This window comes from Paenibacillus sp. FSL R5-0378 (genome assembly GCF_038009285.1).
Taxonomy (GTDB): domain Bacteria; phylum Bacillota; class Bacilli; order Paenibacillales; family Paenibacillaceae; genus Paenibacillus_AQ; species Paenibacillus_AQ favisporus.
Genome location: NZ_JBBPAY010000001.1, coordinates 2,955,785 through 3,186,470, shown reverse-complemented (window position 1 = coordinate 3,186,470; position 230,686 = coordinate 2,955,785). Strand labels below are relative to the sequence as shown.

The window sequence follows — 230,686 nt, the reverse complement described above, 5'->3', positions numbered from 1 at the left end:
AGCTCAGAAATCGATTAAAGTCAGCACGCTGACAAAGAAAACCCAGCTGGTGGAGATGAAAGTGACGGTCACGGAGAACCGGGGCCGATATTCGGGAAACCAGGCCGTATGGAAATTCACCTTTCAACTCTCGAAAAAATAAAAAGGTTAGCAATCTTTCGGAGTCCTTGAATTCGCGCGAAAAGGGCTGCTTGATCGTTCCCCCATGCTATAATAGAGTCACTATAATCCGAAGCATACGGGGTGGCATCAGCGCTATGACGACCAAAGAAACGAGAAACATCGGCATTTTTGCCCATATCGACGCAGGTAAAACGACCACGACCGAGCATATGCTCTTTGAGAGCGGCACGATCCGCACATTGGGAAGCGTGGATCAAGGAACGGCGCTGACCGATTCGCTCGAAGTCGAGCGGGAGCGGGGCATCTCCGTCCGTGCCGCCGCGACCACGCTCCATTGGAAAGGCATACATATCAACGTCATCGACACGCCGGGCCACGTCGATTTTCTATCCGAGGTGGAGCGGTCGATGCGCGTCATGGATGGGGCCATCCTCATCGTATCCGCGGCCGAGGGCGTTCAATCCCAGACGGAAACGGTGTGGCATGCGCTCCGATCCTTAAACATCCCGACGTTAATTTACGTGAACAAAATGGACCGGACCGGCGTGTCCGCCGCTTCCGTCCTGGATGAAATCAAACGGCTCCTCTCTCCTCACGCCGTCCCGCTTCAAATTTCGGTAGGTGAAGCAGAGAACTTTGCCGGCATGCATTCCATTCTGGACCCCGTCAAGGATGGGGAGCTTGAACGTCCGGAGTACGTACAGTTGGTGGAGGCCTGTGCAGATGTGGATGAAGAGCTGCTTTTTCGGGTTATCGAAGGGGAGCCGATTGCACCGGAAGAGCTGCGGAGCATGCTCGCCCGGCTGACCCGTCAGGGCCGGTTATTCCCCGTCCTCTTCGGCTCATCACAGAGGGGCATCGGCATCCGGGAGCTGCTTGATCATGCCGCAGCATATTTGCCCGGGCCAACCGGCGATAATGAAGGCGAGCTGTCGGGCGTCGTGTTCAAAATCGAACGGGACAAAACGATGGGACGCGCCGCCTACGTCCGGCTCTATAATGGCACTCTGAGAAACAGAGACGCCGTCCGTAATTTGACGCAGGACGTTCAGGAAAAGGTAACCCAAATCCGGAAAATGGACGGGCGCAAATTCGCAGATTTGGGAGAGCTTCATGCCGGAGATATCGCCGCGGTATACGGCCTGTCCCAATCCAAGATCGGCGATATACTGGGCAGCAGCGAGCTCATCCCCCCTTCCCCTTCCATCGCCGTACCGCTGCTAACCGTTCAGGTGCAGCCCGAGGAAGAAGCGCGCTATCAGGACTTGGTAGAGGCGCTACAGGAGCTCACCGACGAGGATCCGCTGCTTGATCTGCAGTGGCTTCCGAGCGAGCGGGAGCTCCATCTTAAAGTGATGGGCTCCATCCAGCTCGAAATTTTGTCCAGCCAGCTGGAGAGCCGTTTCGGCCTGAAGGTCCGGTTCGGCCAGCCTTCCGTAATTTATAAGGAAACTCCGAGCCAATCCGGTGAAGGCTTTATCGCCTATACGATGCCCAAGCCGTGCTGGGCCGTGCTCCGGTTCACGATCGAACCGCTCCCCCGCGGGAGCGGCCTCGTATACAGCGCCCAGGTACGGAGCGAAGATCTGCTGACGAGTTACCAGAACGAGGTGGAACGGCGCGTGCCGGAGGCCCTGCAGCAGGGGCTGCTGGGTTGGGAGGTCACCGACCTCAGGGTAACCCTCGTTGAAGGAGAGCATCATGTATGGCATACGCACCCGCTCGATTTTGTCGTCGCCACGCCGATGGGCATCATGAACGGCTTGGCCGCGACGGGCACGACCCTGCTGGAGCCGATGCTTCGGTTCCGCATCACCACCCCCGAGGAATACGGGGGCAAAATTCTCAGCGACCTGGTGCAGATGCGCGCGGAATTTGAGCCGCCATCCATCCTGCACGGACGCTTTATGGTCGAAGGCATCATTCCGGCGGCGACTTCGCTCGAATTTCCGGTGAAGCTGCGGTCTATGACCGGCGGCCGCGGCGTGATGGCATCCTCTTTTGCCGGATATCAGGAAGCCCCGCCGGAAACCAATGCCGCCCGCCAGAGACGGGGCGTCAATCCGCTGGATCAATCGAAATACATTTTAAGCGTACGAAGCGCACTGTCGAGCCAATAGGCTGCTCGCTGCAGCCTGGCCCGGCGTTTTTCATAAGGAGGATTTATGTTTATTAAAATCGCCCTGTTTTTCATACTGGCCCGGCTGCTCGGAAACCCCTTCCTGGCCATCCTTGTCCTGCTGATCATCGTCTACTTGCTGGACAGAAAATTTGTGGGCATTTTTCCGAGCGTGACCAAGCCCTTTAAACGGATGAACCGGATATCCAAGCTGAGAGCCCACGTGACGATGAGCCCCAGCGATGTCTCCTCCAAGCACGAGCTCGCCCGCCTGCTGATCGAACGGAAAAAGTATCCTGAGGCGCTACGCCTGCTGGAATCCATCGAAACCCAGTCCGAGGATTCCGCCGAATATTGGGATGACATCGGTACCGTCAAGCTCAAGCTTGGGCGCATCCAGGAGGGTGAGCAGCACATCTTGCGCGCGCTTGAGCTGAACCCCCGCGTCAAATACGGCCGCCCTTATCTGAGGCTGGCGGATATTTATAAGAGCACCGACCAGGCCAAGGCCGTGAGCTACGTGCAGGAATTCCAGCAGATCCAGTCCTCCTCCTGTGAAGGCTACTACCTGCTCGGGATGATGTACAAATCCCTTGGCCGGACCCAGGAAGCCAAAGCGGCGTTCCAGGAATCGATCGATCTGTACCGGGCGCTGCCCAAGTACAAAAAGCGCCAGGAACGAAAGTGGGCCGTCCTCAGCATGCTTCGCAAGTGAGTGCGGGGCCGGAGCAGCAAAAAAACAGACCCGATTGCCGGGTCTGTTTTTTGGTGCCGGGCTGCTTTAGGCCAAAGGCCGGTACCCCAACCCGTTAAGCTGTTCCGCAATCACCCGGTAACCCCTGCCGTTGGGATGCAGATGGTCAAGCGACAGCAGTTCCCTTTCCCTTCCCTGAAAGGAACCGTAAATGTTGGCCACCCCCAGGTTTCCGCCGGCGTATCCGTTTAAAAAACGGTTATACTGCTGTACCCAGTAACCCGCCTCTTCAACCTGCGGGTACGGGTTGTACAAGCCTACGGCGCGAATAATGTAAGGGCCCTGGCCCCCGCCTTTTAATTGGTTGATCGTGCGAAGAATTCCCGACACATTCGTTTTGCACTGGCTCAGCGCTTGGTTGAAATGCTGGGAAGCCTTCGAGCCGAACGGTGCGCTTTTGGCCGCCCGGATCAGATCGTTGCCGCCAATTGAAATCGTAATGATCTCCGCCTGCTTGATCGCCTGCCGCATCGCCCCATTTCTGGAGATGTGCTCATACAAGCCTGACGTCGTCAACCCGTTTACACCAAAATTTTCATAAGCTACAAAAGCTCTTACATGCTGCTCCGCCATCCCCCGATACACTGGAACAAAACCGTTTCCCGGCAAGGCTCCAAAACCGACGGTCAATGAATCCCCTATCGCAGTGTATGAATACACCAAAGCCTTCGCCCCCCTTCTGACTCATAAGCTGCTTACTGCAGTATATGTATCCGGGCCTGGGAGCGAAACGGGACCATGCGCGGGATTTTTGATTTTCAGGGAGAAGGGACCCCGAATATTTCACTCGCTGTTCTGAAGGGCTTGAATAAATGCCCTCAAAGCCAGGTACGATGGATCCCTTTTTCGCAGCCATGCGTCCAACAGTTCCTGCTGATCCTGAAGGTACCATCCAAGATACTTGTGTATAGCTTTGTCATAATCAGCATTGGAAGCTGCCTCTTCTTCCATACTTTCCACCATGCGCTCCCAATCGTTTGACTCGTTTGAAGCTAGGTTAGGGTACGAACCGGCTAGCTGCTTAGCCGTTTTAAAGGAACATTCCCGGTACAGAACCAGGGAAAGGTACTGTCCGACCCTTCGATGCGAGGGATCATCCTCCATCGATTGAATCAATAATGCCTCCGCTTCCTTCAGCTTCCCCTGTCTCATCATGGCCATCGCATGGGTCGACAGATCAACATCCCATGAGTCTCCCGCTGCCACTTTTTCATAAAGTTTGAAATAGGCATTGTAGGCCTGCCAATCCTTTTTCTTATAGTAATAGTCTGTCAGTCTCGACAAATATCCGGAGGTCGGATGAAGCAGAACCATTTCCTTCAAATAAGTCTCTTGCTGTTTTTCGGCGTTTTCTCGGTTGAAGGAATCCGATCCGTTGGATCGGTGTTCGGATATTTGTGCATCAATCATCACGATCAGCATATGAAGGCTGTGCGTATCGGCCGGATCGTCCTTGTATGCCTGCTCATATTGTTTCATGGCCTGATCCAGATTCCCTGCCAGGAGCGTGCGGTCCGCCTGTGTCAATTCTCTCTCCTTCAGATAAAAGAATGGCAGGTTTCCGATTTTGTCGTTTCCGACGCGATACCCGTCACTTCGGGTGAGCAGATGGCCACCTTTGTCATACGCATTCACGGTCCAGAAGAAGCGGTTTTCCGGATTGGAGAACCCGAGCAGGGACAGCGGATCCGTGACCATCTTCCCGTCCTGATCTGAATAGGATGAAATACCGCTTAGCAGATGATAGAGTTCCTCGGTCTTTATCGTTGTTCGGGTTGTGTCAACCTTCGTTTTCACCGGCTGGCTGAACGAACCTGAATGAATCTGCACTCCGAGGTATATATCGTAATAAGCGGCCCTCGGTACAGGCTCCCATGCAAAGGTGATCCGATCTTCGCGGACCGTCGTCTGGTTAACAGGAAAATCCAATTCCAGCAGCGGCTGTAAAACGGCATCCCGGGTTACATCCTGAAGTCCAACACGAATCCATTCATTGGATTCCGCAGGCCAAGTCCACCCGCTGATCTGGTCCAATTCAAGCCCCAAATACAGCTGGTAGCTTCCTGGAAGCACCCCTTTGATCGTATATTCCCCCTTCCCGTTGGTCATCGTTTGGTAAGGTTCATCCGACTGGAGGCTTCCTTGTACACTGTCCTTCGTCCGCAAATAAACGCCAGCATAGGCGACCGGTGAACCGTCGCTTCTCTTCAGCGTACCGGACACTTCAGGCAGCCGGTCCGCTCTTGAGTCAGCAAGCTTTTGCAATCCCTGTTTCAGCAGAGGGGGCTGCTCCAAGATCACCGTTGGTTGTTTCCCGCTTCCATCGACCGGGGATCCTTCCCATTTTTTTAGTGCTTTCAAATATTGCTGAATATTTTCGTTTCCGCCCAGATATCTGGTCTGAAGCCAGCTGAACTTCTCCACGATGCGAGTGTCTGGATTTTGTTTAAGCTCGCGGGATAAATCGGCGCTGATCTGCCGAAAAATATCCATGTCTCCATGGTTTCCCGCGACCTCGGCCATTCTTATTTTCACCTTCTGAGCGGCATACAACTGTGAAGCAGGCAGCCGTTCTTCGGTACGTTCCAGCAGCTCGATCGTTTTTTTCCATTGCCCCGCTCCTTCGTAATAGTACGATAGAAGCAACGCCGCTCCGGCCAAATGAAAATCTGCGGGCCCCGATTCTACATAAGCCTCCAAATAGGGGAATTTTTCCTTCAACGTGATGGGGGGCAGCTGCCCCTGTCCCTCATCCGTTACCGAGCTCCATTCCGAAGTTCCCGGCCCGACATATATGTCGTAGCTGTTTGTCAGCTCGGCTCCCTCCCTGCCGATCAGGTAATTGCGAATATATGTCCACTTCTGTTCATCCTCCGATTCCCGAATCCGCTTGAAAACCTCCTGCTTGCTCAAGCTGCTCCCCACCGCCTGATCAGTGTTTTGAGACGGGAGGCTTTGACGGGAAAGGGCGACCAGAGATCCAGATACGAGCAGGAGAAAGACAGCAGCGGACAAAATCAAATGCTTAACTTTGATGGTCACCTTCAAGCCTATTCACCTTCCGCTCATATTCGTCTTTCCAATAATAGCTTCCGCCTTCTTCAATCAATTCACGAAGATGCTGCTGTGGCCCGCCAGGATGAGTTTTCGGCTGCTCGGCCAAATGGTATACGAACAACGCAGCCAGAAGGAACAATGGGGCTGTCCCCAGCGGCACAAGCGGCAGTTGCAGTTCTTTGTTCAAAAAAGCCCGCACCCGGTCTCTCCAGCTCCGTGGATGGGTTGCTCTCAGTACTTCCGCAGCTTGGGTAAACCGAATTTCGGATAGCTCCTGCTCCAAAGTCCGTTTAATCAAAAGCTGTTCTGTTTTTCGCATCAAGCTCCTCCTGTTCCAGCATCTGCTGCAATTGTTGGCGTCCGCGGGCCAATCGAGCCTTGACGGTGTTCTCGCTAAGCTGTAGGTAACCGGCAATGTCGGACACGCTCATCTCATTAAAATAGTAAAGCGTAATGCTTTCGCGGTAGATGTATTTCAGCCTATGAATGGCTTGGCTCAGACCTTCGTTCCTCCACTTCGTCAGGAGCTTCTCTTCCGGGCCGGGGGTAGGAAATCCTCCCATCATTTCCTCCATCCGCGGCGAGGGCAAGAACCGTCTCCACGACCAGGCACGCTGCTTCATTCTGCATCTGTTCACGACAATGCGGATCAGCCAGTTCCTAAGCTTGCTCTCATCCTGAAGTTGTTCGATATGCCGAAAGGCTTGAATAAAACTGTCCTGGACCGCTTCCTCGGCATCATACCTGTCACGGAGCAGAAGAAACGCCGTTCGCAACAGCTCGTCACCGAATTGACGCATAATCCATTGAAGTGCCGCCTCATCTTTTTGCTTCAGTCTCCCGATTACGTCCAGTACGGCTACCTCCCCTCTACTATAAAGATGCACCCAAACCCGTTCAGGTTGCAAAAAAAGGAAAAACGCCAAAAAACCGGTCCCTTTCCGGAACCGGCTCTCGTTATTTTCATCCGATATGCCGTTTTATTCCTCATCCTCTTCGGCTTCGTATACGCAGCGGAAACGCTCCACTCCCGGGAACAGTTCGCCCAGGCTGTGCACCTCAAATCCGATGCTGCGGTAAAAGTCGACCGCCTCCTCATCCGTCTCCGCTACGACCCTGACGGGCTTTTCCTGCGTCAGCACTTCCAGGATCATGCCCCTTCCGTATCCGAGCCCGCGGTTTTCCGGAATGACCGAAATATGGCGGATCAGCAAGGTATCATCCATCTTTTCAAAACCGATCAACCCGACTAGAAGTTCCCCGTCTTCAAAACCGTACAGCTGCCAGGCGTCGTTGGCCTCGTACTGCTGGATCGCCTGCTCAATCGACCGGTCATCGGGAAAAACCGCATAGGAGATGAGCTCCATCGTCTCCGGCTTGCGTATGTAATTTTTGATATTTAACAGCATAGGTTCTGCCTCCTGTAAATTCACATTCACTGCTCTGCCCTATCATGGCAAAAAGAATTCTGTTTCGTTACTGTACCTTGTCTGCGCGTAAATTTCAACCGGACCGAATCTGCAGGGTGGCCCTGGAGCAAGCAGAACTCCTCCTGACGTCTCCATGACATCGGATTTCCAACCCTAGCGTATTTGAGCGAAAAAAAGCCCCGTCAGCCGCTGGCTGTCATGGGGCAAAGGTTGGATAGATCTCATATCTTGATCAAACAGTTAAGCGGCGTAGGAGGGCTGCAGCCGCACGCACATCGGTTTTATCGGATCTTCTGTGCGGCAAATGTGATCAGGGAACAGCGAAAGTCGATGCTGCGCCCATCCTTCACTTCCTCGATGCTCTGCGGTACCACCCGTTCGATCAGGATGTTCCAATCCCGGTAATGCTGCTGAAGCAAAGCCATAGCGTCCTGCTGCGCCAAATTGGTCTCGATTAATCCCTTCCGAACTTCTCCGGTTACCCGGTCGACTTCCTCTACGTCCGTGCTCATGGTGATACAGTGGATTCCGCCGGTCCGCGTCCCGCGCTTCATCCGGTCCAGCACCCGTTCCAGGGCGTCACGCGATGACGTATGCTCCAGTGCCGAGCACGCAATGATGTAATCGTAGGCATTCGCCTCGATCGCGTAATGCTCCACATCGGCGGCCACAGATTCAACCAGCTGCTGTACACCGAATTCCACTGCGTTTTCCTTAAGCTTGGCAGCGGCATCCTCCAATAGATCCACCCCGACCACCCGGCTCCGGGTTCCGCACAACCGCTCGGCGACCGGAATCGTGTTGCGGCCGACGCCGCAGCCGAGATCCAGCACCTGCGCATCCTCGCGATGCTGGAGCAGCCGCTCCAGCATTTCCATGACGACCGCTCCCGGCTGAGCCATCCAGGTACCCTGTTCAAACAGATCGTTATCTTCGTAAAAGCGCTGATGGTACTCCGCTTCCGAAGCCCTTGCTGCTTCAAAATGTTCTTTGTTCATCGGCCAGCCTCCTAAGTTAACAAGCTTCTACTTAAGATATACCCAAGGCAGGAGACCCCGACCAGGCTGGCAGCCGAATTTCTTCTAGAAAATGATGGCGACTCATTAAAAAAAGTACTTCACCGCAATCACAATCAGCCCGAGAACCATCAACAGCTGCCCGGCGATCCGTTTATCCGGATCGCCGAGAACGACGGCCACCCCGCCTATGATGAGACCGGCCGGAGGAAACACCACCGTCGCCAGAATCAGCAAAATGATCGACACCGCGCTTGGTCTAAACGGATCTTCATCCGGTTCATCATAAATCGGTGCAGCGGGCTTCTTATAGATCGTCGTCCCGCAAAACTTGCACTTTCTCGCGCCCGGCTCGAGCTGTTCACCGCATGCAGGGCAGATGCTCTCATCGCGTCCGAGCGATATGCCCGCCCTTTTGTCGGCATCCGGAGTTCCGGCCACTTCGGCATTCTGCAGGGAACTGCCGCAGCGTACGCAGGTCCACGCCTGCTCCGGATTGGATTCCCCGCACTTCGGACAAATTTTGACGGCCAATTCTCATCCCCTCCAGTTATGGGTTTCTGACTTATGGATAGATATCCCCATCATACCATATCGGTCCAGAGGACTGGGGCTCGAGGCATTGGCCGCCAAAGAGAAGCCCGGGGGAAGGGATCCACCCTTCGTTACGCTTCGAATCGCTTCAAAACGATGACGGCGTTATGACCGCCAAAACCGAAGGAATTGGACATGCCGATTTTGACTTCAGCGGTGCGCGCGGTATTCGGAACATAATCCAGGTCGCAATCCGGGTCCGCTTCCCGGAGATTGATCGTCGGTGGTATCACGCCTTCCAGCAGCATCTGTACCAAAGCGATGGCCTGAGCGCCGCCGGAAGCTCCAAACATATGTCCCAGCATCGATTTGTTCGCCGTCACCGGCACACGGTAAGCCGCCTCGCCGAACAAGCGCTTGATGGCCTGCGTCTCGGACTTGTCACCGACTTCCGTACTCGTAGCATGAGCGCTGACCACATCGATGTCCTCTGGACGGACGGCGGCTTCCTGAAGGGCAAGCCTCATCGCGTTGTAGGCTCCGATGCCTTCCGGATGGGAAGCGACAATATGATAGGCATCCGAAGTCGCCCCATATCCGGCTACCTCCGCATATATGTGGGCGTTCCGGCTGCGGGCGTGGGATAGCGACTCCAGCACCAGGATGCCCGCGCCTTCGCCCATGACGAACCCGTCGCGGCCAGCATCGAACGGGCGGCTTGCCAGCTTCGGATCCCCGTCCCATGCCGACAGGGCCGTAGCATTGCCGAAGCTCGCCATCGAAATTTCGGAAATGGCCGCTTCCGCGCCGCCGGCAATCATGACGTCCGCACCGCCCGAGCGGATCAGCCGGAACGCCTCTCCGATGCTTGTATTCCCGATCGAGCATGCCGTAACCGGCGACATCGTAGGTCCGGTGAAGCCGAACCGGATGCTGATCGTCGCCGCGGCCATATTCGAGATGATCATCGGGACGAGCAGCGGGCTGACCCGTTCCGGTCCCCGGGAACGAAGAACGTCCCCCTGCTCCATCAATGTCCCGATGCCTCCGATACCGGAGCCGACGTACACACCCGTCCGCTCCTTATCCAGGCGGTCCATGTCCAGTTCCGCATCCTTGAGCGCGTCCTCGGCCGCCGCCAGCGCAAACTGGCAGAAACGGTCCATCCGCCGGGCTTCCTTGCGGCCGAACCTCGCCTCCGCATCAAAGTCCCGCACGATGCCGGCGACGGAAGCCTTCATGTGCGACGTATCAAACGCATCGATCCGGGATATTCCCGACTCGCCTCGGATCATGGCATTCCAAAAGCCGGGCACCGTGCTGCCCAACGGTGAAACAAGCCCCATTCCTGTAACGACAACCTTCTCCATCTGGTATTCCTCCCAAACTCAAATTATGATATCATTTTTCCATAGCATTTATCCTATTACAAGTTATAGTTTATCCTAGTATAAGCAACACCATCATAATGAACACCATCATAAGAAACACCCGGATGGCAGCGGAACCTACGATGGAACTTATCATTGGATGTGCAAACAGATCTGCAAATAGAACTCAATCTAGACCTGCAAATGGGTCTTAACTTTGAAAGAGGTGCAAGAACAGATGAACCAGCAGGCACGGCTTAATGCGCTTTCCGCTTTTCTGAAAAACCAGCGGGCCAAGCTGCAGCCGGAAACGGTCGGACTTCCGCAGGGCACCCGCCGGCGGACGCCCGGACTCCGGCGGGAAGAAGTGGCACAGCTCGCCGGGGTCAGCAGCACCTGGTATACTTGGCTTGAACAGGGACGGGACATCAAAGTGTCCGCCTCAGTGCTTGACTGCGTCGCGTCCGCGCTCCGGTTGACAGCGGACGAGCGGAAATATTTGTTTTCGCTCGCCCTGGAGAGCGGCTCCGCTGCCGCCCCGATTCAGCAGGAGCACCCGCAGATCAGTCCGGCGCTTCAAAAAATCGTGGACGAGCTCCACTACTGTCCAACCATCATCTCCGACCGGCGTTTCCAGATTGTCGGCTGGAATGAAGCGGCCGCCCACGTGTTTCTCGACTTTACCCAGATTCCGCCCGAGGAGCGGAACCTGATCCGCCTTCTGTTTACCCGCAAGGAGATGCGGAGGCTGGCGGTTAACTGGGAGCATTTTATTATGGGGTTTTTGTCGATTTTTCGCGCGTATTACGGGCAGTACGTCGATGACGAATGGTATGAGCAGTTTCTGCGGGAAATGGAGAATACCGATCCCGAATTCCTGACGCTGTGGAAACAGAGCCAGGTCAGCTCGGCGCCGGAGGTACTGATTGAGTTCAGGCATGCCAAAGCCGGAAAGATGCTGTTCGATTTAACGTCGCTGCAGGTACAGGGCGGAAGCGATTTGCGCTGCAGCATCTATACGCCATGCGCCGGATCTCCGACCGAAACCAAGCTGAAGCGTCTGATGCAGCGTACGGCAGACGCTTAATCGGCATGCAGGAATTTGCCAGGCGGAATAACTGGAAATGTGCGAAGACGTACGAATCATATCTGAAGACGAATGACGAAATAGATGGGGATGAATACAGGATGGCTTTTGGAATTAACCGCATTGAACTGAACCGGTGGAAGGAGGCGGTCAGCCGGGGAGAAATCGCGTATTTGACGCACTACTGGCTGGACCCGCGTTTTCCCGGGATGACGACGGTGACCAAGGTCGGCTGCTCGGATTTGGACCAGCTCGCCGGCTGGTGCGTCAGCCACGGACTTTCACCGAAATATATACACAACCGCTCTCCTTTTCCCCATTTTGACCTGATCGGGCCAAAACAGCGCGAAATTTTGCGCAAAGAAAAGCAGTGGGATCAGGTTGAACGGTTTCATCTGTGACCGCCCGAGGAATAACGGTCACCAATACAAAAAGAAAAACAGCCGCTCCCGCCCTTCCGGCGGGCAGCGGCTGTTTTTCATGCTTCAGCACGACTGCCAAGATGGTTCCGTTCCTAACACTTTATGGCGTGATGATTTCCTGCACCCGGCCGACCTGCCCGTCCGTCAGCCTGACCTTAATGCCGTGCGGATGCTGGGCGGAATTGGTCAGGATATCCTTCACGATGCCGCGTGTTCTTTTGCCTGTACGCTGGTCCTGCTTCAGTACGATATCGACCTCGAGTCCGGGCCTGATGTTTGCGCGAAGCTGTCCGTTCATATAGCCCCACTCTCCTTGAATTTCCGCTCTGCCGACAATCCGAGCTTGCGCAGAAGCTGAATCGCCTGCATCTTCTCTTCGCTGTCCAGATCTTCCACCGCGCGGACCAGAACCTGCTGATGCTGAGGAAAAATACTCTGAAAGAATGCTCTCCCCTCATCCGTCAGATCTGCAAATATGACCCGTCGGTCGTCCGGCGACGCCTTGCGGACAAGCAGATTCTTTTTCTGCAGCTTATCCGCCACGTACGTAATGTTCCCGCTGGATATCAATACCTTCTCCCCGATTTTTTGCAGTGGTTGGGGCCCTTTGTGATACAGCAGATCCAGGACTCCAAATTCCGTTGAATTCAAACCGTGGCTTTGAATATCACGAATGGAGTGGGCAACTACTGAATTATAGGCGCGGGCAAGGACAATAAATAAATCCAGGGACAATTCATCGTTGCTAGTTTTACCAGCCATGTAAAAACCTCCAAACGCGCTATCTTAATGCTAAGATAATCGAAAGACGCGATGATGTCAAACCTTTGTTCCTCTTTTTATGCCGATCCGTTCCCGCCAAATGCTGGAGATCATCCATCCGATCCACACGCCCGCCGTATTCAGGATCACGTCATCCACGTCAAAGCTGCCGACCCGCAGCAGCATCTGCGCCCATTCCACGACCAGGATGGACGGAACGAAGACGGCCGTAAGCACAAGCCACGACTGCAGCTTCCGGATCAGCTGCGGCAGCAGGAGGCCGAAAGGGACGAACACCGCCATATTGCCGAACAAATTGATGATCCATATTTTCGGGGACATGGTCCAGCCATACTGAATGTACAGCCGGATCGTCCGCAAAGGAATCACATTATAATGAAAGGATGAACCCGGGCTCCGTCCGAACCCCAGGAATAGAGGAGAAGAAGCGTATAAACGACGATCAACACGGTCAGCAGATTTCGCCATGCAGCGGACAATACCGGTTGTTTCATGAAATGCGCCGGACCTACCGGTTTAACGGACGCTCCATGATTTTCACCGTTCCGTCGCTGTCGGCGATGACCGCCCGGTCCGCCATTCCAATGAACAACCCGTTGTCCACCACGCCCGGAATGTATAACAGCTGCTGATGCAGCTTCGCAGGATCGGCAATCTCCCCGAAGCGGCAATCGGCGATATAGTTCCCGTTGTCGGTGACGTACAGCTGGTCGTTATCGGTGCGCAGCTGCGGGCTGCATCCGAGCTTCTCCAGCGATCCCAGCGTCCATTCATGCGCAAACGGGATGATCTCCACCGGGAGGGGAAATGCGCCCAGCGTATTCACTACTTTGTGCTCATCGGCAATAATGATCAGCTGCTTGCTGTGGTAGGCAACGATTTTTTCCCGCAGCAGCGCTCCGCCCCCGCCTTTAATCAGGCTCAGTTCCGGATTGACTTCGTCTGCACCGTCAATAGTCAGGTCCAGCCCGTCCAATTGGTGAAAAGGCACCAGCGGAATCCCTTCCTCGGCCGCCAGCTTCTCCGAAGCCTTGGAGGTCGCCACGGCCTGTATCGTCATCCCTTCCCTGACGCGTTCACCGATTCTCTTGATCGCCCAGTAAGCGGTGGAGCCTGTCCCCAGACCGACACGCATGCCGTCCTCAACGTATTCAACCGCTTTTTCCGCAGCCATTTTCTTCAGATTCATCTTCCTCATCATCTCCTTGGTATAGTGGACGGGCCGATTCGGTTATGGACCTGCCCTTCAAGACTGGTATAATCATCATGGTACCGCAACAACTGCACATGGAGGTATAACAATGAGAACCGAAAACCAGGTTAAATCCAAAATGAACGAACTGCTGATGCAAAAAAAGTCGCTGCTCTCCCGCATCGAATCGGCTGAACCGGACACGCCGGTCCACGCTTCGCTGTCTGCCCAGCTGCTCCGCATCGAAGACATGCTGACCATGCTGGAATGGGTCTTAAACGAACCCACAGGCAGCTATCATATGTAACTATTCGCCCGTCCGGTCGAATACATACACGATGGAATCCGCCGCCGGCTCGTAGCCGATATTCATGTAAATATGGTTGGACACCGGATTGCTGAGATCCGTGTACAGGCAGGTGAACTCGTAATCACTGCTTAGGAGCCGCCGGGTCAGTTCGGCTACGGATGAGCTTGCATAACCCCTGCCGCGCAGCTCAGGAGGCGTGTAAACCAGCGTGACCACGATACCGCGTTGGGTCGGGCGCGATTTTTGGACCATGGAGACCGGTCCCCCATCATCCCAAATATAGAGGGAAGACAAGCTGACTCCCCTTCTGGCAATCCGCTCGGCGTCCTCCTGCGGGATCGGCTCCAGCGCTTCGCGGCTGAAGTCCAGCACCCATTTCGTGATGAGCGGTATATCGTCAGGTCCGGCTTCCCTCAAATGTCCTCCGCTTTCAGAAATAGGGTTAACATTCGTACAGCGGTATATCCGCTGATTCATTCCGACATGGTAGGAAATGCCGGTCTTGTCGCGCCACACCTCCGCAAACATTTGAGAGGTTGACGTTAACCCGATAATGCTGGGGATCTGGGATACCTCTCCCTGACGGATGATATAGTCCACCGCCTCGCAGCAGCAAGCCCGAAGCTGTTCCGGGCCGCCGACTTCATCGCTTGCGTACAGAATCAGATGCGACTGCGTCTGGATGAGTATGAGCAGGGGCTGCTCTCCGCTTTGAACCGTCGCCAGAAACAGCCGGCTGCTTCCCTCCCCATGCCGCGGAATGCCGCCTTCTTCTTTCATCGTGCTTACCAACCGGTACAGAATGCCAAGCGGAAGATTGTTCAGCAGTTCATTCTCAAGCAGCACCGGCTCCGTATGCTCCAAAAATGCTTCCGGATCCTGAAATTGAACGACGTGCATTCGCCTTCCCTCCTTCGCCACTTGATTTTATCCTTTGCCCTGATTTAATCTGCCGATCAGCTCCGCCACTTGAAGCGGTGAGGTGAACCGATAATCGGGAGCCGGAAGAAGATTGCTGCTCTGAATCGTTTCAAACCACATTGCACCGCCGATCCGGGTGCCTGCCGCCCGCCCGGCTGCCATATCGGCGTTGCTGTCCCCGATAAACAGCGTATCTTCCGGCATTACGCCGAGCACGGTCAACGCCCGGTCGATGCCTTCCCGATCCGGCTTGGGACGGGTAAGCTCATCCCCGGCAAAGCCTACGGTGAAATAAGACCCCATAGCGAGCTTTGCCGAAGAAATGTCGAGCGATCTGCGGCTTTTGCCTGTGATGATGCCCATCGGAATGGACATGTCCTGCAGCCGGTTCAGCATGCCGCGGATTTCTTCCGAAAGCGAGAGCATCCGGTCGTGATATGCGTCGTAGATCCGATAGTAGTCGTCAATAGCTTCCGGCAGTGACTCGTGAGATTTCAAAACCTGGCTGATAATGCCTTCCTCTGTCGGTCCAAACCAGGCCATGATCTCTTCGTTGCTGTACTCCTGCGCGGTATACTTGCGGAATACTTCCTGAAACGCGTAAAAAGACAAGGGCAGCGTATCCGCCAGCGTGCCGTCGAAATCAAACAACACCGCCCGAATCGGCCGCTTTGTCAAGTCATCCACTGATCAGCCCCCCTGACGCGTTTAACTTGTGGTCCAAACGGGCGACAGCCTCCTTCTCCTCTTCGCCGATGACCGCTTCCATGACAGGAGACGCCGCCTTGAGTCGGCCCTTCGTGAGCACGTCCGCCAGCTTAGTCTCCATGATGCCGGTTGCTTCGGACAGCTTCAGCTCCCTTTCCCCGGTTACCCTGCTTAAGTACGCATACATCGTTCCTTGAGGATCCTCATACGAAATTCGATAGATCGGGGTGAAGCGGCTGTTCTCCTCTTCATCTAAGCGGCTTGTCACCTGCACCGTATAGGTGTAGTGAATCGGTCTGGGGCCAGGCTGCTTCTTCTGTTCCGCGATGATTTTGGAATTTTTCCAAGCGAGCACGCCCGCCCCGATCATGATGAGAATACCTATTCCGAATGCAAAATACACGAACACAGCCCGTTCACCTCTATTTCCTCTGTCTTACAGCTTCTTGAGCATATGAATGTCTTCCGGCTCCTGCTGATACAGCTCCTCATCCACTTCCTCGGTGAGATTTCCGCCGTTGGCACGGTAGAAGCCGACCGCCGATTCCGTTTCCGTCGAGGATATGTATAAATAGCTCGCTCCGCGCTCCTTGGCCACGCGGCTCAGCTCGTTCATGATCCGGGTAGCCAGCCCTTGTCTCCGGTATGGCCGGCTGACATACATCAGATCCACCTGCAGCTGGTCTTGGTTGCGGCCTCTAAACCGGTGTCCGAGCACGCCAAAGCCCGCGAGCACTTCGCCGTCGAACGCCCCGTATGCCGTGCCTCCCTGTTCCAGCTCACGCCGGAATCGGTTGACCATTTCATCTGTGTGTTCCTCATCCCAGGTCGGACATTCATGTCCCATCGGAACGGTTTCAAGCTGCCCGCCGTTCATTTTGTAAATCCGGTCAATCTGTTCGGACCGGTCGATTTGGCGGATCTTGTCCGCCTCGTTCACATGCATTTGTCTGATAATCATAAGAAATGACCTCCATATTTTTAATGAAATCGAAGCTCTCTTTGATTACCCTAAACAGAAAATGCAGTCATTGCATGAATAATTGCAAATCAACCCCCTTCTTACTGATTCCATTATACAAAAAAAACAGCCTGCGGCTACGCGCCGAGGCTAAAATAAGAAGAGATGTCTACATGTTTACATTACCCTGTACCGTAATGCTTAATCTCGCGGCTCGTCAAAAAGCTAAAGATGTGCGGCGCTTTCCGGTCGTTCATACATCGGCGGGCTTTGCTTCCTTGAAAAGCGGATTTGCGGGATGGCGATGCCGATGAAAATAAGCACGATCCCGAGCCACTGCAGACTGCTCACATGCTCGTGAACCAGCAGGACGGAAGCGACGACCGCCGCAGGCAATTCGGCAGCTCCCAGGATCGCCCCCGTGCCGGAGCCCACCTTCGGCATACCGATCGCGAAAAAGAGCACCGGGATCAAGATGCCTAGAATGCCAAGAATCAGACCGTATTTCCATAATCCGGCGACTAAAGCCCCATCCCACAAAAAGGCGGGAGAAAAGACGGACAATACGATGACGCCCGAGCCCGTGGTCATGAAGAAGCTTTTATTAAAGGCAGGAACCGTCGTTCCGACGCGTCCGCTGACAAACATATATAGCGCAAACGTAAAAGCGGACAGCAGACCGTATATGACGCCTCTAGTGTCCAGCGGTCCGGTACTTTCGCCGATGACGCCTCCAGCGAGCAGGGTCCCCAGGATCAAAATCACGATCGAAATGATCTTGCTGCGGCTTGGAATGCGACGATCCGCGGCAGCTTCCATTAATACGCCGATCCATGTGAACTGGAACAGCAGCACAACGGCAATCGATGCGGGCAGCCGCTCAACGGCCTTGCCGTAAAAGACCGACGTGCCGCTCATGGTAATTCCGACCGCCAGCAATGCAAGCCACTGCTTCGGCGCAATCTTTTTCCGGGAAAAAATAAGCATCAGCACCAGCAGCAATGACCAACCGAAAATATATTGGCCGCCAAGCATTTGGCTGACTGTAAAACCTTCCTTCATGCCGACCTTCATAATGGAGGAAAGCACGCCGTAGCTGCATGCACCGATCAGTATGAGTAGCGAGTATTTGAGCTTGTTCAAATGGATAACCTCCTGATGCCAGTACCCGCGCAACAACCAAAAGCCCCCTGTCGGTTAGGACAGGGGGCGAACGAAACCGATGACACTACGAAGTCTTCGTTAAAATTTCGCCACTCGCGAACGAATCGGAGTTTAAAAGCGGATGCTGCACGAACTTGATGTAGAAATGTTGAACTGAACCTTTCGAAAAGAAATTCTAAATCATTATGCTGTGAGCGTCAATGAGTTACGGTAGCAGGATAAAGCAGATGGCCCGATCAAGTTATGGAAAATATGCCGGACGCTCCTTCCCAGTTCCCCATGCTTTGCTTCCAGATGCGCTGGTTGCGGCTTCTCAACCATACATGGTCATGGTCGAAATAAACAGAGGACCAGGCATAAATCCAAGTTGAAAGCACAAGGACTCATGGGGGTGTCCATGCATGGCACGAATCCGCAGCAGCGGCAGCCCCTGTTTTTTTAACATCGTCAGCGCTTTTTGCACCATCTGGGTCGCCAGCCCACGGCCTCTGTAAGCCTTCATGACGGTGAGCTCCTGAATCGTGGGACAGCCCGCCAGCATCCCAATGATACAGACCCCGATCAATGCGCGGGTCGACGTATCGTACAACAGGCTTGAAGCCGTTGTTGTTTCCTCTGTCATATGCGCAGCATCGAGCCTGAGCTTGGACAGCACGTCAGCAAAAGAAGCTTCCTCCAGCTTACTGCCCTCTTCATGCCATGCATGCTTGAACAAAAACAATCCGATCTCCCGTTCAAGCACGAGCCTGCGTTCTCCGCCCTCATGTTGGATTTCTACGGATTGAAAAGCTGATCCGCCGTTTCCGTGGGAATCATATTCGGCCGTTGGCCGCTGCATCCAGCGATGCCTATGGGGTGCCGGGAAAAAGCCTGCCCGCATATAGGCATCTTCCTGATCCGCAAAGACTTCATAGGCGCGGATCGTACGCGTTCCCCCTCCTGCTTCCGTCTCCCGGATCGCCTCGACGACAGCAAGGATGAATCGGTGATCCACCTGATGGGGAGGAATCGTGAACAAATCCCGGATCGCACTGCCCGAAAGAGCAGCACCGCCGATCACCTTTCCGTTTTTTTTCAGCCAATAAGGCATGAAGCCCGCAGGCAGAAGTGAATCGGTATGAAGCGGCAGCTTGATCCCTGCAGCCATCTGTTTATCATATATGCGCAGGTACCACTCCCATTCTGCCGGCTCGGCTTCGCGAATACTTACGGATTCAGGCGTTCCCCCATGTGGGCTTGCTTCCAGCCGGTCCTCTCTGTTCATGCCAGACCTCCTTGGGCTCAGACAGATAGATTTTCTATTAGTCTACGGTCCGGTCATCCGATTTCATGCCAGATCAGCCCGGAGAAATTCCCCGGAGCTTAAACGTTACCCCATGCTGTATTTTTAGACCTTCTCATTCATGATGCTGCTCATCACGTTTCTCCTTCCTACCCAATATAGGTTGATTAAAAAAAGACCGCCCGAAGTAATTTTTACCTCGTTACGGTCCTCTTGTTAGGAGAGCTGTTCTATTTGTGTCCGTTTGCTATGTAATGGTGGATCTGATTCATATGATGGCGGTCATGCCAGTAAAAATCGGCAAGATACTCGTCTACGGACAGCTTGCCGCTTCCGGTACTGTATTCGGTGGCATACTCTTCTTCAGGTATCCGCTTCAGCTCTCCGATGATCTGCTCCCGCCAGTGCACCGTCTGATCGATCAGCTCCTGGCGCCCTTGGCTGCGCGCATACGCGGCCGCTTTCCGGTTGAATTCGTCAAGCTCCACCTTTGGCATATCCATCGGTTCTTTGGCCGCCATCGGCCGGATCGCGTGCTCCAGGAAATGCTTGTCCCACAGCATCATGTGCCCGATGATTTCCTGCGGCGACCACTTGCCTTCGGCAATCGCTCCCGTCCACTGATCTTCCGGAATATCCGCCAGTGCCTTCACCTCATCGATCAGTTCGCACATCGGCGCAAGTTTCTCCGGCATGTCGTTCATCCTCATCTCTCCCAATCCAAGTCAATCTGTCATGGCGCTGGCCATGCCACTCTATGATACCCGGGAATGGCATTTGAAACAAGAACGAACATTCGCCTAATTCCATTATTTAAGCACTCTGTACCAATAGGAATAAACATGGCGATAACCAAGCTTGTCGTATAACCGGCATGCCGCCTCATTGGCCTGAACGACCTGAAGAAACGACGAATGCGCGCCCTGCTCCCGGCCCCATGCCAGCATGCGCTGGATCAGCTGGAATCCAAACCCCCGCTCCCGGAAATCAGGATGTGTCACGATATCGTACAGGCCCAGCCATCCCTCTTGAATGACGCCGAGTCCGGCGGCTACCGTCTCACTCCCTTGCTGTAACAGGAAAAATCCCTGCTTGAGCGGAGTGGAGGCCAGCGTGTGCGCCAGGACCGATTGTCCGTTGCCCGGTATTCCGTTCATGAGGGACATTTGCTCGAGCCAGCCGGTATCCAGCCGGTCCCGGAACACGACATGAAGCCCGGGGTCAGCCGCCGGTGCCGTTTCTCGCTGAAGATCCAGAATCCGCACGCTGGATAGGTCCACCTGAACATATCCCCGCCCGGCGAGACGTTCATCCAGATCGGACGGCATAACATAAGGAGTCATCTTGAAAATGACCGGCTGACCGGCATCCCTGTAAAACCGTTCGGCGGCGGCGATGCTGCCTTCCACATCGCAGCCCGGGTTCAGGTAAATCGGACTGACCGAATTCGCCCGCTTCGTGTATCCGTCTGCATAGCGGACCAGCCAACCGTTCATCTGAGCGGAATACTTGGCCGGCCACGTGTTGATCGTGATTTCCTCCAAAAATTTATACATGTATATCGCTCCTTCAGCATCATTGGAATAAATATACATGTATACTCATAAATATTCAATTCCCAAACAGAGTTGTATAGTTCTCCGTCACCTTTCGGTAAGCCTCCGGCGTCCCGATGTCATAACTCGTTCCCCGTGCCCGGTATGCGGCCATCTCCTTGCGCTGGCACAGCCACTCAGGGAAATATCCCGGGGCATCCGGCTGATTCCCTTCATTCAGATATTCGTCAATGAGAGGAAGCGTGTCTTTGCGGTAAATGTACACGGCGAGCACGCCGAGATTCGTCCGGGGATGCACCGGCTTTTCCTCGAAAGACAGGACGGTGTCCCCCTCATCAAGCTGGACGACGCCGACCCGCTGCAAGTCCTCCTTGTGCTCCATCCGCTGAACGAGGATGCAGTCGCGCCGCCGTTTGTAATAAAAGTCAACATACTCCTGCAGATCGAACGTAAACACGTTGTCCCCGGCCATAACCAGAAGGTCTTCTTCCATTCCCATTTCCTTTACGGCAAACGCCATGTCGCCGACCGCTCCGAGCCGGTTCCCTTCATGTGTGGAACCATCGTCGAGCACGCGCACCGGTACGCTACATTCGCGCGACTCAGCCCATCCCCGAAACGCGGAGGCAAACCTGTGGTTGCTGACCAGTACGATTTCCGAAATGCCGCTGACCCGCTCCACTTTGCGGACGATATGATCGAGAATGGTGCCGGGCCCGAGGGGGAGCAGGGCTTTGGGCACATCCCGCGTCAGCGGGTACAGCCTCGTGGCGTAGCCAGCCGCCAATATGAGTGCTTTCATCGTGACCTCCTTGATCGGTCTCTTGATCGGTATACCTGCTCCCCCTAGTATAGCTTGATTTACAGCGGCAGGCTTCTTTTCCGGAAAATAATCATGCCGGCGGCGAAGGCTACCGCGCCCAGGCCGGCCAGAACCGCGATAGACACCGGCCAATCCGCCGTTTTGCCGACGATCTCGCCGGGATCAAATAAGGAAAAGACCGAAATATGCCGCATCCAGCTGAGCTGCCCGCTGATTTTGCCGATCAGGTTCAGGCTGAAAAATCCGATGATGATCACGCCCGAGAGCGTCAGCGCCCGCTTCTCGTCATTGCAGCAGGCGGAAATCAAGTAAGAAATGCCTCCGATGCAGAAGAACAGCAGCAGGGCGCCTGCATTCAGCAGCACAAAGCCGGTGCCGTCGAAATCCCCCAGATCCCCGATAAACCAGGCGTACCCGGCAAACCCAGCCAGTGTCGTGACCGCGCAAATCAGCACCAGCCCGGAGAGCAGCACGGCCGCCTGGGTTAGGGCTACCTTCGTGCGGGTGGTGGGCGCCGACAACAGGTACGCCATCGAGCCCTGGTCGACAAGCTTGGCGATCAGCTGCGTGGATACGAGAATGCAGAAGATGGACAGAATCAGCAGATACAACAGGCCGTAATACTCACCGGATATAAACGCGCCGATGCTGCTGAAGCCGTTTTCCAGGCCGAACGCCTTGCCCAAGCCCTCCGGCATCCCATCGATCAGCGAATTCAAGCTGCTGCTGTTTTTGGCGATTCCCGGATAAATCCAAAACATCAACAATATATAAAAGGCCGATCCGACGGCATAATTCATGAACATTTTGAGGTTAATCGCAAGCATTTGTCTGTACAGCGGCATATTCATGGCGTTTGACCCTCCCGATCGTAATAATCCATAAAAATGTCCTCCAGGTTCTGCGTGAACACATCGATATTGCGGACGTGAAAGCGGGCGGTTTCGCGGATAAACCGGTCCACGTCGCCCTGAACGGCCACCCGCACGCGGTTTCCTTCCCGGGAATCGATCATCAGGCCGCATTTCATGAAATCGTCCAGCTCCTGCTCCGTCTCAAACGTCACTTCGAACAGCTTGCGCTGCATCGACTGCAGCTCATGGATATCCTTGACCGCAATAATCACGCCGTCCTTGATGATCGCTGCCCTATCGCAGGTCCGTTCGATTTCCGGAAAATTATGCGAGGACATCAGGAAGGTCGTCCCCCTTGCCTTCTCCTCCAGCACGAGCTCGATGAACACTTTTTGCATGAGCGGATCCAGCCCTGACGTCGGCTCATCCAGGATAATGACCTCCGGCCGGTGCATGAAGGCGGCAACGATCCCGACCTTCTGCTTCATTCCCTTGGACATTTTCCGGATCGGCGTCCGGACGTCAAACTGCAGCCGGCGGATGAGCTCGTCGCGCCAAACCGGATCGACGCCGCCCTGCATGCCTGCCATAAAATCCAGAAACGCTTTGCCGGTCATCCCCTCGATAAACGCGATTTCGCCGGGAAGGTAGCCGATATATTTTTGAAACCGTCCCTGTTCCTTCCACGTGTCGCAGCCGCATACCTTTACGGAGCCTTGATCCGGCTTCAAAAAGCCCATGATATGCCGGATCGTCGTCGATTTGCCGGCTCCATTCGGTCCCAGAAAACCGAACACCTCGCCGCGGCGGACCGAAAAGGTCACGTCCCGGATGCCTCTCCCGTTCGGAAAAATTTTAGTTACATGTTCAACGCTCAGCATGCCAGCGCCTCCAATGCATATTTAAATTTATGAAATATTCTTGTTCCGATATTTCATAATCGGATCATACGCCTGCCGCTTTCCATCGTCAATACATTTTATGAAATATTTTTGTGGTATAATTTCATTAATTGGATCGAACCGGCGAGAACCGATATTCTTCGTTCATTCGATCAAGCCGATGACCTATTTTAAAATAGTTAGGATGGTTCGAAAGAAATGAATGGATTTGAGAAGCGGGCAGTGCAGATTAAACAAAAGATCAAACAAACGGTATTGGAAATGCTGGGCGAATGGGAACCCCGGCAAATCCGCATTAAGGATATCGCAGCCAAGGCGGAAGTGTCGCAGGTCACCATTTACAACTATTTTGGCAGCAAAGAAGCGCTGCTCCGCGAAGTGTTTAAGGAATTTGTCGCCATGCTGATGGAGGAGTATGAGCGCGTGCTGACGGGCGATGCGCCGCTGAAGGAAAAAATCGAATACATTATTTTTCAAAAAAGCCGGTTAAAACTGCCCTTCACCCCATCCGCACTCAAGCAGCTGATCGAAGCCGACCCGGAAATCAACCGGTTTATCCAGCAGCAGTATGAGGAACGTGCCATTCCCTTGATCACCAATTTTGTGCAGAAGGGCAAGCAGCGCGGAGAAATTTCAGAAAAAGTGTCCGTCCAAATGGTGCTTCTTTATGTAGGCATGATGACGGAGCAGTACGAAAAAATGCTGGATCTGGTCAATCAGAGTGAGGATCCCGAGGCGTTTACAGAGGATATGATTCATGTGTTCTTTTATGGTATTTGTGGTCCGCAATACCAAAAATGATTAACAGCGCGCCCTTTTTGTGTTAATTTAGTGTTCGCGGTATGTAAAATCGGGTTTAACATGACTATACTTGTAAATACCAACGAACACTGTAATGAAACAGAAAGGAGCAGGTATGATCGACTTCCGTTCCACTTATTCCAGACCGAAGACGCCCTTTATCGCCGTTTTCGTCGTCCTGCTGCTCAAGCTGCTGCTCCTCCGGTACTTTTTCTTCCATGATATTCTGTGGAGCCGGATCACCGCTGACGCCGCTGCGCTGCTGGTGCTGCTGTGCATCATTGAGCTGATTACCCCCGCGAAAGCGAAGGGATGGGTCTATTGGATTTTTAACGCCATTTTCTCGATTCTCATGTTTGCCTCGGCGCTGTATTTTCAGCATTTCAATTCGGTGCCGACCTATACGGCGCTGTCCGAGCTGAAGCAGGTGCTGCAGATCAAGGAAAGCGTTCAGTCAACGATCGAAACGGAGAACTATTTATTTTTTGCCGACGTCGTGATCGTCGCGCTCTTCTGGCTGATCGGCCGCTGGTTACCGCTCCGGTTTTCGCTGCGCACGCGGCTTCGTAAAATTTGGCCGGCAGCCCTCGGCGTCATCGGCCTGATCGTCTCGGCGCTGTACATTCATGCGGACCGCTCCATCACCAATGAGCTGATGCAGGCAGAGCATCTCGGCTTCCTGGATTACCAGGTCGCTGCCGGGATCCGCGCCAGCGAGGAGAACAGCATGATCGCCTCCGGCAATCTGGACGAGACCGTGCAAAAGGTCAGCCAGGCCGAGCAGTCATACCCGTACGCAAGTGGGACTGCACAAGACAAACCGGCGATGTTTGGAGCTGCCAAAGGCAAAAACGTCATCGTCATTCAAATGGAGGCGTTCCAGAACTTCCCGATCCATTTGTCGACGGGCGGCCAGGAACTGACCCCCGTGCTGAACCAACTGGCTGACGGCGGCCTGTACTTTCCGCATGTCTTCCAGCAGATCGGGCAAGGCAATACGTCAGACGCCGAATTTATGAGCAATACGTCGATCTACCCGACCGGCACCGTTGCGATGTCGAGCGGCTTCGGCGACCGGGAGCTCCCGAGCATGCCACGTCTGCTCGGGCAGCTCGGTTACACGGCCGATACGTTTCACGTTAACGACGTGAAATTCTGGGACCGAGACCAGCTTTACCCGGCGCTGAACTTTACGAATTATTACGACAAAAAGTCGTACAAAAACGATCACTTCAACGATTTTGGCGCTTCGGACGAGGAGCTGTACCGGGTCGGTCTGGACAAGCTGTCCGAGCTGCATGAGCAGGGTAAGCCGTTTTACGCCCAGTTCGTCACGGCTTCCAGCCATTTTCCGTTCAAGGTGCCGGAGGACCGCAAAAAAATCAAGGTCCCCGATTCCATCCAGGGAACCCAGTTGGGGGACTACCTGACGGCTGTGAATTACACGGACTATGCAATCGGTACCCTGATCGACGGTCTGAAAGCAAAAGGCATGTGGGACGATACCGTGCTTGTCATTTACGGCGACCATTTCGGGCTTCAGCCGCAGGACAACGATCCGGAGGTCATCAAGCAGGCGCTCGGCATCACCTATGACCAGCGGATTACCCGCTTCAACATCCCGCTGATCATGCATATTCCTGGAAAACAGGGCAAGGTCGTCGACCAGGTCGGCGGTCAGCTCGACATCATGCCGACGCTGGCGAACCTGCTGGGCATTTCGCTCAAGGACAAGCATTTTACCACATTTGGCCACGACTTGCTCAACATCGACAAGAACGTCGTCGGTATGCGGTATTATTTGCCGACAGGCTCCTTCTTCAACAATGACATTTTGTTTGTGCCGGGCAAAAGCTTTGAGGATGGCACCGCCATCTCCCTGAAAACGATGCAGCCTGTCGCCGACTTCTCGAAATACCGGAAGGATTACGACTATATTTTGAACCTGATGAAGCTGTCGGACGAATACGTAAGGCTGCTTCCAAGACGGTAACGGCCCATGGCAAAAGCCGGCTGCTTCCATTCCATACGGGATGGGAGCAGCCGGCTTTTTTAGTTGTTGTGTCTTGTAGTTATGTGTTCAAGAGACCCGTTAATTCGGGGCGGGCGAACCGCCTTTACCCGCGAGATCGATCAATACGCGCAAAATATCCGTTTTGGTGACCCGGCCGACCATCATGCTGTCTCCCTCGCCGGAAACGACGGGCAGGCAGTTCACCTGATGCTTCACCAGCTTGTCGGCCGCATCCAGCACGGTCTCCTCAGGCGTCAGGGCCGCCATGTGCGCCCGGCGGGTCATCGCCAGACCGACGGGAATCGTACTCAAATCCGCATGCCCCATCGTCAGCTTCAGCACGTCCTTGCGGGAGACGACCCCTTTCAGCTCACCGGACTCTCCGGTCACCATCAGCGTGCCCGTATTCTCACACAGCAGCTGCACTACGGCATCATAGGCCGTCGCATGCTCGGAGATGGTCACGGGAGTGCTGTATATATCCTTCACGTATATTTGCTGCAATCTTTGTTCAAACTCACCTTGGGAGCTTGGCGTTTCGGCGGGAAAATACCCCACCTTCGGCTTGGCGCTGATCAAGCCCAGCATCGTGAGCAGGGACAGGTCCGCGCGCAGGGTCGGGCGGCTGAGGCCGATCATCTCAGCGATCTGATCGCCTGTAACGGGCGCATGCTCCCGCACAAGTTCCACGATATCCAGCTGTCTCGGAGTTAGTTGAATGGGAATCCTCTCCTTTGAGAAAAATCACCTGAAGCTGCAATTTCATTGTTATATCACGGGCAGCATGGTTTAAATAATTATTGTGTCATAAATCAGTTATGATACACACTATTATAAATTTTATTTTAACCGATAGCCATATCTTTTCATAACCGAAGGAGGAATCAGTGATATGAAGTTTTTCCTGGATACGGGCAACATCGACGAAATCAAACGGATCTCCCGCCTGGGACTGGTGGACGGGGTAACGACCAACCCTTCCCTGATCGCCAAAGAAGGCCGGGACTTCAAAGAGGTCATTCAGGAGATTTGCAGCATCGTCTCCGGCCCGGTCAGCGCCGAAGTCATCGGCACCAAAGCCGAGGACATGCTGAAGGAAGCGTACGAGATTGCTGAATGGGCGCCAAACGTCGTCATCAAGGTGCCGATGACCGAAGACGGCTTGTATGCATGTCATGAGCTGACCAAAAAGGGCATTAAAACGAATGTGACGCTGATCTTTTCCGCCGCACAGGGCCTGATGGCCGCCAAGGCCGGGGCTACGTACGTCAGCCCGTTCGTCGGACGCCTGGACGATATCGGGGTCGAGGGCATGAAGCTGATTCGCGAGCTGAAGCAAATCCTCGAAAACTACGGCATGACGTCCGAAATCATCGCGGCCAGCATCCGCAACATCAAGCATGTGGAGGACGCGGCCATCGCCGGCGCCCACATCGCGACCATTCCGGGCTCGCTGCTGCCGTCTCTGTGGAAGCATCCGCTGACCGACAGCGGGATCGAGCGTTTCCTGGCCGACTGGGAGAAAGTGCCGCAAGCGGCCAAAAGCCAGGCGAAGGCCGGCGAGTAACGTTCGAACAGCACACTTATAAAAGCAGCCCGGCTGGGAGTTTCCCGGCAGGGCTGCTTTTAACGTAGGAGTCTTGTGAAATTTTCGCCGCCATTATCTCAGCTGCTTCTTTTTTCTTTATCAAAATCAAACCCTCCCACAATCGCTGGAAGCCAGCACTGCGGGAGGGTTCTTACTGCTCCTATTGGTGATCGGGCGGTGGTACGGACTATCCTGAAGCGCTATCTGTCTGCCCCGCAATAATCAGCTCGATCGATTTCTCCCGGAGCAGCGATGCGTCCTTCCCGTCAACATGGCCGTCGGTGATCAGCACGTCCACCTCGGCCCAATCGGCCAGATGGGTGAAAGCCTGCACGCCGATTTTGCTCGCGTCGGCCAGGATGTACACCGTCTTCGCCTGCCGGATCATCCGGTGCTTGACCATCGCCTGCAGCTCGTTGGATTCGCTGATTCCGCGGTCCAAGTGCACGCCTTTACAGGAAATAAACGCCTTATCCACATAATAGGATTCCAGGCCGCGTTCGGCGAGCGGGCCGACGTAAGACAAGGAATGGGCTGCCAGCATGCCGCCCGTCGATATGACCTCGATCTTCTCCTTGGAGGACAGCTCCAGGGCAACCTTGATGGAATTGGTAACTACGGTCAAAGGAATGTCCGGCAGGATCGAAGCCATATACCACGCTGTCGAGCTGGCATCCAGGGCGATGCGGTCCCGCGGCTCGATCCGCCGCACCGCCTCTTCGGCAATTCGCCTCTTCTCGTCCTGATGGATGACCTCCCGCTCGAAATACGGGGTCTCCGCCTGGGTCTCCTTGACGCTGACGGCGCCGCCGTGGCTCCGCCGCAGCTTGCCCTGCTGCTCCAGCCGGTCCAGATCGCGGCGGATCGTCTCTTCGGTCACGCCGCACAACTCGCTCAACTCCGACACCCGGATGCTGCCGCGCTCATTAACCAGCCGCACGATGGTATCATAACGTTCCGCAACTAACATAGCTTCCCTCTTTCGTTCTATCGTACACCCATTATATAGATTTGCCCGTTCCCGGACAACGTGTCATCCCCATGCCCTTATGAGCGGGGACATTCCCGAATCGGATTATCCGACAATCAAAGCGTAAGCGATCCCCGGCCCGTGAACGCCGATGGTCAGGTCGTTCTCGATGTCCGAGGAGCGGCTCGGCCCCGAGATAAAGTGCACCCCAGCCGGCAGCCCCTCCCCGGCGCTGCGGGACAGGCGGCCCATAACCTCGCCGAGCCGCGTCTTCATGCGCTCCGCCGGGACGATGGCGATCAGCAGATTAGGCAGGAGGGACACCGACCGTCCCTTCTCCGCCGATGATGTGACCACGAGTGAGCCGGTATACGCCACGGCGTCATCAACAAGCGCGATCCCGGCATCCGTATAGGCCGCGGCGGCCAGGGAGGCGTCCGGATCCTGCCCGTTCCACACCCGGTGTGCAAGCTCCGGTAAATGCTGTTCCAGCCGGAGCCCGGCCAGCTCCGGAAGGTCCTGGCGAATCGTTGACTGTGCCCCGTGCTCCTGCAGGATGCGGGTCACGACGCCGGACAGCTCCTCCCAGCCGGCCACCCGCTCGGTATGGCCACCGGCGGCACGCCAGTTCCCCATAAAGCGCTCGATCCGCTCTTCATGCGTCAGCTCGTAGCGGTTCCAAAAATCCGGTGCGCCCCGATACGGATGCTCCGGCTTGCGGGATTCAGAATCGCCCCCTCGACCGAGACGGCTGGCGATATGGCCGATGAACCGCTTCTGCTGCTCCCGGGATTGCTGCTCCATTTTCTCCAAAAATGCCGGATCGGGTGTGCTCATCGTTTCATCCCCCTTTCCTTCCGGCCGGCGACGATGCTCTCCATGCGGGACTTCATCGCTTCCGGCATCGGCGGGAGGCTGGCCCCGACCTCGGCGTCCAGCTGCGGCCAGCGTTCCCGGAACGATCTGCTAGGCAGCGCCGGAATGTGCCGGTACGCCGTCCAGCCCTTGAGCGGGCCGAATTGAGAACGGATATATCCGTCCCGGACCAGCAGCTTTTGGCCCGTCTGCCCGAGCTTCACCGCCTGCTTAAAGCGGCCCGAGCTTTTCATCAGCATCTTGAAGCCTTTCATCGCCAGCTTTTCGCCGGCTGCGGTATAACCCCTCTCGACCTTCCGGTTGCGCAAATAGACAAGCATGTCGTGCAGCGGAATTTTGACCGGACAGGCTTCATAGCAGGCGCCGCATAGACTGGAGGCGTTAGCGATGTCCTGCCACTCCTCGGTATTCTTGTTCAGCGCCGGCGTAAGTACCGCACCGATCGGCCCGCTGTACGTTCCGGGGTACGAATGCCCCCCGATATGGCGGTACACCGGGCAGGCGTTCAGGCATGCTCCGCACCGGATGCAGTTCAAGAGCTCCTGGAAATCCGGATCCCCAAGCTGCAGCGAGCGGCCGTTGTCGACGATGATGATATGCATCTCCTCCGGGCCGTCTCCATCCGCCGTCCGGCGCGGCCCCGTGATGCCCGACATGTACACGGTCAGCTTCTGTCCGGTCGCCGAGCGCGGCAGGAGCGTCGCCATCACTTCGAGGTCATCCCAGGTCGGAATAAGCCGCTCCATCCCCATCAGCGTAATTTGCGTTTTCGGCACCGTGCTCACCATGCGGGCGTTGCCCTCGTTTTCAAAAATGACGATCGATCCGCTTTCGGCAATGCCGAAGTTGGCCCCGGTTAGCCCGATATCGGCTTCCAGAAACTTGTCGCGGAGCTTCCGCCGCGCAAATCCCGCCAAAATTTTCGTGTCCGGTGCCAGCGTCTCTCCCGCTTCCTTCGACAGCAGCTCGGCGATTTGATACCGGTTTTTGTGTATGGCCGGGATAATGATATGGGATGGCGGTTCATTCGCCAGCTGGATGATGTACTCGCCCAGGTCGCTTTCAATCGATTCGATGCCGATGCCCTCAAACGCTTCGTTGATGTGCACTTCCTCGGACACCATCGATTTGGACTTGACGACCGACTTGGCCTGCTTGTGCTTGGCAATTTCCACCGCGATTCGGGCGGCGTCCTTCGCCTCGGGAGCAAAATGCACATGTACTCCCTGCGCCCGGGCATTATCCACAAACTCGTTCAAATAGTAGTCGAGGTGGGCGATCGTATGGGCCCGGATCTGCCTTCCCCTCTCCCTCCATTCCTCCCAGTTGCCGTGTTCCGCCGTCGCTACCTTCTTGCCGTTTTTCAGCTTTTCGGTCGTAAACTTGACGGCGTTAACGAGAAATTCGTCCTTCAGTGCGGTCTCCGCCCGCTCCTTTACGCTAGACCCCTGCGGTTTGCTCACGGTGCTTCACTCCCTCATACAGCAGTTCCGCCAGATGCATGACCCGGACCGGCTTGCCCTGATAATGCAGATTGCCGCCGATGTTCAGCAGGCAGCCCATGTCCAGCCCGACCAGCACCTCGGCCTCCGTCTCCAGCACGTGCTGGGTTTTCTCTTCGACCATCGCGCCCGAGATGTCGCTCATCTTGATGGCGAACGTTCCGCCGAAGCCGCAGCAGTCTTCCGCATAAGGGAGCGGAATCAGCTCCATGCCTTGGACGCTGGCCATCAGTTGCATCGGTTCGTCTTTGATGCCGAGCAGCCGGGAGCCGTGGCAGGATGGATGATAAGTAACTCTATGGGGAAAAACGGCCCCCACATCCGTCACGCCCAGCACCTGAACGAGAAATTGGGTGAACTCGTACGTCTTCTCCTTCAGCGCCAGCGCTTTTTCCTGAAGCTGAGGCTCATGTTCAAACAGCTTGGGGTAATAATGATGGATCATACCGGTGCAGGAGCCCGAAGGGGCGATCACAAAATCGCTGTCGTCAAACGCTTCCAAAATCGTCCGCGCCGAGGCTCTGGCTTCATCCCAATAGCCGCTGTTAAAGGCCGGCTGGCCGCAGCAGGTCTGCACCTGCGGAAAATCGAGCCGGACGCCGTACCGCGCCAGCAGGCGGGCCATCGCTTCGCCGATGGGCGGAAACAGCGCGTCGCTGATGCAGGTAATGAATAGCGAAACCTTCACGGTGTAATACCTCCTTTGCGGTTAACCTTCAAAGTCTGGCAGAGCGCCGGCAGCGAGCCGGTGTCTGCCGTGTGTTATGGCAAGAGAGGGAGCGGCTCCCGCCAAACATGCCTGTTCAGCTGGTACCTGCTCCCTTCTATCAGACGTGCAATCTCCGCCAGATTCCCCTGTAAGACCGACTGCCTACCGGGTAAATGCCGCCGGTACGCCGCCGTCGATCGTCAGCATGCAGCCGGTCGTCTTCTCCGACTTGGAGGAAGCGAAGTAGGCAATCCCTTCGGCCACGTCCTTCGGATAAATGTTGACCAGCAGCGTCGTTCTCTTGCGGTAATGCTCTTCCAGCTGATCCGGTTCGATGCCGTAGGCCGCAGCCCGCTCGTTCCGCCAGTTGGAGTTCCAGATGGCCGATCCCTGCAGGATCGCATCCGGTAAAATCGTGTTGACACGGATGCCGTATTCTCCACCCTCAGCCGCGATGCAGCGGGCCAGGTGGGCTTCCAGCGCCTTGACGGAGCTGTAGGCCGTCACATTCTTGCCGGCATACACCGAATTTTTCGAGCCGACAAACACCATGCTGCCGCCGATCCCCTGCTCCTTCATCTGCTTGAACGCTTCTCTGGCTACCAGGAAGTAGCCCGTGCCGAGGACGTTCATGTTCAGATTCCATTCCTTCAGGGAAGTTTCGTCAAACGGACTCGAAGTGGCAAGCCCGGCATTGTTGACGATGATGTCCACGCCGCCGTAGGTCAAAGCCGTTTCGGCCAATGCGTCCCTGACCATGTCCTCCTGGGTTACGTCCATCTTGACTGCCTTGGCCCGGCCTTCGCCGTATTTGGCATTGATCTCGGTGGCCACCTTCTCCGCGCCTTCCAGGTTCAGGTCGGCCAGGACGACGTGAGCTCCTTCCGACACGAAGCGGCGCGCCGTTTCGCTGCCGATGCCGCCTGCGCCGCCGGTAATAAAGGCGACCTTCCGGGAGAATTCCGCTTCCGCCGGAGCCAGGGACAGCTTGTAAAGCTCAAGCGGCCAATATTCCACGTTGTAGGATTCGTTCTCGCTTAAGGATACGAATTGTCCCAAGGCCGTAGAACCTTTCATGACCGCGATCGCCCGGTGGTACAGAGCGCCGCTGACCCCCGCCATATCCAGGCTCTTCCCGGTGTTGACCATGCCGATCCCCGGAATGAGGATGACGCGCGGAGCCGCCTCGGACATAACATCGCCCTCATTTTTGTTCCGTTCAAAATAGGCCTTGTACTCTTCCTTATAGGCTTCGACGCCTTGACGCACAGCCGCTTTGAGGGAATCGGCATCGCCGTTAGCCGGATCCCAGTCGATATACAGCGGAACCCGCTTCGTGTGAACCAGGTGATCCGGGCAGGCCGCTCCCACCTGGGAGAGCTCCTTCGCATCACGGCTGTTGACGAACTGCAGCACGTCTTCGGCATCGTCGTAGGTGACGATCATTTTTTTGCTGTCGCTGACCGCGCCGCGGATCACAGGCAGCACTTCGGCCAGAAGGGCTTTGCGCTTCTCAGGCGCCAGCGCCGCCGTCTTTTGCCCGCCAAACACCTTCTCTTCCTGTACTTTTGCGGCAATATACGCTTCCGCTTTTTGGATCATGGCGATCGTCTGGTTGTAGGATTCCTCGGACGTCTGGCCCCATGTCACCAGACCGTGCTTCTCCATCAGCACCAGCTGGGCATTCGGATTGTTCCGGACGCCTTCGGCGATCATTTTGGACAGCGTAAACCCGGGACGGATATACGGTACCCATACGAACGTATCCCCGTAGATTTCTTGGGCGATTTCTTTGCCGTTATCCGCGCAGCACAAGCTGATAATCGCATCCGGGTGGGTATGGTCGACGTGCGGATACGGAAGGAAGGCATGCAGCAGCGTCTCGATCGACGCTCTCGGATGCTTGCTGTCGATCATGCAGTGGGACAGGTAAGCCACCATCTCCTCATCCGACATTTCATCACGCTCCATCAGCGGACGAATATCCTCAAGCCGCAGGCCGGTAAAATGCTGCGCTTTCATCGTCGCCAGGTCCGAACCGCTCCCTTTTACCCACATGACCTCTACATCACGGCCGCGAAAGTCCTGCTCCACCGTCTTTAGCGACGTGTTGCCACCGCCCCAGTTGCAGACACTGCGGTCGCTGCCGATCAGGTTGGACCGGTACACCAGCTGGTCGACGCCGGCTTTCTGCCGGGAAGCTTCATCGGAATTCCATCGATTTTGTACCATGATAAGGATAACCTCCAATAAGTTCTTTTGTTTTTGTTTGTTTGTATTTGTATTGGTTTGATTATAGCAGACCTTGTTTTGTTTTTATACCCCTTTTTCATCAAAAAACAAATAAAAACGCAGCAGATCCGAAAAATGCAAACATTTTCCGAACCTGCCGCGTTCATTGGGCCAGGCATCATCCATATTCATTTGTTATTCCAAGATCTCCCTCAGCGGGCACCAACCCGTCTGCTCAACCCGATTCCGCGCCGCCCCTTGCTTCGGGAGCTGCGGCCCGAATCCTCCGGCTTGCTGCTGTTTTCCTTCGGCTTCACGGCCAGCAGGGTCAGCAGAACGCCAATCGCCGCTACGACAGCCATCGTACCAAACAGGATCCAGTGGGTGCTCTTCATGAGCAGGGATACTACCGGAGGGCCGAGAGATACCCCGATATACCTCATACTGCTGTATAGAGAAGTGATCGTTCCGCGCTGCTTTTCCTCAATCCCTTCGGTGATCAGTGCGTCCATGCAGGGAAGGGTGGTGCCGATGCCCGCTCCACAGACCGAGAAAAAGATCAGGAGAAACGTAATCTGGCTGCTGAATCCGGCAATAACGAGTCCGGCCGTCAGCAGCGCCATGCCTGCAAAACCGGTCCATTTCATACGCTTTTTGTTTTTGCCGATGACCTTACCGGCGATAAACGAGCACAGACACAACACTGCGAGCGGAATCGCCAGCACGAGGCCTTTAACGATTCCGTGCATGCCGTATTTGGTTTCCAGCGTCTCCGATAAAAAAAACAGCACGCCGAACGTAATAAACATACTGATCCCGCCAATCGCGAAAATGGCATACAGCCAGCGTCCTTTTTCACGCAAAATATCCTTCGTGTCAGACAGAAATTCCTTGATTGACGTTTTGTTTTCGTTTTTCTTCTTAGGCGTTTTCACTAAAAAAGCGACCATGATCAATGAAATGATGCAGAGAACAGGGATCGCGAGAAAAGGTAAAAACCAAACCATCAGAGCCAGTGCGGATCCAAGGATCGGACTGACCACTTTGCCGAACGTATTCGAAGTTTCGATGATCCCCAAGCTTTTGCTGACATCGTCTTCATCATCAAACATATCGCCTACAAGCGGAAGCACGATCGGGAAAGCACCCGCTGCACCGATACCCTGCAGGAATCTGCCACCAAGAATGATCCAGTAAGCGGTGGCTCCGTCCGTCCACCAGGCGGCCGCCCCCGATATCGCTCCTCCCGCCGCGGCAATCATCAAGCTGGGGATAATGACGGTTTTGCGTCCGAACCGGTCTGATAAATAACCCGCAATCGGAATCAGCACGATCGCCACAACGCCAAACACTGTGATCAGCATGCTGACCTGAAAGGCGCTGACGTGCAGCTTTTGCGATATCTCGGGCAAAATGGGAATTAACATGGAGTTGCCAAGCGTCATAATGAGCGGTATCGAGGCAAGTGCCACCAGATCCCATTTTTTGTCTTCCATGACAAAACCACCTTTACGTTCGATGATAAATCATGTTTTATTGTGGTTCTTTTCAGTCACGGATATGCATGCGCTCCCAGTTCAGGCTTGGTAATTACATCTCCTCGATTCGGCTTAAAACACGGCTATTGCTCTGATCTCTAAAAAACCGGACCGCAGCCATCTGCGGTCCGGTTCTATTCCTAATCTGCCTCAGCAGCCCGTTACTTTAATGTGATTGTGACGGAAGAAGCGCCGGCCGCAGGTGTAATGACTGCACCGTGTTCGCCGCTTGCCGCCATGCCCTGATCTACGGACGCCACTTCGCCGATACCGCGGAGCACGAGCGTCCAAGGCTTGCCGGCCCCGGTGGCCTTCACTTCGATGACATTGCCGCTGCGGGATGCGGTTACGCTGAGCTCTTGTTCGGCCAGCGTATTCACGATGTCGGCCTGCGCCGAAGCGCCGTCGCCGAGCTCGAACAGATGCAGCGAGACGCCGTCGGCATAGTCGTAGTCCGGTCTGCTGTCTTCTTTACCCACCGCAAGGAGGGTGTTCGGCTTAATCATCATCGGCAGGGTCATGTATCCGTGATTCTCGCTGTACCACCGGTTACCTTCCAGCACCTCGCCTGTCAGGTAGTTCGTCCACTTGCCTTCCGGCAGGTAGTATTGAACGTCGCCTTCTTTATTGAAGATCGGCGCCACCAGAATCGAATCGCCCAGCATGTACTGCGTATCCAGCGTGAAGCAGGTCGGATCCTGCGGATACTCCAGCACCATGGCTCTCATCATCGGCAGGCCGCGTTCCGTGGATTCCACCGCCGAGTTGTAGAGGTAAGGCATGATGCTGCATTTCAGCTTTGTGAACTTGCGCACCACGTCGACCGCCTCTTCGTCAAACAGCCAAGGCACCCGGTACGATGTGCTGCCGTGCAGGCGGCTGTGGGACGAGAGCAGGCCGAACTGCACCCAGCGCTTGTAAATATCCGGCGGAGCCGTATTTTCGAAGCCGCTGATGTCATGGCTCCAGAAGCCGAAGCCGGACAGGCCGAGCGACAGGCCGCCGCGGACCGTCTCCGCCATCGATTCGTACGTCGCGGAGCAGTCGCCGCCCCAGTGAACCGGGAACTGCTGGCCGCCGACCGTGGCCGAACGGGCGAACAAAGCGGCTTCCCCTTTACCCAGCTTGTCCTCCAGCACTTCAAATACCGCCTTGTTGTACAGGAAGGTATAGTAGTTGTGCATTTTCACCGGATCGGATCCGTCGAAATAAACGACATTGGTCGGAATTCTTTCGCCGAAGTCGGTTTTGAAGCAGTCGACGCCCTGGTCGATCAGCACTTCGAGCTTGCTCTTGTACCATTTCACCGCATCGGGATTCGTGAAGTCCACCAGGCCCATGCCGGCCTGCCACAAATCCCACTGCCATACGGAACCGTCCGGCGTTTTCACCAGGTAACCGTTCTCCATGCCTTCATCGAACAGGTACGATTTTTCCGCGATATATGGATTGATCCATGCGCAGATTTTGAGCCCCTTGTCTTTCAGCCGTCTCAGCATGCCTTCCGGATCCGGGAACATATCCTTGTCCCACTCAAAGTCGCACCACTGGTACTCCTTCATCCAGAAGCAGTCGAAGTGGAAGACGGAGAGCGGCAGATCGCGTTCGGCCATGCCGTCCACGAAATGGTTGACGGTCGCTTCATCGTAATCCGTCGTAAAGGATGTCGTCAGCCATAATCCGAACGTCCAGGCCGGCGGAAGCGCAGGCTTGCCCGTCAGCTTCGTGTAGTTGTCCAGCACGTCCTTCGGCGTGGCGCCGCCGATGATGAAGTACTCCAGATATTCGCCTTCGACGCTGAACTGCACTCTGGATACGTTTTCAGAAGCGATCTCGTAGGATACCTTCTCCGGATGGTTGACGAACACGCCGTAGCCTTTGCTCGACAGGTAAAAAGGAATGTTCTTGTACGACTGCTCGCTGCTCGTGCCGCCGTCCTCGTTCCAGATTTCCACCACTTGGCCGTTCTTTACAAACGGGGTGAAGCGTTCGCCAAGGCCGTATATGTACTCACCGACGCCCAGGTCAAGCTGCTCGCGGTAGTACGCTTTTTTATCCGGATCCTGGATATACGCAGGCGCTCTCCAGCCGCTGCCGGTAATCCGCTTGCCGGCATAGTTGAAATCGATGTTCCAGCCCTGCTTGCGGTTGACCTGCACGGTCAGCTGGCCGCTGGTCAGCACCGCGGTCTCTTCATCCACCGAAATTTGCACATCGGTATCGCTTGGGAACAATTCGAACGCAGGACCTTTGTTTACTTTTCCTTTATGATGAAACAGCTTAACGCGGATCACATCCGGCATCGGGGAGCTGAAGTCGGCCTTGAGCAGCGTACCGTTCAGCGTGTCGCCCTTGGTCGCAATGATTTTCGTCGCCGCGAAAACCGTCATGGAGTCGCTTGTATGGGTAATATCGCGGATATCCGCAGGGTTTTGTACGTTATAGCCTTCCCGGATCAACCAGTAACCGTCCGTGAATTTCATGGTTTCGTCCCTCCTAGAGTTTATACTATAATAATATTGATCTAATGAAGAGATTTCTTACGCTATTTTGACCAAATATATTAATATATTGATATTTGCTAGGAATGGAAGTGACATCATATGAATCGAGAAACGCTCAGGGAGAACCGCGTGCACGGACACCCTTTGTATCCCGTCAGCATCTACCCCAGAGTCGAGCAGCTCAACGGGCAGAGCATTCTGGACTGCCATTGGCATGACGAAATGGAATTTATCGTGCTGCATCAAGGCAGCGCCGTCTTTCAGCTCGATATGACGTATGTGGAGGTCCGCGCAGGCGAAGCCTTATTCGTCAACAGCGGGGAAATTCACTCCGGGATGCTGGCCTCGCAAGAACCGTGCATCTTTTCAGCGGTCGTGTTCAGCGCCGATCTGCTCAGCAGCCCGGACTTTGACATCATTCAGGAGAAATATATCGACCCCTTGTTAAAAAAAAGCTTTATGCCGCGCCAGCACATCACCGGAAACTCGGAATGGGAAAAGGATATTTTGGACTCGCTGCATCGGATTATCTGCGAAAACGAAGCCAAAGTGCCGGCTTACGAGCTGTCGACGAAAGCGCACCTGCTCCGGATCTTCGCCCTGCTGTCGGCCCAGGCGCCGCTGGGCGAAAACAGCAAAAGCCGCCCCACCGGAAGCCATGACAAGGTGGAGCGGCTGAAGACCGCGCTTCATTATATACATGATCATTACGCCGAGCCGCTTAAGCTCAAAGAGCTGGCGGGACAGATCAACATGAGCGAAGGGCATTTCTGCCGCTTTTTCAAACAGATGACCCAGAAGAGCCCGGTGGAATACGTCAACCATTACCGGGTGCTCAAGGCATGTAAGCTGCTGGAGAACACCGACAAAAAAATCGTCGAGGTCGCCATGGATGTCGGCTTTGACAACCTCAGCTACTTCATTACCGTCTTCAAGCATCATAAAGGCTGTACCCCGTCCAAATACCGCAAGCCGTTCGAGGAACAGGCTTACGTGCTGACGGAACCCGTGTGAACCCGCCGGATTTGCCGGGACTACCGGTCCACGCCTGACTCTAGGCCAAAACGTATTTATCTTCCGCCACATCCGTGATGAAGCGGCTGGGCTCGCCCAGGCTGTATACATGGAGCTGGTGCATCGCCCGGGTACAGGCCGTATAGAACAGCTTCCGTTCGGACTCCCGGCTGTATTCGCCTTCCGACGCGTCATAGATGATGACCGCATCAAACTCGACCCCTTTTGCCAAGTAGGATGGAATGACCAGCGTCCCGTTCGCGAAGGAAGGGGTCGTTTTCGTGATCTTTTTCAGCGGCAGGCGGTTCTTCAGCGCTTCGTAGACCGACTCGGACTCCTCCGCCGTTTTGCAGATGATGGCCGTGTGCTCATAGCCTTTGGCGTTCAGCTCCATAATGTCCGTGACGATCCGGTCATGAAGCTCTTCCCGGTCCTGCTGAATCCGTACGAGTGGCTTCTCCCCGTTCCGGTTAAACGGCACGATCGCTTCCCCGCCCGGCATCATGCTCCGGGTAAAATCCACGATCTCATACGTCGAACGGTAGCTGCGGGTCAGCGAAATGACCTCCGTCTCTTCCGGGCCGTACAGCTCCTGCAGAGAGGCTAGACTGCCGCCGAGAACCCCGGTGTGCGGGTAGATTCCCTGGTTCAGGTCGCCCAGCGCCGTCATGCGCGCCCGCGGGAACAGCCGCTTGAGGTATTCCAGCTGGAACGGTGAATAATCCTGAACTTCGTCGATGAACACGTGCCGGATCATGCTGTTAACCTGAAAGCCTTTCATCAGCTCCTGCATGTACAGATATGGCGTCGCATCCTCGTAGGACAGCCTTCCCTCCATGAGATCCTGAACCGTCTGGGCGCCGATCTCATGATACCGCTCCGGCAAATCGCCTGTACCGCTGACCCGGGCAAACAGCTCCTCATTGACGAACAGCTCTCGGTACAGCGCCTTGACGTCGACGAACCGCTTGCGCTTGATCCATTTGCGGACCGGCTTCAGCCACTCGTTGACGATCATTTTGGCCAGCAAATTCCGTTCGCGCTCGTGATCGTCGAAGGTGTCTTTCTTGGACGCAAGCTTTCTGCGGACATGGGTGTACGCCTTTTGGTATTCCTCCGCGCTGAGCAGCTCAATCTGGTCATCGACCCAAGCCGCCTTCCGCTCCTGCTTTGCAAAAGCGGCAAGCTCCTTCTGCAGCCACTCCCGCATCAGCTCGATCCGGTTGGCCAGGCGGACCGCAGGGTCATAGCTGTAAAATTTCTCTTTCATCGCTTCAGCCGAAACGATAAGATGCCCCTTGAAGCGGATCGGCTTAAAGATCATGCCGTCATGCTCCAGATAATCCTTGTAGCTGCGGATGATATTCAGGAACGCCGGCGAGGCCTTGAAGGCGATCGACGCCTTTTTATTCTCCAGCCACTCCCCTTCCTCCGCATTCAGAATCGACTCCATTTGCGAAAACACGTCTTCCAGGTCGAATTCCTTGCTGAGCCGGTGTTCCAGGTACGCCTGGAACGTCGTCTGCATCATGTTCTCCTCGCCCAGCTCCGGCAGGACGGTGGAGACATAGCTGTTAAATAGCGGATTGGGGGAGAACAGGAGCACCTGGTCGGCCTTCAGAATTTCCCTGTATTTATAGAGCAGATAGGCGACGCGCTGCAGGGCCGCAGACGTCTTGCCGCTCCCGGCCGCCCCCTGCACGACCAGCATCCGGCTCTTGTCGTTGCGGATCACGGCGTTCTGCTCCTTCTGAATCGTCGCCACGATGCTTTTCATCTGGCTGTCGGAGCTGTGGCTGAGCACCTGCTGCAGCAGCTCGTCGCCGATTGTGACGCCGGTGTCGAACATGACGTCGATCCTGCCGTCCTTAATGACGAACTGACGCTTCAGCTCCATCGTCCCTTCAATTTCGCCGCCAGGTGTCAGGTAGGAAGCCGGCCCGGGCGCACCGTCGTAATACAGGCTGGAGACGGGAGCCCGCCAGTCGTACACGAGGAAGGTCTCCTGGTCATCATCCAGGAACGAGGCGATGCCAAGGTAAATCTGTTCCGTCTGCTTCTGTCCCTTTTCCGTAAAATCGATCCGGCCGAAATACGGCGATTTCTCCAGCAGCCGCAGCTTCTTCAAGGATTCAAAAGCCTGCAGATGGCTGCGCTCGCGCTCCGACAGCACCTGGGACTGCTGTCGCAAGCTGGTCGAGGTCTCCCCGAGGTCGTCGGCGCTGCTGAAGTTGACGCGGACCTCATCCCAGAAATCCTTTCTCAGCTCCACTACATCTTCCCGGACCGTTCCGACCTCCGCTTCAAGCGCTTTTTTGCGGCGGGCGATTTTGCCGGTGACCTGAGTAACCCGCTCCTGCTCCTGCTGCCAGTCCTGATCGTTTAAATCCATGCCGATATCCATCCCCTTTTTAATGTTTGACAAACCCATCCCAATGTGATAAAATCCGTATAGGATTATTATTTTTATTTGTTTCGTTTTAGAGTCACAAGTTCTATATTACCAACTTTTAAATTGTAAATCAATGCAGGATAAGGGGAGCCTCCGGCTCCCCTTTTTGGCGTACCTCGTCCTTCCAGGAGGGCTGTGGCATCGCCCCGATTTTCTTCGTGACTCAACCTGTATCTTATTATAATTCGCGGACGGCCCGTCCGTTTCCTTTTACTTCACCCAATCTTTGCCTCACCAAAAAAGACCGGCGGGGCATATATGGCGCCCGCCGGTTCGGATGTTGTCCGCCCTTTTCAAATTCCTTGTTCAGCTCCGGAACAGCGGCACGATCTCAATGCCATCCGCCGAAATTCGGACCAGCCCTTTATCCGACAGCCGCAGCTCCGGAATGACGACCAGTGCCAGAAGCGACAGCGTCATGAACGCGTTGTTCAGCAGGCAGCCGGACTGAATCAGCGCCTGGCTGACCGCTTCGGACTGGCTCGCGACCGTTTCAAACGGCTGATCGGACATCAGGCCGCCGACCGGCAGCGGAAACTCCGTCCGGCCCGTGCGCGTGAGCATCACGACGCCGCCCTGCATCTCGGCCACGCGGTTTCCCGCCTGCGCCATCAGCCGGTCATCATTGCCGATGACCGTTACGTTATGGCTGTCATGGGCCACGGTCATTGCGATAGCTGCCGGTTCTTCAAAGCCGATCCCCGCCACGATGCCGAGCGCATGGCCTCCGCCTTGACCGTGGCGTTCAAATACCGCCATTTTGCAGAGGCCGCTCTCCGGCGTAACGCGAAGAGCCGAATCTTCCACCGGCACGTTCACCCACATTTCCTTCGTCTCCACATGATTCTCCACGACCCCAATCGCCCGGACCTCAACCGTTCCGTCCGTCTGCGGCGCGGCGATGACCAAATCCCGTTCTTCAATCGGACGCCCCAATTTGACGGTGCCGTACGCCTCTGGCGGTATGGCATATGGCTCCCACTCGGCGGTCATCCGGCCTTCCTCCGCCACAACCTGTCCGGCCGCGATCGTCATCGTGACGTTCACGTCGGCCAAATTCCCGTCCAGCAAAATGATATCCGCGCAGAGCCCGGGAGCGATCGCTCCGATGTCCCTGGCCACCCCGAACCGTTCTGCCGTATTGATCGTGGCCATCTGGAAGGCCGTTACCGGCTTGACGCCCTGCGCAATGGCGTGGCGGACGACAAAATTCATATGCCCTTCGTTCATCAGCGACTCGGAGCTACGGTCGTCCGTGACCAGAATCATGCGCCGGGTATCCAGGCCGCCTTCGGTATGCGCCTTGATGGTGGCCGCAACGTCATGCCAGGCCGAGCCCTGCCGCATCTTGGCGTACATGCCGAGCCGGACGCGCTCGATGACATCCTCCGCGCTCACGCATTCATGGTCTCCATCAATGCCGCTTGCTGCATACACCGGAAGCCTCCAATCCCCGGAACTCCATGTAAAATGGCCGTCCGCGTATTTCCCGGCCCGCAGCGTCGCCTCGATCTCCCCGATCATTTTGTCGTCGCCGTATACGACGCCGGGAAAGTTCATCACTTCGCCCAATCCGATCATATCCGGCCCCCAGCTGAGCGCTTCCGCCACTTCTTCAGGACCGATGTAAGCCCCGGTGGTTTCCAGCCCGGGGTGGGTCGACGGCACGCAGGATGCGACCTGCATATAGGCGGCCAGAGGTGTCGTTCTGGCTTCCTCCAGCATGAAGCGAAGGCCCGGCAGTCCGAGGACGTTCGAAATTTCATGCGCATCGAAAAACCCGCCGGTCGTGCCCAGCGGAAGCACCGCTCTGGCGAATTCGGTTGCCGTAAGCTGCGTGCTCTCAATATGACAATGTCCGTCCAGCAGTCCGGGCGCTGCATATTTGCCTCCGGCATCAATGACAACGGTCCCTTCGCCGATGGTATGGCTCACGTCCTTGCCGACATATGCGATCCGAGGCCCCTGTACCGCAATGGACATCTCCGGCACGATTTCGCCTGACAAGACGTTGACCAGTCTCACGTTCAGGATGACGAGGCTTGCTTTGCGGTCCCCGCGGGCGGTGGCGACCAAATCCCGGACACAGTCGGCCATCGGGAGTCTTTTCCAAGTGTTGTTGTGCATTGTAAACCCTCCAGTCTCTCTATCTCTCGATTGATGTCTGTAACTTTATCCATGCTGCCGGACGGCATTAGGTTAGTCATATTATATATCCGAACAGGGACGAAAACTTTACATTTCTTAAGATTTTCTTGTAGGGCAATTAAAGTTTGATGGTTAGACTGGTAAAAGAATGAAAGGTATTCAAAACGGATAAACGAGGTATGGTGCCATGAAATCAAAGCAAAAGCAAAAAAGAAAACTGATTGCGCTGGCGCTGCTGTCGAGCTTGACGGTGGCCGCGGCCGTCAGCCTGATCCGGTTTCCTATGATTACGATCAAGGCGCAGGCAGCCGTTCTTATGGATGCGGAGAGCGGAAAGGTATATTATGAGCATAACGGGTCTCAATCACTCCCCCCGGCCAGCATGTCCAAAATGATGACGGAGCTGCTCGTGCTGGACAGCATCCATCAGGGGCGAAGCTCCTGGGATGAGCCTGTCACCGCCAGTCGGTATGCCGCGAACGTGACGGGTTCCGAGATCGGACTCCGCGAAGGCGAGACGCTGACGCTGCGCCAGCTGTTTGAAGCGATGGTCGTGCACTCCGCCAACGATGCGGCGGTGGCCATTTCCGAACATATCGGCGGCAGCGAGAAAGAATTCGTCAAACGGATGAACGCCAGGGCCAAGGACATCGGCCTGTCCCCCCAAGCCGTTTTCGCCAATGCGACTGGACTGACCTCAAGCGATCTGCGGCAGTTCAAGTCGGCGTCTTCGCGGGGAGAGACGATGCTGAGCGCGCAGGATGTGGCCAAACTGGCAAAGTGCCTCATTGATTCCTACCCCGAAATTTTAAATATTACGCAGAAGGCCGATGTCAGCATCCCCGAGAAGCGAATTACGCTGCATACGACCAACGCGATGCTCCCCGGCGAGCCTTACGCCTATCCGGGCAACGACGGCTTCAAAACCGGGTATACGGAGCGGGCCGGGTACTGCTTTACCGGAACGACCGAAAAGGACGGCAAGCGGGTCATTGCCGTTGTTATGGGAGCGCCCGACACCGAGACCCGGTTCCAGGACGCCGCGGCCATGTTCGATTACGCCTTTGAGCATGCGGACAATCCTGCCCGCAGCTGGCTGACCCGAACGGTCCGCTCCGTCTCGAACTTATAGACAAGCACTGATGGAGGTTTATGCATGCGCAACATTATGGTCGTCGACGACGACAAGGAAATCGCCAATCTGATTTCGATTTATTTGCAAAATGAAGGTTTTCACGTCATCTGCGCCTATCATGGCGAGGAGGCGCTCCAGCTGCTGAACGAGCATCCGGTCGACCTCATCGTGCTGGACGTGATGATGCCCAAACTGAACGGCCTTGAGGTGTGCCGCCAGGTTCGGGAGAACGAGTCGACCATTCCGATTCTGATGCTCAGCGCCAAGACCGAGGATATGGACAAAATTCTCGGTCTGATGACGGGTGCCGACGATTACATGATCAAGCCGTTTAATCCGCTGGAACTGACCGTGAGGGTCAAAACGCTCCTCCGGCGTTCTTTTCAATATAATGAACCGAAAGAACAGACGGATTCCACCCTTCGGATTCACGATGTGGAGATCAACCGGACTTCCCATAAGGTGACCGCCCGCGGGACCGACGTACAGCTCACCGGCCGTGAATTCGATATTCTCCACCTGCTCGCCTCCCATCCGGGAAGAGTGTTCAGCGCCGAGGAAATTTTCCAGCGGGTCTGGAAGGAAAAGTATTACGTCTCCAACAATACGGTCATGGTTCACATCAGCAACCTCCGGGACAAGCTGGAGAAAGAACTGGGCTACAAGCTGATCCAAACCATGTGGGGAGTTGGTTATAAAATCGATGCGTAGCATATTTAACAAGCTGCAGTGGAAAATCGTCACGTTATTTTTCCTCAGCGTCGCCCTGACGTTCGCTACGCTGGTGATCGTCAAGCCGATTCTGCAGGCGGTGTACGACAATCATTTCAAAGCGCTGTACCCATTTGTGGAAGCGATCATCCGGGTCAACCGGATTTTTGGGTTTTCCGTGTGGCAGGCCGTCGTCGTCATTATGCTGTTCATTTTTTACTGCATGATTCTAAGCTGGGGCACGACCCGGAATTTGACCAATATCATCCGCGGAGTTCAGCGCATGTCTTCCGGCAATACGGATGTCCAGATTCCGGTTCGCTCCAAGGATGAGCTCGGGCTGCTCGCCGGGCAGATCAACGCGCTGGTCTCCCAGCTGGAAGCCTCCAGGGAGGAGGAGCGTCTGGCGACCCAGGCCAAAAACGATCTGATCACCAACGTTTCCCACGATCTCCGCACGCCCCTGACGTCGATCATCGGCTATCTCCGGCTGATTGAGGAAGACAAATACAAGGACGAGGTGGAGCTGCGGTACTATGTCAATATCGCCTATGAAAAATCCAAACGGATGAATCGGCTCGTGAACGATCTGTTTGACTATACCCGGATGGGCTTCGGCCAAATTCCGCTGCACCGCACCCCTATCGATCTCGTGCAGCTGATCGGTCAGCTGACCGCGGAATTTTCGCTCCAGCTGCGCAACCAGGACATGGAGATCGTCTTCTCGCCGCCGCAGGAGAAGCTGATGATCCAGGCCGATGGCGACAAGATCATGCAGGCGTTTGAGAACCTCATTACCAATGCGATGCGCTATGGTAATGACGGGAAGCAGATCCGCCTCGAGGCCAAGAAGTCGGAGCAGGAGGCCGAGGTCCGGGTCATCAACTACGGACCGCCGATCCCGCCGATGGACCTCCCTTATATTTTCGAACGCTTCTACCGCGTCGAGAAATCGCGTTCCCTGGACACCGGCGGCGCCGGTTTGGGGCTGGCCATCGTCAAGAGCATCATCGAGCTTCATGACGGACAGATTTATGCTTCGAGCAACACGGCGGAAACGGCGTTTATCGTGAAGCTGCCGCTGATCGATCTGAAGGCTTAGCAACTGAAAACCCCGGTCAACTGCTTCTCTGCCGCAGATGACCGGGGTTTATGCATTCCTTTATTTTTTAATCCACGATGCCCAAAATCCGGATTCATCGTCATCGGTTTTGTGATAATGCTCGACCAATCGGTTAAGCCGCTCCAGCTGATACCCGTAATCGTACATCGTGGCCCCCACGATGGATAAGCGCAGCCTGCCTTCGGGCTCCTCGATAGCCAGGCTCAGCACGCCCTGGATAAACGCGGTGTTTTCCTGGTCCAGCTGTGAAGCCTCCAGGCAGTTCGGCTTGAGCTTCTCCTCGAATTTGAGCAAGATGTGCTCGTGAAACTTGATCAGCCGCTCCAGCTGTTCGTCAAAGATCCGGTCGGTGCCGGCTTCCCGGTCCGACTGGAAATAATGCTCCTCCACCGCGTCCAGCACTTCGCGCCCTTTCCGCAGAGCATTCAGCATCTGCTTATAGACGACCAGCAGCCGGGTCTGGCTGAAGGAGGCCCGCTTCATCTTCTTCTGCTCCTCTTCAAACAGCTGATATTTGCTCGACAGCGATTTGATGGCATCCTCCAGCTCGCGCTTTTTGTCACGGAACACATTTTCCTTGATTTCGTCCGAAATGGCCGTCCGCATAAGCAGCGACATCCGGTCGAACGTATTTTGGATCTGCCCGATAAACTGCTGCTTGGGCTTCGGCGGAAACAGTAAAATATTAATCAAAAAGGCCGAAACGATGCCGATCAAGCTGAGTGAAAACCGGGTCAGCGCAAACTGCCATTGCCCGGAGGCCTCCATCACGGCAATGACCGTAACCAGCGTCAGGCCGATCGTATCGCCCATCTTCAGCTTAAGGCATATCATGATGACCAGGATGCACACCAGGCCGACCGCAATCGGCTCGTTCGAGAACACCTGGCCTGCCAGCAGTGCCAGTACGGCTCCCAGTGTATTGGTCTGGAGCTGGTCCAGAAAGTACCGCCATGAGCGGTAAATCGACGGCTGCATGGCAAAGATGGCCGCCACAGCCGCCATCACCGGCGAAGACAAGTTAAGCCAGATGCTGATATATAAAGCGAGGGTAACCGCGATTCCCGTCTTTAACATCCTCGCGCCAAAAGTCACGCTCACCCCTCCTAATTCCATCGTTGTATAGATTGAACTAACGTTTTCTTTTTTCTATATAGTACATATTGTATCGTCTTCCCGAATTAATTACCCGGTGAAGCCCTTTGTGATACCAAACCAAATATTACAGCCAGGGCCGAGGGCCTGCATCTTTGAATATACATGTATGTTTTTCCAAATCAGGCGCATAATAGGACAGAAAAAATAAGCATGACCCAATTCAACCAAGAGGTGAACTGACATGAATCCAATCAAAAATGCGCTGCTGGCCGGTACGCTGGCCTGCATCGTGTTCGCCGGATCCCACGGCATCGCTTTCGCCGACCCGGCGCCGGTTACTCCCCAAACGGACGACTCCCCATCTGCCCATATAGCTACGCCGGATCAGGACCGGAAGGAGAACGGCCATCACATCCGCCATGGACATCACGGCCGCAAGTACATTCTGCTTAAAGACGCTGCGGATCTGCTCGGCATGAGCGTCCAGGATCTCAGCAAGGAATGGAAGCAGGGCAAAACGCTGCAGCAGATCGCCAAGGAGAAAAAAGGCTGGAGCGGCGACGAGCTCGTCAAGAGGATGACAGCCGTCCAAAGCTCCAAAATCGATGCCGCCGTCAAAGCCGGCAAAATGACCCAAGAGCGTGCCGATCAGCTCAAGCAGAAGCTGCCCGCTTCCTTGAAGCGGTTTACCGAACGGACGTACCGCCCGCACTCGGACCGCACTCAGCCGGGTTCCTATTCGCACATCTAACGCAAGGATATCCGCACAATAAAATCCTAACATCAACCGTTAGGATTTTTTGTGCGGTATTTTTTTGTTCTTCTTGGCGGCTCCAGCGGGTTCATCTTTCGGCCCGTTGACCGGCACCTCGAGCAGATCCAGCAGGAACATGAACACCGGCACGCCGAGAATAAGCCCCCACACCCCGAAGAAGTGCTCGGAGATGATCAATACAGCAAACGTATAAAATATCGGCAGATGCGTTTTATCCGACATAAACTTCGGATTCATGACGTACGCCTCGAACGCGTGCAGGACGGCCACCATGATCAGGACGTAAACGACCTTCATCACTCCGCCGATGCTGAACGCGATGGCACACAGCGGCACCAGTGAAACGATCACCCCCATGACCGGCACGAGGCCGAGCAGGAAGATCATCAGACCGAGGGCGAACAGGTTGGGAAATCCGAGGATCCACAGAAACAGCGTGGAAGCCGCTGCGTTAATAATGGAAATCAAAAACTGGACCTCGATCACTTTTCCGAAAGAAAACGTAAATTTTTTCCCGAAGTAAGCTAATTCATCATAAAAGTAGGCGAATTTGCTGCTTCTGAACTTATCCGTGAAATGGGTCACTTTCTCTTTCTCCAGCATAAAGAACAAGCTCATGATGATCGCGATGGCAAAATTGATGCCGAACTTGCCGATGTTGGAGATCGTTCCGGTCAGCAGGTTGTAGCCCTGCTTGACGTACTGCGAAATATCAATCTTATGGATGTATTCCAGCACGTAGTCCATGACTTTATTGTCGGTAAGCTCCAGCGGCTTGCTGTAAAACGAAATAACCTGGTTGATCAGCACGTTCAGTTCACCCAGCAGCTTCGGAGCATATTGATAGGTTCCGATCGACAGGGCTCCAAGAAAGACGGCATAAATGATTAGTACGGCGATCTTCTTGCTGATTCCCATTCGGTTCGTAAACCGCCGGGTGAGCGACGAATGAATCCGGTTCACCAGGTACGTAATGATGAAGGTAATCAGAATGAGGTTCATCATGCTCCGGAAGACATACAAAAACAGCACGAGCAAAATGAGGACCATCACTTTTTTAACGGCAGGCAGTTGAATAAAATCTCTTAGCGACGTCATCGGACCGAAGCCATACACCCTTTCCTTTAAAAGATCTTTATGCAATCATATTACGCGAGCGAGGCGTTTTCATGCAAGTTTCTGCCGCCTGATGTACGGTTTTCATTTCCTGGCCCCTATGGCCTCGGCTTCCAGTACTTTTCAAAGATATAAATGGACAGCATCAGCCACGTTGCGCTCGCCAAATACCCGCCGAAGACGTCGCTCGGATAATGCACCCCGAGATAGATCCGGCTGATCCCGATCAGCAGCGTCAGGGCCACCCCGATAACGATCATCGCAATTCTTCCTGCCAGCGCGGGAATATGCCTCCACAGCAAGTAGGTCAGCGTCCCGTACAGGGCGAACGCAGCCATCGAGTGCCCGCTCGGAAAGCTGAATCCGCTGATTTCGATCAGTCGGTGCGTGGTGGGGCGCTGCCGCTGCATCCAATTTTTGATGATGATATTCCAAATTTCCGATCCCCCCACGGACAAGAGAAACATCAGCAGCTCCTTGCGGTGCCGCAAAACCAGCCACAGAAACAGGAACGCGATCACGCTCAGCAGCGTCGCTACAAGCGATGACCCAAGAAAGGTGAAGCCCTTCATGATCCGGGTCAACCCCTCATTCTCCATCCCCTGAACTGCATCGATGATCGATTGGTCAAACCAGGCGATCCGGTCCGCTCCGACCAGGACCATCATGATCACGAACAGCACGCCCAGCACCAGGCTCATAACTAACAGCTTATTCAGCCGTCCTTGATTTGCTCTCATATCTATATGTACTCCTCTCTCTACAAACCCCCGCTTCTGCCATGCGGTATGACTTTAATATTATCCATGAAGACCCGGCCTTTGTCACGCTTATCCGGAAGCAGAATTTGCCAGCTGCAGCATAAGCAAAAAGCACCGGCAAAGCCGGTGCTTAAGGCAAAACGTTATTGGACTGGAGCGGTATGGCCTGATGTGGGGAATCAATTAAAGAATTAGAATCCTTTATATTGAGGCTCCTCGTTTTCAAGCTGTTGTACCCGGCTTTCCACCTGCTGCACGATTTGCTGGGTTTGCTGGGCAGCTTGAGAGAACAGGTTTTTAGCTTCCTGGTTTTGCGTGCTGAGAGCAAACGTCTCCAAGCTGGCTTGGGCGCTTTTCAGGGATGCAAGTGTCGTTTTGACTTGAGATGCAACGGTCATTGTTACTTTCACCTCCTTTACAGGATAAGTACGAAACATAATCTAACCTGCCTGAAATCAAAAAATTCATAAAACGAGAAGATGCTGCAAATAATTTTGTTATCCGCGTTTAAAGCAAAGATCTGGAATGGAGGAATTTATAGATATGCCGGATTGGATAGAGGTTATCGTTCGGACTTTGGCTTCTGTGGTCTTTCTGTTTGCCTTGACCCGTCTCTTGGGCAAAAGACAAATCTCCCAGCTGTCCTTCTTCGAGTACATTACGGGGATCACGATCGGTGACCTGGCGGCCTCCATCTCGCTTGATTTGAAAGCCACCTGGTACCTTGGCGTCATTTCCCTCGCCGTGTGGGTAGCCGTTTCGCTCATGATTGAATTTTTGCAGTTAAAGAGCAAGAAAGCACGGGATTTCATTGACAGCACCAGTACCGTGCTGATCAAGGACGGCAAGATCATGGAGGACAATCTGAAGAAGGAGCGGCTGACGAACGAAGAGCTTATGGAGCAGCTCCGCGGGAAAAACGCCTTTAAAACGGCGGAGGTCGAGTTTGCGATCATGGAGCCGAACGGACAGATCAACGTGCTGATGAAAAAAGAAAATCAACCGCTGACCCCCACCCATCTCGGCATCAAGGTCGGGCCGGAGAGCGAGCCGCAGACGGTCATTCTGGACGGCAAAATCATGGACGAGCCGCTGGCTACAAGGGGCCTGAACCGGCGCTGGATCCATACCGAGCTCGAAAAGCTGGGCGTATCGCTGGACAACGTCTTTATCGGGCAGGTGGATGCGTACGGACAGCTGTACGTCGACCTCTTCGACGATCAGATCAAGGTTCCCGAGCCGCAGCAGAAAGCGATGCTGTATGCAGATCTCAAAAAATGCCAGGCGGACCTGGAGATGTACGGACTTTCGACCAAAAACGAGCAGAACAAGGCGATGTACGAGCAGGTGTCGGCCCAGCTGGAGCAGGTTATCTCGGACGTCAAGCCATTATTAACCCGTTAGGAGTGAAGCATCATGGTCAGCAAAAAGAAAAAGAAACTGACGCCTGTCCAGCAGGAATACCAGGAATTGGCCAAAAAGCGCGAGCCCAGCAAGTTTACGTTCAAAAATTTATACAGGGCCTTTCTCGTCGGCGGCCTGATCTGCCTGCTCGGACAGGCGGTGCAGCAGATGTTTATCCACTGGTGGGGCTTTGAGGAAAAGGCGGCCTCGAGTCCGACCGTAGGCGTCATGATCATCATCTCCGTCATTCTCACCAGCTTGGGGGTATATGACAAAATTGCCCAGTGGGCGGGCGCTGGAACCGCCGTCCCGGTCACCGGCTTCGCCAACGCCATGGCTTCGGCGGCGATCGAGTACCGCCGGGAAGGGCTCGTGCTCGGCATCGGCGGCAGCATCTTCAAGGTTGCCGGACCCGTCATCGTGTTCGGTTCGGTCGCTGCCTTTTGCGTCGGCATCGCCTACATCATTTTTGATCCTAATATTGTAGGGGGGTAAGGATTTATATGCTGAAAGGCCATCAAAGCTGGGTGTTCGAGAACAAGCCTTCCATCAAGTCGAAAGCGGCGATCGTCGGCCCGTTTGAGGGTCAGGGTCCGCTGGCCGACGACTTCGATATTATCCACGGCGACATGTATTTGGGACAGGACAGCTGGGAGAAAGCCGAAAAGGCTTTAATGGAGGAAGCGGCCAAAATGGCGGTGCAGCACGCCGGACTGACCGAGGGGCAAATCCAGTTTTTTCTCGCCGGCGACCTGATGAACCAGATTATCAGCAGCAGCTTTTCCGCGAGAACGCTGGCCATTCCTTATCTCGGCCTGTTCGGCGCATGCTCCACGTCGATGGAGAGCCTCGCGCTGGCCTCTTATATCGTCAACTCGGGCGGGGCAAAATACGTGCTCTCCGGAACGTGCAGCCATAATGCCAGCGTGGAGAAGCAGTTCCGGTATCCGACCGAGTACGGCTCCCAAAAGCCCCCCACGGCTCAGTTTACGGTGACCGGGGCCGGCGCGGTCGTCCTGTCGCAGGACGGGGACGGGCCATATGTCACTTCCGCCACGATCGGCCGGGTGGTCGACATGGGCATCAGCGACCCGTTCAATATGGGCGCGGCAATGGCGCCGGCAGCGGTAGACACAATGGAAGCGCATTTCCGCGACCTGCAGATCGAGCCGGGTTACTACGACCTGATCGTTACCGGCGACCTGTCCAAGGTCGGGTATCAAATCGCCAACGATCTGCTGAAGAAACATAACATTCCGATTCATCAGACGACCTATTCGGACTGCGGCATGATGATTTACGATTACGGTAAACAGAATGTTCAGGCCGGGGCCAGCGGCTGCGGATGCTCGGCGGTCGTGACGTACGGCCACCTGCTGAACCGGATGCAGCGCGGCGAGCTGAACCGCATCCTCGTCGTAGCGACAGGCGCCCTGCTCTCCCCCCTCTCCTATCAGCAGAAGGAGAGCATTCCTTGTATTGCGCACGCTGTATCGATCGAACGGCAAAAATAAGGCAAATAGCTATGGCCGCTCCCGGGGCATTCCCGTCCGGAGCGGTCTTTTATTTGGCCACATCGTCTGCTTCCTGATTAAAACCGCCGCAAACAGCCGAATCTTAAAACAGGATTAAAAAAAATCTGTCACAATTTATGTCTTCTTAAGGATTATTTACGGCAAATCTGGTAAAGTGAACCCATAAGCGTTTTGCATATATTAAAGGAGGACAAGATTTAATGACAGACAAAGAAAGAGAATCGTTAAACAACGAAGAGCTGAATAATACCGAAACAACGGGGGAATCATCTGAACGGACCAGCAAACCGGCAGCCCCTTCCGAGAGCGGCGCACCGGTCCTCAGCGAAATGAAACGCGACGGCGAGACGCCGGCGAAGCCGAATAAAGAGAAGACGCCTGCTCCCAAAGCGTCTGCTGCGGCGTCCGGTCCTGCTCCGAAAGCATGGTCCGGCGGAACTGGCAAGGTATGGATGGCCGTATCGCTCGTGCTTGCCGTCATTCTCGTCATTGTGCTGATCAAGCCTCCTTTTAATTCGGGTAGCAACCCGACGGTAGCGACGGTCAACGGCACGGACATTAAAAAGGACAAGCTCTATGACGCACTGGTGGACGCTGGCGGCAAACAGACGCTGGACAGCCTCATTACGGAAGAGCTGGTCAACCAGGAAGCCAGCAAAAAAGGCATTAAAGTAACCGATGCCGATGTCACTAAGGAAATGGACGATATCAAGAAGGGCTTCAGCAGCGACGAGGAATTCCAGATGGCTCTGCAGCAGTCGGGCATGTCGGTGGAAGACCTGAAGAAGCAAATGAACATGCAGGTGCAAATCCGCAAGCTGCTCGAACCGGAAGTCAAAGTGACCGACGACGATATCAAGAAATATTTTGATGAAAATAAAGCATCCTTCAACACGCCGGAAGAAGTCAAAGCTTCCCACATTCTGGTGAAGACGAAGGAAGAAGCCGAAGGCATCCTGACGCAGCTCAAGGGAGGCGCCGATTTCGCCACGCTGGCAAAAGAGAAATCGATCGACCCAGGCTCCAAGGACAACGGCGGCGACCTAGGCTTCTTTGCCAAAGGTGTGATGGAAGCACCGTTTGAAGAAGCGGCGTTCAAGCTGCAAAAGGGCGAAATGAGCGGCATCGTGCAGTCCAGCAACGGCTACCATATCATCAAGGTTACCGACCGCAAAGCGGCTCACACGGCTACGCTTGACGAGAAGAAGGCTGACATCAAGGAAACGCTGATCACGCAAGGCATTTCTTCCAAAGCGTCGACCTGGATTGCCGACCTCAAATCTAAAGCCAAAATCACCAACTCGCTGGACGATTCGGCTAACGCGGCAACCGATACGGCTGCAGGCGCAGGCGCAGCCGATACAGCGGCAAATACAACGAAATAACAGCTTTGTTAGTGAAGAAGCCCGAGGATCATCACCTCGGGCTTCTTCTTTGTTTTTGATTGGCGGCTTGCATGAGATCTTGGCCGGAGCTCTGCCTGGTGCATTTCCCGGATGCTGGGGCAGCGCCCAGTCACCGCGCGTTTTAGGCAGCTCATCCGGTTAGAGCCGGAGCGATACATATTTGACCTCGAGGTATTCCTCGATGCCGAAATGGCCGCCTTCCCGTCCGAGTCCGCTCTGCTTAAACCCGCCAAACGGAGCCTGCGCCGTGGAAGGCAGCGGATCGTTTACGCCGACGATTCCGTATTCGAGTGCTTCGGCGGCGTACAGCGCCTCCTGGATCCGCTCCGTGAAGACGTAAGCGGCCAGCCCGTAAGGACTGCGGTTGGCCCGCTGCACGGCTTCCTCCAGCGTACGGAAGGTCGTAATCGGAGCAAGCGGTCCGAATGTTTCGTGTACCATGCATTCCATGTCGTCGGTCGCCTGTTCAATCACGGTTGGCTGCACGAAGTGTCCGCCGGGATGCTGCAGCGCCTCGCCGCCCGTCACGATGATCCCGCCCTTAGCTTTGGCGTCCTCAATTTGACGAAGCACTTTGTCCACCGCTTTGGCATTGATGAGCGGACCGATATCCACGCCTTCCTCCATGCCGTTGCCTACCTGAAGCGCGGCCGTCCGTTCCGCCGCTTTGCGGGTGAACTCGCCGGCGATCCGTTCATCCACATATACCCGGTTGGTGCAGACGCAGGTCTGGCCGCCGTTGCGGAACTTGGACTTGATCAGCCCGTCCACCGCTTTGTCCAGATCCGCCGCGGCGGTCACGATAAACGGGGCGTGTCCGCCAAGCTCCAAGGAAATCTTCTTGACGGTTTCGGCCGCCCCCTTCATCAGCTCCTTGCCTACGGCGGTCGAGCCGGTGAAGGAAATTTTGCGCACCCGCTCGTCCTGCTGCCAGCGGCCGGCGATCGCTGCCGCCTCGCCGGTCACCACGTTGATCACGCCGGCCGGAAGTCCGGCCTGGTGTGCGAGCTCAGCGAGCTTCAAGGCCGTATACGGCGTCTCCTCGGACGGCTTGATTACGACGGTGCAGCCGGCGGCCAGCGCCGGCGCAACCTTGCGGGTAATCATCGACGCCGGGAAGTTCCATGGCGTGATCGCCGCCACGACGCCGACCGGCTGCTTCTGCACCCAGATCCGCTGCGAAGCGGACGAGGCCGGTATGCTCTGCCCATAGACGCGCTTGCCCTCCTCCGCGTACCAGGAAATAAAGCTGTTCGCGTAGCCGATTTCGCCGGCGGCTTCCTTCAGCGGCTTGCCCTGCTCCGTCGTCATAATCCGGGCGAGCTCGTCCGTATGTTCGGCGATCAGTCCGTGCCATTTCATCAGCAGCGCCCCCCGCTCGTCCGCCGTCAGCGCGGACCATGCCGGGAACGCTTCATACGCCGCATCCGCGGCTTCGCCAGCCTCCTTCGCGCCGCCGTTCGGTACGGTGCCGATCACGTCACCGGTGGCCGGGTTCAGGACGTCAATGTGCTCCGCGGCATCCTTCCAGGCCCCATTTATATACATTTGGTTGATAAACATAAATGATTCCTCCCTGCTCCTAAATTCACCTCTACTTATTCATTATACCCCCGAATGGAAGGTTCACGCGAAAAGCCGGCTTTGGTTTGGGGCTTGAAGCCTTGCTATATCGTTGCCCGGGTGCCTCGTTTGGCGGTTGTGAGGACGCTCCGCGCTCGAATCCTTCCTCCAATCGCTGTTGCCCCCGAATATCCTTGAATCTATTTCAATGGTGGATATTCGGGGACAAAGGCGACCGCTTCGCTTTTCCGGCAGTGGCTTCGATCTCTCCGCTGCTGCGTGCGTCCGCATAACTTAAAAGCCACAAAGAAACCTCCCTCAAGCAGGCATAATTTGCCGTCTGCTTAGGGGAGGTACCTCAGCCATTTCGTATTCTATTAGGAATATTATCGACAAGCAGGATATATAAACTCAGACCGCCCCGTGCCAGTTTCAACCCTCGCCTCTTTTTCTCGAGCCCTCACGAATTCCGCAGAATCTTCCGGCCGAGACTGACCGTCAGCAGCAGCATGCTCAGGCCGACGACGATCTGCACGCCATAGATCCGGGTCCATTCCGGCCAATGGCCGATGAGCTCGTAAAGATTGCCCCCGATCAGTGGGCCAAAGAATGCTGCGACACCCGTAATCGCCGCGTACATCGCCATATACATCGGACGCTCCGCCTTAGGCGTGTCGCCGATCATGAAATTGAACGCCAGCTGGTTGAATCCGCCGACACCGATGCCAAAAATCATGTGTGCCGCAATCAGCACAGGCAGCATCGGCAGCACCGACAGCAGCCCCCAGCATAGGCAGGATAATGCGATGATCGGCAGCGTCCAGAACAGCAGCCTGCGGTTGCTGTGCCGAACGTTCAGATTACCCCACACATAGAAGCTGGCCATCATGGACACCGTTTGCAGCACGTTCAGCAGCGACAGCGTCTGGTAGTTGATGTGCAGCATTTCCAGCATGACGTACGAATACAGCGGCACAACCAGGTTTTGCAGAAACAGGAATCCGGCCAGGAAGAGCGTCGCCTTCAGAAAAGAAGCGTCGCGCAGCGGTTTTTTCAGCATCGGGATAAAACGCTTCTCCGAGGACCGCTCAAACGGAATGTCCGGATAGAAGAAGAACACGGCGATATTGGCCGCAATGCAGACCCAAACGATGATATAGAGCAGCAGAAATCCTTTTCCGCCCGGCTCATGGTCGAGGATGACTCCACCACCGTACATCACCAACGTTCCGAGCGCATTCAGAATCGTGTTCCGGATGCCGAAGTACCTTCCTCTGACTTTGGGGTGGACCATATCGCTGATAAGCGAGTTCCACAGAATGCCTCCCAGCGTATTGAACATGAAGGCCACCGTGTACAATACGATAAATGCGGGCACCCAGTATGGCTTCGGGACAATAAACGGCACGAGACCGGTGCTCCCCCAAATGACCCGGTGCACGGCTACGAACAGCACCAGCGTCCACTTCCGGCTGCGCAGCCTCTGGATCAGATACGCGGCAAAAATTTGGACGATATTGACAAAAGTCGTGATCGCCAGCACGAATCCAATCTCACCCGAGCTTGCACCAAGGTACAGCAGATAACCGGTCAAAAACTGCCCGCCGAGCAGGGTCATAAACATCACGGCCGGGATGCCTTCCAGGCTGGCTACCCTCAGGTTTCTGCGCTGCATGGAAGTCTTGCGGCGGTGCTGCGGCCGCGTCTTGAATGATATCATCGGGTACTCTCCTCCGGTGCCTTCAAACCGAATCATTTTGTTGTTTTCACTTCGTCTTTGCTCCCATTCTACTCGGAAGGAAGGGCAAGTCAATATGCGCCAGACCGCCTCTGATTACAAAAATAATTGTGGGAAATCACGTGGTAAAAGCGGCAAGAAAGCGTTATAGTGGAATGTCATGACGCTGCATGCGCATGGCAGCAGACAAGGATGTATCCGCCTCCGGCCGAAAACTTTTCCTTGTACCGCCATCCTATTTTTGGTATGATGGAAATCCTTCTCACTCACCCGCCTTGACTGAAGTTGACGGTTCTCGTCGCCACAAAACTTATCGGAGGTGTGTAATGCTTTATTTCTCACTTGCTTCAAAAGCGTATGCGCGCAACCTGCAGTACCGCGGGGCCCATATGCTGCACAACGTTGCAAGCGCCCTGTTCGGTTACCTGTATGCCTGCATCTGGATCGGCATCGGCCAGGACAGGCCGCTCGGCGAATACGGCGTGCACGGGATGATCGGCTACATCGCTTTTACCCAGGCGTCGCTGTGGATTTCCGGATTTACGACCAATGGGCTGGGCATTCCCCAATCGGTCAGGACAGGCCAGATCTCGCTTGATCTGATGCGCCCGGTTCATCTGTTCGTTCATTTGATGTGCCGGGAATGGGGTCAAATCGCGTACCAGTTTGTGTACAAGTCCGTTCCGATCTATCTGCTGTACGTCCTCGTATTCTCCCTGTCGCTTCCGCAGCAAGTCACCACCCTGCTTCTGGCACTGGCCGGTTTGGCTGCGGCCGCCTATTTATCGATCTGCATGAATTACATCATCGGGGCTACGGCCTTGTGGACCACGGAATCCAGCTGGCTGTATTGGATGAACCATGCCCTGATCAATCTGCTGGCAGGGTTCTTCATTCCGGTGGAATGGCTGCCGCGCTGGCTGCAAACGGTTTCCTGGATCTCCCCCTATCCTTACCTGCTGTACGTACCGACCCGGATTTACCTCGGGTTTGAGGATGCCTCCCGGCTGCTGGGCTCTCTCATATGGTGCGTACTGATGACGCTGGCTTGTCTTGGCGTAACGGCGGTCGTTCGCCGCAAGGTGGAGGTGCAGGGCGGATGAACATTCGGTATTGGCTTCATCTGTATTTCGTATTGATCCGGTCCAGCGTCCGCAGCGGGATGCAGTATAAGATGAACTTTCTGCTGGGGACGTTTCTGGCCGCCGGGATCCAGATCGCCGAGTTTCTCATGATTGCCATCGTGCTGAACAAGTTCGGCGCGGTGAAAGGCTGGTCGCTCTATGAAGTCGGCTACCTGTTTGCCGTCATGACGCTGTCCAAGGCGCTGTACCGCAGCTTTGCCAATGATGTTCATCATCTCGAGAACTACCTGACGTCAGGCGACCTGGATCAGCTCCTGACCCGGCCGGTCCCTGTTCTGCTTGCCCTGATGTCACAAAACTTCCGGATGATGCCGGGGGAACTGCTTCAGGGCGGGTTTATTCTGACCTGGGCGCTGCACGGGATGATGCAGGCCGGGCAAATTACCTGGATTGCGGTTCCCTTCACGTTTCTGGTGATCCTTACGGGAGCAGCCATCCTGTTCTCCATCGGTCTCGCCACCGCTACTGCCGGGTTCTGGCTGACCCGAATCAACGAGCTGCAGACGCTGACGGAGGACGCCTCCCAGACCGCGGTCCGTTACCCGCTGGTCTTGTATCCTGTCTGGCTCCGGTCCATCCTTCTCGTCGTCATTCCCGTCGGTTTTGTCAATTATGTACCTTCACTGTTTATTCTGCGCGGGGAGCTGGGCGCCTGGGTCCTGCTTGGCATCGTCCTGGTGGCGGCAGTCTGCCTCTTCGCCAGCATGAAATTGTGGACATTCGGCATGTCCCGTTACCAAAGTACCGGAAGCTAGAAAGGAGAAGATCGATATGGGAATCATGACAGAAGCAGCTGTACGAACGGAGTTGGAACGGTCGGCGGATCAGGATCGGCCCCAGCCGATGATTGAAGCCAGGGGGCTGCACAAGCAGTTTAAAACGCCTGTGGTCAAGGAGGGGAGCTTCGCGGGCATCCGCACCTTGTTTACACGGGAATACCGCGTCAAGGAAGCGGTTAAAGATATCAGCTTTACGATCAACCAGGGGGATTTTATCGGCTATATCGGGCCGAACGGTGCGGGCAAATCGACGACGATCAAAATGCTGACCGGCATTCTCCATCCGTCATCCGGGGAAGTCCGCATCGCCGGGGTCGATCCGCATCGGCACAGGCGACGCGTCGTCAGCCGCCTTGGCGTCGTCTTCGGGCAGCGAAGCCAGCTGTGGTGGGATCTGCCGGTCAAAGACTCATACGAAATATTGGCCCATATGTACAAAGTTGGGGACAAGGAGCGGGACCTGCGTCTCGGACAGCTGTCCGAGCTGCTCGGCCTGGGGGAATTTTGGACGACGCCGGTGCGCAAGCTGTCCCTAGGACAGCGGATGCGGGCCGACATCGCAGCCTCGATGCTGCATGATCCGGACGTCCTGTTCATGGATGAGCCGACGATCGGCCTCGATGTCACCGCCAAACGCAGCATCCGCGATTTTCTGAAGACGCTGAATACCGAGTTCGGCAAGACGATCCTGCTGACCACCCATGACATGGACGACATCGAGCAGCTCTGCGAGCGCGTCATGGTGATCAACCACGGGCAGCTCAGCTATGACGGGACGATCGATGAACTTCGGGAGAAAATCGGTCTTCCGACGACGATCCGGGTAACTTTCGCTGGAGCTTGGTCCATCCCGCTACCGCCAGGAGAGGGCCTCCAGCTCCCGCTGGAAGTTCGCCTCCCCACCGGGGAAGCGTTCCGCGTCGTCGAGACCGGACCCGATTACGTCCGGGTTGAAGCGAACCGCCAGCAGATCCGTGCGGTGGACATTCTGCGCGAGATGTCCGCATGGGGCGAAGCAGCCGACATCCATACGGAAGAGCCGGCGTTCGAGGATGTGATCCATAAAGTTTACTGAGGAAGCAGGGAAACAGCAAAGCTGAACTGCTGGGCCTGCTCCTTATTCACAGCCGGCCCTCTGCCGCAGAGGTGCCGGCTTTTGGTATGTATCCAGCCCATCCATCACTGATAGATGGCTTGGACGTTACCGGCGGCAAGCTGCATGAGATAGGCCCCGTATGCATTTTTGTTCATCCGCTCGGCAAGCAGAGTCAGCTGCTCCCGATTGATGTATCCTTTGGAATAGGAAATTTCCTCAAGGCAGGCCACCTTCAGACTTTGCCTCTTCTCAATCGTCTCAATATATTGGGAAGCCTCCAGCAGCGACTCATGCGTTCCCGAATCAAACCACGAAAACCCGCGGCCCAATATTTCCACACGCAGCTGTCCACGCTCCAGATACATCCGGTTAATATCGGTAATTTCCAGCTCTCCCCTGTCCGAAGGTACGATTTGCTTGGCGTAATCCACAACGTTCCGGTCATAAAAGTACAGTCCGGTTACCGCGTAATTGGACCTCGGCACTGCCGGCTTCTCTTGAATGGAAACGGCCCGCCCGTCTGCATCGAACTCCACCACGCCGAATCGGCCGGGATCCTGTACATGGTAGCCGAAGATCGTGGCACCCTGCTCGCGCTGAACCGCCGTCTGCAGCATTTCCGTCAGTCCATGGCCGTGGAACAAATTATCTCCCAGAATCAAAGCCACGCTGTCCCCGCCGATGAATTCCTCGCCGATGATGAACGACTCCGCAAGCCCGTTCGGATGTTCCTGCACCGCATAAGACAGCCGGATTCCGAGCTGCTCACCTGTGCCGAACAGCTCTTCAAACCGGGGAGTGTCCTGCGGCGTCGATATGATCAGAATATCCCGGATTCCCGCAAGCATAAGAACGGACAACGGGTAATATATCATCGGTTTGTCATAAATTGGCAGCAGCTGCTTGGAAATGATTCTGGTGAGCGGATACAACCTGGTGCCGCTGCCCCCTGCCAAAATGATGCCTTTCACTTGCGAACAACCCCTCTCTCTACCATCATATGATCTGCACACCACAGGACATCCCTTGATTATGGGTTCACACTAACGATATTGCCGCTGAAATCTCTCCAATTTGCGCCGTCGTAATAGACCGGCTTTTTCCGAACGGTATCGTAGTAGGTGTCGCCTTCTACCGGGGTTTTCGACACTTCGGTGCTTCTTTTCAAATTGATGAACTTATCCTTCAGCACGACCTCCGCGTACTTACCGTTGGAATTATTCGGTTTACCGCGGTAGAACAGCCTTCCCGTTTGGGTCTGATAGCTGAAAAATCCCGGTGCATAGTCTCCGGACGGGAACCCGGAGGTGCTCTTCTCATCCAGAACGAGCGGGGTCAGCATCGTTTTATCGTATCCTTTATAAAACAATGCCCGCTTACTGTGGTTATACCATACAGTTCCGGGGTCCACCCCTGTCATGACACCGTTGTTGACGTCGCCCGGCAAAGACGAAAACCGTACGAAAGGGGTCCGTTCGGCAATTTGGTGCCCGGCCCAGGCCAAATCGGCTTCCACATGGTCGTCAATCAATAAATTTTGGGGATTGATATTGCCCCGGATCAGATGGCGGCCTTCCACTACAGAAATGGCTTTTACGATATTTTTTCGGCCGGGTCTCGTGTCCATCAGCAGATTCCCTTGAATCAGGCAGCAGTCGGCATTGAACAAATTAATCCCGCAGATCTGGTCATGATTGGTCGCGGGGCTCAGGTCAAGGTTGTTCCAGTTCAATATCCGGTTGCTCGTGATGATGATATTCTGGCACCGGGACTCCGCATATTTCGGTCCGTTGACCAGTGCAATCCCGGAGGTAGGCACATTCTCGATCGAATTGCCGTCGATGATGACGTCCTTCGTCGCGAAAATGTTGATCGCCCCGAAGCTGTACTCCTTCATCGCGGGCGCGCTGATGCTGTTCCCCTCGATCACGCCCTGCCTGACGCCCCAAAATTCGATCCCGTTATACCGGTTATTGATGCAAATATTGTTTACGACCGTTATATCATAGGTTTCGTATTGTTTGGAAGCAAACGCCGTAATCCCTTCCTGCCCGTTCCCGATCACGATATTGCCTGCGGCAATGTTGCTGAAGCAGGCCCGGGACTCAGCGTCCGCAATCCCTGTATTGGTGTCGAAGCAGATGCCCTGACCGCCACAGTTTTCCACATAGTTATTGACGATTTGGCAGTAGCTGGAGGAGGAAATATTGATTCCCGTATTGCTGTTCGGATCTGCGCCGTTGAACAAAGTCTGATTTCGGATCTGGTTGCCCTGAACGAGCATACGGGTACAATCGTTAAGGTATATGAATCGTTCGTCCTTATTGGCGGACTCCACGATGCGGTTATCCATAAGCTGTCCGTCTTCGGACTGGTAGATATGCCATCCTTCCACATTTTGACGAACCCGGAGGTTCCGGATGACGAAATCCGAACAGGATAGGATGTTCAAGCTGATGGGCCCTTCAAGGTCGGCTACCTCGAATCCGGCTGCTCCGGAAGCGGTCAGTTTTGCATCCTGACCCGCGGTAAACGGCTCCAGTACAGCGCCCTTCTCTCCTCTCAGCTTCATACGGTTCTGAAGCTTGATTTCATTGACCTTGTACGTTCCTGCAGGGAGTACCACGGTCGCCCCCGAACCGTCCGCTGCGTTGACGGCGGCCTGAATGCCGGCTGAATCGTCCGCGTTCCCGTCGGCAGCCGCCCCGAACCACTGCGGATAATATTCGGCCAGCGCCCCTTTCACGATGCCTGAACCTGTAAAGATGGGGTACAATCCGGCCTCCACGCCGCCGTTAATGGTCAGCACTTTTCCTTGTGCGATGTTCAGCCGGGCCCCGTTCATCAAGCGAAGGGTAATGCTGGGATCCACCACCGTATCGGCCGGGATCGGATAATCTCCCGCGGGGACTACGAGCACGCCACCCCCTTGGGCTTTCAATCGGCTCAGGGCATCAGCGAAGCCTTCAGCGGCAGGGACGCTCAACCAGGTTAAACCGAGCTTGTCGGCAGTGACCGAGTGTTCGCCGATTTTGGACGTCACCACGGCCCCATCCACCAGATTGGACGTCCCCACCGAGTTCTGCGGAAGATTCCCGCCGGTCGCTTCAGCCGCCGATATGGAAGCGATTTTCTTCCCCGGCTTGGCGCGGCCCCTGTTTGCCCCCTGCCCTATCCCCTTCTTATGCCGATGCCTATCGAAAAGACGACCCATAGGCAAAACCTCCCCATCAACGAATGTCAAGTCCAATGCTATTGTATTCGGGGCAGACTTGCTTAGCTTTGGACATTTCCCTAGGGCCGCTTGCCTATTTTACCTGCCGCAGGTTCCATTTAGCCAAGTGCTGTACCCTGACGAATGGGCCCAGTTTACCTCACAAAGGTGTTGTCGTCCCTTTGGTGCGCGCCAGCCGGCTTCCGCCCGCCTGCTTCGCCCGCACATAATCGTTCCCTTGAAACAGCGTTTCGTAGGATTGCACGATATGATCCCACGAATATAAGCTCCGGATCCGGTGCTTCGCCCGTTCCCCAAGCTCCTCCAGCTCTTCGTGACTCCACGATTCAGCCTCATCAATCAGCCTGCTCAAGGCACCGGATTCATTCGAAAAATAGTGACAGCTCTCCCCTCCGACTTCCCGGTTGAATACGACGTCAAACAAAAGGTTCAGCCTCGTCGATGCCAGCGATTCCAACAGGGACGGGTTCGTTCCGCCCACTTCATGACCATGGCAGTATCCGTATGCCTGCTCCCGGATCTTCTTCAAGAGCGGCTGATCGTAGACGGTTCCTACAAATTTGATCCGCGGATCCGAATCGAAACCCGTTCTTTGCCGCAGCTCTTCATAAAACGGCTGCTGCTGGACCCCCGTCACAATGACCAGGTCCTTGGCGGTGCCCGACTTCATAAACTCGCGGATCATCAATTCATAGTTGTTCTCCGGAACGAAGCGGCCGATGACCAAATAATATCCGTATTTGGACAATCCGAACCGGTCCATCCAATCCGTAAACCGGTGATCCTCATCGTCCAGCGGCGACGGTGTCACGTCCGCCCCGTAGGCGATAAAGGTGGTATTCGGCTCATACCGGGCGTACATGTCATGAATGTACTGCTCGATCCCGCGGGAATCGCAAACGAGAAGGTCCGCGTGCTTTACCATCAGCCGCTCGGACCACTTCCAGTAGCGTTTGACGGGTGCGCTCCATTTTCCCCGTTTCCATTCATGACCGTCAGGATTGACGAACACAGCAACCCCCAGCTTTTCGAGCTGCCTTTTTAGAATATAGAAAACAGGGCCGATCCGGCAGGCCAATACATAAACGATGCTGTTCTCAAGCCGATGGGTTTTAATATATTTCAGGCACTCCAGCAGGCTGAGCACATCGTAGACGACCGCCCTTGCGCTCCCCATCTTCGGTGTGTGCACCGGAAAGCAGCGCGCATCCTGATACATAAATTCCTCTGCTTTGCGGTCGGACAGGCAGGCGACATGATACGTTGTATCCCCGTCGGTCTTTCTTCCGGTCAGCTGGTCGACGAAGGTCTCAAACCCGCCGTACTTCGCCGGTATTCCTTTCGAGCCAACGATAAACACATGCTTCATTTGACCACGACCTCTTCTCCGATTTGAAGATACCATTCATAGATATCCTGGGCATGACGCTGCATGGACAAGTCCAGTTCGCTGTTCACGATGCTGCGGTTCGCCGCGGCCAGCAAATGCCGATTGGCCAGCAGGTGTGAAAGACGGTGCGCCAGATCCGCGGGATCAGGCTCAAAAATCCATCCGTTGACTCCGTCTGCGATCATATCCTTCACGCCCGCCTGTCTGGAGACCAGCACCGGTACCCCGTGCGACAGCCCTTCCAGCCCGACGAAACCGAACGTTTCCTTCCATATGCTGGGGACGATCAGCAGATCGGTTTCCGCGAAAATACCGGCAAGCTCATCCGGTTCGTAGCGGCCATGAAAGGTGCAGTGTTCGGCAGGTGGTGCCGATGCCGGGATGCCGTCATTTCCGTAAACGTGAAGGTGCCAATAGCCTGAATGGGTATCCGGCAGTTGATCCAGCGCCTCCTGCAGCAGGAAAAATCCTTTATAGCGGTCAACCGGACCCAAATAAGCGATGCGCAGGGGTTTATCCGCGGAAGGAAATGATTTTAAGACTCTCCGGTCGGCCATATGCCGGTGGCGGATGGACAGGACTTTTCCTTTCACGTTCAGGTAAGCCGTAAAAATCTCCTTGGCCACCTGGCTGTTGAAATGAAATTCGTCGATCATTTGATACATTTCCAAGTAATAGCTTCTGAGCTCTTTGTATTCGTTGGCCCGTTCCGGATGAATCATAGGCTTGGAATCCCCCGCTTTCCTAGGCATATGGCTGGAAGTGCTGGAAGTTCGTTTTTTCACGGCCCTGCGGGCCTTTTGCAAAATCCGGCTGTTTTTCAAGCGCCTGTAGCTGTAGGACTGCATCATGTAGATCATGTGCGGCGAATACGCATGCTGGTTGCAGGAAATGCAGCTCTTTCCCTGGTCAAAGTCGTCGCAGTGGTCTCCTGCCGCATTCAGGAGGTTAACCTTGGGGCAGATGCCGAAGTAGTCGTGCGACGTATATACCGTCCGGATTCCCAGCGCTTTGGCCGCCTCCAAGAGTTCTTTATGGATTCCCATCAAAGTGTGAAAATGGATCAGATCCGGCTGTACTTCCCGGAGCAGCTCAAGGAATACCTCCGGATCCCCGGCTCGGGAGAATGCGGGTGGGCGGCCGATCCCTCCCAGAAGGGGAACCGGAAGCGGATTGAGGATCTCGTATACGCTGATGCCCTCATACGGAGGGTTTGGCTTTGTTTTCATTTTTCTGGACCAAGTATAACGCCCCGGATACAGCAGGCTGACTTCATGCCCCTGCTGCAGCTGGGACAGCATGAGATCGACGCTGTATTTCGTCAGTCCGCCTGTTCGGTATGGGGGCAATCCGAGGGTGACATGCAGCAGTTTCATGACTTCAACTCCAAGGTCCCCGTGCTCTGAACGCCTGCGGCGGGCAGATTCTCAGCGGGAACAGGATTTGGGCTGCGGCTGTGCCGAAGCAAATAGGGATTGGCTATGATGCCATACACAATCCAATTGACCGGGTTCGTAAAATATCCGCCGGCGATTTGGTAGCTGACAATAAAGAAGAGAAGCGCGTATTTCAATATTTTTTCTTCCGGACGAACCGGAAGGATCAATGACAGGAAGAAGACTGCGAGGAGAAGGAGCATCAGCCATCCTCCCTCGGCCATGGCGTACATGAAGGAGTTGGAGATGACATCCACCAGCCCGAAGCCGGCATAGGCGTTATGGATCGTGTCCGTGTTCAGGTTGCCGAAACCAATGCCGAAATAATGAGTGTCCATCAGCATCTGTTTCATGACGCGAAAGCTGACGTTAAACCGGTAGACGACCGACCCGTCATTTCCGTTCACGATATCGTTAAAGCGGAGATAGAAGCTGTTATTGCTGTTCACGACCGCCAGCACACTAAGAACCGCCAGAAAGATCAGGGCAATCAGCCCGAGCACCCGGACCGTGCTGAGGTTTTCCTTCAAATAAAATAAGTACATCACGACACAGGCCAGCGACAGGCTGAACATCCCTCCCATGCCGGCCGAAAGCACCACGATGACCAGATTCGCGCCGATCAGCGCAAAGTGGAGAAGATTCCTGGACCCTGATTTCTCCCGCAGGGCAAAGAAAACGAGCAGCAGGACCAGCAAGGCGGCATGAAAAGAGGCTTCGCTCGGTTCGAAGTACAGGAGCGACAGCCTCGTTTTTTGATAAATATTGACCGTTTCGTCCAATCTCCACAGCCATTCCGTTTTAAACGCCAGGCTGACGGCAAGAAGGAATACATGAAGCAGGGAGGCATAGACGGCCATTTTTCTCCATACCGGTAATGGAATGTTCGATTCCTTGATTTGTATGAATAAAAAGACGTTCAGAAAGATTTTCGCGACGTTAATCACCAGTCTTGGAATCTCGATCTGGTCGTTCAGCACGATCTGCAGCAGCGCATACAGGACGACAAGGTAGATGTAACCCAGTGCTTTGACCGTCAGCCGTTTGTTTTTATAGATATCCGCGAAAATCAGGACAAGGCTGAGAAAGTACAACAGGTCCAAATTGGCGGACAGCAGTTCATGCAGCACGTAGGAACACGACAAAATCAGCGCCATTTTATACCCTCTTTACTCTTTTTTGCGTCGCTCCACGAATGTGCTCCCCGATCATGGCCAGGAGCTGGTCCGCCTGGTTCGTACGGGAAAAGGCTGACCGGCAAGAGAAATCGAACTCCTTGGCGATCAAGTCCGCCAAACCATCGGCCACGGAGTCCCGGTGATGGCCCGCGCAGATGCCGTACCGGCCGTGGACCAATTCCACCAGCTCCCGGTCGGCCGTAACGGCCAGGATCGGTTTGCACGCCCCGATATATTCAAAGGTTTTGCCCGGGATGGCATAATCGCTGCCCTTGGTATGCGTAAGAATGACCGCCACGTCCGCTTCTTTCAGCAGAGACGCCGCCGCCTCATGCCTGACGCTTCCTACGATCTCCACCGTAACCCCGTCACCTGTCATGTTCACATTGGATAGATCCCTGGCCGCCTGCTGGTCAAGCAGCCCCGCAACTTTCAGCTTGATCCGTATGCCGGTCCTCTCGTGAAACAGCTGCAGCCCCTCGATCAATGCATGTATATTTCGTCCTTTATAGATGGAGCCAATATGAGCCATGGTCAGCTCGCGAACATTGTCGGAAATACGTTGATATACGCAGTTTTGGAACGGTTCCTCGTCGTAGCCATTGCGGATCAGCCGTATAGACGGCCGTTCCTGCCCAAGTTCATAATGCTGCCGGATCCCATGCGACACGGCCACAATTGCGTCGGCCAGCCGGGGGATCATTCTTTCCGCCCTGCGGTAGGCCAGACGGGGCTGACCCTCCCCGATGTTATGGTTGATGATGTCCCTGATCTCGAGCACTACCGGAATTCCAGGCGATTTGCGTTTGATGTGGTCAATGATATACAGTCCGTACACATCCGGTATTGTCAAAAATACGGCTGATACCTCGTTCTGCTCCAGGCATGCGTCCAGCTCGCGGAAGAGGCGGATGTTCATGCGCCTGAAAGCATAGGAGCTGTATTTATAGTTCCTCCATGCCGTGATCGTCCATTTGTTTCTGAGCGCACCTTCAATAAGCTGCTTGATTCCCCGGCCGGAAGGCTCCCCGCCAACCATCGTCTGCGTAAAGGTACTGCTGGGCGTATCGTATTTGTAATTGACAGCGGCAAACCGGCTCGGCGCCGGACCGCATTTCCGGTCGTTCACGACGATCAGGCGGTATTGTTCCATAAAATGCTTCATCAATCCGGCATACCGGACCGATGCGACCACCGGCGCGCCTTCGATATAATCCGAGATGACGATCATTGTCTGCTTCATCTGATTTCACCTTCCCGAATGAAATATTCCCCTTTCATGACCGGAAGGTTCGCAATCCCGGCTGTTACCCGGACTGCCGTGCCGTCGGGCAGCAGGATGCTTGCAGGATTGGACGAGTCCAGCTTCAGCGAGAGAATGCCGCCGTTTCCGTATCTGGATTCGTGTTCGAGGGTAAACATCCTTTCCTCACCCGGATAAGTCACGACCTGCACGTGATCCCGGAGGTTCACGTAATCGGCAAGCTCCGACCCGGTGCAGTACCATACGTTTTTCCCTTCCAAATAACGAAAGATCGCCTGCAGGCTGCCGCAGTCGTCAAAAATGTTGGGGGACTGCCTCTTCCCGTCGTCGCGCGCGGGGGAAATATGCTCCTGAATCCCGATGACCAGCCTGTTCTCCAGCAAATAATCCAGCTCACGGAGCTTCCAGCGGCGAAGCGGCGTCTTTAAGAACCGTTTGGCCATCCCCTTCAAGGAAGCTTCCGGCCGGTAGATCCCATTCAACAGCCCTCCGTCCACCGTCGAGGGAATGTCGATGACACCGCCTTCGCCAAAGCGTTTAATATCGTAGTTGGTGAGCGGATCTGGATCCCCGCCGCTGATCCGTTTCATCGCAGGGTCTCCCGCCCCCCGGTTCCAGTATCTGCACCACCAAATGAACCCCGCCCGATCAATGCTTTCATCCGAGCGATCGTTGCCGGCGTACCCGCAGTATTTGCCGCCTTTCGGCCTTTCGCCGACGGCATCGGCATAGACCGATATCCCTTCCAAGGTACGCTCCAATGCTTCTTCGGCGCTTTCGAACAGCTCCCATTCCTGTATAAAATCCTCCGGATTCGGTCCCGTCCGGCCATGGGTCGTACCATGATAGGCGAGTTCATAGCCCGGGTGCCGGTGAATGCCGCGAAAGAAAGCCCTGCTCTCCTCGTCGGCGTTGATCGGGCGGGAGGTTTGCCTGCACACCGGATGATCGGACATACCGGCCCGGACCCCTACCGGAACAAAGAAGGTGACCTTGACCTGCGGAAAATGCCGCAGGATTTGCTCATTCAAGTACCGGAAGGATGAGTTTTCACCATTTTTGCAGTATCCCCAATCCTCCTCCAGATCGGGAATTCCGTTATGGTTGACGTCCACCCACGTATTGGCCAGATCATCGATCATAAAGAAAACAGGCGAATCGGCGCCGTTAAACCATTTGCATTTCTCCAAGTGCATGATGATTTTCCCCTTATCCCTTTCCTTCACTCTGCTGCATCAGGAATGCACAGCGGTTTTCCGGTTCAGGTACTTCAAGATTCCCTTCCCCTTTACCAGCATTCGGTACAGCCTCGTGTGAAGGCGGTCATTGTTCCACATTTGCAGCGAATACATGACGGTAAATTGATTGGTCCACCGGAACTTCCACGGGTACGAACCGGCGCCCAGATCGATGTCCGTCACCTGCCCCTGCTCGATCAGCCGGCGGATCGTTTCCAGCATCAGCACGTCGAAGACGCCGTATTTCGCATAATCGGGGGAATACCCGGTATTCCAGCCGTACAGCTTTCCCCTGTGCAGAAAAAACAGCTGGTAGGCGATCATCACGTTCGAATCCTTAAGCTCGAGGAAGGACGCAATGACCTGGTCGTTGTTCATAAATACCCGCTTGTAAAACTCCTCATTCTTTTGGTCTTCAAACAGGCTTCTGCGGTCGATCCTTCCCCTCTGCTCGTGCAGATATGCCTTCTCCTGCTTGTGAACATTGGAGATCCGGTCATAAATATCACCGCTTTGCCGGCAGTCCACCATTTTGAACTGATAATCGGTCTCCTGCTGGAGCTTTCTCAGCTTCTTTTTCGCCTTGACATTGATTCCGCTCGTATCCCACCCGGCTGCGGTATCCCATCCGCCGATCCGGATGCTCGGACAGGAGGTGAGGTACTTGATGCTCGGATTGTACCTGTCATGGCGCAGTAAAAAGTGAAGCAGCGACGTGTCGGTTGCAAGGTGCGTCAATTCGATTTTGTCCCACAGGTCGGAATGGTCCTCGATGGCTTTGAAAATTTCCTTGATAATCGCAACCGGACTGCCCTTCTGGGAATGGAGGATAAAATTGAAATAATCGCCCTTCCCCATAAAGCCGAGCACATGGCATTTCACAATTTTTTTATCCACCGTACGGATGACAAGCGGAGCGATGCCGACCATTTCGTTGTCCCGGCTGCAGCAAATAATGAACAGCTTGTTGTTCCGGTCCTCTCCAAAGGTCAGCCACCATGCGTAGTTATATTGAAAGGTGCTGTAGTAGGTCAATTCGTCGTCCAGCTCCTGCAAGCGCTCCCAATCCTCTTGTATGCTAAGGAATCCATCGGTATCGGTAACAATTTTTATACTCATGGTTCCAGTTAAACTCCTTTATCCTTGAGTCAGCTCGGCTGCCGGTAGACATTACAGCATGATTTCGATCATTCCGGTCATGATGAAAGCGGTCTGAAGCATCGTTTTGAATCCGGACAAAAACCGGTACAACCGGCCCCTGGCTTTCAGCAGATTCCACATCTTGAACGTATAGTTTACGTTGAACCGGCTGGTCCATTTAAACTTCCAGGCATAGCTGCCCGCCCCGCAGTCGAGCCGCTTGCCGAGCTTCTCCTTGAACAAATGCTCCAGCGTTTCGATCATGAGCACGTTGGCTAGGCCGTGAAAAGTCGAATATTCGGGGGCGTAACCCGAATTCCAATCGTACAGAACATCTTTGTAAAGATAGCAGATGCTGTAGTTGATAATCTCCCCGCTTTCATCCTCAAGCATAAAGACGACCACCTGCTCGTTATTGCGGAAAAGACGCCTGAGAAACTCGTCCGTGTACTCGTTTTCAAACAGGCTCCGCCTTTCGGACCTGCCTTTTTCGGTCTGCAGGTACTCCTTCAGCAGCCGGTGAACCCGGGCTACCCGGTCGTAGATTTCCGCGTTCTGCTCACCGGTGACGACCTTGAACCGGTAGTTCACCTGTTTGCGGAGCTTATCCCGCGTCTTTTTCATTTTGATAAAATCCTTCGTTTGGCTCAACCGCTCGTAGGTCTCATGCTCCCTGATCGGAATCACCGGACAGGATGTAAGGTACTGCACATGTTCGTTATACTGCTCATGGCGAAGCAGGTAGTGGAGCAGCTGCGACTCCTGCGTCAGATGGGTCAGCTCGAATTTGTCCCAGAGGCTGTCATGGGCGTGAAAAGCGCCGAACAGCTCCTTCAGAATTTTGATCTCGCTTCCGCTCCCCCTTTCGAGCAAAAAGGTGAAATAATCCCCCTGACCGATAAAGCAAAGCGTGCTGCAGCTGAACAGCTTGCTCCGGTCACGGCGGATCATGAGCGGTGCGATCCCCACAACCCTGTTGTCCAGGAGGCAACACACGATAAAAAGCCGTTTGCCCGGGTCCTTGGAGTGGGTTTTCCACCAAAAATAATTGAACTGAAACGTACTGTAATAGGTCGCATCCGGATCCTGAAGCTCCAACCGCTCCCAGTCTTCCTGAAGGCTTTGAAACCCCTCCATATCGGTCACAATTCGGGTATTCATAGCTCGGATTGGACTCCTTTCATGGACATATTGGACTTCTGCTTGAGCACCTGCCGGATCATCCCGCCCAGCTCCGCCCGGGTCACCAGCTTGCACAGCAGGCATAAATAAACGAACCCGCAGCAGAGAATTCCATTAAACAGAATCTCCAGCAGCACGGAATGGATGACCTGCATCAAGACGAAATAAATGCCGTAAATCGGCAGGGTAACGGACAAGTACTTGTACGGAAACAGCAGGCCGAGCCCAATCGAATAATACTTGGTGCCAAACCGGTAAAACAAATAATTCGAGGCCATATAAGCGATCACGGTGGATATGGCCGATCCGTACAGCCCAAGAAGCGGAATAAGCGCCAGGTTGCAGCCGACGTTGATCAGGGCGGCCGTAATGATAATGATCGAGTACAGCTTCATTTTTCTGGCGATATGGAGCCCCAGCGCATAGAAATCCGCCGCACCCGCCAAAAAATAAGAAATCGCCACGATCGGGATAATGTAGTTCGCATCCCGGTATGCCTCGGTGGCGACCAGCTGCGTGGCAATGTTGGCAAACAGCGAGAGCCCGAGCACGCACAGCCAGCCTACGAAGTTGTACAGCCTGAACATTTTACGGATCTGCTCCGGTCCGGCCGTTTCCTTGTACATGGCGTATTTAAACGGCGTGAATACGGACATGAACGGGTTGATGAACACCGGATTGATCAGCATGCCGATTTTGTATCCGATGGAATACACCGCTACCGAAGACAGGTTCAGAAAGCCCTTGATCAGAAAACGGTCGCTGAGGGACAGAACCCATGCGGAGACGTCGCCGATCATCAAACCCGTGCCGTAGCCGAGCATCATCCGCAGCTTCCGGATACTCAGCCTGAAACGGTACTGCCGGATATGAATGAGAAAAAGCAGGACGAATACCGTCAAGTGGCCGAAGAGCTGGGCCTGCAAAATACCGAGAACCCCCATCTTCAGCACCAGAAAAAAGTACAGCGCGTAGACCAGCGTGAACACCACAGTTGCGATTTGGATGCTGCTGGCGAGCAGCGCCTTAAACTGCATCGTGTAGTAGCTGGTATAGATCAAGTTATGACAGGCCAGCACCGAGCTCATCACGACATAGGGAATAAACAGATGGGTGGAGTCCGAGAGCTGAACGAACACATGGGGATAGATCCAGGGATTTACGGCCCATGTCACGAGGATAAATGCCAGCCCCCACAGCAGGGAAAAATTCACCGCCGTATTTCTCAGCTCCAGCTTGTTGTCGTATTCATGGTAAAACCGGACCATACCCGAATATACGCCCAGCGTAATCCCGAGCGCCAGCAGCTGTTGAATGCTGAGAATGATGTCATATTGTCCGTACTGCTGCTGGCTTAAGTTGCGGGTGTACAGCGGGATGAGGATCAGGTTCACCATTTGGGTCATCAGAGAGGAGCAGAAATAGGCGACGCCGTTGGAGAGAATTTTTTTATTTTCCATAGACCTCCACAGCCGGCTTGCCACTCGGCGATTCCTTTCCTGCGATGCTGGAATACACCTGGATGAGCTCCGCCGCGTAGTCCCCGACTTGAAGGTTCTGCAGCTGATCCTTGTAATGCGGATAGCGGTCCATGATGTCGCTTACTTTGGCGGTAAGGTCCGCCAAGTCCCGGGAGCGGAACACGACCGTCCCCTCCGGCCGCCTGCATACGTCGCTCGCCGCGCAAGGAATGCGACCGTGCAGCGACTCCGCAATGGACATACCATAACCGTCCGTGTTCGTCGGCCGGATGAATAAGTGGCTCTTCTTCAGAATCGGATAGAACTCCGTATCGTCCACTTCATAGAACATGACATCGCCGCTGAGGCCGTGCGCGTCGAGCTCCCGCCCAAGCCTCATGTAGTGGCTTCGTTCCTCCCCGGTTTGTGCGGAAACTCCCATGACCGCAATCAGCAGCCGGATCCGCCTGCCGCGTCCGCGCAGTTCCTTCATCAGCTGGATCAACAAATCGAAGCCGTACAAATCCTCACCGCGGTAAAACCGCACATAGCCGTTCGCACAAATCGCAAAATCCGCTTCTTCCAAAAACGTGTACACCTCGGCAGGGATGGCCCTGGCCTCCTCTGCTCGTTCCGGCGGGTGAATATATGCCGGGATCGTTACGACCCGGTCATGACGAAATCCCAGTTCGCGCAAGAACCGGGTCGTGTCCTCATTGACGCATATGATCAGGTCGATGCTTTTCAGGCTGCGCAGAAGAATCCGCCGCCTCAGCGGACCGGCATGCCGGATCTGATCCTCCAGATTGACGCCGTGAACCGTGAGGATGATTTTTTGGCCAAGCCGCTTGTACAGCCCAAGCAGACTGCGTAGCCGTGGGTCGATCGTATGGAAATGAAGAATGTCCCCCTTCAGAAAAGGGATCTTGAATAGAAACCGCCGGTATCGGTTCAAAGGATGGACGTGCGGGCTGCGGGCCGCGCCTTTGGCTTCGTTATAAATCTCATAATCGATGCCCTGCTGCTCCATGACAGCGGACAAACGGCTGAGATGGACGGATACGCCGCCGCGCGGAGGCGGTAGCGGACCGATGAATACGATTTTCATGGAAGGATCACCTCGTTCACTTGAGCTGCTGCGTTTGATTACGAAGTCAACATGTGCATCTGCTGCGATTTTATTTCCAACGGATGCGGGTGCTAAGCCCTTCCGGACGACTGCTTCGAACCCGGATCAACCGGCTTGCGCGCCGCACGCCATATCGTTCTGAAACCCAGGAATCTTCCAGCTGGATGGCGGACGCCCCCTCAAAACTCATATGTATCGTTACTCCGGCTTGTCGTATGAGGACGATGCCATCCGTTTGGGCTGCAGCGGCACCCGGTGCCAGCATGAATGAAGCTGTAAATTCCCGGATCTCTTCCGCTCCTGGTGACACCGGATCCAGACGGTCGGACAGCGTCAGTTCCCCCTCATGAAAATCAAACACGCGCCGATGGATGACGCCGCACTTGCCGGCATAACCTGAATGACTGCCTGCGAAAAAGCCTTCCCTGAACGCATCACAGCGCGCGAATGTCTGCTCCCGCATCAGAAACAGCTCGTGTTCATCAAAATCGTTTTGCTCATGCCCGCCCACTTGAACGGTGTTATGCATGCCCGTACTGCGGAACAGGTTGCGCAGCCGGTAATCGGCGGAGTAAATATAAGCACCCGGATCGACAAAGATGTCCTGGCCGGACACCTGAAGCTCAAAGCTCAGCTGGTCGTTATGGCTGTGGGCCCCATGGCCGTGGAAAGACAGCTCTCCGCAGCGCACCAGGCAGTACGCCGAGCTGCTGCGCAGCACATAATACCCGCCGTCCGGATACGCCGCGCTGGGGCGGCTCGAGGGCGCTCTCTCAGGCGCTGCATAAGGCCGGAGCGTGGACAGCCCGGCAATCCACATCGCTTCCTCACGGTGCAGGCGTCCGGCGGCGCGGAAATCGTCGCGGTCAAACAGCTCGCCGGCGACGGCCAGCATATGGCGGCAATCTGCCGGTGCCCACCGGCCGTAACCGGACGCGATCATCACGCGTCCGTCGTCCGCGTCGCCGACGACCGGCGTTCGCCCATCCTGCTTCATGAGGTCCAACATGAACTCGTGCATCTTCTCGAGCCGCTTCATGTAATCCGGCGTGAATTCTATCCCGTTGCTGCGGCACCAGACCGCGGGCAGAACAAACAGCTCGGCGACGAGCCGGTGATAGGAGGTGGAAGCCTCGTAGTTCGATCCGTCCGCGTTCACCTGCACGAACATTTCCCGCTCGGTTTCCCGTATGCCGTAAGCGAGCCACTCTTTGGGGCTTGAGCCGCTTATTCCTTTGCCGCGCACCTCTATATCCCCAAAATAAAGGCCCAATCCGATCAGTCCGGCGAGATTGGACAAATAGTGGTTTCCCGTATGCTCGCCCGTGTTTTCCAAATTGTCCATAATAAAACCGCCATGCCTGTACAGCGACGCATGAAGCCGGTCCCAGAACGCTTCGGGCAGCGAAGGGCTGTCCCGGAAAAAATAGATGCCCGCAATCCAGTTGACGGCACGGATCGCCACATCCATCGCGCAGGTCCAGTTTACCGACATTTCGGGTGGATTCTCATGGATCCAGTCATCCAGCTGGGCTTGAAATTCTAGCGCATACGCCTCTCTGCCTGTCAGCCAATAAGCTTTCCCCAGCGTAAAGACATGCTGAAAACGCGAAAGCTCCCAGGGAACCTTCACGTCAGCCCGGTTCGATAGATCGACCGTTCGAATTCGTTTATAATACCGGGGCTCCCAGCGGAATCCCGTCTTGAAGTCTTCGTGCCAGGGAAGCCGCTCTCCGAGAGTCACGGGACCCGATCCCAGCAGATCGAACTCGTGGGCGCAGATCCGGTCCGCCTGCCGGATAATCTCCGTATCGGCGCCCCCTTTGCGCAGCAATTCTGCATACCGCTCCTTATCCTGCGGATCGAACAGGAAGCGGCCGCGGCTTCGGAATCCGCTGAACAGGCTCGGCTTCAGCACGGCCGGAGCCAGCCTGTGCCGGATGCTGAGATAGGCGGTGCGCGTTTCATCAAGCGCTTTTTCCGCGACCTTGGCCGCCGCCGCATGCAGCGGCATCCTGCGCAGCTTTTTCACTTTCATCATCAGCGTGGACATCAATGCACCCCGACCCGTTCCCGGGGCGATTCGCTGAAGAAGCCCCTTGTATCGATCACGATTTTTTCCTGAAGCAGGTTGCGGTCCATGTGGGAGAAAGCGTCGTGATTCACGAGCAGCAGCACGATATCCGCCTTGCGGACCGCCTCCACCGTTTCAATCAGCTGAACCCCGGCTTCCGCAAGCGAGGCCGGCAGAAGCTGGATATGCGGCTCCACAGCATAAATGTCCCCGATCCGGGCCTTCGCCAAATGCTCCACGATTGCAAGCGCCGGGCTTTCCCTCAGGTCGTCGATGTTCGCCTTAAAAGAAAGTCCCAGGCAGGCAATGACCGGCGACTTCAACCGTTTGGCCCGCTCCGTCACCTTATTCACCACGTATCCGGGCTTATAGTCGTTAACGATTCTGGCGGTATGAATCAGCTTGGCTTGCTCCGGCGCCGCATGGACGAGAAACCATGGATCGACCGCGATGCAGTGTCCTCCCACGCCCGGTCCCGGCTGAAGAATGTTCACCCTGGGATGGTGGTTTGCCAGCCGGATCAATTCCCACACGTTGATGTCCAGCTGGTCACAAATGAGAGACAGCTCGTTCGCAAAAGCGATGTTGACATCGCGGAAGGAATTTTCGGTCAGCTTGGCCATCTCCGCCGTTTTGGCGTTGGTTTCCAGAATTTTTCCGCTGACGAACTGCTTGTAAAAGGCCACGGTTCGCTGGGTGGACTCGATATCGATCCCCCCGATAATCCGGTCGTTTTCCACGAGCTCGCGGAGGATTTGCCCCGGCATCACCCTCTCGGGGCAATGGGCGACATAGATCCGCCGGGCGGCCTGCTGCGGTGATCCGGACACGGTCAGGTCCGTGCGGGCGTCCAAAATCGAGCGCGCAACCATCTCGGTCGTCCCCACCGGACTCGTAGATTCCAGGATAACGATGTTGCCCGGCCGGAGGAAAGGAGCCACGGAAGCAGCCGCCTGTCTGACGTAAGACAAATCCGGCTTCTGGTTCTCCTCGAAAGGGGTTGGAACAGCCAGAATAAATACATCGGCCTCCTCCGGTTCTTCCGAGACATGCAGCTGTCCGCTCTGGATGGCCGCCTTGACCATAATGTCCAAATCCGGTTCCACAATATGAACCTCGCCCTGGTTAATCAGCTCGACCGCATGCCGGTTCGTGTCCACGCCATGCACTTCAAAGCCTTTAATCGCAAGCAGACTGGCTGTCGGCAGTCCGATATAACCCAGCCCCACGACGCAAATTTTTTTGACCATAAGTCCGCCCCTGCCTTCATTTCAAATGGTAATGACCTTTCTTTCACCGCTCATACGGCTGATCAGGCACGCTGATCCCGGTCAAATCTTCGGTTCCACGTTCTCGATTTGCAGAATCCGGTCCAGTTCCCTTAAAAGGGGCGTCCGAAGTTCTCCCTTGCGAAGCGCAAACTGAATAGTGGTCAGAATGTACCCGAGCTTCTCGCCGACGTCGAAGCGCTCCCCTTCGAATTCATAGGCCAGACAGCGATGCTTGACGATCAGCTGCTGGATGGCATCTGTAAGCTGGATCTCTCCGCCATACCCGGCTTCCTGGTGTTCCAGCAAGCTGAATATTTCCGGGGTGAGCACATAACGGCCCATAATGGCCAAATTCGACGGCGCCTCTCCTGGAGCGGGCTTTTCCACCACTCTCCGCAGCTCAAAGGTCCGTTTGTCCGTGTCGTGAATCGCACTCGGGTCGATGATGCCGTACCGCGAGGTGTGCTCGGACGGCACCTGCCCGACGCCGACGACGGAGCAGCCGTGCTTTTCGTACTGGCGGACGAGCTGTCCGATGCAGGGCGCTTCCGCGCGGACGATGTCATCACCGAGAAGCACGGCGAAGGGCTCGTCACCGATAAAATTCCGCGCGCACCATATGGCATGACCGAGGCCTTTGGCTTCCTTTTGCCGGATATAATGGATCTCTACGGCCGACGAACGCCGAACCATCTCAAGCACGTCCAGCTTCCCTTTTTCCAGCAGGCTGAGCTCCAGCTCGAAGGAGTAATCGAAATGATCCTCAATCGACCGTTTTCCCTTGCCGGTGACTATAATGATGTCCTCGATTCCCGCCTCGATCGCTTCCTCCACGATGTATTGAATGGTCGGCTTGTCGACGATGGGCAGCATTTCTTTGGGCATCGCTTTGGTTGCCGGCAGGAAACGGGTACCGAGTCCGGCAGCCGGGATAATGGCCTTTTTCACTTTTTTCACTTGAATAAACCCCCAACTTCATAATGTTGTATCCTTCGGTTTTATGTTTTCTTCTGTTTATCAGGATGAAAGGATGAGCTATACCGCCTGCAGGCAGCATAGCTCATGCTTCCATCCGAAGCATGAGCGTTACTCGGGCATTGAACCCGACCTCACATCACACTCTCGACGATAAACGTCTAAGGTATCCGAATACCCACAGCATGATCGAGTGCCTACCCGTGATAAAGGTACAGTAGACATGACCTGTAAAGACATGCTTCTTTAACACGTGGCTTCCTTGATACCCGAGAGATTATTGATGGCCGTAATAACGATACTGGTTAGCCTCGGACTTACTGTATTTTTTCTGATTCAGAACGACGCCGAGAATCGTTGCCTTCGCCAGCTCCAGCTTCTCTTTCGTTTTCTGAATGTACTCCCGCTTGACCTTGCCCGATAGAACAACGAGGATCACCCCGTCGCACACGGAGGAGACGATCAAGCCGTCGGCGACAGCCATCACCGGTGATGTGTCGATGAGGATGATGTCGTATACGGGCTTCCAGCCGTCGATCACTTCCTGCAGCCGGTCCGAAGATAACAGCTCCGTCGGATTCGGAGGAACCGATCCGGCGGTGACCAGCGACAGGTTCTCCACCACGGTCGTCTGTACGACATCCCCGAAAGCGCATTGTTCGGCGAGAAGATTCGAGAGTCCAAGCCGGTTCGGCACGTTAAAAATGCTCTGCAGCGACGGGTGCCTGAGATCGGCGTCGATCAGCAGCACGTTTTTTCCTTCCTGGGCATAGGCCACCGCCAGATTGCTGATCGTCGTCGATTTCCCTTCCCCCGCCTGGGTCGAGGTCACGGCAAGTACCTGCAGCTTTTGATTCCAGCCGGAAAACTGGATGTTGGTCCGAATGTTGCGGTACCCTTCCGAGATCGACGACCTGCGGTTGACGTTCATGATCAGTTTGTTTCTATTGGCTGACTGACGCATACTTTTCACCTGCCTGTTGGTTGGATCGGGCGGTCGCCCGCGTTCGCAAGTCCCGTTTTTTCATTTTCCGGATCGCGCCCAGGGTTGTGAGCTCAAGATACCGCTCCACGTCCTCATCGGACTTGATCGTGTCATCCAAGTACTCGATAAACAGCACTACGCCAACGATGATCATGAACGATGCGGCAAAAGCGATGGCGATGTTAAGGACAACATTCGGGCTGACCGGATCGGGAGCACTCGTTGACAAGGTGCTGTCCAGAATCGAAATATTGTCCACTTTCATGATTTGGGGGATTTCATGCTTGAACACGAGCGATACGGCGTTTACGATCTCTTTGGCATGCTGGTAGGAGGCATCGCGGATTTTCAATTCGATGATTTGCGAGTTTTGGGTCGTCACGACTTCGACCCGGTCCATCAAGTCCTGCGCGGTCTCATGCAGACCCGGGTACTGGGCGACGACCTTCTCCATGATGGAAGCGGAGCTGATAATGACCTTATAGGAGTTGATCAGCATAATGTTAGAATTGATTTCATTAATATCGAGCGTCGGTTTTCCCTCGCTGTCCAAATTGGACTTATTGACGATCATCGTGCTGCTTGCTTCATAAACCGGCTTCATGACATAGATGCTGTAGGCACCGGTGCCGGCCGAGCACAAAACGACCACCAATACGATCAGCCAAAGACGCTTTCTTAACATTTGCAGCAGCAGCTTGAATTCCATAATCCTTCCCCCCAATTTCATCGAATGGTTGCCTCCGCTCTAGACGGTGGGCTGATGAAACGTTCCGATCTCCTTTCCGCTGATGAGCTGCACCGCATGTTCCTCCAGGCTCCTCCGAAAGCCTGCTCCACACAGCTTGTCGATGATGCCAAGCCCTTCCTGTGCGTAAAATTTCCGCCGGACCGTGTTGTGCGCATCCGTTCCTATCAAATGGACCAACCGGTGTTTGCACAAGTAAGCAGCTGTGCTCTGTACCGATTCCCCAAAAAATCCGGCAAGAGATTGGGTCGTCACCTGCAGCAGGACGCCGAAGTCCCGAATCCATCCCGCCACTTGATCGGGCTGATCGATAATCCCCAAATTCCGTTCCGGATGGGCAATGACGACCCGAAGATCGGCCCGCTTCATGAAGGCAAGAAAATCTGTAAAATACCCGGGTACCTTGCGGGAGGGAAGCTCTACGAGTAAATAGCGGCTGCCGGCAAGCGTCTGGATCCGGCCGCGCCGGAATTCGGTGGGATAACGTTCGGTAAGGTGGTACTCCTGTCCAGGGAGCACCTTCAGGGGGATCCCGGCGCGTTTGAGCCTGGCGTTAAACAGCTTCACGCGGCGGTTGATTTTTTTGGCGGAGTTCAAATAATGTCTCTCTCGGTGGTGCGGGGTGGCGATGATCGTCGTAATCCCTTCTTCCACTGCAGCCGCAGCCAAGCGAAGTGCTCCATCGATCGTTTTCGGCCCGTCGTCCACAGCCGGCAGGATATGGCAGTGTGTATCGATCATACGTATCAGCATCCATCCCTTTGATTTTTGAAAAACAGCGCAACATTATGTATCATTAAATACGGAAGCTCGACAGAATATGCACTGGTTCCGGCTTCCTGGTGTAACAGATGGTGACGAATTGCGTCTTTATTCCTGGTATTGGCTTAATCTATGAATAAAGATTGACTTTCCAAGAGGAGAATGAACCTGTTTTTTTGGGTAAATCGGTTCAAAAACAGTTTGCACTATTGACGACACTGTTAATTTACGATACATTTTGTATCATGTCAAGCGTTATTTAGCAGGTCCAATTGCTCACGCATACCCGGGTATCCAAGGGGGGAAAGAAATGAATTACGGCAACCGAATATCAGAGCTTAGGGAGCAGAGGAAATTGACTCAAGAGGCATTGTCCATATCCCTTGGGATCAGCCGGGCGGCCTTGTCCCACTATGAGAAGAACCGCAGGAAACCGGATTTTGATACGCTGTCGAAACTGGCTGATTATTTTCAAGTCTCCATAGATTATTTGCTTGGACGGACAGAGGCAGCCGCGGCGGACGAAAATTCGGATACAGCCAATCCGGCTGATTAACGGACCTGATGGTAACACGAACTTTAGTCCTATCCTCTCTGACAGGCATATACACGTGACGCCAAAACGTGTATAATACGATAGCAAACATATGTTTGCCTGCAATCATCCTGATGTCAGTCAGAGGAGGAGAAATGAAGGGTTCGACACATCTCGCTATAGGCGTAGTGATCGGTGCTGCCGCCGCAGCCCATTATCCGTTTACGCTGAAGCATGCAGCGATGTACATCGCGGTTTCCGCCTTATCAGCGCTCAGCGCAGACCTCGACGGCCCCAGCATGCTCAGTTCTACCCTCGGCCGGTTCTCGAAATGGCTCAGAGAATGGCTGTACTGGTCCGGGCTGCTGCTCGTGATCGTCCTGGGGTACCTGTATATCGCTAAGGGGAGCTTTTATCTCGAATATTCCATCTTGGCGCTCGTCCTGTTTCTGCTCGGACTGATCATTAAAGACGGCATGATTCGTAACGTGCTCGTCAGCCTGATTGGCTGCATATTGATTTACGCCGGAATACATAACGCCATGGTCTGGATGTCCGGACTGGGTGCATTTGTGGGTATCGCCCCTTGGCTCAAACACCGCGGCATGACCCATACCGTCTGGGCGGTTTGGCTCTGGGCATGGATCAGTTCCGGACTGGAGGCATACCTCAATCTGGAAGGGATCATGCTCGTATCCACCGCCGGGTACTTGTCCCATCTGATCGCCGATTCGATGACGCCAAGCGGTGTAAAGTGGCTGTATCCGCTCTACAGGAAATCCTTTAAACTTCCGTTTAAATAGCCTCCGCAGTTAGACGATCCAGCCTTGTACCGGAAAGCTTCTGTTTCATCAACCAAGCAGCGTCAATTTAGGTCTCATAGCCGGCATAAAGCCTCCTGTTATTTGTCCGCCTCCTGCACCTCTTTTTATGTGGGTAAGACAAATGTCACGGGAGGCTTTTGTTCTGTCGCTTGAGCCGGAAAGTGGGAATATGATGTATACGATTCCACCTTTTTCCGAATACTTTTAACTCGGAGGACTCCCGAGGCGCGATATTGTCGTGTCATGCGGGGGTTATCTTTGTCCGCGAGGCATGTTTTGGCGTAATAAGAAATGTTTATTTTTGGTTATATAAAAAGAAATAAACCTAAGAATGGAGCGAGGAGACTGGAGTCCGTGGCCAGCAAATCAATATTGGCGGTATGGGTCAGCCTCATCAGCAACGTCTTGCTGACCCTTCTCAAAATCATCGTCGGGCTGTTATTCGGCAGTAAGGTTCTCGTAGCCGACGGGATTCATAATGCAGGCGATGTCGTGGCGACGATCGCGGCACTTACCTCGGCCATGGTATCCCGCAAGCCGGCGGATGAAGATCATCCCTACGGTCATGGGAAAGCCGAAGCGATCGCATCGGGCATCGTGGCGATCATTCTCGTCATGGCGGCGCTGCTGATGGTGTATAAATCAATCGAATCGCTGTTCGTTCCTCCAGCTGAAGCCAGCTGGATCGCGCTTGCGGCCGCGCTGGTTTCCCTGATCTGGAAGCAGATCCTGTACATGTACTGCATCCGGATCGGCAAGGCCGAGAACAGCCGCAGCCTGATCGCCACGGCCTACGACCATATCGCGGACGTCTACGCTTCCGCAGCCGCGTCCATCGGGATCGGCATTTCGCTGATTGGCGAAGCCTATCATATCCCCTATACGGAATACGGCGACCCGGTGGCCGGGATTATCGTATCGTACCTGGTGATCCGGCTCGGGTACAAAATGGGACGGGAGTCCGTCGACATTCTGATGGACAAAAACATCACGAACGAGCAGCTCGCCATGCTGAGCTCGATCATCTACTCCGTTCCCAACGTGAAACGCGTCGACAGCATTCGAGCCCGGGAGCTCGGCAACGCCATCATCGTCGACGTCAAGGTCAGCGTTCCCAACCATCTCACCGTACAGGAAGGGCATGACGTCAGCCGGGAAGTGAAAAAAACGATCATGGAGCGCATGAAGCAGGTGGCCGACGTCATGGTGCATCTGAACCCATGGTACGATGACGGACAAGAGGCTGTCCCCGCCAGGCCGAAGTAGCCTGGGGACAGCCTCTTGGTTTGTGACAAGCACGGTTCCATCATCCGGTGCTGCTTAATGTCCAAGCGCATGGTCGATTCGGCCATGCCCGCCGCTCCAAATCCGCTTGGACGTCCACTCGGCTTCGCCCTGCCAAAACGGATCGTTCTCCGGCAGCGCGAGAGGCAGCAGGACGGTCGCGCATAGATACAAGCTGCCCGTAGAAATGTAACCCTCGCCCAGCTCCGGCTGATGACCGCTGAGGCCAATGCGCAGCCAGCCTTCGGCGTCGTACGTTCCGGCCGGCTCGAAGCAGCGCTTCATAACGGCCGTCAGCGCGCCGCGTACCTGCGCCGCGTCCAGCCCTTCCGGCAGCCGCCGCTGCCAGGCCAATTGGGCCAGCAGATGGAAGGCGCCCGTCCGGTAGCTGATGGACCGGCCGACCACCGGAAAGCTGCCGTCCGGGGCGATCATGCGCTCCAGCTGCTCCGCGTAACGCTGCGCCCGGACGAGCGCAGGTCCCTTGTGTGCCTCCCAGTCCGGCTGCAGCGCGCCGGCGTGATCCAGCACGTCCAGCAGCATCGGATGGATGACAAAGCTGTTGTAGTAGTCGGCGTGGTACGCCGGCCCGTCGCCGTACACTCCGTCACCGGCGTACCACTGCTCCAGCTGCTTCAAGGCGTAATCGATCCGCATCGGATCCCAGTCCCGGTCGCCAAACCGGGCCAGAGCCGTCTCGATGACTGCCGAGAACAGCAGCCAGTTGTTGAAGAACGGCTTGCGCGTGCGGGTCAGCTTCCAGGTGGATAGCCATCTTTGCTTTTGCTCGTCCGTTAACGGATCCCATAAAACATGGGGTGCACGGAGAAAAGCTTGGCACAAGAAGGCCGTATCCACGATGGGCTGATGCCCTTCGCCAAAATTCAGCGCGTCCGGGGAGGCCGGGTCGCTGGCCTGCTCCAGCGCTTGATGCGTCAGCCCCAGCAGCTCTGTGCGCAGCCGCTGCTCCTCCGCGCTTCCACCCTCGGCTCCGAGCCAAGGGGCGATGCCGTCCAGCAGGCGGCCAAAGGCCTCCAGATGGGTGTAAGCCTCACGGCCTTCCCCGCTGCTCTCCACCGGCATCTCTGTTCGCAGCCTTCCCTCCGCAAGCCGCGTCAGCACCGGACGCGCCCAGCGTTCCAACTGATGAAGCCAATACAGCCGCTCTTCCCTGCCAGCATGTTCTGTTCGTTCCGACATTCCTCTGTCTCCTCTCCCGGCTTCACGGCCGGCCCTAAGTTGAATGAAATCGCCGCATTCGCGCGGGCTTACAGAAGCCCCCTCCTCCCTACTGGCAGCGGCTCATGAACTCCACCATGCGGGTGTACGCGATTTTTTCGTTGGCCTTTTTGGTCATGCCATGACCCTCGTCCTCGAACACAATATACTCAACGTCGCGGCCCTTGGCCTGCAGCGCTTCCACGATCTGGTCGGACTCCGCCTTGACCACCCGCGGATCGTTGGCCCCTTGAATGATCAGCATCGGGTTGACCATCTGATCCAGATACGTTATCGGCGAATCCTTGACGAACCGTTCGCGGTCGCGTTCCGGATCGCCGAGCCAGCGCTCCATGATCGACTTCCAGTGGTCCGGCACGGAATGGTAGAACGTAAACAGATTGCTTACGCCGAAAATATCCACGGCCGCCCGGAAATACTCGGGATTGCGACCGGCCAAGAGCAGGGTCATATATCCGCCGTAGCTGCCGCCGACCACGAACAGCTTATCCCTTGAGGAAATGCCTTGCTCGAACAGCCACTCCATCCCTGCCAGGCAGTCCTTGCGCGGCCCTTCGCCCCAGTCCTGCTCCACCAGCTTCACAAACGAGCTGCCATAGCCTGTGCTGCCGCGGAAGTTCGGGCAGAAAATGTTGTAGCCCTGCGCGATGATATATTGGAACATCGACCGGAACTGCTTCCGCTCCGCGGCCTGCGGCCCGCCGTGCGGCCAGAATACCGTATACCCGTTGGCCGTATCCGCCTTCGCCCGGTACAAGAGCGCCTCGATCTTCATCCCGTCAAAAGAGGAATAGGACACCACTTCGGGCGCAGACAAATCCTCCTCGGTCAGTCCCGTCAGCACGTTTTTCGTCAGCATCGTCCACTGTCCGTCCGCGTAACGGTACACATTCAGCGGCTTGACAGCGCCGCGCGCAAGCACGTACAGGTTCCCTGACCGGGTTACGGTCAGCTGGTGCACGATATCGGCGGGCAGCGGAATCGGAGTCAGCTCGCCGGTGTCCAGCGCATACGCGTACAGCCGGTCTTCGACCCCGCGGTCCGTCACCAGATACGCCGTCCGCGATTCCCGGTGCAGACGGATCAGCTCCACACTTTCCCGCTCGATGTGCAGCCGTTGTTCAAAGGTGCCGGTTGCCAGATCGAAGGAAGCCAAATAAGCAAATTCCGCATCATAGTCGGTGGCAAAGACCACCTCCCCATCATTTAGAAAATGAACCTCACCGGCATTATGGACCCGCCCGGGATCCGGCGTCAGGCACTGATCCGCCTCGTCCCCTACCCGGCGTAAATAACTGACGTTGTATGTATTGGCGTAGCTCTTGGTGTATGCGAAGGTCTGCTCATCCGGGCTGACGGCCGTAAGACTGGTCGTCGTTTCTTCGCCCTGCAGGAGCAGCCGGTCCTCTCCCGTATCCAGGCGGTACACCCGGGAATTCAGAAACATCGGGTTATCCCGGGAGGTGCTGTAATACAGGCGGTTGCCATCTTCGGACAGATGGACAAAGTAATGCTTTTCATCCGGAGAACTCTCAGGAAACAGCGGCAGCGGCTGTCCGCCGTTCCACTTCAGCGCATGGAATTGGTAGTTTTCGTCGCCGTCGCGGTCAAACGCCGTCAGCAGATGCCTTCCCTCCGGGTCCGGCTTAACGAAGCTGGCCATTTGATCGTTGTACGTCAGCGGGTAAGGATACGATGTATCCCCTTTCAAATCCATGGCCCACACATTGAATTTCCCGCTCAGGCTGGCGCTGAACACAAGCCTCGACTCGTCGGCGCTCACTCCGAAGCTGCTGATGACATAGCTCTGAAAAAACTGCTCCACATCCGGTTTTGGAAATGATATCATGCCTTCGCCTCCTTTGATTAGGTGTGATTAGGCGCTTATATACTTGCTGCTGCAGTGCTGCTTCGTGTTGGCTGCGCCTGTACGCTTTCTTACCCATTATATCGAAAAAACGGCCTGCGGAAGGGCGATCATCCCTACTTTTTTTCCGCCAAAAAACCAAAAAAGCCGCACTCCCAAGGCCCATGCATCCCATTGCATTCCTTCCTTGAGCGTACAGCTTTTTCCCGTTACAGCTTTCCAGCTTCATTAAATGTTCGTATCCCTTGAATCATGCTTTACGGAGCAGTTGTCTCCCGCCAAGATGGCCCAGCATATCCTTCGTCATGGCATCCAGGTCGTAACGCGCCCGGAATCCCCATTCGGCCTTCGCCGCCGAAGCGTCGATGGAGTGCGGCCAGCTGTCTGCAATCGCCTGCCGCTTCGGATCGACATCGTAGTCCAGCGTGAAGCCTGGGATTTCTTTGCGGATCGCCGCGGCGATCGCTTCGGGATCTACGCTCATGGCCGTCACGTTAAAGGAATTGCGGTGCGTCAGCCGCGACGAGTCGGCTTCCATCAGATCAATGATGGCGGTCAGGGCGTCCGGCATGTACATCATATCCATGTTGGTGCCCTTGGCGATATAAGACGTGTACTTGCCTTGAGTGACGGCCGCATAATAAATCTCCACCGCATAATCCGTCGTCCCTCCGCCGGGAGGCGTCACATAGGAAATCAGCCCGGGAAAACGGAGGCCCCGCGTATCGAGCCCATATTTATGGAAATAGTAATCGCACAGCAGCTCACCGGACACCTTGTTCACGCCGTACATCGTGTTGGGGCGCTGAATCGTGTCCTGCGGCGTGTTGTCCTTCGGCGTCGACGGCCCGAACGCCCCGATGGAGCTTGGCGTAAAGAACTGGCATTTCAGCTCTCTGGCCACCTCCAGCGCATTCATCAGCCCGCCCATGTTCAGATTCCAGGCCAGGAGCGGCTTCTCTTCGGCTGTTGCCGACAGCAGCGCCGCCAAATGAATGATCGTATCGACCTGATATCGCTTGGCAATTTCATACATCGCCTTGTCATTGGTTACGTCCAGCAGCTCGAAAGGACCCGTCCGGGTAATTTCGTGGGCGGATGAACGCAGATCTGTCGCAACGACCGCGTCGTTGCCGTATATTTCACGCAGCTTGGCAACCAGCTCGGAGCCGATTTGCCCAAGCGCCCCTGTCACCAGAATCCTTTTCACGCGTCATTCCTCCTTGGAAAATCACTAAAAAATTTACCCGATTAGGTTCATTTCTTTGCCGACCTTTTCGTATACACCGATGACCTGCTCCAGCATTTCCTTCGTATGAGCGGCTGTCGGCATGTTGCGAATCCGGCCCGTTCCCTTCAGCACCGTAGGGAATACGATTGATTTTGCATAGACGCCTTCCTCAATCAGCCGCTTGCTGAACTGCTGCGTCTTCACTTCGTCCCCGATGATGCAAGGGGTGATCGGCGTTTCGCTGTGCCCAATGTCATAACCGAGCGCGCGCAGACCGTCTTTCAGAAAATGGCCGTTCTCCCACAGCTTGTCGATGAGATCCTTGTCGTTCATCAGAATGTCCACCGCCGCGATGCAGGCCGCAATGACTGCCGGAGGCTGGGAGGTCGAGAACAGGAACGGACGGCTTCTCAGCTTCAGCCACTCGATCAGCTGCTTCGAACCGGCGACATAGCCGCCAACAACGCCAATCGCTTTCGATAACGTACCGATTTGAAAATCGATCCGGTCGGACAGGCCGAAATGCTTGACGGTTCCCGCTCCTTCGCCCAAAACGCCGGAGCCGTGAGCATCGTCAACATACGTAATGAGGTCGAATTCCTCGGCAATCTTTACGATTTCCGGCAGCTTGGCGATATCGCCGTCCATCGAGAACACGCCGTCCGTGATCACCATAATTTTGTTGTACAAGCCGGATTCCTTGGCTGCTTTCGCCTGGCTTCTCAGATCTTCCATGTCCGAATGCTTGTAGCGGATCACTTTCGCCTTCGAAAGACGGCAGCCGTCGATAATGGAAGCATGGTTCAACTCATCGGACAAGATGGCGTCGTTTGCGTCCATTACCGCAGAAATGGCGGCCATGTTGCAGTTAAAGCCCGATTGGTACACGATGACGGCTTCCGTGTGCTTGAACCCGGCCAGCTTCTCCTCCAGCTGGTTATGCAAATCCAGCGTTCCGTTGATCGTTCTGACGGCGCCTGCACCCGCACCGTGCGTCTTGGCTGCCTGCACCGCCGCGTCGACCAGCCGGGAATCGGTGGCGAGACCCAGGTAGTTGTTGGAGGAAAGGTTAATCAAGGACTTTCCGTCAATTTGGATCACCGGGCCGTTCGGTCCCTGCACCGTATCAATCACGTTATACAATCCCTTGGCTTTCAGATCCTCAATGTTCGTGCTTAGAAACAAGTCCAATGCCTGACTTGCCATATCAATCCCTCCTCAATATACATATGTCCTCTCACGGTAGACATTTAAAATCCGTTATATCCCTTGTCATTAAAGGATTTATTTAATTTTTAATGTATCACCTTTTATTCGATTTGTACATCCACTGAGGACAAAAATATTTTGGATTTTTTACGAGGCAAAGCACCTTCCGGGCTGATGAACAGCGGAAATGAAAAACAACTAAACCCGAGGCATTCGGAGTTTAGTTGTTTTCTGGGCGTGCCGTTCCACTGGCAAACAGGACAGCGACGTCTTGTTTCCGCCCGCTTGCTTCATCGCCCTATTTCGGCTGCTCGGCCGTTTGCTTCCTGGTCGTCCATGCTTTTGCAAATTCATTCAAATCGATCGATTTTCCTTGATGAAGCCGCGATTCCTCTGCCGCAAACGCCATCAGATGGCTGCGCACCGATGCGCTTGCCGACGTCAGGCTTTCCTGGCCGTTGTAGCCGCGGACTTCCTTGAGGAAGCTGCGGACGATGCCGCTGTCCCCGCCGCCGTGGCCGCTCGCCTGGGACGGGATGGCGATTTCCGTCTGCTGATGGGTCAGAAAATCGAAGACGGTGACCTTTCCTTCCTCGCCGCGAAGCTCGCCGCGCGTGCCCATGATCTGAATCCGGCGCTCCTGCTCAAAGGTAAAGCCGCACATGCTGAACATCGCCGTAGCTCCGCCTTCAAATTCCATGTTGACCACCTGGTGGTCAACGACGTTGTTGTCGCTGCGGTAGACGCAGCGGCCGTAGTCCGTCTCGCGCAGGCCCTGGATGATGCTCGCCTTCGTCAGCTCCGGCGTGAAATGTCCAGCCCAGCCTTTGTATTGGTCGCTGAGGTAGAACCTCGGCGCCGAATACGGGCAGTCCGGCTCGACGGCACAGTCCAGGCAGCGATCCGCTGAGCCTTCCGGCGCACGGCCTTCATGGAAGTGCATCAGCGAGCCGTACGAGCTCACCCGCATGCATTGCTTATCCATAAGCCAGGACAGCACATCCATGTCGTGGCAGGATTTGGCCAGAATCATCGGGCTTGCCTTGTCCGAGTGATTCCAGTTGCCGCGGACGAAGCTGTGGGCGATATGCCAGTAGCCCACGTTCTCGTTCAGCTGGATCGACGCGATTTCGCCGATCGCCCCGCTGTCGATCACCCGCTTGATCGTGCTCCAGAACGGCGTGTACCGCAGTACATGGCAGATCGTCAGCAGCCGGTCATGGTCCCTGGCCGCCTGCTCCATGTCCAAGCATTCGCCGGGATCCGGGGACATCGGCTTCTCCAGCAGGACATGATACTTTTGCCTCAATGCCTGCATGGTGGGGCCGTAATGCATCCGGTCCTGCGTGCAGATGACGGCGATGTCCGCCATCCGCTCCGCGGCGAGCAGCGGCTCCCAGGATTCGTAGCACTGCTCCGGCTCAATGCCGTGCTTCTCGGCAAAACGGAGCCGCCGCACCGGGTCCGCCTCGGCCACGGCCACGAATTCCAGCTCATGCGGATAGTCCAGCGCGTATGGGGCATAACCTCCGGCTCCGCGGGCGCCCGCGCCGATCAGAATCGCTTTCAATTGCGTCATATCTTGTTCGCTCCTTTGAAGTCTCTATATAAGTTGAACAATTGAACTGGGTTCAACCTATACATTGCAATTATTTGGAATAACGGTCCGCCGCCGACTGATAGATGGCGATGTAGCGGTCCAGGCCCATTTTTTGCAGCGTGGACACGTACGCATCCCACTCGTCAAAGGAGGCGTTGCCGGATATGAATTTGTCGCGCATTTCGTCGACATAGGTCGTAATATCCGTCTGGATGCCCGTCAGGTCGGCCTGCTCCTCAGCAGTGAAGTTGAACGGCGGCCAGATTTGATCCTGCGGAACGACATGCGGCTCCGCTTTTTTGGCATTGTCCACGGACGTCGGCAGCCCTTCGGCTCCTTTGAAGTACTTCTGAGTGACGAAGCCGGGATAATAGCCGCCTGGCCAAATCAGGTACTGCCCTACCGCCTGGTCCAGATTCAGGCCGTTCGGGTTGTTTTTGATGTCGTCCACGTAATCCACGCTGCCGTCCGCGTTTTCTTTATAGGTCTCATCTTTCCAGCCCATGAAGAACATCTTGATGCCTTCGTCGCCGTAAAAATAGTCCATCCAGCGCATCAACGCCTCCGGATTTTTCGCTTTATCGGTCAGTACAAACATCCCGATGTTGCCGAGCGGCGATCCGGTCGCGCTGAACATTTGGTCGCCATGCGGCCCTTTAAGCACCGGCAGCCCGACATAGCCCTTCTGGTTGTAAATCGCCACCGGGTCGACGTTATCCACTACCCCAATCAGCCCTTCCATCCCTTTCGCATCGACTTCGGTGCTCTTGACCGACATGATGTCCTGTTCCAGCAGGCCGTCCTTGTAGAGCTTGTTGACGTACTGCAGCAGCTCTTTGTAGCGCGGATCGGTCGGGATAAATCGGACTTTGCCGCTGTCTGGATCGGTATCGACATAAATATTTGACGTTCCGTGGTTGTTCAGGCCGAAAGAGCCGCGCAGGTAGTTGACCAGGCCAGCCGCTCCGACCGCACCCCATGCGATTTCGTCCTTCTGTCCGTTACCGTTCGGATCATTCTCCTTAAACGCCTTCAGCATGTTATAAAACTCATCCAGCGTCTGCGGCTCCTTCAAGCCCAGCTTGGTGAGCCACTCGCTTTTCACCCATGGCGTCCCGTACAGCACGGACTTGAATTCCGGATCGTACAGCGTCGGCAGACCGTAAATGTTGCCGTCCGGCATCGTGATGCCTTTTTCGATGATCGGGTACTTCTCCATCAGCGCTTTAAAGTTGGGCGCATATTTGTCGATCAGGTCGTTCAGCGGAAGAAATGCGCCCTGTTTGCCGTATTTGAGCAGGTCGGCCCGGGGAAACGCGGAAGCGTAGAACATTTCCGGGTAATCGCCGCCGGCCAGCAGCAGATTGCGCTTCTCCGCCAGATTATCCTTCTGGACCGTGTCCCACTGGACGTGAATGTTGGTCATTTTCTCGTATTCCTGCCACAGCTTGATGTTGTTCCAGTCGGCATTGGCGAAAAACTTGCCGGCAAAAGCGGTCACCGTCAGCTTGTCGGTTACGATCGGCATCCCGGTCTCATTAACCTGTCCCCCGGCCGATCCCCCGCCCTTCGATTCCGCGGCTGTGCCGCCTTCCTTGTCCCCCGAGCTGCAGCCCGCCGCCAGCGATACCGTCAGCACGCAGGTCAGCAGCAGACTCCCCCATTGCTTCAGCTTCATCCAAGATTCCTCCCTTTGTTCTGATTCCAACCACGATTCCATCATTTATCCATGCAAGGAATTATCCTTTGATGGCTCCGATCATGACGCCTTTGACAAAATAACGCTGCAGGAACGGGTACAGCACGAGCACCGGAATGTTGGCCACCACCAGCACGGCGTATTTGATGCCTTCCACCTCGCGCTGCTGCTTGATCGCCGATTCGGTCGACATTTTGACCATGTCGTTCGTCTGCCCCTGGATCAAAATTTCGCGGAGCACCAGCTGCAGCGGGAACTTGTCCTTGTCCGTCAGGTAGAGCAGCGCGTTAAAAAACGCGTTCCAATGGCCAACCGCATAAAACAAGATCGTAACCGCGATGATCGGCATCGAGAGCGGCAGTATAATGCGCGTCAGAATCTGAATGTTGGAGCAGCCGTCGATCGTCGCCGCCTCCTGCAGCTCATGCGGGATGGACTGCTGGAAGAAGGTCCGCATAATGATGATGTTCCAAATGGAGACGGCGTTCGGAATGATCATGACCCAGAGGGTGTTCAGCATGCCGAGGTTTTTGATCAGCAGGTATGTAGGGATCAGGCCGCCGCTGAAAAACATCGTGAACACCAGCAGCGCCATAATGCCGTTTCGTCCCACAAAGTCTCGGCGGGACAACGGATAGGCCGCCAAAATCGTCATGACGAGATTGATCGCCGTCCCCAGCGTCGTGTAAATAAGCGTGTTGGTAAAGCCGCTGATGATGTCCTTGTTCTGGAAAATTTTCTCGTATGAGTTCAGGTTGATGCCCTTGGGCCACAGCAGCATTTCGCCGCGCAGCACCGTCTGCGGGTCGCTGAACGAAGCGCTGAGCACAAACACGAGCGGGTACAGCACCACCAGCGTAACCAGGATCAGAACGACGTAGTTGATGACGTTAAAAATGCGGTCTCCCTTGGATTCGATAAGCATGCCTCATGCCTCCCCTACCATAGACTTGTCTCGCTGATGCGCCGGGAAATCTGATTCACGACGACCAGCAGCACGAAGTTGATGACCGAATTGAACAAACCGATCGCGGCGGAAAAGCTGTATTCGGCATTCTGGATCCCGCTGCGGTACACATAGGTGGCGATGATGTCGGAGGACTCCAGATTCAGATTGTTCTGCATCAGCAGCACCTTCTCAAACCCGACGCCCATGATGCTGCCGATGTTCAAAATGAGCAGGATGACGATCGTCGGCATAATGCCGGGGATGTTGATATGCCAGATCCGCTGGAGCCGGGTGGCGCCATCGACGCGGGCCGCTTCATGCAGCTGGTTGTCAATCCCGGCCAGGGCGGCCAAATAAATGATCGAGCTCCAGCCCATCGTCTGCCATACGTCGGAGAGCACATACAGCGATTTGAACCAGGCGGGCTCGGTCATGAAATTGATCGGCTGGCCCCCGAACAGCTGAATGGCATGGTTGACCATCCCGTAGCGCGGCGACAGAAAAATCATCATCATGCCGACGACGACGACGGTAGACAGGAAATGCGGCGCGTAGGTAACGGTCTGTACGAATTTTTTGAATTTCTCGGCCCTTACCTCGTTCATCAGGAGAGCGAGGATGATCGGGATCGGAAAACCGACGGCCAGGCTGTACAGGCCGATGCCCAGCGTATTTTTCATCAGCCGCCAGAAAAAGTAGCTGTGAAAGAAACGCTCAAAGTGGTCAAAACCGACCCATGGGCTGCCCCAAATGCCTTTGGTCGCAATAAAGTCCTTGAAGGCGATTTGGATGCCGTACATCGGAACGTATTGGAACAGGATGTAATAAGCGATCACCGGGGAAATCAGCAAATAGAGCTGCCAGTTCCGGTAGATCCGGTTCCACTTCAACGCCTTGCGTTTTTTGCCGGCTGCCGCCTGCACGGCGGGTTGTACTTGAATGTCAGCCATACGACATCACCTCGAATGAAGGATAGGATAAGCGCAAACCCTGTCATGACTGGGGATCGCAAACAAACGGCCCCGTTTATATGTAATATAAAATGACATAACAACAATGGGAACTGAGTTTGGAGATGTGTCGCTTACTGGAATAGAGTGGTTTGGATTATTTTTGGATAAAAATTCGGATTTTATTTGGATTAATTTTGGATATAAACAATCATCTATAGGACAAAACCGGGATATCCCGGGAAGTTATCGTTAAAGGGAGGAATGACCTCATTTTCATAATTCCTTTATTTAAAGTAAATGAAAACGCAATCATATAGCATATGGTTCGCGGAAAATTTGGATATCGATCACTCCAAAAGGATGAAAACCAATCCAAACGTTGTTTAATTTTTCCTCATCATAATATAGCTTTTTGGGGATGTCAAACATTATTTTGGATTGTTTTGGTTTCAAAACCGCTCAAATTTTACTTAAAAATGCAAAAAAGCATCCGCCGGAACCTGCTCCCAGCCGATGCTGCTCACAAAAACGCGTTATTATTATGTAACATTATCGAACATAAAAAGTCATTTTCTGCTGTAACTGGACGACTCTCTGACGATCAATGAACAGGACAGCAAAATCTTGGTCCCTGCCGGATAGTGCCCGTCCAAATAGTCGACAATCGATTTGGCGGCAACCCGGCCGATTTCGTGCTTGGGCACCGAAACTGAAGTTAACGGAGGCGTTGTATATTGGGCGACATCAATATTGTCCATGCCTACGATAGCGATATCCTGCGGGATCCGGCCTTCACGCTCCACAACGGCCCGCATCGCCGGGATCGCCAGCATGTCGCTGGCGCAGAAGATCGCCGTCGGCCATTCCGCTTTCGGAAGCCGGCTCAGCAAATCGCTCACCCCACTGTAGCTGCGGTCCACGTTCCAGTCCGTATTGATCAGCCAGTCCTGGCGCAGGGCAAGTCCCTCCTCCAGCATGGCGAATTTATACCCGACAAAACGCTCCTCGCTCTCCATCTGCCTGGAATAGGCAGGACCACCAACAAATCCGATCCGCGTATGTCCCTGTTCGATCAAGTGGCGCACGGCCGCCCGTGAGGAGAAGATCCGGTCACAGTCCACGACAGGCACCGACAGTCTATCGTCGTTCAGGCTCACACCCAGGATGGCGATCCCTTCCTTCTGAATCAGCCCGAACAGCTCCTCGTCATACCAGCTGATGGCCACGACGCCCTGCGCCCCGGTTTCCCTCAGCATCTGCTTCAGCCTCTCGGCATCCGACACTTCCTCCGATGTGCGGACCATCGCCGGCAGCTGTCCCATCTCTTCCATCTTTTCATGGAAACCGGCCAGCACCTTGGAGAAATACGGATGATCGTCCATCAGATGCTGGGGAACGATACAGGCGATCCGCTTGGTCTCGACAACCTGCTGGGGCGCGCCTTTCTGCGATCCGTGCCATTTGTACCCCAGCTCTTGGGCCGCTTCCCGGATCTTCTGCTTCGTTTCCTCACTGACCGGCCGGCTGGTGTCATTGCTGATCGCCCGGGATACGGTGGAAATGGACACGCCCACCCGTTCGGCAATATCTTTTAGCTTCGCCAATCCAAGTCCCTCCTCTGCAAATTTTGGCTCCAAATTTTACAACTGCAAACTGATCATATCATAAACCTGCAAATGCGTGGCGTCAAAATTCTACGCGGTGATGGCTCCCCCAAAAATGAACCAAATGCAAAAAAGCTGTTCCGAAAAACGGATGAATCCGCTTCGAGAACAGCCCGTAATGCCGCTATCTGTCGTAGGTGACCACATAATTTTGAAGGCCGGTATGATAGTAACCGATGCTGTATTCGATCACCTGGCCCAGCTCGTCATAGGAGTAACGCAGCCTTTTGAGGACCGGGGTACCCCCGTCCAGGCCGAGCGTCTTCTGCACATGTTCCGGCGGGACGGCCACCGTAAACTCATCCCGCAAATTGCCGAGGGGAATATCCCGCCCTTCGAGCCATTCATACAGAGACATGGCGTTCAGGTCGTCCATATCCACCTCGCCGGCATCCGGGGTCACATAATGCGTGTAATAAATGTACGGCCGGTCATCCAGGAAATACACCCGTTCCAGCAGTAAGCTGGTCTCTCCCAGCAGCCGCCAAGCTTCCGACGATTCGTCGTTGGTCACGCGCTTGACCTGAAGCCACAGCTTCCGGATCTGATGCCCTTCCTCCACCAGCACTTCCGTGAAATGCTTCCACTTGGCCAGCTTGGATACCGATGTATTGCGGATCACCTTCGTTCCCCGGCCGCTGCCCTTCTCCAGAAAGCCCTCGCTGACCAGCTCCGAAACGGCGGCCCGGATCGTAATTTTGCTGACCGCAAATTCCTTCTCCAGCTGCGGCTCCGAAGGGATATTTTCGCCTTTGGGGTACACGCCGTGCAAAATCCGTTCCTTCAAAATATGCTTGATTTGTATGTACAACGGCCTATCTTTGCGGGATAAGCTCACAGCAGCTCCACTACCTTTCTACGTCACCTGCGGATGCCGTCATCGCCTTGAGAATGTCCTGCGCGGTGGACATCGGCGTATCGCCCGCCACCGTATGGGCCAGCATGCCGGCGGCCGCCGCATAACGCACCGTCGTCTCCGGCGGCAGGCCTTCCAGCTCGCCATGGATGATTCCGCTGGCAAAAGCATCTCCTGCCCCTATTCTATCATAGACGGCGAACGTCAGCAGGTCCGAATACGCAAATTGTCCGCTGGTGAACATAAATCCTTGCAGCGAATGGGAATTGTCGCCGTTCACGAAGCGGTGGGTTCCGGCGACCGTGCGGATGCCGAACGTCCGCGCGGCAAGCGGAATCAGCTCTTCCAGCTGCTCCCGGCGGGTTTCCTTCTCCGTACGGAAGCCAAGCGTCAGCATGGCGTCCCGCTCGTTCATCAGGACGACGTCCGCCAGGCGGAGCATCTCTTCATAATGCGGCCTTGCCCGGTCATATCCGTCTTCCCCCCACAGGGATGGACGGTAGTTGCAGTCAAATATGACCGTGCCGCCCTGCTGTTTCACCGCCCGGGCGAGCGCCTTCATATGGGCGCGCACCCCGTCGTTCATAGCCAGGGCGATCCCGCAGAAGTGAACGGCGTCCACCCGGCCCGCAATGCCGGTGAAGTCGTACGTTCCCTCCGGAGCGGTGTTAAAGCTGCTCTCCAGCCGGTTCGTATATGTGACCCGGCTCGGGCGGACGCCGAAGCCGTTCTCGAGAAAGTACATCCCGAGGTACTTTCCGCCGCGGCCGGCAAAGGAGAGGTCGATGCCGAGCTTACGGAGATAGGCTGCCGCCGCATCGCCCAGCGGATTGTCCGGCAGGCGGGTCACGAGCATCCCTTCATGGCCCATGCGTGACAGTGCGGAAGCCACGTTGACTCCGGTGCCGGAGAACGTGTAATGCAGCGTCCCGGACTGGGACAGCAGTTCAACCCCCGGAACCGTCAGGCGCATCATCACTTCCCCGAAAGCCGCGATGCGCTTAGGCATAATCGTCCGCCAGCTTCTTCATGATTCCGGTCAGCGTCCGGACGTGCATGATGTTGGTATTGCCCGTATCTTTGTCGATGATGGAAGAATACACATGCGGAATAACCTGAGGCACACCGCCTTCCAGCGCGATGCGGAGAATGGCTTCGAAATTGTCCATGTCGATGCCGCCGGTCGGCTCCAGGGCAAAGCCTTCCGCAGCGCATGCCTTCACGACTTCACGGTACTCATCCTCGCGCGAAAGCCCCTGCATCGGGAAATACTTGAGCGCATTCCCGCCCATATCGCGCACCAGCGCGATCGCTGCCGCTACAGGAATGATGGCCGGATCGGACTGCGCCGCGCTGAATGGGCCGGTCGAAATGTTAACATAGCCCGGACGGCCGCATGGCGATACAAGGCTGTTGATCCAGCTGTCCTTCGCCCCGAGGTTCGCCCGGGTCGCGCCGACTGCCGGGAAAACCTGATTGATATGGCTTCCGGGGTAATGCTTGGCGATTTCCGCCACCACCGCAGCCTGGCGGTTGTCCCCGGCCCCAAGCCCGATCGACACCGCCTCGTCGATCGCCTCGCCGTACTGCTTCATCGCCGCCACAGCTTCTTCCACGCTGGCGTAGTCCTTCGACAGGACGCCGACAAGCACATGGCCTTCGGCCGCTTCAAAAATCTCCTTGGCGTTCGCGATATCCTTCGCCAGCACGTTCAGGGCGACGCGGCCCTTATACCATCTCTTCTCTATGTGGGACATTTTATTTTCCTCCTGTCAATTCACGGATTCGCGATTCAATCACCGTCATGTCATCGCCCATCAACGGCCTTGGATCGATGTCAAAATACCCCTGTCTTACGCCGTAATCCCGGGTATATATCGCAATGGCGCCCTGTCTCAAGCCGTCGTTCACATCCTTGGCGGTCGTTCCCGCCTGCTGCGGATCGATCTGCACCCGCGCCCGGTAAATGGCCCGGCCGGCCTCATCCTGCACGATCGTTACCCGGACCCCGGGAATGTCGTTCAGCGGCATCAGCGCCTGCAGCGATGCCTTTTCCTCCTCGCTCCGATCGACTTTGACCATATATTCGTCCAGCGCCTGCAGCAGGCCGAACGACGTTTCCTTGCCCACCTTCATGCTTCGTCCGATACCATGCAGCTGGACCTTCACCCACTCGATATATTCCCGTTTGCCCGCCACAATGCCGGAGGTCGGTCCTTCGATCGCCTTGGAGCCGCTGTATATGGCCAGATCCGAGCACTTCACGTACTTCTGGAGGTCTTCTTCCGCCGCAGCGTCGACGATCAGCGGTACGCCTGCCCGCTTGGCGGCTTCCCACGCTTCTTCAACGGAGATCATGTTCTTTTGTACGGCATGATGCGATTTTACGTACAAAATGGCAGCCGTCTTGTCCGTCACCGCGTCTTCGATATGCTCCGTGCGCCCCTCATTGGCATATCCAACCTCGACCAGCTTGCCGCCGCCGAGGTAGACCATCGTTTCCACCGGAGCGCCGTACTGCACGTTATGACCTTTAAGAATGATAATTTCGTTTTTCGCGATCGGCTCTTTATGCAGCTGTTCGCTCCGGCGGCGGTTTCCCTGCGTAACGATACCGGCCACCGACAAGGCGATGCCGCTGGACGCCGAGTTGACGATGACCGCCGCCTCCGAGCCGAGAACTCCGGCAATGTAATCGCCCGCCTTATCCACCAGGTCGGCGATTTCCACATAGCTCTGTCCGCCCTGCTTCATCGCTTCCATGACCGTGTCCGTCGGCGCGGAAACGCCGAGAATGCTCATCCGTCCGCTGGCATTGATGACCCGCTTGAGCCCATACTTAGAAAACAATGAATTCCCCATGAATGACCACTCCTTTGGTAGTAATGACTTGCTCAGCCGTTCTGTGCACACCCTCGGAATCTACAAGCTGCGCGGAATCGCCGCTCACCGTAAAGAGGCTCAAATTCGCCGCATCCCCGACCTGTATCCGCCCGAGCTCGGGTCTGCCAAGCCACTGCGCCGCACGGACCGTGACTCTGCTGATCGTTTCCTCTAGAGAATACCCCAGGCTGAGGAACTTGGAAAGTACATTTGCCAAGCTGTACACGGGACCGTTCAGCCGGTTGCCCCGGTAAATATCCGTACTGATCGTATCCGGATGAATGCCGTGCCGTTTCGCGTCTTCAGCCACCCGGAAGGAAAAGCTTGCCGTCCCATGCCCAACGTCCAGATGGACGCCGCGCCGCACGGCATCGGTGAGCACTTTCAGCGGACGGCCGTCTGCATCAAACAGATTGTTGCTCTTGCCGTTTAAATAGTGGGTGATGATGTCGCCCTTCTCCAGAAGGGGAATCACGTCCCGGATATCCGGCGGCGCCGAACCGATATGCACCATCAGCGGCAGGCCGGTATCGGCCGACAAACCCCGGGCAAGGCGCAGCGGCTCGAGCCCGCTCTCCTTGACGACGCTCCGGCTGATGCGCGCCTTCAGCCCAACGATCAGCTCCGGATACGTCTGCGCCGCCTCGATCGCTTTGCCGCGGTCGATCCATTCCAGCCGGGACAGCTCATCCACCCGTTGCAAGCCGATCCGCGAAATGTTCATGAAGGCGAGCAGATTCGTCTTGGCTGCACGTCCGCTGGCGGCCAGATCGGCAATCCGGTCGGCCCCGCAGCTTCCCGCGTCGACGATCGTCGTGACGCCCTGCTTGACGCCGATTTCGTCAATGTCATCGCCGTAAGGGTCAAATTCGGGAAAGGCATGGACGTGCATATCGATCCAGCCGCTCGACACGTAAGTGCCCCGGCCGTTCCATACGGCGTCTCCCTTCCCCTCGCCGGCAGCCGTAATGCCGGCGAGGATGCCCTTGGTTATGACGATGTCGATTTCTTCTCCGCTCACAAGCTTCACTTGGCGGAGTACGGTCGTTTGCTCCATGTCATCACCTGTCTTTTTATTATAACGTTATAATGTTTAAGATAGCACGGAACTACCCGCAAGTAAATATAACGTTATAATGTTTCAAGGAAGCAGCGTTACCCCAAAAAATCAGAATGAAAGGTTGTAGATCCGCAGCCCGCCGTCATAGATAATAGGATTAGACAAACCACGTTCGACGTACATTGGAAGAAGCAGAACCGCCATCATCAGCTCCATACGATACGAAAAGGGGAAACGGCCATGAAGCTGACCTTGGTAAGACTTACCGCCTACGGGCTGGATTTTATCATGCTTGCGCTTGTGCTCGTCGGTCTTCAGCTGGCGGCCTATCATCTGACCGGAGGATTCCCGTTTGACAGGCTGGTCAAGGGCTATCAGATCGAATGCTGGGTGCTTGCCACGATGTCCTTCCCCGTGTGGCTGTATTTTATCGTGTCGGAGTATTTTTTCGGCGCGACGTTAGGCAAAAAGCTGCTGCGGCTCTCGGTGACCCGCCGGGACGGAGAGCGTATTTCCTTTATCCAGGCCGCCGGCCGGACCTGCCTCAAGCTGCTGCCGTGGGAGCTGACCCATCTGATTGTCCTGGTTCCGGACCCATGGTGGAACGTCCCGGAGCCGCCGTATCCCGCATTGGTTCTGATTCCGAACGGGATGATCCTGCTGTACATCGTGTTCCTGCTGCTTAACCGGGGAAAGCGCGCGCTTCATGATATTCCTGCCGGCACTTTCGTCCGCCACCGATGATAGAACTGCACGGCTCCACCGAATCGTTAATAATCTCAAAAAAAAAAACGGACCACGCCCACTGGCATGATCCGTCTTCCTTTATAACTATAATTTTGCCGGCGTGCCTGCAATCGTTCGGCCCACTTGCGTCAAAATGTCGGACATGGACCGCTCGTCGTGCACATCATAATCCTCGATGTTCAGGCGCAGCACCGGGCAGGCATGAAATCCGTTAATCCAGACCGTATACCGTTCATGCATTTCTTCCCAATAAGACACGTCTGTCTGGATTTCCATCTCGCGGCCGCGTTCCCGGATTCGGGACAGAATGGACGGCAGGCTCCCTTCGATATAGATCAGGACGTCCGGATGTGGAAAATAAGGCGTCATTACCATCGCCTCGAAGAGGCTGGTATATGTACGGAAGTCCGTTTCCGACATCGTCCCTTTATCCGCATGCATTTTGGCGAAAATCCCGGTATCCTCATAGATGGATCGGTCCTGGACAAAGCCACCGCCGAGTTCGAACATACGCTTCTGCTCTTTAAACCGCTCGGCCAGGAAATAGATTTGAAGATGGAAGCTCCAGCGCTCAAAATCGTGATAGAACTTCTCCAGGTACGGATTGTCGTCCACCTGCTCCAGCGAGGTTTTAAAGCCGAGCGAACCGGCCAGCGCCGCCGTCAGCGTCGATTTGCCGACACCCACCGTGCCCGCCACCGTAATGACCGCATTATCCGGGATATTATATGGATTCATACACAAGCTCCTTTATTTGCGAGGCTATCGTTTCAAATTGTTCCTCATTCTTGACGAAATCAACTTCGTCCCCATTAATCGTCAGCAATACCGTCGATGCACCGTCTGTGCCGTCACTGAGCTTGCCCATCGCGGCATCATAGTCCTCGATCAGCTGCTTGAGATAGGCGGGATCCATTCCTTCTTCAAAAGGGCGGCCCCGCCGGGCGATCCGTTGCAGCAGCGTATCCAGGCTGGCCCGGATATAGATAATGACGTTCGGCTTCGGCAGATCGCCGGTCAGCACCTGATAGATTTGCCGGTACTTCTCCCGCTCGACGCCGTGCAGCGTTCTTTCGCTGAAAATTAAATTTTTATACATATGATAATCGGAGATAACCGGCTGCCCCTTGCCGATATAACCGTTCACCGTATGAGTGAGCTGCTTGTACCGGCTGCACAAAAAGAACATTTCGAGCTGAAAGCTCCAGTCCTCCATATTCTCGTAAAATGACTCGATGAACGGATTTTCCTCCACAATTTCCTTCACCACCGGAAAGCCCAGTCTGTTAGCCAGCATCGCAGCCAGCGTGGTTTTCCCCGCTCCAATGGGCCCTTCCACGGCGATAAACGGCACCTGTTTCATGAATGGTGTGACTCCCTCCCTACGGTATGCCAAAAAAAACGACTTACCTATTGTATCACAGCATCGTCCGTTTGCTAGAAGAACTTTTCTTGAAATCATATCCTTTAGCTGCGCAGGTTATGCAGGCGCTGAAGGCCTGGAAAGCCAGTGCTCCGGTCCTGGTTGACGGGCATGCCGACATAACACTATAATTTGTAGTGTAAAGGGAGTGCACTGTATGAAGATGAACAAGTTCAATTATCAAGGACGGGGACTGGAGCGATTCTTCGGCCCGCTTGAAGCCAAGGTCATGGACGTGATCTGGAGCCGCCTGGAGGCGGTGACCATCAAGCAAGTGAACGCCAAGATCAGCGAAGACAAGCCCATGAGCTTCAACACGATCATGACGGTCATGAACCGGCTTGTTGACAAGGGGATTCTGCAGAAGAAGCTTCAGGGGAAATCTTACGTGTACAGCCCCGTTCTGACGAAGGAGCAGTTTCTGGAGGAACAATCGAAAGAGCTGTCCTACGATCTGGTTAAGGAGTTCGGTTCCCGGGCCGTCGCCCATATGATCGATGCGATGGAACAGGTGGACCCCGACCTGCTCGACCAACTGGAAAAGCAAATCAAACAATGGAAAAAGGATCGGTAAGCCATGTGGGAAAAGCGATCGAAAGGGATGCTCGCCTTTGTCATGCTGACGGCCGGCTTGGTCTACGTGCAGATGACGCTGTTTGTGGTTCAGTTTATTTTCCATGTCCATATGCCGGCGAACCTCTTTAATGTCTGCATTGAATTTTTGCGATTCATCGGGTTCCCGGTCCGGATCAATGTCATGCTGTTTTTGCTGCTTACCTCGCTCCTGCTGTCGCTTGCCGTCTGGCTCCGGGAAGGCATCGCTTCGTTCCGCTGGAGGAAGCTTCTGCATCGCTGCCTGGATCCCGACTTATCGCAGGCGATCGGCGAAGAGCACGGTCTTGGTCCCGAGGCTTTAACTGTGATCGATCATCCGGATCAGGTCGCCATGACGGTGGGACTGCTGCGGCCCCGCATCGTCCTGTCGACAGGCCTCATATGCGAGCTGAGCGAGAGCGAACTCGCCGCCGTCATGGCTCACGAGAAGTACCATTTGAGCGAGAGGCATCCGCTTAAAATTTTTCTGCTGACGCTGGTCGGCACCACGTTCTGGTACATACCGATCTACCGCTGGCTGATCGGCAAATACAAAATGCTGATCGAGCTGATGGCCGACCGTCAGGCCGTTCGCGCCACCGGAAGCGTCGCCGATCTGGGCAGTGCCCTGCTCGTGATGCTGAAGCGGGGGACATCCGCCACGCTGGTACCGAGCAGCGCGTCGTTTGCCGACAACGCGATCAATCTGCGCTTGAAGCTGCTGGTGGATCCGCACTTTAAGCCGCCGCTGCGTCCGCCGCTTATCCCCTGCATCGTCTCTCTGATCGCATTCGGATTCGTCGTATTTGGCATTGGATAATGCGGTAAAACAACGCCTTGCCGTTTCATATCAGGCAGCGGCGTTTTTTCGGAAACTTAAAACTACGTTATGTAGTGTTAATTGAAGTGGAGGAGAAATGGTGATGAATTATTTATGGGATAACAAGCATTTTATCATTACGCATTTTCCGATCGTGCTCCTGCTGTTCAGCCTGCTGTTTGATCTGGCTGCTCTGATCTGAAAAAAACGGGAGTGGCATTCCGCAGCCCTCATCTGCCTCATCATCGGCACGGTCAGCACGGTCGCTGCGGTATTGACCGGACCGAAAATGATGCGCAATCCGAACGTAGAAACTCATGCCATGTACGGCATCTATACGATGTATTTGGCGATCGCGCTATGCATCGTACGCGGAGCGATTGGGCTCTGGAAGAAGCGGGACGTCGGCAGAAACCCGCTGTACCTCGTGGTGACCCTCGCAGCCGTCGTCCTGGTGATGTATACCGCTCATCTCGGGGGAGAGATGGTGCACCGTCCGTTCGAGCCCGGGCAGTTCCCTCAAGGACAGATGGGCGGCGGTCAAGGCCAAGGCGCCTCAGCCGGGATGCCGGGCGGGCAGGGTGCGCCCGGGGACCAGGGCGGCCAGCCGCCGGCAGACGGAAGCGCCGGCGCTTCCGGATCGGATTCGGCGGAGTAATTTCCTATTTCCGCCAGGCTGCACTCCCCTTAACGGCAAAACAGCGGTCCCCGGTGTATCCGGTGGAGCCGCTGTTTTTTGGTATGACGATCCATGCCGTTGAATGTTCCGCTCACCGTGCCGGATGATCCGCTTCAGGCTGCTTGATGCGCTCTTTACTTCCGTCCTTCCCCGCTTTTCCGTTCGAACTCGGCTTGGCACGGAGGCCGGCTGGCCCATCATTCCCCGCCTGCTTTTCACCCGGCTTTGCTCCCGGCCCGGTTTCCGCTTTAGGCGGCACTTTGGCCCCCGCAGGCTCCTGCTTCGACTGGGATTCCAGCTTGACGCCGGGTCTGGCGGGCAGACGCTTCACGTACCGGTCCGACAGCCCCATCCGCTTTTGAATAAATTCAAAGTCCGGTCGATACCGCTCGACGTTCTGTACCGGCAGCATCGTACGGAGATCGTATGCCTTTCCGTCCTCAAATCCGTTTTTTCCAGCGACAAACACGATGTCGTCATTAAAAAAGGAGCCGGCCGGCATGTAATACCGCGATCCGACAATATTGTGACCGACGTTGGCCAAATCGTGGCCGAAAGCGGTAAATTTCTCCTGTTTCAAATCAATGCCCATCACATTCGCCACTGTGGGCAAAATATCGATCTGCCCTCCGGTCCGCTCGATCCTCTTGCCTTCGCGCTGGCCGGGCAGGTGGATGATCAGCGGCACGTTGTACGTGCTGATGTGCTTATGGTACGGAATGCCGAGCGCTTTGCTGACGGTGGCGGGGCGATGATACCTTTTATGAAGGCCGAAATGGTCTCCATAGATCACGACTACGCTGGTATCCCAGAGCCCCGATCTTTTCAGCTTGTCGATAAAGGTTCCCAAGGCATAATCGGTATAGTTGACGGCCGTCAAGTAGTCCCCGAGGCGCCCATCGGCGAAGTCGTCAGGAAGGTGAAGACGCTTGTCGGCTTCTTTGATTTTATAGGGAGAATGGCTCGTCACGGTAACGAATTGGGCGTAGAACCGCTTGTCCAGCTTTCGCATCGTTTTCATTTTACGGATACCGACCCGGAACAATTCCTCATCCGACGCCCCGAACCGGCTGAATTTGACCTTGCTGAAATAGGGCTTGTCATAATACGCGTGAAACCCCAGCGCCGGATACATTTGGTCCCGGTTCCAGAAGGTCACGTCATTGACATGAAACGTCGCCGTAACGTAATGATTCCTGCCCAACAGCTTGGCAAGGCTCGGCAGCTTTCGGTCGGCATACGTAGTAGACATGGCTGAAAACCCGATGGGGTAGATCGACGTGCTGGCGGCAAACTCGGCGTCTGACGTATTGCCTACTCCGATTTGCTGGAATATGTATGGAAAATACAAGCTTTCTTTGGACAACTGTTTCATTACCGGCGCTACCTGATGCCCCTGAACCGATGCATTCAGCACAAAATTTTGAAAGGATTCCAGCTGAACGACAATGAGATTTTTGCCCTTTCCGGCCCCCCAATAGGTTCTGGCACTGCCCTCGGGAGGCTCCCCAATCGGATAAGTCCGGTCGAGCTCTTCAAGTTTTTCGGGAATCGTTTTTTCGCGCTGGGGCTTAACCTCTTTTTTTGTCAACGAATGCGGCTTGGTTTCGGGCTGCAGCTTGGCCGGAAGGTTCCGGTAGAGCAGGACCGCGCCTGCAATCAATGCAGTCGACAGGGCGGCGGCAATATAACGGGCATAACGAGACTTGAATCGGTTCATCAGCTCTTTAACCACTCCAAGAAGCATAATATGGCGGTCAATCCTGGACCTGTTATAGGGTGTCCCATCCTGCCCGAATGATTCCCGGTTCTGCGAAAAAAAGCAAAAAAACCCTTGGCATTCAAGGGTTTGGATTTCCATATCGCGTCGGGTCTAAAGATAACATTTACAGCGTTTCGGCAGCCTGGCTGAGCCAAGCCGACAGCTGGCCGGCATCAAACGAGTCCCCTTTGCGCAGCTTCATCGTTTTTCTTTCCGCCGGTCCCTCAAACATGCCTTCCGGAAGGTCCAGCCCGTCCGCATTAAAGATCGTAAAGCTGACCGCATCCTTCGAGGCGGAGATGACGGCAGCGTATTTTCCGTTTTTCAAAAAATGGGGTTTCTTGTACTGGATGCGCTCGCTCACGTCCGGCAGGGCCTGATGGACCACTTCACGCAGACGGGTGGACAGCTCGTTTTGCCACGGTTCTTTCAACGCCTCAATATAATCGACGACTTCCTGATTCATTTATGATTCGCTCCTTTGTCAACGATGAATGGGTTGCTTATGAAAATTTCTGCATCTGATCCAGCATACGGACCTGCTCCTGCAGGTCCGCTTCCAGGGCCAACACCCTTGGATTTCGGTCTTCCTGTGCCCATTCCCTGAGCTCGCGGACATCTACTTCGCTGCCCTCACAGCCTTCGGGTACCGGCATCTTCATAGCCCATTCCACCGCCTCGTCCGCCGTTGCCGACTCGATGACTACGTATCCCGCGATGAGCCGATGATCCACAGGGAATGGACCGGGGCAGACCTCCGGAATTCCGTCACGGCCGGTAAGCCGGATTCGGACCCCGCTTGAACTGGGCTGGAGCTCCTCGGCAGCAAGGAGCTTGCCTGCCTGTGCCAACGCCTTGCGATATTCGGCCATCCCTTCCTCGAACCGGCGCGTGTGTAAAATACCGGCTTCCGACAACCCGTTAGCCCTGACAATCAACATAAATCTCATGAACGTTTCCCTCCTTGTTGGAGGAAGACTAAAGGCCACGATTTCCTGCCCTTCTTATTCTTCCACCTGCTATAACGACGAATGGGAACGTCCTTCATCGACATACAGCAGCAAAATAATTAATTTGGTGAACCGCCGCACTCCGCGGCCCGCTTCAAGAGCAGCTGCTGCTCACGGCTGTTGCGGGTCATGGCGGCCGCCCGTTCGAATTCGGAGCGGGCTTCGTCCATCCTTCCGAGCTTGACCAGAAGGTCGCCGCGGACGCTCGGGAGCAGGTGATACTCTTTCAGGGCGGGTTCGTGCATCAGCTCATCGACGAGCTGCAGACCGAATGCCGGACCGAAGGCCATCGAAATGGCCACCGCCCGGTTCAGCTCGACGATCGGGGAGGGCGCCACCCTGGACAGCGCCTCGTAGAGGGCAGCGATTCGGGCCCAATCCGTGTCCGCTGCAGCGGGCGCCTGCGCATGACAGGCGGATATCGCCGCCTGAAGCGCGTAAGGACCGAGCGGGCGGCCCAGCTTCCGGCACCGCTCCAGCGCCGCCAGCCCACGGCGGATAAGCAGCCTGTCCCACTGCGCCCGATTCTGGTCCATCAGCAGCACCGGCTCGCCGGAAGCGCTGACCCGGGTCTTGAAACGGGAGGACTGGATTTCCATCAAAGCCACCAATCCGTGAACCTCCGGTTCCTCCGGGGCAATCTCGGCCAGAACGCGTCCAAGCCGCAGCGCTTCCTGGCAGAGCAGCGGGCGGAGCCAGTGGTCTCCGGTCGTCGCCGAGTATCCTTCATTAAACATCAGGTAGATGACCTCAAGTACGGCGCTCAAGCGCTCCTGCAGCTCCTCTCCTGCCGGAACCTCAAAAGGAACCTTGCGGCTGCTTAAGGTTCGTTTGGCGCGGACGATCCGCTGGGCGATGGTCGATTCTGCCGTCAGAAAGGAACGGGCGATTTCATCCGTGGTCAGGCCGCATAACAGGCGAAGCGTCAGCGCGACCCTGGCATCCCGAGACAGCACCGGATGGCAGGTCATAAAGATCAGACGGAGGAGATCATCGCCGATCTCCCCGTCCATATTCCGCTCCAGGTCATCTTCAGTATACAATTCTGTTATCTGCGCCATCTCCGCGTATTTCTCATCCCGGAGCTTGTTTCTGCGCAGCAGATCGATGGCCTTCCGCTTGGCCGCCGTCATCAGCCAGGCGCCGGGATTGTCGGGGATGCCGCTTTCCGGCCACCGCTGGAGGGCGATCACCAGGGCGTCCTGGGCCAAATCCTCGGCCAGGCCCACATCCCGGACCATTCGCGTCAGGCCGGCGATCAGCTTCGGGGATTCAATCCGCCAAATGGCGTCAATGGTCCGGTGCGTTTGTGATGAAGTCACGCTTTTCGTTGCTCCTCCAGCTGCTGCCGGAGCGCGTTGTCCTTGGCGATGGCTTCCGGATTATCCGTCAGGTCCTCCATTTCAAACACCTGTCTCAGCTCAATTTGACCCTGGCCGTATCCGTGGGGATCCGGCATCCGCAGCGCCCACTCGATCGCTTCCTCCCTCGATTTGACTTCAATCAAAGTATACCCAGCGATCATCTCTTTGGCTTCGGTGAACGGCCCGTCGACCACTTTCGGTTTGCCGCCGGGTTCCGGGTAGGAGATACGGATCGCACTGGAGCTAGGAAACAGGCCATCGCCTCCGAGCATGACACCGGCTCTGGCCAGTTCTTCGTTATAACGCTGCATGGCTTCAAGTAACTCCGGACTTGGCAGAACTCCCGCTTCAGAATCGGTTGTCGCTTTGACGATCATCATAAATCTCATATTTTTATTCCTCCTTGGATTGGGATGAAGCCGCCGTCTTCCCTGATTCAGCTTCTATCATTTCGACGAACGGGAGAGACTGAAATCGACATCAGCGCTTCATTTTTAAAAATTTTTTATTTCTTTTGGTCTGGATCGTTCAGTCATGCCTTTACATGCCGGATGCCTGCGCCTTGTCTGCAAAAAATGCGGACAGTTCCGCCGCAATTTTCGGAGCGTCCAGCTTTTTCGTATGGCCGAGCCCCTTCTTACTCAGCAGAACGGCGTTCGGCAGTCCTTGAGCCAGCGCACCGGCGGCATGGCGGAGGGAGATCGGACTATCCGGCCCTTCCAGAACAAGCGTCGGCATCGTCACGCGGCTCCACTGTTCAACAGGCAGCGGTTTACCGTCCCAATAACCGTCAAGCAGCGCGGCATCATAGGGCAGCGTGTGGGCCACCGCCATCAGGTTCGCCCACACCTTCGGCATCATTCGCATCATGCTGACGACGAACCCGGGGGCTCCCATCCCTTTGGTCATAAAATATTTAATCGCTTCGGCGCGCCGCCCGCTGCGGATCAGCTCCGTCACCTGCGGCATAAAGTCCTGCGGCGGCTTCCGGTCCGAGGCATCGACCACAAGCGGCGGTTCGTGGAGGGCAAGCTTCGTGATGGCCGCCCCTCGGGCGGCTGCCTCAAGGGCCAATACGGCTCCCGAGGACAGCCCCCAGACATACGCGGAGCCTCCGGCCGCTTCGATGACCGCTTCCAAATCCTCGATCTCGCGTTCCACGGCGTAGGGCTGGGAATCCCCGCTGTCTCCCCGCCCGCGGCGGTCGTAGTTATATACGGTAAACTGGCTGGACAGCAGCTGGGCCAGCTGGACCTGCGCCGGAAATTTGCGGTAACTGAACGCCCCCGCCACCAGGATGAGCGCAGGCCCCCTCCCGCTCCGGTCGTAAGCGATCTTGGTTCCGTCTTTTGAAAGGACAGTGTGCATGAGAATAATCTCCTTTTTCATGGTTTCTATATAGACGACGAATGGACGAAACCCGGATCGACATATCTTCAAAAAAAAGTTTTCAACAAGCTGTTCAGTGCTTCCTTCCCTTTCCGGATGTAATCATACATCTGTTGGTTCTTGGACGCCTAATTGTTTTCGGCAGCGTATGCCCGATTTCCTCCCTGTTTTCGGAGTGCTGCCGATTCCTAGAACCTTGGGGAATCTTTTTTTGTGCACGCTAAAGCGGCCGCCGGGAAAATCCCTTGAGCCGCTTTTTTGATCCATATTTGCAAAACGATCTGGTGTGGTTTGGTTCCTTAAACAACAAGGAGGATGAAAATTCGATGTCGAATAACAAAATCATAGAAACTGAATGAGGGGGGAAGTGAACATGGCAGAGGACAATACCCGGTACGAACAGGTGAAAATGATTTGTGCAGAAGATTGCGGAAACGCACCCAAAAAAGAGTTCCTCAGAGCGTTTAATGCTGCCTTTGTTTGCAACGATATTGACTTTATTAATGAGAAGACGATAGAAGATATCCAATGGAATATTGTCGGCCATAATACATTGCAAGGTAAGGATCAGGTTTTCGAAATGCTCAGAAAGCTGATGGACAAAACGCCAACGGAGTTAATCATTAGCAATATCATCACGCACGGATATTCCGGTTCTTTAAATGGCATACTCAACCTCGAAAATAATATGAGCTACGCTTTCTGTAATATTTATCGTTTCAACAGCAGTTTAAACAAAACAAAAATTAAGGAAATTACTTCTTATATCATCGATATTTCAAAATAACAAACGATAAATAAGCCGCCTTTATCCTCTCAGGCGGCTTTTATTCATTTAACTATGAACCTTCAAACCATCTGCGGCAGTGCCAGCGGTTCTAACGCATGGGTTTCATGGATAAAGACGAACGCATCGTAACGCATCGGCATACGCGAGGGAACGTAATTCCCAAGCTCATACCCGGGGTCATAGACGACGCCGATCGCCCGGTGACCGAATACCTCCCGCAGCTCCGGCTGGGCATCGGCGTCGAACAGCAATAGCATGTTCTCGCCTCCGCCTGCCCGGCCCAACAGGTCTTCCCAACTACCCCGGATGGCGGCCGGAACTTCCATGACCTCCACGGGGGCACCCCAGGCCGAGCCTGCCAGCACATGCCCGTGATGGGTGCCGAAGCCGACGCTGAACGTCTGGGCCGGTCGGTAATATTCGCGGACGAGCTGACCGACGTTGACCATGCCGTCAGCCGCCATGTCCGTTGCGCGGGCGTCCCCGATATGGGTATTATGCTCCCACAGCACAGCCCGGGCATCCGGCCCGTGATAATCGAGCAGCTGCCGGAGCGCCCGAACCATATGACGGTCCCGGACGTTCCAGGAATCGGGTCCTCCGCGGACCATGGTCCGGTAATAGTGCTCCGCGTCGGCGGCCGCCATCGTGTTCATCATGGCGTTCAGCTCCGCTTCGCTCTGCGGATGGCCGAGCCTGGTGCGCTGCATTTCATGCAGCAGCGCCACGATCTCCTCCTCACAGCCTTCCCCGATCAGTCCGGCGGAAATGCCATAGGACTGTGAATCGTCCCCATAAGGCTCAAAGCAGCCGAACGCCTGCAGCGCCGTATCCAGGAGGGGCGACTCCGTTTGCTTCAAATAATCGACGATATGCTGCATGGATTCCCACAGGCTGTATACGTCGAGGCCGTAAAAGCCGATCCGTTCCCCGGCGGGCCGCCCCAAGTTATAGCTTCTGAGCCATTCGATGAACGCTTCCATTTCCCGGTTGGCCCACATCCAGGACGGCCATCTGTGAAATGCCCGCAGCGCCTCTGCCGCCGATTTGGCTTCGTTATCCTCCAAATCCTTGACGTACTTGTTGACTTCGTAGCAGGAAGGCCAGTCGCCTTCCACAGCTATAAACCGGATCGCCTTGCTTGCGATCAGCCTTTTCGTTATTTCGGCGCGGGTCGTATAAAATTCGGACGTCCCATGCGAAGCCTCGCCGAGCAATACTAACCTCGCATCCTTGGCGGCTTCGACCACCCGGTTTAAATCTTCCGGGCTGTGGTAAGGCATGGCCTCGCGGCGGATTTCGCCGGGCTGAAGATTCCGATTGCAGCAGTTGTTCCATATTTCATCCCCCTTTAGGACAGATACGGATAGGGTCTCCACCTCCGCAGCGGGATTATGTGCATATCCCAATGAAATCTTCGCCTAGGCCGGCTTTCGCTTCTTTTTGCCAATCAGCATCGCAATGACCAGGATCCCGGGAATCACCAGCTGCGTAATCGGCATCAGCTGCTCTACGGTCAGCTTGAGACCTGCCCTGAAATATTCCGTAAACGTGGGTGATAAATACGTGAGGCCAAATACGGTCAATCCCAGCGGGATGATCCACAGCTTGTAGCGGATTCCGGTGAGGCGCTGAAGGCCGATGCCGGCCCCAATCAGTAAGAAATTAGCCTTCATGCCGATGCCCATGAACAAGAGCAGGACAAACAGCGCGTCGGCTCTCTCAATCACGTTGGCCACCTCCATCATCTGTACGACCATAAACAGCGGATACGTGCCAATGGTGGCAATCTCGGGCCCGAGAACGAGAATAACCAGCTGGTTTAGAACGGTCAAAAAAACAGCTGTAGCCAGAAAGGATACGATGGTGAGCCTGCCGAGATGTTTGCCCTTCTGAGCATATTTAAAATAAACCAGAAACAGGACCGTCTGCCCGAAAGGAAACGATACGATGTTAGGCATGGCCGCCCGCCACACTGGAGCGAATCCGTTCTCCAGGACAGGAAACATGAATTTAGTGTGCAGCAGCCCCGTCAAAGGGACCATGACTAAGATCAATACATATCCGAACGCCATGAGGCATAAATCACGCTCAGTCTGAAAGCCGCCCGTGGCCCAAGATAGGTGATGTACGACCCGATAAGCACCGAAATGAAAATAATGATCGACATCGGTGTCCGGTTCAGCATCGTTTGAACGGCCAATTCGCCGATATCGCGAAAATTCCGGGAGGCTTCATAAGCAAAATAAGCGGTAAGTGCAAACGCAGCAATCCAGCCGAATATGCTGCCCAAGTAATGTCGGCACATCTCGAACAGATCCCTTTCCGCATCCAGGCGGTACATCAGCAAATAAACCAGAAGCAGCATCAGCCCTGCGCCGGCGCCAAGAAGCATGGCGATCCAGGCGTCCTGCTTCGCCTCTCCCCCTAACAGGAACAGGGTAGTGCTTCCTACTTCAAACAGTGATAACGATATGGCAATTTCAGAAGCACGGGTCGTTCGGATCATAGGATACTCCTTCATCGTACTCAGTTCTCTTGGGCTGCCCGGAGACAACTATTACTTCATCAGCTGTATCGTCTTCTGGATAAGTCCCGGCCGGCGGATCGTTGCCTTGACCTGGACCTGAATATCCATGCGTTTAAATTGTTCCGGCCATGTGGCCTGCATCTTCCTCCACTCTTTGGGAAAACTGCGGTGAATGATGTCGGCGTAACCGGTCACGTCAATTCCCATCTGACGCACGGCATCCCAACCGGTAGACATCTGATCACGGACTTCCGCTTCGATACTCTTCTCCATTTCACGGATGACCTCCGGTTTGGACAAGTCCTTGCTGCACGTGGATTCCATTAAATTCCCATTCAGTTTGACGTTAACCAGCATCGTATAGTGCGTGCCGGCATGGACGGGCCTGAGCTTCGTTTTCGCAGAGGTGATGATGATCGAATTATGCTTGTTTTTCGCTTGGGGACAAGGAAAAGATAACTCGGTCCCCTTCACTTGATCGGTCAGCCACGACAGCCCCATGCTTTCTCTGCCGCTCAGATATCCGGTCAATCGGTCCCCGCTGAATACGCCAAGGCGGGTCAGCCTCAAGGAAAGCGGAGGTGAGGTTTCTTTTAGGACATCGAGCGAATGCAGCTTCTCCTTATTCTCCTCCGTGTCCTCACCCACAAATGTAGCTACCGGTATACCGATACTTTTGGCATCCGAATGCAGGCTGAGCGCCAGATCAAAGATCGTTTTTTTCGGAAAAATCGATATGAATCTTGACTCTTTTCCCATAATATCGCTGTAGCTTGCACCCGGCAGCTTTTCAGGAGGAACCATTTTCTTCAACAGATCCTTCGCCGTTCCGTCGGTGAGCAGCAGCTCTACGGTTTCACGGGATTCCGAATTGCGCAGAAACAAATCAACCAGCTCGCCGAGCCCCCGCTCTGCCGCTTCCCTGCCGACCACAATCACTTTGGCGTGTGCGACATACAGCTTCCGGGAGGCTTCCAAATTACTCTTCATTCGGGCCCCGAAAATAGTATCGGAAACCATGGAAAACACATAAATGGCCGGCTGTGAGCTCATCCCGGCCGAGCCGCCCGTCCCGGAGGCCATGGAGGACGGGATGATCGTCTGATAGCTGATTTCCCATTTGTCCCCTACTCGGTCGATGCCGCCGGCTACCGTAATTCTCAGGTCGTTCAGCTCAGCCCGGTTCCAGCAGCCTGTTGTAAGCAACAGGCAAGCCATCAGCACCAAGCAGGCAATCCGTCTTCTCATCCCCATCCCCCCTTCCTAGGCCAATGGATCCCTCGGGCGCCCGACCTCACGTTCTGCGAACGACTTCTTGTCTTTCGGCTGGCGCATCCGGTTCTGGTCCCCGATGCCTATTGGACGCGTGCGCAGCTTCCACCAGGGCGCCCGAATCATCTGGTCCTTTTGGTTCGTTTTGTTAAAAGGCGATGACGGCAAGAGATAAGGTACGCCAAACGATTCGAGTGAGGCCAGATGCGCCATCAGCGGAATCAATACCCCAAGCACCCCAACCAGCCCGAAGCTTCCGGAAAATATCATCAGTACAAATCGGAGAAGGCGGACGGACGAAGCAAAGTTAATCGCCGGAAGTGCAAAATTGGAAATCGCTGTAAAGGAGACGACAATCACGACGGCTGCCGATACCAGTCCCGCCTGGACCGCGGCCTGACCGAGCACTAATGCGCCGACGATAGAAATGGCCGGGCCGATCGCTCTCGGCATCCGGACGCCTGCTTCACGAATGACTTCAAAGGTCAGCTCCATCAGCAGCGCTTCGACCAGCGTCGGCAGCGGCGTAATTTCCCGCTGTGCGGCCAATGAAATCAAAAGCGGCATGGGAAGCAGTTCCTGATGGAAGGTGGTTAAGGAAATAAAAATCGATGGGAGAAGCAGGGCGGTGAAAAACGAGATCATCCGGACAATGCGAAGAAAGGAAGAAATATCGAATCGTTGATAATAATCTTCGCTGGAGGTCAGGAAGCGGTAAAAAGTGACGGGAGCCACTAAAACAAAAGGTGTGCCGTCCACAAAGACGGCGACCAGTCCCTCCAGCAGCCCGCCGGCAACCGTGTCGGGCCGCTCGGTATTATATATGGTCGGGAAGGGCGACTGAATGCCGTCCTGTATCATTTCCTCAATATACCCGCTCTCCAGAATCCCGTCGATTTCAATACTCTGGATCCGCGATGTCATTTCCTTGACGACCTCCGGGTTTGCGATCCCTTCGATATAGGCGATGGATACGTTGGTGCGCGTATAGGTTCCGATAACATACGATTCAATGGTCAAATGCGGCGATTTGATTTTTCGCCGGAGCAGGGCGATATTGGTCGTGATATCTTCCGTAAACCCTTCTTTCGGGCCCCGGATCACCGTCTGGGAAGAAGGCTCCTCTACGGATCGCCGGGAACCTCCATCGATATATACGGCGAAGGCTTCCCGCATGCCTTGAACGACAATAACGGCCCTACCGTCCAGGACCGAATGGATTAAATCTTCCTGCGTGCAGATGACCCGAACATTCCCTATGGCCAGCTGGTTTTTGAGCCAATCGGCAGATGCCTTGTCCGCCCGAAGCAAATTATCCAACTTCAAGCGATTCAGGTTTTCCAGCAATTTGGAAAGGAGCAGCGGATCTACCAGGCCGTCGATAAAGCTGACGATGACTTTATAGTCCGATTCTTGATCCGCTGCGAGATGATGGATGACAAAATCCGTATTTTTGCCCATGGATTGTTGGAGCAGCTCCAGACTGTCGGATAGTTCTTCGCTCAGGGGCTTCCCCTTAGGAGAATCCTGATGTTCTTGCTCCCGCTCAGGCCGGGGATAGGTATACAGAAACTTTTTCAGCCGCTGAATAAACAATGGGAAAACTCCTTCGAGAAATGATTACCATTATTTTGCTGTTTCCCCTGTTTTTTATGCATCGGGCTCCCATGCCCGGTAACACCTCCGATATCCGAAAACGCAAAACCGCCCCCTAACGGGAGCGGTCACGGTCGTTGTGTGCATTTTTACCTCGATGATTGGGGCCGACCCGAGTACGAATCATGCCCTGTGTTGTTAACTCTTAGAATCACGCTTCAGTTCTGTCGGTATGTAAGCAAAGATCCGGTCAGAGCCCAAGAACGATTTCTGCTTAAAATGCGGCTGTTGGCCCTGGGGGAACCGGCGGATTGTACAGCTGGTAAGTCGTCTTGCTGGAATAGCCCCAAACCATCCACAGAATCACATATACCGGGGACAGGAAAATGGCAAAAAGAACGTAGGCCCCGTTCTTGCCGAACGCGTTCAGCAGCTTCACCTGCCAGATGATGGCGAACACGATATTGGCAATCGGCACCAGTGTGATCAGGATCCACCATGCACTCTCCTTGATCAGCTTCAACTGGAGAATATAATTCAAAATCGGGACAAACGCAAACCACGCGATGTCGTCCCTGCCCGCCTTTTTGGCAAGCTGGAAATACGCGCCGCAAATGGCGATATATATGGCTAGGTACAGGACAATCATGACAACGATCATTAAACATCCTCCTGAAATTTGGGTGTAGAGGTAAAAATGCACTTCTCTTTATTCGATGCGTTTCACCAAATCCCTTCTATAATTGTGCTTTTTTCGACATAAAACTACGTCCCGGGACCGATGCGTTTTCGGAGCACTCCGATTTCAGCCGGGCCTTTTATAACTTATTGCCGGCCTGCGGTTTTATGACATCCAGCGATTCGCCGAAATAAATAAATTTCCTTCTCCCTGTCCGGCGGGATACGGAGCATGAGCTGGAACACATTGGAAAGATTCGTTACAATAAGGAATGGAGAACAGTACAGCGATAGGAGAAGAGGAACATGACGAGTGAGGTAACTCAGGAAGAACAAAGCTTTGGCTTCTCGCGGGTATATGCAGTCGAACTGAAATATCGGCACAAGCCGGAAATCGACCGAAGCCGTTTGTTTGCAAGCATGGAGCGTTACACCGGCTCCACCCAGCAAGCCGGAGAACGCGAACATGCCGGCCTTGCGGTGTGGGAGCCGGATGAGTCCGGTCCGGATGATCTGCTTCACTTTTTTCACCTGGACTATAAGGTTGCCTATTCGGAAGGCGAGATGCCGGCGCAAACCAGCCTGATGCCGGTCCAAAACCGCCCGGTAGACGAATATGCCACCGCCGTTCAGCAGTCCTGGCACTGGAGAGAAGCCGGAGAAGTCGTCAGCGGATGCGGTTATACGCTGCTGCTCACCGACCTGATGGCTTCGGGCCTTATGCCCCAAGACAGATTGCAGCTGATGACCGGCGCCCTGCGGGCCGTGCTGGAGGTGGCTCCATGCGACGCCGTCTATTTCCGGGCCAGCGACAAGCTTGTCGAACCGCAGGCGTACCTGGCGGCGGTGGAACAAGGCGAGCTGCTGTACGGCGCGATGAACATCCGCTTTTATAACGTGGAAGGGACCGGGAGCGGGCGCAATGAAGGGCTGATGGATTCGCTTGGGCTGGCGGCGCTCGGGATTCCCGACGTCCAATGCCACTTCTTTGACCTCGACCCTTCCGAGCTGGCCGGCCAGATGATGGATGTGGCGTACTATTTATTCCGGCAGGGAGACGTGATCGAAGACGGCGAAACGATCGGCTTCACCGAAGAGATGCGCTGGCGCTGCGAGCATCAATATGCGCTGGCCGAGCCGCAGCGCGTCGTGCTCGACATCGATCCAGGCGCCCCCTACTACGCCGGACGGCAGGAGAACAGCCGCTAAATCTAAATGGCCCGAACCCGAGCGAATATGAACTTTTGATAACATCCGAATAACGCTTGATCATGCTTAACAGGCGGAGCGCAGAAGCACTCCGCCTGTCTTATTAGCGTGAAGAAGGAATTTGTTTGATGCGGGTTTTCCCGCCTTCCTGCACCACAATCAGTCTCCCTCCGCCCTTTCTGCGAGAAGCGGCGATCCGGTTCACCAGCAGGATGAGCACCGTCACGCCGGTCACCGCATAGAGCCCAATCACGGGAGCCTGCCGGCTGTCCGTTCCCAGCATGATCCCGTGGACCAGCGCCATCAAATAGGTGGGCATCGCCAGAAAGTGAATGAAGCGCCATACCTTTTTGCCGAGCTTCTTCATCAGATCCGAGCTGATGATCAGCAGCAGCATCAAGTACAGCGACACAATCCCCAGCCCCATCCATAACCGGTCGCCGCTCGCCTTAAAGGGGATCAAAAGATCCGCCAAGGAATACCCGACATACCGGTCGAACAGGAGAACGAGTCCGTGAACCATGCCAAATAACAGACCGAACCAGCCGCACCATTGATGCACCATGTTCAGCTTCGCTTTCACCGGCCCTCTCGCCCACGCCCCTCCCTGCAGCAGTCCTGCCGCAACAGAAGCGAACAGGAGCATATAAGAGGTCAGCCCCGCCGCCCTCGTCGTCACCCACACCGATAAAATTTGACTGATGCCGCTGCCGAAATGATGAAAGACCGCCATCATCCCGCCTCCTTTCCATTCTCCTGTCGATATGCTTCGATGAATCCCGCCGTACAGACGGAGCCGTCTTCGCAGACGAGCACAGCCGCCGCGGCGGGATGTTTGCGTTCAAGCCATGCCGCCCCGGCCTGCAGGCCAAGGATCAGCAGGCATTTGGCATAGACCTCGGCCGCCGTCAGCGACGGATGGATGACTGTCGCCTGCACCACATCTGTCAGGCTCGGCATCATCGTGCGAGGATCGAGGATGTGATGCCGCTCCTGCCCCTCTCCGTCCAACCATTTCCGCTTTAGCCGGCTGCTTGTGGCAACGCCCGCGTTCCTGCGGATGACGAGCGAATCCATGTCGCGGTCCAAAGCGAATGGATCCGCTATATTAACCTGCTGCGGACGGTCCTCCCCGCCCCACAGCATCATGTCCCCGCCGGCGCTGACCGCCCCGTGCGCAATGCCCTTTCTGCACATCATGCCCGCGAACTTCTCGGCGCTCCAGCCCTTGGCGATGCCGCCGAGATCCACCGACCATGCCGGAGGCAGCTCGATGCTGCGAAGCAGCGGGTTCAGCTTGGCCCCGATCTCCGGGCCAAAAGCGCCCAGCAGCCTTGCATTAGCCTCCGTTCGGTCGGGTTCCTGTGAAGAAACCTCCTCCTCCGCGGCTGTCTCTCCGAAACTTCGGCCGTAGCCCAGATCAGTCAGGAGCTGTCCGAGAAAAGGATTAAACACCCCGTCGGCCCAATGGTAATAATCCACCGCCACGCTGACGGCTTCGAACAGGATCGGCGTCGCCATAAACGGCCTGCCTGCCGAACGGTTCAGCCGGGACAGCTCGCTGCCCGGGTCGAAGCGGGTCAAATGCTTTTCCACAAAAGCAAACCAGGACTCCGCTTCCCCCTGCTCTGCCTCAGACAGTCCCTGCGTGACGAATTCGGTGTTCATCGCTCTGAATGTATGCATCTTCAATCACCTCCGTCCACCGCATGCCGCTAGGAAGCATGAGTACGCATGGAGCCTTCCCCGCTGCTGCTTTGCCCGGAGCCGAAGTCCATGCCCGACCGGGAGCGGCCGCCCATAAATCCGCGTTCCTGCCCGGAGAACCCTGCGTCCTCGCCGGAAGCTTCGTCCCGCCACTGGTTCTCGACATCGCCGCTTGAGTCGTCTTGTCCCGCTCCGAAGATCGGGGAAGTGCTCGCCACATTCCCTGCAGCAGTGTCGGCCGGATTAAATTTGGAGATATATCCTACGAAACCTGTAAACATGACCACACCCGCCATGCCTGCCGTCCATTTGATCCATTTGGAATTTGCCATATACAGACCACCTTGTTTCAAGTATGTTCATTCCCGTTATGCTGTCATTGTACGGGGCGATGGTGAAAAGATGGTGAAAAGCCAATGTCTCACCATAAAGTCTAGCGTTCAGGCAGAAGATTGCTAAAAAAAAGATGACCCCTGTCCTTGCAGGGATCATCGATGGCCGGCGGCTCTAAACCACCTCATATCCAAATGCTGATTGTCTCACGATATCGCACACCGCCTGTTCCGCGGTCAATTCCATACTTTCTCAGTCGTAACCGGCTCTAACCGGGCTTCAATGTCACCGCGCTGCGGTTCAAACCATTCCGGCAGCATCAGCTTGCGTCCCAGCGCATCCGGGGCTTCGTCCCGGGCGAATCCGGGAGGATCCGTCGCAATCTCAAACAGGATTCCGCCGTGTTCCCTGAAATAGATGGCTTTAAAATACTGGCGATCCTTAATCGGTGTGACGTCAAAGCCATTGACCGACACGCGTTCCCTCCACGCCTCATGCTCCGCGTTATCGCTTGCCCGCCAGGCGATGTGATGTACGGTTCCGGCAGTGCCATGTCCCGCTTCCATGTCCTCCATACGGACATCGATCAGGTTGCCGATCTCAGCCGTCGCTTGAAAACGGGCGTATCTGGCGTCTTCCCCGATTTTGGCCAGTCCGAGAAGGTTCTCCAGCACGTCGATCGTGTCGGCATAAGCCTCGCTGAACAGAACCGCACCGCCTAATCCCTTGATGGCCTGGTCATCCGGAATGCTTTCAAGCGGGCTTGCGCCCCCGGCTCCGTCTTCCCGCTCCACCAGTTCCAGGCGCAGTCCGTCCGGATCCGAGAACTGCAGATAGCTCTCGCCAAACCGCTTGCTGCTTGCTGCATCCCGTCCGAACCAAGCCAGCCGTTCCTGCCAAAAATCAATGGAGCCGGGCGGAATGATAAAGGTCACGATGCCCACCTGACCGCCCCCAATCTGCCCTTGCCGGGCCCGTGGATAAGGAAAAAAGGTCAGAATCGTTCCCGGAGACCCCGCCGGGTCCCCGAAATACAGGTGATACACCGTAGGATCGTCGAAGTTGACCGTCTTCTTCACCAAGCTGAGTCCGAGGATGCCGCTGTAGAAATCAATCGTTTCCTGGGGATTTCTTGAAAATGCCGTAATGTGATGTATACCTGCCGTGCGTGTGAACATCTGTATCGCTCCTTTAGGATTTTTGGATCCGGATTTTTATTTCGAATTTATTTATCTTAAATTAAAGATAAATGATGTTCTTCTCCTTGTCAATCCATTTTTTCGGAGCGAATCCGACCCTTCCCTTTCTCAAGCAAATTAGGGCCGCCGGCACTCACCGGCAGCCCCTGTCCTTTTGTATCTGCAATCCTATTTCATCCTATTTCCCTGCCAAATAAGCAGCAACTTCCGCCAATCTGGAGGCATAACCCCATTCGTTATCGTACCAGGTGGCGACGGACAGCATTTCCCCCTGCACCTGGGTTAACGGCAGGTCGATAATCGAGGAATGCGGATCGGCAACGATGCGTGACGATGCCCATTCCCCTTCCAAAACGTCGAGCACACCCTTCAGATCGCCTTCGCTTGCGGCCCGCCGGAACATATCATTGATCTCCTGAACGGTACAAGGCTTCTCCGTGATCAGGTTCAGCTCGGCAATGCTGCCTGTACGCGTCGGAATGCGGTACGCTTTGCCGGTAATCTGCAGATCGTTCCAGATGAACTTGAGCGCTTTGGCGGCGCCGGAAGACGACGGAATGATGTTTTCGGCCGCAGCCCAGGAATCCCGGCGGTCCTTCATCGGCTGATCGGTTAACGATTGCGTGTTCGTATACGAGTGTACCGCGGAGAATAAGCCGTATTTGATACCGTAGTTTTCCCGGACCAATTTGACGACCGGTGCCAGCGCATTCGTCGTGCAGCTCGCCATACTGATGATTTTATGCTTTTCCGGATCGAAGCTGTCGAGGTTGATTCCTTTCAGCAGAACGGCGTCGCAATCATCAAGCGTTTTGCTTGGTCCGCTGACCAGCACCCGTTTGGCGCCCCGCTCCAGGTGCTGTTCGGCCACAGGCCGCGTCACGGCCCGCCCGGTGCAGTCGACGACCAGGTCGACGCCGAGCTCACCCCAATGAGGCACTTCCTTGGCCGAATTCAAATAACGGATATCCCGGCCGCCGATCACGATCGCGCCCTCGCCGCCCGATACGTTCTCAGGCCAGCGCTTGTAATTGGTGTCCACTTCAAACAGCGCCGCCAGCGTCGCTTCATCTTTGATATCGGAGATGGAATAAGGAACAAATAAATTTTGTTCCAATGCCGCCCGAAGCAGCTGTCTTCCGATCCGACCGAATCCATAAATTGCAATGTTACCCATAATAGCCTCAGCTCCTGATTAAAATGATTATTGCCCGTTCATCTGCTGTACCTGATCGACCCATTGGATGAACGACCGCACATAACGCTGTACATACCTGCGGGTCGTTTCATCGGTCAGCTTACCGCTCTCCGGATCAACCTTCTCCATCGCCTGCGATATATACATTTTTTGAAACGGCATCACATAAGACTGAACGGCGTCCAAGGTTTGCCGGATTTGCTGCTGCGACAAAATCGTCCCTTTAACGCCCGGCGTCGCACCGATGACCCCGGCCGGTTTATGAATGAGAACAGCGGTTTTGGTCGGGGTTGAGGCCCAGTCCAGCGCATTTTTGAGCACACCCGGGATGCCCGAGTTATATTCCGGGCTCACGATGATGATTCCGTCCGCCTGTTGAATCGCTTCGCGGTAGCGTTTGACCGACTCCGGGCTTTCCTCCCGGTCCAAATCCGCGTTGTACAAGGGAAGATCCGCAATCGATATGAATTCATATTGTGCGGAATCCACAAGCTCGGGGATCGTATCCGCAATCATCCGGTTATACGAATGCTCCCTTAAACTCCCTACCATAATGCCTATGGTTGTCGCCATTTGCTATTTTCACCGCCCCTGCTATTCTTTGAGCCAAGCGTTCGCCAGCGCGATCGCGCCTCTAGCCGCTGCGGTATCCGCAAGAGCATTCAGCATGACGAAGTCATGAATGGCCCCCTGGAAACGGGCAGCGGTCACCCGGACGCCGGCTTCGCGCAGTTTGTTGGCATAAGCTTCGCCTTCATCGCGAAGAACGTCCGCTTCAGCAGTAATGACCAGTGCAGGAGGCAAGCCTTCGAGCTGCTCGCGCGTTGCCCGCAGCGGGGAAGCAAAGATCTCCTCTTTATCGCTCGGCTTCGTAATATACTGCTCCCAGAACCAGGCCATGGCGTCCCGGCGCAGGAAATAACCTTCCGCAAACTGATGATAGGACTCCGTGTCGTTGCCCGAGTCCGTCACCGGGTAGAACAGCAACTGTTTATGAATGGCGGGTCCCTTTCGTTCTTTCGCCATCAGCGTAATCGCAGCGGTCATATTTCCCCCAACGCTGTCCCCAGCCACGGTAAGGCGGTCCGTATCCAGACCGTATGCCTCGCCATGTTCCGCAATCCAGGTCAGAACCGCGTAGATTTCTTCGATCGCCGTCGGATATTTTGCTTCCGGAGACAGGCTGTAATTCGGGAAAACGACGCAGGCCTCGGCACCGACCGCAAGCTCCCGGATCAGGCGATCATGGGTATGCGCATTTCCGAACACCCAGCCGGCGCCATGGATATAAAGAATGACCGGCAGCTTATTTGTAACGTTTTCGGGACGAAGCAGTCTGACCGAAACCTGTCCGCTCGGCCCTCCCTCAACGGTGATATCCTGAATTTCAACCGGGAGCTTCGGGACGTCGCCCGATTGAACCTCGTCTACGGCTTCGCGCCCTTTTTCCGGTCCAAGATCAAACAAATACGGCGGATTGGCGGTATCTTGTGCAAATTTCAAAGCAGCGGGTTCCAAAACAACCTTCTTTGTCATATGTATTCCCTCCCATAATTTATACTACAATGCGTAGTTTCAAAAAGCATGAAATCACCCGGTAAGGGCCACGGCATCCCATGATGCCGTCCATCAGGCTAGGGACCTTCCAATGTTGATCCGGTGCTCCGTGCAGCCAAGAAGCAGCGTAGTGGGAATCGACAAACATGCTTGACGCATAACATCCCTTTGGCAACGTTAGAATAGCACATAATGTTTTTCGTGTATATAAAATTATATTAACTATGTTTTTCTCTCTAATGTACAAAAAATCAGTAAAAAAGGCCGTTGCATTTACCCCTGCTTAACAATCCGGGACTTCGGTTACAGTCAGCAGTCCTATTTCCGAAAATGTAGTAGACCGGGATTTGAAAATTGATATAATAAATTGATTCTTCGGATGAGCGGCGGATTCGCTTGTGACTCATTTGACGGCATTCATCACATCAAGGAGGGGATCTATAAGGCTATGATTGAAAAAAAGGTGACTTGGCTGGAGCTGTTTTACGATCTTCTCTTAGTCGCAGCCGTGTCCAAAGCAACGCATGTCCTGCTGCATGCGGAACACGGGACCATTCCCTTGGAGTACCTGAGCAAATTCGTGTTGATTTTTATCCCGATCTGGTGGGGTTGGGTAGGACAAACACTCTTTGTGAACCGGTTCGGCCAGGATATTTTAATTCACAGGATCTTCATGATCCTTCAGCTGTTGTTCGTTCTCGTCATGACGGCGAGTTTGTCGCCTGACTTTGACCAATACTATGTTCCCTTCTTTGTGGGATACATAGGCTCCAGGGCGCTGACGGCTCTGCAGTATCTTCTGGTCCATCGGGCCAAAGCGGCGCATCAGCAAGTGACCGCCTCCTATTTGGGCACCCACTTTTTGATCGGCATCCTGATCTCGGCCTGCTCGCTGTTCTTCGACTCCTGGATCCGGTATGCCGTCTTGTACGCGGGAATCGCCGTAGATATTCTGCTTCCCTTATTGGGGCGCCGGCATTTGGTCAAAACGCCCATCAATACGCACCACTTGCTCGAACGCTTCGCCCTGTTTACCTTGATTCTTCTAGGCGAATCTGTCGTCAGTATCCTGGCCGTGCTGCAATTTAATCACTGGGACCTGCCGTCCGTCCTGTTCGTAGCCTTTACCAGCCTGCTGGTCATCGCCATGTGGTGGCAGTACTTTGATAACATCGACAAAAAGGTAAGCCGGGAAATCCACACCGCCGGCCAAATGATTATTTACGGTCACTTATTCGTGTATTTATCGATGAGTATGATCGCGGCAGCCATTCAGCTGTTATACAAAGACCAGATGGATTACTCCTTCATGCTGGCATTCGTGTTTGGGTCTGTGCTCCTGTATTTCTTATCGACCTCTGTGGTGTTCCACCGGTACAGACACAAACATTTGCGGCTGAAGCCCTATCATCTGGCTATTATGCTGGGGATTCTTGCTTGCTGCTTCGTGATTGACCTGATCTTCCCCGTCCCCAATTACGCCATCGTCGGAGAAGTCATGATTTTCTTCATCGTCTACGCGAAGTTAACGACATGACCCGTTTTATCAAAAAGGCACATCTCCCAGTTATATTACGGGGTATGCCGCTTCTTCATCAGCCCCAAACCTTCAAGAGCTCCAAAGCCTTGGGTTTTGGGGCTTTTGTGATATGCAAAGTCCTCAACATCGTGCGCAGCCACCAAACGATTGCTTGTACCACGCTGAAAAGAAAGGTTGGAGCATCGGCCTGCCCTGATTCTTGACTCGGTTTGTCCGCCGGAAGTATGCTCTTATTAAACTTGAACTCCGGCACTATTTCAGGAGCTAGATCGAATGAACTAAAGAAATAAACGGATAAGCCGTATTGGGCTTTTATAACAGGAAGCTCGGTGCAAAACTTTAGTTCGATTTATATAGATGCGGGAAAGGATTGGATATGGATGAAAATATTGCTGGCAGAAGACGATATGCGGCTGGGGGAGTTGGTCGTGCACATGCTGAAGAAAAAAGGCGGCCATACTGCGGATTGGGTCACTACCGGCAGGGAAGCCTGCGAGTATGCCGAGGCCACCAATTACGACGTCCTGATTCTCGACTGGATGATGCCGAAGGGCGACGGCGTCTGGGCCTGCCGGCAGCTGCGGAAGGAAGGATACATGGGCGCCATCCTGATGCTGACCGCCAAGGACGGACTGCAGGACCGGATCAATGGACTGGACGCGGGCGCAGACGACTATTTGGTCAAGCCGTTTGAAATCGAGGAGCTGCTCGCCCGGCTCCGCGCCCTGTCGCGGCGGAATTTTGCGCCCATTCAAGGTGAGGAAGTTCAGGTCACCGGCCTCATCCTGAACCGGACCAACCAGACGGCAAGCATCGCGGGAGAGCTCGTCCAGCTGACGCCGCGGGAGTTTCAGCTGCTGGATCTGCTGATCCAGAACAAGGGCATCGCTTTGACCCGGGAAGTCATTTTGGACCGGATTTGGGGACTCGACGCCGATGTCGGCCCCAAAGCGATCGACGCCATGATCAAGCTGCTCCGCAAGAAGCTCAGCGGACTGAATCAAGAGCTGATTCAGAGCATCCGGGGGGTCGGCTATAAAATTGAAGCCTAAATGGAAATGGAAAGTTCCCTTCGCCTGGCCCCGGCAGGGGAGTGACCTGTTCAAAAGAACCCAGAACCGGTTGACGCTGCAGTATACCGCAGTGCTTATCGCTTTCCTCGCCCTGTTCATCGGAACGGTGTACGGGCTGCTGTATTTTCTGCTGATCAACGACCAGAAAAATCAGCTGAACGACTGGATTCAAGATATGTCCTATGCGTTTCATGAATCGATGGAGCATACCGGCTCCTATAATATTGAAGGCAATCTCGGCAGCAGCTATCCATCGTTAGCGAACCAGACGGTGGGCTGCTTCAAGGACCCTCAAGGGAATTTTCTGTACGAAGCACAGCAGCGGATGGGACTGAGCGCAGCGGTCGGCAGCGCGGTGGCGGAGTGGACGCCCGAAGGCGATCAGACGGAGTACAAGACCGTTACGATCAAGGAAACCGGCCGGGATGGAGGGCCGCCAAGACACGGAAACGATCCCCGCAAGGCGGCTCCCGGAAATGTCCGCATGCTTCTTGCCGGCAAGGCCGTTTACGATAACGGGGTCTTTATAGGCACGCTGTACGTGGCCAAGGAGGTAGGCAGCCAGTACCGGCTGTTCGGCTGGCTCCTGCTCGTGCTGATCGGGCTCGCGCTGCTGTTCTGCGTCCTGGCCGTGTTTCTCAGCCGGAACATGTCGGTCAAGGCGATGGTTCCGATCGCCCGCTCGTATACGAGGCAGCGCGAGTTCGTCGCGGACGCCTCGCATGAGCTGCGCACGCCGCTCAGCGTCATCCTGTCCTCCATTGAGGTGCTCGAAATGGAAAACAGCCTGAAGGACGATCCGTTCAGCCGGAGGGTGCTGGACAACATGCGGGAAGAAGCTAAGCGGATGACCGACCTTTCCAGCCACCTTCTGACGCTGGCACGCTCCGACTCGGATGAGGTTCAGCTGATCATGACCGACTTTGATCTGGCGGCTGAAGCCTCGCGGACGATAGCATCCCTGCTTTCTTTGGCGCAGGCCAAGCAAATTACACTGAAGCTGCATGCGGAAGACGGCATGACGGTTCATGGCGATGCCCAGCGCCTGCAGCAGCTGATGGTCATCCTACTGGACAATGCCATCAAATATACGCCGGTGGGCGGCACCGTCTCCCTTGCCCTGAAGATCCGGGAGGACAAACGGAGAATGCTGCACATGACCGTCAGCGATAACGGAATCGGCATACCGCTGGAGGAACAGCCGCACATCTTCGAACGTTTTTACCGCGTGGACAAATCCCGCGCCCGGGAGCTGGGCGGCCACGGCCTTGGGCTGTCCATCGGCAGATGGATTGCCGAAGCCCACGGCGGCACTTTGAGCGTGCAAAGCACGCCCGGCCAAGGCAGCACCTTCACCGCTGTCATTCCTTGCTAAGTCTTCCGTCATATGAAAAAAGGACATGCTCAACCTGTCGATGACAGGGAGCATGTCCTTTTTTCACATCAGGGTCCGCATATTTAGGTTACAGCTCTCGGGTCATAAAAGTGCTGTAAGGATCGAGCGTATAATCCGCAAATGGGCCGCACTCCTCAAATCCAAAGGCTGCGTACAGTCGTCGGGCCGGCTCGAACGACGCCATTGAGCCCGTCTCCAGGCTCAGCCGCCGGTATCCCCGCCGCCGGGCCTCCTCAATGATGTGCGCCAGGATGGATCGGGCCACGCCTTTACGTAAGTGGGCAGATGCGGTCCGCATCGATTTGATCTCGCCGTGGCCGGGATCAAGCTCCTTCAGCGCCCCGCAGCCAAGCAGCTCTCCCTGTTCCCATGCGCTCCAGAATGTCACATCCGGACGCCGCAGCCCGTCCAGATCTAGGGCGTGTATGCTCTCCGGCGGCGACTCCTCCGCCATGCCTTGAAGATGCTCGCGGATCAACGCGGCTATTTCCGGCCCGCTTAAATCGTCCAGCATAATTTTCATACCGTTCACCTTCACTCCGTTGGTAAGTTTCATCTCATGTGCTGTGATCATTGTACAGCCGGACGAGCCCTTAGAAAAAGGTAATCTTTCCGGGAAACCTTTCCCCTTTCGTCAGATGTCATGTTTTCCCGTACCGCAATCGCGGTTGATCTCCTGCTGTTAACCTTCCCCTTTAAACCAGATGTCCTTAAAATCTACCCACCCGGCGGCATTCAACCGAACGCCCTGCTGCGCCGGGTGGGACAGCACCCGGGCCTCGTTGTAGGTCAAATAGACGGCCGTGCTGCGGTCGATCAACCAGGATTCCAGCCGCTGAAACGCCTCGTCCCGGACTTCCGGTTCCGCCTCTTGAAGCAGCTGCCCCACAAGCCGGTCTACTTCCGCCTGCGTTCCAGGATCCAGCATGCTGCGAATGAAGCTGTACCGGGACAGCAAATATTCGATCTGCCGGAGCAGCCCCTCGCTCAGCAGCGCCTCAAACAGGATCAGGTCCGCCTCCCGAATCCGCTCTTCCTTCATTAATTCCTCCCAGGGCAGAATATACACGTCCAGCCGGATTCCGGCCTGGCCATATTGCTGCTGAAGCCAGTAAGCCGCCTGCTCATGGCGACGGTACGCATACAGCTTCAGCGCCTCTCCGCCGTACCCGGACCGTTTCAATTCCCTGGATGCCTCTTCCGGATCATACAGCGGATCAGCGGCAGCCGGCTGCAGCTCAAGGTGAAAACCGAGGCAAGGGGAAGCATGCGGGTAGCCCAGCTCTCGGACCATCCGGCTCCGGTCAACCGCAAGTGCAAGCGCCCTGCGGAAGGAACCGGTTTGCAAAATCCCCGGTTTCGCAAGGTTTATCGTCAGCATACTGCATCCGGTGACGAGACGGCTGCGCCGCCATGTCTTCAGCTCTTGACGGCGCGCTTCTCCCGTCTCGACGACCAGTACGCCCGGATTGGTCTCCACCGTCCATTCTCCGCCGGTGTCCGGAATGACCATTACTTCGATTCGATCGATCAGGCCCCGGGCCGCATAATAATCCGGGAAAACCTCCAGCACGCACATCCCCGGCGTAAGCTTAGCGATCCGGTAAGGCCCTGCCCCGACGGGCAGGCTGCCGGCAACCGTTCCGGCCCCGGACTCCCCGCTGGCGCGGGAAAGGATGGCTGCCGCCGTATGCGACATAAATAACGCAAACAGGACGTTGGGCTGACGCAGCTCCATGCGGATGGTGTTACGCGATTCCGCGCAGATTTCAACGATGTCCCTGCTCAGCCAGGAATGATTGTTGGATTCCTGCTGCACGCGCAGCAGGCTGTATTTGACGTCATCGGCCGTAAGCTCCATGCCGTCATGAAATGTCACGCCTTTTCGCAAATAGAACGTCCAACAACAGGCATCAGCACTAGATTCCCAATGATGTGCGACGCCCGGAATAACCTTGCCGGTGTCCATTTCCAGCTCGACCAGAGTCGCATGGATTTGGCGGATCAGATGGGTATCGAAAGCATACATTGCGTCCACCGGGTCCAGCGTCACGATCGGCCGGTATACCGGCAGGCGGAGCGTCTCCACCATACGTCCCTCCCCGGTCGTTTCCGTCCGGTATCCGAAATAGCCGGTGAGCCAGTCCACAAACCGCTGCATCACTTCGGGTTCGCCCGCCTGCTCTTTTACCCATAGAAGCGCGCCCTGCACGTCTCCCTGCTTCACGTATTGCTGCGCTACCCGGATGACGAGCTCCCGCTTGTCCGCCAGAAACGTCAGCTCCGACCGATGGCCTCTGCCCTGCCCGGCTGCATAGCGGATCAGGCCGGCGTCCGTCATTTTGCGCAGGATCAGCCTGGCGTTACGGGGCGTGCAGTACAGGGCCTCGGCCAGCCCGTCGATCGTCACCCGGAACGGCTCCCCTTCCTTTTCACCGGAATAAGCGCTTCGCAGCCGAAGGTAATCTTCTGCCAATTTCACCGGACATAGCCCCTTTTGTTCAGTTGAAAAAATGGTATGCATCCAACATACAAATTTTGCTGGCGCATTTCAATCCCACTGGCCGGGCTTTTCTGAAGGGAACAAAAAGGCAGCCTTCGGGCTCCTCAGCCATCAGACTGCCTGTCTGTATATTTTGTGGTTGTACGCGGTTGTTACGCCAACTACTTCAGCAGCTCCACCGCCTGCGTATCCTGAATCGGCATCCATATCTGCTTCACCTTAATGGTCAGCGGCTGCGGATAGTCTACCGCATCCTTGCCGAAGTTGTAATCGTAATCGTCTCCCATCGTGTCTTTCTTGTTGGACCAGCTATGTCCACCTTGGGAATATCCTTCAGGAGACTGCCTTTTGTGGACGTTGCCGTCGGCATCGGTGAAGCTGTCCTCCAGCGACAACGACAGGCTCTCGCCGGCATAGGCGTGTTCGAGCTCGCGGTGAATCAGCACCTCGCCGGGGCCAGCCGTCCGGGTGTATGAAATCAGGGTAAACCGGTCGTCCGGCGCTTCCACAATCTGCTTCTTCTTCAGGTCGATCACGATTTGCAGCTGGTCCTTGTCCACCGCAGCCGTGCCCTCCGTCTTGAGCCTAATGGAATCATACTCGGCGTATTTCTGGCCGCTGCCGTACATCAGCATCGCGTCCGTCCCCTCCGTGAGGGCCTCCGAATTATCCCGAGAGTACCACTTCGGATAATACAGCTTTTCGATTTCGTCCCCGACTTTCCCGATGAGCACCGGACTGAGCAGCCGGAATACTTGTTTCGCGTTCGACTGATCATAGTCCAGGTCGACGTACGTGTGCAGCGGCGTATAGATGACCTGAGTCACATGAATCTGCTGGCCGCCTACGGTCAGTGTCCGGTCTGGGTGCAGCACGCGCTCTTTGTCCTTGAACATGCCGGGATCGAGCTCAAACGAAATGTCGAACGCCGTGCGGTATTTATTGGAGCTGGACACGAGCGCTTCGTTTGACGTCTCCGTCAAGGTCACATGAAACTTGGCATCCTTGGTATATTGAACGGACGGGTTCAGGGGCACGGTGTAAATAAAATGATTGGCTCCATTCGCCGGAATTCTGTTGCTGCCACTTCCCGCCAATTCCACCGACGCTCCTTTGGACGGGGCTTCCACGCCGCCAAGTTCAAGGGCTACGTCCGCGTTGATGACCTCTTTATCCGTTTGGTTGCGGACACCGAACAGCACATAGGCCATCCGGCCATCCGTGACGGCACCGTCTACCTCTACGCGATACCCTTTTTGTTCGACGCTTTCGGCAATCGGCTTGACGAACCCCCGGTCCATTGCGCTCGCCAGACCCTCCACCGTGGTTGATCGGTACGGCTCCAGCATAGCCTGGCTCGGAATCCCCGCCGTCTGCTTCGGCGCCGGCTCCTCCCGTTGGGCCAAGCTGCCGATCGAGTAATTGATAATTAGCAGGGCCGCCGCGAGCGCCATAACCGTCCCCGTACTCCAAAAATAGAAACGCCGCTTCTCACGCATTTTTCCTCTCTCCATTCCTTTGCGCATAGCCAGAGTCAATTTCATCTCAGGCAATGCTTCCGCATGCTTGTTTACTTCATAGGCATCCTGCAGCAGGATGCGCTGTTCTTTTTCGGGCATAACCTGTCCCTCCCTTCTGCTCAGCCTCTACATATATTTCCGGAGCTGCTTCAGGCCTTCCCGCAGCCAAGTCTTGATCGTTCCTTCCGGCTTGCCCAGCACCTTCGCGATTTCAACGGACGTCATGTCCTGGTAATATTTCAGCATGACGACATGCCGGTACTTCGGCTTCATCCGCTCCAGCGCGCGCTGCAGGTCGATCCGCTCGCTGCTTTTCATCTCCTGCACGGCCCCTTCCTGCGGCTCCTCCACCGGAAACACCCGTTTCTTCCGCCGCAGCTCGTCCATGCAGCAGTTGATCGTGATGCGGATGAGCCACGGGGTGAAGGACTGCGGGTCCTTCAGCTTCTTCCGCTTCACCCACGCCCGGTATGACGCCTCCTGCACGGCTTCCAGCGCATCGGCTTCACTGCGCAAATAACTGTAGGCAATGGAATACAATTTTCGCTGCTCGGCGGTCAGGCGCTCAAAAAACGCTTCTGCTTCCGTCAGCGTGGTTCTATTCATATGGATCTCGCTCCATGTACTATCAGCATTCAGCGTCCCCACTCCCCCCTCTGTATCTCTACAACCCGTTCACCGACGGGTCTCTTGGCGGCCGCTCTATAATATAGACGCGCGAGATTGGAAAATCGATTGAAATATTTTTTAAGTAACGGAATCTCGTAAGCATGTCCCGCTCCAGTACGACGAAGTCTTGGCTCGAATGAAGCATGCGCGTCCGTTACGCACGATTTCTTTTCAAAAAAAACAGTTGCTCATTACGTAACGTCATGTGATGTAATGAATATGGAGGTGTGATGCATGCATAATGACGACACAACTTATTTGGTCGGAGAAATATCCGCAGCTACCGGCGTAACGGTACGGACCCTTCAGCACTATGACAATATCGGGCTGCTGCCCACAACCGGCCGTACGGCAGGCGGACGGCGGTATTATACGAAGGATGACCTCCTCTGCTTGGAGCAGATCATTTTTTACAAATCTCTAGGGCTCTCTCTTCAAGAAATCCGCGACAAAGTCATCCAGCGTCCCGACTCATCGCAGATCGAACAAATTCTGCAAGAGCAGGAACTGGCGCTTTACCGAAAAATAGAAGTAGCACATGCAGGCATTGCTGCGATCGAAGCCCACCGGACGGCGGTCGCGGCCGGGAATGATGCGCCGTGGCAGCTTTTGGCCTTTTTTATCCGGTGTTTCAACAACAGTAGCCTGGTCGATTGGAAACAATATGCTTTTAGCGAAACCCAAAAAGAAATTTTCGGCAGACGATTTGCCACGGAACAAAGTGCATTCGATTTGTATCATACCTGGAGACGGCTGGCTTTAAAAGCCGTTACGCTGGAGCTGTCAGGCGCAGGGCCGGAAGAGTTCGCTGCACAAGAGTTGGCCAAGGCTTGGTGCACCATGGTGCAAGAGGCAACCGGCGGAGAAAGCGAACAAGCGGATGCGTTTGTACAAATGCAAGGTGAACGGGCATCCTGGCCGGAGGGCGACCGGGAACTTTTCGGGGCATCCCAAGCTTTTATCGACAAGGCGGTAAATCATTATTTATCGGGTCAACCATCAGGCGACAAGGACGGAGGAGGCAGCCGTGAATCATAAAAATTACGAGCCCACCCGGGAATCCCTCAACGGTCACCCGCTTCCGCAATGGTTTGACGAAGCAAAATTCGGCATCTTTATACACTGGGGTCCCTATTCCGTACCTGGTTTTGCACCCGTAGGTAACTTTGCGGATACTTTAAAGACCGATTATGAACGGGCAATGCTCGTCTACCCGTACGCTGAAGGCTATTGGAATGCGATCAAAGACCAGACCACACCGTCTGCGCGTTATCATCAAGCCGTATATGGCAGCATGCCCTACCAAGGATTTAAACCGCTGTTCATGGACGGAGTGAAACAATGGGACCCCATAGCTTGGGCCAAAATTTTCAGGAATGCCGGTGCAAAATACGTCGTGATCGTCTCGAAGCACCATGACGGATTTTGCCTATGGCCAACGAAGGTGACCAACCCGCATGAGCCGCACTGGTTTAGCGAGCGCGACATCATCGGCGAATTAGCAGACGCTGTACGCAGCGAAGGCCTGCGCTTTGGCATCTACTATTCAGGTGGGATCGACTGGACTTTTCGGAGAAGGATTTCAAGAACGTTTATGGACTACTCCTTTTCCACACCCGGGGGCGGTTATGCAGTATACGCCGACGCCCAGATCCGCGAACTGATTTCCCGGTACCGCCCTGATATTCTGTGGAACGATATATGCTGGCCAGGGAACGAAGACTCCCTTTTTCGATTGTTCGCCTACTACTATAACGCTGTACCCGAAGGCGTGGTCAATGACCGCTGGAAGCATTCAACTTCCGCTAACAAGCTGTTAAGTCTCAAACCTGTACGCGCAGTGATGGACATGATGATCAAACGGATGATCATGAACAATCCGGATATTCATTCTGCCCTGGCGCAGCCTGCGATCTCCCATAGCGATTTTTCGACTCCGGAATATACCAAATACAAGGAAATACAACCTGGAAAATGGGAGATGACACGCGGAATCGGCCATTCATTCGGCTACAACCGCAATGAGCAGGATGCAGACTATTCATCCTTTGAAACATTGCTTTACGATTTTATAGATGCCTTGTCTAAAAACGGAAATCTGCTGCTGAATGTAGGTCCGCGCGGCGAGGATGCTCAAATTCCTCCCGAGCAGTTAAGCCGGTTGTCCAAATTCGGGGATTGGTTACAACGGAATGGGGAGGCTGTATATGGTACGCGTCCCTGGATCCGTGCGGAAGCGGAAACGGAGACCGGTGAAACGATCCGGTTTACGCGAAAGGACAACCGGCTGTACCTGATCATTTTGGGGCGTCCAAACGGAATAACCGTCAAGGTAAAGGAGTTTTTCTGTGAAGGCACAGCAAATCTGCTAACGGATGGCAGTCCTGTTCAACTGAAGCGGGAAGGCGAGGATATGAGCCTCATTTTCAAACACCGGCTTGAACATATTTTCGTTCCTGTCATCATAATTGAAGATGAGCATGACGGTGGAATGAAGCGATCACCTGCTGTTGCCGAGGGTGCGGACCTTGCAGGCAGTGTGGGATGAATGGAAACGAATCTGCGTTTTAGAAATATCCTTTTAGCTGAACTTGTCAACAAGTTTAAGTTTTAAAAGTAGCAGACGAGTGTTTGAATTGGTGAGCGACTTTGGCTTTGCGCGCAGCGCAAAACAAGAGAGCGAAGCAAGTCAAACAGGAGTTGGTAAAGTCCAACTCACAAATAAGCAACTCTTTATGAGTGCGTAAGGCTGTCGGGAACATGCCCAACAGCCTTTTCAACCATATTATTAAAAGCGACACTCCCTCATGTTCTTCAAAACAAACATATCATCAATCACTCGTAACCTCATTACCTCTCTTCATCCATTCCACCATCTCCAAATAGTGCCGGTTATACATAATCCCCAGCACGTTGCCGAAAGGGTCCGTCACCGAAGCCGTAACGAATCCCTCGCCACGCGGAGTAATTGGTTCGTATTGCTTCGCGCCCATCTCCAGCAATTTCGTAAACGCGGCTTCCACATCATCAACATGCCAGTACATGATGGCACCGCCTGGACCCGGCACCGCTTGCGAAGGAGCATAACGGCGGCTGATCAGACCCAACTCATGCTGGTAGTCCCCAATGCGGAACTCGGCATAGGCAAGCTCGCCAGACGGTCCGGTGCGTTTGAAGTACGGGGAGAGCCCGAGCACCTCCGAATACCACGACACCGCTGCCTCCATATCGTCCGCCCAATAATTGATCGTCGCCATGCCTCTTAACGTTTGTTTTTCGCTCATATTCATTTTCCTCCTTCGTTTGTTCCCTCATCTTCTAAGGCCATTATAGGAGACAAAAGCTGACAACTGTACGTCATGCTTTTAATAAAGCAAAAAACACCTCCAGGTGATGTCCATATCTCACGACATGGCTGTCATCACGTGAAGGTGTCACGCTGCGCCTCGGGGATTCTCATAAAAACCCGGTCAGCTTTTCATAGATTTTCAGCAGCTGCTGCCTTTCTTCCTCGGTCAATTTTTCAAAAAGATTTCTGCGCAAAATTTGCCCGTCCTGATTCGCCTTTTGAACGATGTCGAGACCCTTGTCCGTAATCCCCAAATAGATGATACGGCGATCCTTCTCATCGACGATTCGAACGGCTAACTGCTTCTGCACGAGTTTTTCCGATAGATGGGTCAGCGTCGGCGGGGTCAGCCCCAGAGCCTTGGCGATATCCGAAGGCCGGCTGTTCCCATGGTGCTGCAGGTGAGCCAGAACGAGAATATGGGAAATTCCAAGATCCTCGTTGAACAATTTCCCCCACTGGATGATGAGGTTGTTCGTCACTTTATCCATATTGTGAATGATTTCAAAAATCGTCTGTTCTTCCATCAGGCAAATCCCCGCTTTCTGCAAGTCAAAGCCTCTAATCTGCATTAGAGGCCTTCATTATCATACATGCTTTTCAGCCGGGAATCCACCGTTCCTGGCAGTCCGTGAAGCCTGCGGCACAAGATGATCCCGCTTTTACCGCAATTTAATGGAGCCCCCGTCCACCATAAAGGTTTGACCTGTAATATAGTCAGCGTCGCTGCTGGCAAGAAACACTGCGACACGGCCGATGTCCTGCTCGGGATCGCCGAGCCGGCGCAGAGGAATTTTATTCAGCATCGCCTCGTATAGCTCCGGAGCATTCTCGCGCCACTGTTCCACGCCCGGCGTCAGTGCGATCGGGGAGATCAGATTGACGTTAATTCCTTCCGGACCCCATTCATTGGCCGCAACGCGCGACACGCCCCGGATCGCTTCTTTGGCGGCAGCATACGACGTCTGCGTGACCTGCCCGTCAATGCCCGCACCGGATGCAAAGTTAATGACCTTGCCTTTCGTTTTCTTCAGTTCCGGATACGCCGCCTGCATGAAATGAACGGTAGGATAAAAGCCTGTTCCAAAGGATAAATCAAAAAGCTCCTGCGTTGTTTCCATAAAAGGAGCCTGTCTCGATACATGCGCATTATTCACCAGAATATCCAGTTTGCCGAAGCGCTTGACCACGTCGGCTACGATTTCATGCGCGCTCTCCTGCTTGGAAATATCCTTGATGAACAGCATTCCCTCTGTATATTGGTTAATCTCGGCCAGTGTCTCTTTCCCTTTCTCCTCATTCACGTCGACGATCGCGATATGTGCGCCTTCCTTAGCCATGGCCAGCGCCATGCCTTTGCCGATGCCTGATGCACTGCCGGTAATGATACCGACTTTCCCTTGTAATTTCATGCTGCTTCCTCTTTTCGTCATATATTTAGTTATCTAAATATTTCATATCTAAATAATAACAAACCACAGAGTGGCCTGCAAGTTGGTAGAAACTGCATCACCTCATAGAATAGTGCATTAACGTAATGTCATAGAAGGCTGACCGCCTTTTATCAGGAGTTATTGTGGCGGTTATAGAATGTTTCCCTCTGCTGAAAATCTATTAATCTGGAAAACAAAGCAACCGCCCCCCGTACATCAGGTTGCGGTTGCGTGATGGAACATCAGCTCATCGTTGCCCCTATTTTGCGCTGTCTGTTCTGCGTGGGCAGTCGATAAGCCCTATTGCTGCTGCAATTTATTTTTCCGGATGAAGATCGGCATCCGGCAGGACCTTCCAGCGCTGCCGCGGCTCACCGGCGGCCGGGTCGCCCAGCTGCAGCTTTGTCCCATCGGCCGATACCTCCAGCGCCTGTCCGTTATGCACGGAGAATACCGTGACGACAGCGTCTCCTTGGTCCTCCACTCGCCAGCGCTGGTTGTTGTAGCCGAGGTAGTCGTACAGCTGCAGCCGGCCCTGCCCCATGTCGAGATCCAGCGCTTTGCCCGCTTGGGTTCGGATAGACCATGTCCCGTCCCCGTTAGGAACGAAAACCCATACCTGCGGGGAATCCCCTTCAGGGCCGCCCACCGTTACCGGTTCGCCATTTTGCGATTCCGCAGCAAACAGTGCAAGGCCGAAGGCTGCATTCACCAGCGTCGTTTCGGCCAGCTTGGCATCAGCCATTCCGCTGACCGTCACCTGCTGGTAAAACGCCTGCCCGCCGAACACGTTCACGCCGAAGTGCCCCTCAGCAAACGTGCCGTCCTTCACATCGAAGACTTGCACCCCGTCCACTTCCGCCCGGATCTGCGGCCCCTTCGCTTCAATGCGGATATGGTACGTCCTCCCCGGCTGGATGAACCTCGGGACCTTGGCCAGCACCTGCCTGTCCTCAAACCGCCCGTCTACTTTATAGAAGAGTCGAATGGCCTTCAGGTTCGGATCGAGATTGAAATAATACCCGCTGCGGCCGTCAGCGCTCGCCCGGAACAGGATCGAGCCCGCGCCTCCTGTCTCGCCCAGCGTCATGTCGGCTTCCAGGGCAAAATCCCCGGCCTGCTCCTGCGCCATGTAGTTCGCATCGCTTGTATAGCTGCCCCGGATGCCGCGTTCGGTCACGACCCACCGCGAAGCCGACAGATCCGGCTTCCAACCTGTCAGATTCGTCGTAAACGTCCCGTCGGTGACGTTTACCACGCAGCGGGCCGAAGCCTTCCCGTTCGGCGACACGGCCGTAATGACGGCCGTTCCCGCCTTATTCGCCCGAAGCACCGCTATCCCCGGAGATTCCCCCTGATTGGAGGAAGTCACCTGCACGACGCCGGGATTGCTGGACTTCCATACCAGCGGCGGATGGCTTGCTCCAGAGGATTCCAAGTAAGATGCATACAATTTCTCCTCATCCCCCTTAGACAATTCCAGCTCTTTCCGGTCCAGGATGATCGAGGAGCCCGTCTTCCGCCCTTCACGCCATACGTTGTCCAGCGCATGCACCTGCACGGACGCGAGCTTCACTTTACCTCCCTTGGTATAGAAGCTCATGCCCCGCCGGGCCGGATCCGGAAAAATCAAGTCGGAAAAGACGACCCTGCCGTCATTGCCGAACACTTCCACCGAGGATTCATCCACAAGGATCCGCAGGCGGATGCGGCTGCCGTCCGGCTGGAGCGCGGCCTCATGCCTCGTTTGCAGCAGGCTTGAGTAATCGGTAACGCCGGATGACGAGCGGTCCACAAATAGTTTCTGCTCGGCAGTCTTGTACCTGATCATCGTCTTCTGCCCGCCGCCTTCGCGGACCGTAAATCCGAATTCAGCTGCGGCTCCGCTTTGCGGCAGCTCGATATCGGCTTCGATTTCATAGGCGCCTGCTGAAATTCCTCCAAGCACGTTCGCTGCCGATTCGCTAACCTCACGGTTTTTCACGCTGAACAAGGTGCTGCGCAACCCGGCAAGCTCCCGGACCGGCAACTGGAACAGCCGGATGCCGTTGCCCGTCGTATGCAGCGTGACCTCCCGCGGTACGGTCATTTGCCCCTTCCAGCCTTCCGTCGGGAAGCTGAACGGATAATCCCAGTTCGTCATCCAGGCCAGCAGAATCCGCCGCCCGTCCGGCGTGCCGGAGAAAGACATGGAGGCATAAAATTCTTTGCCCCAATCCGTCTTCAGCACGGTTCCCGCCGGATTGTCGTTCACGAATTTCCCTTCCGGTGTCAGCTCCCCGATAAAATACTCCGCGTCCGAGCCGTGCGTTTTCGGATTCGCACCGGTGCTGATCATCAGCACCCATTTGCGCCGGTCCGTGCCGTCTACTGGAAGCTGAAACAGGTCCGGGCACTCCCACACCCCGCCGCGTACGTACTCCCCGTATCCGAAATTGTCGGTCAGCGTCCAGTCGATCAAATTGCGGGAGGTAAAAAACCGGATGTGATCGCCGCCGGAGACGACCATCACCCAGCGGCCGTTCGCCTCATCCCGGACGACCTTCGGATCGCGGAAGTCCCAGCCGCCCGGGTCGGCACCGTTTTTGCCGGGATTATCGATCACAACCGGGTGCTCCGCCGAGTACTGCCAGGTCCGTCCCTGATCGGTGCTGTAGGCCAGCCCGATCTTTTGGTTGCCATTCGGCAGATCCGGCGAATAGGAAGTATAGTATGCGATCAGCCCCTTGCCGCCTGAGCTTCCGAACAATCCGGAAGCGTTCGTCGTGTCGGCCACGGCCGAGCCTGACCAGACATGCCCCAGATCGTTCCAGGGCAGGGCGATCGGCAGCTGCTTCCAGTGCAGCAGGTCACGGCTGACGGCATGCGCCCACTGTCCTCCATCCTGATGGAACAGATGGTATTCTCCTTCAAAATAGACGAGACCGTTCGGGTCGCTTGCCGATCCCCGGATCGGGCTGTAATGGTACTCCGGCCGATACGTTTCCGTATAGTAGTCGGAGTCAAGCGTGACATAGGCATCCTGGACGTATGCCGTACCTTCTCTTACAACCAGTCCGGTATATCCGGCCGAATAACTGTCGTCTGTCACGTCTACGGCGGCGGGAGCATATCCGTCCACAAACACCTGAATCCTCGGCCCGACGGCCTGAATCTCCAGATGATGCTTGGCGTTTGGCGAATCGGGGTAAACGCTAGTCGAGGCGCTGATGAGAGATCCGTCCATTTTCCGCAGCAGTACTTGTACCCCTCTTCCTTGGTGCCGCAGCACAGCTTCATATCCGGCGGTTCCCTCCGCATTTGTCCGAATCAGCAGGCCCGCGGATGAGGCTTCATCCAGTGTGACATTGCCTTCATAGACGGCGTCCGCAGCAATGTTCCGGTATACCCGTAACGCGGCTTGTCCGGTCGTTCCCGTTCCTTTAAGCCCTTTGAGATCGGGCTGCCAGCTTCCGGTTGAAGCGAGCACGCCGTCCAGATTGCCGGCAAGGCTTCCGACCTTCACATTCTGAAATACAGCGGAACCGTTCCACACATGAAGTCCAAGATATCCGGAAGCATAGGCGGTATCAACCGCACGGATGACGGGCTGATACTGGTTGCCCCAATACACCTGCAGGCTCGTTCCCTCAGCTTTCACTTTCAGGTGATAGATTTCGCCGACCTTCAGCGGCACCTGCCGTTCTTCCTGGAGCCCTCCTCCGGCTGCGTTTTTCAAGCGGATGATGCCCGACGACGGTACGATTTGCAGCATATATGAAGACCAGCCGTCGCTGCTAGCGCGGAAAAGCAGCGAAGCATCGGTCCCGGCGTTTTGGATCATGACATCGGCTTCGTAGATAAAATCGTCCGCCTTCGTGCTGGAGACCGCCATCACGTTCTCCTGCGGATCGGAAGCCAGCTTCAGCCCCTCCGCCGTCTGCTCAAGCTCGCCCTTGCCCTGGACCTGCCAGCCTTCCAGGTTCGTATTGACGCTCGCTGCCATCCTGTCTGCCTCCTTCGTTAATGCAGCTGCCGCGCCGTTAACTTTAACTTCGGAATCTGCAGGCATCGCCCATCCCCGGCCTTCGTCAGACCCATACAGCAGGATGGACGCACATGCCAAAATTCCGGCCAGGCACGCGGACAGCATCTTTTTTGCTGATCTCATCAACACTCCTCCTTATCATCAGAACAATGTGTAAAAATGACATATAAACGAAGACAAGCTTATACATGAAACAAATCTGTGCATGAAAATAAAGCGGTGCATGAAAACAATTCTGTGCATGAAGACAAATCTGTGCATGAAGACAAGCCTGATACATGAAAACAAAACTTATTGTAACCGCTTACATTATGAGGCGTTAAACTGGCGTTTTCCTTATAAACAAACAGTGCAATGCACTCAAATCGAATATGAACGATGTCTGAACTGAGCTAGGCTGGACTTAGGTTAGAGAGAAACCGAACAGGATATGCAGAGTAAATTCAAGGTTAGCCCTTGGCTTGTCCTTGGTTTGTCCTTGGCTTGTCCTTGGCTTGTCCTTGGCTTGTCCTTGGCTTGTCCTTGGCTTGTCCTTGGCTTGTCCTTGTCCCTCTCTCTCCAAAACCTGTCCAGCATCATCTCAGTTGTTCCTCCCAGCCTAATTCGGCTCAGCACGATATGTATATGTTTGTACCGTCGCCTGCTTTCGGGCAGCCGGCCTGTACTGCGGCTGGCTGCCCCCAAGCGAAGGCGGGATTGAACCAAAGTTTTGCTGCAGGCTCCTACGCCTTCTGACCGAATGCCTCCAGCGCCTGAAGCCCCAGCGCAAGTGCGCCGTATAATCCGGCTTGGCCGCCGAGTCCGGGCGGAACGATGTAACCATCGATTCCGTCCGTGAGCTCCAAGGCGTCCACGTAGCCGTTCAGGCTCCGCTGAACCTCTTGGCGGATCAGCGGGAAGAGCTGCGGCTGCTGCATGACGCCCCCGCCCAGGATGACCTTCTCCGGCGAGAGCATCAGGACCGCCGCCGTGACCGCCTGGGCGACATAATACGCCTCAAAGGTCCAGGCCGCGTGATCCGCGGGCAGCTGCGGCCCCTTCACTCCCCACCGCGCTTCCAGCGCCGGCCCGGCGGCCATCCCCTCCAGGCAGTCCCCGTGATACGGGCACGCGCCCGGGAAGCCGTCCTCCGGATGACGGCGGACCGGAATATGCCCGCCTTCCGGATGGACGAGCCCGTGAACAGGCCGGCCGCCGGCATACACGCCGACACCGACGCCGGTGCCGATCGTGAAGTACGCGCAGCTGCCCAGCCCGCGGGCCGCTCCCCACAGCGCCTCGCCGCAGGCGGCGGCATTCACGTCCGTGTCCCATCCATAGGGGACGTCGAAGTGCCGCTTCAGCTCCGCGAGCAAGGGATAATGCGCCCATCCCGGCTTAGGGGTGGTCGTGATGCTTCCATACCCCGGGCTGCCGGGGTGAAGGTCGATCGGGCCAAACGATCCGATCCCGATCGCTTCCGGCTGGCGATCTTTGAAATAAGCGATGACCCGGGGCATCGTTTCCTCAGGCCGTTCCGTCGGAAAGCTGATGCTCTCGCTGATTTGCCCGTGTTCGTTTCCGATGCCGCAGACGAATTTCGTCCCGCCCGCTTCAATGGCTCCGATGCGCATGATGATGTGCCTCTCTTTTCAAATTTTTATCGGTCGATGGATTAGGGTTCTCCATTGGATCAAGCTTCGTATTTAAAAGTACTTTTTTATAAGGTTGTTATTTAAATAGAAAGATCGTAAATGTCGAGCGATTCGACGAGCGCCTCTTCATCGTCTGCCTTGAGGGACAATCCGGTGGATGCCTGATCCGGATAGATCAGGTCGGTGAGAACCGCACGGCCGCCGCCCGCGAACACCTCTACCGAAGACCGGTCGATCAGGATTCGCAGTTCCACCGTTCCGTCCGCCGCATCGAGAACGGCCGCATGCCTGCCGGCAAACAGCGGGTGAAAGTCTGCCGTTCCCGCCCGGGTCCGGTCTATATAGACTTCACCCGCCGCTCCGCTGTAACCGATCACCGTCTCCTGACCGCGGCCTGCCCGCACCTTCAGCTCCAGCGATTGGCCGGATCCTAGGCGGATCCGAATCTCTCCGCTCTCCAGCTGTAAATCGGCCAGCTGCGCGGAGGCCTGAGCGGCCGTTACCCGCTTCAGGGACAGAAGCTCCTTGCGGTATCCCTCCAATTCCCGGGCGGGCTGCTGGATCAGCTCGGCCGAACCTTGGCGCAGCTCCAGCTTGAGCTCCCGCGGCACGGTCATCGCGCCCCGCCACACGCCGGTCGGCGTCTGATTGGCATATTTCCAGTTGCTCATCCAGCCGACGAACAGGCGTCTGCCGTCCTCGGCCGGCACATCCGACCAGCTGACGCCGGCGTAGTTGTCCCGGCCGTAATCAATCCATCTCACGCGGGTCTGCGATACGGCATCCGGCGTAAAGCGTTCCCCGTCGAAGTCTCCGGTAAAATATTGCGTTCGCGACCCCTCCGCCAACTCCGGATGGTCGCCGATGCTGACGAGCATCACCCACTTCGTCAGGCCCGGGTCCCCGTCCACCTGCAGCGGAAACAGGTCGGGACACTCCCACACGCCGTCATGGCTGCCGATGCCTTCCCCGAATTCGCTGGACAGCGTCCAGTCGATCAGGTTCGGCGAACGGTACAGACAGACGGTCTGGCCGCAGGCAACAATCATCACCCACTGTGAGGAAGCCTCATGCCAGAATACTTTCGGATCGCGGAAGTCCACGAAGGTGTCATGCGACAGCACCGGGTTGCCGGCATACTTCGTCCAGGTCCGTCCCGCATCCGTGCTGTATGCCAGGCTCTGGCGCTGCACCGGCGCTTCGCCCTCCGGTCCTTCGGCATGCTGCGTAAAAATGGCGACAAGCCCCGGCTCCCCGCCGAAAAAGCCGGTCGTGTTATTCCAGTCGACCACGGCGCTGCCGGAGAAAATCGTGCCAAACTCGTCCGGCGCCAAGGCGATCGGGAGTTCTTCCCAGACGACCAGGTCCCGGCTGACCGCGTGTCCCCAATGCATCGGTCCCCAGGTGTTCCCGAAGGGATGATGCTGGTAAAACAGGTGGTATTCCCCCTGGAAATAGACCATTCCGTTGGGGTCGTTCATCCAGTGCTCTTTCGGGGAAAAGTGATACCCCCCGCGGTAGTTGTGCGATATGAATGTGGACATTAGCTGTGCTCCTTTGAATTACAAGTTTTATTTGCAGCGGACCCGGCCGCATTTTTGCCCAAAGGCATCTGGCGGCCGCATCCGGATTCTGCACTGCTAACGTTTATGCGCCAAGCAAGTGCGGATATGTTGTTTTTGATGTTTTATTCAACCTTTATTGCGCGCTGCGGTCATACCCCGCCTGCTTGATCTTCAGCCAATCCTGCAGCCCCAGCCGGTTCAGCTCTTTGAGGTAGGCATCCCACTCCTGATCGACTTTGCCGTTCTGGTACCACTCGGTGCGCTTCCGCTCGAGATAGGCGAACATGTCGGTCTGGATGGTGGACAGCCGGTCCAGCTCATCGATGGAGAAGAATACGTTCGGATACGTATTTTTCGCCTTCATGTGCGGCACCATCACGTCCTTCAGCAGTTTAAGACGCCATGCCGCGTCGTCCGGCATCGTCGTGTATTTGCCGTAGTACTCGTCGAGGATGGCCAGCGGACCGGCGATGCTCGTCTTTTGCCGCAGCTCCACAGGAGCTGTGCCTTCCAGCGGCAGATGCTTCAGCATGCCCTTGGCTTCGTCGAATTCGAAAATGTTCTGCTGCGTCTGATCCCCGTACGTCCCCCAGTTATCCTGAACGGACTGCAGCGGATCGTAGAGCTGATCGACCCATTTGGCCGTCTCCTCCAAATGTTTGTTGCTGCTCGTGATGACCATGCGCCCGCGGTCCAGGCCGATGCCGTTCGTGCGGGTCACGTTGACTTCGCCGCTTGGTCCTGCCAGCGGAGGCATCACGTCATACGTATCGTTCATGCCGGTGATGTTGGCCTTATCCCATGTAAAATACAGTCCGTACCGGTTATCCTTGCCTTTCGCCAAATAGGTGTTCCAGTCCTGCTGGAAGGACTCGATATCGATCAGCCCTTCCTGGTACAGCTCGTGAATGTACTTGATCGCTTCCTTATAACCTTCTTCCGCCGCAGTGAAGACAACCTTGCCGTCATCGGTCACGACGGTGTGGTCCCAGTTCTCCCCGAGCCCGAAAGAACCGTACAGGAAGGCCAGATCTTCCCCGCCCGGCTTATTGATAAAGGAGAGCGGAATTTCGTCCGCCTTGCCGTTGCCGTTCGGGTCCTGCGTTTTGAAGGCGATCAGCACCTTCTTCAGCTCCTCGGTGGTCTTCGGCATAGACAGCCCCAGCTTCTTCAGCCACTCCACGTTGATCCACGGCAGGTCGTCCACGGACTGAATCCGTTCCTTGCCGGAGCCCAGCTCTTCAATCCAAGGGAAAGAATAGATGTGGCCGTCAGGCGCGGTAATCATCTTTTTGTATTCCGGCGCCTGCTCCAGCACCTTTTTGAAGTTCGGCATATGCTGCTCGATCAGATCGTCGAGGGGAATGATGACCCCGTCTTTGGCCAGCTTCAGCAGGTCATAATCGCCATACCCGGCATCAAAAATCGCATCCGGCAGATCGCCGCTCGCCACGGCCAGGTTTCTTTTCTCCGCAAAAACGTCGTTCGTGTAATTTTTCCAATTGATATGAATGCCGGTCTTCTCTTCCAGCCGCTTATTGATGAGCTTGTCGTTCGGGTCCGCGGGTGCCAGCGGCGAGCTCTGCGTCAGAAAATTGAGGGTGACTTTCCCGTCAGGCGACTCCTTGGCGTCTCCGCCGCTTCCTCCGCAGCCGGACAAGAGCAGCAGCGCCGCGAGCGCTGAAACGGATGCCGTCATGGCAGCAGCCTTGCGATTTCTCTTTTTGTTCATCGTTATGACCTCCACAGGATTAGAATGGATCAGTGCCATGTATGTTCAGGCCGTCCCTATTTCAGGGAACCGACCATCACACCTTTTTCGAAATACTTTTGGAAAAATGGATACATGACGAGCAGCGGCAGACTGGAAATGACGATCGCCGAGTATTTGATCATTTCCGAGAGGCGCTTGAGCTCGTTCATCGCCAGCTGGTCGCTGATCATGCCCGGCGCCGCCTGGTTCTGGATCAGGATCGAGCGCAGCACGAGCTGCAGCGGATGAAGCTTCGCATCCTCCAGGTAAATCATCGCGTCGAAATAGGAATTCCACTGCCCGACAAAAGCATAGAGAGCCAGCACAAAAATAATCGGTTTGGAGAGCGGCAGCACGATCCGAAAAAAAATGCCCGCCTCCGTCGCGCCGTCGACGTTGGCCGCTTCCCTCAGCTCATTCGGCACGCCTTTGAAAAAGGTCCGGGACAGGATGATGTTCCAGACATTGACCGCACCCGGAATGATGATGGCCCACACCGTATCCAGCATGCCAAGCTGCTTGACGAGCAGGTATGTAGGAATCAGGCCCCCGCCGAAAAACATCGTGATCACAAACAGCGTCATAAAAATTTTCCGGCCCGCCAGCCGCGAATCAGACAAGGCATAGCCTGCGCATACCGATACAGTCACGGTAACGAGGGCAAATGCAGCGGAGTAAAATACGGAATTGCCGAAGCCCCGCAGCATAGCCGGGTTGGACAATATTTTCCGGTAGCCCTCCAGGCTCCAGTCCGAGATGCGAAACGACAGGCCCTGATTCAGCAGCACGGTCGGATCCATAAATGACGCCACCACGACGTAAACGAGCGGCACGACGATCAGCAGCACCGCCACCGTCAGGAACAGGCCGTTCAGAATCAGCAGAAACCGGTCGAACGGCGAATGTTTAACAGCCATAGTTGATAAGCTCCTTCCTAATAAAGTCCTTCGCCCTCATTAAGCTTCTTGACGATAAAGTTGACCGTGAGCAGCAGCACGACGTTGATCACCGAGTTGAACAGGCCGACCGCCGCGGAATACGCATAGTCGCCGGACTGCAAACCGACCTTGTACACATAGGTGGCGATGATCTCGGAAGCCGGAAGGTTCATCGAGGTCTGCATCAGGTACGCTTTTTCAAACCCGATCGACATGATGCCTCCCGCCGCCAAAATGAACACGATGGCCATGATCGGCCGGATCGTCGGCAGGTCGATGTGGCGGATGCGCTGGAGCAGGTTCGCCCCGTCCAGGCTTGCCGCATTGTGCAGCTCCGGGTCGACGTTCGCCAGAGCAGCCACGTAAATGATCGATGCCCAGCCGGCGCCCTGCCAGATGTCGGAGAGGATGTAGATCCAGCGGAAATATTTCGGCTCGGACATAAACATCAGCGGCTCTCCAGTGATCCATGTCAGCAGATGGTTGACCGGTCCCGTCGGGGACAAAAAGATAAACAGCATACCCACGATGACAACCGCAGAAATGAAGTTCGGCGCGTACAGAAACAGCTGAACGTTCTTCTTCACACCCGCCCTCCGGACCTGATTGAGCATGAGCGCCAGCAGGATCGGTACGGGAAAGCTGAAAATCAGGCCGAAGAAACTGAGTTTAAGCGTATTCATAAAGATGACGTCGAAATTGGGCGAGGAGAGAAACTTCTCAAAATGCTTCAGGCCGGCCCATTCACTGCCCATGATGCCCTTGATCGGGCTGAAGTCCTTAAAGGCGATAATCGCCCCGTACATCGGGACATATTTGAAAATCAGGGTCAGAATAAGCGCCGGAGCCAACAGCACGTATAGAAAATAATGCTTTCTGACCTTCTGCAGCACCCGCCCCGCAGAGCTCTTCCTCCTCACTGCCGCCGCCCTTGGATCCACTTCTACCGTATTTTCCAAAACCGTGACCTCCGTTCTTTGCACAAAAAGTTTACAATGCAGCATACCGTAAGGGCTTACATTCGCACCTGCACCGTATCGCTGCTTTTACAATTTAGCAGACGATGTAATGTTCGTCAATAATTTTTGTAAACATTTATTTGTGCAATTGACCAATATAATTTGTTCAAAGAGGTTCTATATTTAGCTGAAATGTCACTTTTTCCGTCCATTTAGGGACCAACTATATCTTTCCAAAGCGTAGTCTGTCGGTTCCAATTCTGCTGTGTGTATAATAATTGCCTATGTAAAGTCATCCCTCTGTGTTGCATGTCATTTTGCACAATGAAGGCGTTATATATTTGTGCATTTGTAAAGTTAACATTGCTATTTGAAGCAATCTGGTATACATTGGTCATAGGATACCTGAGATCGAATGCATGCAGGTTTATGAGGAGGAACTTGCTTCCGTACTAATAATCGTTAGAGGTGAACATCGAATACATGGGGAAAGAGAAAGTCACCATTCAAGATATCGCCGATGCGCTGGGCATTTCCCGGAACACGGCGTCTAAAGCGTTGAACGGCAGCGACAGCATACCGGGCGAGACCCGCAACCGGGTGATCAAGAAAGCAATCGAGCTGAAGTACAAGCAGTTCGCATATATGGAAACCGAAAGCCTGATGCCGAAAAACCCCGGCAATATCGCCCTGCTGACGCAAAACATGCCCAGCATGTCGCATTTCGGGGCCAAGCTGATCAGTGGACTGGAGAAACGCATCAGCGGCGAAGGCTACAATTTGTCCATCCATATCGTAAGGGACATCGAGCGAAGCTCCCTCCAGCTTCCGAACAATTTTGAAGCGTCCAAGGTGGACGGTATCATCTGCATCGAACTGTTCGACATGGAATACACCAAGCTCATCACGAGCCTGGGGCTCCCGACCATATTCATTGACTGCGCGGCGGACATGTCTTATCCCGACCTTGAAGCCGACCTGCTTCTGATGGAAAACGAACACAGCACCTATTTCATGACCAAACGGCTTATCGAGGACGGCTGCGGCTCGCTCGGTTTTATCGGCGACTACAACCACTGCAAGAGCTTCAACGAGCGCTGGGCCGGATTTAACCGAGCCCTTGCGGAAGCAGGTATTCCGCTGGACCGCAGCCAGTGTGTCCTGGAACCGGACCGCGAATTTTTCTCGGAATCCGACTGGATGGAGCAGCGGCTGGACAAGATGCCAGACACACCCTCGGGCTTTGTATGCGCGAATGACTTTATCGCGGTCAACGTGATGAAGGCTTTGAAGAACCGTCAGATCGCCATTCCGGAGAAAATCGTCGTGGCCGGATTCGACGATGCGCCCGAGTCGCGCATTGTCGAGCCTCGTTTGACGACCGTGCACATCTATAGTGACGAGATGGGCATCACCGCGGCCAATATGCTGCTCTCCCGGATTAAGGAGCCGGAGCAGCCTTACCAGGTCACGCATATCCAGACCAAGCCGCTGTTCCGGGAGTCGACGCAAGCCGCCCGGTAATCCAGGCTCCCAGGCAGCATGGTACAAGAACGAGTTAAGAAAGCAGGCTGTTTCCTTAAATGCCTCAATCGAAGAACCAATACGGTCATCCTACGAATATCCGCAGTCCGGCGCTTCGCAGTACAGCAGCCGGGCTTTTTTTGATGAAAGCCATTCATTTGATCCTATCGGCTGCTGGGCTATCCTAAGACCGCACAAATGAACAGGCGGAACGGACTCGATTACGTTAACGTAGCAGGTGAAGGATTCTTCAAACTTGATTCATGAAAAGGAGACTCAGAGATGGTAAATGAAACGAAACCGTTTTGGTTTAAGCGGCTGCCGGCGCTTTCATCGCATCCTGCGGTATGGGCTTCCCATATCGCCCAGCACTGGAATATGGAGGCGTTCCGTCCCCAGAACCCCATGGATCCCGAGAAAGTACGGCTTGCTCTCCGTCATTTCATGCCCGAACTGCTCCCCGAGTACGAGGCCTTGCTGTCCGTTTCACCAGACCGTCCCGGCGAAGCTCAGCTGCTTGCGATGTATAACCTCCCTCCCTTCTTCTCCGGCTGCAGCAACTCGATATCCCACCGATTAGGCCATCCTACTTTAATCCGAAATTACGATTTCAGCTTGGACGGGTTCAGCGGCGTATTCCGTTACGAGCCATTGCCTGATGAAGGGTGGATCATGGGTTCCGCCGAAGGCGGCTGGGGCTATCTCGACGGCCTGAACCATCACGGTCTCGCAGCGGCCATTACATTTGGCGGGGACTTCACGGTAGGTAACGGTTTCAGCATTCCGCTCATTGTCCGCTATCTCTTGGCCACTTCGGCAACGGTTCCTGAGGCAGTGGAACGTCTGAACTCGATCCCCCATCGGCTTGTTCAAAACATCTCGCTTTTGGATCGGAAGGGCCGTTTCAGCGTCGTCTACACTTCGCCGGAAGGCGTGAGCGCAGCTGACGGTCTCATTTGCTGCACGAATCATCAGAGACAAGTTCAAGATTCCGCGCACGACGAACACCGGACCGTGGAGCGGTTCGACCATCTCCTCAGAATGGGCGGTGCCGTATCGCCCCAGGATTTTCATAAAGAACCGTTGTATCATCGCAAGTTTTCGAAACATTTCGGCACGCTTTATACCGTCGAAATCGATCCTGTAACGGAAACGGTTCATTATCACTGGCCTGAAGGACAGCAGCTTCTCGCCACGCCGGCGTCGCCAGAGGCTGAGATTAACATTCAGTTGTCCGAGAAATAGGCACTAGGATAGGACATTTCTCTCACGGACGTATAAAAGCAAAACTAAATAGCCAGCCGCCGATTCATGATCGACGACTGGCTGCTTAAACGTGAAAGGTGTTTTGATCCCTGCCTTAAACGGGGTCATTCCCCTTGTACGGTTGCTTTTTTGAGAAATCTACCAGCGATCTTCCGGATGATACCAAACTTGTTATTTCGCTTCTTTTTTCTCCGTGAAGAAGTAGAGCAAAGCCAGCACCGGAAAAAGAACGCCAAGCCATATGGCCGCTTCCCATCCGCCTTGTGCATACGCCCATCCGCCTACTGCGGAACCAATAGCCCCGCCGGCGAAAAAGATAGCCATGAACAAGCCGTTCAGCCGGCTGCGAAGCTCTGCACCCAGTGCAAAAATAGAGCGCTGCCCGAGCACCAGATTGGCGGAAACGGCCATATCCAGTACAATAGCGGCCACAACCAGGCTGATGATCGATAGCAGGGAACTGCCATGGATCACAATAGGCAGGAGCATGGAAACGACCGCGAGTCCAAGGGCGATCCCTGTACCGGGGCGGATCCACCCTTTATCGGCAAGGCGGCCGGCAACCGGCGCAGCCGCTGCTCCGGCTACCCCTACCAAGGCGAACAGGGCGACCCCTGTCTGGGAAAAATGAAATGCCGGGCTGACCAGCAGCATAGGAACCGTTGTCCAAAACAGGCTGAAGGAAGCAAACAGAAACGCGTGGTAAAGAGCTCTGCGCCGCAAAATCGGCGTCGTCTTCAGCAGCTTCAGCATCGACGACAGGATCTCCGGGTAGCTGATGGATGTTTGCGGGCGTCTTGCCGGAAGCGCCTTGGCCAGCACCAGCGCAAGCACCAGAATCAGAACGGCGGACAGAATAAAGATGGCGTGCCATCCAAGGAAGTCTTCCACCAAGCTGGCAGCCGGACGGGCGAGCATAATGCCAAGGAGCAGGCCGCTCATGACATTCCCCACATTGCGTCCCCGCGTTTCCTCAGGAGACAGATGAGCTGCATAAGGAACCAGGATCTGGGCGGCAACGGACCCTACGCCGATAAACAGCGATGCCGCAAGAAACAAAGCCGCGTTACGGACTTCAGCAGCGAGGAGAAGCACGACCACGTTAAAGATCAGCAGGGTGACCACCAGCTTGCGGTTTTCAAGCAAATCCCCTAAGGGCACGATCAATAACAGGCCGATTCCGTAACCGATTTGAGTTAAGGTGACGATCAATCCCGCCGCCCCGGAGGATAATCCCAGGGCTGAGCTGATCGATCCTACGAGAGGCTGGGCATAATACAGGTTGGCCGCGATGATGCCGCAAGCGACGGCGAGGATCAGGTTGATCCAGGATGAAACGGCAGCGGCGTGAGGCTTTTCTTTTGCGATGGTACTCATAACATTTCTCCTTTGTTTGTAAGGCATCCCTTTTTCCGGAACAATCGTTCCAGTTTAGGAACAGTCCGCCTATTGTTTTTTAACATAAAATATTTTCTCAGAAATTCATTTTTCGGAACAGTCGTTCCAGTATGACTAAAAAGATGCCTGCCGACGTTTCTTCGCAGAAGTCAGACCGCTAGCGGAAGTTTTTGTTGCCGAATCAGGAGCGGAGGCTCGTTACAGCATGCCCAGCACCATTTCCATCATCTCCCGCGCCTTGGTGCTGTCCTGCTGAATTTTCGCCATCACGTTAACGCTGTGGTTGAGATTGAGCAGCATGAACGATAGGAGACGAATGTCTTTGTCGGGAGAAATTTCTCCGGTCTCTTGTCCTCGCTTTAATTTTTCGTAAAACAGCCGTTCCAGTTCATCAAAGCTCTTCTTGACTATGTTCTGCAGCGGTTCGTCCATGGCGTCGATACTAAGAGCTGCGTTCGTAATCATGCATCCATTGGGAAGGACTTCGTCCTGCGCGGCAAAAGCGCTCGTGATATGGATCTCGAAATACTGCCGGATGCCCTCAATGGTGGTAGGAGCGGCGATTAACACATCCCGCTTTCTTTGCGACATCTTTTTGTAGTGCTGGATCGCCTCGTAATACAGGGACTGCTTATCCTGGAACGTTTCATACAAACTGGAACGGCTAAGACCCATCGCTTCCAGCAAATCCGGTATGCTCGTCGCTTCGTAACCTTTCTCCCAGAACACCGTCATCGCTTTGCGGAGCACTTGATCCCGGTCAAATTCTTTGGTGCGGCCCATCGGCGCCACCTCCCTTTGAGCACAAGTATATACGAACTGGAACGAGTAGTCCAGTATTTTTTATCTGTGTCCATAAAACATGCAGCAGGCCGCCGGTGCTTCGGCGGCTCGCTGCATTCTACAGGTCATTTTTCCAAGGGATCTGCGATGCGGCCCCCCTGGATGATGTATTTTTACGGCTGCTTAACCGTCTCCGCAGCCCACTCTTCCCCACCTGCTACTCTTGCCTTCACCGGATGATCCAGCGAGGCTTCGGCGATATCCTTATATGCCCAATACGCAGCAGGCACATCGCTCCAAGGCAGCGCGGCCGTTCCATAGAGCGGCCCGCGGCCGAGCGCGCGGTTCAGTGCCGTTACTGCCTCCGCGCGCGTCAGTGCGTTGGAAGGGCGGAATGAGCCGTCCGGGTAGCCGTTCAGAATGCCGGCTCCCTGCGCCTTCACGATAGCGCTCTCCGCCCAGTTGCCCGCGGTATCGCGGTAGCCGCTGCCTGCCGCGGAAGCACCCGGCTTCAGCCGGCTGGCCAGCGTGGCCATTTCGGCGCGTGTGATGGCCTGATCCGGCTTGAAGGTGCCGTCTTCATAGCCCTTCATCAGGCCCGCCGCCGTTACGGCAGCGATAGCTTTCCCGGCCCAGAAGCCGTCCTTTAGGTCGCGGAACGCGCTGGCTGCCGTGCCGGCCGTATCACCTGCTGCCTGCGGAGCCGCTTTGGACAGAATGACCGCCATCTCGGCGCGCGTAACCGGCTGATCCGGCCCGAAGGTGCCGTCCGGATATCCCTGAATATATGCGGGATGTCGCTCATTCGGAGTATCGTCCTGAGCTCCGGGTTCAGGTGCGGACGGAGGAGCTGCCGCTCCTGACGATGATCCCCCCGCGCTTGATCCCGGGCCAGGTGCTGTTGGACCGGACGGCCCTGTTGGCGGGTTCGGCGCGCCGGGATCTACCGGGCCTGTGCCCGCCGCAGGCACGGTGAATTTCAGCTGGTCCACGAGCATCAGATCGCCCGATTTTTTCACCGCCCTTAACGTATGTGTTCCGTCACTCAAACCGGAAATACGGTATAAAGGCTGTGATACGAGGCGCTGATCGCTGTGGGCACTGACGGTCTTCTTCAGCACGCCATCCACGTACACGTCGATGTCTCCCAGAGCCGGCCCAACGGGACCCACCAGCTCCATGCCCGTCCCTTTGAACGTATAGGCGAGTTCATCACCGTTCGCTGCCGTATAATGCACGTCGTTTTGATAATCCCCATCGAACGCGAACGCCAGCTGCAGCGTTCCGGCCGGCTGGGCGGCCAGATAAGCTTTGCTTAGAATCACCCGGCTGCCTTCAACCGTATAATCGGTTCCTTCGACGAGCCGGTTCTTTCCGTTCGCTATGCCGCTGAACAATTGCGGCTGCTGCAGCAAGGTGACCGCCACATCCTCCTGGTTAACCGCTGACTTGTCAAACACGGCCGATACCGGGCTGATCAAGTCGGGGATTTCGACCTTGAGCATATCCACCAGCATGAAGCGGCCGGATTTCTTCACAACTTTCAGCGTATGAAACCCTTCCTTCAGCCCGCTCACGCTGTACAGCTTCTGCTGCGGCTGGCGCTGCTCGCTATATGAGCTGACGGTCTTCTGAAATTCGCCGTCCAGGTAAATATCCATGTCTCCCTGCGACGGGTCGATCTCGGTAAAAAACTGGATGCCCGTTCCCCGGAACGAATGCTCAAAGGAATCGCCGTTGGCTTCCGTATAGTGCACATCGTCCTTGTAGTCACCGAAATTCCTTCCGGTGCTGCGGTTCCAGGCTCCATGATAAACAATACCCGGATCGTCATCGTTCAGAGTCGTATAGCGCACCGTCTCTGCCCCGGTCATATGGACGGTCAGCGTTTGGGGATCGCCAGCGCTGAACATAAATTTGAGCATGATGTCGCCATCCGGCAGCCCCGCCAAAAATTCCTTCTTGATCGTCACCGTATCCTGATCGACGGTATACTCATTCTCAGTCAAAGACTGCCCCTCGTATTCTACGGCGGTCAAGGTGTTGCCGTTAAGCCCCAGCTTCACGGACAAGTCCTGCTGCTGGCCGGCGCTTTTGTCGAAGCTGGTCTCCTTCGGGTCAATCGAGCTGTTCTGCGCCGCTTGGCCGCGGATGTCCACGCTCAGCACCTCGCTGTCTCCACCTTCAAACATAAAGCTCAGCGACGCCGGCCCCTCCGGCTGCTTGGCAAGATAAGCTTTGCTGATGGTTACCGTGCCGCCGCTTACCGTATAATCACTGCCGTTCTTCAGCACATCGGCGCCGTTCTGAATGCCCGTAAGCGAACCGCTCCCGAGCGTCAAATTCACGGTAAGGTCGGACGGATTGGCGCTCTCCCTGTCATAGCTGGCGGACACCGGGTCGATCAGATGGCTTGCCGTCACCTTCAGCGCGTCCAGCAGCATGTATTTGCCCGTTTTTTTGACCGCCTTGATCGTATGCGGACCTTCCGGAAGTCCCGATACGGTGTACACCACCTGCTGCGCCTGCTTGCTGCCTTCCGTATACGTGCTGACCGTTTCCGGTTCAGCCGCTCCGTCCAAGTAGACGTCTACCTCCCCTTGCTCCGGATCCTTCTCCGTAATCAGGTCAATGCCGCTGCCGTTAAAGACATACTCGAAGTAGTCGCCGTCCGTTTCGGTAAAATGAACATCCCCTTTATAGTCCCCCGCAGGCCGGTCTCCCTGTGACGACCAGCTGCCGCTGTATGTAATTCCAGGATCATTATCGTTGATATACACCGAATGAGTGACCGTCGCTTCTACGGAAGCAGGGACATCCGCTGCGCTCTTGTCCGAGGAGCTGAAAATCGCCTCGCCGGAGTCAGAAGTCTGGCTGCCCGCGGCTGCATCAGGCTGCTCGGCAACGGATTGGCCGGCGCCATCCGGCTGAATATCACTCGCTGCATCCAACTGAACGCCGCCTGCGTATTCCTTCTGACCGTCACCCGCTTCCTCCGGCTGAACGACTTCTGCTCCTTCCGGTTGAGCGCCACCTGCAGCCTCCGGGTGAACGCCGCCTGTGTCTTGCTCGGACCCTGCGCCCTGTATAGATGCGGAGTCTTTAATCGTCACAGCCAGATTTTGTACGGCAGGCGTCTGCTCGTAGCCGCCGTTCCGCTGCCAGTTCCCGGTATATCGGATGCCCGTATCGTCGTCATTGACCGCCGACGTTCCTTGGACAGCCGTTACCTTGAACATTCGGGAAGCATGCGGCTCCAATACGGCTGCGTATCCGTCATCAAAAGTTCCCAGCTCCGAATGGCTCCACAAGTCCCTTACCTTGGCCGAGCCGGTCAGACCGATGTCCTTCCAGTTGACCTTGACTTCAGCACTGCGGCTGCCCAGGTTGAACAAGGCGACGCTGTAGGTACCGTCACCGTTGTTGGCGTACCACACCTGCTGCTGGGTGTCCATCGACACCGGGTGAGCCGGGCGGCCCGCCTGATTGACGGCGATTACCTCGTCGTTGGTCAGCAGCTTGAGCCCGTAGTCATCAAGCCGGGTCATATCGTTGCCGATATAGAGCGGCGCCGCCGATATCGCCCAGAAGGTCATGGCCGTCTGGCGTTCGTCTTTGGTCAAGCCGTCCATCGAGCCGTTGCCGACGTTCAGGGAGTCAAAGTCGTTCCAGCCGGTGGCCGGCCCGGCGTCCCTCCACCATACGGCCGCATCCGGGAACAGGCGGGCGATATTGGCCCACTGCGTCAGCCCGACATTGCTGTCATAGGCTTCCACATCCCATTGAATGCGCCAGCCGTTGGCATACTTTTTCCAAAAGTCCACGTAGTTATGGTCCAGCGCCCACGAGATCTCGAACCAAATGTCGTGGCGTGCCAGCGCCTCGGACCAGGCCTTCACGTCCCCGCGGGAGTCGAGGTTCAGGTTGTTGTTACCCGATCCCGGCGTGACGCTGTCGAATTTGACGAAATCGATCCCCCAATCCCCGAGCATGTCGGCAATGGAGTCCACATACTTTTGCGCACACGGGTTGCTGAAGTCGATTTTGTACGTGTACGAGTTCCAGGCATCGACGATCTTGAGCGGCTGTGCAGCAATGTCGCGCACCCGGCAGGCACCGCCCGTCCCATAAACTTCGAGATCCTTTTTATAGGCATCAATCGACAGGCCGGGAATCAGATAAATACCGATTTTCTGCCCGTTATGATGCACGTAATCGATGACTTCCTGAAATCCGTTCGGATACAGTTTCGTGCTTGGAATCGGCCTGCCGTATTCGTCCATGTCTCCGTTCCAGCCCGCATCAATATTGATGTAGTTGTACCCATGGGACTGCAGCTTGTCACGCATCGCGTCGGACTGCTTCTTGATGCTCTCCGCCGACGTCCAGTTGCCCGCAGAATCATACACCTGCATACTGTAGCTGCTCCAGCCCATGTACGGCTTTTGGGCCAGCTCCTTGTTGGCCGCTTCGGCTACGTTCAGCTTTTGTCCAGCCCATCCGGTCTGCACCAGTACCAGCATCACCAGCAGGATAAGCCCCATCTTCCTTCCCAACCGCTTCATCATGATTCCATCATCTCCTCCCAGCATGAAAAACTTAGAGGCGCCTTCGCGTTTTACGGATGACCTTATTTCGGACCGCTTGACGGATGCTGGCTTCCAGGACGCTGACGCCACAGACGGCCGGCCATCGAACACGAAATGATAGCGCTTTCTATACTGCTGATGATAGGGACTTCCTCATTTTCTGAACAGGTACATCTGGGTGTTCCGGCGTACACTTTTCCCAAAAAAACGGTACTTTTTCCCAGCGGCCAGGCCTTTTGACCGTGATCGTTTCATAAAAAAAGTCTATCGACGTAAATTCACAGAAGACAGACCGTATTTATCGGAAATTTTTCTTGCGATTATTGAATGGTTCAGCCCCTTTTGAAAATTAATAAATTCTATAATTTTTTAAAAAAAGCAGCCGGCTTCCCGTTTATTACCGGGTAACCGCTGCTTCGTTGGCATTTACAATGCACTGATGAACCTTCGCCATCTGCTCGGGAGTCCCCCTGCTTGAGATAATGTGCCCCGTTCTTCGGTCCGGGTTAGTCCAAGCGGCATCCGTATCGATGCCCATCACTTGCCGAAGAGATGCTGCCCCTCCCAAATTGCTTAACGTCAGGGATCATCATAGCGCCAAAAAACATGAAAGACACCAAGTCCTCCATGTTTTCGGCTGTGCAGTGAACCAGTTATTCGCTAAGCTGTCGCTCTATTCCAGGATGGATCTCGCCATGCGCTCAATCTCACTGCAGTAAGGTCCCGGCGGGAACAGCTGCAGCAGTTCCACGGCATCCAACACCAGCTCTCTCGCTTTGGAATACGCCTGAACCATGCCCGAAGAATGCAGTACCGCATGCCGCGCTTCCTCCAGTTCTTTCGGCGAAGGTTCGTAACCCCGATCGGTCAGCAGCCGGTGGAGAATATGATCCGGACCGAATTCCGGTAAGGCGTAAATATGCGGCAGGGTCACCCGCTTGCGGGCGAGATCAGTGCCGGGCTTCTTTCCCGCAGTCTCCAGGTCCTGGATCAGATCCTTTAGATCATCCATGATTTGAAACGCCAGTCCGATTTTTTGACCGAATTGACCCGCATACCAGCAAGCCCTCCGGCTGCCGTTGACTAGAGCGGCACCGGCACGGCAGGATACGGATATCAGGCGCGCCGTCTTGCGGTCAATCGTGCGCATATATCGGCTTTCCAGGGCGAGTAGGTCACTGACGCCGGGATCCACTTTAAGCTCGTCGATCTCCCCTTTGCACAGCTCCATCCCTGTGTCCAGCACCTGCTGCACCAGCTGAAGATCGTGTGCGTTCTCGATCAACTGCGTAAACTTGCGGATCGCCTGTACGAACTGCAGGTCCCCGATCAGGATAGCCATTTCTGTACCCTGTCTGGCGTAAATCGTTTCATGTCCCCGACGGACGGCGGCGGCATCAATGATATCATCATGAATTAAGGTAGCTACATGAAGCATTTCCAATGAAACCGCGCCGCCGATGACTTTGGAAGACAGGCTAGGGGAGAGCTCCTGCGGGTGACACAGCAGGGCGAACAGCAGCAGCAGCTTGGGCCGAACCCTTTTGCCCTTACGATAGAGCGCTTTATCCGACTCGGATAAATAATCGCCTTGTTCATGAAGGCTCTCTTCCAGCTGGCATTCGAATTCGCGCATGGCCTCGCGGAAAGGGGCCGGCAAGTGAAGCTCGCCCGGGTGGTTCCCCGAGTAGACGGAAGTGTCCCCGGAAGGGCTCACACGAGTCAAATTATACACCGGACGCCTCCCCTCCGTTCAGCTGCCGCAGGAACGTCCTGTAGTCGCGCCAGCCGTAGGTTTGATGATGCTCCACCAGTAACACAATAGCCTTGTCGAGCGACGCAGTGAGCTCCGCATCCGCGTAACGGCGCAGGCCAAGGAGGAAGAACACTGTATCGCCGATCGGATTGCCTTCCGACTGCGGCCCGGACAGCGCATGCAGTTCATCGCGAAGGCCGGGACTTTGCTCCAGAATCCGCTTCACTTGCTCCTGATGCAGATAATAATGGTACAACAGCTGCTGCCCCTTCTCGGTCTGAGACAAATCCACAAGGACATGCAGTCCGGATAGTGATGCGACAGGGGGCTCAGCCATGGTGTACGCGGTCGATGCAGAGCATACCTTGAACAGGTCGTTCACGAAGCCCTCCACCTCGTCCATGGCCATCTCGAACCCTTCGGCGATCTCTTTCGTGATTTCATCCGCAATATATCCGACGTCCTTCATCAGCTGCGCGGCTTCTTTCCAGCCCTGCTTGAACACATTTTTCAACACTTCTCCTACCTTATCCACGCCTTGAAGCAGTTTCTTAAAGACATAAGACAGCCACTTCTTGACGTCGTTAAAAATATCGGCGAAGAAAGCCTTGATTTTTCCGACGGCGATGGATGTGTAATGCGCAAAAGCTTCGGTGCTGACGTCCAGCTCAAACTCCAAAATATGGAAATCCTGCCCCATAAACTGAAAGTCGAGTTTCGTTTTGGCGAAGATATTTACATCGCCGCTCGTACCAGATTTCTGTACGCCGAGATCCCCTGTGGCAGCCACGTCCGCCTGAATATGCAGATGACCTAGCGCGCCGAAGTCCAGATCCTGATCCACCCCGATCTTTACTTCTGCCCCTGCGCCGAAATCGGTCAGGCTGCTGAAATGGGCGTGAATATCGAACATATTGCCGAGGAAGCTGCCTTCCTTCACTTCAAAATGAAAGGCTTCCTGTTGTAGATCAAAATATACGTCGATCAGGAACGTTGCTCCCAGCAAATGAAGCTCGGCGTTTATGATCAAGTGCGGATCGTTATAAGGAGACTTGCGATTCGTATCGGGGTAGGATGCGATTGACAGCTGCGGCTTTTCCTTCCCGTTGGCCCCGGTCAAACTGAAGAAGGTTTTGCTGCCGATCACAATCGGGCTCATTTCGGCGTCGATAGATATCCCTTTGGACGGCTCAATGTCCACCGACAGCTCTTCCTCGATAAACAGAAGCTCCAGCTTTCCATTCACTTTCATCCCCTGAGGGAACGTTGTATTCGCAATCGTTACGCCGCTGTCCGGCAGAACGAAGTAGACCTGCGCCTCCAGGGAGACGTTGATCCGATCATCGACCAGCGTCAACTCGTAATGATTCATCCGGGTCATATCGGTCAGATGCCATACCTTACCCGGTGCATTGACCACCAGGTGGATATTTCCGCTGGACGTTGGAAGCTCTACCCCACCCGCTTGTTTAAATGCCGCGGCAATCTGTTCAAACCGGTAGTTATCCAAATCGTCCGCTGTCTTTTTGTCCATCTGGAAGGTATGTGTTCCCTTGATGGCCACTTTCTCCAGAACCGGCTTGAACGCTTCGGGAACGCTGGCATCCCCGGCCATGGCATCGGCGATGTTCAGCAAAGACACGTCGCTGATCGAACCCGCCAGCATGCTGTTCACCGGGTTCTCCAAGTCGAAGAAGATGGCGATCGAGCTGTCGAAATCCTCGACGTCCAGTTCGGCGGCAAAGCCGATGCTTGGCAGCCCTTCAAAGGATATCCCCAGCTCAACCGCGACGTCGCGGATTTGCAGCACGCCGAACTGCAGCGGCTTATCCCCTTTGTTCAGCATGTCCCCGGCCACAAAAAGGCCGTTCTCCACGACGACGAGCACCACGTCAAATTGGGTAGGTTGTCCCTGGATTTGAGTATTCAGCGTTCCCATAAGGAAGAAGCCGATATCCCCATTCTGGATCATGCCCCCAAACTGAGCCGTCACGGACGTGACCGTATTGATTTGGCTGGTCATATACAGCGTCAGCTTCGCATTTTCGGCAGGATTCTCACCGACAAAGAGCGCGAATCCAAGCTCCGTATCCTGCGGGATCTTCAGCAGCTTGGCGATCGACTGCGTTACTTTATGCCTGGAGAGGGTCGTGTCCGCATAGACGTAAATGCCGGCCTGCATGCCCCCCGCCTGTTTAGGCAGCTCGATCTTCTTGGTTTTGATCGTCGGATTTTGAAACTTGCTCATGTCCGGAAACTGGAATTTCGGATCCTTGATGGAGGAAAACGCCAGAAGCGCACGGTCATACGGGAAAATGTCCTCGAATATCGACAATGCGCTCAGGCCGCTCAGGGCGGAAGCCCGCTGAACGATCTCCAGTCCGGCGGCAAAGCCCCACCCCTGATCCGTCTTTCGAACCTCAAGGGCAAGACTGCCGAAGCCATCCAGTTCGGTTCCTAAGGCGAAATCATAAGACGATCCGGTCTTATCGATCAGAAGGGTAGACTGGGTAAAGGCAAGATCAAAGGGTAGGTGCAGCCTGTCACTTACCAGCCAGCCGATCAGGGATGACAAGGAAATTCTGTCGATGCCACCTCGGATGCTGAAGTCCCCGCTCAGATCATATGCCGCCTGAACCGATACGTTATCATCGATTGCGATCCAGCCGCTCAGGCTTCCGCTTTTCCCACCCGTGTTCAGATCTTTATTCAGATATATCTCGATGTCCTCCAGCTTAATGCCGTTCTTGCCAATATCAATGACCCAGGGCGTCTTCTCCGCGATGACGAATCCGAGTGATATGTACTGGTTCGGCATCAGATTGAGGTACAGCTCGTTCACTTCAAGGTCCGTCAAATGTGCGCCAGAAGGGAGATAGGCATTAAATGTGGATAATGGAAGACTCTCCGTTTGGACCAATTGACCGTACATGTAAAAGTCAGGGATATCGGTTCCGATTTCAATCGGAACTCCCTCCACAACCAGGGTGCCTGACAGGTTCACCCGGAGGCTTCTTTGCGAGGAATCGAAAGGGTACAGAATATAAAAGGTTGCTTCGATATCCTTCACGCGGATGCCGCCAAGCGTCTCCCAATGGGCATCCGGCAGTCCCACCGTAAGGTAGCAGTATTTAACCTTGATGCCGGACGAGAGTCCAACGGAAAGCGCGATGGTGGCGTTCATCAGTTCAATTTTTCCGAGGGCATCGCCGAGCTTCTTCAATTCATCAGGCAGGGAAGCCAGCAGGCCGTCTCCCCCGGAGCTGTCAGTTCCAGCAAAATCCACCAGCTCGGCCAGCTTGTTCAGGGTCACGCCGCTGAAATCGTTGGTGAGCACCACGCTCGGAACGCCGAGCAGCAGCTCGGACGTGAACATATCGCTAATCCCCGCTCCTGGTGCATTGATCGTTCCCGCCAGTGCCATTGCCGGCTCATAGCTCGGGTTATGTGACAGCCAGTCCGCATCCGCCGGGGAATACAGCCGAAACGTAGGAGCCTGAAACTCCAGCTTATCCCCAAAGGTATGCCCGGGTCCGACCCGGCCCTGAAGAGAGATTCCGTATACCGTCCAAGTGACATTCCAAGGATATGCCTTGGGCGTCTCCGGCAGCGGGGGAATGGTCGCTCCCTGGATCGGCGGCAGCTGGATCGTGCCATACAGCACCATCGCAGGGTCCTGGCCCGAAAGCGTTTCGAGCATTTGCAGCGAGCCGGGTGGCAGACAGATGCCGACAAAGTTGATGCCTTCTTCAATCGGCGCTCCATGCACGCTTTCCTGCTGACGCTGTGTTGTGACATAGAAGTAGCTGTTCCTGAGACGCAGCTCCGTTAATGGCGATACCCCGGGATCGGACAGCGACCGGGTAAAGTTCTGAACCACCGGCAGATTCGGGAAGCTTTGGCCAAACGTCCAGGTGGTCATGCCGGTCTGATCGCCGATGAGCTCATAGCGGATGGTCAGCCGCACATCCTGCTTGTCCGGCAGCCATACGATCTCGGCCCGAACCCGAGCTTGGTCCACTCGTAAAAAGGCCGAGGCCTTTCCCTCGATCACAATCGTGTTGTCGCTGTCTCCCTCCCCTGGCTTGGCACCGGTGATCAGGATGTCCTGATCTTGGTAATACGCCAGTAAAAATGCTTTCATTGCAGGGGCGGGAACGGTGTTCGTGCTCAGTCTGACCTGTCCGTCCTTAATCGCCAGCAGTCCGCGTAACGTTTGAATATCCATGTCCCGTCACCCTCAATCTTCTGAAGCCGGCTCATGCCAGACCGTAAAACCTGTCGGTCTGACCTGCGTAGGCTCTGAAATGGTAGTGACCAGCGGCATATGGTCACTGATCAGTTTGGCTTTTTTCATCGCTTCTTGAACCTGCAGCCTCGTCACAATCTGAAAACTGACGTTATTCTGTATATCTTCAAGCACGACATACGGTACGCAAACCTTAGCGTTGTAATTTCCGGCCAGGTCCCGGATAAAGACGTTATCGTACGCACTGGCCAGGAAAGCTTCGTCATAGTCACCGCTGGCTACCATTTTCATCCTGTTTTGCTCGTCCTTGAGGAATGATTTCAGCGTGGTGAGTGTCGTCCGCTCTCCATCAAACAGTCCGGCGAATTTCAAATCGGTTAACGGTTTGTACACGGCCGTTGAGCCGGTGTTATAGTTAAAATCCCCTGAAATAACCATCTTCTGAATGTTGGTATTGGCTGTAATCGTCGTGGCCAAATCGGCCAGCAGTTTAATCGTTTTTTCCTTCTGATGATTTTTCGGCTGGGGCGCATGCCACAATAAACAGGAGACCGGAATAGCACCAAGAACTGTTTTCCAATAAAGGGGAGAGCGGTCTGCAAACTTGACTTTCCAGCCGTCCGCGATTTCCATCCCTTGAATATCCACCTTTTTGGAATCCCAGAAGACGGCGTATTTGTCCGCTTTTTTCTTCTCCTTATGGCTTTCGGCTACGCTTCGGTCGGATACAAGCACTTTCCAGGACCCGCTGCCGGGCTTTTGCTGGTTCAGAATATCGTTGATCGCATCCTTCAGCAGCACACAAGCGTCCGCTCCATCTCCAAGAGTCACCTCCATGACCCCCAGCACACTGGCTTCCATATCCAGGATGATCCGGGCGATCCAGTTCACCACGGCAATATTCCGGAACACCTCTTTGGCCGCATGCTTCTTAGAAAACTTCTCAATATTCCACGACATGTAATCAAATAGTTCAGCCATCGGTTCACCACGCTATTCTGAATTCCCGCTCTGGCGCCAAGCTTCGTTCAGCCGGCGCTCCAGCAGGTCATATAATTTGCGCTCCGTCAGAGAAGCCCGTGTCCTTTCACGAAGGAGCTCCACCACAAAAGACATTTGTCTTAACTGCTCGATCACGGCATGCACGCGTTCATCAGCCGCATCTTTCCATTGACTATGCAGCTTAGCCACCCGGGCCGTGATGCCCAACAGCATGAAAGCATCGAGCCCCTCCGAATAGGCAAACTTCAGTTCCAGCGACAACGGGTCCAAATCCCATGTCGTGTGCTCTCTGGTCACCACAGCCTGCATGGATTCTTGGACAAGCAGTGAGCTGCCGCGCTCCATTTCCGCATGGAACCGCTGCGCGTCCGCATGCGCTTCCGCATACGCTTCACGGACCAAGGCTGGCAAACCGGGCGTCTCTGACAGTTCAAGGAGCGAGGGGAACGACGACGTCATTTCCGCCTGGACACTCTCGTTCTTATCTACCGCTGACATAACGGATTGGACCGTCATCGGTTCGGGAAATTGCTGGGTTGACGCCGCAAAAGATCGGATGTGGGCCATCAGCTGGTCATACGGATTCGGTGCAGGGCCTTTATATGCTGCTTTGCCAAGCAGCGCATCATTGTACAGCAAGCCCTCCATATAATATGAATGCCGACGGTACGCGTCGTCCCCCACCTTTTTGTCCGGATTGTCCGGATTCTGGGCCGCCGCCGACGTGGCGTTCATGCAATCTTTCGTATTGATGCTGCCTTTTCCGGGGTCCGTTAGATCGATCAACGTCGTCTTCCGCGGCCACAGCGCAGCAAACGCGCTCTTCTTGGACCTTAGAATTTCGTTGATGATATCGTTATCATCATCGAACCAGCCGACAAGCGCCTTCCCCTGGCCGGACCCGGCCTGCAATTTGGACTTATATTCCCGTGCCAGGTCCAGATTCCCTTCCGTATCCGACCGAACCGTATCCATCGTTAAAGCGGCATCGACTCCGAACAGCCGAACCATGGAGTCTGCTGATCCCATGGCGTGAACAGGCTTGACTTCACGGGTGATGGTGTAATCCATGGATAAAATGGCGCCCTCGACTTCAAGCGTGGCTGTAAACTGCGTACCATCGGCATCCCAGTCGATCCGGTCCGAACGAACGGCCTGGACGTAAAGTCGGATCGGGTCCAGTATGAACGAGAGGAAGCCGTCTTCCCGGTCGCGATGCACGTGAATGGGGCCAAGCTTGGGAAGATCCCTCGCAAGGCCGCCGTTATGATCAAAGGCCCCCTTCAGGACGGAGGGCCAAACATTCCGCAATCGTTGCTCCCGCAGCTTATCCATATTCCACTTCCCTTTGCTTATTGATTCAGCACAGACTCAATAGCCTGTCTAATCGGGGTCAAAAAGTCCGTTTTCGAAATCATGTCGCGAACCCGGTCATTGATTCTGGACTGCACGCAGGGAAGATTGCCAGAAAGGGCACTGCGGCTGGGCAGATGGAAGGAAATATTTCTTGCCGTGGCGTTACCGTTCGTAAGGTGGGCGGATTTATCCGCTAACTGAAGGTCAAAGGTAACCGAGAGGGTGCTGATGGTAGCGTTGAAATCGTTGTAGGTGTTTTTGAAATGGGAGGGGAGCCAGCTTCCTGAGCCGCTGACGTAATAATCTTCATGCCAGGAGCTGTATCCAATGTTTATCGCAGAGGTCATTTCACAGTGGTAGTTTCCGCTGCCGTTATCCTTGAACTGGGTAATGGCCGTCGTCACACTGTTGACGTGCCCTCCTGTAACGGACAGCTGATAGTCCGACACGGAAATGCCGAGTCCGGGAATCATGTCCACCTTAACAGACTGATCCGGGACCGAAATACTTGATGCTCTGTCGCTAATCGCCTTTTGAATCTTCTGTTTCAACAGATCATCCAAATTGGCGAGAGGACCGCTGATTTTATCGATTTGTACTTCTTTTCTCACGATAGGCATTAATATGTGGTTCATGATATCACCTCATTGATTTTTTCGGTTATTTTTTTGGCGAACATTTGGCGGATTTGTTCCTGGTTTAACGTTTCAGACAACTGGGAGGTCATTTGGTCGATGGTTTGCACCGCATTCAAAGCCTGTTCCGCATAAAAATTCCAAGCTTCATGGTCCGTAATGTTTACCGATATCGTAATGTTTTTGACGTTTCCGATAAATGCCCGGGCATCGAATTGAATCTGGTCCACCCTTGCCTCAACCGTATTCCCATCCGTTTCCATGGTTCCGTACACATTGACGTAAGCGGTGCCAACCGTAGCGGTGAAGGTCCCTGTCCCCGTTGCCGTGAAATCCTGATGGCCCGGAGCAGCGTCCGGATACCGGCACCGTTGATCCAGCCGGAAATCCCCGGAGAACGTGAGCGAAGATCCCTCGTTCCCCTTGGTAAAAGTAAACGAAAGCTCATAGTGATTGACGTCGTGATACAACGGATCATGATAAACCGTTATGTTAGACAATCCTTTCACGGTCATTCCGGCCAGGTTGATATCCGGTAAACCGTAACAGCTGGGCTGTACCTCAAAATCACCCGACCGCATGCAGATGATATCATCCGTTTCCGTCACCTTGTCGACATGCATGCCGCCAAAGAAATAGGGATCCAGCGCCATTTCCCGGATCAGTTTCGGCAGATAGAGTCCCGAATCGGGATTGGACATTTCATGGGAGACATAACGCCCAAAGAAGGTCATAATAGGGTCGGCTGGTTGGGTCATACTACCTCCTGATCGTCTCAAATGGAATTGATGGCATTCGTGAGCAAGTCGGAAAAGCTCTGCAGCGTCTGTTTCTCCGCCAATTTTCCGCATAACAAGCCCACCATGATATCCAGATGCTTCTCTTCGTTTAATTTGTTCTGCAGGAGCGCATTCCAGCTTGGGTCGGACCCAAGAACACGAACATCGACATGCAGCGCCTGCACATAAGGTTTGGGAATTGTTAGCTTCAATTCGTCCACCGTTGCCTGCAGTCTTTTTCCGTTCTCCACAAAAGTAACTTTTGTCTCGGCCGACGCCCCCTTAGCGGATGCGGTAAAATCGCATGTTAACGTCTCTCCGGTATCCTGTATCAACATCAGAGTTCCCTTGATCGTAATGGAATCGGGGGCCGGCAGCGCTTTCGAAAACTGGGCTTGGGCGGTAACGATGGAGTCATTCTGTACGGAAGGTGAGCCGATAACGGAAACATTGGAAATGCCTGTAATGGTGGCTTGTTTGAGGACCGCTTTCAAATGGCTGAATAGGTAGGGCAGCTGCTGCTCCTCGATAACCCAAGGGTCATAGGCGGGATTTCTCTGGGAACGGATGAGCTTAGGAAGGAATAAGGATGAGTCCGGCCGGTTGAATTGCTTGGCCAAATACGAGACGGCAAAATCTAGAAACCCCAATACCCGCACCTCGCTTATGCAACATTATTGATTGCTTTCGTAATCAAATCGCTAAAACTTTTCAGTGTCGTGGTCGATGAGAGCTCTCCCTGAAGCTTCTGATAGATCAGCTCTAGCTTGCTTGGCTGGTTGATTCGGTCATTCAGGAACTCATCGTAATTGGGGTCTACCTTGACGGCTACCTTCATCACGCCCGTAAGGTTGTCCGGCTTCTGAAGTGCAATCTGCTGCACGGACGCTTGAATCTTGTCGCCATCGGCGCTTAATTGCACCTTCACCTGGACGGTAGCCTCATAGATATCGGCCGTGAATGTGCCGTTCAGCCGCTGTCCGTCGTCATCCTGAATCAATGAAGCATTCCCTTCGACATGGATGCTCTTCGGCTCTTTTAACGCTTGAAGAAACACCCCGCTGCCGGAAATGACGTTATCATCGTCGACGGTCGGCTCCCCCTTGACCCCGGCGTTGGAAATCCCCGTAATTGCAAGATCCGTAAAAGTTCCGGACATGCCGTCGATGATGCCGGGTATCGACCAGCGGTCCACGTGATAAGGATCGTACGTCGGGTTTCTCTGCCCCTTGATCAGATTCGGGAGGAACAGGGCCGACGAGGAATCATTCAACTTCCGCGACAAGAGCTGGACCAGAAACTTCAGTAAATCGCTTGATGCCCGGGCTTCTGGAAACATGTTTAAAAGGATCGGTCTTAACGCATCCACATTCATCCCTCCTTTCCTGTGAAATGGATTTTTCTGGCACTTCCTTTATATCGGTTATTCGTTTTTTTCATTTTATAGAACAGGAAAAGTTTATTTTGTCCCGCCAATACTCAGGCAACAGCTACCGGCACAGTAGAAATTCCGCCATTTGATATAGTTTTTTTCATTCTGGATTAAAGACCTAGTGGTTTGCTTGGTTAAATCTATCATGCACAGTCAATCACACAGGAGGCCCACGAGAAATTTTGTTAAAAACAAGACGTTCTCATGCTCTTTAGGGCATTCGCCCATTAAAAGGTTTATGGTTGGGCGGGCCAATCGAATTTTTTTCAAACAAGTTAATTTCATTTTGGATAAAAGATGCTATAATACAGACAGAATTTAACTCGAGGTGACGTGTTGTGCAAACCGACAAGACATCGAAAGCGTACCTGCTGCTTCAATTGTTTTGGATTTTTTTCAAAATCGGTCCGGCGACGTTTGGCGGCGGATACGCCATGATGCCGATGATCGAGAAGGAATTCGTCGATAAACGCAAATGGATGGACCGCCAGGAAATGAGCGATTTAATGTCGCTCGCGGGCTCAGCGCCCGGCGGCGTCGGGGTGAACGCTTCGGCCTTTCTGGGTTACCGGCTTGGCAAAATCCCCGGCGCCCTTGCGGCCACGCTGGGCATAACGCTCCCTACGTTTATCATCGTTTTTCTGCTGAGCGTGTTCTACTCGATGTTCCGCGAAGAGCCCAAAGTCCAGGCCGCCTTCAAAGGCATTCACGGCGCTGTCATTGGACTGATCGCAGTGGCGGCCTTCAAAATGGGCAAAAATGCGCTGTTTGACCGGACGACCGTCATTACCGCCGCCGGCTCCCTGGCCCTGCTTCTGCTGACCGGACTGAACCCCATGGTTCTGATTGCGGTCGGGCTGGTGCTCGGCATCACCGTCATCCGGCTGAAGAAGCGGCTGGGGCTTCCGGTTCACACCGAGAGGGCACGCGAGGAGAACGAGTCCGTCATCGAATATTACATCTAGGAGGCGTCCCATGCTGTTCTGGCAGTTATTTGTCTCATTTTTAAAAATCGGGTTTCTCTCCTTCGGCGGCGGTTATGCGGTTATCCCGATGATCCAGTACGAAGTACAGCAGCACGGCTGGCTGAGCACCGGGGAATTTCAGCGGACGGTATCGATTGCGGGCATGTCGCCCGGCCCGATCGCCACCAACAGCGCGACGCTGATCGGTTACCAGACCGCGGGCCTGGCTGGAGCCGTTACCGCTACCGCCGGCATCGTTCTGCCTTCCCTGCTCATTGTGATCCTGATTGCGGCTTTCTTTTATCGAATGAATGCTAACCCCTGGGTCAAATCCTCCTTTTACGGCCTCCGGCCGATCATTACCGGACTTATCGTCTATGCGGCCATCCACTTCGGTTTCCCCAATCCGTCGGAAGCCATCTATCACTGGACGACCTTCGCCACGCTGCTGATCGGCGTGCTGGCGTTTGTCGCGATCACCAGATACAAACTGCATCCGGTGACCGTCATCGTATGCTCGGGCGTTGCGGGAATCGTGCTGTTTTAATTGGGTGAAATTAAATTTTCTATGCCTTTACGGGGACGTTAAATTATAATAGAATGAACTTTCAAAAATAAACTGGGGGAACTTCTATGACTACACCACCTAAAAACCCAGCGGCATCAGGAAAAAAAGACCAGTTTTCATCCGCAGGCTTTATCCTGGCCGCCATCGGGAGCTCTGTGGGTCTCGGGAATATGTGGAAATTTCCGTACATCACCGGACAAAACGGCGGCGCAGCCTTCTTTCTGCTCTTTATCGTGTGCTTGATCGTCATTGGTTTACCTGTTTTGCTCGCTGAGCTTGCCATCGGACGCGCAGGCAGAGGCAGTGCGGCCACATCGTTTGTGAAAGCGGGCGGCAGCAAAGTGTTCGGCCGTCTCGGCCTGCTGCAGGTTATCGCGCCTTTTCTGATTCTGACCTTCTACGTCATCGTCGCGGGTTGGACGCTGCATTACGCCGTGCAGTCTTTCAGCGGACACCTGTACAGCAATCCGGATTTCAAAGGACAGTTCAATTCGTTTATCGGCGGCTACATGCCGATCATATGGCAAGCTGTCGCCATCCTGATTACCGGCTTTGTCGTGGTCAAAGGGATTTCCGGCGGCATCGAAAAGTTCAACAAAGTGCTGATCCCGGGATTGATCATCCTGCTCATCGTCCTGATGATTCGTGCCGTATCCCTGCCTGGCGCGGGGGAAGGCGTATCGTTTTTCTTGAATCCCGACTTCTCCAAGCTGACCCCGGAATCGGCGCTAGTCGCTTTGGGACATGCCTTTTTCTCCCTTTCGTTGGGGATGGGCATCCTGCTTACGTATGGTGCTTATGTGGACAAGCGCCAGTCTCTGGGGTCTGCCACGATCGCCATCGGGGTCGGTGACCTGATCTATGCGTTCGTGGCCGGGCTGATCATTTTCCCGACGACCGCTTCGTTCGGTATCGAGCCCGACTCCGGGCCAAGTCTGGTGTTCATCGCCCTGCCGGCCGCCTTCTCGGCCATGCCGTTCGGCGCGTTCTTCGGCGGTCTGTTCTTCGTCCTGCTGGCGATCGCCGCCTTGACGTCGGCGGTATCGCTGCTGGAAGTGCCGGTAACGTATCTGATGGACCGCTGGAAGTGGGGCCGTACGAAATCGGTCGTCATCATCAGCGTGCTCGTGCTGCTGCTCGGCCTTCCGTCCGCGCTGTCCTTCGGCATCGTGCCGGGGCTGTCGGAAATGGGCAGCAAAAACTTCTTTGACTGGCTCGACTTCATTACATCTAACATTTTGCTGCCGGTCGGCGGGCTGATCACCACCATTTTCGCCGGGTACTTCTGGAAAGGCGCTGCCGAAGCGGCCGGCCTCAAATCGGGATGGTTCCGGGTATGGCTGTTCATGCTCCGCTACGTGGCGCCGATTCTGGTGCTGCTCGTGCTGCTTGACACAACGGGCATTCTGAAGCTGAAATAACGACGAGACTACAAAAAAGCAATCTCCGGGGCTGTTCACGACAGCGCTGTGGAGATTGCTTTTTTTTGTTATTCCAACACGAACCATGGCTGCCGGGACGGCCCGTCATACATCAGCCTGACCTGCCCGGGGTGCCTGCCTTCCTCATCGAACAGAAGCAGTTCGTTTTCTTCCCGCAGCCACTCCGCCGGAACTTTGTAATCCTCCTGGGGACCGATCTGCCAGAAGCGTCCCAGATCATGCCCATTTAGTACGATAAGCCCCTTGCCCATGCCCGTTAACCGCAGCTTCAAGCGAATGTTGTATCCGCTTGGCCACAACGGCCGGCGGAATCGCCACCGGTACCAAACCGGGCCTCCTGCCGTAGCCGTTTCCACGGCTGCATCGACCGCCTTCCAGGCACCCGGTCCAAGCAAGCCGGTTCCGGCCATGGACCATTCCTCTAAGCGTTCCGCATTTCGGAACATGATCAGATCCAAGCGGTTTAGCGGAGATGACACATAAGGCATCTCGATCAAATTGACTTCCCCCGGCTTTACATACCTGGAGATGTCGACGGTGCAAAACGCGAACCAGTCATGGTAACCTTCCAGCTCAACCAGCGTACCGTTGATGCGCAGCCCTTGGCTGACCGCGCCGGCGATGATAGCCCGGTCCATGGCGCCGGGCTCGAATTCCTTCCGCAGCAGCGGGGTGCCGGACGGATGGCTCACTTCGTCCAGGTGGACGGCTGCCCCGTCTTCGCTGCGCCAATCCCGGCGAAGGTCCAATACGCGGCCGCCCCGGTACACCGGGCCGGTGAGCCCTTTAGTCTCGCCCAGATAAGGCGAGAAGTTTAGCCGTCCCATGTGCTGCACCAGAATCTGCAGCCGGTTGGTCCCTTGAACCGTCTTCAACGGGACGGCCGCAGCCCCGACCTGGCGGACCAGCGCCTGCTCCTCCCCGTTGTTGTACACCCGCGCCGTGTCCTGAAGGTCCAGCAGGATCAAGCAGTCTTCGCCGGCCTGTTCACTGTCAAAATCGCAGGCATACAGCAGGTACCCGTAATCCTGCCCAAACCGTCCAAAATCCTGCGGATCTCCGGTAAGGACAGCGCCCTCCGCCACCACCGCCTGCAGCTCAATCGGCGAGCCCTCCCATACAGCGGCGGGGAGCTGAGGCAGCCCGGGCCCGGACGGTTCCCGCGTCTGGAGCTCACCGGCGGTGACGCAGCGCTCGCCTCCGGTCCAATGCCCCAGCAGCAGCACGCTGCGGTCCGGATCGGCAGCAGTGCCTTGAACCCGGCCGTCCTTGCCAACATCGATATCGTCAAGTCCAACGGCATAACGAACACCTTCGCCGGAAAGCCCCTCGATCCGCCACGTCCGGTTGAGTGCATCGCCGGTCAACACGACAAAGCGGATGCTTTGTTCCCCCGCCGAGATGCGGATGATGCCAGGCTCTTCGAAATGGCACATATCGAGCCGCAGCCCTCTGCCGTCGGCAGTGCTTTCGCTAAGGGCGTTAGCACCGTTATCCGTGATAGCGACGGGTTCGGCCGCCTCAATCACGACACAGGAGCGCTGCCCCCGGTCCGCCGCAACGAATAACGTCAGCTCTTTCCCTACGATTTCGTTTCCTATGAGGAGGGAACCCGACGTGAGATGAATCCCCTCGCCAATCGGGATCCGGTCCAGCACCGGGGCGATTTCTCCGGGATGGACCGCAACCGGGACAGTGATACCCCCACCCAGCGTCATATGTACCGTTTCCCGCTCTTCCTGATGGCTTTCCACAAACCACATGTTTCCCTTGCCGGAGCCCCGTCCCCGGACCGAATACCTGCCGGGATGCCGCGGAAACAGAACCTCCTGCTCCGTCACTGCTTCGGCCTGCAGCAGAAATGCGCGGAAGGCGTGCAAAAAGTAAGACAGCTTTTTGACCGAGGCATACTTCTCCGTGATGCGGCCGTACTCATTCAGCGGGGCATCATAGTCGTACGAAGTAACCATATAAATATCGCTGGCACCTACCGTTCTTCCGCCATATCCGCCGAAGTTGGTTCCGCCGAAAAACATGTAATGGCTGATTCCCGTAAAGCCGGCGCGGACAATTTCCATCATCCGCTTTTCGAGCAGCGGCGCGGTTTTCTGTGTGGCCGACGGCCCGCCCCAATGCTCGAACCAGCCTGTCCAGAACTCCGTCACCAGCTTCGGCGTATCGGGCTGCTTGGCCCGCAGTTCCGCGTAATGCCGGTCCGCTCCCGACCAGAAATTGGCTCCCTCGATTGTACCTTCCGCACCGCCCACACAGGTGATCAGCGGTACGTCTATGCCCCGTTTGAGCAGGCCATTGCGTAAATACTGCATGTATCCCCCAGCCTGCTCATCGTCCGCCAAGTAGCCGTATTCATTCTCCACCTGCACCAGAATCACCGTTCCGCCGCGGCTGATCTGACGGTCCCGGATGACCGGTACGATGCGGTCGAAGTACAGGTCGGTGTAGTGCAAATAGGTTTCGTTAACCTGGCGGAACTTTATCCCTTCCTTCGTGCCGAGCCACCACGGATATCCGCCGAAGTCCCATTCGGCGCAAATAAAAGGACCCGGCCGTGCAACGACCCACAGTCCAAGCTCGGCGCACAGGTCCAAAAAAGCCCCGCAGTCGCGGTCGCCCGTAAAATCCCATACCCCTTCCTGCGGCTCGTGCACATTCCAGGCGAAATACGTATCGATGCAGTTCATGCCGGCGAGCTTTGCCTTCATAAGCACCTCCCGCCATTCGCTGCGTGGCATGCGGAAATAATGCAGGGACGCGCTGTTTAGAAATATCCTCTCCCCGTTCAGCATAAAGCTGCGGCTGTCATACGCCAGCTCCGGCGCAGCCGCTTCGCGGCGCGGATCGGTTAACCATGCGGTTGATTGTTCTGCCACCATAAACCCCTTCTTTCTTCTAGCTTCTCTTCTATAGATGCTGTTGCTGTTCTGACGCTAGCCGGTTTCTTTTCGCACGACGAAATCCCCCGGCATCTCCGCGGCAATTCGTTCGGGCCGGAAATATCCGTTACGGGTTCAAATTGGGTGAAACACCGTCGATCACGACAGTGGTGACGGAGTTATCCGCAGCGGTGATTTCCAGACCGGCGGGAGATGTCTTCTGGTCATCAAGCCGCTCCAAATTGCGGTCCGCCGAGGTTTGGTACACTTCCGCCACCGCTGATGCCGGATAGGAGTAGCCGCTTAAGTCAAATGCTATTTTCTTCTCCGAAAGCTCGTTGCGGACGACAAGCACCAGCCTGCCGCGCTCCTCGTCGTAAGCAGCCAGCGTCCGGCCGTCATCCGTCGGAATGATCGTTGCCCCCGGCCGGATAAACTTGCTGAATTGGGCCATGCCATAATACTGCTTGGTCATGGCATACTGCTCTTCGCCGGTGAAGCCCGCATGGATAAATCCCCAGTTGTTGCCCGCCCCTTCGTCCTCGACCGCCTGCCAATACACCCAGGCCGCAGGCTTCATCACTTTCAAGTCGAACATGATGCGCTCCGCCAGCTCCTGCACCGAAGACATATCCTCATGGCTGTGCGGCTCGCTGCCCCCGGTCCCGTATTCGGACATCCATAGCGGTTTGCCCAGCTTGCCGGCAAGCTCCCGCAGCTCCTCCATCCGGCTCCCGTTATAGGAATGGGTGTTGATCTGCGAGATGGCGTCCAGCGTCTCATGATCATAGGCCAGCAGATTCTCTACCGTTTCGTCGATGCTGTTGTCATCGGCGGCGCTGACGCCGGTCCCGGTCAGCCCTTTGCTTGCCAGGGACGCTGCGACTTTGCGGATGAGCAGCGCCTGCTTGTCGGTTGAGAAATGGGCGCCTTCCTGAATATTTCCTTTTTTCCACCAGTTCGAGGATGGCTCGTTCAGCGGATCGAGCGTCCGGAACGTAATGCCCCACTCGTCGCGGTACCTTTTCACCACTTCGGTCAAATAGTCCGCAAAGGCGTCGTACTGATCATCCTTCAGATTATTGCCCCCGTCGACGGCTCCGGTCACCGATCCGCTGACCGTCATCCAGTAAGGCGGCGAATTGGAGAACGCCTCGGCGATGGTCACCCCGCGCTTCAGCGCTCCCTGCAGCACCGATCGCTGGTTGGCGTCGGCCTCCCAGTCCCACCGCCCCTTTTCCGGCTGAAAACCGGGTACGTCGCCCCCGGGGCGGAGCTCCTTCAGTTCCGGATTCTCTCCGCCGCCGATGTTATAACGAACGATTGTGAGGCCAAGCCCCCGATCCGGATCGAAGAGCAGGTCCATCACCTCGTTCTCCTTCTGTTTGTCCTTCCAGCCGCCGAGCACGTTGGCCCACCAGGCCAGCGACGTTCCCCAGCCTTCAAAACCTTCGTATGCTTCCTCCGGCATCAGATGCACCGGCTCGCTTTCAAACGCTGCCGGCTGCGTGCCGCCGATTTCCTTATCCGACTTCATCAGCATGCCTCCTCCCGCGATGACCGCCAGAACCAGGCCGGCGGCTGCCAATCCTATCATTCGTTTACTTTTCCTGCCGGGCTGTGGCACACACCTTCCCCCTTATTTGATGCCGCTGCTGCCGCCGCTGATGTTGGCCTCGTACACGAACCGCTGGCCGAACAAGTACACCAGCACCATCGGAATCGTCAGAAACAGCGAGGCGACCATGACCAGGTTCCACGGCGGCATCTGCCCGCCGCCAACCGTCGTCAGCAGCTGCACGCCCAGCGCGAGCGGCATTTTTTCCGGATCGTTGATATAAATGAGCGGACCCATGAAATTTCCCCAGTTCCAGGAGAACGAGAAAATGGCGATGGCCGCCAGGATCGGGTAAGTCAGCGGCATAATAATTTTCCAGTAGATGCCCGGATGGCCCATACCGTCGATCATCGCCGCTTCGTCCAGCGATTTGGGAATGCCCATCACGAACTGCCGGATCAGGAACACATTAAACGCCCCGGCGAAAAAGCTCGGTACGATCAGCGGATAAAACGTGTTGACCCAGCCCAGGTTGCGGAAAATGATAAACTGCGGAACCATCGTAACTTCTCCCGGAATCATCATCGTGCTCAGCAGCACCACGAACAGGATTTTACTGCCCTTCGCCTTGATCCGCGCAAAGCCGTAGGATACGACCGAGGCGGACAGCACCGAGCCGATGATCGTAATGACCGTAATGATGAGGGAGTTTTTCAGATACAGGCCCAGATTGTTATTGGAAAAGATCGTCACGAAGTTCGACCATTCGAACTCGGCCGGAACGAACGTAAAAGCCGATTTGACCGTCGTCTCGTCACTCGCCAGCGCAATCGAAATCATGTACAGAAACGGAGAGGCCAGCAGCACGCCCACAACGATCAGAAAAACGTAGGCTATCGCTTTTTCAACATGGGATGTCTTACTCATTGGCTTTCCCCTCCTCGTAATGCACCCACAGCGCCGATGAGCGGAAAACGAGCAGCGTCAGCGCCATGATCATAATAAACAGCACCCAGGCGATGGACGAAGCGTAGCCCATTTTGTAGAACTGAAAGGCGTTCTGGAACAGGTACGGCACCACCATCTGACTTGAGTTGTCCGGTCCCCCGGCGGTCGTGATAAACACCTGGGCAAAGGTCTGCAGCGCCCCGATGATCCCGGTCACCAAGTTGAAGAAAATCACCGGCGTCAGCATGGGGAACGTAATGTGGAAAAAGGACTGCGTGCTGCGCGCCCCGTCGATCGCGGCCGCCTCGTACAGCTCCTGGGGCACTCCTTTCATGCCAGCCAGCAGCAGCACCACGCCGCCGCCCACGCCCCACAGCGACATCACGATCAGCGCGGGCTTAACCCAATGTGGATCCAGCAGCCAAGCCGGTCCGTGGATGCCGAAAATCGCCAGCCCTTTGTTGATCAACCCTTCGGTCGGCGCAAGCAGATGAATGAAGAGCAGCGAGCTCGCTACCACCGGCACGACGGACGGGAGATAGAACAAGATGCGGAAGAACGTAATGCCTTTCAGCTTTTTGTTGAGGTAATAAGCAATCCACAGCGAGATGGCCATCCCGACCGGAATCGAGATCAGCGCATAGAAGAAGGTGTTCCCTACCGATTTCCAGAACAGCGGATCGTCGGTCAGCAGCGTCGTGTAGTTGCCGAAACCGATAAAATGCGGCGACTGGAACAGGTCCCAATCAGTGAAGCTCATGTAAATGGAAAATAAAATCGGGCCCAAGGTAAGTCCGATGAACCCGATCAACCATGGCGAAATGAACAGGTAAAACCATTTTCCTTCCCGTTTTCCCACGTCAAGCCCTCCTGTGATGAAGGGAGAAGGCCGCCCCGGCGACTGCCGGAACTTGCCTGCTCCCCAGCTGTCTTCCTACTTGTAAATTTTCTCAAGGCCGCTTTGAATCGAGGTCACCGTGTCGTCCAGCGAAGCTTTGTCGTTGAAGTACACGCCCAGCTTGTCGTTAATGACCTTCATCATTTCGTTCCACTGCGGATTGAGAGGCTCTGCATAAATTTTGGATTCGCTGAAGGCCGCCATGTTGATCTTCTTGCCGCCGTATTCGGCGTTCAGGAATTTGTCGCTGGACAGTCCCGCCTTCGTAGCCGGAGCATCCTGGCCTTTTTCGATCATCGGCATTTGCGCGTCGAGCGTGGTCAGCGCCTCGATTACTTTGAAGGCTTCTTCCTTATGCTTGGATGCGTTCGTGATCGTAAAGCCATTGAAGAAGGCGTTGGTCTCGCCCCAGATCGGCGCGATATCCCAGTTGATGCCCTGCACCTTGGCAAGGGAGCCGATGTTCCAGAACCCGGTCGTTTCCATGGCGATTTTGCCTTGAGCGAACAGCGGGTCTGCACCGATGTTGCCCATGTCAGCGATCTCGGTCGGTGTCGGGCCGGCGCCGTACTTGAAGGTCAGGTCATTCAGGAATTGCAGCGCCTTGCGTACCGGTTCGGTGTCAAAGGTCGGCTTGTTGTGGGCATCCAGCAGCGAGCCTCCATTCTGGTAAATCAGCTGCATCCACTGCGGCCACCAGGAGCCCGGGTAGTAGCCCCACTGCACGGTTTTGCCGTTTTCCTTGATGGTCAGCTTCTGGGCGGCATTCAGGAGGTCTTCCTGTTTCCAATCCTTCGTTGGATAAGAAACGCCGGCTTTATCGAACATGTCTTTGTTGTAAAAGAGAACCATGGCCCCTGCCCGGTCCGGCATGCCGTACTGCTTGCCGTCGTATTTCATCAGGTTCGCAATATCGTCTGTGTACCGCTCGGACATATTGACGTTGTTTTTCTGAATCAGTTCATCCAGCGGAATAATTTGATTCTTGGAGGCATAGGCCTGGTAGTTCTCCGCGATCATCATGATGTCTGGTGCGGTTCCCCCCGCAATCATCGTCTGCACCTTCTGGTCGTAATCCCCAGCCACGAGGTTCAGCTTGACGTTAATGTCAGGATAGGTTTTCTTCACGATATCGAGGCGTTCCTGATAAATCTTCTTCTCATCCTCGGAGCCCCAGATCGTCATGGACAGATCGACCTTCTTGCCGCTTGTCCCAGCCCCGCCTTCCGCCGAAGTCCCGCTGTCCTTGCTTCCGCACGCGGTCAGACCGATCAGCATCGACAACACCAGTAAAGAAATGATTCCAAAGCTTCTTCTTTTCACCCGTTACTCCCCCTCAAATAAAAGTTCAACGACAAAGACGAAATAAATGACCATATTGAAACCCATTTCATGAAATGGGTTTCATAAAGCCGGAATAGAAAACCCGATCCATTTAATGAAAGGGGTTTCATTCCTCGATCATTATATTCCAGCATTTCCCCGAATGTCAACGCTTTCTTTTTGAGGCCCATGCGCAAGCGTTACCGGCGGGCCGGCCCGGTGCTTTGTCTGACGATCAGTTCCGGCTGAAGCGCCGTCTGCTTTTTGGTCTTGCCTCCGCCGATGAGGTCATGAAGCACATCGACCGCCAGCTTGCCCAGCTGATACGTGTTTTGGGAGACGGTTGTCAGCTCCGGGATGACTGCGCTCGCCAGCGGCGTGTCGTCATATCCGACGATGGATATGTCGCCCGGGATGGACAGCCCGTGCTCAATCGTCGCCTTGATCGCCCCGATCGCTGTATAATCGTTGACGCAAATGACCGCCGTCGGCGGATTTTGCTGCTCCAGCAGCCTGGCCATTTGCTCTTTTCCCGAATCGATGGAAAAATCGCCCAGCAGAAGCCGTTCTTTCGGGATTTCCAGCCCGTGCTCCTTCAGCATTTTCTGGATAGCCTTCACTTTGACCATGGTGGTGGCCATTTCCTTCAGCCCGCCCACAAAGGCGATTTCCCGGTGCCCGAGGTCAAGCAGATGCTGGGTGGCCAGGACGGCTCCAGCCGCTTCGTCGGTGTATATACGGTGCAGGCCGCTCTTGGCAATGTTTCCGTTCACGAGCACGATCGGCAGATGCTTGCCGGCTTCGATCAATTCCTGCGCCATCTCTTCAGGACAGTGCTGCAAATTGATCCTGCCGCCGAGAAAGATGATGCCGTCGACCCGCTTTTCCCGGAGAATCGTCAAATACTCGGATTCCCTGCTGTGATCCCCGCCGGTATTGCACAGGAAGAACGTATACCCCTTGTCCCGCGCCTCGTTCTCCGCTCCCCAGAACACTTCCGGAAAAAACGGGTTCGTGATGTCCGGCAGGATGATCGCAATCGTTCCGGTCTCTTTCTTGATCAAGCTGCGGGCAAGCGCGTTCGGCTGAAACTGATGCTTCTCGATGATCGCCATCACCTTTTCCCGTGTGCTGGCACGCACCGGCGCGGTATCGTTAAGCACCCGGGATACGGTGGATACCGATACGTTGGCTTCTTTGGCGATATCGTAAATGGTGATAGGTGTCATATGCGAACCTTCCTCTTTCTGAAATAGTCAATGCTAGATAGAATGAACTAAAGAAATGAATGATTATTGTCCGTAATGGTCCGTTACCAAAGGGAAGCTCAATGCTTAACTTTAGTTCAATCTATGTAATCATAACAGATCCATGACACCGATGAAACGGATTTCATCAACATCCCTGAACCCGACCGCCAGGGCTCCCTGCAATGCAAAAAAGGCCGAATCTCCGAACCTATCGGAAATATCGGCCTTGATTTTAATCTTGAATGTCGTTATTGGTCCGTTTTGGACCCTTTATTCGCGGCAAGCCCAAAGCAGACTGCTTAGACCAGTTCGAGCACAGTAACCGACTTGGAAGGCAGCTCGACGACCAAATGTGTCCCATCCGTCTTGAACGCATCGAACGGCTTCGGCGCGATCCGGTCGGGCTGTTCAAACGTGTTATGCGCATCCAGCTCCTCCGAGGTCAGCGTCGTTCCAGTCACCGTCAGCGATGCCGCCGAAATGCCGCGCAGATCGATCGTTACGGTCGAAGCGCTCTCGTCGTTCAAATTGCACAAGCTGATATGGATTTTTCCTTCGGCGTCCCGCGAGGCGGTTCCCGTCACTTCCGGAATAGCCCGTCCGAAGGCGCTGTATGTACCGCTCTCCAGATTCAGATCCAGCAGCTCCGCATCCTGATGCACTTTATACATATCGAACACATGGTACGTCGGGGTCAGGGCGATTTTTTCGCCTTCAGTCAAAATGACCGCCTGCAGCACGTTGATCGTCTGGGCGATGTTGGCCATCCGCACCCGGTTGCAGTGCTTATGGAAAATGTTCAGGGTTAGTCCCGCCACGAGCGCGTCCCGCAGCGAGTTTTGCTGATACAGGAATCCCGGATTGGTTCCCGGTTCCACGTCGTACCAGGTTCCCCATTCGTCGACGATTAATCCGATCCGTTGGTCAGGGTCATATTTGTCCATAATCGTGCTGTGCTTGGTGATGAGCTCATCCATAAACAGCGCCTTTTCCAGCGTGGTGAACCATTCTTCGCGGCTGAATCCGGTAGCCGGTCCCTTGTTCCCCCATGTTCCCGGGACGGTATAATAGTGCAGCGTAATGGAATCCATATACCGCGCGGCCTCACGCATCAGCACGTCCATCCAGTTGTAATCGTCCGAGTTCGGGCCGCAGGCGATGCGGTGAATCCGGTTGTCCCCGTAGTTGCGGACATACGTCTGGTACTGGCGGTACAAATCCGCATAGTATTCCGGCCGCATGTTGCCGCCGCATCCCCAGTTTTCATTGCCTACACCAAAATAGGTGACCGACCAAGGCTGTTCGCGCCCGTTCTCTTCGCGCAGCTCTGCCATCGGCGATACGCCTCCGAAGGTCAGGTACTCCACCCATTCCGACATTTCCTGCACGGTACCGCTTCCAACATTGCCGTTAATATAAGGCTCACAGCCGATTTGGGCACATAATTCCATGAATTCATGCGTACCGAAGTGATTGTTCTCCACCACGCCGCCCCAGTGGGTATTAATCATCCGTTTGCGGTTTTCCCGCGGTCCGATGCCGTCCTTCCAATGGTACTCGTCCGCAAAACAGCCGCCCGGCCAGCGCAGCACCGGTACCCGGATTTGCTTTAGCGCCTCCACGACGTCATTGCGGATGCCGTTCGTGTTCGGAATCGGCGAATCCTCCCCGACCCAGATGCCTTCGTAAATGCACCGCCCCAAATGCTCCGAGAAGTGTCCGTAAATGTTTTTATTGATTTTGCCTTTAATCGTGTCCGCGTTTAATACGCTGCTCATCCAATAGCCTCCTCTTTCCCGGTTTTCTCCCACACAGTATAGTAGCTTGTACGTTATGCCACAATGATTTATACTGGCCAAAAACTGACCTATCGTGCTTTTTATGGAGGAGGCATTTTATGATTCAATTAGTCAGCTGCGGGCACAACTTCGTTCACTCGGACGGGATCCGGATCGACCGCGGCAGCGGAGCCGGGAATTACGCTTTTGTCCTTTTTCGGAGCAAGGCGGAAGTGGTGATTGACGGCACGGCTTACACCGTGGATAACAATGCCTACATCTTGATGCAGCCCAGCACTCCTTACATGTACCGGGACTTGGAGAAGCCCTTCGTCAACGACTGGTTCCATTGTGAAGGAACGGAGCTTGGCGCATATCTGCAGCAGCTTCAGCTTCCGCTTGACCGTCCGGCCGAAGCGGCTTACCCGGCGTCCGTGTCTCGGGGCATCATGGAGCTTCAAAACGTGAACTGGCTGGGCGGGCCCCACCGTTTGGAAATTATCGACCTAGACCTGCGCAGCCTGCTGATGAAGCTCGCCAATTGGCGGCACCTGCCCCCTGCCCAGGGAAATGCCGGCCGGTATTTGCACCAGCTGTCGGAAATCCGCAGCGAGCTGTACCGTTCACCGCAGGCCTCCTACTCCCTGGACGAGCTCGCGGCAAGCGTCAACCTGAGCAAATCTTATTTTCAGCATCTGTACAAGGATTTGTTCGGATGCTCGGTCTCGTCCGACATGATCAACAGCAGGCTGGAGTACGCGAAATATTTGCTGGATAACAGCTCCCTCTCCATCGGCGGCATCGCTAAGATGTGCGGATATGAGAACGAAACCCACTTCATGCGGCAGTTTAAAAAATTCGTATCGGCAACCCCGAGCGGCTACCGAAAAAGAAAGTAGCGCACCTGCCCTGCGAGTTTACTCCCCTGATTCCATGGGAACAATAGCAGCAACAATAAGTAAAATGGGGCTGCACAACGAATGAGTGACAATCTATGGAATACGATCAAAAACAGCGGTGTCGTCTGGAAAATGCCGCTGGCTGCGGCGCTGTCATGGGAGGCTGCGAAGTGGGCGGGCTCATCACATCCTTATCTCGCCCCGCTGACCGCGATATTGTCCGTACAGGCCACGGTCAGCCAATCGATGCAGTTCGCCTGGCAGCGTGTCTTGGGAACGGTCGCCGGCGTCCTGCTGACGCTCTGTGTAACGCCCTGGCTCCCCCTGAACGGATGGAGTATCGGAGCGTGCCTGTTGGTCGCGGCCTTTGCCATCCAGTGCCTGAGGCTGGACCACACCATGGTGACACAGGTGTCCCTCAGCATTCTGCTCGTGCTGTTCTTTCAGCACAAAATGCCCAGCTATTCGCTCGACCGGATCCGGGATACAATCATCGGCGCCGTGTTAGCGGTATTGGTGCAGTCGCTGCTGTTCCCGCCGGATTCCATCCCATCCGCCAAGCAAAAAATGACCCGCTTCGCGGACCATTTGGCAAGTCATTTTATCAAGGCCGGGCAATGGGTGGAGAAGGGATGTCCTCCAAGTGAAGCCCAAACGCTGAAATGGACTTGGCAGGCGCTGTTTCAGGAGCTGCACCAAGCGACGACCGAGCTGGACAAGGCGGCCCAGAGCTTGCGGTACCACCCTTTTGCCGCCAAGAAGCGCGATCTGCTGAACCGCCTGACCCGGCAGATGGAGCAGCTGCGTTCGGGCTACGCCAATTTGTCGGATATGATCCGGGTGCTGGGGCAGTGGTCGCAGACCGGCCATTTTACCCGGGAACAGCAGCAGCAATGGGCCGACCACCTGCAAGAACTCGCCCAGGTGATCAAGCGGTGGCATACCGGCCTCGGCATCTCCACAGAAGTCAGCGCCGGCAAGTTCAGCCTGAGCCTTCACGCTCCGGAGCATTGGGAGCAGGAGCAGTACCCTCTCGCCTTGTATATGAATGCCGGGCAGCTGCTTCAGGATTTTGGCGGGGAATCCGCGTTCTCCTTGTCCCGCAGCAGCCCGTAGTCCTCCGGTGTGTCCACGTCGAGGAACAGATCCGGCGATTCGAAAGGGACAGAGATTCCCAGCCTTCCGTGACGGATCAGCTGCCGGGCTCCCTGGTCCCCTTGCAGCCGGAGCAGCTCCGGAAACATCCGCCGGTGGCAAATGACCGGCGGTCTCGCCAGACCGCCGAACTCCGCGGCGGCGAAATGAATCGCTTCCCGTTCCGATGTCTGACCGTAGCGGCAGAGCAGTTCGTTGATCATTGCAGCTGTGACGCAGGGCTGGTCTGCGAGCAAAATCATAACCGCTTCGGCCCCCGCATTCATCGCCGCCTCCACCCCGCACCGGATCGAATGCGCCTGTCCTGAATGCGCATCCGGACAGCGGACAAGCGTCCACTTTGGTCTAAAGCGGTCGCTGCCAAGGGCTGCGTCCATCCAATCCGCCTTCCCTTCGGCGGTCACGATCCATATATGCGCCAGTCCGGCCTCCATTGCGGCAAGCAGAGCGTGATTGCCAAGCTCAATCCCCCTCAGCGGCAGACCAAGCTTATTCGTTCCCATCCGGCTGCTTTGTCCCGCCGCCAAATAAATGCCATGGACACTATGTCGCTTCATAAGATAAGCGCCTCTTTCGGGAAGTTCGGTACACCTGGATTAATTCGGCCACGATGCTGAAGGCGATCTCTTCCGGACCTTCTGCTCCGATGGGCAAACCAACAGGGGCGTGCCATTGCTCCGGCAGGGAGCCGCTTTCGAGAAGCCGCTGCGTTCTGCGTTTCGAGCCCAGGAGACCGACATATGCCAGGTTATGGCCGGAGAGGATCCGGATGAGCTCCCGGTCCCTCCGGAAGTGATGCGTCATGATGACCACGTAATCGTTTGGCGTCCACCGCATCCGTCCGGCCGTTTCCTCCGGGAAGCCGTCAAGCAGCGTGCGGGCATCCGGAAAAAAGCTTCGGTCGCACAGGGCTGCCCTCCAATCGGCGACGGTAACCGTAAATCCGGCGGCGGCCGCAAAGGAGGCCAAAGGCCTGGCATCCGGCCCGGCACCGAACAGGGTCAGCCGGGGTTTGGGGAAATACGTGTGGACGAATACTTCCTCCGTCTCTCCCGGCACGATCTGCATCCCGCTCCGCCACCCTATCCGGGCAGCTGCCCAATCCAGCAGAGCCTTCGGAAACGACCCCGGCCATTCGCCGAACCGGTGCCTGGAGCTGGTGACAAAGCTGTATCCGACACCCAGAGGGTCCGTGCTATTTTTTAGAATCAGCATCACTTCGGTCTGATCGTCCAAATACTCCTTCAGCATCTGCAGATGCCCCCGCAGCTGGTCGCCGACGGCCACAGCCGTAACCTGAATCACGCCTCCGCAGCCCGGTCCTTCCCCCCAGGACAGCGGATCGGCAGTGTCCAAGTCGAATGTATAGGTGCACGGAACCCCGGCTGCCAACAGCTCCGGCACGCGGGCTGCGATATCCGCTTCCAGGCAGCCGGCGCTCAGCACGCCGATCTGCGTTCCGTCCTCGAACAGCAGCATGGATGCTCCCTCTTTACGGTAGGCGCTGCCCTCCACCCGGGTAATGGTCGCCAGCACGCTGCGCTGTCCGCACTGCTGAAGTGCTTCCAGAATCCGATGAATGTCTTCCAAGCGTGTTCCTCCTTTTAGCTGCTGCCGGTTGTTGGGCCGCCTTCCTTGTTCGCTGCCAGCGCCGCCATGATCGCCCCGTGAATTTCTTCATACGAGGTGCAGCGGCATATGTTCGATTCCAGCCACAGCCGGATCGTCTCCGGATCCGCGTCCGGATACGCGCTCAGCAGCCCTTGACCGTTCATGATAAATCCCGACGTGCAGTAGCCGCATTGGAACGCCTGCTTCAAGACAAATTGTTCCTGGACCGGCGAATGCTTCAGCCCTTCAATCGTGGTGATACGCTGTCCGTCCGCCTCTACGGCGAGCATCAGGCAGGACTTCATCGGCAGCCCGTTCAGGATGACAGTGCAGGCGCCGCAGTCCCCGTTCTCGCAGCCTGGCTTGCACCCGGTTAAGCCAAGGTGGTCCCGAAGGGTATGCAGCAGCGTCTCCGCCGCACGGACCCAGAGCCACCTGCGCTCCCCGTTGACCTCCAGCTCGAGCGGGTAGATCGCATTCGAGTTCGAGCTTGCGCTTTCCAGGACGTTCACCTTCCTTCCAAAGCATGAATGGCGTCTTTGACGGTTTGCTTAAATAAAAAGAGCCGGTAATCGGCCGTGCCTTCCGTATTGGTCAGCGGCGGTGCCGGGAGCCGTCCAGCTGCCTGGAGGGCCCGCTCTTCCGCCGATAGCCCGGGGGTGTTCAGCACCTGCTCGATGGAGGCCGAACGGAACGGGAACCCGCAGACCCCGCTGAATGCCGCGCGGATGCGGCTACCCTTTTTCACGGCAACCAAGGTCACCAAGGGGTAACCGACATTACCGATCTGCCGCTTCTTGACATGGACGGACGGCAGAGATACGAATTCACGGTCCGTCACGGTCTGCAGCAGAAATTCTCCGGGTTCCAGACGGATCTGCCCGCGGAAGACTTCGTGGATCGCAGCCTCCCTGACGCCGCCTTTCCCTGCGATAACCAGGCGGCTGTCAGCCACAAGCAGCGGGAGAACCGCTTCCCTGTAATAGATTCGGCCGCACAGGTTGCCCCCGAGCGTAATTTTGTTGCGGGACGTCTGGTCGGCGACGCCCTGGGCCGCCCTGCCGAGCAGAGGGAAGAGGTTCGCGCCGGTGACGGCGGACAGCGTGACGCAGCCGCCGATGATCAGGTCATTTTCGCGGAACTCCATGACATTGCATTCGGGGATCGCTTTTACATCGACGACCGCTCCCGGCCGAACGCGATTCAGCCTGGCCATCGTAATGATTTCCGTTCCTCCGGACCAATACATCGGGTCCTTCCCTTGGGTTTGCAGCGCCTGAAAGGCATCGGCCGCGTCTTTCACTGAAGACGGGCGGTAATATTCAAAGTCAAATGGGATCATGGGCCGTCCTCCAGATCCGCTCCGGGGTAAGCGGTAGCCGATTTAGCGCGATGCCCGTTGCTGCCGACAAAGCGTTGGCGAGTGCAGCTGGCATGCCGATCACGCCATGCTCGCCGATGCCCCGCAGGCCGAATGGCGCCTCCGCATTCGGCGTTTCGACGAAATCGACGAAATACGCCGGCTGCTCTCCGTAACGCAACATGTGATAAGTCCGGAACTGCGGATTCAGCACCTGGGCCTCTTCATTGAACGCAAAGGCCTCCCTGCTGGCAAGGCCCAGCCCCATGCTCATGCCTCCGGTGATTTGGCCGCGGGCGAAAACCGGATTGATCACCCTGCCGGCATCAATAATGGTTGCCGCCTGCAGGATCCGATAGCTATAATCCCTCGTATCCAGCTCCACTTCCACCATCTGTGCGCCGACCGTCCATTCCGGGCCCGGTTTTCCTTTGCCGGTCATCGGGTCCAGCTCCTTAATATCCCGCATCGCATAACTGCCGCGGCCGATGACCTGGCTTCCAATCGTCCCCCCCTCCGGAAGTTTGTATCCAAATGCAATCCTGGTGATCTCTATGCCGATCCCCGGATCCCGCATACTGTAAACCCTTCCGCCTCCAATTTCCAGCTCGGCCGACGGGAGCTGAAGTACCCGGGCAGCCGTGTTCTTCAGCTGTACGATGGCATCGTGCGCCGCCGCCCGAATCGCGTTGCCGACCAGAAAAGTGCTGCGGCTTGCAACGGTTTTCCACAGCTGCGGCTCGGTCTCCGTATTGACGTCAGTGCTGATCGATACTTTATGCACATCCATTCGGAGCAGCTCGGCTACCATTTGGGTGAGGGACGTCCGCGTGCCCTGCCCGATCTCCACAGCACCGCAAAGCAAATTCACGCTGCCATCGGCATTGAAAATGATGACCGCCCCCGCACCGGCATCGGCGGGGGTATTGGAATTTTTCCACATACAGCATACGCCCCTGGCTTTGACAAAGTGGCCTTTTGCTTCAATCAAGGGCTGCTCATCCCATCGGATCATATCTTTCAGCTTGGCGATACACATCGGGAGATTGCCTACCGTACTCCGGTCCAGCAGCGTTTGCGTCGGCGTCGTGTCACCGGGCCCGATCGCATTCAGAAAGCGGAACTCCAGCGGATCCATGCTGAGGCGTGCGGCCATGACATCCATTGCCCGCTCGATGGCAAACGTCAGCTCGGGATGTCCAAACCCGCGAAATGAAGTGGAATACGGGTGATTCGTATACATGCAGAGCGAGTCGCACTGCAGATTGTCGATTCGGTACGGACCCGAGCAGTCGCTGGCTCCGGCCTTGCTCATGATCGGTCCCCGGTCCGAGTAGGCTCCTCCGTCAAACCAGTGCGTAATTTCCGCGGCAGCGATTTTTCCATCGGCGGCACAGCCCAGCTTGACTCTCGATTCCAGCCCGATATGCACCGGGGAAGAGACCATGTCGCGCTCCCTTGAATTGACCAGCTTGACCGCTTTTCCCCCTACGGCCCTTGAAGCCAGAAAAGCGAGAAACTCCAGCTGAACGGCCGCCTTCCCGCCAAACCCACCGCCAACGAGCGGGGTGTGAACGATGATTTGCTGCAGCGGGATATGAAAGTATCTGTTGATTTGGCTGCGGATAATGTAGGGGGACTGCGAGGCGGAATGGATGACGGCTTTGCCGTCCGGCAGCAGCTCCGCCGTACTGCAGCGCGGTTCCATCGCGGCATGATCCGATTGCGGCATGCTCACCCGGACCTCGATCGTGTGGATGCTGCGGCTCCATCCTTCCTCCATGTTTCCTTTGCGGATCCGGTTGCGGCTTGCAACGTTGGTGCCGGGCTCCGGATACACCTCCTCATAATGCTTATACTCGGCCAAATTTTCATGTATGAGCGGCGCGTCCGGCTTATAGGCCTCCAGCGGGGACTGAACAAGCGGCAGCGTTTCGTATTCCACGCGGACCTGCAGCGCCGCCATTTCCGCGATATATTCCGCATCCGCCACCACCACGGCAACCGGCTCGCCGAAATACCTCACCTTGTCTATGGCCAGCGGCGGCCGGTCTTCCAGCGGAGAACCGGTGAGCACCGGGAAGTCCTCTCCTGTGATGACCGCACGGACGCCCGGAATACTCCGGGCCGCGGAGGTATCGATCGACAGCATCCGGGCATGGGCATGCGGGCTGACAGCCAAGGCGGCGTGCAGCAGGCCGGGTTTCGAGGTATCTCCCGTGTAACGGGCCGCCCCGGTTACTTTCTGCCCGGATTCTTTTCTCAGAACTTCTTTTCCGATGGACGAGGCGATATCGGCTCCCTCCTTTCATCCCCATCGTTGTGATAGATGCACATCCTCTACTGCCTATTTATATGGGAAATGCATTGTCCCTAGTATTCGGGTTTATACGCGAGCCCCATAAAAACGTCTATTGATGTACATTCAATGTAGACAATCGGTAGTTTCTCTGGGGAATTAAGGAAGCCAAGCCGCTGAAGCTTTTACCACTCTTATACCTAAAAAAACTGCCCGGCGGACATGTATCCTGTCCGTTCGGGCAGCGGGTTCATTTCCATCCCTGTGTATGGTGACCTGCTTTCGAGTTCAGAGCTCCGCCATCGGAGCCTTTTCATCCTCTCCAGGGCTTTTCTCTACCCCATCTATATTTGACGAATCGCCGGACTGATCATGCGGCACCGTGACGGTAACCGTGCGGGCTGTTTGATTTCCCGCTTGATCGGACGGCGTGTACGTAATCGTATACGTGCGTGACTTTTCGGCGCGCAGGCGGAATGACGTGGCTGCCGAGCCGATTTCGGCTTCGGCAAGCTTAACGCCCGAGCGAGGACTGCACCGTGCCGTGCAGCCGCAGCTCCGCCATATTGCCAAACCAGGTTCCGGCGTTGTACATCCGGATGTAGCGGTAGGCTTCCTTTCCGTTGATCGGCAGCACCTGCCAGTCTGCGGTAGATTGCGCCGGCGATGTCAACGCCGTCCACTCCGTCAGATCGTTGGACCCTTGGACGACCGTCCCTTTGATCCGTGAAAAATAACTGTCCTGCCTTGCCATCAGCTCCACGCCTGTGAGCTGTGCTTGATGGCCCTCTTTCAAGTCAAAAACGATATATCCGCCGGCCCCGCCCCCGTTCAGGCGGAAGTCGGAAATGGTACCGGCATCGGCATCGAACAGATTCGCGACATTTTTAAGGGTGTCCGCCGCCGCCCGCCCGGTTGAATCGATGAAATCGGCCGCTTGCAGGACATCGATGACGTCATCGTTCCGGCTGACGAACAGCTTCGAGTTATCCGTCGTCAATACCTGCGGTGTTCCCGGCGTTCCGTCTGCCTTGGTATAGGTAATGTTAAACTTGACGTTCCCGGTGGGTGCGTCATCCGATAATACGGTGTCCGCCGTCCAATGACGCTGATCATCCGTACGGACTTCGGCCTCCTCACCCTGGATACTGACCCTCACTTGGCTGATCGTCTCCTTGGAAGTAAAAGATAGCTGAACCGGGTCGCCGGGAACGATCCGCTGCTTCAGGGCATGTTCCGATGCAATCGACACCGAGTCCAGATCGTTGTGGATTTCGTGGCGCTGTCCCTCGATCCGGAATTCGCTCACTTCAAGCATGGTGCTCTGCGGTGCGATCATCTGCATCTTCAAATAGCGGAACGGCTCCTGCCGGTAAGCCTCGTCGACCTCTAGCCTTTGCATGTCCTCCGTGAGCCCGGTCGACCCGGACGTTAAGCGGGTCCAGGTCTCGCCGTCATTGGAACCGAACACCGCGATGCCCGCAATCCGCTCCGGAAAGCTTCGCCGTCCCTGGATCTGGAAGGCGTCTGCGGACACTTTGAAGCTGCTGCCGAAATCGATCGTGTGGAACAGATCGGCAGCCAGTCCATAGGCCGCAAAAGTATTATCGTCCCCATCCGTCAGACTGCTCAGGTAATCACCGAAGGAGGAAGCCACCACGACCCCCGCCGTATAATCCAGGCTTCCGTCGGAAAGATGCGGGGTTAACGGCTCAAGTTCCTTCGCCGCCCGCAGAACGTCGGACAGCTTGCGGTCAAAGAGCTCGTCGCTTGCTTCCCCGATGGAAGCCAAGGCATCAGCATAGGTCTGCTTAAAGTGTTCCAGGGACGAAGACACGTAACCTGTGTTGGAGTCATAATTTGCTGCCGCGGCATCCACGGCAGACTTCCTGTCTTCTGTCACGTCGAAGCGGACGTTCCGTGTCGCGACGGTCGTTCCGTCGGTGGCTGTGACGGTGAAGGCGTAAGTGCCGGCCTGCTCAGGCTTATAACGGAACGCGCCGGTATCCGGATCCAGCTCGGCGCCCGCCGGCAGCCCCTCCGTCTCGTAGGTCACGCGATCGTTTGAACCCGGATCGGTGGCGGAAAAATCATAAGACGTTGCGGCACCCACAGAAGTGACCCGCTCCAGATCGCCGCTTCCCGCCTTAAATACCGGTGGCGTCAGCTGCTCCCCTGCCTTGACGTTCAGGCTGTCGATACTTACTTTTGTTCCGGGGCCGGTCACCTTCCAGTACACGATGCTGTGGTTGGGGTCGACCTGACTGTACGTCACATGATCGATGCCCATATCATAAGTGATGTACCTCCACTCGCCCTTGGTATCCGGCAGCGTCAGCATATGATAAGGCGCGGAGCCCATCGCCCTGCTCATCGCTAGCTGCGCCGGGCCGTTCGTCCGGAACCTCAAGCCGACCAGGAGCGGCTTCGAGCGGTCGCCGTAAGCCACGTTCAGCGGCGCCAGCCAGCTGCCGTTCTCCGTGGCTTTGACCTCGATATACGAAACGTCCCCGTCCTTCCGTGTCGCTGCATTTTTGTCAAATGCCGTATAGCGCTCCTCAACGTCGATCCGCGCGCTGTCTTGCTGCGCTTTGGGAACAAGCTTATTCCCTTCGGCACCGGCCTTTTTCGGAATGTACAGCCAGAAGTCCCCGCCTCCGTCGACGTTGTCCCACGCCTGTTCCAGATTGCCTTTGTAATAATAGTTGGATGGCGGGCGCTTCTCGAACAGTTCGGTCAGATAAGGAGCTTCCTTCTTCAGGTTCAAGCCCTCGGTGTACTTGTAATAGAAGTAGATGTCCCAAAAATTCGTCGTGACCATTCTCCCCCGGTACATTTCGGACAGCTGCTTGTAGATGATGAGCGGCTTGCCGTCCGGATCCGTACTCGCGGCCACCGGGGTCCACGGGGTATCGTAGCCCAGCATGTAACGGCTGAAATAATCGGCCGCGCTCAAGATCCGGTTATTCAAAAATTCATATGAGTTCACAGCGTTGTTGGCGGTTGAAACCGTGCCTTTGACAGGGTCCACCTTCGTTCCCTGTGCCAGCAGCAGCCGCGACAGAATGGCCGCATTGTTCAGATCGCCGCCGCCATGGGCTTGGTCCCTTCCCATTTCGACATGCTGTACGCGCGGGGTTGTGAGCTTTTCACCCGTCACGGCATCGGTATCCACCAAGCGAAAGAGCGCTTGGATGGAGCCGTTAATGCCCTGATTTACAGCGGTTTTGTTGACGGTGAACCATTCGACGCCCTCATTGTACCGATCACGGTTGTCAGTAAAAATATAGCCCGCCATCGCCCCGAGCAGCGGATACGTATGCTGATTCATGAAATGGTTGTTGTCATGCTGGAAGGTCTCGATCACCGGTGTGATCAGATGGTTCGTAAAATCGGCCGTATCCTGCTCCGTCCACTTCAGGCTCTCTGTACGGTAACTGGTATATCTCAGAATTTCCGCCGCGGTCACCATCCGGTTCAGCGGAATTCCCGTGTGGATGTGGGCATCCTGAAAATACTTGTATTTAGCCGGATCCATCTGGGACCAGATTCGGATGATGTGCAGCGCATTTCCGCGGTATGTCTCGTCTCCAGTAATATAGTACAGCAGCGCTTGCGTGTAAGCTTTCAGCCCGTCGGCAATAAATCTGGAGTTGATCCCCTGGCTGTCGAATGCGTCGCTGCCCGGCTTGGACGGATCGGCCGCACTCTGATTGCTGGAGGTGACATCCTTCGCTGCGGACGAGGAGATAAGCATCGCTTGGTAATAGGAATACCAGGGCTCCTTTTTTTCCAGGACCTGAGTCCGCACGTTCTCCAGAATCTCTTTCGTCAATCCGACGCCGGGGTGCTTGAATCCGCTGCTGACGGTTTCATGAATTTCCACCCTGTAGTCTGTCATTGCAGCATCCCCATTACCGGATGCAGTCTCTGCCGCCGCCCGGTTTGAAGGGAACAGCGGGATCAGCAGTGAGATCGTCAGCAGCACGATGCCCGCACGCCTCCAAACCTGACTGAACGGAGCCTTATGCTTCACTTCCATGATCATCTTCCTTTCCTTCTGAAAATGTACTGCCGTTTAAGTCAATCCGCTCTGCGAGCTTTCCTCCTCGGCTCCAGCACTTTCGGCTGGAATACTTGCCTGCATCCCTCCTTTTTATAAATGATTTGATTTGATGAATCCGCTTACAATTAACTCTTATAAAAAACGGTTCCCTATCTATCTTAGAAAATGACCGCCATGCCTGGTATGCAGTTTCTTTAGGCCGATGTGCCGCTTTTTTTGGCAGTTGAATAAAGACCCCGCCAACAGGTGGACAGGGTCTTTCGGTTTCTTATTTAGAGATCGGCATTCGGACTGGGTTCGCCCACCCCTTCACCAGATCAGGAAATCCATTCCTTTCAGACGGAGCACCGCTTCGATCAGAAAATAGTCCCCATAGATGATCGGCACGGCGTAATCCCCGTTGCGCCCGTGATACGAACCGGTTCCGCCGCCGACGATGGCGTCTTCGGCCGGATTCCAATTGCAGAAGCGCTCGTCCGTGGCCTGCAGGATGCGAAGCGCGGCATTTACATACAGCGGCTTCTCCAGCGCTGGCAGGGCCTCGGCGATTTCCAGCAAGCCACAGGCCGCGCACATGCCGGCGGTCGTGTCCCAAGCCACCGGCTCGTCCGGAGCCCGGAAGTCGACCAGCGGGACATAGCCCGTCGCCGCCACGTTCGCGATGAAATAGTGCGCGACCCGCTTGGCCGCCTCGAGGTACCGGGCTTCACCCGTATAACGGTGGCTCAGCGCGAAGCCGTACAGCGCCCACGCCTGCCCGCGGGACCAGGCGGAGCCGGTCCCGTAGCCCTGGCCTCCCGGCGCTTCCACAAACGAGCCGTCCTCCGGGCTGAGGATGACGATATGGTTGCACGAGCCGTCCGGACGGACGACGTTTGCCAGCGTCGTGTCGGCATGCTGCCGTGCGATAACATCGAAGCGCGGATCGCCCGTCTCGCGGCTTGCCCAATACAGCAGCGGGATGTTCATCATGCAGTCGACGATGATCCACCCGGTGCAGTCGTCGTTCCAGGCGCGGATGAACCGGCCCGCCGGGTTGTAACGTCCGGCGAGCAAATTCGCTGCATGCATGCCGCGTGTTTTGGCGCGGGCGCTGCCGGTCAGGCGGTAATTGGCGACCGCCGAATGCAGCCACATAAAGCCGACATCATGATGAAGGCCGTCGTAGCCTTCCAGCGCGGCGTCCAGCTTGCGCTCGACGCTCTCGGCCGCCGCCCGGTACTTCGCTTCCCCTGTGGCGTGATACATCTGCCAGAGCATCCCCGGCCAGAACCCGTTGGTCCACCAGTATATATCCGTCTCGGCCTTATCTTCGCGATATGCGCCGTTCTCCGGAATATACGGAATCCGGTCGCCGATCCGGTCCACTTCGGCCGACATTTTCACCTGCAGCTTATCCCATACGTCATCCAGCCACTGCCGCTCCTCTGCCGTCACTCCGGCCGGCGTCGCCGGCTTTTTCACATTGTTCTTAACCATCTATGACTCACCCCTTGATTGCGCCGGACGCGAGGCCCTTCACAAAGTACTTTTGCAGGAAAATAAACACGATCAGCACCGGCACGATCGACATCGTCGTCCCGGCAAAAATCATATCCCAGCGCGACGAAAACTCGCCGACGTAATAAAAAATTTCCACGATCATCGTTTTGGGCTGCCCGGAAGGCAGCACCAGCATCGGCATCAGGAAGTCGTTCCAGATCCCCAGCCCCTGCAGCACGACCATGCTTGCAGTACACGGGCCGAGCAGCGGGAAAACGATGCGCCAGAAGATGCCGTACCGCGAACACCCGTCGATAGCGGCCGACTCCTCAATTTCGCGCGGAACCCCTTTGAGGAAGCTGGTGTACAGCAGACAGCCGAAGCCCACCGAGCCGGACACATAAATGGCGATCGGCCCGATCAGGTTGCCGTACATGCCGAGCATTTTCAGTTCCTTAAAGAGCGGAATCATGTACGCCTGGAACGGAATCATCATCCCGGCCAGGTAGAAGACGAACACGAAACCCGTCCAGCGCTTGTTATGGCGCTCGATCGCATAGCCCGCCATCGGGATGATCAGCACCATGAACAGGATCGAGAGCACGGTCAGCAGAACGCTGTTGATCATCGCTTTCGGGTAGTCCGTTTCAGTCAGCAGGTACTTAAAGCTCTCCAAATAGAGCGACTTGGGAAAGGCGATGGCGTCCCGCATAATTTCCGGATTGCTCTTGAAGGCGGACATGAGGTTAAAGAAAATCGGAAAGAAAAAGATGACGGCCAGAATCAAGGTCACGATAAACATCAGCACGTCGTTCCATTTGCGCCGCTGTTCCATCATTACAGCTGCACCTCCCTTTTCCGCAAAAACTTCACTTGGATGACCGTAATAACCAGGATCAGCAGGAACAGCACCATCGCCATCGCGGTTCCGAATCCCTGCCGCATTTCGCCGAAACCGACTTTATAAATGATGTAGGTCAGCGTTTCGGTAGCAAATCCGGGCCCGCCGTCGGTCATCACCGCGATTTGGTCGAAAATTTTCAGCGAGCTGATCATGGACAATACCGAGCATACGGTCATCGATCCGGCGAGCAGCGGAAACGTCACGTGCCGGAACTGCTGCCACCGGTTCGCCCCGTCTATGGAGGCGGCCTCCGTCAGATCGGCGGAAATGCTCTGCAGGCCGGCGAGGTAAATGATCATATAATAGCCTGCCGATTTCCAGACTGTGGACAAAATGATCGATACCATTGCGTATTTCGGACTTCCCAGCCAATCGACCATAAGCGAGGACAGTCCAATTTTATCCAATATTTGATTGAAGACGCCGAAATTGTAATTCAGTATGATCGTCCAGATAAACCCCATGACCACCCCGCTCATCAGGACGGGAAAATAAAAGATGCTGCGGAACAGATTGCGGAACCAGCGCACCTGATCCACCAGCACCGCCAGCAGCAGGGCGGCCACGTTCTCGAGGACGACGAGCGACACCGTCAGAATCAGCGTGTTCTTCAGCGCATTGTGCACCCGATCGCTGTGCCAGATCTCCACGAAGTTGGCCAATCCGATGTAGTGAACGTCACTGCTTACGCCATCCCAGGAGGTAAAGCTGAGATAGACGCTGCTTGCCGTCGGCACGATCACGAAGAGCGTATACAAGATGAGCGACGGCAGAATAAACAGCAGGGCGTAGAGCTGCACCTTTCGCTTTTTCTTCGGAATTGGCATGGTCTGAATCTGGTTATGGCTGTCGGGATAAGGCATTGCCATGCTGTGATCCTCCTTTGCTTGAGATGCGCCTTACTGCTTGTTGGCCGCGACTTCCGTATCGTACTCGGCGTCCGCCTTCTTCATATATTCCGCAACGTCGCCGTTCTTCAGAACCATTTCCTGCATCAGCTTGTAATACCAGTTGCGGAATTGCGGCGGGATCTGATTCTCTCCCCACCAATTGTTGATCGCCAGCGATTTGGTCACCGATTCGTCTTTCATCAGGTCAAGAACGGTTTGCATCTGCTCGGTCGCCTGGTATTCCACAGGTTCCTTAGTGGATGGAATGCCGTTGACCGTGGACAGATACTTCGCATACTGCTCTTTGGAGAAGAAAAACCGGATAAACGATTTCATGGCGTCCACTTTCGCCTGATCTTTGGCCGCATCAGCAGATAAGGTCCAGCCGGCCGGGGACGGCAGACCGATAACATTTCGTTTGCCTTCACGGTCCGGCAGTGCATAGAAGCCGAATTCAAAGTTCGGGTCCGCCTGCTGGATTTGTGTGAACATCCATGGACCCGAGAACAGCTGCGCGGCTTTGCCGGCCACCAAGATGGACGCCGTCTGGTTGTCGGCCGTGCTCAGCCAGCCCTTGTCCACATATTTGGAGAACAGCTCCTTATAATTGGTCATCGCCTGAACCACGTTGGCGTCGGTAAAGCTCACCTGTTTGGCCGTGCGCTTGGAGTTCCAGTCCGGGTCTTTGGCATACACATCATCGATCAGAAACTTGTTCAGCCAGAAGCCCATATGGAAAATATCCTTGCCGCCGACGACGATCGGGGTAATGCCGCTCGCCTTCAGCTTCTCCTGGTCGGCCAAAAACTCGTCGTACGTCTTCGGCTCTTCGGTAATGCCGGCCTTCTCGTACGCCTGCTTGCTGTAAATAATGCCCTGAGGGGCGTTCAGCGTCAGCGGAGCGTTATACACCTTGCCGCCGACTTCCGGCAGCGTGCTGAACAGATCGTGCAGGTCGGACGGGAGCTCCACGATTTTGCCGGCCTTCAGAAAGACCTCGGTATCGCGCATTTCCACCAGATCGGGAAATTCGCCGACCGCGTCCTTCGTCTTCAGCCAGTCGAGATAAGAGGAAGTCGTCCCTTCGCTGACGTCCTTGATTTCGACGTTCGGATTGGCTTCAGTAAACGCCTTAATTGCGTCAGATATCGCTTGCTTGGATGCCGGGTCGCCGGTGGCATAGCCGATCGTAAACGAGGTTTTCGCCGCCTGGCCTTCTCCGTCCGAAGCGCCTTCTCCGCTTGTTCCGGATGCGCCTGATTCCGTGCCGCCATTGCCGCATGCGGACAGAACGAGCACGAGCGCCAGCAGCAGGCTGAGCATGTGAAATTTGGATTTGTGAGCCATCTGATGTGTTGCCTCCCTTTTTGTGAATGGTACGGTTCGAATCGTGCGGATCGGCGGGTTCCATGCCGCCCGGATGACTGCGCCGCGCGCGTCCGGCCCGATCCTTGGTCTTAGGTTATCAAAATGCGGTAACCGCTAGAATGAACTTTTTCGAGTTCGAGGTGAGGCATTTTCGAGTACTTCCTGAAGAAACATCCCCAAACTGGAGCCTATACTTCGGTGCACATTCCAAATACTTTGGCGGGGACACCCCAAAAATTATAAATTCTATAATGCAGAAAAAAAACGCCTGACGGCGTTTTAAACCGGCGGGCCGGAGGGTGGTCTGCATCTTATGGCAGGGTAGATGGATGACTTGGGCAGCTTTCGGTCAAGCTTTTCTTTTCTTGTCCTGACGGTAATCGTTCGGGAGGCTTCCGTACGTTTTGCGGAAAATGTCGCTGAAATGGCGGGCGTTGTTATATCCCACCGCCTCGGCAATTTCATACACCATCAGATCGGTATGCAGGAGCAGCCGCACCGCGTGTTTCATCCGGATGCCGGTCACGTACTGCTTGAAATTGATGCCGGTCTGCTTTTTGAAAAAAAAGCTGAAATAGCTTGGATTCATGAACGTAATGCCGGCGGCCGACTCCAGCGTGATTTCCTCCGGATAGTGCTCCTCAATATACTGCTTCACCTTGGCCAGCAGCGCTTTGTCCTTATTGCCGGATTCCGCCCCGGCCATCCGGAACAACCTCTCGACCGTATCCGTTATGTCGCGCCGCAGTTCGGCGAACGAGCCGCACTGCTCCAGCTTCCGCTGAACATCATGCGCATCCAGGCTGGCTTCAGGCAGAGACAGGCCTGTTTTCCCCAGTTCCTGCGCCAGCAAAAGGACGGACGAAAACGCCGTCGACACCGCCAGCGACCGGCTCCCGTAGGCGCTGACGCTGATGTAGGAGAGCAAGCGGTCCAACCCTTCTGCAACCGCTTCCCAATTGTCGTCCGTAAAGCCGTTCACCACCGCCAGCTGACGCCGGTACAGCTCATCCTGCTTCGGCTTGTTGTCCATAGCCCGGTAGGTATAAATCCGGTTCGGTCCGTCAAAATACTTCAGGCCAAGTGCCTGCTCCGCCTGCCGGCAAGCCTCCGGAAGGCTCCCTAAATCGGCCGCCGCCGGACTGGTCCCGATCGTCACGCTCAGCTTCAGATAGGTGCGGATGCTGCGCTGCACGTCCTGTGCCAGTTCTAACGCTCCCTCGGGACCCTCATGGCAGGCGACGTAACAAAACCGGCCGGACCGGACAAACCCATGGCCGGATCCCGACCGGCGGACGACTTCCTGCAAAATGTTGCCGACGGCAAACTCCACTAGTTTCGTCTCCCTGTCATTCCACTTATCGCTGTCGCCGGGAAGCTGCTCGGCCAAGACCACCCCGGTGCTGTACAACGGGCCCGGCAGCTCGCCCGCAAGATGTCGGTAAGGCGCGGAACCGGGCTGGAGCGTTCCCTCCATCAGCTGCGCCAGCCACGACTCCAGCTCGCCCTGACGGATTTTGTGCTCAAGCTGCTGCAGCTTTCCTTTGCGGATAGCTTCCTCCTGATGCTCGTTGATGAGGGATGCCGCCTTGCAGAGCACCGATTCGAGCTGCTGCTTGATGATCGGCTTCACCAAGTAATCCAGCGCCCCGTAAGCCACCGCATCCCGCGCGTAGGTAAACTCCTGGAAAGCGCTGATAAAGATCACCTTGATCGGCAGCCCTTCTTCATGGATGCGGCGGATCATGTCGATTCCGGTAAAGTGCGGCATGCTGATATCGCTGATGATCACGTCGGGCCGCAGGGCTTCCATGAGCTCCATTAACTCCCGGCCGTCGCAGGCATTTCCGATAATGTCAAAGCCAAGCGCATTCCAGTCAATCAATTTCCGCAATCCCTTGAGAATCATCGGCTCATCGTCCGCGAGCAGAACCCGAATCATCGTCATGCACCTCCTTGATAGGCAGTTCGATCGTTACGGATGTGCCGATATGGGGCCGGCTGGTCACCGACAGCCCGAATTCCGGACCGCACAGCGACCGGATCCGCTCCTGGACGTTTTTCATCCCCACGTGGCCGGATGGTGCGCCCTCCTCGGCAAGCCTGGCCGTGATCCGCTCGACCTCCTCTTTTTCCATTCCGACCCCGTCATCAACAATGACGATGGCCAAGCGGTCCTCCTGTTTGCGGATGGAAATACCGACCGTTCCTTTGCCCTGCGGTCGCAGGCCGTGCTGCACGGCATTTTCCACGAGCGGCTGCAGGGAGAGCTTCGGCACGCACCACGACAGGCGCAAATCGTCCGCAATGTGTGTCCGCAGCTCGTAACGGTTCTCAAACCGGACTTCGATAATGTAAAAATAGTCCCGGAGATGATCGAGCTCCTGCTGCAGCGGTACCCATTCCTCACCGTAATCGATGACGTACTTAAGCTGGTTGGACAGCGACAGAATCATGTCGCCAACCTCCGGCACGTCGCTGTGCACGGCATTCATCCGGATCACCTCCAGCGTGTTATATAAATAGTGCGGGCGGATCTGGCTTTTGAGCGCATTCAGTTCGGTCTGCTTCTGCTTGATCTCGGCGACATAGGCTTCGTCGATAAAAGCCTGCAGCCGTTCGACCATCCGGTTAAAGCCATGGCCCAAACGGCCGATTTCATCCTGACTCCGGACTTCAACATGCGTGTCCAGATTTCCCGATTCCACGGTGACCATCTTCTGAATCACCTGGCGGATCGGCGCCGCCAGCCGCCGTGAGAACCAGACGCCCATCACGATCAAAACAACCGCGCAAATCACGATCGCGATATACACGGCCGTGCGGGTCGTCGCGAGCTGACGGTACAGCTCCTCTTTGGACAGGCGGGTCACGATGCGGCCCTGCAGAGCGGTAATCGGTTCACTTAGAGCCAGCATCTGACCGTCGGATGGATCGGATACCGTGACGGTCTTCCCGGTGTTGTTCCGATGACCGAAATAGACGCGCCCCTGTCCGTCCAGCACATACAGCTCGTCCTTCCCGTTTAATTTCATTTCGGAAAAAAATTGGTTAAACATGTCCGTACTTACGTCAAAAAACAGCGTTCCGACCACATGCGGCTCCTTCTCAAGCGGCAGCGAGATATCGATCAGGTTTCGCCCGATCGTGACGACTTGTTTGTCCGAACGGGCCAAATAGGTCTCGTCATGCGCAGCGAAATAGGCGATGTTCCGCGGACGCTCCTTCATAACGCTGAGCCAGTCTTGTAATGGCAGCGCTTCCGGAATCAGCACCGAATTGGTCCGCAGCTGGTAATACAGCTTCATGTCCGAGGACCTGACAAAATACACGTTGCGGATAAAGGGATCGCTGTACAAAATCGTTTTGAGAAAGCTTTCGATCGGGACCGAATTGATCTGCTCCAGTTCGTTGACCTTGCGGGTCTGGTTCTCGTCCGATCCTTCGACGTAACCGTCATACCGGCCGGTGTACATCAGCTTGGAAATGTCGTCGTATTTGGTCAGCGCCGAGTTGACGTTGTAGCTCATGTACAGCACCATCTGCCGAAGGTTGTTGGTTGTATAGCGCTCCACATGCGACGTGAACGACTGCACGGCATAGTAGCTGAGCAGGGATAACGGGACAAGTCCCACTAGGATAAAGGAAGCCGAAAATTTAAAGAAAAGGCTTTGCGTTAGCTGTTTCCATCTGAGCATGAATGTCAGGTCCCTCCTCTTTCCCCTATATTAGCACAGACCGCAGGCACCTCAGGTGTACATTTTTCAAGCCAAAGGTGGGAGGTTTTCGAGGACATTGCTGCTGACGAGATCCGGTCTGGAAGTCGTGCACGAATTCGGTATAAAATGGTTGATGTGTGCTTTTTGCACACAGTTACTGGTACATGTGGGAGGAGAATCGTTGTGAAGAATTGTGCGCTGTACAGCTCAACCTTCGATCTGGATCAGATCGTGGACCTGATGAAGGCGATCGACCCGAATGGAAAAATGAGCGTCAATGAGAGCAAAACCCGGATTGAAATCGTCAGCAAGGGCTGGCTTCGCCGAAAGGCTACCGCTTTTAACATCATGACCAGCAAAACGCACCCGGATGAGTTTGCAAGCATGCGAAGCGGCATGGAGCAATTTTTTGCCCAGATCCCTGCGGAGAACGAACCGCTGCAGCAAAAGCTGCTGATCAAGATCAGCACGCTCAATATGGTCATCGGCGTCGAAACGGAGGACGACATTTCGGAGTCCTTGTTCACCCGGCTGCTGTCAATGATCAGGACGCTGGACGGGCTGATGTTCTGGGGCGGCGGGCAGCTGCTGAATCCGGAAGGACGGCTGCTGCTGGGTACGGACGGCCGCTCGGAAGTGGACGATTACACCGTCACCGCCCATACGAGCTTCCTCCATGGCGAGGAGCCGGAGACAGCTTCCGGTACGGAGCGCAAAGCGCGGTCCGAAGCGGTTCTGTCGGCGCAAGGCTTCCAGAAGATGCCTCCGATGCCCGGACGGCTCGGCGATGAAGCCGCGGGACGAATCCGGACGATCGCGGAAACCGCACAGCGCGCCGTCGCCCTCTGCATTACCGCCGTCAAGGGCGAATGCATCGGTGCGGGCGAAAGCCCCGAGGATACCCGGGAGCTGATCTCGAGAATTACGGCCCAGTACGGGGCGGACGGCTTCTTTTCCCCAGAGGAGAAGGCGTTTATCCAAAACGGTCAAGCGGATGAATCCGAAGCGGTCCCGTTCTCCTGGCGGTATGAAGGCTTTTGGGTGCTGCTGTGGGCCTTAGGCCATGTGGACGCCTTGGGGAGCCCGACAGATATTTGCGATGTCCCCGAAGCCGTCTCCAAGCTGCAGCAGTATGATTCGTTTGATGCCTTTTTAGCGGGCTCACGGCTGCGGAGCAGTAAGGAAATTCTCGACGCTGCCGATTTGATCTACCGCTACGACTGGCTCTGCGTCGACAGCCGGATTCAAGGACAGCCGGCTCCCGGCGGCCTCAACGCAGGCGTCGTGTATGAGCGTCACCGTGCCTTAAACTGGCTGACTGGATATATGGGCCAGGAATGGGACGATGTGCGGACGGATACGTAGGATGAAAGGAATATGGGTTACTACTTTCCGGAGGGTAAGCAGCGGGATCCGAACAACGGCATATTTGCCGAGGGTTAAGCAGAGGGACCGAACAATGACCTACCCGAGAAGGGTTCCGTAAAGAAGCGGCAAAGTTGCTTACGTGTACATACATGATGATATATGGAAGATCTTCGTTTTTTTAGATGGACGCAGGGGTGACCTGAGCATGGGCACTTATAGGAGGATGCAAGTATGAGTAAGAACGGATTGTAGAGCTTCAAAGCGCCTTGCAGCGCACGGCGACCCTTTTTCAAACAGGTGGAAGCAGGCCTAGCCTCTCGGTGGAGCAGTGCTGGATCGGACAAGTCAACCTGGCATTGCCCGATGAGGAACTGCCCGTCGATGTGGACGGAGAGGCGATGGCTCCCATCCTTCAGCTATATCTGCCCGCGCTGCCCTATGTTCCGGACGAACTGAAGGAAACCGAACTGCTGACCGTATGTTTGTCACCTAACGTCCTGGATCACGATGATATGAGCGGATATATGTGCATCCGAGAGTACAGCGATACCGGGAAATTGGTCTTGAAAGACTTCGGGCCTGCTTTTATGGCGATCAAACCTTTCCCGCTGTTCCCAGAGCTTTGTCAAGATGACTCCCCGCAATGGGACAGCGATGATATACCCGAAGCGTACAGACAAGAGATTCTGCGACTGGAAGAGCTGGAAGGGCTGAATTATTTCGAGGATATTGCCGGGAAAATATATCGTGTTCACAAGCTTGGCGGATATGCCGCCTTCACCCAGCCTGGCATTGACTTTGGAGATGGATACGCTTTTGTCCTCCAAATCGCCTCAGACGCCAAAGCCGGGCTCAACATCGTGGATGACGGCAATTTTTATTTTGCCAAGCATAAAAAGGACGGCACCTGGCGCGGCTACTTCGATTTTTATTAAAGGATCTATAGGGAGTGAAACTTGATGGATGTGCTGGACCAAGCCATGGCATCTTTTCTAAAATGGCAGGATCAATATAACGAGGCATACGGACTTTTCAAAGAGCAGGACATCCGCCCGTTGGCGGAGTTCTGTGACCCCGGCGTGGATGATCGGATTCCGCTTTCGCCGGAACTGCAGCATTTTTACACCAGATATGAAATAAGAAGTGGTTCTGATCATATAACATCGCTCGGAATGAAAAGCGCCGCCGTGGAAATCGGAGATGCGGCCGTTCTTTTCTTTCCGAAGCCGGAGCATTTGTTTCGCCAGCAGTTGGGATACCGTTGGCTGGGAACGGGGGAGCCGTACCAAGCATCCCCTTCGTGGCCTCCGGAGCATGTGGTCATTGCCAATTACAACGATGACCCGCTGATCGTCGACACCGCCTCGCCGGCATCCCCGGTGTATGGGCGGATCGATGGATCCGGAGCATTTCCCCTTGCAGACTCGCTGGCCGACTTTTTTTCGGCCCTGGCGCTCTTGATCGAAGCCGCTGTCACAATGGAGGGGAATGTAACCAACGAAGAAACGTTTGAAATCGAGGCTGCTTTTGTGGAGGAAGTCAGGCCGAAGCTGATGCAGCTGCTGGACGAGGAGAAGGCGGAGAATATAATGAAGTATTTGTCGTTTTACTAGAGAACATCCCGGATTCATCCGCTGAACACAGTCATTGAGAGTTAACCCTCAAGATATGAGTCTTGCAATAAAAAATGCGATTCCGGCGGCCGCTCCGCCTACAATGGTTGTTTGCCAGGCACTGCGGAACGGACGGGTACCGGTGAACCTTCCTTTAACGTAGCCAAATACGAATAAGGCAATCAGCGTGACGATCACCGAAACGGATAAAGCTGTGCCCGACTGCCTGATCAGCATGTAAGGGGACAGCGGAATGACACCCCCTATAATGTAGGACAGTCCGATCGTGAGCGAGCTGTTGCGCGCCCTCTTAGGCTCGGGTTCTTCGAGCCCGAGCTCATATTTCATCATAAATTGAACCCATCGGTCCGAGTCCCGGCAGATGGCATCCACCGCCGATTCCACAATTTCTTCGGGAAAATGCCACTCTCTCAGGATATCGGCCACTTCCTCCCTTTCCTGATCCGGTATTTCCCTGATTTCCTCGTGCTCCCGCACGAGTTCGGATGCATAATGCTCCCGGTCCGTCCGGGCGGCAAGATATCCGCCGAGCCCCATTGCGATAGCACCCGCAGCGATTTCAGCCATCCCCGCCACAACGACCAGGCTCGTATTCGGTACGGTCCCGGACAAGCCGGCGGCAAGGGCAAACGGAACCGTTAAACCGTCCGACATTCCGATCACAATATCCCTGATCAAATCCGATGCGTTAAAATGCTTTTCCTCATGCCTTTCCACAGTCATCATTCCCCCACCCTGCGAGCAGCTTCTGCCTTGATTCCCTTAATATGGGTGGTTTCCGTTAAAATATACCTGAATGTGCCTGCACGGGCTGTGCTCCATTCGGGGGATGTCCGCAAAAACTCCCGGCGTCATAGAACCGACCGGGAGTTTGTTGTCGCTCGAAGTGTTCATTGTGATTCTCTGGTTATTGTAATCTGGGAGCAGCTTACAGAACGCTTCGAGTTGAAATGCGATGCCCGGGCAAAGCCTTGCCTCGTTACGTCCAATAACGTCGGGAGACGCAGTGCTCGTCAGCAAGCTTATACCCTTTCAGCGGAATCAGCTCCACCGAGCTGGCCGAATCCGGCGAATGGATCATGTGCCCGTCCCCGGCGTAGATGCCGACATGATGGACGCGTCCCTTGCCCTGCTCATAGGCAAAGAACAGCAGATCCCCCGGCTGCAGCTCCTCCGGCGGGATGCTGGCTCCGTGCAGCGCCTGGACAGAGGCGTCCCTTGGGATGACGATGCCGCAGGCGAGATGCATGGAGTGGGCAAACCCTGAGCAGTCGTAGCCCCAGGCCGACATGCCTCCCCACAAGTAAGGCAGTCCCAGAAAGCGCTTGGCCTGCGCCACGATGGCCTTGCCCCTATTCTGTTCATCCGCACGAGAGCCCGGGTATTCCCCTGGCTCAGCCACCACCTGTACGTCTGCCCGTCTGATCCGGGCAAGACCGTGCGGGGTCTGCACGACGACAAAAGCATCCCCACGATAATCTGCACCTGCCCCAACGCCATCTCTCGGAACACTCCCTGCTTGGGGAAAAGCTCCAGCAGCGGGTCCCGCTACCGTTTCGGCTTGTAAACCCTTTACGGCTTGAACTCCATCGCCGGGTTCTACCTCAGGCACCGTCCCCCGCTCCTCCTCGGTCGCCAGCGGCAGCCTTGTCAGGAAGCTGATACGCAGCTTCGCCGATGAGGACAACAGCTCCAAGTCCGTCGTAGGTGCCGTAACGATCGCAGAAGCTGGAGCAGCAGCGGCGCCGGGAACGTTTCCGCCGCTGTCCAGCAGCCGATGCGCTTTCTCCTCACTCAATGGCAGCAGCTGCTCCGTCGGAATCCAGCCGGGATATCCGTTCTCATCCTTGGGCGAGATCTGGCCCGGGATGGCGACCCGGCTCCATCCGTCCTGCTCCTCATAGACGAGGACGGCCGTGCCGTACAGCGCCTGGGTCTGCACGCGGTTGGCCGCGCACAGGTCGAGCTTATCCGATACCGTCATGGCGGCGAGCCATGGTTCGATGCCGCTCCCCCGCGCATTCGCCGGATCGGTTTCCATCTCCAACGGGTTCCCCGAATCAGATGGATCCGTGGCCTCCCGTTTGCCACTCCCAGGTTCGCTAGGGGCGAACCCGGCCAGAGCCGGCGCGTCCAGCGCCCGCGGAGAGGACGGACTGGTCCAGACGGTGGCTACCGGAACGCTGACCACCCGCCATGCCGGGGATACGGCCTGATCGTCTCGATCCGCCATCACCATACCCCCACTTCGTCCGTCGTGCGCACGTCGGTAATGCCCAGACCCGGCGCATCCGAGAAGGTCATTACCCGGCCGTCGTACATGACGCCGCCGACGACATCATCCTGGTGCAGCATCAGCGGCGCGTCGAAGTCGTAGCGGGTGACGTTCTTTTTGCTCGCGGCGAAATGGGCGGCGGCGGTCACCGCCAATCGGGATTCGATCATGCTGCCCACCATGCACTCGACGCCGTATTCTTCAGCCAGCTGGTTGATCAGCTGCGCCTTGTAAATGCCGCCCGCCTTCATCAGCTTGATGTTGATCAGGTCGGCAGCGTGCCGCTGCAGCACCTCCAGCGCCTGCACCGGAGAAAAGACGCTTTCGTCGGCCATAATCAGGGTGTCCACCGCGGCGGTCACCTGCTGCAGCCCGTAAATATCCCCGGCCCGGACCGGCTGCTCCACCAGTTCGATGTTCAGCCCCATGTCCTCCATCTTCCGGATGGAACGGATCGCCTCCTTGGCCTGCCAACCCTGGTTGGCGTCCAGGCGGATCTTGACGTCGCTACCGATGCGCTGCCGGATTTCCCGGATGCGGCGGATGTCATGCTCGATGTCATCCTTGCCGACCTTGATCTTCAGTACGGTAAATCCAGCCTGAACGTATTGGGCCGCATCTTCTCCCATTTCCTCGGGCGAGTTGACGCTGACCGTAAAGTCCGTTTCGATCCGGTCGCGGTACCCGCCGAGAAATTGGTACAGCGGCATACGCCCGTGCTGGGCCACCAAATCATAAACGGCCATGTCGATGGCCGCTTTGGCACTGGTACAGCCGACCATAGCCTGGTGGAGCGACTGCAGGATCTGCTCGTAGGCGAGCAGGCTTTGGCCGATCAGCAGCGGCTTGAATGTATGCTCAATGGCGGACTGGATCGCCTCAAGGCTGTCGCCTGTGATAACGACGGTGGCCGGCGCCTCGCCCCAGCCCACTTTTCCGTCGTCGGCCGTCATTTTCACCACAATCGATTCGGCTTGATGAACCGTGCGCAGCGCCGTCTTGAACGGTTTGGTCAGCGGCGTGTACTTGCGCAGCACTTCGATATCATGTATTCGCATTTGCCGGTTGCCTCCTCTATATAATGGCTGACTCCAGCGCTTCCACCTTTTTGTCAGCCGTGCTCAGCTCGGCTTCCATCCCGTGCGGAACCGCGACGTTGGGTGAGCCGTGCCCGATCCCGAAGCCCATCAGGGAAGGTCTGCCCGCTTCGGTCACATAATGCCGGACGACCTCCTCTAAGGTAAAGGAGATCGAGCGCTTGACCGGCTCGCAATCGCGGAAGTCGCCCACCAGGATACCGGCCGCCTGCTCCAGCTTGCCCGCCATCCGCAGCTGGTTCAGCATACGGTCGATCCGGTACGGCTCCTCCCCGATATCCTCGATAAACAGGAGGCAGCCCCGGGTATCGATCTCAAACGGCGTACCGAGCGTACTCGTCAGCAAAGTCAGGTTGCCTCCGACGAGCGGGCCCTTAGCTTTGCCCTCCACCAAGGTATGCAGCGGGGTGATGTCCTCGGTGTAGCGGAACGGCTCGGGCCGGACCAGCTGGGCGAAGCTCTGCCGGGTCAACGGGTGCACATCCTTGTCTCCCAGGCAAATCATCATCGGCCCATGCACCGTGATCAATCCGGTCATCTTCCAGATGGCGGCATGCAGGAAGGTGATATCGCTGTACCCCCACAAAATTTTGGGATGCCGGCGGATCTGATCGTAATCGAGCTTCTCCGCAATCCTGGCGGTGCCATAGCCTCCACGGGCGCAAACGATGGCCTGAATGCCGGGATCCGCAAACATGGCGTTCAGCTCCGCGGCCCGCTCGGCGTCGGTTCCGGCGAGGTAGCCGTGGCCGCGGTTCAGCGAATCGCCAAACCGGACCTTCAGGCCAAGCTCTTCGAACACTTCGGCCGAACGGCGGATCGCCTCCGCGTCCCCGCGGCTCGCCGGGGCGGTGATACCCACCGTGTCCCCCGGCACCAACCGGGCCGGCCGGATCGGCCTTTTCCCGGCACCGGCCTGCACCTTCGAATCGGCAGCATGCATGAACGGTCTCAGCCTTCTCATTTCAAATCAGCCCACTTAAAGTCCATGTAGCCGTACGGATGGCGCACCACGTCGACGAGCTTGTCGCTTTGCAGATAAGCCGAATCATAGAAATACATCGGCATGATCGGCGCCTCGTCCATCAGGATTTTTTCGGCCTGGTGCATCAGGTCATAGCGCTTCGCCTCGTCCGTCTCTTGGTAAGCGGCCTGGATCAGCTTGTCGTATTCGGCATTGCTCCAGCCCGTACGGTTGTTCGGACTTTTGCTTTCGAAAATATCCAGGAAGTTGATCGGATCGGCGAAATCCGGCAGCCAGGACGACCGGGAAAACTGCAGCTGAAGCTGCTTCTGTTCCGCGGTGAGGACTTTGCCTTCTTTGCCCGCGAGCTTGACGTCGACACCCAGGTTTTCCTTGAACATGGCCTGCAGCGTTTCGGCGATTTTCTGATGTAAATCGTTTGTATTGTAAGTCAGCGTCACTTCGGGAAGCGTGCTGTATCCCGCTTCCTTCATGCCTTCCGCAAGCAGGCTCTTGGCCTGCGCTGCGTCAAATGTAATCAGGTCGCCGCCCACCTCGCGGAAATCACGTCCGTCCGGCTCCTTGAGTCCGTAGGATACGAAACCCCCGGCCGGTTTTTGCTTCTGCTTGACCACCAGGTCCACGATTTTCTGACGGTCCACCGCGAGCGCAAAGGCTTTGCGGATTTTGGCGTTGTCAAACGGCTTCATGGTCGTATTGAAGCGGTAAAAATACGTACCTGCCGAATCCTGAACGTTCACCTTGCCTTCCGAGAACAGCTGGTCGCTCATATCGGCGGGAACGCCGGCAATGTGCAGCTCGCCGCTTTGGTACAGCTGGTATTCCGTGTTGGAATCGTTGATCATTTTGAACGTGACGCCGTCCAGCTTCACGTTCGCCGCATCCCAATATTTATCGTTTTTCACCATTTTCAGCTCGGAATCGTGATTCCACTGGGAGATGCGGAACGGGCCGTTGCTGACGAACGTATCGGCCTCCGCCGTCCAGTTCGGATTGGACTCCACAGTCTTTTGCGGCACCGGGAAGAAGGCCGGATTCGCCAGCATGCTCAGCAGCCAGGGGGCCGGCTGGGCCAGCGTCACTTCCAGCGTCTTGTCGTCAGCGGCTTTGACCTGCACGTCGTCCGCCGTCCCTTTGCCGGAGTTAAAAGCCTCCGCTCCTTTAAACACATAGGCCAGCGTCGCGGCAGAAGACGCCGTTTTCGGATCGAGCATTCTTTTCCAGGCAAACTCGAAGTCACTCGCCTTTACCGGCTCGCCATTGCTCCACTGTACGCCGTCGCGCAGCGTGAACGTGTATTGGAGTCCGTCTTCGGATACCTTCCACTCGGACGCCATAGCCGGCTCCGGAGACTGGTCCTTGCCGAGACGCGTCATGCCCTCCATCGCATTGTTCAAAATGTCATAGGAAACCTGGTCGAAGCCGATCGGCGGATCGAGCGAAGTGGGCTCGCGAACGTTGTTGTACAGGAGGATTTTACTTCCGGTATCTCCTCCACCGCCGCTTGCTCCTTCGGTTCCGCCGCCGCATGCGGCCAGCAGCAGACTGAGCAGCATGCACGTCAGCAGCGCCAGTATTAACCTTCTTTTCACAGCCTTGTTCACGACAGCCTTTTCCATGAGACCCTCTCCCTTAATCCCGAATTGGTTGGTTGCTGCAAATACAAGCTATTCCATTATTCATGAGCTTGCGCTATTCAAGACGCTGATCTATGGTCAAGTCCTAAGGCTTGCAGAGCAAACCTGAAGCAGGATCCTGTTCCCGCAAAATGATAAAACTGTGCTCTTCATGCCTTATCCCTGGCTGGCCGATGCGGTTTCAACCTGCGCCGGCCCTTGCGGCGGCATCGTTCTGGCCCGGGCGTCCTGCAGCCAGCAAGCTACGGTGTGCTCTCCGTCCAGCTTCACGCTGTCCGGCGGGAACAGGCCGCATACCTCCATCGCGTGAGGACACCGGGCGGCAAACGCACATCCCTTCGGAGGTGCGAACAGGTCCGGCGGGGTGCCCGGGATCGCGTCGAGCTTCGCCCCTCTTGGCCGGTCCAGGCGCGGGATGGAATCGAGCAGCCCCCGCGTATACGGATGCTGCGGATTCCGGAACAGCTCCTTGACCGGTGCGGATTCCACAACCTGCCCCGCATACATGACATTGACGCGGTCGGCGATGCTGGCGACGACGCCGAGGTCGTGCGTAATCATGATCAGCGAAGCCTGGGTCGTGCGCTGCAGCATGCGGAACAGATCCAGGATTTGCGCCTGGATCGTGACGTCCAGCGCGGTGGTCGGTTCGTCCGCGATCAGGACGGCGGGACTGCAGATCGCCGCCATCGCGATCATGATCCGCTGCCTCATGCCCCCGCTGAACTGATGCAGGTGCTGCTTCAGCCGGAGCTCCGGGTCGCGGATGCCCACAAACTGCAGCATCTCGACCGCCCGCTTCCTCGCCTCCGTCCGGGACAGCCGCTGGTGGCGGATGACGCCCTCCATCAGCTGCTCCCCGATCGTCATGGTCGGATTCAGCGCGGTCATCGCGTCCTGAAAGATGATCGCGATGTCCGAGCCGCGCACGTCACGCATCTGCTTTTCGCTCAAACGCGTCAGCTCGCGTCCGTTAAAACGGATGCTGCCCTCCGTAATTTTCGAGTTGTTCTTGGGCAGGAGCCGCATGATGCTGCGGGCGGTGACGCTTTTGCCGCAGCCGGATTCGCCGACGATCGCCAGCGTCTCTCCCCGGTGCAGGCGGAGGCTGACGCCCCTGACGGCCTTCACCTCCCCGCCGTAGGTGGAGAACGAAACATGCAAATTGTCCACTTCGAGCAGCGCGTCGTTGTTCATCTTCCGTTACCTCCTTTGCTTCGGATTAAAGGCGTTCAAGAGTCCATCTCCCAACAGGTTGAAGGCGAGCATCGTCACCGAAATGAAAAAGGCCGGGAAGAACAGCCTCCACCAGTTGCCGGACAGAATGGTCGGCAGGGCATCGTTGGCCATCGTTCCCCAGCTCGCCAGCGGCGGCTGGATGCCGAGACCGAGGAAGCTGAGGAAGGCTTCGGCGAAAATGGCCGAAGGCACGGAAAACGTCACCTGCACGATGATGACCCCGACGGCGTTGGGAAGCATATGCCTGCGGATGATGTACCACGACCCGGCCCCCAAGGTCCGGGCGGCCAGAACGTACTCCGACGACTTCAGTTGAAGCACCTGCCCGCGGACAATCCTCGCCATCCCGATCCACCCCGTCGCCGTCAATGCCAATATAATGGTCAGCAGCCCGGGGCCCATTACGACCATGAGCAGAATGACTACAAGCAGATAAGGAATGCCGTACAGCATATCGACGAAACGCATCATCGCGTTATCGACGCGCCCGCCGAAATATCCGGCGATGCCGCCGTAAATGATACCAATGAAAAAATCGATCAAGGCGGCGGCCAAACCGACCGTAAGCGAGATGCGCGAACCGTACAAAATCCTGGCGAAGACATCCCGCCCAAGGTCATCCGTTCCGAACCAGTGCGCGCCGGACGGAGGTTGGTTCGCGCTGAGCAGATTCTGGCCGGAGTAGCTCTGATCCGTCAGCAGCGGGCCGAACACGGCCAGCAGTGCCAGCAGCACGATCAGGGCGAGTCCGCAGCAGGCCAGCTTGTTGCGGAGCAAACTGCGTACGGCCTGCTGCCATAACGACTGGCGCGGCCTGACGATCCGCTCCTGTTCTCCGGCCGTTCTGTACATTGGGGTAAACAAATGGTCCGGTACCTGCATGCGTCAGGCCCCCTTTCTATGCAGCTTGATACGGGGATCGATGAACCCGTACACGATATCCACAATAAACATCATGAAGATGAGGAGTGCGCTGTAAAAGACCGTCGTGCCCATGATGACGGCGTAATCCCGATTGTTGATGCCGTCCACGAAGTATTTCCCCATGCCGGGGATCGCGAAGATTTTCTCGATGACGAAGCTCCCCGTCAGCACGTTGGCCAGCAGCGCGCCGAGCAGCGTCACCACGGGCAGCACCGCATTGCGCAGCGCATGCTTGACGATCATCCTCGCCGGTGACAGCCCTTTGGAGCGAGCCGTCTCCATATAGTCCTGGGTGAGCACCTCAATCAGGTTGGCCCGGGTGAGACGCGCGATCGTGGCGATGGGTCCAACCGAGAGAGCGAAGGCCGGAAGCACGACATGCTTCCACGTTCCCCACGAAGCGACCGGCAGCAGCCCCCATTTGACGGCGACATATTTGATCAGGAGCGGTGCAATCACGAAGCTCGGCACCGCAATACCGATGACAGCCAGCACCATGGCGATATAGTCGATGATGCCGTTCTGCTTCAGAGCAGCCACCGTCCCCAGTGCAATCCCGGCTGCAATCGCCAGCAGAATGGCCGCCGCGCCGAGCTGGAAGGATACCGGGAAGCCGCGGTCGATCATCGTGTTCACCGTTGTCGGGTAATGGGATATCGATGGCCCGAGATCGAAGGTCAGCAGCGATTTGAGATACAGCAAATACTGGACGCCCAGCGGCTTGTCCAGATGGTAGAACGACATCATGTTCTGCACGACCGCTGCGCTTGCTTCCTTCCCGTCGCGGTCAAACGGAGAGCCGGGAATCGAGTGCATCAGGAAAAAGGTGACCGTGACGATCAGCCACAGCGTGACCAGCATGGATAAGAAACGCTTCAAAATGTATTGCGCCATGAATCTCACCCTCTCTTTACTCGGCATATGGTGCATTCTTTCAGGTCCATCTACCTCGGATAAACCTGACAGCGTATTTTCGGAAAACAGGCGGCCTTCATCAGCAGAAGGATGTTCGCATAGCCAGTTCAGTCATGACCAGCATAGCCTGGTACGCTTCAAGAATATCTTTGGCCTGGAACGAGACGACTGGCGATCCCTGTTCGATCGTGGTGCCTGGCATCAGATGGGCCCATTCCGCCTGCCCGTAATTCGCGAATTCGATCGTCAGCTGCGGGCGTTCCGGCGGAACGAGCGGCTTGACGCGGTCGCGGCCGGCAATGGCTTCGGCCATCTTCTGGCGGAGCAACCGTCCGCTCTTCTCCGGTGACAGACACAGCGCCGATGTGCGGGAAATACGCTCCTTGACGATCGCCGTCGTCACGCCGGGCAGCAGACTTTCGGCCTCGATAGCGGTCTCGTCGTCACCGGCCACCATCAGTACCGGCACGCCGTAATGTCCCGCCACGTACGCGTTAAATCCCAATTCGCCTACGGAGACGTCGTTGATATACATGTTCCGCACGCCGAAAATCATCGTATGGCTGAGGACGCCCTTTCGGGCAGCCATCGAGTGATAGCCGAGAAAGACGGCTCCCGCATAACTTCCGTCAAGCCCCTGCATCATCGAAAATGGTTTGACGTCGCCGGAAATCAGTTTGCTGTCCGGGTGGAGATTTTCGATGATCAGATTGTTCATTTTCGAGTGGCTGTCGTTGACGATCACCTCGCTGAACCCTTCTTCAAAAGCGGTTTCGATGACGTGATTCGCCTCTGCCGTCATGATATGCTGGCCCCGGGTGTAGTTGTAGCGGCTGGAATCGACGAATGTCGCGTCCACCAGACCGGTAATGCCCTCCATATCAATGGATATGTACAATTTCATCTTCAAGTCCCTCCGATTGTCGTATTTGGGTATAAAAAAACCCGGCAAACGTCATATGCCTGCGCTGCCCGGGCGTGCATATGTCATTTGCTGGGTTTTATTTACGCGTATGTCGCCATACTGATAAACAAAGCAGCGGTATGCAATTAGTGAAACACGGAAAACACGGCTTCAAATCGTTCCGAATCGCTGCTGCTCATGAATCCGGCGAAGTTTCCCTCGACGAAAGCGCCGATTTGTACTTCTTCTGCGCATCCTTGAACGCCACGATGATCGCCTTCTGCGAAGAGCCGTAATACCTCGTCCGGATCTCTTCCGCCACCGGCTCCAGGGAGAGCATGCTCTTCCCCAGAAAAATAGAGCGTACAAACTGCGACGTGAGTGGAATCGTGGAGGAACAGGCGGCATCCACGATTTTGTGGCTGACGGTGTCCACGACCAGTCCGATAAAAAAGGCGCTGTACTGCTGGGTTATCGGATTATTCACCGAGGTTTGTGCATCGCCGACGATGTAGATCGTGTCCTTATCGTACAATTGACGCATCCCCTGTCTCCTCGCTTCTCCTGCTGAACCCATAGGGATGTTCGATGGGCGGCATCGGACGACCTATAAGCCGCAAGGACAAGCTGATTTGTTATTTATTCTAACAAGGGATTCGCGATTTTGTAAATACAAAGTTCATGCAAGCGCTTAATATTTTTCGACACGTCAGAAAACATCACATATACTAACCTTTCATATCTCCGGATCCTGACGCACTGGCCTTCCCGGCACGGTTCGAACCCAGCAGCCAAGGCCAGGAACGTCTAGCCAAATGCACCGACAACCCGAACAGCAGCAGCGCATCCACCGCATGAAGTGCACGCAGCGAACCTGTCACATTTTGAATGGTGATGTGCTGCAGCGCAGTCAAGGCGAACAGCGCGAGCGGCCACCATCTTAGACCACCCCGGATATCCCCCAAGAAGGACAGGACAAACATTACAATAGGAACGAACTCAAAAACGTTCGCAAAGACACGATGCAGCTGCAAATCGCCGGGATCCACCAAAATGCCGAGGCCGGCGATAAACACCTGCACAACAACACAGGCGAGGTAACCCGCTGCCAACAATCCGTAGATCCACCTTACGGTGCGGATCCGGACCGGCATCGTTGCAGCTCCTGCATCACCGGAGTTAAACTGCCGCCCAGGCTCCGATTTCGTACCGAATCCTCCTTTTGCTTCATTTTCCCCCTGCTTTTCGTTCCTGCCACCCATTCCTTACCGCTCCCTTTCATCTTTTAACATGGAGTCTTGCTTTGTCTCGCCGTGCTCCCCACGGTTTGAATACCGAAATGATAAATAACCCTGCCAGCGAAACGATCTGCAGAATGATCCCGGTCCACAGCTGTACGTTGTTCACCGTAAATTCCGGGCTGAGGATACCCTTCATTCCCGGCTCGGAGACGTATTGGACCGCTTGCAGCGTCCAGAAATACATGCCGACAGGCCCGAGAATGACCAGAAGCAGCGTCAGGATTTCCTTGACGATGATCCAGTAATATTTGAACAATCCCCATGGCGTCCAGACCGACAGCATGATGCCGGTTATGAGCGTTGCGATTGTGGACACGCGCACCGTCTTTTCGGACAGCATATGCATGATGCTGTAGCATGCGCGAAATATGCTCTCATCCTCTGTGACGGCTGCCGTAATGCTCAAGAACAAGAAAATAACAGCCGTTCCCAGCATGACGGCCGAAAACAGCAAGTGCAGGGTCAGCAGCCATTTCCGCTGCTTCACCGTCATTTTTTTCATCCGATTCACCTCCTTCTTCAGCATAGATCCCGATTCTAAACCGGCTCTAAACCGAATCTAAAAAAAGTATAAAAACACGCTCGGGCCTCAAAGCTCCGAAAACGCAAAAAGACCTTTACCGACAGTAAAGGCCTTCCCAAAAACGTTTATTAGGATCAAATGCGTATCTTCATCTATACATTAAAGCGGTAACCCACACCCCAAATCGTCTCGATATATTGCGGCTTGGAGGGGTTCGACTCGATTTTCTCCCTTAATTTGCTAATATACACTGTGACGGTGGCGTTATCCCCCAAAGCATCCAGTCCCCAAATTCGTTCGAACAGGTCGTCCTTGCTGAACACCCGGTTCGGGTGCGTGCACAGGAACAGCAGCAGATCATACTCTTTGGAGGTCAGCAGCACCTCCTGTTCGTTCACGAATACCTTGCGGGACAGCTGGTCAATCCGGATTCCCCGCAGCCGCAGCTCGCTCTTCGGCTCTCGCCGATGCTCCGACGTCAGCCGGTCATAGCGGGACAGATGCGCTTTGACGCGTGCCACAAGCTCGCCGACGCTGAAGGGCTTCGTAATATAATCGTCAGCACCGAGGCCGAGTCCCCGGATTTTATCGATGTCCTCCTTGCGGGCAGTCACCATCAGGATCGGAATGTTCCTCGCCTCGCGGACCTGGCGGCAGATTTCGAATCCGTCCACCTTCGGCAGCATCAAATCGAGGATGATCAAATCGTACTCCTCTTCCAGCGCCTTCTTCAGGCCGGCATCCCCGCTTGCCGCGACGTCGACGGCATATCCGCCCGCCTCCAAATAATCCTTTTCCACTTCCGCAATGACCAGTTCATCCTCAATAATCAAAATGCGCTTCACGCCCGCTCACCGCCATCTCCTGTCATCTTTGGCAACGCAAAATAAATGCTCGTTCCTTCACCGGTACGGCTCTCCGCCCAGACTCTGCCTCCCATGCCCTCGATCATTTGCTTAACGATTGCAAGCCCGAGGCCGCTCCCGCCGGTATCCGTATTTCGTGACGGCTCGGCGCGGTAGAACCGGTCAAAAATATGCGGCAGTGCCGCTTCTTCAATCCCGGAGCCGTTATCCTTGATCCGGATCACAGCCTCATCCGGCCCGTCGCTCAGGTATACGGACAGTTCCTTGTCCGCCTTATCCAAATACTTCAGGCTGTTGTCGATAATATTCAGGATCACTCTCCGCAGCTTCTCCCGGTCCGCCATCACCTGGACGCGCTCCCTATCAGGCAGTTCACACGCGATCTTCACGCCGGACATCCGGGGATCGAGCTGCAGCTCCTGAACACAGTCCGCTACATATCCCTTCAGATCGGTCGGCTCCATATGAAAAGGCAGCTTCTTCAAATCCAGCTTCGAGAACAGCAGCAGTTCTTCAATCAGCCGGTCCATATCCTCCGTCTTTTTCGCGATCATCCCCATATACTTATCCCGCATCGCCTCGGTATCGGCAATCCCGTCCTGAAGGCCCTCCACGCAAGCCTTGATGCCGGTAATCGGCGTCTTGAGATCATGGGAAATGCTCGCGATCAGCTCCTTGCGGTTATCCTCGTACTGCAGCTGAAGGCGGATCGATTCGCTCAGGCGGCTCCGCATTTCTTCAAATGCCTCCCCCAGCTCCCCGATCTCATCCTTGCGCTTCAGCGCGATTTCGTGGCTCAGATCCCCGTCCTTGATCTGCTCTGCGGCATGCTTTAATGCATACAGCGGCTTGATCAGGCTCCGGGAAACCAGAAAGGTCAGAATTCCGTTGGTTAACCCGATGACCAGAAGCAGGGATAGTATCATCAGCGGGAATAACTTTTTGGCTTCCGCAAAAAATGTGCTCATATCCGTTAAGACGTAGACCGCCCCCGTATGCTGGCCGCTGAACGCGACATCGAATTTCTCCACGGAGAACCGGCCGCTTCCTTTCGCTCCCCAGCGGTGCCAGGACATCGCCGGCTGCCACTTCTGGATTTCCTTCTCCACATCGACGCCGCGGAGCAGATCCGAGGCATACGTGATCCGGCCGTCTTCCGTTACGACGATCCCCGCATCCAATCGGGTCAGCTGTTCGTCCGCTTTGGCTACGAAGGAGGGATCGGCGAACCGATCGGGTTCGGTCTGGATCATAAACTTGAGGCCGGCGGCCATTTCGCCGCGAAGGCTTGCCTTTTCCCAAATGGCAGGGGTGCCGCGGCCTTCCCCGATGTTTTTGAACAATACAGTATACAGCCCTCCGGCAATCACAGCGAACAGAACGACCGGGATGAAGGTCATCGCAATATAAGAAAGCAAAAGTCTTGTTTTGATGGACATGGGCCAATCTCCTTAGAGCTGTTTTCTCGCGAACATCATGAGTCCCGCCGCATAAGCCATTATAATATAAGACAGCAGCAGGAGAAACGTATTGAGCAGTGTACCCGCCGGCGCCCCGCTGCCGGTCCACAGCACATCCCAGCGTGTGTGGGAAAAGACGGACCAGGCAGACAGCTGCGGCAGCAGTAAAGGCAGCGCTTTGGCCGCGGCATAGATCAGCACGATGGTCATTAAGGCGCTGGTTCCGGACGAAAACAGCTGCGCCATGAATACGCACACCAGGCCGATGGCCATCATTGGCACTAAGGAAGCGGCGTACGCCTTCAGGCTGTCCGCCATGCCGCCTGCCGGTCCCCCGACCGCCCACGCCGATACGGTTGAGGCGATCCAGAGCACGACAAGGCATAGAGCAGCAAACACCGCGATAGCAATCACTTTAGACGCGTACGCCCGGGCACGCGTAACGGGCCGCAGCAGAACCAGCTTCATCGTGCGGGCCGCCACCTCCCCGGCAAACGAGTGGGCCGCCGCAGCCGCCATGTAGAGCGGAATGATCGCAAAGGTGAACAAGTGAAGCATGGCCACCGGGAGGCTTCCCTCCAGTCCAAACAGCATGCCTGCCCTCATTTTCAGAAGGCTGGACAGCAGCACGGTAGCGACTGGCAGGATCAGAGCCAACAGCAGGAATCCCTTCGTCCGGCGCTGCCGCCAGAGCTTCTCCGTTTCATTCAGCAGATTGGCGTATAAGCTGTGCATCGCGCTCCCCCTCCTTGGACTCCAGCAATTTAAAAGTGACGTATTGTTCCAGCGACAGACCTGCCCCGTTCCATTCGTCTTCCCTTCCCAGGCTGATCAGATGACCCTCACGCATCACGCCGACGCGGTCCGCGATCAAGCTCAGATCGTGGATCAGGTGGCTGGAAATGAGGAAGGTGATTCCTTGGTCTGCCAGCTGCCGGACCGTGCTGCGAAAATCGGCCATCCCTTCGATATCCAGCCCGTTCGTCGGTTCGTCGAGCAGCACCAGCCGCGGAGCGGACAGCAGCGCCGAAGCCAGCCCCAGCCGCTGCTTCATTCCCAGCGAAAAGCCGCGCACCCGTTCATGGCCGTATGGCTTGAGACCGACCTTCTCCAATACTTCGTCAATCCGGCTTGCCGGCAGATCCTTGTAAAACCGTGCCGACAGCTTCAAATTATCGCGGGCGCTCATGTATTCATAAGCTTCCGGGGTCTCAATGATACACCCCGTATGGCTGACGGCCTGTTCAAAACGCTCCGCGATATCATGCCCCATGATCCGGACGTTTCCCCGATCCGGCCGGATTAAGCCCGTTATGATTTTGAGCACCGTCGTCTTGCCCGCGCCGTTGGGCCCGATGAATCCGAATACTTCGCCCTCCGAGGCGGTAAATGACACATCCTTGACCCCGCGGTGGTTACGGAATAGCTTGGTGATTCCCTCCACTTCAAGTACGCTGTTCATTTATTCTAGCCCTCCTTCTAAAAAAAGGCGGCCGGACCTTCTCCTGTCCGGCCGCCTTCCTGCTTAGTGACGATTCCAGCCGTTTCGTTCCCAACCGTTATCGACCTTCTTGGTCTGTTTACCCGCGAGATCGACCCGGTCGGGCGTCGTTGCGTCATACCCCGAGAAGCCGGCGTTCAGTTGGAAGGTAAGCAAATGCGCTGCTCCTGCCGCATCCTTCCCCGTAACCCGGATTTCCGCCGATTGGTTTTCCAAGACGTCGTTTTTGCCGATTTTGGCATCCAGATCGACCTGCTCCACCTTGATCTCATCCGTCAGCTTCGGCAGACTCACCTTCCATTCCGAATGTCCGGCCGGCAGATGTCCCTGAACCGCCGCACCGTGATTCCAGCCATCCGCGCTGCCGGCCTTGGAAGCGATGAGTGAGCCTACAGCATTCACCACGGCCGGAATCTGGCTGCCCGATAAATGGAGCTCCGCCTCCTTCGTACCGTCGCTGCCCGTCTCCACTGTCGCCAAATCCTTGATGTTCCCCATCAGCGCTTCCATTACCTGCTCTGCGGCCTGCGGCATTTGGGCCGCTTTACCGTCATGCTGCCACTCTGGCGCCTGGTCCATCACCCGATATACTTCCGAATCACTGCTCTTTAGAATCATCTTGCCGTCCTGTCTGTAAGTCTGCATCGTATGTGTCCGTGTACCGTCGTCTACCACCGCCGTCATGCTCATCGCCTGCTTGGCGTGATTGACCTTCATGTCCGCCGTACCGGACAGCACCTTCGTACCGTTATCGCTCAAACTCCATACGACATGGGAAGCCATACTGTCAGCGCCCTTCGTATGCGTAAACGCTGATTTGTAAGCTTCATATCCGGATGTGTTCGCCATGACGGAATACCCGCTTGCGAACAGCATAACCGCGCCCAGCCCGACAACCGCTCCTGCAGACAACCATTTTTTTCTCATCATATCCTCCATTGTTTCAAGAATTAGAAAGCCCAGGTCCCGGGATGGCAGCTGCCGTCCGCCTTCGGAGCGGACTCGCCCTGGCCCTCTAATCACCATCTTATCCCCCGTCTCTAAAACGCCTCTAAACCAAATCTAAAAAAAGTATAAAAATGCGCCCGGTTACCGCTGTCCGGGCACGGTGCGGGAAAACCTTCCCGGCCGGGCGTCCGTACGTTTCCAAACGCCTGCGTACCGCATTAAGCTGTATCATCGGTTATTTATGGCCAGATTCTATGAACGATGGAGGGAGTGCGCTGCGATGAACCGGCAAGTCATTATCAATGCCGACGATTTTGGCCTGTCACCTGCCGTGAACCGCGGCATTATTGAGGCATACCGGGCCGGTGGAATCACCAGCACCTCGATGATGGTCAATATGCCCGGTTTGGCGGACGCTGTGCATGCAGCACGCTCGCTGCCCGGTCTCGGCGTCGGGCTGCATTTTAACCTGACATATGGACGGCCCTTGTCGGACCCGGCTGCCGTCCCTTCGCTGGTGAGAGAAAACGGGGTATTTCTTGATGGTAAAATCAGACGCAGCCGGAATGCCGCCGATGTTGCCGCCGAGCTGGATGCCCAGTGGAACCGGTTCCTGGAGACCTCCCTGTTCCCCACACACCTGGATTCACATCAGCTGCTGCATCAGGACGACCCTGTGATCTACCGAGTGATGGCTGAGCTGGCGTGCAGGCACCGGATCCCGCTTCGGAGATCGCAGATTGATCACCCTCATCTTTCCCCGCCTGCTCTGAAAATGACAGACCGAGTCCTTCTGGACACCTATGGCGACAGCGAAGGCCTGCAGCGGCTGCTGCGCTATATCCGCTCTGCTCCGGATGGGATGACCGAGATTATGTGCCATCCCGGTTACGTGGATGACGTGCTGCGCGGCTTGTCCGAATGGACTGAGATCCGGGAGCGCGAGCTTCGGGTATTTACCAATCCCGAAATTGCTTGGACGATGCAAGCATGTTCCATTGAACCGGTGAACTTTAACGCCGTCAGGGAGCGCCCCGTTTTATCCGATGACGGAGTTTCATCCGCAGCCCCGCTTAAAAAAACCGCCGTCCCGCGAAGCTCTTTAGCGAAAAGAAGATCGCGCTCGCCGATCACGCAAACCGGCAGGCACGCAAACCATAAGCGCCGGCGCAGACGTTCCGTAACCCCCTCCGGGAAGCCTCCCCTGCCGTAACATGCCGAAAGCCCTCCGTGTGGGGGGCTTTCCATCGCATGATAAACTTCAGGGAATGTGCAAAAGGATTCAGCAGTTCATTTCTGCATTCTCTTGGAACGACTCACTGCTCCGGGTGGACGTCCACCGTCACAAACGCGTCGTTTCCTGCGCTGAAGGTCAGCCGGAGCGGCTGCGGCCCGTCGGGAAGCTGCGACAGATAAGCCTTTTGCAGCACAAGGGTCGATCCTTCAAGTGTGTAATCCGTCTCTTTACGTAACTTCCCGGATTCATCCTGGACCGATACCAGCCGGTTACCGTTCAGGCTCATCTGAAATTCAGCCTGGTCTCCGCCCCGGACGTAAGCTGCGGTCGCTGCCGATACAGCCGACTGTGCCGGAGGGAGGCCTGATGCCTGAAGCCCCATTTCGCCAAATGGAATGCCTTTAAGCTCCGGCATCCGGCTGAGCGCCTTGGCATTCCGCTTCAGCTGCAGGCCGCCTGCCGTTCCGTCCACCGGAACCAGTTCGGTCAGCTTGCCGACTGAGATGTTGTTCTCAAATGTTCCCAGTGCCATGTTCTGCTCGACCTCCCCCGTGATTGGCCCGCTGCCCACAAAAACATTATTCCGCACCACGTTCCGCTTCGGAAGGAGCGGCTCGTCGTTCAAGATGTCCGGGAGCGTCGGGTAGCGTTTGCTCCAGATCTCGCCTTGATAAGGGACCTGATCGAACTTGCCCATCAACGAGTCGTAATTCTTTTCTCCCGGCTTATAGTTCCGTGCCATAAATGCAATCACATTTCCGGCATGGATGACAAGGTTGTTTTCGACGACGTTTTCCCGTCCATTGGCCAGCTTGAACGCCTGCTTGCCGATATCGGTGATGACGTTGCCGCGCATTTCCACACCGCTCATATAGTCGTCCAGATAAATAGCCGCGGTGGAGACCCGCAGATTGCTGGCCTTGATGTCGTGGATGTAATTGTAATTGATGGCATTGCCGCGCCATACGAAGCTTCTGCCCGAGTAAATGGCTGAGGCGTCGGCTGTTTCCTTGACCACATTGTAAATCTCGTTGTACGCGATCGTATGGTCGTTCCCCCGGAACTGAATGGCAAAATGGGGAGCATTATGCATCTTGTTATGCGTCACGCGGTTGCCGACTCCGTTGATTTCCACAGCCGAGGCGTACGTCAATTTGATCCGCGCATAGTTGCTGATGTCGTTGTTGTCCGCGTAATTCCCGGCAGCCGTCAACGTTGCGGCATCTCCCCCGTTCAGGATCACACCCCCGTTCCCCATGCTGTAAATGCTGCAGCCGGATACGCCGTTGTTTTGTCCGCCGTCGATTTTGACCGCATAGCCGCCCATTTTGCTGATCTCCATATTGGAGATGAGGTTGCCGCCGCCACCGGTCATCGTGACCGCGTTGCCCCGGCTTACTTCCAGGGCCATCCCTCTTAACGTCACGTTCGATACGTGATCCATCCGGATCATGTCCTGCGTGAAAGCGGATAGCTGGATTGTGATGCTATTCAGTGGGGCCGGAGGATACAGGTACAGCATGCCGTTCTCCCGGTTCAAATACCATTCTCCCGGCCGGTCGAGCTCTTCGAGGACATTGTAGAAATAAAAACGCTGTCCGGCTTTCATCGCATAGCTGCTGCCCTTGAACGTTTCGATCCGCTTCTGCGCCTGGTCGATCGACTTGATCTGAAGGTCGTTGGTGAACCAGTCATTCCCCCAATACCCAAGCATCCAGGCATCCCGGAACGACTGCCAGGCATGCGGCATCTCATCCTTGAACGTAAAGGTGTAGCCCTTGCCGGCCGCTTCGTCCGCTTTGTCCACGACCTGATCGACTGTAGTGAAACCTGCGTTCGGCCACCGCGCCAGCGTCATGGCATTGCCGTTCACCCATAATTCCGGGGCGACGGCGAGGTTGTTCCCCAGCTCACCGTAGTCCGTAATGCCAAGGGACTTCAGGTCCAGCTGGACGATTTTGCCCCGGCCCTCCTGCGGAATTCTGCCCAGCACCTCAGGATCGGATACCGGGCGAAACTCCGACGGATTCAGCGTATCTCCGCCGACGAGGCTCACCTTCTCGCCATTGTAGGCCTGGTACGTAATCGGACCATCCTTCGTCCCCGAATCCTGCTCGTTCAGCTCGAATGTCCGGCTGAGACGGTATTCGCCGCCGCGGATCAGGACAGAAGCCCCGCCTGCGGGGAGCGTGTGATTCCGGATCATTCCGCGGATGACATCCCTGGCTTTTTCCAATGTTGCAAAAGGCTTCTGCTTCGATCCGTCATTGGCATCGCTGCCATTTTGGGCCACATACAGCATGGCCGGATGCTTCGCAGGAGCAGGGGCAGCTGCCGTATGTACCGAGGGAACAGACAAGCCGCTGCCGAACATCACGCCAATCGCCATCATCATTTTCAAGCCGGCGACCATTCTCATGAACTCCACCTCACATTTGCCCGGATTCCGCCGGTTGCCGGCGGTTCTCCTCATCATACAGCGCTTACAAGAGGGGCCGAAAGGGATTAGCCTAACCTGAATTGTTCTCAAACAAACAACTTGGTTCGAGCATAGACTGTGCTTCAGGCATGAGGTTGGCATGGCCGTTCATCAGCAGATTCCGGTATTCGGAAGGGGAAGCGCCGTACTTTTTTTTGAAGGCCGCGGAAAAGTGGGACAAATCCTTAAAGCCGCTCTGACCGGCGATTTCGGTAATCGCCAAATCCGGCGTCTCCAGCAGCTGCTGCGCATGCTCCAGCCTTCGCTCCTGAATATAACGCATCGGCGTCATACCGAGATGCCTTTTGAACATCCGGATAAAATAGTTGGGGTGGAAATGCGCCTGCCGGGACAGCTCTTCGATCGTAAGATCCCCGGACAGATGCAGGTCGATAAAATGGTGCGTCTCCATCAGTTCCTTGGGTGAGACGGAAGCGTATTTCGCCCGTTGAAACCGCAGGGCCCGTTCGATAAAAAAGGCGATGATCGACAGCAGCGCGGATTGAATCCGGAGCGGTCCGGCGGGACCAGGATTCGCCCGGTGCTCTACCAGTTCTTGAAATCGGCTGCTCAGGTCGGCGGAATCCCCTGCCCAAACGGCATGCGGAAGGCCGTACAAATGGAACAAACGCCTCAAAGGGACATTGGAGAGAAAATGGCACCAATATTTCGTATACGGCGGTCCGGCGGTCACGGAATACGATTGCTCCAATCCGCCCGGGATCAGCACCAGCTCCCCCGGCTTGGGCCGAAGCTGCTTGTGGCCGACCTGCATCCACCCTTCCCCGTTGCATATGTAATACAGCTTGTCGTACGTTGGGGTAAACCGGAGCCGCTGCCAACCGGCATGGCAGACGGACCTCTTGGCAAGGAGCAGCTGAACGCGCAGCTGGGCCAGCTGCCGGCTCATGAATTGCTGGTGAATCGGATCCATGCTCATCCCCCTTCATCCGTAGGTTTAAGGTTCGTTTAATAGCATAAACCCGCTTCTGGGGACGATACAGGTGTTTTGTTATGGATTTGGAAGGAACGGCAAAAAAGGAGAAGAAAACAGCTTCTTCTCCTTAGTCCACGGCGGTGAACCGAACGAATCGGCAGTAGATATGCAATGAATCGGCTGCAATCGGTGCATGGTACTTCCCGTGCACCGATGCAGTGCCAAGCATGCCGGTGCAATGACGGCTAAGCTTCGTGGACTGCCTTGGCGAGGTTTTGAGCCGCGTACCGGTTGGCCGGGACCGGCAGCCCGAGATTCCCGCGCAGCGTATCGCTTTCGTACTCCGTCCGGTACAGGCCCCGCGCCTGAAGGATCGGCACCACGAGATCGACGAAATCGGCCAGACCGTTCGGCACCACGGTCCGGACATTGAAGCCGTCGGCCGCCCCTTCTTCAAACCATTCCTGAATCAGGTCAGAGACCCGCTCCGGCGTACCGATAAATGAGGTGCGCGGGGTCGAAGCCCGCAGCGCCACTTCGCGGAGCGTGAGCCCCTGCTCCCTGGCTTCCTGCTTGATTTTGTCCGTCGTGCTGCGGAAGCTGTTGCTGCCCAAATCACCGATGTCCGGGAACGGCTCGTCCAAGGGGAATTGCGAAAAGTTGAAATGGTCGAAATAACGTCCCAAGTAATTCAGCGCCTGATCGATCGAAACGAGCTCTGCAATCTCGCGGTATTTCCGCTCCGCCTCCTCCTCAGTGCGGCCGACGATCGGCCCGATTCCCGGGAAGATCAGCAGCTCCTCCGGCTTGCGGCCGTACGATGCGGCTCGCCCTTTGACGTCCTGGTAGAAAGCGCTTGCTTCCTCCAGCGTCTCGTGCGCGGTATAAATCGCGTCCGCGGTGCGGGCCGCCAAATCCCTGCCGGACTCGGAGGATCCGGCTTGAAAGATGACCGGATGCCCCTGCTTTGACCGTGCGATGTTGAGCGGCCCCTGCACGGAAAAGTGCTTGCCTTGATGGTGCAGCGTATGCAGCTTGGACGGGTCGAAAAATACCCCTGCCGCCTTATCCCCGACAAACGCGTCATCCTCCCAGGAATCCCACAGCCCTTTGACAACCTCCACATGTTCCTCGGCGATTTCGTATCGCAGGGAATGCTGGGGGTGCTCTCCCTTGCCGAAATTGAGCGCAGAGCCCTCCAGCGGCGAGGTGACCACATTCCAACCCGCTCTGCCCCCGCTTAATTTATCGATAGAAGCGAACTGCCGGGCCACGGTGAACGGCTCGCTGTAGGACGTGGACAGGGTGGCTACGAGGCCGATATTCGTCGTCACGGCCGCCAGGGCGGACAACAGGGTCAGCGGCTCGAACCGGTTCAGAAAATGAGGATTGGATTTCTCGTTAATGTACAAACCGTCTGCGATGAACAGCAAATCGAATTTCCCCTCTTCCGCCTTCAGCGCCTGCTGCTTGTAAAACTCCAGGCTTACGCTAGCGTCGGTGGGAATAGAGGGATGCCTCCAGAAAGAAATGCTGTTGCCGACGCCATTGAGATTTGCACCCAGCTTTAATTGCCTTATGGTCATCGTACAGCCTCCTCCGGCCGGCTGAGGACCAGCTCGCCTTCGATCGCCTGGGGATCACGGAGCAAATTGAAAATCGGGCAGACCCGT

General features: G+C 55.5%; 200 protein-coding genes and 2 pseudogenes (2 of these 202 cut by a window edge). 46 read left to right on the top strand and 156 right to left on the bottom strand.

Annotation, left to right across the window (positions count from 1 at the left end):
- The 3 genes from MKY74_RS14830 to MKY74_RS14820 form a co-directional block, all read left to right on the top strand.
- Positions 1 to 142: the end of a hypothetical protein gene (locus MKY74_RS14830; protein WP_076168358.1), read on the top strand. Its footprint begins 284 nt before the window's first position; only the last 142 of its 426 coding nucleotides appear in the window; the start codon falls outside the window, past its left edge; the stop codon is at positions 140 to 142.
- Positions 143 to 257: 115 nt separating this feature from the next.
- A complete protein-coding gene (locus MKY74_RS14825) occupies positions 258 to 2,243 on the top strand; it encodes a GTP-binding protein (protein WP_076168364.1) in 1,986 nt (661 codons plus the stop codon).
- 45 nt (positions 2,244 to 2,288) lie between these two features.
- Complete coding sequence (locus MKY74_RS14820; RefSeq protein ID WP_076168368.1) at positions 2,289 to 2,957, top strand: tetratricopeptide repeat protein; 669 nt, start codon at positions 2,289 to 2,291, stop codon at positions 2,955 to 2,957.
- 66 nt (positions 2,958 to 3,023) lie between these two features.
- Here MKY74_RS14820 and MKY74_RS14815 read toward each other — a convergent pair whose 3' ends face one another.
- The 8 genes from MKY74_RS14815 to fabF form a co-directional block, all read right to left on the bottom strand.
- Positions 3,024 to 3,659, bottom strand: coding sequence for a GDSL-type esterase/lipase family protein (locus MKY74_RS14815; protein WP_076168370.1), 636 nt, complete (start codon positions 3,657 to 3,659; stop codon positions 3,024 to 3,026).
- A gap of 120 nt (positions 3,660 to 3,779) precedes the next feature.
- The gene (locus MKY74_RS14810) at positions 3,780 to 6,038 is read right to left on the bottom strand and encodes a carboxypeptidase-like regulatory domain-containing protein (RefSeq protein WP_144025360.1); all 2,259 of its coding nucleotides are present in this window, start codon (positions 6,036 to 6,038) and stop codon (positions 3,780 to 3,782) included.
- Positions 6,022 to 6,372, bottom strand: coding sequence for a hypothetical protein (locus MKY74_RS14805; RefSeq protein WP_076168375.1), 351 nt, complete (start codon positions 6,370 to 6,372; stop codon positions 6,022 to 6,024). The genes MKY74_RS14810 and MKY74_RS14805 overlap by 17 nt, the downstream gene beginning before the upstream one ends.
- On the bottom strand, positions 6,344 to 6,853 hold the full coding sequence (locus MKY74_RS14800) for a sigma-70 family RNA polymerase sigma factor (protein ID WP_084203854.1): 510 nt from the start codon (positions 6,851 to 6,853) through the stop codon (positions 6,344 to 6,346). Before MKY74_RS14800 ends, MKY74_RS14805 begins: the two co-directional genes overlap by 29 nt.
- Before the next feature lie 180 nt (positions 6,854 to 7,033).
- Entirely contained in the window at positions 7,034 to 7,462 is a 429-nt protein-coding gene (locus tag MKY74_RS14795) for a GNAT family N-acetyltransferase (RefSeq protein WP_076168379.1), read from the bottom strand.
- A gap of 302 nt (positions 7,463 to 7,764) precedes the next feature.
- On the bottom strand, positions 7,765 to 8,481 hold the full coding sequence (locus MKY74_RS14790) for a class I SAM-dependent methyltransferase (RefSeq protein ID WP_076168381.1): 717 nt from the start codon (positions 8,479 to 8,481) through the stop codon (positions 7,765 to 7,767).
- 105 nt (positions 8,482 to 8,586) lie between these two features.
- On the bottom strand, positions 8,587 to 9,033 hold the full coding sequence (locus MKY74_RS14785) for a zinc ribbon domain-containing protein (RefSeq protein WP_076168383.1): 447 nt from the start codon (positions 9,031 to 9,033) through the stop codon (positions 8,587 to 8,589).
- A 131-nt stretch (positions 9,034 to 9,164) separates the two neighbouring features.
- The gene (gene fabF / locus MKY74_RS14780; RefSeq protein WP_076168385.1) at positions 9,165 to 10,403 is read right to left on the bottom strand and encodes a beta-ketoacyl-ACP synthase II; all 1,239 of its coding nucleotides are present in this window, start codon (positions 10,401 to 10,403) and stop codon (positions 9,165 to 9,167) included.
- A 238-nt stretch (positions 10,404 to 10,641) separates the two neighbouring features.
- On the opposite strand from fabF, the gene MKY74_RS14775 reads away from it, so the two are divergent.
- Both MKY74_RS14775 and MKY74_RS14770 read left to right on the top strand, forming a co-directional pair.
- The gene (locus MKY74_RS14775; RefSeq protein ID WP_076168387.1) at positions 10,642 to 11,490 is read left to right on the top strand and encodes a helix-turn-helix transcriptional regulator; all 849 of its coding nucleotides are present in this window, start codon (positions 10,642 to 10,644) and stop codon (positions 11,488 to 11,490) included.
- A gap of 101 nt (positions 11,491 to 11,591) precedes the next feature.
- Positions 11,592 to 11,891: a hypothetical protein gene (locus MKY74_RS14770; protein ID WP_076169568.1), complete on the top strand. Its 300-nt coding sequence runs from the start codon at positions 11,592 to 11,594 to the stop codon at positions 11,889 to 11,891.
- 121 nt (positions 11,892 to 12,012) lie between these two features.
- On the opposite strand, the gene MKY74_RS14765 is transcribed toward MKY74_RS14770, so the two are convergent.
- The 4 genes from MKY74_RS14765 to rpiA are packed head-to-tail and all read right to left on the bottom strand — an operon-like array spanning position 12,013 to position 13,884.
- Positions 12,013 to 12,210, bottom strand: a complete 198-nt coding sequence (locus tag MKY74_RS14765; RefSeq protein ID WP_076168389.1) for a YwbE family protein — start codon at positions 12,208 to 12,210, stop codon at positions 12,013 to 12,015.
- Complete coding sequence (locus MKY74_RS14760; protein ID WP_076168391.1) at positions 12,207 to 12,674, bottom strand: MarR family winged helix-turn-helix transcriptional regulator; 468 nt, start codon at positions 12,672 to 12,674, stop codon at positions 12,207 to 12,209. Before MKY74_RS14760 ends, MKY74_RS14765 begins: the two co-directional genes overlap by 4 nt.
- 57 nt (positions 12,675 to 12,731) lie before the next feature.
- The gene (locus MKY74_RS14755; RefSeq protein ID WP_084203773.1) at positions 12,732 to 13,163 is read right to left on the bottom strand and encodes a VanZ family protein; all 432 of its coding nucleotides are present in this window, start codon (positions 13,161 to 13,163) and stop codon (positions 12,732 to 12,734) included.
- A gap of 40 nt (positions 13,164 to 13,203) precedes the next feature.
- A complete protein-coding gene (gene rpiA, locus MKY74_RS14750; RefSeq protein ID WP_208629254.1) occupies positions 13,204 to 13,884 on the bottom strand; it encodes a ribose-5-phosphate isomerase RpiA in 681 nt (226 codons plus the stop codon).
- 112 nt (positions 13,885 to 13,996) lie between these two features.
- On the opposite strand from rpiA, the gene MKY74_RS14745 reads away from it, so the two are divergent.
- On the top strand, positions 13,997 to 14,194 hold the full coding sequence (locus MKY74_RS14745) for a hypothetical protein (RefSeq protein WP_076168395.1): 198 nt from the start codon (positions 13,997 to 13,999) through the stop codon (positions 14,192 to 14,194).
- On the opposite strand, the gene MKY74_RS14740 is transcribed toward MKY74_RS14745, so the two are convergent.
- The 11 genes from MKY74_RS14740 to MKY74_RS14690 form a co-directional block, all read right to left on the bottom strand.
- Positions 14,195 to 15,097, bottom strand: coding sequence for a GNAT family N-acetyltransferase (locus MKY74_RS14740; protein WP_076168397.1), 903 nt, complete (start codon positions 15,095 to 15,097; stop codon positions 14,195 to 14,197).
- A gap of 27 nt (positions 15,098 to 15,124) precedes the next feature.
- Positions 15,125 to 15,805, bottom strand: a complete 681-nt coding sequence (locus tag MKY74_RS14735) for an HAD family hydrolase (protein ID WP_144025361.1) — start codon at positions 15,803 to 15,805, stop codon at positions 15,125 to 15,127.
- Positions 15,798 to 16,235, bottom strand: coding sequence for a hypothetical protein (locus tag MKY74_RS14730; protein ID WP_076168399.1), 438 nt, complete (start codon positions 16,233 to 16,235; stop codon positions 15,798 to 15,800). Before MKY74_RS14730 ends, MKY74_RS14735 begins: the two co-directional genes overlap by 8 nt.
- A 27-nt stretch (positions 16,236 to 16,262) precedes the next feature.
- Positions 16,263 to 16,787, bottom strand: a complete 525-nt coding sequence (locus MKY74_RS14725; protein WP_076168402.1) for a GNAT family N-acetyltransferase — start codon at positions 16,785 to 16,787, stop codon at positions 16,263 to 16,265.
- Between the two features lie 225 nt (positions 16,788 to 17,012).
- Positions 17,013 to 17,930 carry an EamA family transporter gene (locus MKY74_RS14720; protein ID WP_076169570.1) on the bottom strand — a complete coding sequence of 306 codons (918 nt, stop codon included), beginning with the start codon at positions 17,928 to 17,930 and terminating at the stop codon, positions 17,013 to 17,015.
- A 334-nt stretch (positions 17,931 to 18,264) separates the two neighbouring features.
- A complete protein-coding gene (locus MKY74_RS14715) occupies positions 18,265 to 19,215 on the bottom strand; it encodes a GNAT family N-acetyltransferase (RefSeq protein WP_076168404.1) in 951 nt (316 codons plus the stop codon).
- A gap of 248 nt (positions 19,216 to 19,463) precedes the next feature.
- Positions 19,464 to 19,937 (bottom strand): DinB family protein, encoded by a 474-nt coding sequence (locus MKY74_RS14710; RefSeq protein WP_076168406.1) that lies wholly within the window; start codon positions 19,935 to 19,937, stop codon positions 19,464 to 19,466.
- 105 nt (positions 19,938 to 20,042) lie between these two features.
- Positions 20,043 to 20,789, bottom strand: coding sequence for a GNAT family N-acetyltransferase (locus MKY74_RS14705; RefSeq protein WP_076168408.1), 747 nt, complete (start codon positions 20,787 to 20,789; stop codon positions 20,043 to 20,045).
- A gap of 55 nt (positions 20,790 to 20,844) precedes the next feature.
- Positions 20,845 to 21,591: a nucleotidyltransferase family protein gene (locus tag MKY74_RS14700; RefSeq protein WP_076168410.1), complete on the bottom strand. Its 747-nt coding sequence runs from the start codon at positions 21,589 to 21,591 to the stop codon at positions 20,845 to 20,847.
- Positions 21,592 to 21,650: 59 nt separating this feature from the next.
- Entirely contained in the window at positions 21,651 to 22,463 is an 813-nt protein-coding gene (locus MKY74_RS14695; RefSeq protein WP_076168412.1) for an ABC transporter permease subunit, read from the bottom strand.
- Positions 22,460 to 23,347, bottom strand: coding sequence for an ABC transporter ATP-binding protein (locus tag MKY74_RS14690; protein ID WP_076168414.1), 888 nt, complete (start codon positions 23,345 to 23,347; stop codon positions 22,460 to 22,462). Before MKY74_RS14690 ends, MKY74_RS14695 begins: the two co-directional genes overlap by 4 nt.
- A 219-nt stretch (positions 23,348 to 23,566) precedes the next feature.
- Here MKY74_RS14690 and MKY74_RS14685 point away from each other — a divergent pair, with 219 nt between their 5' ends.
- Complete coding sequence (locus MKY74_RS14685; RefSeq protein WP_076168416.1) at positions 23,567 to 24,169, top strand: TetR/AcrR family transcriptional regulator; 603 nt, start codon at positions 23,567 to 23,569, stop codon at positions 24,167 to 24,169.
- A 115-nt stretch (positions 24,170 to 24,284) separates the two neighbouring features.
- Positions 24,285 to 26,162 (top strand): LTA synthase family protein, encoded by a 1,878-nt coding sequence (locus MKY74_RS14680; RefSeq protein WP_076168418.1) that lies wholly within the window; start codon positions 24,285 to 24,287, stop codon positions 26,160 to 26,162.
- Between the two features lie 99 nt (positions 26,163 to 26,261).
- Here MKY74_RS14680 and MKY74_RS14675 read toward each other — a convergent pair whose 3' ends face one another.
- The gene (locus MKY74_RS14675) at positions 26,262 to 26,909 is read right to left on the bottom strand and encodes a helix-turn-helix transcriptional regulator (protein ID WP_076168420.1); all 648 of its coding nucleotides are present in this window, start codon (positions 26,907 to 26,909) and stop codon (positions 26,262 to 26,264) included.
- 166 nt (positions 26,910 to 27,075) lie between these two features.
- Between MKY74_RS14675 and fsa the strand changes: the two genes are divergently transcribed.
- On the top strand, positions 27,076 to 27,750 hold the full coding sequence (fsa, locus tag MKY74_RS14670; protein ID WP_076168422.1) for a fructose-6-phosphate aldolase: 675 nt from the start codon (positions 27,076 to 27,078) through the stop codon (positions 27,748 to 27,750).
- Positions 27,751 to 27,958: 208 nt separating this feature from the next.
- Here fsa and MKY74_RS14665 read toward each other — a convergent pair whose 3' ends face one another.
- From MKY74_RS14665 to yicI, 7 genes are all read right to left on the bottom strand, one after another.
- Positions 27,959 to 28,741 (bottom strand): DeoR/GlpR family DNA-binding transcription regulator, encoded by a 783-nt coding sequence (locus tag MKY74_RS14665; RefSeq protein ID WP_076168424.1) that lies wholly within the window; start codon positions 28,739 to 28,741, stop codon positions 27,959 to 27,961.
- Positions 28,742 to 28,846: 105 nt separating this feature from the next.
- Positions 28,847 to 29,578, bottom strand: a complete 732-nt coding sequence (locus MKY74_RS14660; RefSeq protein ID WP_076168426.1) for a LutC/YkgG family protein — start codon at positions 29,576 to 29,578, stop codon at positions 28,847 to 28,849.
- On the bottom strand, positions 29,575 to 31,080 hold the full coding sequence (locus tag MKY74_RS14655) for a LutB/LldF family L-lactate oxidation iron-sulfur protein (RefSeq protein WP_076168428.1): 1,506 nt from the start codon (positions 31,078 to 31,080) through the stop codon (positions 29,575 to 29,577). Before MKY74_RS14655 ends, MKY74_RS14660 begins: the two co-directional genes overlap by 4 nt.
- Complete coding sequence (locus MKY74_RS14650) at positions 31,058 to 31,807, bottom strand: (Fe-S)-binding protein (RefSeq protein ID WP_076168430.1); 750 nt, start codon at positions 31,805 to 31,807, stop codon at positions 31,058 to 31,060. Before MKY74_RS14650 ends, MKY74_RS14655 begins: the two co-directional genes overlap by 23 nt.
- Positions 31,808 to 31,990: 183 nt before the next feature.
- Positions 31,991 to 34,060, bottom strand: a complete 2,070-nt coding sequence (locus tag MKY74_RS14645) for a bifunctional aldolase/short-chain dehydrogenase (protein ID WP_076168433.1) — start codon at positions 34,058 to 34,060, stop codon at positions 31,991 to 31,993.
- A 212-nt stretch (positions 34,061 to 34,272) separates the two neighbouring features.
- Positions 34,273 to 35,556, bottom strand: a complete 1,284-nt coding sequence (locus MKY74_RS14640; protein ID WP_076168435.1) for an MFS transporter — start codon at positions 35,554 to 35,556, stop codon at positions 34,273 to 34,275.
- Between the two features lie 203 nt (positions 35,557 to 35,759).
- Positions 35,760 to 38,081 carry an alpha-xylosidase gene (yicI, locus tag MKY74_RS14635; RefSeq protein WP_076168437.1) on the bottom strand — a complete coding sequence of 774 codons (2,322 nt, stop codon included), beginning with the start codon at positions 38,079 to 38,081 and terminating at the stop codon, positions 35,760 to 35,762.
- A gap of 120 nt (positions 38,082 to 38,201) precedes the next feature.
- Here yicI and MKY74_RS14630 point away from each other — a divergent pair, with 120 nt between their 5' ends.
- Positions 38,202 to 39,116: an AraC family transcriptional regulator gene (locus MKY74_RS14630; protein WP_076168440.1), complete on the top strand. Its 915-nt coding sequence runs from the start codon at positions 38,202 to 38,204 to the stop codon at positions 39,114 to 39,116.
- A gap of 40 nt (positions 39,117 to 39,156) precedes the next feature.
- Here MKY74_RS14630 and helD read toward each other — a convergent pair whose 3' ends face one another.
- Positions 39,157 to 41,508: an RNA polymerase recycling motor HelD gene (helD, locus tag MKY74_RS14625; protein WP_076168443.1), complete on the bottom strand. Its 2,352-nt coding sequence runs from the start codon at positions 41,506 to 41,508 to the stop codon at positions 39,157 to 39,159.
- 366 nt (positions 41,509 to 41,874) lie between these two features.
- Positions 41,875 to 43,695, bottom strand: a complete 1,821-nt coding sequence (locus tag MKY74_RS14620; protein WP_076168445.1) for an adenine deaminase — start codon at positions 43,693 to 43,695, stop codon at positions 41,875 to 41,877.
- Between the two features lie 208 nt (positions 43,696 to 43,903).
- Here MKY74_RS14620 and MKY74_RS14615 point away from each other — a divergent pair, with 208 nt between their 5' ends.
- From MKY74_RS14615 to MKY74_RS14605, 3 genes are read left to right on the top strand one after another with little or no spacing between them, the layout of a single operon-like run.
- On the top strand, positions 43,904 to 44,848 hold the full coding sequence (locus MKY74_RS14615; protein ID WP_076168448.1) for a D-alanyl-D-alanine carboxypeptidase family protein: 945 nt from the start codon (positions 43,904 to 43,906) through the stop codon (positions 44,846 to 44,848).
- Positions 44,849 to 44,872: 24 nt separating this feature from the next.
- On the top strand, positions 44,873 to 45,562 hold the full coding sequence (locus MKY74_RS14610) for a response regulator transcription factor (RefSeq protein ID WP_076168451.1): 690 nt from the start codon (positions 44,873 to 44,875) through the stop codon (positions 45,560 to 45,562).
- The gene (locus MKY74_RS14605; protein WP_076168453.1) at positions 45,555 to 46,664 is read left to right on the top strand and encodes a sensor histidine kinase; all 1,110 of its coding nucleotides are present in this window, start codon (positions 45,555 to 45,557) and stop codon (positions 46,662 to 46,664) included. Before MKY74_RS14610 ends, MKY74_RS14605 begins: the two co-directional genes overlap by 8 nt.
- A 60-nt stretch (positions 46,665 to 46,724) precedes the next feature.
- Here the strand turns inward: MKY74_RS14605 and MKY74_RS14600 are convergent, their stop codons facing one another.
- Complete coding sequence (locus tag MKY74_RS14600) at positions 46,725 to 47,780, bottom strand: aromatic acid exporter family protein (RefSeq protein WP_076168456.1); 1,056 nt, start codon at positions 47,778 to 47,780, stop codon at positions 46,725 to 46,727.
- A gap of 244 nt (positions 47,781 to 48,024) precedes the next feature.
- On the opposite strand from MKY74_RS14600, the gene MKY74_RS14595 reads away from it, so the two are divergent.
- Positions 48,025 to 48,534, top strand: a complete 510-nt coding sequence (locus MKY74_RS14595; RefSeq protein WP_076168458.1) for a hypothetical protein — start codon at positions 48,025 to 48,027, stop codon at positions 48,532 to 48,534.
- A 39-nt stretch (positions 48,535 to 48,573) separates the two neighbouring features.
- On the opposite strand, the gene MKY74_RS14590 is transcribed toward MKY74_RS14595, so the two are convergent.
- The 3 genes from MKY74_RS14590 to MKY74_RS14580 all read right to left on the bottom strand — a co-directional run bounded on the left by MKY74_RS14590 (position 48,574) and on the right by MKY74_RS14580 (position 50,833).
- The gene (locus tag MKY74_RS14590; RefSeq protein WP_076169571.1) at positions 48,574 to 49,656 is read right to left on the bottom strand and encodes an AI-2E family transporter; all 1,083 of its coding nucleotides are present in this window, start codon (positions 49,654 to 49,656) and stop codon (positions 48,574 to 48,576) included.
- A 116-nt stretch (positions 49,657 to 49,772) separates the two neighbouring features.
- Positions 49,773 to 50,414 carry a phosphatase PAP2 family protein gene (locus tag MKY74_RS14585; RefSeq protein ID WP_076168460.1) on the bottom strand — a complete coding sequence of 214 codons (642 nt, stop codon included), beginning with the start codon at positions 50,412 to 50,414 and terminating at the stop codon, positions 49,773 to 49,775.
- A 212-nt stretch (positions 50,415 to 50,626) separates the two neighbouring features.
- Entirely contained in the window at positions 50,627 to 50,833 is a 207-nt protein-coding gene (locus MKY74_RS14580) for a DUF1657 domain-containing protein (RefSeq protein WP_076168463.1), read from the bottom strand.
- A gap of 145 nt (positions 50,834 to 50,978) precedes the next feature.
- Between MKY74_RS14580 and MKY74_RS14575 the strand changes: the two genes are divergently transcribed.
- From MKY74_RS14575 to MKY74_RS14560, 4 genes are all read left to right on the top strand, one after another.
- Entirely contained in the window at positions 50,979 to 51,839 is an 861-nt protein-coding gene (locus MKY74_RS14575) for a DUF421 domain-containing protein (RefSeq protein WP_076168465.1), read from the top strand.
- A gap of 12 nt (positions 51,840 to 51,851) precedes the next feature.
- Entirely contained in the window at positions 51,852 to 52,334 is a 483-nt protein-coding gene (gene spoVAC, locus MKY74_RS14570; RefSeq protein WP_076168467.1) for a stage V sporulation protein AC, read from the top strand.
- 8 nt (positions 52,335 to 52,342) lie between these two features.
- On the top strand, positions 52,343 to 53,353 hold the full coding sequence (spoVAD, locus tag MKY74_RS14565; protein WP_076168471.1) for a stage V sporulation protein AD: 1,011 nt from the start codon (positions 52,343 to 52,345) through the stop codon (positions 53,351 to 53,353).
- A 221-nt stretch (positions 53,354 to 53,574) separates the two neighbouring features.
- Positions 53,575 to 54,759, top strand: coding sequence for a foldase protein PrsA (locus MKY74_RS14560; protein WP_076168474.1), 1,185 nt, complete (start codon positions 53,575 to 53,577; stop codon positions 54,757 to 54,759).
- A gap of 159 nt (positions 54,760 to 54,918) precedes the next feature.
- Here the strand turns inward: MKY74_RS14560 and MKY74_RS14555 are convergent, their stop codons facing one another.
- Together MKY74_RS14555 and MKY74_RS14550 are read right to left on the bottom strand one after the other, a co-directional pair.
- On the bottom strand, positions 54,919 to 56,343 hold the full coding sequence (locus MKY74_RS14555; RefSeq protein ID WP_076168477.1) for an NAD-dependent succinate-semialdehyde dehydrogenase: 1,425 nt from the start codon (positions 56,341 to 56,343) through the stop codon (positions 54,919 to 54,921).
- A 460-nt stretch (positions 56,344 to 56,803) separates the two neighbouring features.
- Positions 56,804 to 58,063, bottom strand: coding sequence for an MFS transporter (locus MKY74_RS14550; protein WP_076168479.1), 1,260 nt, complete (start codon positions 58,061 to 58,063; stop codon positions 56,804 to 56,806).
- A 344-nt stretch (positions 58,064 to 58,407) separates the two neighbouring features.
- On the opposite strand from MKY74_RS14550, the gene MKY74_RS14545 reads away from it, so the two are divergent.
- From MKY74_RS14545 to MKY74_RS14535, 3 genes are all read left to right on the top strand, one after another.
- Positions 58,408 to 59,184: an ABC transporter permease gene (locus MKY74_RS14545; RefSeq protein WP_076168481.1), complete on the top strand. Its 777-nt coding sequence runs from the start codon at positions 58,408 to 58,410 to the stop codon at positions 59,182 to 59,184.
- Positions 59,181 to 59,981 carry an ABC transporter permease gene (locus tag MKY74_RS14540; protein ID WP_076168484.1) on the top strand — a complete coding sequence of 267 codons (801 nt, stop codon included), beginning with the start codon at positions 59,181 to 59,183 and terminating at the stop codon, positions 59,979 to 59,981. The genes MKY74_RS14545 and MKY74_RS14540 overlap by 4 nt, the downstream gene beginning before the upstream one ends.
- Positions 59,982 to 60,069: 88 nt before the next feature.
- On the top strand, positions 60,070 to 61,080 hold the full coding sequence (locus MKY74_RS14535) for an ABC transporter ATP-binding protein (RefSeq protein ID WP_076169572.1): 1,011 nt from the start codon (positions 60,070 to 60,072) through the stop codon (positions 61,078 to 61,080).
- 104 nt (positions 61,081 to 61,184) lie between these two features.
- Here the strand turns inward: MKY74_RS14535 and rfbA are convergent, their stop codons facing one another.
- The 17 genes from rfbA to MKY74_RS14450 all read right to left on the bottom strand — a co-directional run bounded on the left by rfbA (position 61,185) and on the right by MKY74_RS14450 (position 82,547).
- Complete coding sequence (rfbA, locus tag MKY74_RS14530; protein WP_076168487.1) at positions 61,185 to 62,072, bottom strand: glucose-1-phosphate thymidylyltransferase RfbA; 888 nt, start codon at positions 62,070 to 62,072, stop codon at positions 61,185 to 61,187.
- Between the two features lie 59 nt (positions 62,073 to 62,131).
- Positions 62,132 to 64,315 carry a right-handed parallel beta-helix repeat-containing protein gene (locus MKY74_RS14525; protein WP_076168494.1) on the bottom strand — a complete coding sequence of 728 codons (2,184 nt, stop codon included), beginning with the start codon at positions 64,313 to 64,315 and terminating at the stop codon, positions 62,132 to 62,134.
- A 160-nt stretch (positions 64,316 to 64,475) separates the two neighbouring features.
- Positions 64,476 to 65,705 carry a beta 1-4 rhamnosyltransferase Cps2T gene (cps2T, locus tag MKY74_RS14520; RefSeq protein WP_076168496.1) on the bottom strand — a complete coding sequence of 410 codons (1,230 nt, stop codon included), beginning with the start codon at positions 65,703 to 65,705 and terminating at the stop codon, positions 64,476 to 64,478.
- Positions 65,702 to 67,102, bottom strand: a complete 1,401-nt coding sequence (locus tag MKY74_RS14515) for a glycosyltransferase (RefSeq protein WP_076168498.1) — start codon at positions 67,100 to 67,102, stop codon at positions 65,702 to 65,704. The genes cps2T and MKY74_RS14515 overlap by 4 nt, the downstream gene beginning before the upstream one ends.
- Positions 67,099 to 68,319, bottom strand: a complete 1,221-nt coding sequence (locus MKY74_RS14510; protein ID WP_076168501.1) for an O-antigen ligase family protein — start codon at positions 68,317 to 68,319, stop codon at positions 67,099 to 67,101. Before MKY74_RS14510 ends, MKY74_RS14515 begins: the two co-directional genes overlap by 4 nt.
- 1 nt (position 68,320) lies before the next feature.
- Positions 68,321 to 69,583, bottom strand: a complete 1,263-nt coding sequence (locus MKY74_RS14505) for a hypothetical protein (RefSeq protein ID WP_076168503.1) — start codon at positions 69,581 to 69,583, stop codon at positions 68,321 to 68,323.
- Positions 69,580 to 70,800, bottom strand: coding sequence for a hypothetical protein (locus tag MKY74_RS14500; protein WP_244169202.1), 1,221 nt, complete (start codon positions 70,798 to 70,800; stop codon positions 69,580 to 69,582). Before MKY74_RS14500 ends, MKY74_RS14505 begins: the two co-directional genes overlap by 4 nt.
- Positions 70,801 to 70,839: 39 nt before the next feature.
- A complete protein-coding gene (locus MKY74_RS14495; protein ID WP_076168505.1) occupies positions 70,840 to 71,961 on the bottom strand; it encodes a GNAT family N-acetyltransferase in 1,122 nt (373 codons plus the stop codon).
- A 51-nt stretch (positions 71,962 to 72,012) separates the two neighbouring features.
- The gene (locus MKY74_RS14490; protein ID WP_076168508.1) at positions 72,013 to 73,143 is read right to left on the bottom strand and encodes a GNAT family N-acetyltransferase; all 1,131 of its coding nucleotides are present in this window, start codon (positions 73,141 to 73,143) and stop codon (positions 72,013 to 72,015) included.
- Positions 73,140 to 74,624 carry a lipopolysaccharide biosynthesis protein gene (locus MKY74_RS14485; protein ID WP_076168511.1) on the bottom strand — a complete coding sequence of 495 codons (1,485 nt, stop codon included), beginning with the start codon at positions 74,622 to 74,624 and terminating at the stop codon, positions 73,140 to 73,142. Before MKY74_RS14485 ends, MKY74_RS14490 begins: the two co-directional genes overlap by 4 nt.
- On the bottom strand, positions 74,614 to 75,732 hold the full coding sequence (locus MKY74_RS14480; protein ID WP_076168514.1) for a glycosyltransferase: 1,119 nt from the start codon (positions 75,730 to 75,732) through the stop codon (positions 74,614 to 74,616). The genes MKY74_RS14485 and MKY74_RS14480 overlap by 11 nt, the downstream gene beginning before the upstream one ends.
- A 70-nt stretch (positions 75,733 to 75,802) precedes the next feature.
- Positions 75,803 to 77,806 carry a heparinase II/III family protein gene (locus MKY74_RS14475; protein ID WP_076168517.1) on the bottom strand — a complete coding sequence of 668 codons (2,004 nt, stop codon included), beginning with the start codon at positions 77,804 to 77,806 and terminating at the stop codon, positions 75,803 to 75,805.
- Positions 77,806 to 79,077 (bottom strand): UDP-N-acetyl-D-mannosamine dehydrogenase, encoded by a 1,272-nt coding sequence (gene wecC / locus MKY74_RS14470; RefSeq protein ID WP_076168520.1) that lies wholly within the window; start codon positions 79,075 to 79,077, stop codon positions 77,806 to 77,808. The genes MKY74_RS14475 and wecC overlap by 1 nt, the downstream gene beginning before the upstream one ends.
- An 81-nt stretch (positions 79,078 to 79,158) precedes the next feature.
- Positions 79,159 to 80,055 carry a UTP--glucose-1-phosphate uridylyltransferase GalU gene (galU, locus tag MKY74_RS14465; RefSeq protein ID WP_076168522.1) on the bottom strand — a complete coding sequence of 299 codons (897 nt, stop codon included), beginning with the start codon at positions 80,053 to 80,055 and terminating at the stop codon, positions 79,159 to 79,161.
- A gap of 295 nt (positions 80,056 to 80,350) precedes the next feature.
- Entirely contained in the window at positions 80,351 to 81,037 is a 687-nt protein-coding gene (locus tag MKY74_RS14460) for a CpsD/CapB family tyrosine-protein kinase (RefSeq protein ID WP_076168525.1), read from the bottom strand.
- The gene (locus tag MKY74_RS14455; RefSeq protein WP_167372847.1) at positions 81,018 to 81,767 is read right to left on the bottom strand and encodes a YveK family protein; all 750 of its coding nucleotides are present in this window, start codon (positions 81,765 to 81,767) and stop codon (positions 81,018 to 81,020) included. Before MKY74_RS14455 ends, MKY74_RS14460 begins: the two co-directional genes overlap by 20 nt.
- A 39-nt stretch (positions 81,768 to 81,806) precedes the next feature.
- Positions 81,807 to 82,547, bottom strand: coding sequence for a tyrosine-protein phosphatase (locus MKY74_RS14450; protein ID WP_076168530.1), 741 nt, complete (start codon positions 82,545 to 82,547; stop codon positions 81,807 to 81,809).
- A gap of 331 nt (positions 82,548 to 82,878) precedes the next feature.
- Here MKY74_RS14450 and MKY74_RS14445 point away from each other — a divergent pair.
- The 3 genes and pseudogenes from MKY74_RS14445 to MKY74_RS14435 form a co-directional block, all read left to right on the top strand.
- Positions 82,879 to 83,082 (top strand): annotated as a pseudogene (locus MKY74_RS14445) (helix-turn-helix domain-containing protein); the annotation flags it as partial.
- 176 nt (positions 83,083 to 83,258) lie between these two features.
- Positions 83,259 to 83,906: a metal-dependent hydrolase gene (locus tag MKY74_RS14440; RefSeq protein ID WP_076168532.1), complete on the top strand. Its 648-nt coding sequence runs from the start codon at positions 83,259 to 83,261 to the stop codon at positions 83,904 to 83,906.
- Between the two features lie 366 nt (positions 83,907 to 84,272).
- The gene (locus MKY74_RS14435) at positions 84,273 to 85,193 is read left to right on the top strand and encodes a cation diffusion facilitator family transporter (protein ID WP_076169574.1); all 921 of its coding nucleotides are present in this window, start codon (positions 84,273 to 84,275) and stop codon (positions 85,191 to 85,193) included.
- A gap of 54 nt (positions 85,194 to 85,247) precedes the next feature.
- Here the strand turns inward: MKY74_RS14435 and MKY74_RS14430 are convergent, their stop codons facing one another.
- The 14 genes from MKY74_RS14430 to MKY74_RS14365 form a co-directional block, all read right to left on the bottom strand.
- Entirely contained in the window at positions 85,248 to 86,411 is a 1,164-nt protein-coding gene (locus tag MKY74_RS14430) for a DUF2264 domain-containing protein (RefSeq protein ID WP_076168535.1), read from the bottom strand.
- An 88-nt stretch (positions 86,412 to 86,499) separates the two neighbouring features.
- Positions 86,500 to 88,299 carry a S9 family peptidase gene (locus MKY74_RS14425; protein ID WP_076168538.1) on the bottom strand — a complete coding sequence of 600 codons (1,800 nt, stop codon included), beginning with the start codon at positions 88,297 to 88,299 and terminating at the stop codon, positions 86,500 to 86,502.
- A gap of 268 nt (positions 88,300 to 88,567) precedes the next feature.
- On the bottom strand, positions 88,568 to 89,527 hold the full coding sequence (locus MKY74_RS14420) for an L-threonine 3-dehydrogenase (RefSeq protein WP_076168543.1): 960 nt from the start codon (positions 89,525 to 89,527) through the stop codon (positions 88,568 to 88,570).
- A 33-nt stretch (positions 89,528 to 89,560) separates the two neighbouring features.
- Positions 89,561 to 90,754, bottom strand: a complete 1,194-nt coding sequence (locus MKY74_RS14415) for a glycine C-acetyltransferase (RefSeq protein ID WP_076168545.1) — start codon at positions 90,752 to 90,754, stop codon at positions 89,561 to 89,563.
- Between the two features lie 301 nt (positions 90,755 to 91,055).
- Positions 91,056 to 92,336, bottom strand: a complete 1,281-nt coding sequence (locus MKY74_RS14410; protein ID WP_076168548.1) for a Gfo/Idh/MocA family protein — start codon at positions 92,334 to 92,336, stop codon at positions 91,056 to 91,058.
- A gap of 70 nt (positions 92,337 to 92,406) precedes the next feature.
- Positions 92,407 to 94,035 carry an extracellular solute-binding protein gene (locus tag MKY74_RS14405; protein ID WP_076168550.1) on the bottom strand — a complete coding sequence of 543 codons (1,629 nt, stop codon included), beginning with the start codon at positions 94,033 to 94,035 and terminating at the stop codon, positions 92,407 to 92,409.
- Between the two features lie 61 nt (positions 94,036 to 94,096).
- Positions 94,097 to 94,981, bottom strand: a complete 885-nt coding sequence (locus MKY74_RS14400) for a carbohydrate ABC transporter permease (protein ID WP_076168553.1) — start codon at positions 94,979 to 94,981, stop codon at positions 94,097 to 94,099.
- Between the two features lie 14 nt (positions 94,982 to 94,995).
- Positions 94,996 to 95,955 carry an ABC transporter permease gene (locus MKY74_RS14395; protein ID WP_076168555.1) on the bottom strand — a complete coding sequence of 320 codons (960 nt, stop codon included), beginning with the start codon at positions 95,953 to 95,955 and terminating at the stop codon, positions 94,996 to 94,998.
- A gap of 569 nt (positions 95,956 to 96,524) precedes the next feature.
- Positions 96,525 to 97,562 carry a LacI family DNA-binding transcriptional regulator gene (locus MKY74_RS14390; protein ID WP_076168557.1) on the bottom strand — a complete coding sequence of 346 codons (1,038 nt, stop codon included), beginning with the start codon at positions 97,560 to 97,562 and terminating at the stop codon, positions 96,525 to 96,527.
- A gap of 184 nt (positions 97,563 to 97,746) precedes the next feature.
- Positions 97,747 to 98,460, bottom strand: a complete 714-nt coding sequence (locus MKY74_RS14385) for a GntR family transcriptional regulator (RefSeq protein WP_076168559.1) — start codon at positions 98,458 to 98,460, stop codon at positions 97,747 to 97,749.
- Between the two features lie 10 nt (positions 98,461 to 98,470).
- Positions 98,471 to 99,487: a sugar kinase gene (locus MKY74_RS14380; protein ID WP_076168561.1), complete on the bottom strand. Its 1,017-nt coding sequence runs from the start codon at positions 99,485 to 99,487 to the stop codon at positions 98,471 to 98,473.
- Complete coding sequence (gene dagF / locus MKY74_RS14375; protein ID WP_076168563.1) at positions 99,480 to 100,235, bottom strand: 2-dehydro-3-deoxy-phosphogluconate aldolase; 756 nt, start codon at positions 100,233 to 100,235, stop codon at positions 99,480 to 99,482. The genes MKY74_RS14380 and dagF overlap by 8 nt, the downstream gene beginning before the upstream one ends.
- 1 nt (position 100,236) lies before the next feature.
- Positions 100,237 to 101,340: a DgaE family pyridoxal phosphate-dependent ammonia lyase gene (locus tag MKY74_RS14370; protein WP_076168566.1), complete on the bottom strand. Its 1,104-nt coding sequence runs from the start codon at positions 101,338 to 101,340 to the stop codon at positions 100,237 to 100,239.
- On the bottom strand, positions 101,318 to 102,418 hold the full coding sequence (locus MKY74_RS14365; protein ID WP_076168569.1) for an amidohydrolase/deacetylase family metallohydrolase: 1,101 nt from the start codon (positions 102,416 to 102,418) through the stop codon (positions 101,318 to 101,320). The genes MKY74_RS14370 and MKY74_RS14365 overlap by 23 nt, the downstream gene beginning before the upstream one ends.
- A 243-nt stretch (positions 102,419 to 102,661) precedes the next feature.
- Between MKY74_RS14365 and MKY74_RS14360 the strand changes: the two genes are divergently transcribed.
- Entirely contained in the window at positions 102,662 to 103,165 is a 504-nt protein-coding gene (locus MKY74_RS14360; RefSeq protein ID WP_076168571.1) for an RDD family protein, read from the top strand.
- Between the two features lie 87 nt (positions 103,166 to 103,252).
- Here the strand turns inward: MKY74_RS14360 and MKY74_RS14355 are convergent, their stop codons facing one another.
- Positions 103,253 to 103,906 carry a deoxynucleoside kinase gene (locus MKY74_RS14355; RefSeq protein WP_076168573.1) on the bottom strand — a complete coding sequence of 218 codons (654 nt, stop codon included), beginning with the start codon at positions 103,904 to 103,906 and terminating at the stop codon, positions 103,253 to 103,255.
- Complete coding sequence (locus tag MKY74_RS14350) at positions 103,893 to 104,531, bottom strand: deoxynucleoside kinase (RefSeq protein WP_076168576.1); 639 nt, start codon at positions 104,529 to 104,531, stop codon at positions 103,893 to 103,895. Before MKY74_RS14350 ends, MKY74_RS14355 begins: the two co-directional genes overlap by 14 nt.
- A gap of 217 nt (positions 104,532 to 104,748) precedes the next feature.
- On the opposite strand from MKY74_RS14350, the gene MKY74_RS14345 reads away from it, so the two are divergent.
- The 3 genes and pseudogenes from MKY74_RS14345 to MKY74_RS14335 form a co-directional block, all read left to right on the top strand.
- Positions 104,749 to 105,165, top strand: coding sequence for a BlaI/MecI/CopY family transcriptional regulator (locus MKY74_RS14345; protein ID WP_076168578.1), 417 nt, complete (start codon positions 104,749 to 104,751; stop codon positions 105,163 to 105,165).
- Positions 105,166 to 105,168: 3 nt separating this feature from the next.
- A complete protein-coding gene (locus MKY74_RS14340; protein ID WP_076168580.1) occupies positions 105,169 to 106,005 on the top strand; it encodes a M56 family metallopeptidase in 837 nt (278 codons plus the stop codon).
- Positions 106,006 to 106,222: 217 nt separating this feature from the next.
- Positions 106,223 to 106,663 (top strand): annotated as a pseudogene (locus MKY74_RS14335) (DUF2231 domain-containing protein); the annotation flags it as partial.
- A 112-nt stretch (positions 106,664 to 106,775) separates the two neighbouring features.
- Here the strand turns inward: MKY74_RS14335 and MKY74_RS14330 are convergent.
- From MKY74_RS14330 to MKY74_RS14305, 6 genes are all read right to left on the bottom strand, one after another.
- A complete protein-coding gene (locus MKY74_RS14330; protein WP_167372848.1) occupies positions 106,776 to 108,404 on the bottom strand; it encodes an LTA synthase family protein in 1,629 nt (542 codons plus the stop codon).
- A 166-nt stretch (positions 108,405 to 108,570) separates the two neighbouring features.
- Positions 108,571 to 108,912, bottom strand: coding sequence for a DUF1801 domain-containing protein (locus MKY74_RS14325; protein WP_076168586.1), 342 nt, complete (start codon positions 108,910 to 108,912; stop codon positions 108,571 to 108,573).
- 37 nt (positions 108,913 to 108,949) lie between these two features.
- Positions 108,950 to 109,396 (bottom strand): YciI family protein, encoded by a 447-nt coding sequence (locus MKY74_RS14320; protein ID WP_076168588.1) that lies wholly within the window; start codon positions 109,394 to 109,396, stop codon positions 108,950 to 108,952.
- A gap of 119 nt (positions 109,397 to 109,515) precedes the next feature.
- Positions 109,516 to 110,778, bottom strand: coding sequence for an RNA polymerase sigma factor (locus MKY74_RS14315; protein ID WP_076168590.1), 1,263 nt, complete (start codon positions 110,776 to 110,778; stop codon positions 109,516 to 109,518).
- Positions 110,775 to 111,209 (bottom strand): YciI family protein, encoded by a 435-nt coding sequence (locus tag MKY74_RS14310; RefSeq protein WP_076168592.1) that lies wholly within the window; start codon positions 111,207 to 111,209, stop codon positions 110,775 to 110,777. Before MKY74_RS14310 ends, MKY74_RS14315 begins: the two co-directional genes overlap by 4 nt.
- 151 nt (positions 111,210 to 111,360) lie before the next feature.
- Complete coding sequence (locus MKY74_RS14305) at positions 111,361 to 112,188, bottom strand: alpha/beta fold hydrolase (protein ID WP_076168594.1); 828 nt, start codon at positions 112,186 to 112,188, stop codon at positions 111,361 to 111,363.
- 394 nt (positions 112,189 to 112,582) lie between these two features.
- Between MKY74_RS14305 and MKY74_RS14300 the strand changes: the two genes are divergently transcribed.
- Positions 112,583 to 112,996, top strand: coding sequence for a hypothetical protein (locus MKY74_RS14300; protein WP_076168596.1), 414 nt, complete (start codon positions 112,583 to 112,585; stop codon positions 112,994 to 112,996).
- Between the two features lie 62 nt (positions 112,997 to 113,058).
- On the opposite strand, the gene MKY74_RS14295 is transcribed toward MKY74_RS14300, so the two are convergent.
- The 6 genes from MKY74_RS14295 to MKY74_RS14270 form a co-directional block, all read right to left on the bottom strand.
- A complete protein-coding gene (locus tag MKY74_RS14295; protein ID WP_341012372.1) occupies positions 113,059 to 114,408 on the bottom strand; it encodes an erythromycin esterase family protein in 1,350 nt (449 codons plus the stop codon).
- Between the two features lie 12 nt (positions 114,409 to 114,420).
- Positions 114,421 to 115,044 carry a GerAB/ArcD/ProY family transporter gene (locus MKY74_RS14290; protein WP_244169239.1) on the bottom strand — a complete coding sequence of 208 codons (624 nt, stop codon included), beginning with the start codon at positions 115,042 to 115,044 and terminating at the stop codon, positions 114,421 to 114,423.
- Positions 115,045 to 115,052: 8 nt separating this feature from the next.
- Positions 115,053 to 115,508, bottom strand: a complete 456-nt coding sequence (locus MKY74_RS14285) for a GerAB/ArcD/ProY family transporter (RefSeq protein WP_244169203.1) — start codon at positions 115,506 to 115,508, stop codon at positions 115,053 to 115,055.
- A 51-nt stretch (positions 115,509 to 115,559) separates the two neighbouring features.
- Positions 115,560 to 116,777: a Ger(x)C family spore germination protein gene (locus tag MKY74_RS14280; protein ID WP_076168598.1), complete on the bottom strand. Its 1,218-nt coding sequence runs from the start codon at positions 116,775 to 116,777 to the stop codon at positions 115,560 to 115,562.
- A 15-nt stretch (positions 116,778 to 116,792) separates the two neighbouring features.
- Complete coding sequence (locus tag MKY74_RS14275) at positions 116,793 to 118,397, bottom strand: spore germination protein (protein WP_341012370.1); 1,605 nt, start codon at positions 118,395 to 118,397, stop codon at positions 116,793 to 116,795.
- A 274-nt stretch (positions 118,398 to 118,671) separates the two neighbouring features.
- Positions 118,672 to 119,058 carry a DUF5684 domain-containing protein gene (locus MKY74_RS14270; RefSeq protein ID WP_076168600.1) on the bottom strand — a complete coding sequence of 129 codons (387 nt, stop codon included), beginning with the start codon at positions 119,056 to 119,058 and terminating at the stop codon, positions 118,672 to 118,674.
- A gap of 323 nt (positions 119,059 to 119,381) precedes the next feature.
- Between MKY74_RS14270 and MKY74_RS14265 the strand changes: the two genes are divergently transcribed.
- On the top strand, positions 119,382 to 120,284 hold the full coding sequence (locus MKY74_RS14265) for a DUF4261 domain-containing protein (RefSeq protein ID WP_076168602.1): 903 nt from the start codon (positions 119,382 to 119,384) through the stop codon (positions 120,282 to 120,284).
- A gap of 103 nt (positions 120,285 to 120,387) precedes the next feature.
- Here the strand turns inward: MKY74_RS14265 and MKY74_RS14260 are convergent, their stop codons facing one another.
- The 7 genes from MKY74_RS14260 to MKY74_RS14230 form a co-directional block, all read right to left on the bottom strand.
- A complete protein-coding gene (locus MKY74_RS14260; RefSeq protein ID WP_244169204.1) occupies positions 120,388 to 121,020 on the bottom strand; it encodes a ferric reductase-like transmembrane domain-containing protein in 633 nt (210 codons plus the stop codon).
- Entirely contained in the window at positions 121,017 to 121,970 is a 954-nt protein-coding gene (locus MKY74_RS14255; protein ID WP_076168606.1) for an FAD:protein FMN transferase, read from the bottom strand. Before MKY74_RS14255 ends, MKY74_RS14260 begins: the two co-directional genes overlap by 4 nt.
- 29 nt (positions 121,971 to 121,999) lie before the next feature.
- Positions 122,000 to 122,323: a hypothetical protein gene (locus MKY74_RS14250; RefSeq protein ID WP_076168608.1), complete on the bottom strand. Its 324-nt coding sequence runs from the start codon at positions 122,321 to 122,323 to the stop codon at positions 122,000 to 122,002.
- A gap of 237 nt (positions 122,324 to 122,560) precedes the next feature.
- Positions 122,561 to 123,502: a ring-cleaving dioxygenase gene (locus MKY74_RS14245; RefSeq protein WP_076168611.1), complete on the bottom strand. Its 942-nt coding sequence runs from the start codon at positions 123,500 to 123,502 to the stop codon at positions 122,561 to 122,563.
- 199 nt (positions 123,503 to 123,701) lie between these two features.
- Complete coding sequence (locus MKY74_RS14240) at positions 123,702 to 124,700, bottom strand: type I glyceraldehyde-3-phosphate dehydrogenase (RefSeq protein ID WP_076168613.1); 999 nt, start codon at positions 124,698 to 124,700, stop codon at positions 123,702 to 123,704.
- Positions 124,701 to 124,727: 27 nt separating this feature from the next.
- The gene (locus MKY74_RS14235; protein ID WP_076168615.1) at positions 124,728 to 125,294 is read right to left on the bottom strand and encodes an NADPH-dependent FMN reductase; all 567 of its coding nucleotides are present in this window, start codon (positions 125,292 to 125,294) and stop codon (positions 124,728 to 124,730) included.
- Positions 125,295 to 125,315: 21 nt separating this feature from the next.
- Positions 125,316 to 126,257, bottom strand: a complete 942-nt coding sequence (locus tag MKY74_RS14230) for an alpha/beta hydrolase (protein WP_076168617.1) — start codon at positions 126,255 to 126,257, stop codon at positions 125,316 to 125,318.
- 469 nt (positions 126,258 to 126,726) lie between these two features.
- Between MKY74_RS14230 and MKY74_RS14225 the strand changes: the two genes are divergently transcribed.
- The 3 genes from MKY74_RS14225 to MKY74_RS14215 all read left to right on the top strand — a co-directional run bounded on the left by MKY74_RS14225 (position 126,727) and on the right by MKY74_RS14215 (position 130,266).
- Positions 126,727 to 127,815 carry a low temperature requirement protein A gene (locus tag MKY74_RS14225; RefSeq protein WP_076168619.1) on the top strand — a complete coding sequence of 363 codons (1,089 nt, stop codon included), beginning with the start codon at positions 126,727 to 126,729 and terminating at the stop codon, positions 127,813 to 127,815.
- A gap of 383 nt (positions 127,816 to 128,198) precedes the next feature.
- Positions 128,199 to 128,870 carry a response regulator transcription factor gene (locus tag MKY74_RS14220; protein WP_076168621.1) on the top strand — a complete coding sequence of 224 codons (672 nt, stop codon included), beginning with the start codon at positions 128,199 to 128,201 and terminating at the stop codon, positions 128,868 to 128,870.
- Positions 128,860 to 130,266 carry a sensor histidine kinase gene (locus MKY74_RS14215; RefSeq protein ID WP_084203782.1) on the top strand — a complete coding sequence of 469 codons (1,407 nt, stop codon included), beginning with the start codon at positions 128,860 to 128,862 and terminating at the stop codon, positions 130,264 to 130,266. The genes MKY74_RS14220 and MKY74_RS14215 overlap by 11 nt, the downstream gene beginning before the upstream one ends.
- Before the next feature lie 88 nt (positions 130,267 to 130,354).
- Here the strand turns inward: MKY74_RS14215 and MKY74_RS14210 are convergent, their stop codons facing one another.
- From MKY74_RS14210 to MKY74_RS14195, 4 genes are all read right to left on the bottom strand, one after another.
- The gene (locus tag MKY74_RS14210; protein ID WP_076168624.1) at positions 130,355 to 130,810 is read right to left on the bottom strand and encodes a GNAT family N-acetyltransferase; all 456 of its coding nucleotides are present in this window, start codon (positions 130,808 to 130,810) and stop codon (positions 130,355 to 130,357) included.
- Between the two features lie 159 nt (positions 130,811 to 130,969).
- Complete coding sequence (locus tag MKY74_RS14205) at positions 130,970 to 132,769, bottom strand: ABC transporter substrate-binding protein (RefSeq protein ID WP_076168626.1); 1,800 nt, start codon at positions 132,767 to 132,769, stop codon at positions 130,970 to 130,972.
- 182 nt (positions 132,770 to 132,951) lie between these two features.
- On the bottom strand, positions 132,952 to 134,409 hold the full coding sequence (locus MKY74_RS14200; protein ID WP_076168628.1) for a DUF4179 domain-containing protein: 1,458 nt from the start codon (positions 134,407 to 134,409) through the stop codon (positions 132,952 to 132,954).
- A 27-nt stretch (positions 134,410 to 134,436) separates the two neighbouring features.
- Complete coding sequence (locus MKY74_RS14195; protein ID WP_076168631.1) at positions 134,437 to 134,916, bottom strand: sigma-70 family RNA polymerase sigma factor; 480 nt, start codon at positions 134,914 to 134,916, stop codon at positions 134,437 to 134,439.
- A gap of 297 nt (positions 134,917 to 135,213) precedes the next feature.
- Here MKY74_RS14195 and MKY74_RS14190 point away from each other — a divergent pair, with 297 nt between their 5' ends.
- Both MKY74_RS14190 and MKY74_RS14185 read left to right on the top strand, forming a co-directional pair.
- Positions 135,214 to 136,017 carry a MerR family transcriptional regulator gene (locus MKY74_RS14190; protein ID WP_076168633.1) on the top strand — a complete coding sequence of 268 codons (804 nt, stop codon included), beginning with the start codon at positions 135,214 to 135,216 and terminating at the stop codon, positions 136,015 to 136,017.
- Positions 136,007 to 137,527 carry an alpha-L-fucosidase gene (locus tag MKY74_RS14185; protein WP_076168636.1) on the top strand — a complete coding sequence of 507 codons (1,521 nt, stop codon included), beginning with the start codon at positions 136,007 to 136,009 and terminating at the stop codon, positions 137,525 to 137,527. Before MKY74_RS14190 ends, MKY74_RS14185 begins: the two co-directional genes overlap by 11 nt.
- 283 nt (positions 137,528 to 137,810) lie before the next feature.
- Here the strand turns inward: MKY74_RS14185 and MKY74_RS14180 are convergent, their stop codons facing one another.
- The 9 genes from MKY74_RS14180 to MKY74_RS14140 all read right to left on the bottom strand — a co-directional run bounded on the left by MKY74_RS14180 (position 137,811) and on the right by MKY74_RS14140 (position 150,637).
- The gene (locus MKY74_RS14180; RefSeq protein WP_076168639.1) at positions 137,811 to 138,263 is read right to left on the bottom strand and encodes a VOC family protein; all 453 of its coding nucleotides are present in this window, start codon (positions 138,261 to 138,263) and stop codon (positions 137,811 to 137,813) included.
- 172 nt (positions 138,264 to 138,435) lie between these two features.
- Positions 138,436 to 138,900 (bottom strand): MarR family winged helix-turn-helix transcriptional regulator, encoded by a 465-nt coding sequence (locus tag MKY74_RS14175; RefSeq protein WP_306433644.1) that lies wholly within the window; start codon positions 138,898 to 138,900, stop codon positions 138,436 to 138,438.
- A gap of 90 nt (positions 138,901 to 138,990) precedes the next feature.
- Positions 138,991 to 139,740, bottom strand: coding sequence for an SDR family NAD(P)-dependent oxidoreductase (locus MKY74_RS14170; RefSeq protein WP_076168641.1), 750 nt, complete (start codon positions 139,738 to 139,740; stop codon positions 138,991 to 138,993).
- A 337-nt stretch (positions 139,741 to 140,077) separates the two neighbouring features.
- Positions 140,078 to 143,911 carry a GH32 C-terminal domain-containing protein gene (locus MKY74_RS14165; RefSeq protein ID WP_076168644.1) on the bottom strand — a complete coding sequence of 1,278 codons (3,834 nt, stop codon included), beginning with the start codon at positions 143,909 to 143,911 and terminating at the stop codon, positions 140,078 to 140,080.
- Between the two features lie 599 nt (positions 143,912 to 144,510).
- Positions 144,511 to 145,401, bottom strand: coding sequence for an ROK family protein (locus tag MKY74_RS14160; protein ID WP_076168647.1), 891 nt, complete (start codon positions 145,399 to 145,401; stop codon positions 144,511 to 144,513).
- Between the two features lie 101 nt (positions 145,402 to 145,502).
- Positions 145,503 to 146,966 (bottom strand): glycoside hydrolase family 32 protein, encoded by a 1,464-nt coding sequence (locus MKY74_RS14155; RefSeq protein WP_076168649.1) that lies wholly within the window; start codon positions 146,964 to 146,966, stop codon positions 145,503 to 145,505.
- 154 nt (positions 146,967 to 147,120) lie between these two features.
- Positions 147,121 to 148,719: an ABC transporter substrate-binding protein gene (locus tag MKY74_RS14150; RefSeq protein WP_076168652.1), complete on the bottom strand. Its 1,599-nt coding sequence runs from the start codon at positions 148,717 to 148,719 to the stop codon at positions 147,121 to 147,123.
- Between the two features lie 56 nt (positions 148,720 to 148,775).
- On the bottom strand, positions 148,776 to 149,657 hold the full coding sequence (locus MKY74_RS14145; protein ID WP_076168655.1) for a carbohydrate ABC transporter permease: 882 nt from the start codon (positions 149,655 to 149,657) through the stop codon (positions 148,776 to 148,778).
- Between the two features lie 17 nt (positions 149,658 to 149,674).
- Positions 149,675 to 150,637: an ABC transporter permease gene (locus tag MKY74_RS14140; protein WP_076168658.1), complete on the bottom strand. Its 963-nt coding sequence runs from the start codon at positions 150,635 to 150,637 to the stop codon at positions 149,675 to 149,677.
- A 483-nt stretch (positions 150,638 to 151,120) separates the two neighbouring features.
- Here MKY74_RS14140 and MKY74_RS14135 point away from each other — a divergent pair, with 483 nt between their 5' ends.
- Positions 151,121 to 152,161: a LacI family DNA-binding transcriptional regulator gene (locus MKY74_RS14135; RefSeq protein WP_076169579.1), complete on the top strand. Its 1,041-nt coding sequence runs from the start codon at positions 151,121 to 151,123 to the stop codon at positions 152,159 to 152,161.
- A gap of 282 nt (positions 152,162 to 152,443) precedes the next feature.
- Positions 152,444 to 153,406, top strand: a complete 963-nt coding sequence (locus MKY74_RS14130) for a C45 family autoproteolytic acyltransferase/hydolase (protein WP_076168660.1) — start codon at positions 152,444 to 152,446, stop codon at positions 153,404 to 153,406.
- Between the two features lie 192 nt (positions 153,407 to 153,598).
- Here MKY74_RS14130 and MKY74_RS14125 read toward each other — a convergent pair whose 3' ends face one another.
- The 11 genes from MKY74_RS14125 to MKY74_RS14075 form a co-directional block, all read right to left on the bottom strand.
- Complete coding sequence (locus MKY74_RS14125; protein WP_076168663.1) at positions 153,599 to 154,804, bottom strand: MFS transporter; 1,206 nt, start codon at positions 154,802 to 154,804, stop codon at positions 153,599 to 153,601.
- Positions 154,805 to 155,023: 219 nt separating this feature from the next.
- Positions 155,024 to 155,608 (bottom strand): TetR/AcrR family transcriptional regulator, encoded by a 585-nt coding sequence (locus MKY74_RS14120; protein WP_076168666.1) that lies wholly within the window; start codon positions 155,606 to 155,608, stop codon positions 155,024 to 155,026.
- A 173-nt stretch (positions 155,609 to 155,781) separates the two neighbouring features.
- Positions 155,782 to 160,176, bottom strand: a complete 4,395-nt coding sequence (locus MKY74_RS14115; RefSeq protein WP_076168668.1) for a X2-like carbohydrate binding domain-containing protein — start codon at positions 160,174 to 160,176, stop codon at positions 155,782 to 155,784.
- 694 nt (positions 160,177 to 160,870) lie between these two features.
- Positions 160,871 to 161,932, bottom strand: a complete 1,062-nt coding sequence (locus tag MKY74_RS14110) for a polyprenyl synthetase family protein (RefSeq protein WP_076168671.1) — start codon at positions 161,930 to 161,932, stop codon at positions 160,871 to 160,873.
- Complete coding sequence (locus MKY74_RS14105) at positions 161,925 to 166,181, bottom strand: hypothetical protein (RefSeq protein WP_076168673.1); 4,257 nt, start codon at positions 166,179 to 166,181, stop codon at positions 161,925 to 161,927. Before MKY74_RS14105 ends, MKY74_RS14110 begins: the two co-directional genes overlap by 8 nt.
- A gap of 12 nt (positions 166,182 to 166,193) precedes the next feature.
- Positions 166,194 to 167,183, bottom strand: a complete 990-nt coding sequence (locus MKY74_RS14100) for a hypothetical protein (protein ID WP_076168675.1) — start codon at positions 167,181 to 167,183, stop codon at positions 166,194 to 166,196.
- A 12-nt stretch (positions 167,184 to 167,195) separates the two neighbouring features.
- Positions 167,196 to 168,539: a hypothetical protein gene (locus MKY74_RS14095; RefSeq protein WP_076168677.1), complete on the bottom strand. Its 1,344-nt coding sequence runs from the start codon at positions 168,537 to 168,539 to the stop codon at positions 167,196 to 167,198.
- Positions 168,540 to 168,556: 17 nt separating this feature from the next.
- Complete coding sequence (locus MKY74_RS14090; protein ID WP_076168679.1) at positions 168,557 to 169,195, bottom strand: hypothetical protein; 639 nt, start codon at positions 169,193 to 169,195, stop codon at positions 168,557 to 168,559.
- Positions 169,192 to 169,953, bottom strand: a complete 762-nt coding sequence (locus MKY74_RS14085) for a hypothetical protein (protein WP_144025362.1) — start codon at positions 169,951 to 169,953, stop codon at positions 169,192 to 169,194. Before MKY74_RS14085 ends, MKY74_RS14090 begins: the two co-directional genes overlap by 4 nt.
- Positions 169,954 to 169,970: 17 nt before the next feature.
- Positions 169,971 to 170,624 (bottom strand): hypothetical protein, encoded by a 654-nt coding sequence (locus tag MKY74_RS14080; RefSeq protein ID WP_076168683.1) that lies wholly within the window; start codon positions 170,622 to 170,624, stop codon positions 169,971 to 169,973.
- 14 nt (positions 170,625 to 170,638) lie between these two features.
- Complete coding sequence (locus MKY74_RS14075) at positions 170,639 to 171,343, bottom strand: hypothetical protein (RefSeq protein WP_076168685.1); 705 nt, start codon at positions 171,341 to 171,343, stop codon at positions 170,639 to 170,641.
- Positions 171,344 to 171,744: 401 nt separating this feature from the next.
- Between MKY74_RS14075 and MKY74_RS14070 the strand changes: the two genes are divergently transcribed.
- The 3 genes from MKY74_RS14070 (at position 171,745) to MKY74_RS14060 (ending at position 174,360) form a co-directional block, all read left to right on the top strand.
- Positions 171,745 to 172,371 carry a chromate transporter gene (locus MKY74_RS14070; RefSeq protein ID WP_076168687.1) on the top strand — a complete coding sequence of 209 codons (627 nt, stop codon included), beginning with the start codon at positions 171,745 to 171,747 and terminating at the stop codon, positions 172,369 to 172,371.
- Positions 172,372 to 172,381: 10 nt separating this feature from the next.
- A complete protein-coding gene (locus MKY74_RS14065; RefSeq protein WP_084203786.1) occupies positions 172,382 to 172,918 on the top strand; it encodes a chromate transporter in 537 nt (178 codons plus the stop codon).
- 86 nt (positions 172,919 to 173,004) lie between these two features.
- Complete coding sequence (locus MKY74_RS14060; RefSeq protein ID WP_076168689.1) at positions 173,005 to 174,360, top strand: sodium-dependent transporter; 1,356 nt, start codon at positions 173,005 to 173,007, stop codon at positions 174,358 to 174,360.
- Positions 174,361 to 174,428: 68 nt separating this feature from the next.
- On the opposite strand, the gene MKY74_RS14055 is transcribed toward MKY74_RS14060, so the two are convergent.
- The 7 genes from MKY74_RS14055 to MKY74_RS14025 form a co-directional block, all read right to left on the bottom strand.
- A complete protein-coding gene (locus MKY74_RS14055) occupies positions 174,429 to 177,275 on the bottom strand; it encodes a beta-galactosidase (protein ID WP_084203787.1) in 2,847 nt (948 codons plus the stop codon).
- 127 nt (positions 177,276 to 177,402) lie between these two features.
- Positions 177,403 to 178,872, bottom strand: a complete 1,470-nt coding sequence (locus MKY74_RS14050) for a glycoside hydrolase family 30 protein (protein ID WP_244169205.1) — start codon at positions 178,870 to 178,872, stop codon at positions 177,403 to 177,405.
- A gap of 42 nt (positions 178,873 to 178,914) precedes the next feature.
- Complete coding sequence (locus tag MKY74_RS14045) at positions 178,915 to 179,760, bottom strand: carbohydrate ABC transporter permease (RefSeq protein WP_076168691.1); 846 nt, start codon at positions 179,758 to 179,760, stop codon at positions 178,915 to 178,917.
- The gene (locus MKY74_RS14040; RefSeq protein WP_076168693.1) at positions 179,753 to 180,640 is read right to left on the bottom strand and encodes a carbohydrate ABC transporter permease; all 888 of its coding nucleotides are present in this window, start codon (positions 180,638 to 180,640) and stop codon (positions 179,753 to 179,755) included. Before MKY74_RS14040 ends, MKY74_RS14045 begins: the two co-directional genes overlap by 8 nt.
- 75 nt (positions 180,641 to 180,715) lie before the next feature.
- Complete coding sequence (locus MKY74_RS14035; RefSeq protein ID WP_244169206.1) at positions 180,716 to 182,002, bottom strand: ABC transporter substrate-binding protein; 1,287 nt, start codon at positions 182,000 to 182,002, stop codon at positions 180,716 to 180,718.
- Positions 182,003 to 182,202: 200 nt separating this feature from the next.
- Positions 182,203 to 183,231, bottom strand: coding sequence for a LacI family DNA-binding transcriptional regulator (locus tag MKY74_RS14030; protein ID WP_076168695.1), 1,029 nt, complete (start codon positions 183,229 to 183,231; stop codon positions 182,203 to 182,205).
- A gap of 320 nt (positions 183,232 to 183,551) precedes the next feature.
- Positions 183,552 to 185,030 (bottom strand): alpha-N-arabinofuranosidase, encoded by a 1,479-nt coding sequence (locus MKY74_RS14025; protein ID WP_076168697.1) that lies wholly within the window; start codon positions 185,028 to 185,030, stop codon positions 183,552 to 183,554.
- A gap of 119 nt (positions 185,031 to 185,149) precedes the next feature.
- On the opposite strand from MKY74_RS14025, the gene MKY74_RS14020 reads away from it, so the two are divergent.
- Positions 185,150 to 185,929, top strand: coding sequence for a helix-turn-helix domain-containing protein (locus tag MKY74_RS14020; protein WP_076168700.1), 780 nt, complete (start codon positions 185,150 to 185,152; stop codon positions 185,927 to 185,929).
- 81 nt (positions 185,930 to 186,010) lie between these two features.
- On the top strand, positions 186,011 to 187,045 hold the full coding sequence (locus tag MKY74_RS14015; protein ID WP_076168702.1) for an FUSC family protein: 1,035 nt from the start codon (positions 186,011 to 186,013) through the stop codon (positions 187,043 to 187,045).
- Here MKY74_RS14015 and MKY74_RS14010 read toward each other — a convergent pair.
- The 13 genes from MKY74_RS14010 to MKY74_RS13950 form a co-directional block, all read right to left on the bottom strand.
- Entirely contained in the window at positions 186,994 to 187,641 is a 648-nt protein-coding gene (locus tag MKY74_RS14010) for a nucleotidyltransferase family protein (RefSeq protein WP_076168704.1), read from the bottom strand. The genes MKY74_RS14015 and MKY74_RS14010 overlap by 52 nt on opposite strands.
- Entirely contained in the window at positions 187,628 to 188,674 is a 1,047-nt protein-coding gene (locus tag MKY74_RS14005) for an XdhC family protein (RefSeq protein WP_076168706.1), read from the bottom strand. The genes MKY74_RS14010 and MKY74_RS14005 overlap by 14 nt, the downstream gene beginning before the upstream one ends.
- A gap of 14 nt (positions 188,675 to 188,688) precedes the next feature.
- Positions 188,689 to 189,207 carry a (2Fe-2S)-binding protein gene (locus MKY74_RS14000; protein ID WP_279628447.1) on the bottom strand — a complete coding sequence of 173 codons (519 nt, stop codon included), beginning with the start codon at positions 189,205 to 189,207 and terminating at the stop codon, positions 188,689 to 188,691.
- A complete protein-coding gene (locus MKY74_RS13995; protein ID WP_076168708.1) occupies positions 189,204 to 190,037 on the bottom strand; it encodes an FAD binding domain-containing protein in 834 nt (277 codons plus the stop codon). The genes MKY74_RS14000 and MKY74_RS13995 overlap by 4 nt, the downstream gene beginning before the upstream one ends.
- Positions 190,024 to 192,348: a xanthine dehydrogenase family protein molybdopterin-binding subunit gene (locus MKY74_RS13990; RefSeq protein ID WP_076168710.1), complete on the bottom strand. Its 2,325-nt coding sequence runs from the start codon at positions 192,346 to 192,348 to the stop codon at positions 190,024 to 190,026. The genes MKY74_RS13995 and MKY74_RS13990 overlap by 14 nt, the downstream gene beginning before the upstream one ends.
- Before the next feature lie 294 nt (positions 192,349 to 192,642).
- Positions 192,643 to 192,927: a DUF5011 domain-containing protein gene (locus MKY74_RS13985; RefSeq protein ID WP_144025363.1), complete on the bottom strand. Its 285-nt coding sequence runs from the start codon at positions 192,925 to 192,927 to the stop codon at positions 192,643 to 192,645.
- Positions 192,869 to 196,402 carry a putative Ig domain-containing protein gene (locus MKY74_RS13980; protein WP_076168712.1) on the bottom strand — a complete coding sequence of 1,178 codons (3,534 nt, stop codon included), beginning with the start codon at positions 196,400 to 196,402 and terminating at the stop codon, positions 192,869 to 192,871. The genes MKY74_RS13985 and MKY74_RS13980 overlap by 59 nt, the downstream gene beginning before the upstream one ends.
- 327 nt (positions 196,403 to 196,729) lie before the next feature.
- A complete protein-coding gene (locus MKY74_RS13975; protein WP_076168714.1) occupies positions 196,730 to 197,899 on the bottom strand; it encodes a glycoside hydrolase family 88 protein in 1,170 nt (389 codons plus the stop codon).
- 7 nt (positions 197,900 to 197,906) lie between these two features.
- Positions 197,907 to 198,737, bottom strand: coding sequence for a carbohydrate ABC transporter permease (locus MKY74_RS13970; RefSeq protein WP_076169585.1), 831 nt, complete (start codon positions 198,735 to 198,737; stop codon positions 197,907 to 197,909).
- A gap of 2 nt (positions 198,738 to 198,739) precedes the next feature.
- Positions 198,740 to 199,675 carry a carbohydrate ABC transporter permease gene (locus MKY74_RS13965; RefSeq protein ID WP_076168716.1) on the bottom strand — a complete coding sequence of 312 codons (936 nt, stop codon included), beginning with the start codon at positions 199,673 to 199,675 and terminating at the stop codon, positions 198,740 to 198,742.
- Positions 199,676 to 199,705: 30 nt separating this feature from the next.
- The gene (locus MKY74_RS13960) at positions 199,706 to 201,043 is read right to left on the bottom strand and encodes an ABC transporter substrate-binding protein (RefSeq protein WP_076168718.1); all 1,338 of its coding nucleotides are present in this window, start codon (positions 201,041 to 201,043) and stop codon (positions 199,706 to 199,708) included.
- 370 nt (positions 201,044 to 201,413) lie between these two features.
- On the bottom strand, positions 201,414 to 203,006 hold the full coding sequence (locus MKY74_RS13955; RefSeq protein ID WP_167372849.1) for a response regulator: 1,593 nt from the start codon (positions 203,004 to 203,006) through the stop codon (positions 201,414 to 201,416).
- Positions 202,978 to 204,762 (bottom strand): cache domain-containing sensor histidine kinase, encoded by a 1,785-nt coding sequence (locus tag MKY74_RS13950; protein ID WP_076168723.1) that lies wholly within the window; start codon positions 204,760 to 204,762, stop codon positions 202,978 to 202,980. The genes MKY74_RS13955 and MKY74_RS13950 overlap by 29 nt, the downstream gene beginning before the upstream one ends.
- A 204-nt stretch (positions 204,763 to 204,966) precedes the next feature.
- Here MKY74_RS13950 and MKY74_RS13945 point away from each other — a divergent pair, with 204 nt between their 5' ends.
- From MKY74_RS13945 to MKY74_RS13935, 3 genes are all read left to right on the top strand, one after another.
- Positions 204,967 to 206,148: a DUF4272 domain-containing protein gene (locus tag MKY74_RS13945; RefSeq protein WP_076168725.1), complete on the top strand. Its 1,182-nt coding sequence runs from the start codon at positions 204,967 to 204,969 to the stop codon at positions 206,146 to 206,148.
- A 323-nt stretch (positions 206,149 to 206,471) separates the two neighbouring features.
- Positions 206,472 to 207,086 (top strand): DUF1963 domain-containing protein, encoded by a 615-nt coding sequence (locus MKY74_RS13940; RefSeq protein WP_244169207.1) that lies wholly within the window; start codon positions 206,472 to 206,474, stop codon positions 207,084 to 207,086.
- A 24-nt stretch (positions 207,087 to 207,110) separates the two neighbouring features.
- Entirely contained in the window at positions 207,111 to 207,764 is a 654-nt protein-coding gene (locus MKY74_RS13935) for a hypothetical protein (RefSeq protein WP_076168730.1), read from the top strand.
- A gap of 48 nt (positions 207,765 to 207,812) precedes the next feature.
- On the opposite strand, the gene MKY74_RS13930 is transcribed toward MKY74_RS13935, so the two are convergent.
- The 17 genes from MKY74_RS13930 to MKY74_RS13850 all read right to left on the bottom strand — a co-directional run bounded on the left by MKY74_RS13930 (position 207,813) and on the right by MKY74_RS13850 (position 224,342).
- Positions 207,813 to 208,511: a VIT1/CCC1 transporter family protein gene (locus MKY74_RS13930; protein ID WP_244169208.1), complete on the bottom strand. Its 699-nt coding sequence runs from the start codon at positions 208,509 to 208,511 to the stop codon at positions 207,813 to 207,815.
- Between the two features lie 253 nt (positions 208,512 to 208,764).
- Positions 208,765 to 210,018, bottom strand: coding sequence for a C40 family peptidase (locus MKY74_RS13925; RefSeq protein ID WP_076168735.1), 1,254 nt, complete (start codon positions 210,016 to 210,018; stop codon positions 208,765 to 208,767).
- A complete protein-coding gene (locus MKY74_RS13920; RefSeq protein WP_076168738.1) occupies positions 210,018 to 211,118 on the bottom strand; it encodes a mandelate racemase/muconate lactonizing enzyme family protein in 1,101 nt (366 codons plus the stop codon). Before MKY74_RS13920 ends, MKY74_RS13925 begins: the two co-directional genes overlap by 1 nt.
- Positions 211,119 to 211,134: 16 nt before the next feature.
- Positions 211,135 to 212,100, bottom strand: a complete 966-nt coding sequence (locus MKY74_RS13915; protein WP_076168740.1) for a S66 peptidase family protein — start codon at positions 212,098 to 212,100, stop codon at positions 211,135 to 211,137.
- Between the two features lie 17 nt (positions 212,101 to 212,117).
- Positions 212,118 to 213,698: a peptide ABC transporter substrate-binding protein gene (locus tag MKY74_RS13910; RefSeq protein WP_432206603.1), complete on the bottom strand. Its 1,581-nt coding sequence runs from the start codon at positions 213,696 to 213,698 to the stop codon at positions 212,118 to 212,120.
- Positions 213,699 to 213,935: 237 nt separating this feature from the next.
- Positions 213,936 to 214,976, bottom strand: coding sequence for an ABC transporter ATP-binding protein (locus tag MKY74_RS13905; RefSeq protein WP_076168743.1), 1,041 nt, complete (start codon positions 214,974 to 214,976; stop codon positions 213,936 to 213,938).
- A gap of 6 nt (positions 214,977 to 214,982) precedes the next feature.
- Positions 214,983 to 215,900 (bottom strand): ABC transporter permease, encoded by a 918-nt coding sequence (locus tag MKY74_RS13900; protein WP_076168746.1) that lies wholly within the window; start codon positions 215,898 to 215,900, stop codon positions 214,983 to 214,985.
- 3 nt (positions 215,901 to 215,903) lie between these two features.
- Positions 215,904 to 216,836, bottom strand: coding sequence for an ABC transporter permease (locus tag MKY74_RS13895; protein ID WP_076168749.1), 933 nt, complete (start codon positions 216,834 to 216,836; stop codon positions 215,904 to 215,906).
- A gap of 100 nt (positions 216,837 to 216,936) precedes the next feature.
- Entirely contained in the window at positions 216,937 to 217,761 is an 825-nt protein-coding gene (locus tag MKY74_RS13890; protein WP_076168752.1) for a M55 family metallopeptidase, read from the bottom strand.
- A 196-nt stretch (positions 217,762 to 217,957) separates the two neighbouring features.
- Positions 217,958 to 218,296, bottom strand: a complete 339-nt coding sequence (locus MKY74_RS13885; protein ID WP_076169587.1) for a DUF3870 domain-containing protein — start codon at positions 218,294 to 218,296, stop codon at positions 217,958 to 217,960.
- Positions 218,297 to 218,489: 193 nt separating this feature from the next.
- Positions 218,490 to 219,023, bottom strand: a complete 534-nt coding sequence (locus MKY74_RS13880) for a DUF6220 domain-containing protein (protein WP_076168755.1) — start codon at positions 219,021 to 219,023, stop codon at positions 218,490 to 218,492.
- 16 nt (positions 219,024 to 219,039) lie between these two features.
- Positions 219,040 to 219,564: a hypothetical protein gene (locus tag MKY74_RS13875; RefSeq protein WP_076168758.1), complete on the bottom strand. Its 525-nt coding sequence runs from the start codon at positions 219,562 to 219,564 to the stop codon at positions 219,040 to 219,042.
- 173 nt (positions 219,565 to 219,737) lie between these two features.
- Positions 219,738 to 220,430: a response regulator transcription factor gene (locus MKY74_RS13870; RefSeq protein WP_076168760.1), complete on the bottom strand. Its 693-nt coding sequence runs from the start codon at positions 220,428 to 220,430 to the stop codon at positions 219,738 to 219,740.
- Positions 220,427 to 221,890 carry a sensor histidine kinase gene (locus MKY74_RS13865; protein ID WP_076168763.1) on the bottom strand — a complete coding sequence of 488 codons (1,464 nt, stop codon included), beginning with the start codon at positions 221,888 to 221,890 and terminating at the stop codon, positions 220,427 to 220,429. Before MKY74_RS13865 ends, MKY74_RS13870 begins: the two co-directional genes overlap by 4 nt.
- Before the next feature lie 12 nt (positions 221,891 to 221,902).
- Complete coding sequence (locus MKY74_RS13860) at positions 221,903 to 222,646, bottom strand: ABC transporter permease (protein WP_076168765.1); 744 nt, start codon at positions 222,644 to 222,646, stop codon at positions 221,903 to 221,905.
- Positions 222,615 to 223,373 carry an ABC transporter ATP-binding protein gene (locus tag MKY74_RS13855; RefSeq protein WP_076168768.1) on the bottom strand — a complete coding sequence of 253 codons (759 nt, stop codon included), beginning with the start codon at positions 223,371 to 223,373 and terminating at the stop codon, positions 222,615 to 222,617. The genes MKY74_RS13860 and MKY74_RS13855 overlap by 32 nt, the downstream gene beginning before the upstream one ends.
- A gap of 63 nt (positions 223,374 to 223,436) precedes the next feature.
- Entirely contained in the window at positions 223,437 to 224,342 is a 906-nt protein-coding gene (locus tag MKY74_RS13850) for a hypothetical protein (RefSeq protein WP_144025364.1), read from the bottom strand.
- Positions 224,343 to 224,640: 298 nt separating this feature from the next.
- On the opposite strand from MKY74_RS13850, the gene MKY74_RS13845 reads away from it, so the two are divergent.
- Positions 224,641 to 225,573: a carbohydrate deacetylase gene (locus tag MKY74_RS13845; RefSeq protein WP_076168772.1), complete on the top strand. Its 933-nt coding sequence runs from the start codon at positions 224,641 to 224,643 to the stop codon at positions 225,571 to 225,573.
- A gap of 103 nt (positions 225,574 to 225,676) precedes the next feature.
- On the opposite strand, the gene MKY74_RS13840 is transcribed toward MKY74_RS13845, so the two are convergent.
- From MKY74_RS13840 to MKY74_RS13825, 4 genes are all read right to left on the bottom strand, one after another.
- Entirely contained in the window at positions 225,677 to 228,016 is a 2,340-nt protein-coding gene (locus tag MKY74_RS13840; RefSeq protein ID WP_167372850.1) for a X2-like carbohydrate binding domain-containing protein, read from the bottom strand.
- 91 nt (positions 228,017 to 228,107) lie between these two features.
- Positions 228,108 to 229,010: a helix-turn-helix transcriptional regulator gene (locus MKY74_RS13835; RefSeq protein ID WP_076168777.1), complete on the bottom strand. Its 903-nt coding sequence runs from the start codon at positions 229,008 to 229,010 to the stop codon at positions 228,108 to 228,110.
- Between the two features lie 248 nt (positions 229,011 to 229,258).
- A complete protein-coding gene (locus MKY74_RS13830) occupies positions 229,259 to 230,599 on the bottom strand; it encodes an LLM class flavin-dependent oxidoreductase (protein ID WP_076168779.1) in 1,341 nt (446 codons plus the stop codon).
- Positions 230,596 to 230,686 carry the 3' portion of an OsmC family protein gene (locus MKY74_RS13825; protein ID WP_076168781.1) on the bottom strand. It continues 455 nt past the right edge of the window, so 91 of the gene's 546 nt are visible here — the last part of the coding sequence; the start codon falls outside the window, past its right edge; the stop codon is at positions 230,596 to 230,598. The genes MKY74_RS13830 and MKY74_RS13825 overlap by 4 nt, the downstream gene beginning before the upstream one ends.

Bases quoted from the DNA above. Each gene is read 5' to 3' on its own strand.
- MKY74_RS14825 (WP_076168364.1), top strand. From the start codon at position 258: ATGACGACCAAAGAAACGAGAAACATCGGCATTTTTGCCCATATCGAC.
- MKY74_RS14820 (WP_076168368.1), top strand. From the start codon at position 2,289: ATGTTTATTAAAATCGCCCTGTTTTTCATACTGGCCCGGCTGCTCGGA.
- MKY74_RS14805 (WP_076168375.1), bottom strand. From the start codon at position 6,372: ATGCGAAAAACAGAACAGCTTTTGATTAAACGGACTTTGGAGCAGGAG.
- MKY74_RS14800 (WP_084203854.1), bottom strand. From the start codon at position 6,853: ATGCGTCAATTCGGTGACGAGCTGTTGCGAACGGCGTTTCTTCTGCTC.
- MKY74_RS14795 (WP_076168379.1), bottom strand. From the start codon at position 7,462: ATGCTGTTAAATATCAAAAATTACATACGCAAGCCGGAGACGATGGAG.
- MKY74_RS14790 (WP_076168381.1), bottom strand. From the start codon at position 8,481: ATGAACAAAGAACATTTTGAAGCAGCAAGGGCTTCGGAAGCGGAGTAC.
- fabF (WP_076168385.1), bottom strand. From the start codon at position 10,403: ATGGAGAAGGTTGTCGTTACAGGAATGGGGCTTGTTTCACCGTTGGGC.
- MKY74_RS14775 (WP_076168387.1), top strand. From the start codon at position 10,642: ATGAACCAGCAGGCACGGCTTAATGCGCTTTCCGCTTTTCTGAAAAAC.
- MKY74_RS14770 (WP_076169568.1), top strand. From the start codon at position 11,592: ATGGCTTTTGGAATTAACCGCATTGAACTGAACCGGTGGAAGGAGGCG.
- MKY74_RS14765 (WP_076168389.1), bottom strand. From the start codon at position 12,210: ATGAACGGACAGCTTCGCGCAAACATCAGGCCCGGACTCGAGGTCGAT.
- MKY74_RS14760 (WP_076168391.1), bottom strand. From the start codon at position 12,674: ATGGCTGGTAAAACTAGCAACGATGAATTGTCCCTGGATTTATTTATT.
- MKY74_RS14755 (WP_084203773.1), bottom strand. From the start codon at position 13,163: ATGGCGAAATCTGCTGACCGTGTTGATCGTCGTTTATACGCTTCTTCT.
- rpiA (WP_208629254.1), bottom strand. From the start codon at position 13,884: ATGAATCTGAAGAAAATGGCTGCGGAAAAAGCGGTTGAATACGTTGAG.
- MKY74_RS14745 (WP_076168395.1), top strand. From the start codon at position 13,997: ATGAGAACCGAAAACCAGGTTAAATCCAAAATGAACGAACTGCTGATG.
- MKY74_RS14740 (WP_076168397.1), bottom strand. From the start codon at position 15,097: ATGCACGTCGTTCAATTTCAGGATCCGGAAGCATTTTTGGAGCATACG.
- MKY74_RS14725 (WP_076168402.1), bottom strand. From the start codon at position 16,787: ATGATTATCAGACAAATGCATGTGAACGAGGCGGACAAGATCCGCCAA.
- MKY74_RS14715 (WP_076168404.1), bottom strand. From the start codon at position 19,215: ATGAACAGAGAGGACCGGCTGGAAGCAAGCCCACATGGGGGAACGCCT.
- MKY74_RS14710 (WP_076168406.1), bottom strand. From the start codon at position 19,937: ATGAACGACATGCCGGAGAAACTTGCGCCGATGTGCGAACTGATCGAT.
- MKY74_RS14705 (WP_076168408.1), bottom strand. From the start codon at position 20,789: ATGTATAAATTTTTGGAGGAAATCACGATCAACACGTGGCCGGCCAAG.
- MKY74_RS14700 (WP_076168410.1), bottom strand. From the start codon at position 21,591: ATGAAAGCACTCATATTGGCGGCTGGCTACGCCACGAGGCTGTACCCG.
- MKY74_RS14695 (WP_076168412.1), bottom strand. From the start codon at position 22,463: ATGAATATGCCGCTGTACAGACAAATGCTTGCGATTAACCTCAAAATG.
- MKY74_RS14690 (WP_076168414.1), bottom strand. From the start codon at position 23,347: ATGCTGAGCGTTGAACATGTAACTAAAATTTTTCCGAACGGGAGAGGC.
- MKY74_RS14685 (WP_076168416.1), top strand. From the start codon at position 23,567: ATGAATGGATTTGAGAAGCGGGCAGTGCAGATTAAACAAAAGATCAAA.
- MKY74_RS14680 (WP_076168418.1), top strand. From the start codon at position 24,285: ATGATCGACTTCCGTTCCACTTATTCCAGACCGAAGACGCCCTTTATC.
- fsa (WP_076168422.1), top strand. From the start codon at position 27,076: ATGAAGTTTTTCCTGGATACGGGCAACATCGACGAAATCAAACGGATC.
- MKY74_RS14665 (WP_076168424.1), bottom strand. From the start codon at position 28,741: ATGTTAGTTGCGGAACGTTATGATACCATCGTGCGGCTGGTTAATGAG.
- MKY74_RS14660 (WP_076168426.1), bottom strand. From the start codon at position 29,578: ATGAGCACACCCGATCCGGCATTTTTGGAGAAAATGGAGCAGCAATCC.
- MKY74_RS14645 (WP_076168433.1), bottom strand. From the start codon at position 34,060: ATGGTACAAAATCGATGGAATTCCGATGAAGCTTCCCGGCAGAAAGCC.
- MKY74_RS14640 (WP_076168435.1), bottom strand. From the start codon at position 35,556: ATGGAAGACAAAAAATGGGATCTGGTGGCACTTGCCTCGATACCGCTC.
- yicI (WP_076168437.1), bottom strand. From the start codon at position 38,081: ATGAAATTCACGGACGGTTACTGGTTGATCCGGGAAGGCTATAACGTA.
- MKY74_RS14630 (WP_076168440.1), top strand. From the start codon at position 38,202: ATGAATCGAGAAACGCTCAGGGAGAACCGCGTGCACGGACACCCTTTG.
- helD (WP_076168443.1), bottom strand. From the start codon at position 41,508: ATGGATTTAAACGATCAGGACTGGCAGCAGGAGCAGGAGCGGGTTACT.
- MKY74_RS14620 (WP_076168445.1), bottom strand. From the start codon at position 43,695: ATGCACAACAACACTTGGAAAAGACTCCCGATGGCCGACTGTGTCCGG.
- MKY74_RS14615 (WP_076168448.1), top strand. From the start codon at position 43,904: ATGAAATCAAAGCAAAAGCAAAAAAGAAAACTGATTGCGCTGGCGCTG.
- MKY74_RS14610 (WP_076168451.1), top strand. From the start codon at position 44,873: ATGCGCAACATTATGGTCGTCGACGACGACAAGGAAATCGCCAATCTG.
- MKY74_RS14605 (WP_076168453.1), top strand. From the start codon at position 45,555: ATGCGTAGCATATTTAACAAGCTGCAGTGGAAAATCGTCACGTTATTT.
- MKY74_RS14595 (WP_076168458.1), top strand. From the start codon at position 48,025: ATGAATCCAATCAAAAATGCGCTGCTGGCCGGTACGCTGGCCTGCATC.
- MKY74_RS14590 (WP_076169571.1), bottom strand. From the start codon at position 49,656: ATGACGTCGCTAAGAGATTTTATTCAACTGCCTGCCGTTAAAAAAGTG.
- MKY74_RS14585 (WP_076168460.1), bottom strand. From the start codon at position 50,414: ATGAGAGCAAATCAAGGACGGCTGAATAAGCTGTTAGTTATGAGCCTG.
- MKY74_RS14580 (WP_076168463.1), bottom strand. From the start codon at position 50,833: ATGACCGTTGCATCTCAAGTCAAAACGACACTTGCATCCCTGAAAAGC.
- MKY74_RS14575 (WP_076168465.1), top strand. From the start codon at position 50,979: ATGCCGGATTGGATAGAGGTTATCGTTCGGACTTTGGCTTCTGTGGTC.
- spoVAC (WP_076168467.1), top strand. From the start codon at position 51,852: ATGGTCAGCAAAAAGAAAAAGAAACTGACGCCTGTCCAGCAGGAATAC.
- spoVAD (WP_076168471.1), top strand. From the start codon at position 52,343: ATGCTGAAAGGCCATCAAAGCTGGGTGTTCGAGAACAAGCCTTCCATC.
- MKY74_RS14560 (WP_076168474.1), top strand. From the start codon at position 53,575: ATGACAGACAAAGAAAGAGAATCGTTAAACAACGAAGAGCTGAATAAT.
- MKY74_RS14555 (WP_076168477.1), bottom strand. From the start codon at position 56,343: ATGTTTATCAACCAAATGTATATAAATGGGGCCTGGAAGGATGCCGCG.
- MKY74_RS14550 (WP_076168479.1), bottom strand. From the start codon at position 58,063: ATGATATCATTCAAGACGCGGCCGCAGCACCGCCGCAAGACTTCCATG.
- MKY74_RS14545 (WP_076168481.1), top strand. From the start codon at position 58,408: ATGCTTTATTTCTCACTTGCTTCAAAAGCGTATGCGCGCAACCTGCAG.
- MKY74_RS14540 (WP_076168484.1), top strand. From the start codon at position 59,181: ATGAACATTCGGTATTGGCTTCATCTGTATTTCGTATTGATCCGGTCC.
- MKY74_RS14535 (WP_076169572.1), top strand. From the start codon at position 60,070: ATGATTGAAGCCAGGGGGCTGCACAAGCAGTTTAAAACGCCTGTGGTC.
- MKY74_RS14525 (WP_076168494.1), bottom strand. From the start codon at position 64,315: ATGGGTCGTCTTTTCGATAGGCATCGGCATAAGAAGGGGATAGGGCAG.
- cps2T (WP_076168496.1), bottom strand. From the start codon at position 65,705: ATGAAGCATGTGTTTATCGTTGGCTCGAAAGGAATACCGGCGAAGTAC.
- MKY74_RS14515 (WP_076168498.1), bottom strand. From the start codon at position 67,102: ATGAAACTGCTGCATGTCACCCTCGGATTGCCCCCATACCGAACAGGC.
- MKY74_RS14510 (WP_076168501.1), bottom strand. From the start codon at position 68,319: ATGGCGCTGATTTTGTCGTGTTCCTACGTGCTGCATGAACTGCTGTCC.
- MKY74_RS14505 (WP_076168503.1), bottom strand. From the start codon at position 69,583: ATGAAGCAGACAATGATCGTCATCTCGGATTATATCGAAGGCGCGCCG.
- MKY74_RS14500 (WP_244169202.1), bottom strand. From the start codon at position 70,800: ATGCACTTGGAGAAATGCAAATGGTTTAACGGCGCCGATTCGCCTGTT.
- MKY74_RS14495 (WP_076168505.1), bottom strand. From the start codon at position 71,961: ATGAGTATAAAAATTGTTACCGATACCGATGGATTCCTTAGCATACAA.
- MKY74_RS14490 (WP_076168508.1), bottom strand. From the start codon at position 73,143: ATGAATACCCGAATTGTGACCGATATGGAGGGGTTTCAAAGCCTTCAG.
- MKY74_RS14485 (WP_076168511.1), bottom strand. From the start codon at position 74,624: ATGGAAAATAAAAAAATTCTCTCCAACGGCGTCGCCTATTTCTGCTCC.
- MKY74_RS14480 (WP_076168514.1), bottom strand. From the start codon at position 75,732: ATGAAAATCGTATTCATCGGTCCGCTACCGCCTCCGCGCGGCGGCGTA.
- MKY74_RS14475 (WP_076168517.1), bottom strand. From the start codon at position 77,806: ATGTCCACGCTGATGATGAAAGTGAAAAAGCTGCGCAGGATGCCGCTG.
- wecC (WP_076168520.1), bottom strand. From the start codon at position 79,077: ATGGTCAAAAAAATTTGCGTCGTGGGGCTGGGTTATATCGGACTGCCG.
- MKY74_RS14460 (WP_076168525.1), bottom strand. From the start codon at position 81,037: ATGCGTCAGTCAGCCAATAGAAACAAACTGATCATGAACGTCAACCGC.
- MKY74_RS14455 (WP_167372847.1), bottom strand. From the start codon at position 81,767: ATGGAATTCAAGCTGCTGCTGCAAATGTTAAGAAAGCGTCTTTGGCTG.
- MKY74_RS14450 (WP_076168530.1), bottom strand. From the start codon at position 82,547: ATGATCGATACACACTGCCATATCCTGCCGGCTGTGGACGACGGGCCG.
- MKY74_RS14440 (WP_076168532.1), top strand. From the start codon at position 83,259: ATGAAGGGTTCGACACATCTCGCTATAGGCGTAGTGATCGGTGCTGCC.
- MKY74_RS14430 (WP_076168535.1), bottom strand. From the start codon at position 86,411: ATGTCGGAACGAACAGAACATGCTGGCAGGGAAGAGCGGCTGTATTGG.
- MKY74_RS14425 (WP_076168538.1), bottom strand. From the start codon at position 88,299: ATGATATCATTTCCAAAACCGGATGTGGAGCAGTTTTTTCAGAGCTAT.
- MKY74_RS14415 (WP_076168545.1), bottom strand. From the start codon at position 90,754: ATGGCAAGTCAGGCATTGGACTTGTTTCTAAGCACGAACATTGAGGAT.
- MKY74_RS14410 (WP_076168548.1), bottom strand. From the start codon at position 92,336: ATGACGCAATTGAAAGCGATTCTGATCGGCGCGGGCGCCCGCGGAGCC.
- MKY74_RS14405 (WP_076168550.1), bottom strand. From the start codon at position 94,035: ATGAAGCTGAAGCAATGGGGGAGTCTGCTGCTGACCTGCGTGCTGACG.
- MKY74_RS14400 (WP_076168553.1), bottom strand. From the start codon at position 94,981: ATGCTTATCGAATCCAAGGGAGACCGCATTTTTAACGTCATCAACTAC.
- MKY74_RS14395 (WP_076168555.1), bottom strand. From the start codon at position 95,955: ATGGCTGACATTCAAGTACAACCCGCCGTGCAGGCGGCAGCCGGCAAA.
- MKY74_RS14380 (WP_076168561.1), bottom strand. From the start codon at position 99,487: ATGCCTAAGCGCATCGCGGCTTTCGGGGAAGTGATGATGCGCCTGACG.
- dagF (WP_076168563.1), bottom strand. From the start codon at position 100,235: ATGTCCCACATAGAGAAGAGATGGTATAAGGGCCGCGTCGCCCTGAAC.
- MKY74_RS14370 (WP_076168566.1), bottom strand. From the start codon at position 101,340: ATGGGGAATTCATTGTTTTCTAAGTATGGGCTCAAGCGGGTCATCAAT.
- MKY74_RS14365 (WP_076168569.1), bottom strand. From the start codon at position 102,418: ATGGAGCAAACGACCGTACTCCGCCAAGTGAAGCTTGTGAGCGGAGAA.
- MKY74_RS14360 (WP_076168571.1), top strand. From the start codon at position 102,662: ATGAAGCTGACCTTGGTAAGACTTACCGCCTACGGGCTGGATTTTATC.
- MKY74_RS14355 (WP_076168573.1), bottom strand. From the start codon at position 103,906: ATGAATCCATATAATATCCCGGATAATGCGGTCATTACGGTGGCGGGC.
- MKY74_RS14350 (WP_076168576.1), bottom strand. From the start codon at position 104,531: ATGAAACAGGTGCCGTTTATCGCCGTGGAAGGGCCCATTGGAGCGGGG.
- MKY74_RS14345 (WP_076168578.1), top strand. From the start codon at position 104,749: ATGAAGATGAACAAGTTCAATTATCAAGGACGGGGACTGGAGCGATTC.
- MKY74_RS14340 (WP_076168580.1), top strand. From the start codon at position 105,169: ATGTGGGAAAAGCGATCGAAAGGGATGCTCGCCTTTGTCATGCTGACG.
- MKY74_RS14330 (WP_167372848.1), bottom strand. From the start codon at position 108,404: ATGAACCGATTCAAGTCTCGTTATGCCCGTTATATTGCCGCCGCCCTG.
- MKY74_RS14325 (WP_076168586.1), bottom strand. From the start codon at position 108,912: ATGAATCAGGAAGTCGTCGATTATATTGAGGCGTTGAAAGAACCGTGG.
- MKY74_RS14320 (WP_076168588.1), bottom strand. From the start codon at position 109,396: ATGAGATTTATGTTGATTGTCAGGGCTAACGGGTTGTCGGAAGCCGGT.
- MKY74_RS14310 (WP_076168592.1), bottom strand. From the start codon at position 111,209: ATGAGATTTATGATGATCGTCAAAGCGACAACCGATTCTGAAGCGGGA.
- MKY74_RS14305 (WP_076168594.1), bottom strand. From the start codon at position 112,188: ATGCACACTGTCCTTTCAAAAGACGGAACCAAGATCGCTTACGACCGG.
- MKY74_RS14300 (WP_076168596.1), top strand. From the start codon at position 112,583: ATGGCAGAGGACAATACCCGGTACGAACAGGTGAAAATGATTTGTGCA.
- MKY74_RS14290 (WP_244169239.1), bottom strand. From the start codon at position 115,044: ATGGTCCCTTTGACGGGGCTGCTGCACACTAAATTCATGTTTCCTGTC.
- MKY74_RS14285 (WP_244169203.1), bottom strand. From the start codon at position 115,508: ATGATCCGAACGACCCGTGCTTCTGAAATTGCCATATCGTTATCACTG.
- MKY74_RS14280 (WP_076168598.1), bottom strand. From the start codon at position 116,777: ATGAGAAGACGGATTGCCTGCTTGGTGCTGATGGCTTGCCTGTTGCTT.
- MKY74_RS14270 (WP_076168600.1), bottom strand. From the start codon at position 119,058: ATGATCGTTGTCATGATTGTCCTGTACCTAGCCATATATATCGCCATT.
- MKY74_RS14265 (WP_076168602.1), top strand. From the start codon at position 119,382: ATGACGAGTGAGGTAACTCAGGAAGAACAAAGCTTTGGCTTCTCGCGG.
- MKY74_RS14260 (WP_244169204.1), bottom strand. From the start codon at position 121,020: ATGATGGCGGTCTTTCATCATTTCGGCAGCGGCATCAGTCAAATTTTA.
- MKY74_RS14255 (WP_076168606.1), bottom strand. From the start codon at position 121,970: ATGCATACATTCAGAGCGATGAACACCGAATTCGTCACGCAGGGACTG.
- MKY74_RS14250 (WP_076168608.1), bottom strand. From the start codon at position 122,323: ATGGCAAATTCCAAATGGATCAAATGGACGGCAGGCATGGCGGGTGTG.
- MKY74_RS14245 (WP_076168611.1), bottom strand. From the start codon at position 123,502: ATGTTCACACGCACGGCAGGTATACATCACATTACGGCATTTTCAAGA.
- MKY74_RS14240 (WP_076168613.1), bottom strand. From the start codon at position 124,700: ATGGGTAACATTGCAATTTATGGATTCGGTCGGATCGGAAGACAGCTG.
- MKY74_RS14235 (WP_076168615.1), bottom strand. From the start codon at position 125,294: ATGGCGACAACCATAGGCATTATGGTAGGGAGTTTAAGGGAGCATTCG.
- MKY74_RS14230 (WP_076168617.1), bottom strand. From the start codon at position 126,257: ATGACAAAGAAGGTTGTTTTGGAACCCGCTGCTTTGAAATTTGCACAA.
- MKY74_RS14225 (WP_076168619.1), top strand. From the start codon at position 126,727: ATGATTGAAAAAAAGGTGACTTGGCTGGAGCTGTTTTACGATCTTCTC.
- MKY74_RS14220 (WP_076168621.1), top strand. From the start codon at position 128,199: ATGAAAATATTGCTGGCAGAAGACGATATGCGGCTGGGGGAGTTGGTC.
- MKY74_RS14210 (WP_076168624.1), bottom strand. From the start codon at position 130,810: ATGAAAATTATGCTGGACGATTTAAGCGGGCCGGAAATAGCCGCGTTG.
- MKY74_RS14200 (WP_076168628.1), bottom strand. From the start codon at position 134,409: ATGCCCGAAAAAGAACAGCGCATCCTGCTGCAGGATGCCTATGAAGTA.
- MKY74_RS14195 (WP_076168631.1), bottom strand. From the start codon at position 134,916: ATGAATAGAACCACGCTGACGGAAGCAGAAGCGTTTTTTGAGCGCCTG.
- MKY74_RS14190 (WP_076168633.1), top strand. From the start codon at position 135,214: ATGCATAATGACGACACAACTTATTTGGTCGGAGAAATATCCGCAGCT.
- MKY74_RS14180 (WP_076168639.1), bottom strand. From the start codon at position 138,263: ATGAGCGAAAAACAAACGTTAAGAGGCATGGCGACGATCAATTATTGG.
- MKY74_RS14175 (WP_306433644.1), bottom strand. From the start codon at position 138,900: ATGCAGATTAGAGGCTTTGACTTGCAGAAAGCGGGGATTTGCCTGATG.
- MKY74_RS14170 (WP_076168641.1), bottom strand. From the start codon at position 139,740: ATGAAATTACAAGGGAAAGTCGGTATCATTACCGGCAGTGCATCAGGC.
- MKY74_RS14165 (WP_076168644.1), bottom strand. From the start codon at position 143,911: ATGAGATCAGCAAAAAAGATGCTGTCCGCGTGCCTGGCCGGAATTTTG.
- MKY74_RS14160 (WP_076168647.1), bottom strand. From the start codon at position 145,401: ATGCGCATCGGAGCCATTGAAGCGGGCGGGACGAAATTCGTCTGCGGC.
- MKY74_RS14155 (WP_076168649.1), bottom strand. From the start codon at position 146,966: ATGTCCACATTCATATCGCACAACTACCGCGGGGGGTATCACTTTTCC.
- MKY74_RS14150 (WP_076168652.1), bottom strand. From the start codon at position 148,719: ATGAACAAAAAGAGAAATCGCAAGGCTGCTGCCATGACGGCATCCGTT.
- MKY74_RS14145 (WP_076168655.1), bottom strand. From the start codon at position 149,657: ATGGCTGTTAAACATTCGCCGTTCGACCGGTTTCTGCTGATTCTGAAC.
- MKY74_RS14135 (WP_076169579.1), top strand. From the start codon at position 151,121: ATGGGGAAAGAGAAAGTCACCATTCAAGATATCGCCGATGCGCTGGGC.
- MKY74_RS14130 (WP_076168660.1), top strand. From the start codon at position 152,444: ATGGTAAATGAAACGAAACCGTTTTGGTTTAAGCGGCTGCCGGCGCTT.
- MKY74_RS14125 (WP_076168663.1), bottom strand. From the start codon at position 154,804: ATGAGTACCATCGCAAAAGAAAAGCCTCACGCCGCTGCCGTTTCATCC.
- MKY74_RS14120 (WP_076168666.1), bottom strand. From the start codon at position 155,608: ATGGGCCGCACCAAAGAATTTGACCGGGATCAAGTGCTCCGCAAAGCG.
- MKY74_RS14115 (WP_076168668.1), bottom strand. From the start codon at position 160,176: ATGATGAAGCGGTTGGGAAGGAAGATGGGGCTTATCCTGCTGGTGATG.
- MKY74_RS14105 (WP_076168673.1), bottom strand. From the start codon at position 166,181: ATGGATATTCAAACGTTACGCGGACTGCTGGCGATTAAGGACGGACAG.
- MKY74_RS14100 (WP_076168675.1), bottom strand. From the start codon at position 167,183: ATGGCTGAACTATTTGATTACATGTCGTGGAATATTGAGAAGTTTTCT.
- MKY74_RS14095 (WP_076168677.1), bottom strand. From the start codon at position 168,539: ATGGATAAGCTGCGGGAGCAACGATTGCGGAATGTTTGGCCCTCCGTC.
- MKY74_RS14090 (WP_076168679.1), bottom strand. From the start codon at position 169,195: ATGAACCACATATTAATGCCTATCGTGAGAAAAGAAGTACAAATCGAT.
- MKY74_RS14085 (WP_144025362.1), bottom strand. From the start codon at position 169,953: ATGACCCAACCAGCCGACCCTATTATGACCTTCTTTGGGCGTTATGTC.
- MKY74_RS14065 (WP_084203786.1), top strand. From the start codon at position 172,382: ATGCTGTTCTGGCAGTTATTTGTCTCATTTTTAAAAATCGGGTTTCTC.
- MKY74_RS14060 (WP_076168689.1), top strand. From the start codon at position 173,005: ATGACTACACCACCTAAAAACCCAGCGGCATCAGGAAAAAAAGACCAG.
- MKY74_RS14055 (WP_084203787.1), bottom strand. From the start codon at position 177,275: ATGGTGGCAGAACAATCAACCGCATGGTTAACCGATCCGCGCCGCGAA.
- MKY74_RS14050 (WP_244169205.1), bottom strand. From the start codon at position 178,872: ATGATAGGATTGGCAGCCGCCGGCCTGGTTCTGGCGGTCATCGCGGGA.
- MKY74_RS14045 (WP_076168691.1), bottom strand. From the start codon at position 179,760: ATGAGTAAGACATCCCATGTTGAAAAAGCGATAGCCTACGTTTTTCTG.
- MKY74_RS14030 (WP_076168695.1), bottom strand. From the start codon at position 183,231: ATGACACCTATCACCATTTACGATATCGCCAAAGAAGCCAACGTATCG.
- MKY74_RS14025 (WP_076168697.1), bottom strand. From the start codon at position 185,030: ATGAGCAGCGTATTAAACGCGGACACGATTAAAGGCAAAATCAATAAA.
- MKY74_RS14020 (WP_076168700.1), top strand. From the start codon at position 185,150: ATGATTCAATTAGTCAGCTGCGGGCACAACTTCGTTCACTCGGACGGG.
- MKY74_RS14015 (WP_076168702.1), top strand. From the start codon at position 186,011: ATGAGTGACAATCTATGGAATACGATCAAAAACAGCGGTGTCGTCTGG.
- MKY74_RS14010 (WP_076168704.1), bottom strand. From the start codon at position 187,641: ATGAAGCGACATAGTGTCCATGGCATTTATTTGGCGGCGGGACAAAGC.
- MKY74_RS13995 (WP_076168708.1), bottom strand. From the start codon at position 190,037: ATGATCCCATTTGACTTTGAATATTACCGCCCGTCTTCAGTGAAAGAC.
- MKY74_RS13980 (WP_076168712.1), bottom strand. From the start codon at position 196,402: ATGATCATGGAAGTGAAGCATAAGGCTCCGTTCAGTCAGGTTTGGAGG.
- MKY74_RS13975 (WP_076168714.1), bottom strand. From the start codon at position 197,899: ATGGTTAAGAACAATGTGAAAAAGCCGGCGACGCCGGCCGGAGTGACG.
- MKY74_RS13970 (WP_076169585.1), bottom strand. From the start codon at position 198,737: ATGGAACAGCGGCGCAAATGGAACGACGTGCTGATGTTTATCGTGACC.
- MKY74_RS13965 (WP_076168716.1), bottom strand. From the start codon at position 199,675: ATGGCAATGCCTTATCCCGACAGCCATAACCAGATTCAGACCATGCCA.
- MKY74_RS13960 (WP_076168718.1), bottom strand. From the start codon at position 201,043: ATGGCTCACAAATCCAAATTTCACATGCTCAGCCTGCTGCTGGCGCTC.
- MKY74_RS13955 (WP_167372849.1), bottom strand. From the start codon at position 203,006: ATGATTCGGGTTCTGCTCGCGGACGATGAGCCGATGATTCTCAAGGGA.
- MKY74_RS13950 (WP_076168723.1), bottom strand. From the start codon at position 204,762: ATGCTCAGATGGAAACAGCTAACGCAAAGCCTTTTCTTTAAATTTTCG.
- MKY74_RS13935 (WP_076168730.1), top strand. From the start codon at position 207,111: ATGGATGTGCTGGACCAAGCCATGGCATCTTTTCTAAAATGGCAGGAT.
- MKY74_RS13930 (WP_244169208.1), bottom strand. From the start codon at position 208,511: ATGATGACTGTGGAAAGGCATGAGGAAAAGCATTTTAACGCATCGGAT.
- MKY74_RS13925 (WP_076168735.1), bottom strand. From the start codon at position 210,018: ATGGCGGATCGAGACGATCAGGCCGTATCCCCGGCATGGCGGGTGGTC.
- MKY74_RS13920 (WP_076168738.1), bottom strand. From the start codon at position 211,118: ATGCGAATACATGATATCGAAGTGCTGCGCAAGTACACGCCGCTGACC.
- MKY74_RS13915 (WP_076168740.1), bottom strand. From the start codon at position 212,100: ATGCATGCTGCCGATTCGAAGGTGCAGGCCGGTGCCGGGAAAAGGCCG.
- MKY74_RS13910 (WP_432206603.1), bottom strand. From the start codon at position 213,698: ATGCTGCTCAGTCTGCTGCTGGCCGCATGCGGCGGCGGAACCGAAGGA.
- MKY74_RS13905 (WP_076168743.1), bottom strand. From the start codon at position 214,976: ATGAACAACGACGCGCTGCTCGAAGTGGACAATTTGCATGTTTCGTTC.
- MKY74_RS13900 (WP_076168746.1), bottom strand. From the start codon at position 215,900: ATGCAGGTACCGGACCATTTGTTTACCCCAATGTACAGAACGGCCGGA.
- MKY74_RS13895 (WP_076168749.1), bottom strand. From the start codon at position 216,836: ATGGCGCAATACATTTTGAAGCGTTTCTTATCCATGCTGGTCACGCTG.
- MKY74_RS13890 (WP_076168752.1), bottom strand. From the start codon at position 217,761: ATGAAATTGTACATATCCATTGATATGGAGGGCATTACCGGTCTGGTG.
- MKY74_RS13880 (WP_076168755.1), bottom strand. From the start codon at position 219,023: ATGGGTGGCAGGAACGAAAAGCAGGGGGAAAATGAAGCAAAAGGAGGA.
- MKY74_RS13875 (WP_076168758.1), bottom strand. From the start codon at position 219,564: ATGAAAAAAATGACGGTGAAGCAGCGGAAATGGCTGCTGACCCTGCAC.
- MKY74_RS13865 (WP_076168763.1), bottom strand. From the start codon at position 221,890: ATGTCCATCAAAACAAGACTTTTGCTTTCTTATATTGCGATGACCTTC.
- MKY74_RS13860 (WP_076168765.1), bottom strand. From the start codon at position 222,646: ATGCACAGCTTATACGCCAATCTGCTGAATGAAACGGAGAAGCTCTGG.
- MKY74_RS13855 (WP_076168768.1), bottom strand. From the start codon at position 223,373: ATGAACAGCGTACTTGAAGTGGAGGGAATCACCAAGCTATTCCGTAAC.
- MKY74_RS13850 (WP_144025364.1), bottom strand. From the start codon at position 224,342: ATGATGAGAAAAAAATGGTTGTCTGCAGGAGCGGTTGTCGGGCTGGGC.
- MKY74_RS13845 (WP_076168772.1), top strand. From the start codon at position 224,641: ATGAACCGGCAAGTCATTATCAATGCCGACGATTTTGGCCTGTCACCT.
- MKY74_RS13840 (WP_167372850.1), bottom strand. From the start codon at position 228,016: ATGAGAATGGTCGCCGGCTTGAAAATGATGATGGCGATTGGCGTGATG.
- MKY74_RS13835 (WP_076168777.1), bottom strand. From the start codon at position 229,010: ATGGATCCGATTCACCAGCAATTCATGAGCCGGCAGCTGGCCCAGCTG.
- MKY74_RS13830 (WP_076168779.1), bottom strand. From the start codon at position 230,599: ATGACCATAAGGCAATTAAAGCTGGGTGCAAATCTCAATGGCGTCGGC.